Source organism: Luteibacter anthropi (genome assembly GCF_011759365.1).
Lineage (GTDB): Bacteria > Pseudomonadota > Gammaproteobacteria > Xanthomonadales > Rhodanobacteraceae > Luteibacter > Luteibacter anthropi.
On sequence record NZ_JAARLZ010000009.1, the window covers coordinates 1 to 220,820 of the forward strand.

General features: G+C 64.6%; 181 protein-coding genes, 1 tRNA gene and 2 pseudogenes. 102 read left to right on the forward strand and 82 right to left on the reverse strand.

Features of this window, described 5'->3' with window-relative positions; genetic code table 11:
- Positions 1–490: 490 nt before the first annotated feature.
- Together HBF25_RS15850 and gltB are read right to left on the reverse strand one after the other, a co-directional pair.
- On the reverse strand, positions 491–1,927 hold the full coding sequence (locus HBF25_RS15850) for an FAD-dependent oxidoreductase (RefSeq protein ID WP_166950091.1): 1,437 nt from the start codon (positions 1,925–1,927) through the stop codon (positions 491–493).
- A complete protein-coding gene (gltB, locus tag HBF25_RS15855) occupies positions 1,924–6,375 on the reverse strand; it encodes a glutamate synthase large subunit (protein ID WP_166950093.1) in 4,452 nt (1,483 codons plus the stop codon). Before gltB ends, HBF25_RS15850 begins: the two co-directional genes overlap by 4 nt.
- Positions 6,376–6,718: 343 nt before the next feature.
- On the opposite strand from gltB, the gene HBF25_RS15860 reads away from it, so the two are divergent.
- Together HBF25_RS15860 and HBF25_RS15865 are read left to right on the forward strand one after the other, a co-directional pair.
- Positions 6,719–7,888 carry a murein hydrolase activator EnvC family protein gene (locus HBF25_RS15860; RefSeq protein WP_166950095.1) on the forward strand — a complete coding sequence of 390 codons (1,170 nt, stop codon included), beginning with the start codon at positions 6,719–6,721 and terminating at the stop codon, positions 7,886–7,888.
- 14 nt (positions 7,889–7,902) lie between these two features.
- Positions 7,903–9,246: a S41 family peptidase gene (locus HBF25_RS15865; protein WP_166950097.1), complete on the forward strand. Its 1,344-nt coding sequence runs from the start codon at positions 7,903–7,905 to the stop codon at positions 9,244–9,246.
- A gap of 114 nt (positions 9,247–9,360) precedes the next feature.
- Here HBF25_RS15865 and tatC read toward each other — a convergent pair whose 3' ends face one another.
- Genes tatC through HBF25_RS15885 form a run of 4 tightly spaced genes read right to left on the reverse strand, consistent with a single transcriptional unit; the run spans position 9,361 to position 11,520 of the window.
- Entirely contained in the window at positions 9,361–10,119 is a 759-nt protein-coding gene (gene tatC / locus HBF25_RS15870) for a twin-arginine translocase subunit TatC (protein ID WP_166950099.1), read from the reverse strand.
- Positions 10,106–10,504, reverse strand: coding sequence for a Sec-independent protein translocase protein TatB (gene tatB, locus HBF25_RS15875; RefSeq protein WP_166950101.1), 399 nt, complete (start codon positions 10,502–10,504; stop codon positions 10,106–10,108). The genes tatC and tatB overlap by 14 nt, the downstream gene beginning before the upstream one ends.
- Before the next feature lie 13 nt (positions 10,505–10,517).
- Positions 10,518–10,754: a twin-arginine translocase TatA/TatE family subunit gene (gene tatA, locus HBF25_RS15880; protein WP_166950102.1), complete on the reverse strand. Its 237-nt coding sequence runs from the start codon at positions 10,752–10,754 to the stop codon at positions 10,518–10,520.
- A gap of 58 nt (positions 10,755–10,812) precedes the next feature.
- Entirely contained in the window at positions 10,813–11,520 is a 708-nt protein-coding gene (locus tag HBF25_RS15885) for a lipid-binding SYLF domain-containing protein (RefSeq protein ID WP_166950104.1), read from the reverse strand.
- A gap of 113 nt (positions 11,521–11,633) precedes the next feature.
- On the opposite strand from HBF25_RS15885, the gene hemH reads away from it, so the two are divergent.
- Genes hemH through panS form a run of 3 tightly spaced genes read left to right on the forward strand, consistent with a single transcriptional unit; the run spans position 11,634 to position 14,542 of the window.
- Positions 11,634–12,755 (forward strand): ferrochelatase, encoded by a 1,122-nt coding sequence (hemH, locus tag HBF25_RS15890; protein WP_166950106.1) that lies wholly within the window; start codon positions 11,634–11,636, stop codon positions 12,753–12,755.
- On the forward strand, positions 12,748–13,584 hold the full coding sequence (locus HBF25_RS15895) for an alpha/beta fold hydrolase (protein WP_166950108.1): 837 nt from the start codon (positions 12,748–12,750) through the stop codon (positions 13,582–13,584). Before hemH ends, HBF25_RS15895 begins: the two co-directional genes overlap by 8 nt.
- Position 13,585: 1 nt before the next feature.
- The gene (gene panS / locus HBF25_RS15900) at positions 13,586–14,542 is read left to right on the forward strand and encodes a ketopantoate/pantoate/pantothenate transporter PanS (RefSeq protein ID WP_166950110.1); all 957 of its coding nucleotides are present in this window, start codon (positions 13,586–13,588) and stop codon (positions 14,540–14,542) included.
- A gap of 259 nt (positions 14,543–14,801) precedes the next feature.
- Here the strand turns inward: panS and cyoE are convergent, their stop codons facing one another.
- Genes cyoE through HBF25_RS15920 form a run of 4 tightly spaced genes read right to left on the reverse strand, consistent with a single transcriptional unit; the run spans position 14,802 to position 18,154 of the window.
- The gene (gene cyoE, locus HBF25_RS22265; protein WP_166950112.1) at positions 14,802–15,719 is read right to left on the reverse strand and encodes a heme o synthase; all 918 of its coding nucleotides are present in this window, start codon (positions 15,717–15,719) and stop codon (positions 14,802–14,804) included.
- A complete protein-coding gene (locus HBF25_RS22270) occupies positions 15,716–16,867 on the reverse strand; it encodes a COX15/CtaA family protein (protein ID WP_166950114.1) in 1,152 nt (383 codons plus the stop codon). Before HBF25_RS22270 ends, cyoE begins: the two co-directional genes overlap by 4 nt.
- A complete protein-coding gene (locus tag HBF25_RS15915) occupies positions 16,867–17,427 on the reverse strand; it encodes a hypothetical protein (RefSeq protein WP_166950116.1) in 561 nt (186 codons plus the stop codon). The genes HBF25_RS22270 and HBF25_RS15915 overlap by 1 nt, the downstream gene beginning before the upstream one ends.
- A gap of 16 nt (positions 17,428–17,443) precedes the next feature.
- The gene (locus HBF25_RS15920; protein WP_166950118.1) at positions 17,444–18,154 is read right to left on the reverse strand and encodes an SURF1 family protein; all 711 of its coding nucleotides are present in this window, start codon (positions 18,152–18,154) and stop codon (positions 17,444–17,446) included.
- Positions 18,155–18,195: 41 nt separating this feature from the next.
- Between HBF25_RS15920 and HBF25_RS15925 the strand changes: the two genes are divergently transcribed.
- Positions 18,196–18,432 (forward strand): twin transmembrane helix small protein, encoded by a 237-nt coding sequence (locus HBF25_RS15925; RefSeq protein ID WP_072322441.1) that lies wholly within the window; start codon positions 18,196–18,198, stop codon positions 18,430–18,432.
- A gap of 180 nt (positions 18,433–18,612) precedes the next feature.
- Here HBF25_RS15925 and HBF25_RS15930 read toward each other — a convergent pair whose 3' ends face one another.
- The 6 genes from HBF25_RS15930 to HBF25_RS15950 all read right to left on the reverse strand — a co-directional run bounded on the left by HBF25_RS15930 (position 18,613) and on the right by HBF25_RS15950 (position 23,884).
- Positions 18,613–18,981, reverse strand: coding sequence for a hypothetical protein (locus tag HBF25_RS15930; RefSeq protein ID WP_166950120.1), 369 nt, complete (start codon positions 18,979–18,981; stop codon positions 18,613–18,615).
- Positions 18,982–19,772: 791 nt separating this feature from the next.
- Complete coding sequence (locus tag HBF25_RS15935; protein ID WP_166950122.1) at positions 19,773–20,663, reverse strand: cytochrome c oxidase subunit 3; 891 nt, start codon at positions 20,661–20,663, stop codon at positions 19,773–19,775.
- A gap of 35 nt (positions 20,664–20,698) precedes the next feature.
- Positions 20,699–20,824, reverse strand: coding sequence for a hypothetical protein (locus HBF25_RS22465; RefSeq protein ID WP_279588217.1), 126 nt, complete (start codon positions 20,822–20,824; stop codon positions 20,699–20,701).
- Between the two features lie 3 nt (positions 20,825–20,827).
- Positions 20,828–22,441: a cytochrome c oxidase subunit I gene (ctaD, locus tag HBF25_RS15940; RefSeq protein ID WP_166950123.1), complete on the reverse strand. Its 1,614-nt coding sequence runs from the start codon at positions 22,439–22,441 to the stop codon at positions 20,828–20,830.
- Positions 22,442–22,478: 37 nt separating this feature from the next.
- Positions 22,479–23,381 carry a cytochrome c oxidase subunit II gene (coxB, locus tag HBF25_RS15945; RefSeq protein WP_166950125.1) on the reverse strand — a complete coding sequence of 301 codons (903 nt, stop codon included), beginning with the start codon at positions 23,379–23,381 and terminating at the stop codon, positions 22,479–22,481.
- Complete coding sequence (locus HBF25_RS15950; RefSeq protein ID WP_208392629.1) at positions 23,378–23,884, reverse strand: DUF2244 domain-containing protein; 507 nt, start codon at positions 23,882–23,884, stop codon at positions 23,378–23,380. Before HBF25_RS15950 ends, coxB begins: the two co-directional genes overlap by 4 nt.
- A gap of 166 nt (positions 23,885–24,050) precedes the next feature.
- Between HBF25_RS15950 and putA the strand changes: the two genes are divergently transcribed.
- From putA to HBF25_RS15970, 4 genes are all read left to right on the forward strand, one after another.
- The gene (gene putA, locus HBF25_RS15955) at positions 24,051–27,203 is read left to right on the forward strand and encodes a bifunctional proline dehydrogenase/L-glutamate gamma-semialdehyde dehydrogenase PutA (protein WP_166950127.1); all 3,153 of its coding nucleotides are present in this window, start codon (positions 24,051–24,053) and stop codon (positions 27,201–27,203) included.
- 192 nt (positions 27,204–27,395) lie between these two features.
- Positions 27,396–28,160, forward strand: coding sequence for a hypothetical protein (locus tag HBF25_RS15960; RefSeq protein WP_166950129.1), 765 nt, complete (start codon positions 27,396–27,398; stop codon positions 28,158–28,160).
- Positions 28,161–28,174: 14 nt separating this feature from the next.
- A complete protein-coding gene (locus HBF25_RS15965; RefSeq protein WP_166950131.1) occupies positions 28,175–28,657 on the forward strand; it encodes a DUF2599 domain-containing protein in 483 nt (160 codons plus the stop codon).
- Between the two features lie 265 nt (positions 28,658–28,922).
- Positions 28,923–29,390, forward strand: a complete 468-nt coding sequence (locus HBF25_RS15970; protein ID WP_166950132.1) for a hypothetical protein — start codon at positions 28,923–28,925, stop codon at positions 29,388–29,390.
- Positions 29,391–29,453: 63 nt separating this feature from the next.
- Here the strand turns inward: HBF25_RS15970 and dcp are convergent.
- The 3 genes and pseudogenes from dcp to bioD form a co-directional block, all read right to left on the reverse strand.
- Positions 29,454–31,632 (reverse strand): annotated as a pseudogene (dcp, locus tag HBF25_RS15975) (peptidyl-dipeptidase Dcp).
- A 171-nt stretch (positions 31,633–31,803) separates the two neighbouring features.
- On the reverse strand, positions 31,804–32,139 hold the full coding sequence (locus HBF25_RS15980; RefSeq protein WP_166950134.1) for a hypothetical protein: 336 nt from the start codon (positions 32,137–32,139) through the stop codon (positions 31,804–31,806).
- A 36-nt stretch (positions 32,140–32,175) separates the two neighbouring features.
- Positions 32,176–32,847: a dethiobiotin synthase gene (gene bioD, locus HBF25_RS15985; RefSeq protein WP_166950136.1), complete on the reverse strand. Its 672-nt coding sequence runs from the start codon at positions 32,845–32,847 to the stop codon at positions 32,176–32,178.
- 73 nt (positions 32,848–32,920) lie between these two features.
- On the opposite strand from bioD, the gene HBF25_RS15990 reads away from it, so the two are divergent.
- Positions 32,921–33,412, forward strand: a complete 492-nt coding sequence (locus HBF25_RS15990) for a GAF domain-containing protein (RefSeq protein ID WP_243853279.1) — start codon at positions 32,921–32,923, stop codon at positions 33,410–33,412.
- Between the two features lie 206 nt (positions 33,413–33,618).
- Here HBF25_RS15990 and yihA read toward each other — a convergent pair whose 3' ends face one another.
- Positions 33,619–34,266 carry a ribosome biogenesis GTP-binding protein YihA/YsxC gene (yihA, locus tag HBF25_RS15995; RefSeq protein ID WP_166950140.1) on the reverse strand — a complete coding sequence of 216 codons (648 nt, stop codon included), beginning with the start codon at positions 34,264–34,266 and terminating at the stop codon, positions 33,619–33,621.
- A gap of 164 nt (positions 34,267–34,430) precedes the next feature.
- Here yihA and HBF25_RS16000 point away from each other — a divergent pair, with 164 nt between their 5' ends.
- From HBF25_RS16000 to HBF25_RS16020, 5 genes are all read left to right on the forward strand, one after another.
- Positions 34,431–35,252: a c-type cytochrome gene (locus tag HBF25_RS16000; RefSeq protein WP_243853273.1), complete on the forward strand. Its 822-nt coding sequence runs from the start codon at positions 34,431–34,433 to the stop codon at positions 35,250–35,252.
- An 83-nt stretch (positions 35,253–35,335) separates the two neighbouring features.
- Positions 35,336–36,232 carry a thiol:disulfide interchange protein DsbA/DsbL gene (locus tag HBF25_RS16005; RefSeq protein WP_166950142.1) on the forward strand — a complete coding sequence of 299 codons (897 nt, stop codon included), beginning with the start codon at positions 35,336–35,338 and terminating at the stop codon, positions 36,230–36,232.
- A 31-nt stretch (positions 36,233–36,263) separates the two neighbouring features.
- Positions 36,264–36,920, forward strand: coding sequence for a thiol:disulfide interchange protein DsbA/DsbL (locus HBF25_RS16010; RefSeq protein WP_166950144.1), 657 nt, complete (start codon positions 36,264–36,266; stop codon positions 36,918–36,920).
- Between the two features lie 88 nt (positions 36,921–37,008).
- The gene (locus tag HBF25_RS16015; protein ID WP_166950146.1) at positions 37,009–37,821 is read left to right on the forward strand and encodes an endonuclease/exonuclease/phosphatase family protein; all 813 of its coding nucleotides are present in this window, start codon (positions 37,009–37,011) and stop codon (positions 37,819–37,821) included.
- A 4-nt stretch (positions 37,822–37,825) separates the two neighbouring features.
- A complete protein-coding gene (locus HBF25_RS16020) occupies positions 37,826–38,206 on the forward strand; it encodes a hypothetical protein (protein ID WP_166950148.1) in 381 nt (126 codons plus the stop codon).
- 195 nt (positions 38,207–38,401) lie between these two features.
- On the opposite strand, the gene HBF25_RS16025 is transcribed toward HBF25_RS16020, so the two are convergent.
- Complete coding sequence (locus HBF25_RS16025) at positions 38,402–40,033, reverse strand: glycoside hydrolase family 17 protein (protein ID WP_166950150.1); 1,632 nt, start codon at positions 40,031–40,033, stop codon at positions 38,402–38,404.
- Between the two features lie 146 nt (positions 40,034–40,179).
- Here HBF25_RS16025 and HBF25_RS16030 point away from each other — a divergent pair, with 146 nt between their 5' ends.
- The 3 genes from HBF25_RS16030 (at position 40,180) to HBF25_RS16040 (ending at position 44,535) form a co-directional block, all read left to right on the forward strand.
- Positions 40,180–42,285, forward strand: coding sequence for a transglycosylase SLT domain-containing protein (locus HBF25_RS16030; protein WP_166950152.1), 2,106 nt, complete (start codon positions 40,180–40,182; stop codon positions 42,283–42,285).
- Positions 42,286–42,346: 61 nt separating this feature from the next.
- Entirely contained in the window at positions 42,347–43,288 is a 942-nt protein-coding gene (locus HBF25_RS16035; RefSeq protein WP_166950154.1) for a complex I NDUFA9 subunit family protein, read from the forward strand.
- An 8-nt stretch (positions 43,289–43,296) separates the two neighbouring features.
- On the forward strand, positions 43,297–44,535 hold the full coding sequence (locus HBF25_RS16040; protein WP_166950156.1) for a multifunctional CCA addition/repair protein: 1,239 nt from the start codon (positions 43,297–43,299) through the stop codon (positions 44,533–44,535).
- A gap of 252 nt (positions 44,536–44,787) precedes the next feature.
- Here the strand turns inward: HBF25_RS16040 and rsgA are convergent, their stop codons facing one another.
- Positions 44,788–45,843 (reverse strand): ribosome small subunit-dependent GTPase A, encoded by a 1,056-nt coding sequence (rsgA, locus tag HBF25_RS16045; RefSeq protein ID WP_166950158.1) that lies wholly within the window; start codon positions 45,841–45,843, stop codon positions 44,788–44,790.
- A gap of 119 nt (positions 45,844–45,962) precedes the next feature.
- Here rsgA and HBF25_RS16050 point away from each other — a divergent pair, with 119 nt between their 5' ends.
- The 4 genes from HBF25_RS16050 to grxD all read left to right on the forward strand — a co-directional run bounded on the left by HBF25_RS16050 (position 45,963) and on the right by grxD (position 50,008).
- On the forward strand, positions 45,963–47,207 hold the full coding sequence (locus HBF25_RS16050) for an aminotransferase class I/II-fold pyridoxal phosphate-dependent enzyme (RefSeq protein WP_166950160.1): 1,245 nt from the start codon (positions 45,963–45,965) through the stop codon (positions 47,205–47,207).
- Positions 47,208–47,209: 2 nt separating this feature from the next.
- Positions 47,210–47,827, forward strand: a complete 618-nt coding sequence (locus tag HBF25_RS16055; RefSeq protein WP_166950162.1) for an SGNH/GDSL hydrolase family protein — start codon at positions 47,210–47,212, stop codon at positions 47,825–47,827.
- Positions 47,828–48,155: 328 nt separating this feature from the next.
- Complete coding sequence (locus HBF25_RS16060; protein WP_166950164.1) at positions 48,156–49,025, forward strand: UDP-2,3-diacylglucosamine diphosphatase; 870 nt, start codon at positions 48,156–48,158, stop codon at positions 49,023–49,025.
- 59 nt (positions 49,026–49,084) lie between these two features.
- Positions 49,085–50,008 carry a Grx4 family monothiol glutaredoxin gene (grxD, locus tag HBF25_RS16065; RefSeq protein WP_166950166.1) on the forward strand — a complete coding sequence of 308 codons (924 nt, stop codon included), beginning with the start codon at positions 49,085–49,087 and terminating at the stop codon, positions 50,006–50,008.
- 154 nt (positions 50,009–50,162) lie between these two features.
- Here the strand turns inward: grxD and HBF25_RS16070 are convergent, their stop codons facing one another.
- The 6 genes from HBF25_RS16070 to HBF25_RS16095 all read right to left on the reverse strand — a co-directional run bounded on the left by HBF25_RS16070 (position 50,163) and on the right by HBF25_RS16095 (position 56,921).
- Positions 50,163–51,293 (reverse strand): acyltransferase family protein, encoded by a 1,131-nt coding sequence (locus tag HBF25_RS16070; RefSeq protein ID WP_166950168.1) that lies wholly within the window; start codon positions 51,291–51,293, stop codon positions 50,163–50,165.
- An 84-nt stretch (positions 51,294–51,377) separates the two neighbouring features.
- Positions 51,378–51,854, reverse strand: a complete 477-nt coding sequence (locus HBF25_RS16075; protein ID WP_166950170.1) for a nuclear transport factor 2 family protein — start codon at positions 51,852–51,854, stop codon at positions 51,378–51,380.
- Positions 51,855–51,957: 103 nt separating this feature from the next.
- On the reverse strand, positions 51,958–52,320 hold the full coding sequence (locus tag HBF25_RS16080) for a hypothetical protein (RefSeq protein WP_166950172.1): 363 nt from the start codon (positions 52,318–52,320) through the stop codon (positions 51,958–51,960).
- 229 nt (positions 52,321–52,549) lie between these two features.
- The gene (mgtA, locus tag HBF25_RS16085; RefSeq protein ID WP_166950174.1) at positions 52,550–55,177 is read right to left on the reverse strand and encodes a magnesium-translocating P-type ATPase; all 2,628 of its coding nucleotides are present in this window, start codon (positions 55,175–55,177) and stop codon (positions 52,550–52,552) included.
- Positions 55,178–55,330: 153 nt separating this feature from the next.
- A complete protein-coding gene (locus tag HBF25_RS16090) occupies positions 55,331–55,510 on the reverse strand; it encodes a hypothetical protein (RefSeq protein ID WP_166950176.1) in 180 nt (59 codons plus the stop codon).
- Positions 55,511–56,012: 502 nt separating this feature from the next.
- Entirely contained in the window at positions 56,013–56,921 is a 909-nt protein-coding gene (locus HBF25_RS16095) for a LysR substrate-binding domain-containing protein (protein ID WP_166950178.1), read from the reverse strand.
- Between the two features lie 119 nt (positions 56,922–57,040).
- Between HBF25_RS16095 and HBF25_RS16100 the strand changes: the two genes are divergently transcribed.
- The 4 genes from HBF25_RS16100 to HBF25_RS16115 all read left to right on the forward strand — a co-directional run bounded on the left by HBF25_RS16100 (position 57,041) and on the right by HBF25_RS16115 (position 61,009).
- Complete coding sequence (locus HBF25_RS16100; protein ID WP_166950180.1) at positions 57,041–57,229, forward strand: hypothetical protein; 189 nt, start codon at positions 57,041–57,043, stop codon at positions 57,227–57,229.
- Positions 57,230–57,294: 65 nt separating this feature from the next.
- Positions 57,295–58,242, forward strand: a complete 948-nt coding sequence (locus tag HBF25_RS16105; RefSeq protein WP_166950182.1) for an aldo/keto reductase — start codon at positions 57,295–57,297, stop codon at positions 58,240–58,242.
- Between the two features lie 125 nt (positions 58,243–58,367).
- The gene (locus tag HBF25_RS16110; RefSeq protein ID WP_166950184.1) at positions 58,368–59,615 is read left to right on the forward strand and encodes an SGNH/GDSL hydrolase family protein; all 1,248 of its coding nucleotides are present in this window, start codon (positions 58,368–58,370) and stop codon (positions 59,613–59,615) included.
- Positions 59,616–59,764: 149 nt separating this feature from the next.
- Positions 59,765–61,009: an SGNH/GDSL hydrolase family protein gene (locus HBF25_RS16115; RefSeq protein WP_166950186.1), complete on the forward strand. Its 1,245-nt coding sequence runs from the start codon at positions 59,765–59,767 to the stop codon at positions 61,007–61,009.
- A gap of 51 nt (positions 61,010–61,060) precedes the next feature.
- Here HBF25_RS16115 and HBF25_RS16120 read toward each other — a convergent pair whose 3' ends face one another.
- A complete protein-coding gene (locus HBF25_RS16120; protein ID WP_166950188.1) occupies positions 61,061–63,289 on the reverse strand; it encodes an NADP-dependent isocitrate dehydrogenase in 2,229 nt (742 codons plus the stop codon).
- A 1,313-nt stretch (positions 63,290–64,602) separates the two neighbouring features.
- Between HBF25_RS16120 and HBF25_RS16125 the strand changes: the two genes are divergently transcribed.
- Both HBF25_RS16125 and HBF25_RS16130 read left to right on the forward strand, forming a co-directional pair.
- The gene (locus HBF25_RS16125) at positions 64,603–64,935 is read left to right on the forward strand and encodes a hypothetical protein (protein WP_166950190.1); all 333 of its coding nucleotides are present in this window, start codon (positions 64,603–64,605) and stop codon (positions 64,933–64,935) included.
- The gene (locus HBF25_RS16130; protein WP_166950192.1) at positions 64,932–65,222 is read left to right on the forward strand and encodes a hypothetical protein; all 291 of its coding nucleotides are present in this window, start codon (positions 64,932–64,934) and stop codon (positions 65,220–65,222) included. Before HBF25_RS16125 ends, HBF25_RS16130 begins: the two co-directional genes overlap by 4 nt.
- A 592-nt stretch (positions 65,223–65,814) precedes the next feature.
- Here the strand turns inward: HBF25_RS16130 and HBF25_RS16135 are convergent.
- The 3 genes from HBF25_RS16135 to HBF25_RS16145 all read right to left on the reverse strand — a co-directional run bounded on the left by HBF25_RS16135 (position 65,815) and on the right by HBF25_RS16145 (position 73,655).
- Positions 65,815–68,943, reverse strand: coding sequence for an efflux RND transporter permease subunit (locus HBF25_RS16135; RefSeq protein ID WP_166950194.1), 3,129 nt, complete (start codon positions 68,941–68,943; stop codon positions 65,815–65,817).
- A 131-nt stretch (positions 68,944–69,074) separates the two neighbouring features.
- Positions 69,075–72,314: an efflux RND transporter permease subunit gene (locus HBF25_RS16140; protein ID WP_166950196.1), complete on the reverse strand. Its 3,240-nt coding sequence runs from the start codon at positions 72,312–72,314 to the stop codon at positions 69,075–69,077.
- A 72-nt stretch (positions 72,315–72,386) separates the two neighbouring features.
- A complete protein-coding gene (locus tag HBF25_RS16145) occupies positions 72,387–73,655 on the reverse strand; it encodes an efflux RND transporter periplasmic adaptor subunit (protein ID WP_166950198.1) in 1,269 nt (422 codons plus the stop codon).
- A gap of 371 nt (positions 73,656–74,026) precedes the next feature.
- On the opposite strand from HBF25_RS16145, the gene HBF25_RS16150 reads away from it, so the two are divergent.
- Entirely contained in the window at positions 74,027–74,524 is a 498-nt protein-coding gene (locus HBF25_RS16150; RefSeq protein WP_166950387.1) for a c-type cytochrome, read from the forward strand.
- 228 nt (positions 74,525–74,752) lie between these two features.
- Here HBF25_RS16150 and HBF25_RS16155 read toward each other — a convergent pair whose 3' ends face one another.
- Entirely contained in the window at positions 74,753–75,343 is a 591-nt protein-coding gene (locus HBF25_RS16155) for an acyl carrier protein phosphodiesterase (protein ID WP_166950200.1), read from the reverse strand.
- 48 nt (positions 75,344–75,391) lie between these two features.
- Between HBF25_RS16155 and HBF25_RS16160 the strand changes: the two genes are divergently transcribed.
- The 5 genes from HBF25_RS16160 to HBF25_RS16180 all read left to right on the forward strand — a co-directional run bounded on the left by HBF25_RS16160 (position 75,392) and on the right by HBF25_RS16180 (position 79,147).
- Positions 75,392–76,087 (forward strand): alpha/beta hydrolase, encoded by a 696-nt coding sequence (locus HBF25_RS16160; RefSeq protein ID WP_166950202.1) that lies wholly within the window; start codon positions 75,392–75,394, stop codon positions 76,085–76,087.
- Positions 76,084–77,199 (forward strand): cell division protein ZapE, encoded by a 1,116-nt coding sequence (zapE, locus tag HBF25_RS16165; RefSeq protein WP_166950204.1) that lies wholly within the window; start codon positions 76,084–76,086, stop codon positions 77,197–77,199. Before HBF25_RS16160 ends, zapE begins: the two co-directional genes overlap by 4 nt.
- A 90-nt stretch (positions 77,200–77,289) precedes the next feature.
- Positions 77,290–77,730, forward strand: coding sequence for a hypothetical protein (locus HBF25_RS16170; RefSeq protein WP_166950206.1), 441 nt, complete (start codon positions 77,290–77,292; stop codon positions 77,728–77,730).
- An 11-nt stretch (positions 77,731–77,741) separates the two neighbouring features.
- Positions 77,742–78,506: an N-acetylmuramoyl-L-alanine amidase gene (locus tag HBF25_RS16175; RefSeq protein WP_166950208.1), complete on the forward strand. Its 765-nt coding sequence runs from the start codon at positions 77,742–77,744 to the stop codon at positions 78,504–78,506.
- Positions 78,507–78,631: 125 nt separating this feature from the next.
- Entirely contained in the window at positions 78,632–79,147 is a 516-nt protein-coding gene (locus HBF25_RS16180; protein WP_166950210.1) for a gluconokinase, read from the forward strand.
- On the opposite strand, the gene HBF25_RS16185 is transcribed toward HBF25_RS16180, so the two are convergent.
- On the reverse strand, positions 79,120–79,899 hold the full coding sequence (locus HBF25_RS16185; RefSeq protein WP_166950212.1) for an AraC family transcriptional regulator: 780 nt from the start codon (positions 79,897–79,899) through the stop codon (positions 79,120–79,122). The two genes, HBF25_RS16180 and HBF25_RS16185, sit on opposite strands and share 28 nt — an antisense overlap.
- Before the next feature lie 99 nt (positions 79,900–79,998).
- Here HBF25_RS16185 and HBF25_RS16190 point away from each other — a divergent pair, with 99 nt between their 5' ends.
- Positions 79,999–81,216 carry an MFS transporter gene (locus HBF25_RS16190; RefSeq protein WP_166950214.1) on the forward strand — a complete coding sequence of 406 codons (1,218 nt, stop codon included), beginning with the start codon at positions 79,999–80,001 and terminating at the stop codon, positions 81,214–81,216.
- 421 nt (positions 81,217–81,637) lie between these two features.
- Here HBF25_RS16190 and HBF25_RS16195 read toward each other — a convergent pair whose 3' ends face one another.
- The 3 genes from HBF25_RS16195 to HBF25_RS16205 form a co-directional block, all read right to left on the reverse strand.
- Positions 81,638–84,097 (reverse strand): membrane-bound PQQ-dependent dehydrogenase, glucose/quinate/shikimate family, encoded by a 2,460-nt coding sequence (locus HBF25_RS16195; RefSeq protein ID WP_166950216.1) that lies wholly within the window; start codon positions 84,095–84,097, stop codon positions 81,638–81,640.
- 79 nt (positions 84,098–84,176) lie between these two features.
- Positions 84,177–85,817, reverse strand: coding sequence for an AMP-binding protein (locus HBF25_RS16200; protein ID WP_166950218.1), 1,641 nt, complete (start codon positions 85,815–85,817; stop codon positions 84,177–84,179).
- 178 nt (positions 85,818–85,995) lie between these two features.
- The gene (locus HBF25_RS16205) at positions 85,996–86,847 is read right to left on the reverse strand and encodes an NmrA family NAD(P)-binding protein (protein ID WP_166950220.1); all 852 of its coding nucleotides are present in this window, start codon (positions 86,845–86,847) and stop codon (positions 85,996–85,998) included.
- Positions 86,848–87,017: 170 nt separating this feature from the next.
- Here HBF25_RS16205 and HBF25_RS16210 point away from each other — a divergent pair, with 170 nt between their 5' ends.
- Positions 87,018–87,443, forward strand: a complete 426-nt coding sequence (locus HBF25_RS16210) for a DUF2501 domain-containing protein (RefSeq protein ID WP_166950222.1) — start codon at positions 87,018–87,020, stop codon at positions 87,441–87,443.
- Between the two features lie 148 nt (positions 87,444–87,591).
- On the opposite strand, the gene HBF25_RS16215 is transcribed toward HBF25_RS16210, so the two are convergent.
- The gene (locus tag HBF25_RS16215; RefSeq protein WP_166950224.1) at positions 87,592–89,220 is read right to left on the reverse strand and encodes a response regulator; all 1,629 of its coding nucleotides are present in this window, start codon (positions 89,218–89,220) and stop codon (positions 87,592–87,594) included.
- 537 nt (positions 89,221–89,757) lie between these two features.
- Here HBF25_RS16215 and HBF25_RS16220 point away from each other — a divergent pair.
- The 8 genes from HBF25_RS16220 (at position 89,758) to HBF25_RS16255 (ending at position 97,814) form a co-directional block, all read left to right on the forward strand.
- Entirely contained in the window at positions 89,758–92,268 is a 2,511-nt protein-coding gene (locus HBF25_RS16220) for a ribonucleoside-diphosphate reductase subunit alpha (RefSeq protein ID WP_166950389.1), read from the forward strand.
- A gap of 157 nt (positions 92,269–92,425) precedes the next feature.
- On the forward strand, positions 92,426–93,454 hold the full coding sequence (locus tag HBF25_RS16225; RefSeq protein ID WP_166950226.1) for a ribonucleotide-diphosphate reductase subunit beta: 1,029 nt from the start codon (positions 92,426–92,428) through the stop codon (positions 93,452–93,454).
- Between the two features lie 183 nt (positions 93,455–93,637).
- Positions 93,638–94,042 (forward strand): acyl-CoA thioesterase, encoded by a 405-nt coding sequence (locus HBF25_RS16230; protein ID WP_243853274.1) that lies wholly within the window; start codon positions 93,638–93,640, stop codon positions 94,040–94,042.
- A gap of 235 nt (positions 94,043–94,277) precedes the next feature.
- Positions 94,278–94,715: a MerR family transcriptional regulator gene (locus HBF25_RS16235; protein WP_166950227.1), complete on the forward strand. Its 438-nt coding sequence runs from the start codon at positions 94,278–94,280 to the stop codon at positions 94,713–94,715.
- Positions 94,712–95,704 carry an aldo/keto reductase gene (locus HBF25_RS16240; RefSeq protein WP_166950229.1) on the forward strand — a complete coding sequence of 331 codons (993 nt, stop codon included), beginning with the start codon at positions 94,712–94,714 and terminating at the stop codon, positions 95,702–95,704. The genes HBF25_RS16235 and HBF25_RS16240 overlap by 4 nt, the downstream gene beginning before the upstream one ends.
- 46 nt (positions 95,705–95,750) lie before the next feature.
- Entirely contained in the window at positions 95,751–96,578 is an 828-nt protein-coding gene (queF, locus tag HBF25_RS16245; RefSeq protein WP_166950231.1) for an NADPH-dependent 7-cyano-7-deazaguanine reductase QueF, read from the forward strand.
- A gap of 129 nt (positions 96,579–96,707) precedes the next feature.
- Positions 96,708–97,310 (forward strand): hypothetical protein, encoded by a 603-nt coding sequence (locus tag HBF25_RS16250; protein ID WP_166950233.1) that lies wholly within the window; start codon positions 96,708–96,710, stop codon positions 97,308–97,310.
- Positions 97,311–97,640: 330 nt separating this feature from the next.
- Positions 97,641–97,814 carry a DUF1328 domain-containing protein gene (locus HBF25_RS16255; protein WP_166950235.1) on the forward strand — a complete coding sequence of 58 codons (174 nt, stop codon included), beginning with the start codon at positions 97,641–97,643 and terminating at the stop codon, positions 97,812–97,814.
- Between the two features lie 63 nt (positions 97,815–97,877).
- Here the strand turns inward: HBF25_RS16255 and HBF25_RS16260 are convergent, their stop codons facing one another.
- Positions 97,878–98,576, reverse strand: a complete 699-nt coding sequence (locus HBF25_RS16260) for a dienelactone hydrolase family protein (RefSeq protein ID WP_166950237.1) — start codon at positions 98,574–98,576, stop codon at positions 97,878–97,880.
- Between the two features lie 76 nt (positions 98,577–98,652).
- On the opposite strand from HBF25_RS16260, the gene HBF25_RS16265 reads away from it, so the two are divergent.
- Entirely contained in the window at positions 98,653–99,618 is a 966-nt protein-coding gene (locus HBF25_RS16265) for a GlxA family transcriptional regulator (RefSeq protein ID WP_166950239.1), read from the forward strand.
- Between the two features lie 76 nt (positions 99,619–99,694).
- Here the strand turns inward: HBF25_RS16265 and HBF25_RS16270 are convergent, their stop codons facing one another.
- Genes HBF25_RS16270 through HBF25_RS16280 form a run of 3 tightly spaced genes read right to left on the reverse strand, consistent with a single transcriptional unit; the run spans position 99,695 to position 102,307 of the window.
- Positions 99,695–101,002, reverse strand: coding sequence for a sensor histidine kinase (locus HBF25_RS16270; protein WP_341778095.1), 1,308 nt, complete (start codon positions 101,000–101,002; stop codon positions 99,695–99,697).
- A complete protein-coding gene (locus tag HBF25_RS16275; protein ID WP_166950241.1) occupies positions 100,999–101,739 on the reverse strand; it encodes a response regulator in 741 nt (246 codons plus the stop codon). Before HBF25_RS16275 ends, HBF25_RS16270 begins: the two co-directional genes overlap by 4 nt.
- A 31-nt stretch (positions 101,740–101,770) precedes the next feature.
- Positions 101,771–102,307: a redoxin family protein gene (locus HBF25_RS16280; protein WP_166950243.1), complete on the reverse strand. Its 537-nt coding sequence runs from the start codon at positions 102,305–102,307 to the stop codon at positions 101,771–101,773.
- A 290-nt stretch (positions 102,308–102,597) separates the two neighbouring features.
- Between HBF25_RS16280 and HBF25_RS16285 the strand changes: the two genes are divergently transcribed.
- From HBF25_RS16285 to rclC, 9 genes are all read left to right on the forward strand, one after another.
- Positions 102,598–103,014, forward strand: coding sequence for an organic hydroperoxide resistance protein (locus HBF25_RS16285; RefSeq protein WP_166950244.1), 417 nt, complete (start codon positions 102,598–102,600; stop codon positions 103,012–103,014).
- 26 nt (positions 103,015–103,040) lie between these two features.
- Positions 103,041–103,316 (forward strand): BufA1 family periplasmic bufferin-type metallophore, encoded by a 276-nt coding sequence (locus HBF25_RS16290; protein ID WP_166950246.1) that lies wholly within the window; start codon positions 103,041–103,043, stop codon positions 103,314–103,316.
- Entirely contained in the window at positions 103,313–103,759 is a 447-nt protein-coding gene (locus HBF25_RS16295) for a DoxX family protein (protein WP_208392631.1), read from the forward strand. Before HBF25_RS16290 ends, HBF25_RS16295 begins: the two co-directional genes overlap by 4 nt.
- Positions 103,760–103,802: 43 nt before the next feature.
- Positions 103,803–104,570 (forward strand): alpha/beta fold hydrolase, encoded by a 768-nt coding sequence (locus HBF25_RS16300; protein WP_166950248.1) that lies wholly within the window; start codon positions 103,803–103,805, stop codon positions 104,568–104,570.
- A 59-nt stretch (positions 104,571–104,629) separates the two neighbouring features.
- Positions 104,630–104,917, forward strand: coding sequence for a BufA2 family periplasmic bufferin-type metallophore (bufA2, locus tag HBF25_RS16305; RefSeq protein WP_166950250.1), 288 nt, complete (start codon positions 104,630–104,632; stop codon positions 104,915–104,917).
- Between the two features lie 52 nt (positions 104,918–104,969).
- On the forward strand, positions 104,970–105,806 hold the full coding sequence (gene bufB, locus HBF25_RS16310; protein WP_166950252.1) for an MNIO family bufferin maturase: 837 nt from the start codon (positions 104,970–104,972) through the stop codon (positions 105,804–105,806).
- Positions 105,803–106,561, forward strand: coding sequence for an HvfC/BufC N-terminal domain-containing protein (locus HBF25_RS16315; RefSeq protein ID WP_166950254.1), 759 nt, complete (start codon positions 105,803–105,805; stop codon positions 106,559–106,561). Before bufB ends, HBF25_RS16315 begins: the two co-directional genes overlap by 4 nt.
- A 138-nt stretch (positions 106,562–106,699) precedes the next feature.
- Entirely contained in the window at positions 106,700–107,947 is a 1,248-nt protein-coding gene (locus HBF25_RS16320; protein ID WP_166950256.1) for an MFS transporter, read from the forward strand.
- Positions 107,948–108,114: 167 nt separating this feature from the next.
- Complete coding sequence (gene rclC / locus HBF25_RS16325; protein ID WP_166950257.1) at positions 108,115–108,684, forward strand: reactive chlorine resistance membrane protein RclC; 570 nt, start codon at positions 108,115–108,117, stop codon at positions 108,682–108,684.
- 18 nt (positions 108,685–108,702) lie between these two features.
- Here the strand turns inward: rclC and HBF25_RS16330 are convergent, their stop codons facing one another.
- The 7 genes from HBF25_RS16330 to HBF25_RS16360 form a co-directional block, all read right to left on the reverse strand.
- A complete protein-coding gene (locus tag HBF25_RS16330; RefSeq protein ID WP_166950258.1) occupies positions 108,703–109,953 on the reverse strand; it encodes a DUF6895 family protein in 1,251 nt (416 codons plus the stop codon).
- Positions 109,950–110,915 (reverse strand): glycosyltransferase family 9 protein, encoded by a 966-nt coding sequence (locus HBF25_RS16335; protein ID WP_166950259.1) that lies wholly within the window; start codon positions 110,913–110,915, stop codon positions 109,950–109,952. The genes HBF25_RS16330 and HBF25_RS16335 overlap by 4 nt, the downstream gene beginning before the upstream one ends.
- A gap of 44 nt (positions 110,916–110,959) precedes the next feature.
- Positions 110,960–113,101, reverse strand: a complete 2,142-nt coding sequence (locus HBF25_RS16340; protein ID WP_166950261.1) for a peptidase domain-containing ABC transporter — start codon at positions 113,099–113,101, stop codon at positions 110,960–110,962.
- Positions 113,102–113,141: 40 nt separating this feature from the next.
- Entirely contained in the window at positions 113,142–113,543 is a 402-nt protein-coding gene (locus tag HBF25_RS16345; RefSeq protein ID WP_166950262.1) for a hypothetical protein, read from the reverse strand.
- A 2-nt stretch (positions 113,544–113,545) separates the two neighbouring features.
- The gene (locus HBF25_RS16350) at positions 113,546–114,766 is read right to left on the reverse strand and encodes an aKG-HExxH-type peptide beta-hydroxylase (RefSeq protein WP_166950263.1); all 1,221 of its coding nucleotides are present in this window, start codon (positions 114,764–114,766) and stop codon (positions 113,546–113,548) included.
- Positions 114,767–114,789: 23 nt separating this feature from the next.
- Positions 114,790–116,088, reverse strand: a complete 1,299-nt coding sequence (locus HBF25_RS16355; RefSeq protein ID WP_166950264.1) for a radical SAM protein — start codon at positions 116,086–116,088, stop codon at positions 114,790–114,792.
- Between the two features lie 136 nt (positions 116,089–116,224).
- Positions 116,225–116,392, reverse strand: coding sequence for a hypothetical protein (locus HBF25_RS16360; RefSeq protein WP_166950265.1), 168 nt, complete (start codon positions 116,390–116,392; stop codon positions 116,225–116,227).
- A 444-nt stretch (positions 116,393–116,836) separates the two neighbouring features.
- Between HBF25_RS16360 and HBF25_RS16365 the strand changes: the two genes are divergently transcribed.
- Both HBF25_RS16365 and HBF25_RS16370 read left to right on the forward strand, forming a co-directional pair.
- Entirely contained in the window at positions 116,837–118,174 is a 1,338-nt protein-coding gene (locus HBF25_RS16365) for an ABC transporter permease (protein ID WP_425483501.1), read from the forward strand.
- An 11-nt stretch (positions 118,175–118,185) separates the two neighbouring features.
- Entirely contained in the window at positions 118,186–119,403 is a 1,218-nt protein-coding gene (locus HBF25_RS16370) for an FtsX-like permease family protein (protein ID WP_166950266.1), read from the forward strand.
- A 38-nt stretch (positions 119,404–119,441) separates the two neighbouring features.
- Here HBF25_RS16370 and HBF25_RS16375 read toward each other — a convergent pair whose 3' ends face one another.
- The 5 genes from HBF25_RS16375 to HBF25_RS16395 all read right to left on the reverse strand — a co-directional run bounded on the left by HBF25_RS16375 (position 119,442) and on the right by HBF25_RS16395 (position 122,445).
- On the reverse strand, positions 119,442–120,332 hold the full coding sequence (locus tag HBF25_RS16375; RefSeq protein WP_166950267.1) for an alpha/beta fold hydrolase: 891 nt from the start codon (positions 120,330–120,332) through the stop codon (positions 119,442–119,444).
- A gap of 208 nt (positions 120,333–120,540) precedes the next feature.
- Positions 120,541–120,855, reverse strand: a complete 315-nt coding sequence (locus HBF25_RS16380; protein WP_208392632.1) for a winged helix-turn-helix transcriptional regulator — start codon at positions 120,853–120,855, stop codon at positions 120,541–120,543.
- A 284-nt stretch (positions 120,856–121,139) separates the two neighbouring features.
- Positions 121,140–121,216, reverse strand: a tRNA-Arg gene (locus HBF25_RS16385).
- Positions 121,217–121,265: 49 nt separating this feature from the next.
- Positions 121,266–121,808, reverse strand: coding sequence for a G/U mismatch-specific DNA glycosylase (gene mug / locus HBF25_RS16390; protein ID WP_166950269.1), 543 nt, complete (start codon positions 121,806–121,808; stop codon positions 121,266–121,268).
- Positions 121,809–121,812: 4 nt separating this feature from the next.
- Complete coding sequence (locus tag HBF25_RS16395; protein ID WP_166950270.1) at positions 121,813–122,445, reverse strand: TetR/AcrR family transcriptional regulator; 633 nt, start codon at positions 122,443–122,445, stop codon at positions 121,813–121,815.
- A 76-nt stretch (positions 122,446–122,521) separates the two neighbouring features.
- Here HBF25_RS16395 and HBF25_RS16400 point away from each other — a divergent pair, with 76 nt between their 5' ends.
- Entirely contained in the window at positions 122,522–123,466 is a 945-nt protein-coding gene (locus HBF25_RS16400; protein WP_166950271.1) for an aldo/keto reductase, read from the forward strand.
- A 10-nt stretch (positions 123,467–123,476) separates the two neighbouring features.
- Here HBF25_RS16400 and HBF25_RS16405 read toward each other — a convergent pair whose 3' ends face one another.
- Complete coding sequence (locus tag HBF25_RS16405) at positions 123,477–124,382, reverse strand: LytTR family DNA-binding domain-containing protein (protein WP_166950272.1); 906 nt, start codon at positions 124,380–124,382, stop codon at positions 123,477–123,479.
- 150 nt (positions 124,383–124,532) lie between these two features.
- Between HBF25_RS16405 and HBF25_RS16410 the strand changes: the two genes are divergently transcribed.
- Positions 124,533–125,759 (forward strand): acyltransferase family protein, encoded by a 1,227-nt coding sequence (locus tag HBF25_RS16410; RefSeq protein ID WP_166950273.1) that lies wholly within the window; start codon positions 124,533–124,535, stop codon positions 125,757–125,759.
- Between the two features lie 84 nt (positions 125,760–125,843).
- A complete protein-coding gene (locus tag HBF25_RS16415) occupies positions 125,844–126,299 on the forward strand; it encodes a hypothetical protein (RefSeq protein WP_166950274.1) in 456 nt (151 codons plus the stop codon).
- Between the two features lie 31 nt (positions 126,300–126,330).
- Here the strand turns inward: HBF25_RS16415 and HBF25_RS16420 are convergent, their stop codons facing one another.
- Positions 126,331–128,226 (reverse strand): M61 family metallopeptidase, encoded by a 1,896-nt coding sequence (locus tag HBF25_RS16420; RefSeq protein WP_166950275.1) that lies wholly within the window; start codon positions 128,224–128,226, stop codon positions 126,331–126,333.
- Positions 128,227–128,519: 293 nt separating this feature from the next.
- On the opposite strand from HBF25_RS16420, the gene HBF25_RS16425 reads away from it, so the two are divergent.
- Positions 128,520–129,203, forward strand: coding sequence for an outer membrane protein (locus HBF25_RS16425; protein ID WP_166950276.1), 684 nt, complete (start codon positions 128,520–128,522; stop codon positions 129,201–129,203).
- A gap of 838 nt (positions 129,204–130,041) precedes the next feature.
- Here the strand turns inward: HBF25_RS16425 and HBF25_RS16430 are convergent.
- The 4 genes from HBF25_RS16430 to HBF25_RS16445 form a co-directional block, all read right to left on the reverse strand.
- Positions 130,042–130,383: a hypothetical protein gene (locus HBF25_RS16430; protein ID WP_166950277.1), complete on the reverse strand. Its 342-nt coding sequence runs from the start codon at positions 130,381–130,383 to the stop codon at positions 130,042–130,044.
- 314 nt (positions 130,384–130,697) lie between these two features.
- On the reverse strand, positions 130,698–131,987 hold the full coding sequence (locus HBF25_RS16435) for a hypothetical protein (RefSeq protein ID WP_166950278.1): 1,290 nt from the start codon (positions 131,985–131,987) through the stop codon (positions 130,698–130,700).
- Between the two features lie 265 nt (positions 131,988–132,252).
- Positions 132,253–132,411, reverse strand: coding sequence for a hypothetical protein (locus HBF25_RS16440; protein WP_166950279.1), 159 nt, complete (start codon positions 132,409–132,411; stop codon positions 132,253–132,255).
- Between the two features lie 616 nt (positions 132,412–133,027).
- The gene (locus HBF25_RS16445; RefSeq protein ID WP_166950281.1) at positions 133,028–134,263 is read right to left on the reverse strand and encodes a hypothetical protein; all 1,236 of its coding nucleotides are present in this window, start codon (positions 134,261–134,263) and stop codon (positions 133,028–133,030) included.
- A 279-nt stretch (positions 134,264–134,542) separates the two neighbouring features.
- Between HBF25_RS16445 and HBF25_RS16450 the strand changes: the two genes are divergently transcribed.
- Entirely contained in the window at positions 134,543–135,136 is a 594-nt protein-coding gene (locus HBF25_RS16450) for a hypothetical protein (RefSeq protein ID WP_166950283.1), read from the forward strand.
- 46 nt (positions 135,137–135,182) lie between these two features.
- Here the strand turns inward: HBF25_RS16450 and HBF25_RS16455 are convergent, their stop codons facing one another.
- The 4 genes from HBF25_RS16455 to HBF25_RS16470 all read right to left on the reverse strand — a co-directional run bounded on the left by HBF25_RS16455 (position 135,183) and on the right by HBF25_RS16470 (position 141,055).
- Positions 135,183–135,887 (reverse strand): glutathione S-transferase N-terminal domain-containing protein, encoded by a 705-nt coding sequence (locus HBF25_RS16455; RefSeq protein ID WP_166950285.1) that lies wholly within the window; start codon positions 135,885–135,887, stop codon positions 135,183–135,185.
- Positions 135,888–136,000: 113 nt separating this feature from the next.
- Positions 136,001–137,512: an amino acid permease gene (locus HBF25_RS16460; RefSeq protein WP_166950287.1), complete on the reverse strand. Its 1,512-nt coding sequence runs from the start codon at positions 137,510–137,512 to the stop codon at positions 136,001–136,003.
- 145 nt (positions 137,513–137,657) lie between these two features.
- Positions 137,658–138,698, reverse strand: coding sequence for a glycerophosphodiester phosphodiesterase (locus tag HBF25_RS16465; RefSeq protein WP_166950289.1), 1,041 nt, complete (start codon positions 138,696–138,698; stop codon positions 137,658–137,660).
- A gap of 53 nt (positions 138,699–138,751) precedes the next feature.
- A complete protein-coding gene (locus HBF25_RS16470) occupies positions 138,752–141,055 on the reverse strand; it encodes a TonB-dependent receptor (RefSeq protein WP_166950291.1) in 2,304 nt (767 codons plus the stop codon).
- A 192-nt stretch (positions 141,056–141,247) separates the two neighbouring features.
- On the opposite strand from HBF25_RS16470, the gene HBF25_RS16475 reads away from it, so the two are divergent.
- From HBF25_RS16475 to thrC, 5 genes are all read left to right on the forward strand, one after another.
- Positions 141,248–143,167 carry an alkaline phosphatase family protein gene (locus HBF25_RS16475; RefSeq protein WP_166950293.1) on the forward strand — a complete coding sequence of 640 codons (1,920 nt, stop codon included), beginning with the start codon at positions 141,248–141,250 and terminating at the stop codon, positions 143,165–143,167.
- A gap of 186 nt (positions 143,168–143,353) precedes the next feature.
- Complete coding sequence (locus HBF25_RS16480; protein ID WP_166950295.1) at positions 143,354–145,345, forward strand: bifunctional 2',3'-cyclic-nucleotide 2'-phosphodiesterase/3'-nucleotidase; 1,992 nt, start codon at positions 143,354–143,356, stop codon at positions 145,343–145,345.
- 486 nt (positions 145,346–145,831) lie between these two features.
- Positions 145,832–146,983, forward strand: coding sequence for a homoserine dehydrogenase family protein (locus HBF25_RS16485; RefSeq protein ID WP_166950297.1), 1,152 nt, complete (start codon positions 145,832–145,834; stop codon positions 146,981–146,983).
- A complete protein-coding gene (locus tag HBF25_RS16490) occupies positions 146,980–147,930 on the forward strand; it encodes a homoserine kinase (protein ID WP_425483502.1) in 951 nt (316 codons plus the stop codon). The genes HBF25_RS16485 and HBF25_RS16490 overlap by 4 nt, the downstream gene beginning before the upstream one ends.
- Positions 147,931–147,932: 2 nt before the next feature.
- Positions 147,933–149,210: a threonine synthase gene (gene thrC / locus HBF25_RS16495; RefSeq protein WP_166950299.1), complete on the forward strand. Its 1,278-nt coding sequence runs from the start codon at positions 147,933–147,935 to the stop codon at positions 149,208–149,210.
- 9 nt (positions 149,211–149,219) lie between these two features.
- Here the strand turns inward: thrC and HBF25_RS16500 are convergent, their stop codons facing one another.
- The gene (locus HBF25_RS16500) at positions 149,220–150,524 is read right to left on the reverse strand and encodes an OprD family outer membrane porin (protein WP_166950301.1); all 1,305 of its coding nucleotides are present in this window, start codon (positions 150,522–150,524) and stop codon (positions 149,220–149,222) included.
- A 535-nt stretch (positions 150,525–151,059) separates the two neighbouring features.
- On the opposite strand from HBF25_RS16500, the pseudogene HBF25_RS16505 reads away from it, so the two are divergent.
- The 10 genes and pseudogenes from HBF25_RS16505 to HBF25_RS16550 all read left to right on the forward strand — a co-directional run.
- Positions 151,060–152,256: pseudogene (locus HBF25_RS16505) on the forward strand (2-isopropylmalate synthase); the annotation flags it as partial.
- 40 nt (positions 152,257–152,296) lie between these two features.
- The gene (locus tag HBF25_RS16510) at positions 152,297–153,244 is read left to right on the forward strand and encodes a branched-chain amino acid transaminase (RefSeq protein ID WP_166950304.1); all 948 of its coding nucleotides are present in this window, start codon (positions 152,297–152,299) and stop codon (positions 153,242–153,244) included.
- The gene (gene leuC, locus HBF25_RS16515) at positions 153,241–154,656 is read left to right on the forward strand and encodes a 3-isopropylmalate dehydratase large subunit (protein ID WP_166950305.1); all 1,416 of its coding nucleotides are present in this window, start codon (positions 153,241–153,243) and stop codon (positions 154,654–154,656) included. The genes HBF25_RS16510 and leuC overlap by 4 nt, the downstream gene beginning before the upstream one ends.
- The gene (gene leuD / locus HBF25_RS16520; protein WP_166950306.1) at positions 154,653–155,249 is read left to right on the forward strand and encodes a 3-isopropylmalate dehydratase small subunit; all 597 of its coding nucleotides are present in this window, start codon (positions 154,653–154,655) and stop codon (positions 155,247–155,249) included. Before leuC ends, leuD begins: the two co-directional genes overlap by 4 nt.
- Entirely contained in the window at positions 155,246–156,310 is a 1,065-nt protein-coding gene (gene leuB, locus HBF25_RS16525; RefSeq protein WP_166950308.1) for a 3-isopropylmalate dehydrogenase, read from the forward strand. Before leuD ends, leuB begins: the two co-directional genes overlap by 4 nt.
- A 26-nt stretch (positions 156,311–156,336) precedes the next feature.
- Positions 156,337–158,067, forward strand: a complete 1,731-nt coding sequence (ilvD, locus tag HBF25_RS16530) for a dihydroxy-acid dehydratase (protein WP_166950401.1) — start codon at positions 156,337–156,339, stop codon at positions 158,065–158,067.
- A gap of 178 nt (positions 158,068–158,245) precedes the next feature.
- A complete protein-coding gene (gene ilvC, locus HBF25_RS16535) occupies positions 158,246–159,265 on the forward strand; it encodes a ketol-acid reductoisomerase (RefSeq protein ID WP_166950310.1) in 1,020 nt (339 codons plus the stop codon).
- A gap of 97 nt (positions 159,266–159,362) precedes the next feature.
- The gene (ilvB, locus tag HBF25_RS16540) at positions 159,363–161,228 is read left to right on the forward strand and encodes a biosynthetic-type acetolactate synthase large subunit (RefSeq protein WP_341778096.1); all 1,866 of its coding nucleotides are present in this window, start codon (positions 159,363–159,365) and stop codon (positions 161,226–161,228) included.
- 2 nt (positions 161,229–161,230) lie between these two features.
- Positions 161,231–161,710, forward strand: a complete 480-nt coding sequence (gene ilvN / locus HBF25_RS16545; RefSeq protein ID WP_166950320.1) for an acetolactate synthase small subunit — start codon at positions 161,231–161,233, stop codon at positions 161,708–161,710.
- Positions 161,711–161,987: 277 nt separating this feature from the next.
- On the forward strand, positions 161,988–163,613 hold the full coding sequence (locus HBF25_RS16550) for a hypothetical protein (protein ID WP_166950322.1): 1,626 nt from the start codon (positions 161,988–161,990) through the stop codon (positions 163,611–163,613).
- A gap of 103 nt (positions 163,614–163,716) precedes the next feature.
- Here the strand turns inward: HBF25_RS16550 and HBF25_RS16555 are convergent, their stop codons facing one another.
- Entirely contained in the window at positions 163,717–164,316 is a 600-nt protein-coding gene (locus HBF25_RS16555; RefSeq protein WP_166950324.1) for a short chain dehydrogenase, read from the reverse strand.
- A gap of 50 nt (positions 164,317–164,366) precedes the next feature.
- Here HBF25_RS16555 and HBF25_RS16560 point away from each other — a divergent pair, with 50 nt between their 5' ends.
- The 7 genes from HBF25_RS16560 (at position 164,367) to HBF25_RS16590 (ending at position 171,469) form a co-directional block, all read left to right on the forward strand.
- On the forward strand, positions 164,367–165,293 hold the full coding sequence (locus HBF25_RS16560; protein WP_166950325.1) for a helix-turn-helix domain-containing protein: 927 nt from the start codon (positions 164,367–164,369) through the stop codon (positions 165,291–165,293).
- A gap of 256 nt (positions 165,294–165,549) precedes the next feature.
- The gene (locus HBF25_RS16565) at positions 165,550–166,917 is read left to right on the forward strand and encodes an ABC transporter substrate-binding protein (protein WP_166950327.1); all 1,368 of its coding nucleotides are present in this window, start codon (positions 165,550–165,552) and stop codon (positions 166,915–166,917) included.
- Positions 166,914–167,789, forward strand: coding sequence for a carbohydrate ABC transporter permease (locus HBF25_RS16570; RefSeq protein WP_166950328.1), 876 nt, complete (start codon positions 166,914–166,916; stop codon positions 167,787–167,789). The genes HBF25_RS16565 and HBF25_RS16570 overlap by 4 nt, the downstream gene beginning before the upstream one ends.
- 11 nt (positions 167,790–167,800) lie before the next feature.
- Positions 167,801–168,634 (forward strand): carbohydrate ABC transporter permease, encoded by an 834-nt coding sequence (locus HBF25_RS16575; RefSeq protein ID WP_166950329.1) that lies wholly within the window; start codon positions 167,801–167,803, stop codon positions 168,632–168,634.
- Positions 168,635–168,644: 10 nt separating this feature from the next.
- Positions 168,645–169,718 (forward strand): ABC transporter ATP-binding protein, encoded by a 1,074-nt coding sequence (locus HBF25_RS16580; protein WP_166950331.1) that lies wholly within the window; start codon positions 168,645–168,647, stop codon positions 169,716–169,718.
- Positions 169,719–169,727: 9 nt separating this feature from the next.
- Positions 169,728–171,215, forward strand: coding sequence for a mannitol dehydrogenase family protein (locus HBF25_RS16585; protein WP_166950332.1), 1,488 nt, complete (start codon positions 169,728–169,730; stop codon positions 171,213–171,215).
- A 95-nt stretch (positions 171,216–171,310) separates the two neighbouring features.
- Entirely contained in the window at positions 171,311–171,469 is a 159-nt protein-coding gene (locus HBF25_RS16590; protein ID WP_166950334.1) for a hypothetical protein, read from the forward strand.
- An 11-nt stretch (positions 171,470–171,480) separates the two neighbouring features.
- Here HBF25_RS16590 and HBF25_RS16595 read toward each other — a convergent pair whose 3' ends face one another.
- The 3 genes from HBF25_RS16595 to HBF25_RS16605 all read right to left on the reverse strand — a co-directional run bounded on the left by HBF25_RS16595 (position 171,481) and on the right by HBF25_RS16605 (position 176,014).
- Positions 171,481–172,647: a YfhO family protein gene (locus HBF25_RS16595; protein ID WP_166950336.1), complete on the reverse strand. Its 1,167-nt coding sequence runs from the start codon at positions 172,645–172,647 to the stop codon at positions 171,481–171,483.
- Positions 172,648–172,759: 112 nt separating this feature from the next.
- On the reverse strand, positions 172,760–173,713 hold the full coding sequence (locus tag HBF25_RS16600) for a hypothetical protein (protein ID WP_166950337.1): 954 nt from the start codon (positions 173,711–173,713) through the stop codon (positions 172,760–172,762).
- A gap of 84 nt (positions 173,714–173,797) precedes the next feature.
- Positions 173,798–176,014 (reverse strand): glycosyltransferase family protein, encoded by a 2,217-nt coding sequence (locus tag HBF25_RS16605; protein WP_166950339.1) that lies wholly within the window; start codon positions 176,012–176,014, stop codon positions 173,798–173,800.
- Positions 176,015–176,182: 168 nt separating this feature from the next.
- Between HBF25_RS16605 and ubiA the strand changes: the two genes are divergently transcribed.
- From ubiA to HBF25_RS16620, 3 genes are all read left to right on the forward strand, one after another.
- Entirely contained in the window at positions 176,183–177,109 is a 927-nt protein-coding gene (gene ubiA / locus HBF25_RS16610) for a 4-hydroxybenzoate octaprenyltransferase (protein WP_341778098.1), read from the forward strand.
- Positions 177,110–177,292: 183 nt separating this feature from the next.
- Positions 177,293–179,782, forward strand: coding sequence for a TonB-dependent receptor (locus HBF25_RS16615; protein ID WP_166950342.1), 2,490 nt, complete (start codon positions 177,293–177,295; stop codon positions 179,780–179,782).
- Between the two features lie 11 nt (positions 179,783–179,793).
- Positions 179,794–181,275, forward strand: a complete 1,482-nt coding sequence (locus HBF25_RS16620) for a CehA/McbA family metallohydrolase (protein WP_166950343.1) — start codon at positions 179,794–179,796, stop codon at positions 181,273–181,275.
- A gap of 172 nt (positions 181,276–181,447) precedes the next feature.
- On the opposite strand, the gene HBF25_RS16625 is transcribed toward HBF25_RS16620, so the two are convergent.
- Positions 181,448–182,158: a ComF family protein gene (locus HBF25_RS16625; RefSeq protein WP_166950344.1), complete on the reverse strand. Its 711-nt coding sequence runs from the start codon at positions 182,156–182,158 to the stop codon at positions 181,448–181,450.
- Between the two features lie 12 nt (positions 182,159–182,170).
- On the reverse strand, positions 182,171–182,377 hold the full coding sequence (locus tag HBF25_RS16630) for a hypothetical protein (RefSeq protein ID WP_166950345.1): 207 nt from the start codon (positions 182,375–182,377) through the stop codon (positions 182,171–182,173).
- Between the two features lie 253 nt (positions 182,378–182,630).
- Here HBF25_RS16630 and bioB point away from each other — a divergent pair, with 253 nt between their 5' ends.
- From bioB to bioC, 5 genes are read left to right on the forward strand one after another with little or no spacing between them, the layout of a single operon-like run.
- Positions 182,631–183,638: a biotin synthase BioB gene (gene bioB / locus HBF25_RS16635; protein ID WP_166950346.1), complete on the forward strand. Its 1,008-nt coding sequence runs from the start codon at positions 182,631–182,633 to the stop codon at positions 183,636–183,638.
- Positions 183,635–184,849, forward strand: coding sequence for an aminotransferase class I/II-fold pyridoxal phosphate-dependent enzyme (locus HBF25_RS16640; RefSeq protein ID WP_166950347.1), 1,215 nt, complete (start codon positions 183,635–183,637; stop codon positions 184,847–184,849). Before bioB ends, HBF25_RS16640 begins: the two co-directional genes overlap by 4 nt.
- A gap of 22 nt (positions 184,850–184,871) precedes the next feature.
- A complete protein-coding gene (locus HBF25_RS16645) occupies positions 184,872–185,615 on the forward strand; it encodes a sulfurtransferase (protein WP_341778097.1) in 744 nt (247 codons plus the stop codon).
- Positions 185,612–186,385: a pimeloyl-ACP methyl ester esterase BioH gene (gene bioH / locus HBF25_RS16650; RefSeq protein WP_166950348.1), complete on the forward strand. Its 774-nt coding sequence runs from the start codon at positions 185,612–185,614 to the stop codon at positions 186,383–186,385. Before HBF25_RS16645 ends, bioH begins: the two co-directional genes overlap by 4 nt.
- A complete protein-coding gene (gene bioC / locus HBF25_RS16655; RefSeq protein WP_166950349.1) occupies positions 186,382–187,272 on the forward strand; it encodes a malonyl-ACP O-methyltransferase BioC in 891 nt (296 codons plus the stop codon). Before bioH ends, bioC begins: the two co-directional genes overlap by 4 nt.
- 715 nt (positions 187,273–187,987) lie before the next feature.
- On the opposite strand, the gene HBF25_RS16660 is transcribed toward bioC, so the two are convergent.
- A complete protein-coding gene (locus tag HBF25_RS16660; RefSeq protein WP_243853275.1) occupies positions 187,988–188,719 on the reverse strand; it encodes a DNA-3-methyladenine glycosylase I in 732 nt (243 codons plus the stop codon).
- Between HBF25_RS16660 and HBF25_RS16665 the strand changes: the two genes are divergently transcribed.
- Positions 188,718–189,530: a DMT family transporter gene (locus HBF25_RS16665; RefSeq protein WP_243853276.1), complete on the forward strand. Its 813-nt coding sequence runs from the start codon at positions 188,718–188,720 to the stop codon at positions 189,528–189,530. The two genes, HBF25_RS16660 and HBF25_RS16665, sit on opposite strands and share 2 nt — an antisense overlap.
- Positions 189,531–189,534: 4 nt before the next feature.
- On the opposite strand, the gene HBF25_RS16670 is transcribed toward HBF25_RS16665, so the two are convergent.
- Positions 189,535–190,527 (reverse strand): aldose 1-epimerase, encoded by a 993-nt coding sequence (locus HBF25_RS16670; protein WP_166950351.1) that lies wholly within the window; start codon positions 190,525–190,527, stop codon positions 189,535–189,537.
- A gap of 71 nt (positions 190,528–190,598) precedes the next feature.
- On the opposite strand from HBF25_RS16670, the gene pepN reads away from it, so the two are divergent.
- From pepN to HBF25_RS16700, 6 genes are all read left to right on the forward strand, one after another.
- Positions 190,599–193,247 (forward strand): aminopeptidase N, encoded by a 2,649-nt coding sequence (gene pepN / locus HBF25_RS16675; protein WP_166950353.1) that lies wholly within the window; start codon positions 190,599–190,601, stop codon positions 193,245–193,247.
- A 539-nt stretch (positions 193,248–193,786) separates the two neighbouring features.
- Complete coding sequence (gene mnmG, locus HBF25_RS16680; protein ID WP_166950354.1) at positions 193,787–195,661, forward strand: tRNA uridine-5-carboxymethylaminomethyl(34) synthesis enzyme MnmG; 1,875 nt, start codon at positions 193,787–193,789, stop codon at positions 195,659–195,661.
- A 221-nt stretch (positions 195,662–195,882) separates the two neighbouring features.
- Positions 195,883–196,662, forward strand: coding sequence for an RDD family protein (locus tag HBF25_RS16685; protein ID WP_166950356.1), 780 nt, complete (start codon positions 195,883–195,885; stop codon positions 196,660–196,662).
- A 101-nt stretch (positions 196,663–196,763) separates the two neighbouring features.
- Positions 196,764–199,097: a Tex family protein gene (locus HBF25_RS16690; protein WP_166950357.1), complete on the forward strand. Its 2,334-nt coding sequence runs from the start codon at positions 196,764–196,766 to the stop codon at positions 199,095–199,097.
- 202 nt (positions 199,098–199,299) lie between these two features.
- Positions 199,300–201,096, forward strand: coding sequence for an autotransporter domain-containing protein (locus HBF25_RS16695; protein ID WP_166950359.1), 1,797 nt, complete (start codon positions 199,300–199,302; stop codon positions 201,094–201,096).
- Positions 201,097–201,371: 275 nt separating this feature from the next.
- Positions 201,372–201,968, forward strand: a complete 597-nt coding sequence (locus HBF25_RS16700) for a hypothetical protein (RefSeq protein ID WP_166950360.1) — start codon at positions 201,372–201,374, stop codon at positions 201,966–201,968.
- A 91-nt stretch (positions 201,969–202,059) separates the two neighbouring features.
- On the opposite strand, the gene HBF25_RS16705 is transcribed toward HBF25_RS16700, so the two are convergent.
- The 5 genes from HBF25_RS16705 to HBF25_RS16725 form a co-directional block, all read right to left on the reverse strand.
- Complete coding sequence (locus HBF25_RS16705) at positions 202,060–202,383, reverse strand: hypothetical protein (protein WP_166950362.1); 324 nt, start codon at positions 202,381–202,383, stop codon at positions 202,060–202,062.
- Positions 202,384–202,599: 216 nt separating this feature from the next.
- Positions 202,600–203,166 carry a TetR/AcrR family transcriptional regulator gene (locus HBF25_RS16710; protein ID WP_166950364.1) on the reverse strand — a complete coding sequence of 189 codons (567 nt, stop codon included), beginning with the start codon at positions 203,164–203,166 and terminating at the stop codon, positions 202,600–202,602.
- A gap of 148 nt (positions 203,167–203,314) precedes the next feature.
- Entirely contained in the window at positions 203,315–204,163 is an 849-nt protein-coding gene (locus tag HBF25_RS16715; RefSeq protein WP_166950366.1) for a DUF1481 domain-containing protein, read from the reverse strand.
- A 347-nt stretch (positions 204,164–204,510) separates the two neighbouring features.
- Positions 204,511–207,564 (reverse strand): TonB-dependent receptor, encoded by a 3,054-nt coding sequence (locus tag HBF25_RS16720; protein WP_166950368.1) that lies wholly within the window; start codon positions 207,562–207,564, stop codon positions 204,511–204,513.
- Between the two features lie 477 nt (positions 207,565–208,041).
- The gene (locus HBF25_RS16725; RefSeq protein ID WP_166950370.1) at positions 208,042–211,086 is read right to left on the reverse strand and encodes a TonB-dependent receptor; all 3,045 of its coding nucleotides are present in this window, start codon (positions 211,084–211,086) and stop codon (positions 208,042–208,044) included.
- Between the two features lie 575 nt (positions 211,087–211,661).
- Between HBF25_RS16725 and HBF25_RS16730 the strand changes: the two genes are divergently transcribed.
- Complete coding sequence (locus HBF25_RS16730; RefSeq protein ID WP_243853277.1) at positions 211,662–212,270, forward strand: helix-turn-helix domain-containing protein; 609 nt, start codon at positions 211,662–211,664, stop codon at positions 212,268–212,270.
- Between the two features lie 57 nt (positions 212,271–212,327).
- On the opposite strand, the gene glyS is transcribed toward HBF25_RS16730, so the two are convergent.
- Together glyS and glyQ are read right to left on the reverse strand one after the other, a co-directional pair.
- Positions 212,328–214,472, reverse strand: coding sequence for a glycine--tRNA ligase subunit beta (gene glyS / locus HBF25_RS16735; protein ID WP_166950372.1), 2,145 nt, complete (start codon positions 214,470–214,472; stop codon positions 212,328–212,330).
- Positions 214,462–215,376 carry a glycine--tRNA ligase subunit alpha gene (gene glyQ / locus HBF25_RS16740; protein WP_166950373.1) on the reverse strand — a complete coding sequence of 305 codons (915 nt, stop codon included), beginning with the start codon at positions 215,374–215,376 and terminating at the stop codon, positions 214,462–214,464. Before glyQ ends, glyS begins: the two co-directional genes overlap by 11 nt.
- 67 nt (positions 215,377–215,443) lie before the next feature.
- On the opposite strand from glyQ, the gene tfpB reads away from it, so the two are divergent.
- On the forward strand, positions 215,444–217,258 hold the full coding sequence (gene tfpB / locus HBF25_RS16745; protein WP_166950375.1) for a type IV pilus assembly ATPase TfpB: 1,815 nt from the start codon (positions 215,444–215,446) through the stop codon (positions 217,256–217,258).
- Positions 217,255–217,992 carry a glutamine amidotransferase gene (locus HBF25_RS16750; RefSeq protein ID WP_166950377.1) on the forward strand — a complete coding sequence of 246 codons (738 nt, stop codon included), beginning with the start codon at positions 217,255–217,257 and terminating at the stop codon, positions 217,990–217,992. Before tfpB ends, HBF25_RS16750 begins: the two co-directional genes overlap by 4 nt.
- Here HBF25_RS16750 and HBF25_RS16755 read toward each other — a convergent pair.
- The gene (locus HBF25_RS16755; protein WP_166950379.1) at positions 217,981–218,664 is read right to left on the reverse strand and encodes a rhomboid family intramembrane serine protease; all 684 of its coding nucleotides are present in this window, start codon (positions 218,662–218,664) and stop codon (positions 217,981–217,983) included. The genes HBF25_RS16750 and HBF25_RS16755 overlap by 12 nt on opposite strands.
- Before the next feature lie 2 nt (positions 218,665–218,666).
- A complete protein-coding gene (locus HBF25_RS16760; RefSeq protein WP_166950381.1) occupies positions 218,667–220,268 on the reverse strand; it encodes an ExeA family protein in 1,602 nt (533 codons plus the stop codon).
- Positions 220,269–220,820: the final 552 nt, after the last annotated feature.

Genomic DNA, 220,820 nt, shown 5'->3' on the forward strand with positions numbered 1-220,820 from the left:
CGTCGTCCCTGCGAAAGCAGGGATCCAGTGCGGTGCAGCCGGTGTTTGCGAGAGGGTTACCTGCACACAAGCCGATGTAGCGTGGCTATGTTTACTGGTGAACCGGGGCGCTGGGTTCCAGCATTCGCTGGAACGACTGCAAGATGGCGATTCCCTACCTGTCCCTCACGTCGTCCCTGCGAAAGCAGGGATCCAGTGCGGTGCAGCCGGTGTTTGCGAGAGGGTTACCTGCACACAAGCCGATGTAGCGTGGCTATGTTTACTGGTGAACCGGGGCGCTGGGTTCCAGCGTTCGCTGGAACGATTGCAAGATCGCGATTCCCTACCTGTCCCTCACGTCGTCCCTGCGAAAGCAGGGATCCAGTGCGGTGCAGCCGGGGTTTGCGAGAGGGTTACCTGCACACAAGCCGATGTAGCGTGGCTATGTTTACTGGTGAACCGGGGCGCTGGATTCCAGCGTTCGCTGGAACGACGTGAGGGGTAACCGACGTCAGGCGGCTACCGTGGCGTCGTGTTTTTTAGCTGCAAGCATGCGTGCGATCGACGAGGCGGCTTCGCGGCCATCGTAAACTGCGCGCACCACGAGATCGGCGCCGCGTACGTTATCGCCACCAGCAAAAACCTGCGGATGACTCGTCTGGTGCGGAAGGTTTCCCTCGGCGCCGGTCACGATGCGGCCGCTGCGATCGCGGGCGATACCGAAGGCATCGCACCACGACGGCGGGCTTGGCTGGAAACCGAAGGCCTGGATCACAACATCGGCGCGCAGGTCGGTTTCGCTGCCTTCGACATTGCGCGGGCGCGGACGGCCGTCACCCTCATCGACCAGCTGCGTCTCGACGACACGCACCGCTTTGATCCGGCCGTTATCGCCCACCAGTGACATGGGCTGGCGCTGGAAGAGGAAACGCACGCCTTCCTCACGGCTGTAACCGACTTCGCGGCGCGAACCCGGCATGCTCGGTTCATCGCGACGATAAACGCAGGTCACGGAAGCCGCACCGAGGCGGATCGCCGTGCGGTTGCAGTCCATGCCCGTGTCGCCACCACCGAGCACCACGACATGCTTGCCGGCCAGATCGTATTCCGGTGCAGGTGCCTCGTCGCGCAGCAGCCGCTCGGTGTTGGCGATGAGGAACGGCAGCGCATCGTGCACGCCACCCAGTTCGCGGCCTTCAAGCTGCCCATCGACATAGGTATAGGCCCCGGTGCCGACGAACACGGCATCGTAATCGGCCAGCAGCTCGTCGAATTCGATGTCGCGCCCGATCTCCACGCCCAGGTGGAAACGCACACCCATGCCTTCGAGCACCATGCGGCGTGTCTTGACGACGTGCTTGTCGAGCTTGAAGGGCGGAATGCCGAAGGTGAGCAGGCCACCGATTTCATGCTGCCGGTCGAAGACATCGGCGGCGATACCAGCGCGGCGCAGGCGATCGGCACAGGCAAGCCCTGCCGGACCGGCACCCACGATGGCAACGCGCGCGCCGGTTTCCTTCACGCGGGAAAGATCGGGGCGCCAGCCCTGGCGGATGGCTTCGTCGGTCACCCAGCGCTCCACGCTTCCGATGGTGACGGCGCCGAATTCGCCCTGCTCCAGCGTGCACGAGCCTTCGCACAGGCGATCCTGCGGACAGACGCGGCCGCAGATTTCGGGAAGCGGATTGGTCTCGTGCATCAAGGTGGCGGCCTCGAAGAGGCGACCGTCCTGCACCAGCTTCAGCCAGTTCGGGATGTAGTTGTGGACCGGACAGGCATGCTCGCAATACGGGTTGCCGCAATCGATGCAGCGCTCGGACTGCTGGGCTGCCTCCGTGGAGGCGAAATCGCCGGAAATTTCACCGTAGCCGAGCACGCGCACGGCCACCGGAACGGTGCGCGGCGTCTGCCGGGGTACGTCGAGGAATCGGAAGTCCTTCGCGCTCATGCCGCACTCCGCAGTTCTTCGGCCAGGGCATCGAGGCTGGCGGCCTTGGGCTTGACCAGCCAGAAGCGTTGCAGCAAACCACGGAAATCACCCAGCACGCGCTGGCCCCATGCACTTGCGGTGAGTTCAGCGTGGCGTGCGATGAGCTGGCGAAGGTGCTGCATGTAATGTTCCATGCCTTCGTGCGAGATGCGCACGATGTCGACAAGCTCGTGGTTGTAGCAGTCGACGAAATTGCGCTCCAGGTCGAGCACATAGGCGAAGCCGCCGGTCATGCCCGCACCGAAGTTCAGGCCGGTGCGCCCCAGCACGGCGACCACGCCGCCAGTCATGTATTCGCAGCAGTGATCACCGGCGCCTTCCACCACCGCCAGTGCGCCGGAGTTGCGCACGGCGAAGCGCTCACCGGCCTGCCCTGCGGCGAACAGCTCGCCACCCGTGGCGCCGTAGAGGCAGGTGTTGCCGATGATCGACGCATCCTGGCTTTCGAAGGGCGAATCTTCCGGCGGACGCACCACGATGCGGCCACCGGCCATGCCCTTGCCCACGCCGTCGTTGGCCTCGCCGATCAGCTCGATATGCACGCCACCGGCATTCCACGCACCCAGGCTCTGTCCTGCCGATCCGGTGAGATGAAGATTGAGGGGCTTGCCGGACATGCCTGCATCACCCCAGCGTCGCGCCACGTCACCGGACAGGCGGGCACCGATGGCGCGATCCGTGTTGGCGACCGGATAGCGGAAGGTACCGCCCAGTCCGTCGGTGACGGGCTGGCGAGCGTCGGCGGAGATACGGCTGGCAAGCGTGGCCGGGTCGCGCATGGGATTGCGTGCGAAGGTGCACGCGAAGTCCACCTTTTCACCCAGTCCATCAGCGGTGACCAGGGGCGTGAGATCAAGGCGCTCCTGTACCGGCGTGACACCGTCGCGACGTTCCAGCTGGTGTGCCTGACCGATCAGCTCGGCCAGCGAACGCACGCCAAGGCGCGCGAGATGACGACGGACGTCTTCCGCGACGAAGCGGAAATAATTCATCACCATGTCCGGCAGGCCAAGGAAATGCTTCTGGCGCAGCACCGGATGCTGGGTGGCGACACCCGTGGCGCAGTTGTTGAGATGGCAGATACGCAGGTACTTGCAGCCCAGCGCCACCATCGGACCGGTGCCGAAACCGAAGCTCTCTGCACCGAGCATGGCCGCCTTGATCACGTCGAGGCCGGTCTTGAGGCCGCCGTCGGTCTGCAAACGCACGCGGCCGCGCAGGTCGTTGATGCGCAGTGTCTGCTGCGTTTCCGCCAGACCCAGCTCCCATGGCGTGCCGGCGTACTTGATGGAGGTGAGCGGGCTCGCACCGGTACCGCCGTCGTGACCCGACACGGTGATGAGATCCGCTCCCGCCTTGACTACACCAGCGGCAACGGTGCCGACACCGGCATGGGAAACGAGTTTCACCGATACCAGCGCCTGCGGATTCACTTCCTTGAGGTCGTGGATCAGCTGGGCGAGATCTTCGATGGAATAGATGTCGTGGTGCGGCGGCGGCGAGATGAGGCCGATGCCGGGCTTGGCATAGCGCAGCCGGGCAATCGTCGCATCCACCTTGTGGCCGGGAAGCTGACCACCCTCACCGGGCTTGGCGCCCTGGGCGATCTTGATCTGCAATACCTCGGCATTGACGAGATACGCCGGCGTCACACCGAACCGACCGGAGGCCACCTGCTTGATCTTCGAGGCCTTGTCGGTGCCATAGCGCGAAGGGTCTTCACCACCCTCGCCCGAGTTGCTGCGCGCGCCAAGGCGGTTCATGGCGATGGCAAGCGCCTCGTGGGCTTCCGGCGACAGCGCGCCGAGCGACATGCCGGCGGAGTCAAAACGCTTGAGGATGTCTTCGACCGGTTCGACCTCGTCGAGCGGTATGGACGTGCCGCCGCGCGGTACGAGAAGGTCGCGCAATGCCGATGGCGGACGCGCGTCGACGTGGTGCGCGTAGATTTCGTAGTCCTTCCACTCGCCCGTGCGCACCGCCACCTGGAGGCTGGCGATCACATCGGGGTTGTACATGTGGAACTCGCCGCCGTGTACATACTTATACAGGCCACCGGCACGAAGCGACTGGGCTTCGTCCCAGGCCTCGGCAGCGAGCAGGCGTTGTTCGTGTTCGAGGTCGGCGAAGGTGGAACCGCCGATGCGCGACGGTGTGCCGGGGAAACAGATGTCGACGACGTCCTTCGACAGGCCCACGATCTCGAAGAGCTGGGCGCCGCGATAGCCGGCGACCGTGGAGATGCCCATCTTGGAGAGGATCTTCAGCAAGCCCTTGCGGATGCCGCGACGGTAGTTGCGGCCAATTTCACGCGGGGCGCCTTCGCCGTTGCGGATATGTCCGCTGCGGCCCAGGTCGAACAGGCTCTGGTAGGCGAGCCAGGGATAGATCGCGGTGGCGCCGAAGCCGAGCAGGCAGGCGAAGTGATGCGGGTCGCGCGGCGTAGCCGTCTCGACCATGATGTTGCATTGACATCGCAGGCCACGATCCACGAGGCGCGCATGCACGGCACCCGTGGCAAGCAGCGAGTGAATGGGCAGCAGTTCACGGCGAGGATAGCGATCGCTCAGGAAGACGATCCTCACGCCACCGCGCACGGCGGCCTCCACGTCGTCGCAGATACGCGCCAGCGCCTGTGCCAGTGTCTCGTCCGCGCCGTACATGAGGTCGAAACGCGGCGTATCGGCGTAATCGGGATTGGCGAGGATCTGGCGAAGCTTGCGCTGGGAAAGGATCGGCGAATTGAGCAGGATCTGCTTCGCGTTCTCCGGGCCCAGGTCGAAGATGTTGCGCTCCTGGCCGATCTGCGTGACCAGTGACATCACCAGCCGCTCGCGCAACGGATCGATCGGCGGATTGGTGACCTGCGCAAAACCCTGGCGGAAGCGGTCGAACAACGGACGGATCTGCCGTGAAAGCACAGCCATGGGCGTGTCGTCGCCCATGGAGCCGGTGGCTTCGGCTTCGGATTCGGCCAGCACCTTCAGCACGGACTCGCATTCTTCGCGGGAAAGGCCGTAGAGCTTCTGGTAACGACGCAGTTCGTCGGCCGGCAGCGGTTCGGCCGCGAGGCTGGGGTCGATCAGATCGGATTCGAGGTAGGTGACGCCATCGCGCAACCAGTCGCGGTACGGTGCACGCGCCTTGTTGATCGCATCGATGTCGGCATTGCGCAGAAGGCGATGCTCACGGAAGTCGACGGCGATCATCTCGCCCGGAGCGAGACGCCCCTTGGCAACGATGCGCGACGAAGGGACGTCCCACAGACCCGCCTCGGAACCAACGATCAGGTGGTTGTCGTCGGAGAGCGCCCAGCGGGCGGGACGAAGGCCGTTGCGATCGAGCGTGCAGGCGGCGTAGCGCCCGTCACACATGACCAGGCCGGCCGGGCCATCCCAGGGCTCGCTATGCAATGCGTAGTATTCGTAGAAAGCCGCGAGGTCTTCGTCGATATCTTCGCGTGCCGCATAAGCCGGCGGCACGAGCACACGCATGGCCGTGATGAGATCCATGCCGCCCATGAGCAGCACTTCGAGCGCGTTGTCGAGGCTTTCCGAATCCGAGCCTTTCTGCCGCACCAGCGGACCGATATCCGATAGATCGACCTTGTCCGAACGCATGACCGAGCCACGCGCTTGCATCCAGCGCCGGTTGGCGCGGATGGTGTTGATCTCGCCGTTGTGAGCAAGGAAACGGAAGGGCTGCGCCAGCCGCCACTGCGGCGACGTGTTGGTGGAGAAGCGCTGGTGGAACACCACCGCGTCGGCGACGAGCGCCTTATGGTGAAGATCGGGGTAGACGTCGCGCAGGCGACCCGGCGCGGCCATGGCCTTGTAGCCGATCACTTCGCCCGATAGCGAGACCACATAGAAATGCGGATCGTCGGAGAGACGAAGCTCGGCGCGACGGCGTGCGCGGAACAGTGCGGCCTCGAAGGATTCCGGCGACAGGTCGCCCGGTGAATCGACGAACACCTGGCGAACGCGTGGCATGGCAGCCGACGCGAGCGGACCGCAGGCGGCGCCATCCACGGCGACGTCGCGCCAGCCGGCCACACGCAGGTTCACGGCGGCCAGTTCGTCCTCAAGAACGGACGCAGCCGCGTCGTTTCCTTCCGGATCGAGAAAGACGACGCCAGCGGCGAAGTGCGTAGCCAGGGAAATACCGGATTCGGCGGCGAGCGCGCGCAACCATTCCACCGGACGGCGGAACAATACGCCACAACCATCGCCGCTTATGCCGTCGGCGTTGACGCCACCGCGATGCGACAGACGTGCGAGTGCGTCGAACGCGGTGTCGACGAGTTTTGAACTGGCGTGGCCATCTATCTGCGCGACGATACCGAAGCCGCAGCTGTCGTGTTCGAACGCCTCATCATAGAGGCGCGGAGTGCCTTGCTTCACCATCCGCCTCCTCGTGGCATTAGGTTGTGCTGGGTCGTGCGCGCACGTGTTCCCGCGGCCCAGGACGGGCCGACCTCACGTACACGCGGATAGGCATGCGCCCCACTTTAGACATAATTGCGGCGCTGCGTCAAAGGCATTCGGACGTCCATATGAAAATCCAACGGAATGGTTACAAACGGAACGATCGCCCATGCTGGCCGACGGCTGCCGTAACGCACGTGACTCGCGCAGGAGCGCGCCTTGCGCGCGAGCGTTCCAGACCGGGCGGCTCACCGTTCCGGTCCGGTCGCGCGCAAGGCGCGCTCCTACAGGGGGAGTGGGCGGATGGGTCATAATCCGGATCATGCGCCCAATCCGACTTCTGCCCGCCCTGCTCGCCACCGCCCTCGTCCTCGCCCCCCTCCCGGCCGCGTTCGCGGCCCAGGATGGCAAGGCCCGGACCGAGCAGGATCAGGCCCGGCAGAAACTGGACACCGTGCGCAAGGACATCGAGTCGCTCACAAAGGAACAGCGGGAAACGGCAAACACCCGCGACAGCGCCAATGCCGCCCTGGCGAAGCAGGCCGAACAGGTCTCTGCCGCCGCCCGCGCCGTGCGCGACACCGACACCGAGCTGGCCCAGCGCCAGCACGATCTCGACCAGCTCGGCCAGCAGAAGGCCGAGATGCAACGGGGCCTGGACAAGCAAAAGGGCGCCCTCGGCGACCTGCTACGGGCCACCTATAGCCTTGGCCGCGGCTCCGACCTGCAATTGCTGCTGGGTGACGAAGATGTGAACCGCATCTCGCGTGCCCTGGCCTATTCGCGCTACTTCCAGCAAAACCGCGTCGACCGGATCAAGGGATTGCTCGCGGATCTTTCGAAGCTGCAGGAGGTCGAAACCGCCATCACCGCCGAACAGCAGAAGCTGGAGGGGACCCGGGCCGAGCGCAGCAAGCGGGCGGCGGAACTCGAAAAGCAGCGTGGCGAGCAACAGAAGCTGGTGGCCGAAGCGAACTCCAGATACAAGGACCAGGCCCAGCGCATGGCCGCCCTGAAGCAGAACGAGCAGGACATGAATGCCCTGGTCGCCAAGCTGCAGAAGGTGATCGACGAGGCCGCCAAGGCCGCCGAACCGGCGCCGGCCCCGAAGGGTGCACCGCCCTCCGCGCCGATGGGCAACCTTCGTGGCAACCTGCCCTGGCCCGCCTCCGGTGCGGTGCACGCGTACGGCAGCGGCGTGATCATCGTCGCGCCGCGAGGCAGCGAGGTGAAGGCGGTGGCACGCGGTCGCGTCGTCTTCGCCAACTTCCTGCGCGGCTACGGCATGATGATCATCGTGAACCACGGCAACGGCTTCATGAGCATGTACGGCAACAACGAAACGCTGCTGCACGGCGTGGGCGACATGGTGGAAGCCGGCGAAGCCGTCGGCACTGCGAGTGCCCCGGTCGGCGACAGCGGCGCGTATTTCGAGCTGCGCCAGGGTGGCAAGCCCATCGACGCGCGCGGCTGGCTCGGCAAACGGCATTGATCCTGGAGAAAGGCATGCGTCAGCACCCCCTTCGCCTCGCCCTCGCGCTGGTCTTCGGCGCCGTGGCGACCCTTCCCGCCCAGGCTCAGCAGAAGCCGCTCAAACAGCCCGATGCCCCCGCAGCGTCGTCGTCCACGGCGGCAAAGGTCGTCAACGAGGCCGACGATTCGGTCGATCTGGACGATATCCGCAATTTCACGCGGGTGTACCACATCGTGCAGCAGGCCTATGTCGAGAAGCTCGACAACAAGACCATCATGAAGGCCGCCATCAGTGGCATGTTGCAAAACCTCGATCCGCACAGCGAATACCTCGACAAGGACGGCCTGGCCGAACTCGACGAAGACACCACGGGCCAGTACGGCGGCCTGGGCATCGAGGTGTTGCAGGTCGATGGGTCGCTGAAGATCGTCGCGCCCATCGACGACACGCCGGCCTCGCGCGCGGGCATCAAGCCAGGCGACATCATCCTCAAGGTGGATGGCATGGTGATCGACGGCCAGAACATCGATGAAGCATTCAAGAAGCTACGTGGCGATCCGGGGTCGAAGATCACGCTTACCATCCTGCACGAGAAATCCGACAAGCCCATCGACATGCCACTGGTGCGCGAGCGCATCAACGTCACCAGCGTGAAGGTGCGCCAGCTCGATCCGGGCTATGTGTACATCCGCCTCAGCCAGTTCCAGGAAGACACCTCCACGGATCTGGAAAAGAAGCTGAGCGACTACATCAAGAAAAACGGCGCGCCGAAGGGCGCGGTGCTCGACCTGCGCTCGAATCCCGGTGGCCTGCTGACCAGTGCCGTGGGCGTGGCCGATACCTTCCTGGACAGCGGCGGCATCGTGAGCACCAAGGGCCGCCTGCCCGATGCAAACCTCAATTTCGAGGCGCATCCGGGCGACCTGCTCAACGGTGCGCCGATGGTTCTGCTTGTCGACAATGGCACGGCCTCGGCCGCCGAGATCGTCTCCGGTGCACTGAAGGACAACCATCGCGCCCTCATCATGGGCCGGCGAACCTTTGGCAAGGGCGTGGTGCAGACCGTGCTTCCGCTGGACCAGGATCACGCGGTGAAGATCACCACGGCGCGTTATTACACGCCGAATGGCACCTCGATCCAGGCCGAAGGTATCAAGCCGGATATCGCGCTGGCCGATCTTGCCGTGAGCAAGGGAGATACCGCGCCGTCGCTGATCGGGTCGGAAGCCGACCTGCCGAATCATCTGGCCAATGAAAAGGCCGGCAAGGATGACGGCAAGGGTGGCTCGGATGACGATGGCAAGCTGGCCATCGAGGATTACGCGCTGTCGCAGGCGTTGAATGTGCTGAAGGGGTTGTCGCTGGTCAGGAAGTAACCGGCGAAGTTGGTCGCGCGCGAGGCGCGCTCCTACAGGGGCTACGCTTGGGGTGGCCGGTGCCTTGTAGGAGCGCGCCTTGCGCGCGACCGGATCGCAGCCCCGAGCAGGTGATTACCCCTGCTCAGGCGCCTTCAGAAGAAACCGCACCGCCAGCAGGCCCAGCTCGTAGAGCAGGCACATCGGCACGGCCAGCATCACCATCGACAGCAGGTCGGGTGGCGTGATGAACGCCGCAATGGCGAACGCACCCACGATGGCGTAGCCGCGACCCTTGCTCAGCTTCTGGGCATCCACGATGCCGATCGCCGCCAGGATCACCACGGCCACGGGCACCTCGAAACACAGGCCGAAGGCGAAGAACATCAGCATCACGAAATCGAGGTAATGCGTGATGTCCGTCATCATCGCCACGCCATCGGGCGTCACGGCATTGAGGAACTTGAACGCTGCCGGCAGCACGACGAAGTAGGCAAAGGCGCAACCCGAATAGAACAGCACCAGCGAGGCCACCAGCAGCGGCCGGGCCAGGCGCTTCTCGTTCTTGTACAGGCCCGGGCTCACGAAGGCCCACAGCTGGTACAGGATCATCGGCATGCTGATGAACAGCGCCACGAAGAAGGCCAGCTTCAGCGGCGTAACGAAAGGACTCGCCACCTCGGTGGCAATCAGGTGCGCACCGGCCGGCATGCGCTCCACCAGCGGCTTGGCCAGCTCCGCATACAGATGGTTCGCCACCGGCACCAGGGCCAGCAGCACCAGCAACAGCACCACGATGGCCCGCAGCAGGCGCGAACGCAGCTCGATCAGGTGGGAGAACAGGCCCTCTTCGATGCCGCCCTCGGTGGACGGATCGGGGTCAGCTACGGTCATGCGGCTCGTTCCTGGGCGCCGGCGGGGTATCGCTGGCGATGGCCGTGGTCTCGGCCTGCACCGCCGGAGCGGCGGGCTGGGTGTCGGTGAAGGTCTCGCGCACGCGCTCGCCCGTCTGGCGCATGTCGGCCCCGGTGGCGCGCAGGTCGTCGCGGACGCTGTCGTGGGCGGCACGGGCGCTCTCGGCCGTCTCACGAATGGTGCGACGGATTTCCTCGGCCTGGATCTCGCGCTCTACCTCGGAACGGACGCTGTCCCAGCCGTTGCGAACCCGGCGAAGCAGCGCGCCCGCCGTGCGGGCGGCATGCGGCAGGCGCTCGGGACCGAGGACGATGAGCGCCACCAACGCGAGCAGCAGCAGTTTGCCGAAGCTGATCTCGATCATGGCGGCGCCAGGGTCACGGGTTGCGGTCGTGAGACTCGGCGTTTTCGCGCTGGGCGGTGGAGGCGGCGGCCGGCGGCGGGTCGGCGCGCAGCTTCTCCTCGCGGCGGGCGGCTTCTTCGTCGCCGCCGTCCATGCCCTTCTTGAAGTCGCGCATGGCACCGCCCAGGTCCGAGCCGATGTTACGCAGCTTCTTCGTACCGAAGATCAGCACGACGACGAGCAGCAGGAGGACGATATGGGTAATGCTCATGAAAACCTCGAAGGCCCGCTAAAGGCCGGTGGGACGGGGCGGCGCCGGGAGGGCACCGTCACTTCTGAGTGTACTCTTCCAGTTTATCGCGGAAATTCACCACTTCGTTGGGTACATTCTCAACGCCGTTTTCAAAAATCCGCCGCGCCGTGACGCCCTTGCCGTACACGGCCTCGTTGTAATCGTCGTCGATGGCCAGTCGGGCGCCATCCAGCGCGATGCCCGCGAACAGGCCCTTGCTGCGCGAATACGAGTAGATTTCGGCCTTCAGCTGGCCGTCGGTGGCCGCCGTGGCAGTACGCCCGACCGGGCCGGCTGCCGCCGAGGCGTCGGCGCCGAGCGTGAATTTGCCGTTGACGATGTTGTCCACGCCACGGGTGGTGCGGAACACCAGGATCACGTCGGTGGACGAGATGCCGGCCTGGAAGCCCACGCTGCCGCCGGTCATCGAGATGAAATTGGGGTTGGACCAGGTGCCGTCAGCCGACTTCACCGAGATGAGCCCGTTGCCGTGGCGGCCGCCGAAGATCAGGCCCGCCTTGATCATGCTGGGGATGACCGCGATGGCCTTGGCGTTCTTCAGCAGGTCGGAAGGCAGCTGCTTGTCGGGCGCGCCATCCTTGGTGTTGAACATGTCGTCGAGCACACGGACCGCGTCGCCGGACTGGTTCAGGGCTTCCTGGCGGCGGGATTCGGCCTGCACCGCGAAGGCGGGCAGCAGGGCCACGAGGCCAAGGAGAAGCAGGCGGGCAGTACGTTGGGTCATCAGGGGCTCCTATCGGTAGCGAGGGGCATCGAAGGCTGCGGCAATGGATGCGAGCGGGGCCGCGCCACGCTGTGGCAGACTGCGGCGATCCCCCGCGAACAGCCGTCACGCCGATGCCAGGTACTCCCAACTATACCGGCCTTGCCGGGTATTCCCATGACATTCCCGCCCGCACCGGGGTGCTGCTGGTTAACCTCGGTACACCCGAAGCACCCACCGCGTCGGCATTGCGCCCTTATCTTGCCGAGTTCCTCGGCGATCCTCGCGTCATCGAGTATCCCAGGCTGCTGTGGAAAGCCATCCTGCACGGCGTGATCCTGCGGGTGCGCCCCAAGCGTTCGGCGCATGCCTACGCGAAGGTCTGGACCGAGCGCGGTTCACCCCTGCGCGTGGGCAGCGAAGCACTGGCGGCCGCATTGCAGGCCGAGCTCGACCGTCGCCTGCCCGGCCCGGTGAGCGTCGCCCTGGCGATGCGCTACGGCCGGCCCAGCGTGCGCGACACCATCGTGCGCATGCAGCGCGAGGGCGTGCGCCGCCTGCTCGTTCTGCCGCTGTATCCCCAGTATTCGGCGACGTCCACCGGCAGCGTGTTCGATGCCGTGGCCGACACCATCAAGACCCTGCGCTGGCCGCCCGAGCTTCGCCAGGTCAACGATTACCACGCCGAGCCGGCGTACATCGCTGCGCTGGCCGACAGCGTGCGTTCCCACTGGGAACGCCATGGTCGGGGCGAGAAATTGCTCATGAGTTTCCACGGCATCCCCGAACGCTACCTGCATGCGGGCGATCCTTACTTCTGCCACTGCCATGCGACCGGCCGCCTGCTGCGCGAGGCCCTGGGGCTCACGGAAGACGAAGCGTCGCTGAGCTTCCAGTCCCGCGTGGGCCGCGAACGCTGGCTGCACCCCTATACGGACGAAACCGTGCGCGCCCTGGGCGCCAAGGGTGTGCGTCGGATCGACGTGATCAGCCCGGGCTTCGCCGTGGACTGCCTGGAAACCCTCGAAGAAATCGCCATGCAGAATGCCGAATTCTTCCGCGAGGCCGGTGGCGAAACGCTCAGCTACATCCCCTGCCTCAATGCCGATGCAGCCCATGTGCAGGCGCTGGCCGATCTCGTCGCTCGCCATACGCAGGGCTGGCCCGAAGCATCGCCCAGCTACGATCCTGCTGCGGCCGCCACGCGACTGGCTACCTCGCGCGAACGCGCGCGGCAGGTGCGTGCCGATGCGTGAGTTGCGCTTTGAGATTCCCGGCCTCGAACTGGCCGGGTTGACCTGGGGTCAGCCTGACGCACCGCCGCTGCTGCTCGTCCATGGTTGGCTCGACAATGCGGCCAGCTTCTCGCTGCTGGCACCATGGCTCGCCGACCGCTTCCATGTGATCGCGCTCGACCTGCCCGGTCACGGGCATTCGCAGCACCTGCCGCCCGGCAGCGTCTACCAGCATGTCGATTACGTGCGTGCCCTGCTCGCCGCCGTCGACAAGCTCGCCCTGCCCCGCTTCCACCTGCTCGGCCACTCGCTGGGTGCGGGTGTCGCGACGATGCTTGCCATCGCCGCGCCTGAACGCGTGCGCGCACTGGCCCTGATCGAGGGGCTGGGGCCGCTGGGCGACGATGGCTCGCGCACGCTGGAGCGTTTTCGCGAAGGACTTGCCTCCGCCAACGGTAATAACCGCCCGTTGCGGGTGTTCGCCAGCATCGAGGAAGCCGCACGGGCCCGTGCCATCGCCAGCGGGCTCGATGCCACCCTGGCACGTCCTATCGTCGAGCGGGGACTGCGTCAGGTCATCGGCGGACACAGCTGGCGGAGCGATCCGCGCCTGTCGCGTCCCACCGCAATCCGGCTGGCCGAAACCCAGGTCATGTCCCTCCTTTTGGGTCTCGGCGTGCCGACATCGCTGCTGCTCGCTCTTCCCCATGCGCCCTATCTGGAACCGGAAGCCATGCAGGTGCGCATCGACTGCGTGGACGACATCCGCGTCACCCATATGGACGGCGGGCATCACTTGCACCTGGAACACCCGCAGGCCGTCGCCGACTGGGTCCTGGCTGCCTTCTGACATGCTGCGAATCGTCACGCGCCTGTTTCCGCTGTGGGCCGTCCTCGTGTCGCTTCTGGCGTATATACGGCCGGGTGCTTTCCTGCCTGCCGCACCGTGGATCAGCCAGCTGCTCATGCTGGTGATGTTCGGCATGGGCGTGACCCTCAGCGTGGACGATTTCCGGCGCGTGCTGTTGCGTCCGGCGCCGGTGCTTGCCGGAACCTTCCTGCATTACCTGGTGATGCCGCTTGCCGCATGGGTGCTGGCGAAGCTGTTCCGCATGCCACCGGATCTTGCCGCGGGGATGATCCTCGTGGGCAGTGTCGCCAGCGGGACAGCATCGAACGTGATCATCTACCTGGCGAAGGGGGATGTCGCGTTATCGGTCACGCTATCTTCGGTATCAGCGCTGGTGGGCGTGATTGCCACGCCGCTGCTCACCCGATTCTACGTGGATACGCGCATCGCGCCCGACACCCTGGGGATGCTGCTCAGCATCGTGCAGATCGTGGCATTGCCGATCGGCCTCGGTCTGATCGTGCATCACACGTTCGGGCGCATGGTGAAGCGTATCGAACCGGGGCTTCCGGTATTTTCGATGCTTTGCGTGCTGGTGTTGATCGGTATCGTCGTTGCCGGCAGCCAGCCATCCATTGCCTCGGTGGGGCTGGTGACCTTTGTTGCCGTCGTGCTGCATAACGGGATCGGTCTGCTGAGCGGGTACTGGGGCGGGAAGCTGTTTCGTTTCGACGAATCGACCTGTCGTACGCTGGCCATCGAGGTGGGCATGCAGAATTCAGGGCTCGCGGCGACGCTGGGCAAACTCTATTTCTCGCCGCTGGCCGCATTGCCCGGGGCGTTGTTCTCCGTGTGGCATAACCTGTCAGGGTCGATGCTGGCCGGCTATTGGTCTGGCCGGCCCGTGACAGGATCTCTCGATGACCGGTCGCGCGCGAGGCGCGCTCCTACACGATAGCGGGGACACCAACGGCCCATTCGCCCTGTAGGAGCGCGCCTGCGCGCGACCGGATTTCGCGATGAATGACCACGCGAAAGGCGGACGTAGACACCAACGACCCCGTCGCCCCTGTAGGAGCGCGCCTGCGCGCGACCGGGTTTCGCGATGAATGGCCACGCGCAAGGCGGACGGAGACGCCAACGACCCGTTCGCCCTGTAGGAGCGCGCCTGCGCGCGACCGGGTTTCGCGATGAATAGTCGCGCGCAAGGCGCGCTCCTACACGATGGGGTCGAAGCGCACGGGGAGGTGCACCGGCGGCTGCACCAGCCAGTGATCGGCCAGGAGGAAGGCGAACAACACCATCAGGTAGATGATGGAATAGTTGAACATCTTCATCGGGAAATAATCATCCGGCGGATTGAACAGCTTCACCGCGTACCAGAGGAACCCTGCACCGAGCACCACCGCACCAAACAGGTAGATGAGCCCGTTCATGCCCGTGAGATACGGCAGCAGCGTCACCAGGAACAACAGCACCGTATAGAAGAAGATGTGCCAGCGCGTGAACTTCACGCCATGCGTCACCGGCAGCATGGGCACCTGCGCGCGGGAGTAATCATCCACGCGGAAGATCGCCAGCGCCCAGAAATGCGGCGGCGTCCACACGAAGATGATCAGCAGCAGCTGCAAGGCATACGGATGCAGCGAATCGGTGACTGCCGTCCAGCCCAGCACCGGCGGTGCGGCACCTGCAAGGCCGCCGATCACGATGTTCTGCGGCGTGGCACGCTTCAGGTAGGCGGTGTACACCACCGCATAACCGATCAGCGAGAAGAACGTGAGCACCGCCGTGAGCATGTTCACCAGGAACACCAGGATCAGCATCGAGACGATACCCAGCGTCATGGCGAACACGAATACCTGCATCGACGTGAGCTGCCCCGTCGCCAGCGGCCGGTGCGAGGTGCGGGCCATGAGCTTGTCGATACGCTGGTCGATCAGGTGGTTGAACGCCGCCGCCGAGGCGGAAGCCAGCCAGATGCCCAGCGCACCGAAAATGCCCGAATGCCAGGTCGGCAACACCCGCTGCCCGTCGGAGTCCACGGCGAGGAACATGCCGATCACGGCGCAGAAGACCAGCATCGCGACGACGCGCGGCTTGGTCAGTTCGAGGTATTGGCGAAACGTATTCACAGGGACTCCATCGTCCTGGGCAGGCGCTGCGTGCGGGCAAGCGCCATGAGCAGGGTAAACAGCAACAGGGCGGCCACGCCATTGTGCGCCGTGGCCACCGGCAACGGCAGGCCAAGATGCACATTGCCGATGCCCAGCAACACCTGGGCCACCAGCACCACGCCGATGGCGATGGCCGTGCCCCGCAAGCCGGCACGACCCAGGCGATGCGCCAGCCAGGCGAGATAGCAGAAGGTCACCAGCGCACCGATGCGGTGGGCGATCTGGATGGCGCTGCGCGCCGACATATCCAGCACGCCGCCCTCGTAATTCACGCCGATACCGCGCCAGAGCACGAAGGCCTGGTGGAAATCGGTCTCCGGCCACCACTGGCCGAGGCACTTCGGGAAATCCACACCGCAAGCCAGCGCCGCATAGTTGGAGCTGGTCCAGCCACCCAGCGCGATCTGGCAGACCAGCACCACGATGCCGATGGACACCGGCGCACGCAGCGCGCGGTAGCGGTCGTCCGACGAACCGATGCGCCACCAGCGCAATGCGGCCCAGGCCAGCAGGGCAAACGTCGCCAGACCGCCCAGCAGATGCCCCATCACCACGATGGGCTTCAGCAGCAGGGTGACCGTCCACATGCCCAGCATGGCCTGGAAGATGATCACGGCCAGCGCCACTACCCCGACTTTCCACGCCCCGGGGCGATCCAGCGTCGCGGCAGCGATCAGCGGCAAGGCAATGGCAAACGCCGACAGCACGGACGACACCACGTGCTCGCCCCGCATGTACATCACGACACCCACCGCAGCGAAAACGGCCGCCAGCAACACCGCCACCACGGCCATCCGCCGGCGCCATGCCGAAATCAGGGCAATCGCCAGCACCATCACACCCAGGCTGCCGGCGAGGAAACGATGCACCTGCTCACGCCAGGCCTTGTGGGTTTCGTAGGGGCGATCCGGAAAGGCCTCGTTCGCCTGCGCGATGTCCTGCGCATGACCCGGCCAGGTGGCCTTGCCATAGCAGGTCGGCCAGTCGGGGCACGACAGGCCCGCATTCGACAGGCGGACAAAGGCACCGAACATCACCACGCAGAAAGCGAAGAGCGCGGCGAGCAACGCCAGGGTGCGCAGGGCTTTCACTGCACGGGGAGACATCAGCGGATCACCTTCTGGAGGTCCTTGCGCAGGCCGTTCGGATCGAATCCGGCCGGATACCAGGCCAGCGCGGTGGCATTGGACTCGACCAGCACGGCGGCCACGCTGTCGGGCTCGGTCGGACGGAATTCGGCGAAGGCGTTCGCGGCATCGCTGCCAGCGGCATAGTCGCCCATCACACCCGCCGCACCGGGCGGCGGCTCGCCGAGATACAGCAGGCGCAGGCGATCGGCATTGCGATTGAGCACGATGCGCGCATTACGCATCAGGCCCAGCGTTGCCACGCAGCGTGCGGCACAGGAAGGCCCCGGCAGCGCCACGAGTGTGAGACGCGGCTCGCTGTCCCGCCAGGCCCACGGCTGGCCGGCCACATCCACGCGCACATCGGCCACGCTGCGCTGCGGCACGATGGGCTGGCCGTTGCCCTTGCCATCGGGCTGCCAGCCGCTCAGCGTGAGCAACCCCGCCGCGACGATCGGCGCGAGGAAGACGAGCATGATGAGCACCAGCTTGAAGCGGCCGTTGCCGGGCCTGGCGTGCGGGGCTTTCGGTTCGGTCATGGAGCGGGGCCGTCCCTTATCGTCGTTTACGGTGCAGAAGCACGAAAATCACCAGCGCGACCAGCGCGAAGGTGAACCATTGGAATGCGTACGCACGGTGGCGCGCCGGCGGCATCACCGCAGGCGTCCAGTCGCGCGCATAAAGGCTGGCGGGGTCGGCATCGAGCAACAGCACGCGCGGATACAGCCCATGCCCCAGATCGGCACCGATCTCCTTCAGGTCGACATAGACCATCGTTTTCTGCGGGCCTTTCTGCTCCGGCAGGCGATCGCCGCCCAGACGCACGCCCACGCCCGGCGGCGGCACGTAGAGCCCGCGAAGCGTCGTCTCGCCCACCGGCAGCGGAGGCAGCCGCGGCGTGGCACCGCCTTCCTTGGGTAAAAAACCGAGATCGACCAGCAGATCGCGATCATGCCCCTTCGCCGCGAACGGCACATAGACGTGCATGCCCACCTGGCCACCATGCGACTGGTCGTCAAGCAGGTACTCGTGACCTTCGACATAGTGCCCGCGCAATTCAAGGCGCGGGTAGCGATCCGGCGGGGGCACCTCGGGAATCAGGCCGAAATCCTCCACGCCGGCCGACGCGGCCGCGGCATACCGCCGCAGCAGGTCTTCCTTCTCCGACGCGCGATCCAGCTGCCACATGCCCAGGCGCACGAACACCAGCACGCCCGCCACGGTGAGTGCGACAGCGAACCACGTCGGACGGCGCAGAAAGCTCATGCAATGAGCCTCGTGGCCGCCGCTATACTCGGATTGTCGCAATGGGGCGGAACGGTCACGTGGAAACCATCTATAAATACGCGCTGGTGATCCTGCTGCTGGTGGTTTTGTTCAACCTGGGGCAGGCGCTGTTCTTCATGATGACCGACAAGGGCCAGAGCAAACGCACCGTCTGGGCCCTCACCCGCCGTATCGGTCTTTCACTGCTGCTCATCGCCATGGTGGCGCTGGGCATCTTCATGGGCTGGCTGCACCCGCACGGAGTCGGTCAATTCTAGCGCGGCCCGGGGGCAGGCCAAGGAGCGGTGCGGCAATCGGTGCCGATGGGGGCATCCGGCGGCATTGCACCGCCCGATAGCCTGTAGGAGCGCGCCTCGCGCGACCCGGGCCGAAGGCACGGCTATCGCCGCGCCTGTCGCATGCAGGAGTCGCGCGCGAGGCGCGCTCCTACAGCAGCCTTAGCGCTGTTGCTGGACGTAACCCCGGCGGTACATGCAGTCGTCCACGATGGCATCGCGGGCGTCGCCGTTGAGGTCCTTATCCGAATAGACCGGATCGTGGTACGTGCCGCTCTTCTCCTTGCAGACCTGGGTGCCGTCGTCGCGCGTCTTGCACTTGGTCTCGCCCTTCTCGTAGTAGCCGTCGCTCGACATGTAGGACACGACATTCGGCGGAATGCGGTTGTAGCCATAGGCCTTGCAGCTGGCCAGGTCCGCATCGCGGGTCTGCGGGTCGGTGCCCGGGCGCACCCATTCGGTACAGCCGGCAAGGGAGAGCGAAGCCACCGCGACAGCGGCGAACAGAAGGGGTTTGAGCGACGCCATCATGGGACGCATTCCTGAAGACCAGTCCGTAGGAGCAACGGTGGCGACTCGCTGGCTTCGGGCCGGCACCGGGGGATGGTCGCAGTATCGTGCGAATCGCCTCACGCGGGATTGACGTTTCCCGGGGCTGTTCAGGATAGGGAAATGGATTTTTTAGCTGCGGGTCAGGTTGCGGGAGCGAGGTTGATCGCCAATGTGATCGGCTCTCGCACGTCGGAGAGGGCCTGTCGCACACCATGATTCGACACCCAGCTACCGAAGGGTGGGAACCGGCCGTGTCGGCGATGCCTGCGGAGCGATAGGCACACCTTCGTGAGCACCCATCGCGGATGCGATCCGCCCCCACCCCTTCGGTAGCACCGTTGCATTGTAGGAGCGTGCTTGCGCGCGACCGGATGAATCGAAACGATGAACATATTCGCGACAACCGGTCGCGCGCAGGCGCGCTCCTACAAGATCACCGTGAGATCGGTAGAGGCGGCGGGGGCGGCCCTTGGCGCGACTTGATGGAGGTGAGGGGAGTGGGCGGACAATGCCGCGAAGCGGGGCCGGCCAGGAAGGCCGGCCTTTTTCGCCGAGGCAGGAGCCGAGTCGAAAAACCCCGCACGCTCCCCGTGCCCGAAGGGGCGTAAGCCATAAGACACTGAGCCGCGCAGCGGCTCCTCCTTTCCCGAGGGACACCGCAGGCCGGAGCGACAAGGGCCGCCCCCGTCGCCTCTAAGCGACCACGCCACACGCGCCGAGCGCGAGGCCGGAAGGCGAGCCCTTCCTACGGAGCGAAACCCTTCAGCGCCTCAAAGCACGTAAACGAACAGGAACAGCGCCAGCCACACCACGTCCACGAAATGCCAGTACCACGCCACGGCCTCGAAGCCGAAGTGGTCGTCCTTCGTGAAATGCCCCTTGGCGCAGCGCACCCAGATGATCGCCAGCATGATCGTGCCCAGGGTCACGTGCATGCCGTGGAAGCCTGTGAGCATGAAGAAGGTGGCACCGTACACGCCGCTGCCCAGGGTGAGGTTGAAGTGCTCGTACGCCTCGGCGTACTCGTGCGCCTGGCAGAACAGGAACAGGCAGCCCAGCAGCACCGTGGCGCCCAGGCCGATCAGCAGCGCCTTGCGATGGCCCGCCTTGAGCGCATGGTGCGCGATGGTGATGGTGACGCCCGACGACAGCAGGATCAGCGTATTGAGCAGCGGCAGGCCCCAGGCCGCGATGGTCTGGAACGAACCGCCGATCTTGCCCGGACCGCCGCCGCCCGATGCACCCCAGGCTGCGTTGTAGTTTTCCCAGATGAACTGGTGGGTGAGCACGCCGTGGCCTTCGCCGCCCAGCCAGGGCACCGAGAAGATGCGGGCGTAGAACAGCGCGCCGAAGAAGGCACCGAAGAACATCACCTCGGAGAAGATGAACCACATCATGCCCATGCGGAACGAGCGGTCCACCTGGTCGTTGTAGCTGCCGCTCAGCGATTCGCGGATCACTGAGCGGAACCATCCGAAGAACATGCCCAGGATGGCCACCACGCCCACCCAGAATATCGTCTCGCCGAAGCCGGCATCGCCCGGCTGGGCATTGAGCCAGTGCGCCGCACCGAACACGGTGACGAACATCGAGACGGCCGCGACGATCGGCCAATAGCTCTTGCTCGGTACGAAGTAGACGTCGTGTTGCTGCTGACCCATGGTGTCTTCCCGTGGATGTTCTGTTCGTTGGCGGCCTAGATCTTCAGCATCTGCACGATCGACATCACGAAGATGCCCAGCGCGATGCCACCCGCGATCATGGCGGTGCGCTTCGCCTGGCGGCGGCGCGTGGCAAGTTCGTCGGTGGACATCGTCGTCATCGATCAGTGCTCCGTATTGCCGTGGGCCAGTTCGTCGTCATGGATGACCGGCGGCACGTCGAAGGTGTGGAACGGCGCCGGCGACGGCACGGTCCACTCCAGGCCCCGGGCGCCTTCCCAGGAACGGTCGGCGGCCTTCTTCTTCGAGAAGAACACGCAGTGGACCACCACGCCCAGGAAGATCAGCTGCGAGGCGCCGAACCAGAAGCCGCCGATGGAGCTGATCATGTTGAAGTTGGCAAACGCCACGTTGTAGTCCGGGATGCGGCGCGGCATGCCCGCCAGCCCAAGGAAGTGCTGCGGGAAGAACAGCACGTTGACCGAGATGACGCTCGACCAGAAGTGGATCTTGCCCCAGGTCTCGTTGTACATGTGGCCCGACCACTTCGGCAGCCAGTAATACGCGGCAGCCATGATCGAGAAGGCGGCGCCTGTCACCAGCACATAGTGGAAGTGGGCCACCACGAAGTACGTGTCGTGGTACTGGAAGTCGGCCGGGGCCAGCGCCAGCATGAGGCCCGAGAAACCACCGATGGTGAACAGGATCACGAAGGCGATCGAGAACAGCATCGGCGTCTCGAAGGTCATCGAGCCGCCCCACATCGTGGACACCCAGTTGAACACCTTCACGCCCGTCGGCACCGCAATGAGCATGGTGGCGTACATGAAGAAGATCTCGGCGCCCATCGGCAGGCCCACGGCGAACATGTGGTGGGCCCAGACGATGAACGACAGGAAGGCGATGGACGCGATGGCGAACACCATCGCGCGATAGCCGAAGATAGGCTTGCGGGCGAAGGTGGGGATGATCTCCGAGATGATCCCGAACGCCGGCAGGATCATGATGTACACCTCGGGATGCCCGAAGAACCAGAAGATGTGCTGGAACAGCACCGGGTCGCCGCCACCGGCGGCATTGAAGAAATTGGTGTGGAAATACTTGTCGGTGAGCAGCATCGTCACCGCACCGGCCAGCACCGGCATCACCGCGATCAGCAGGAAGGCCGTGATCAGCCAGCTCCACACGAACACCGGCATCTTCAGCAGGTCCATGCCCGGCGCGCGCATGTTGAGGATGGTGGCGATGATGTTGATCGCACCCATGATCGAGCTGATGCCCATCAGGTGGATCGCGAAGATCGTATAGGCGATCGACTCACCCTGCAGGGAAAGCGGCGGGTACATGGTCCAGCCGCCGGCCGGGCCGCCACCGGGCATGAACAGCGTGGACAGCAGCAGGATGAACGCGAACGGCATGATCCAGAACGACAGGTTGTTCATGCGCGGCAGCGCCATGTCCGGCGCGCCGACCATGAGCGGGATCATCCAGTTCGCCAGGCCCACGAACGAGGGCATGATGGCGCCGAAGATCATCACCAGCGCGTGCATCGTCGTCATTTCGTTGAAGAAATACGGCTGCACGAGCTGCATGCCCGGCTTGAACAGTTCCGCGCGGATCACCATCGCGAAGGCGCCGCCGATGAAGAACATCGTCAGCGAGAAGATCAGGTAAAGCGTGCCGATGTCCTTGTGGTTCGTGGACATCACCCATCGCTGGAAGAATCCGGAAGGGGCACCGTGGTGATCGTGGTGGTCGTGGGTGGCTTCATGCGCCATGGACTTACACCTCTACACTAATGCTGCGTGGATTCGGTTAACCCTGGGGAGCCGGGGCGGGAGCGGCCTGCGCGGTCTGCGCGGCCTTCTCGACGTTTGCCGCGTCCTCCTGGGACGCCAGCCACTGCTCGAATTCAGCCTGCGGCACTGCCTTGACCACGATCGGCATGAAGCCGTGGTCCTGGCCGCAGAGTTCGGCGCACTGGCCGCGATAGACGCCCGGTTCCTTGATCTTGGCCCATGCCGCGTTGGCGATGCCGGGGATGGCGTCCATCTTCCAGCCCAGCGCCGGCACCCACCACGAGTGGATGACGTCGCCGCCGACGATCACGAAGCGGATCTTGACCCCCACGGGCACGACGAGCGGTTTGTCGACGTCGAGCAGGTAGGTGGGGTAGCCGTCGACCTTGATCTTTTCAGGGTCGAGGTTGGAACGGAGCTGGCGGGTGCGGTCGGAGGTTTCTTCCAGCTTGGACATGAAGCCCACCCGGTTGACGCCCTTGCCCTTGTAGTCGACGTAGTCGTAGCGCCACTTCCACTGGTAGCCGGTGACCTTGACGGTCATTTCCGAGCCCGTGGTGTCGGCGAAGGTGGTGAGGCCACCGGTGGCCAGGTGCGCGAGAAAGATGAGGATGATGACGGGGATGACCGTCCAGACGATTTCAAGCTTCGTGCTGTGCGTCCACTTCTCGGCGACGGCGCCGCGCGATTTGCGGAAGCGGAACATGGCGATGAACATGGCGCCGAACACCACGATGCCGATGACCACGCAGACCCACAACGCCACCATGTGCATCGCATAGGGCGACCATTCGCTGACGCCCTTGGTCATGTTCAGCTGGTTGGGTTCCGGATTGGCCCATGCCGCCGTCCCTCCCAGCAAAGCCGCGGCTCCCGCAGCCCACGTCGAAACCGATCGTCCGATGCCGCCAGATGTCATGTTTGCACCTTTATTGAACCTACCTGCGCGTCTGGCCGGATGGCTTCGGACAGCAGCACCATGAGTTTCCTTGAGGCCTCGACCCGTTCCTCTTCCCCAAGGAACGCGCCGATTTCGAGCTGATTGCCGTGCGACGCAAGCAAAAGGTGCTGACGCCCGTTTCGTTGGACCAGCCTTACCCTGACCCAGTATGTCTGGAAGCGCGACATCCTGCGACCGGGCCATACCCGGATTTCCAGAACATCCCCGTCGATGGCGATACGTTCACCCCTGTCGCCGGCCCGCCAGGCCGCGCCAAGCGCGAAACCCACCGCGAAGACCTCGATCAGCGCGAACAGGGGAGCAAACACATTCCCCTGCCATGCACCGAACGCCGCCGTCGCCAGGGCGATCGCCGCCAGACCGAGGATGAGCCTCCACAGACCGCGCTTTCCCAGCGCACGGTTGGGCCTGAGCCACAACACGCGCGGCTGGCCCGCGGCGGTCGGTCGAAGCACGATCATGGAGATCCTGGCGTGCCTGGAACGCTCGGATGATAGGGCGCTCAACAGGATGCGGCAAGGTTGTCACGTGACGGATTGTCGCAGTCCATGACCTCCCGCATAGCAACACACAAGAAACCGCGCCCTACCCTACAATGACCGGTCTCCCAGTCCCCAAGCCACCCAAGTGAATCCGTCCATCCTCCGTCCCGAACTCCCGACCGGCGCCGAGCCGGCTCGCGCTCGCATCACAGCCGCCTGGCTGCGCGACGAAACCGAGGCCGTGAACGACCTGCTCGCGCAGGCCAGTCTGCCTCCGACCGAACGCGAGCACGTCATCGACGTGGCCGCCGGCCTGGTGACCCGCGTCCGCGCGCGCGCCAAGGACCAGAGCGCCGTCGAATCCTTCATGCGCCAGTACGACCTCTCCTCCGAGGAAGGCGTGTTGCTGATGTGCGTGGCCGAAGCCCTGCTGCGCATTCCCGACAAGGGCACGGCGGACAAGCTCATCCGCGACAAGCTCGGCGACGCCAACTGGAAGAAACACCTCGGCCAGAGCGAGTCCGTGTTCGTCAACGCCTCCACCTGGGGCCTGATGCTCACCGGCCACCTGGTGAACCTCGCCGAAGAAACCCGCAAGGACTTCACCTCCGGCCTTCGCCGCCTCGTCGGTCGCGCCGGCGAGCCGGTGGTGCGCCTCGCCGTGCGCCAGGCCATGCGGATCATGGGCCACCAGTTCGTGATGGGACGCACGATCAAGGAAGCCCTCGACCGCGCCGAGGAAAAAGAACACGCCGTTTATCGCTATTCGTACGACATGCTCGGCGAATCGGCGCTCACCCAGGCCACGGCCGAGCGCTACCAGCAGGATTACCGCGACGCGATCAACGCGCTGGGTGCCCGCGGTCCGTTCACCAGCAACCTCGAAGCGCCGTCGATCTCGGTGAAGCTCTCGGCGCTGCATCCGCGCTACGAAGTGCCCAACCGCGCCCGTGCCCGTACCGAACTGGGCGCCAAGCTGCTCGAACTCTCGCAGCTGGCTTTCAAGAACAACATCGCGCTCTCGGTGGACGCCGAGGAAGCCGATCGCCTGGAGCTGTCGCTCGACATCATCGGCGATGTCTTCGAGCATCCCTCGCTGGAAGGCTGGAACGGCCTGGGCATCGTCATCCAGGCCTACCAGAAGCGCGCGCCCTTCGTCATCGACTGGGTGACGGAAAAGGCCCGCGCCACCGGCCGACGCTGGTTCGTGCGCCTGGTGAAGGGCGCCTACTGGGATGCCGAGGTCAAGCGCGCGCAGGAAAACGGCCTGTCGGGCTACCCGGTGTACACGCGCAAGCCGAACACCGACGTCAGCTACCTGGCCTGCGCCCATCGCCTGTTCAACGCCGGCAGCGACCTGATCTACCCGCAGTTCGCCACGCACAACGCGCACACCATCGCCGCGATCCACCATATCGCCAAGGGTCGTCCGTACGAGCACCAGCGCCTGCACGGCATGGGTGCCGACCTCTACGCGGAAGTGATCGGCAAGGACAAGCTCAATGTCCCCTGCCGCGTCTACGCGCCGGTCGGCAGCCATGAAGACCTGCTGCCCTACCTCGTCCGCCGCCTGCTCGAGAACGGCGCCAACACCAGCTTTGTCAACCGCGTGGTCGACGAGTCGGTGCCGGTGCGCGAACTCGTGGCCGACCCGTGCGAGACGGTCCGCGCCTTCGCCTCCATTCCCCACCCCCGCATTCCCCTGCCGGTCAATCTCTACGGCGAACTCCGGAAGAACTCCATGGGCATGAACTTCGCAAACGACAACGAGCTCAACGAACTCGCCGACGCCGTCAACCGCCACACCGGTCCGTGGCAGGCCGCCCCGCTGGTCGCGGGCGCCGCGTCTTCGGGCACCAAGGTGGAAGTCACCGATCCGTCCGACCGTCGCCGCATCGTCGGCACGGTGGAAAACGCCGACCAGGCCCTGGTCGAGCGTGCGCTGTCCGCCGCCGTGGCCGCCCAGCACGGCTGGGACCGCCTGCCGGCCGCCAGCCGCGCCGCCATCCTCGAGCACGCCGCCGAGCAGCTTGAGCACCGCCGCGCCGAGTTCATCGCGCTGTGCGTGCGCGAGGCAGGCAAGAGCCTGCCCGACGCCATCGCGGAAATCCGCGAGGCCGCCGACTTCCTGCGTTACTACGCCACCATGGCCCGCCGCCTGTTCGGCCAGCCGGAACAGCTCCCCGGCCCCACCGGCGAGAGCAACCAGCTGTTCCTCAACGGCCGTGGCGTGTTCGTCTGCATCAGCCCGTGGAACTTCCCGCTGGCGATCTTCCTGGGTCAGGTCGCAGCTGCGCTGGCGGCCGGCAATGCCGTCATCGCCAAGCCCGCCGAGCAGACCTCGCTCATCGGCCACCTCGCGGTGAAGCTGCTGCACGACGCCGGCGTGCCGGCCGACGTGCTCCAGTACCTGCCGGGCGACGGCGCTACGGTCGGCGCCGCCCTCACCCGCGATCCGCGCGTATCGGGCGTGGCCTTCACCGGTTCCACCGACACCGCCTGGGCGATCAACCGCGCCCTTGCCGCCCGCAACGCCCCGATCGCCGCGCTCATCGCCGAAACCGGCGGCCAGAACGCCATGATCGCCGACTCCTCGGCCCTGCCCGAGCAGATCGTCAAGGACGTGGTGGCCTCCGCCTTCCAGTCGGCCGGCCAGCGCTGCTCTGCCGCGCGCATCCTGTTCGTGCAGGAAGACATCGCCGACAAGGTCATCTCGATGCTGGCCGGCGCCATGGCCGAGCTGAAGATCGGCGACCCGGGCCTGCTCTCCACCGATGTCGGTCCCGTCATCGACGAGGATGCCCGCAAGATCCTGGTTGACCACGCCGCCCGCATGGATCGCGAAGCGAAGAAGATCGCCGAAGTCGCGCTGCCGGAAGCCACCGCCAACGGCACCTTCTTCGCTCCGCGCGCCTACGAGATCCCGTCGCTCGACGTGCTCACCCGCGAAGTGTTCGGCCCCGTGCTGCACGTGATCCGCTGGAAGGCCGCCGACCTGGAGAAGGTCGTCGACCAGATCAACGCCACCGGCTACGGCCTCACGCTGGGCATCCACAGCCGCATCGACGACACCATCGAGTTCATCTCCAGCCGCGCGCGCGTGGGCAACTGCTACGTCAACCGCAACCAGATCGGTGCGGTGGTCGGCGTGCAGCCCTTCGGCGGCGAAGGCCTGTCCGGCACGGGCCCCAAGGCCGGTGGCCCGCACTACCTGCTGCGTTTCGCCGGCGAGCGTACGCTCACCGTGAACACCACGGCGGCCGGCGGCAACGCTTCGCTGCTGACCATCGGCGAGTAATCACTAAGCTGATTCGGCACTCGCCGCACCAAGGCCGCGTTCCGCAAGGAATGCGGCCTTTTTCATGGGCCTGTTGCAGACAGGCGACCGGCCATACATTGAAGACCCTCATGGTCAAAAGGAGTTCGCCATGTACACGATCGCCATAAGACATGCGATCCGGGACGGGATACGGCCGGATGCGGCAAGCAAGTGAGTTTCTCGGTACCCGCACCGGCCAAGAGTGCGCCCTGCCAAGGCCAGAACATCACGACGGGCACACAGTGGGCCGCGCATTTCAATGCACTGGGTGGAAGTGGCGACGTCAAGCGGCACGGCCAGTGCGGTTTCGACCTCGGCAGTGGTGCAACCGCCGCCTTCAACGCGACCATCGCTGCCATGGCATCGATCAGCTTCTGGCTGAACTCTCTCAGCAATGAGTTGCGCCTCGCCACATGGAGCAACGGTATTGGCGCGAAGCTACCGATCGAAGGTTTTTTCTATACATCGCTCTCGGGGCTGCCGATCGCGCAACGGGATCAGAAGGACCACTGGAACAGCACGGGCATAAAACTGCCCGTCATAAAGCTCACCTTACCGACGGGCAGTGCACCGGCACGCTTCGATTACGTGCAGGGTGATCAGGCCGTACCGCCGCCGGATACGGGCCCTCTCCCCGTACCCCAGCTGAAACCTGCCGTGGTGGAAGCCACCGGCAGCGGCGGAACCCTGCTCAAGCTCGATGATTTCCGCAACCTGGACAAGGTGACCGTCCGCCTGACCGGCATCGCCAAGCGCGATACCGAAGAAAAGCGGGCCAGCGGTGCATCACCCCTGGTGTTCGCCATACCCGCGGCATGGATAGCGGAAAACCAGGGTAGCCCGTTCTTCATCAATTACAGCGTTATTCCGAGAACAGGAGACCGGCGCGAATTTTCCCGGTACCTGCGACTGGGAACGAACCGCGCACATCCATGACAAGGAGCCTGCTCATGTCCGAGCCATCTTCCACAACACGCCGACGCAGACATGTCGCCATGGCCGGTGTACTGATCGCGATGCTTCTGGCAATCGCCCATACGGCGGTCGCCACGCCACCGTCCGCGGTCAAAGGTGGCCACATCCAGGAACTGAACTGCAATCCATACATACTGAGTGGCGAATGGATCCTGCGTACGGACGGCGATAATGCCGGGCAATGGAGCCTCAGCCTTACACCATCGTCCTGCGGGCGGCAGATCACCCGCACAGCTGAATTCGCCCACATGTTCGACGAGGTGGTTACCAAATTCGGAGATTCGCGCTACTTCACGAACCCGCGGGGAATGAAGGACCAGCTTCAGTGCCATCTCGACAACGCCAGCGGCAACAACACCTGGAACCTGGAGCCTCACCGGCCCGATGTCGGGCTGACCGCCACGAAGGCGGCCCAGTGCAACCCCAGCAAGGCGACGCTGTTCACACCTGCGGGCTGACTACCTGCCGGCCTATTGCAATTGCGCCCGGTTGGATGGACAGTGTTCCTCGCAAGACAACCTACGTCGGCCGGTACCCGACGCCCACCCACCCAGGGAGGAATGCGACATGACGTCGCTACCGGCCGTTCGACTTGTCACCAGCAACCCGCCATACCCATCCAATGTGTCCGCGCCGGGAAGAGCTAGGGCGCCGGCAAAACCGCCTAGAACTCCGGCAAAGCCCAGACGTGGTGCAGATGACGAAACTCGCCTGCGGTCCCTGTTGGCCGAAGGCCGTGGCGCGCTCGGCACATCTGCGGTCGACATCCATTTCAACTCACTCGACTGCCGGACGCTGGACAAGCAAGGCATCTATGTCATGGATGAATTCATCATCGACACTCGCGGCTCCGCGTTGCTTATCGAGCAGCTCGACAACGAGCGGGTGCTCACCGGGGTCGGCGGCCTTCACATCGATTGCCGCATCCTGTTCCGCCGGGCCTATGGAACAATGATCTGCCGGCTTGGCGTAGACCGGATCACCGCCGACACGCATATCGGACTCATCGAAAGCCGCAGCCTGAAGGAAGTGCAGTCCTTCAGCTTCTCGCGGCCACGGCACGTGGGACACGATGGCGGTGGATCGCTCTGGACGCACCTTGAATACCGGTCAAGTCCGTTGAACGAAATCCAGGGCATCACCTGGCGTGGCGGGTCGCTACGGCTTGCCAGTATCACCCTGACCCCATGAAAACGAAGGCCCGGCATCTTTTGCAAGATGCCGGGCCTTATTGCGTCACCGGGTTATGGCGGCTTACTTCAGGCCACGATCCTTCAGCATCGGCTCGATGCTAGGCTCCTTGCCGCGGAAGTCGTGGTAGAGCTTGCCCAGTTCTTCCGTATTGCCGCGCGAGAGGATCTTGTCGCGGAAGATCTGGCCGTTTTCACGGGTCAGGCCACCGTGCTCCTTGAACCACTCGAAGGCATCGGAATCGAGCATCTGCGTCCACAGGTAGGCGTAGTAACCGGCGGCGTAGCCGTTGCCCCAGATGTGCTGGAAGTAACTCGAACGGTAGCGCGGCGGTACCTGCGGCAGGGTGAAGCCTGCCTTCTTGAGGGCTTCGGCTTCGAACTTGTCCACGTCCTGCTTCGGCGCGTCGGCCGGCAGCATGTGCCACTGCATGTCGAGCAGCGCGGCCGAGATGAGTTCGCTCATCGCATAGCCCTGGTTGAAGCTCTTCGCCTTCTTGATCTTGGCGACGAGTTCATCCGGCATCGGTGCGCCGGTCTGGTAGTGCTTGGCGTAGTTGGCGAAGACCTTCGGATCCGAGGCCCACTGTTCGTTGAACTGCGACGGGAATTCCACGAAGTCGCGTGCCGTATTGGAACCGGACAGCGACACGTACTTCGTGTTGGCGAACATGCCGTGCAGCGCATGGCCAAACTCGTGGAACATGGTGGTGACGTCGTCGAACGACAGCAGCGCCGGCTGGCCCGGTGCCGGCTTGGTGAAGTTCGCCACGTTGTACACGACCGGCTTGGTACCGAGCAGCGTCGACGAAGTTGCTCATCCAGGCGCCGCCGTTCTTGTTGTCACGCTTGAAGTAATCGCAGTAGAACAGCGCCATGGAGGTGCCGTCCTTGTCGAACACTTCGAACACGCGGACGTCCGGCTGGTATACCGGGATGTCCTTGCGCTCCTTGAAGGTGATGCCGTAGAGCTGGTTGGCGGCGTAGAACACGCCGTTCTGCAGCACGTTGTCCAGCTCGAAGTACGGCTTGACCTGCGATTCGTCGAGGTCGTACTTGGCCTTGCGCACCTTCTCGGCGTAGTGGTCCCAGTCCCAGGCCTGTACCTGGAAACCGCCCTTGTCCTGGTCGATGGCGGCCTGGATGTCCTTGGATTCCGACTTGGCACGGGCGACGGCGGCCGGCACCAGGCGCTCCATGAACTTCTCGGCGGCCTCGGGCTTCTTGGCCATCTGGTCGTCGAGCTTCCATGCGGCGTAGTTCGGGAAGCCGAGCAGCTTGGCCTGTTCGGCACGGACTTGCGCGATGCGCGTGATGATCTCGCGCGTGTCGTTGGCGTCGCCGTGCTCGGCGCGCTCCCACGAAGCCTTGAACAGCTTCTCGCGGGTGTCGCGGTTGTTCATGCCCTGCAGGGCCGGCTGCTGCGTGGTGTTCTGCAGGGTAACGACGTACTTGCCGTCGAGCTTGCGATCCTTGGCGGCCTGCGCGGCGGCCTGGATATCGGCATCGGACAGGCCGTCGAGCGCTTTCACGTCGTCTACCGTCAGGGCGCCGGCCTTGGTGGCGGCGAGCAGCTGGTTGGTGAACCTGGTGCTGAGCGTGGAGGACTCCTTGTTGAGTTCCTTCAGCTTGGTCTTGTCGGCTTCGGAGAGCTTGGCACCGGCGTGCACGAAGTCGTCGTACTTCACTTCGAGCAGGCGGGCGGATTCCGGATCGAGGTTCAGCGAATCGCGCTTGTCGTACAGCGCCTTCACGCGCTGGAACAGCTTGTCGTTGAGGTAGATCGCGTCGCTATGCGCGGCGAGCTTCGGGGATTCCTCTTCCTCGACCTTCTGCAGCGTGTCGTTGGTGTTGGCGCCGGTAAGGCCGCTGAACACGCTCATGGCGCGGCGCAGCAGCGCACCGGACTTCTCCATCGCGACGATGGTGTTGTCGAAGGTGGGCTCTTCCGTCGAATTGGCGATGGCGTCGATTTCGGCCAGTTCCTGCTTCATGCCCTCTTCGATGGCGGGCTGGAAGTCGGTATCGACGATCTTGTCGAAAGGCGGCGCCTCGAACGGCAGCTCGCTCTTGGTCAGCAGCGGGTTCACGTGGGCGGCAGGTGCGGCGGCAGCGGTCGCGGCCGGGGCGGGAGCCGCCGTGCCGCTGGCGACCGGGGCCTGGGCCTTGTCGGCGTCGTTCGACGACGAGCAGGCCGTGGTGAGTGCGATCGAGGTGGCGATCACGAGCGTGCGTACCTTCATGGACGGAGGGTCCCCTGGCGGTTGGTCAAACCAGGGACTCTAGCGGCCGCGTCCGGTCGGGGACAACCACCGGAAGTAACCCTGTAGGAGCGCGCCTTGCGCGCGACCGCTACGAAGCCATGTATCGCGGGATTCGTAGCGGTCGCGCGCAAGGCGCGCTCCTACGGGGCCTTAGCGGGTGTCGCGTAGTTCCCAGCTGTTGCCGATCAAGAGGTTGAGGCGGTGCTTCACGATGCGCATCGGCAGGCTGGTGGTGAGTTTGACGTCGGTGCGGTCGTTCGACAGTTCGCCCGTGGCGCTCGCGCTGGCATCGGTCACGCCGAGGCTGTCGTCCACTTCATCCGGCTCCGGCTGCTTTGCGCGCCAGCGCTGGAACAGGTTGTCGCTGCGCATGGCGTCGGCGATGTCTGCCGCGAGCTTTTCCGGGCCGATGCCTTCGAAGGCCAGGTCCGGGTCCGGGCCCCTGGCCTTGCTCATGTCCTTGACGGAGAGAAAGTAGGTAGTCATGGCGAATTCTTTACGTCGGTGCTCGTGAAGGCGCTGTCAGGTCAGGGGACGGAGGTCGAGCAGGCGTGCGGCTTCGGCAGGCACGAGGCCATGTGGCAGCACGCCCAGCAGGGGCGCATCGAGGTGCTCACGCAAGGTGGCGATGTTCTCTTCGGCCAGCGGCATGTCCGGATCCACGCGATTGGCGATCCAGCCGGCCAGGCGGCAGCCATCGGCCTCGATGGCACGTGCGGTGAGACGTGCATGGCTGATGCAGCCCAGGCGCACGCCCACCACGAGCACCACGGGGAGGTTCCAGCGCCGGGGAATGTCCTCGGCGGACATGTCCTGCGCCAGCGGCACCAGCCAGCCGCCGACGCCTTCCACGATCACCCGCCCGTGGCTCTGTGTCAGCGACTCGAACGCGGCGTCCAGTGGCTCCCAGCGCAAGGCCACGCCTTCCTGCACGGCCGCCAGATGCGGCGCCACGGCAGCCTCCATCGCCAGCGGGTTTACCAGGTCATAGGCGGGACGCGGCTCGCTGGCCGCCTGCAAGGCCAGTGCATCCTCGTTGCGCAGTCCGTCCGGCGTGCGCTCCGAGCCGCTGGCGACCGGCTTCATGCCGGCCACGCGCTCACCCGCCAGGCGGAAGGCATGCACCAGCGCCTGGGCGCCATGGGTCTTGCCGATGCCGGTGTCGGTGCCGGCGACGAAGAGATGACGGGACATGGAACGGCCTTGCATGCGTGGGGACGTGGCACCATACACGGCTTCCCTCCCCGATTCCGCCGTGGAAACCGCCATGTACGAAGCCAAGGCCATCGCTGCCGACGACAAGGCCACTCTTTATGCCGAACTGGTTCAGCAGGCCGAGGGCCTGATGCATGGCGAGTCCAACGCCATCGCCAATGCGGCCAATTTCGCTGCGCTGGTCTATGACGTGCTGCCCGATCTCAATTGGGCCGGTTTCTACCTGTTCGACGGCAACGAGCTCGTGGTGGGCCCCTTCCAGGGCAAGCCGGCCTGCATTCGCATCGCCCTCGGGCGAGGCGTCTGCGGCACGGCAGCGCAGAGCCGGCAGACCCAGCTGGTGCGCGACGTGCACGAGTTCGAAGGGCATATCGCCTGCGACGCGGCATCCAATTCCGAGATTGTCGTGCCGCTGGTGAAGGGCGACGGCAGCCTGTTCGGCGTGTGGGATGTGGACAGCCCGGTGGTGGGGCGTTTCGACGACGAAGACCGCAAGGGCATGGAAGCGCTTTGCGAGGCCTTCATGAAGGCTATCGCTGGCTGATCGGTTTCCGCATATGCCGGTCGCGCGCAGGCGCGCTCCTACCCCCTGCCCTGTAGGAGCGCGCCTGCGCGCGACCGGACCGGAGCGGCGTCTGTAGGAGCGCGCCTCGCGCGCGAATCAGGACACGGCGGCGAAGCCGCAACCTCGGAACGCGCCTTGCGCGCGACCGGACGGGCGAAAAGGCCGGCCCTGGCGCAGCCGATGTCTTACAGCTCGTGCGGGCGCGGCGTATGCAGCAATTCGACGATGCGTGCCCGCGCTTCCTCGACACCGGTCTTCGCCAGCGACGAGAAGACCTGCGCCGTACCCGCCACGCCCTGCGTGCGGAACTCCTTGCGCAGCGCTTCGAGCGCCTTGGACGCCTGCCCGCGCGAGATCTTGTCCGCCTTGGTCATCAGCACATGGCAGGGCAGCTCCGTCGCCGCGCAGAACTCGATCATCGTGCGGTCGAAGTCCTTCAGTTCATGGCGGATATCCACGATGAGCACGATGCCACGCAGGCTGCGGCGCATTTTCAGGTAGGCGTCGATCTCGCCGCGCCAGTGCGCGCGCATGGCCTCAGGTACCTTGGCGTAGCCGTAACCGGGCAGATCGACCAGGCGTGCCTCCAGTGGCGACGTGCCCTCGGGCCCCTTCAGCGGCGGCAGGTCGAATACCACCATGAGCTGCGTGCGGCCCGGTGTCTTCGAGGTGCGCGCCAGCCCGGTGTGGCCCGTGAGCGCGTTGAGCGCACTGGACTTGCCCGCGTTGGAGCGACCGGCGAAGGCGACTTCCGCACCCTGGTCGTAGGGCAGCTGGGTGATTTCATTCGCGGCCAGCACGAAGCGGGCGCCGTTGAGCGTATTGGAGGACATGGCGTCGATACGGGTGACACGTGGCCGGGCAGTGTATGCGATATGGCCCCTGGCCACTTGAGCTGCCGTTTGACCGGGCTCCGAACACACCCCCATAATCATTTGGATGAGGCGTGGCAGGGAGCACGCCCGGTCATGAGAAGTATCCCCTTACGGAGACGCTTATGAAGTTCCGGCACGCCGCCGCTGCCATGTTCGCGACGCTCGTCATGAGCGCCGCTGTTGTTGCCCAGTCCACCGATCCAGCCAAGCCGACCAGCGCGCCCGCGCCAGCCGGTACCGCCGCCAAACCGGGCGCCAACGCAGCCGCCGATCCGGCCACGCCGGGTATGCCGAAGACCGACGCCGCCACCGCTTCCGCCCCATCGGGCGAAGCCACGGTCGCCACCAAACCGGGCGATGCCACCGCTGGCCAGGGCAAGGCCGCCGCCTGCGGCGCATGCCACGGCATGGATGGCAACTCCACCGATCCGCAATACCCGAAGCTGGCCGGCCAGAGCGAGCAGTACATCGCCGCCCAGCTGGCCGACTTCAAGTCGGGCAAGCGCTCCAACCCGATCATGGCCGGCTTCGCCGCCGCGCTGTCCGAGCAGGACATGCACGATGTCGGCGCCTACTTCGCCACCAAGGCCGCCCTTCCGGGCGTGGCCGACCAGAAATACGTCGACGCGGGACAGAAGCTCTACCGCGAGGGCGACGTCGATCACGGCATCCCCGCCTGCATGGCCTGCCATGGCCCCGACGGGCGCGGCAACCCAGGGGCGCACTATCCGCAGCTCACCAGCCAGCACGCCAATTACATCGAGGCGCGCCTGAAGGCATGGAACGATTCGTCGCGCGACGCGTCGAAGGACGGCCCACACGTCAAGATCATGGCTGCCGTAGCGCAAAAGCTCTCGCAAGAGGACATCGGCGCCGTGGCGAGCTACATCGAGGGACTGCACAGCGCCGAGCCCGCGGCGCCTGTCGCACCCGCGTCGCCCTGAAGACGGTAAAGTTGGGAGATCGAACGGGCCCCTCGTCGGGCCCGTTCTCATTTCGATGGCACGAAAAAAAGGATACGAATCCGATGCGTATGCGCCTTCCCCTACTCTGCGCGGCCCTGATCGGCCTTGCGGCCTGCGGTTCCGGCAACAGCGATGGCGGCACCACCCCGCCGCCGGCCGCCTCCACGGCCGCCAGCGCACCCGCGGCTCCGGCCAGCGCACCGGCAGCGACGCCGGCCCCGGCATCCACGGCAAACACCGCGCCGGCCGCATCGGGCAGCAGCGCCTCGGCCGCACCGGCTCCTGCCGCAGCCGCCGACCCGGACGACGCCAAGCGCCCGGACGTGAAGCCGTTCGTCGATGAAGGCAAGTGGGTGGAAGGCAAGCAGTATTTCCGCATCGATCCGGCCCAGCCCACCAGCAGCCCGGGCAAGATCGAAGTCACCGAGGTGTTCTCGTACGGCTGCCCGGCCTGTTTCCAGTTCCACGGCGTGGTCGACGAGCTGGCCAAGAGCCTGCCCAAGGGTGCGGTGATGACCTACACCCCGGCCTCGTTCCGCCCCGATGAAAACTGGCCGCTGTTGCAGCGCGCCTACCTCACCGCGCAGGCCCTGGGCGTGGACAAGCAGACTCACGACGCCATGTTCGATGCCGTGTTCAAGAGCGGCGAACTGGGCATCTTCGACATGAAGACGCAGAAGCCGAAGCCGCAGTCCGCCTGGCCCACCATCGACGACGTGGCCAGGTTTTACGCGCAGCACGGCGTGAAGGCCGAAGACTTCGTCGCCACGGCCAACTCCTTCACCATCAACACCAAGATGAAGCGCGCCGATGAACTGATCCGCGCCTACGAGGTCGATAGCACGCCCACCATCGTCGTGAACGGCAAATATCGTTTCACCCCGGGCTCGGCCGGCGGCTATCCGCAGGCGGTCGAACTCGCCCAGTGGCTCATCAGCAAGGAAGCCGCGGGCAAGTAACCGCGTACCACGAAACCCCACGGAGATTCCCATGTTCAAGCGTCTCTCGCTGCTGCTCGTCACCCTGGCCATGGCCACGGCATGCAGCGCCAAGCCCGCCGAAGGTGCGGCCACGTTCACCGACGGCACCGAATACGTCACCATTCCGCAGGCCAGCCAGCAGCGTCTGTCGAAGGAAGGCAAGGTCGAGGTCGTCGAGGTGTTCTCGTTCGGCTGCATCCACTGCGCCCATTACGAAGACAAGGTCGAGGCCCTCCAGAAGGAACTGCCCAGGGACGTAGTGTTCCATCGCGTCCCGGCTGCCTTCAACGACGCATGGCTGCCGTTCGCCCAGGCCTACTACGCAGCCGAGAAACTCGTTCCGGCCAACAAGCTCGACGAATCTACCGACAAGCTGTTCAAGGCGAAGTGGGATCAGCACATGCCGCTGAACGCCATCGAAGAAATGGCCGACTGGTACAAGCAGAACTACAACGTCGACAGCGCGAAGTTCGTCGCCGTCGCCACCGGCCCGGAAGTGAAGGCGAAGATCCTCGCCGACACCAAGCTGATCCAGGCCTGGGGCGTGGACGGCACGCCGACCATCGTCGTCGATGGGAAGTACCGCAGCGCAAGCATCAAGGATTTCGACCAGCTCAATGCGCTGGCGAAGTACCTGGTAGATCGCGAGCTCAAGGGCGGCAAGTAATCCCCGCACCGGGCCGATGCCCCCCGTTCACGCGACGGGGGGCATCCTCTGCCGCCTCGGCCCGAAGAGACCTGATTCCCCTTTCGTCATGACCCGCTCCTCGCCGCCATCGCCCGCCGCACCCGAGCGCACCCTGCGCCTGCTGAGCTGCAACATCCTCGCCGGCGCGAGCGTCCAGCGGTACAGCGACTATGTCACCCGCAGCGTCAACGCCGTGCTGCCCGGCTCCTCGAAACTGGCCAACCTCGATTCGCTGGCGGCCCTGCTGCACGAATTCGACGTGGTGGGCCTGCAGGAGGCCGATGCCGGCAGCCTGCGCTCGGGTTTCCTCAACCAGACCCGCTACATCGCCGAAGCCGCCGGCATGCCGTTCTGGAGCCACCAGCCGAACCGACCGATGGCCCGTGTCGCGCATTCGGCCAACGGCCTGCTGAGCCGCATTGAACCCAGCGAAGTCATCGACTATCCGCTGCCGGGCCGCATCAAGGGCCGTGGCGCGCTGTTCGTGCGTTTCGGTGAGGGTCCCCACGCCCTTGTGGTGGTGATTGCCCACCTGTCGCTCGGCGCCGCCGCGCGCATGGGGCAGCTGGGTTTCATTGCCGAACTGCTCGCGCCATATCCGCACGCGGTGCTGATGGGCGATCTCAACACCGAGCCCACCAGCCCGGAAATGCGTTTGCTTTTCGAGCGCACCGCCCTGCAGATGCCCACCATCGCCACGCCCACCTTCCCCAGCTGGAAGCCACGGCGTGCGCTCGACCATATCCTCACCTCGGCTGACATCGCGCTCGATCGCACGTGGACATTGCCCCGCGCCTTCTCCGATCATCTGCCGCTTGCCGCCGAAATCCGCCTGCCGCTGTCGCTTGCCGAGGCGATAGGCACGGCTTCACCGAGATAGATCCATGAAACCCAGCCTGCGCGCTGCCCTGCCCTGGGTCGCCATCCTCATCGTCGCCATCGGCGCCGCCGTGCTCCGGTATGGCTTCATCGAGCCGTCCGACGCCGCGCATGCCTGCGAGGGCAAGGGTGGCCCGTGGTGGTGTGGCGTGCGCGAGCTGATCGTGCAGGGGTTTCTTACCTATGCCTATGGGTACGCCGCCATTGTCGTGGCGCTGCTGGCGCTGTTCTGGCGCGGTGTCGGCACGGCTGTGCTGGCGGCATGCCTGGGGGTGATCGCCTTGCAGTTGTATTGCTACGAGGGTGGTGGACTGGCGCTGCTGATCGGAGCGTTGCGGCTGGTGCGGGTGCAGTACGAGCGCTGGGAAGCTGTCGCTGCGGCTTGATCGGAGCGATTTGCCGCGGCGGGGCGGCCGGGTGCGTTTCGCCTTGGTGCGGTCGCGCGCAAGGCGCGCTCCTACAGGTAGCTCGTTGCTTCGTACCGGTCGCGCGCGAGGCGCGCTCCTACAACGCAGCTTGCGCGCGGCCGGGTACCTGTAGGAGCGCGCCTCGCGCGCGACCGGTACGAAGCGAATACAGAATTACCGCCGCGCCCGCTTCCACGCCGTAAGCACCGGGATCGCCAGCGCCAGGTTGAGCAGCAGCCAGCCCCAGGACACCACGTTGGCGCCGATCTCCTGCACCACCACGGCCGCACCGAGCAGCACCAGCCACACGGCGAGCAGGCGCTCCTCGACCAGCGGCATGAGGACATCCTCACGCGTGCGCAACAGACCCAGCAGGAAAAACCCGATGCACGGCAACGCGAACAGCCCGATAGGGAAATCGCGGTAACGGCCGTTGAAGACCAGCAGGATGCCGTAAAGCGTCAGCACGAACATCCAGAAGAAACGCTGCGGCGTAAATGCATCGGACCAGGTGATGCCCAGGCGACGACGCTCCTGCGGTGCCGGCGCGACGGCCGCCGGGTTCACCGGTGATGCCAGGCGCGAAGCAACGGCGCGCGCCAGCGAGAGCGAGGTGAGCAAGCCGACGATGCCCACGCCGATGCCCGTCGCCCATTCGATGTTATTGCGGCAGGCAAACAGCAGCAGGCGCGCATGGGCCGCCAGCGCCGTGCCCACGGCAAATCCCGAAAGCAGCAGGGCGAGCCAGCCCTGAACGCCGTGCCAGCGACGGCCGAAGGCACCTGCCAGCAGGAAGATAACGGCACCGATGCCACCCGCTGCGATGGCCCAGGCCCAGCGCGGCTCTTCCACCACGGGGCCGGTCATGGCGAACTTGGGCTTCGCATCCACGTCGAAGATGCCCCAGTAACCGCCGACGGTGCCTTCCAGATCACGCTTCCACGGCTGGTCGAAGGCTTCGATGACGTTGTAGGGCATGTCCACCGTGGCCGCGTAGTTCAGGAACTCGCGCAGGTAACGTGCCTCGTTCACCAGGCTGGCGCTGGCGTCGCGGCGCGTGCGCCCTTCGCTGGGCCAGCCGGTTTCGCCGATCATGATGCGCTTGCCGGGGAATTCGGCCTTCATGCGCTGGTAGACGTCGGCGACGTGATGCACGGCGCGCTCCGGGGACACCGGCTCGTCTTCCCAGTACGGCAGGATATGGATGGTGAGGTAATCCGTGGCCTCGGCAAGACGCGGATGCTTCTGCCAGAACTCCCACACATCGGCGTAGGTCACCGGCACATCGGTGGCATCGTTCACCCGGCGGATATAAGCCGCAAGCGCCTTCTCGGGCAGCTCGCCGCGCAGCAGCACCTCATTGCCCACCACGATGCCGCGCAGGCTGTCGTGGTCACGACGGGCCGCCTCGATCCCCAGCTTGATCTCGCGCTCGTTGGCCACCGGATCGCGACCGAGCCAGATGCCCATCAGCACCTTCATGCCATAACGACCGGCGATATCCGGTACGGCACCCAGCCCCTGCCCCATCGAATACGTACGCACGCAATCGAAGCGGGTGGAGAGGGCCTTCAGGTCTTCCTCGATCCGCTCGGGCGGAATAAAGGCGTTGACGTCGAACGGGGTCTCGCCCTTCAGCCGGAAAGGCGCATAGGACACGCAGGCGATCTTCGCCGTAGGCGAATCAGGCAAAGGGATCGGGCGACCCAGCTGCCACCAGTAGCCGGCGCCGAACAGCGCGGCGGCGATAAGGATGATCCATGCGAGCGGTCGCGCGAACCGCGCGTAGGGGCTGAGAGGCGGCATGCCGTTCCAGTAACGAAATCGAAGAGGCGAACCGGACTAGCTTAACGGCCCGCAGGCGACAGGGCGATTCCCCCGGAACGGGCCGTTCATCCGGTTTACGCGCGGGTTTCCTACAATGATGGGTACGTCCCCGTGAAGGAATCCCGATGGCCCCCTCCAAGGCATCGCGACGCATCCCCCGTCCGCTCCGCTTTCTCGCCGGCCTCGCCCTGGTCGTCTGTGTCATCGCCCAGTCCCCGGGCGCCGCCGCCGAAGGCACCGACGCGCAGCGCATGCGTTTCCGCCAGGCCTATGCGGCGGCCAGCCAGCAAGGTGGCGATGCCTGGCGCACCCAGGCCACGGGGCTGGAGAACTATGTCCTGTTCCCCTACCTGGAAGCCGCGGCGCTCACGCACGACCTGCGCACGCTGGACCGCGCCCGGGTCGACGCCTACCTCAACCGCTATCCGGGGCTGATCCCTGCCGCCGACCTGCGCCGCGACTTCCTCGGCGAGCTGGCACGCCGCAAGGACTGGACCACGTTCGCCGCGATGTACCAGCCCGGCCTCGGCGATTCGCTGGCCTGCTACGCCCTGCAGGCGAAGCTGTCGCGCAACGAGCCGCTGGTGTTCGAGCGCGACCTTGCCGACCTGTGGAAGAAACCCAGCCTGCCCAACAGCTGCGACCCGGTGCTCTCCGCCGCGCACGATGCCGGCCTGCTCACCGGCGAACGCCTGTGGGCCCGCATCCAGGTAGCGGCCGATGCCGGCAAGGGCGGCACCATCGCCTCGCTGGCACCGTGGCTGCCGGCGTCCGACGCATCGGCCGCGCAGCGCATCGCGCTGGCGCTGAACGACCCGGCCACCGCCCTGCGCCAGGCTGCCGACTGGCCCGATACGCCGCGCCATCGCCAGGCCGTCACGCTGGCCCTGCAACGCATGGCCCGTCGCCAGTCCAGCGTGGCCGACGGTGCATGGACCACGCTCGCACCGAAGTTCACCCTGAGCGAGCAGCAGAAGGGTGCCGTGCTCAACGCACTGGCCCTCTTCCACGCCACCGACTTCGACGAGTCGGCACTCGACCGCCTCGCCGCCCTGCCCCTTTCCGCCCAGACCGACGCCAGCCGCGAATGGCGCGTGCGCGTTGCCCTGGCCCGGCAGGACTGGCCGGCTGCGCTCACTGCGCTGGACGCCCTGTCGCCCACGCAGAAGGATGACGGCGAATGGCGTTACTTCCGCGCCCTGGTCCTCGGCAAGCTGGGGCGCAACGACGAAGCGAAAAGGCTCTACCAGTCGGTATCACAGGAAGCCACGTACTTCGGCTTTCTCTCGGCCGACCGCATCGACACCGCCTACGCTATCTGCCCGGTGACAATGCCTACCGATGAGCGTCGCGAAGCCGCACTGCTCAACGACCCCGGCCTCGACCGTGCTTTCGAGCTGTACGCCGTGGGCCTGCAGAAATACGCCCGTCGCGAATGGTCCTCCGCACTGGCCGGCCGGGACGCGGACACCCAGCGCCTCGCCGCCGACCTCGCCTTCCGCAAGGGCTGGTACGACCGCGCCGTGTTCGGCCTGTCGTCCGGCGAAGCGCTGCGCCTGTACGAACAGCGCTTCCCGCTCGCCCGCCAGGATGGCGTGGTGGAACAGTCGAGCCAGGCTGGCATCGAGGCGCCATGGGCGTACGCGATCATCCGCGCCGAGAGTGCCTGGATGAGCGACGCCCGCTCCGGCGCCGATGCCCGTGGCCTCATGCAACTGCTGCCCGCCACGGCGGCGAACGTCGCCAAGCGCAACGGCCTGTCGTGGGGCGGCGGCGAGAGCCTGTACGACCCCAGCACCAACATCGTGCTGGGTACTCGCTATCTCTCGCAGATGGCGGCCCGCTTCAACGGAGCCCCGTGGCTTGCCAGTGCCGCCTACAACGCCGGCCCGAACAAGGTCGACCAGTGGCTGTCCGCCCGCGGCACCCTTGATCCGGATCTCTTCGTGGCCAGCATTCCCTACAAGGAAACCCGCGAATATGTCGCGCGTGTCATGGCCTTTGCCGTGATCTACGACTGGCGCCTCAACGGCAATGCGCTGTCCATCGGCTCGCGCATGACCCGCATCGGCAGCACCTATTCACTGCCGTCGTCGGGTGCCGTGCGCAAGCCGGTGAGCTGCCCCGCCCCCGTCGTGAGCAAGCCCTCGCCGCCGGCCACCCCGGCTGTCGCGGAACCTGCACCTGCCGAGGCATCCTCGGCACCCACGCCGGAGGAGCCCCAGCGCTGATGCTTGGCGGCGCGGTCCGCAGCGCCTACGCTCGGACCGACGCCGCCAGACAGGGGACCCCATGAAAGCCCAACGTATCGTCATCCTCGGTGGCACCGGCTTCGTCGGCGGCAGCCTCGTGCCCCGTCTCGCCGCGGACGGCCATTCGATCCTGCTGCTGTCGCGCAACCGACAGACCCGTCGTCACGCCACCGTCGGGCGCAACGTCAGCGTCGTCACGGCCGACGTCTATGACCCACCGACCCTGCGCCGGCATATCGCCGGCGCCGATGCCGTCATCAACCTTGTCGGCATCCTCAACGAAAGCCGTCGCGACACGTTCGAACGCGTGCATGCCACGCTCACCCGGCTGGTGGTGGATGCCTGCCGTGACACCGGCGTGCATCGCCTGCACCAGATGAGCGCGATGAAGGCAGGCCAGGGACTGTCGAAATACCTGCGCACGCGCGGCGAAGCCGAAGCCCTGGTGAAATCCTCCACGCTCGACTGGACGATCTACCAGCCCAGCACGATCTTCGGCCCCGGCGACGGCCTGGTCACCCGCTTCGACACACTGCTGCGCTTCGCACCGGTCATGCCGCTACCGCGACCCAAGGCGAAGATGGCACCGGTCTACGTCGGTGATGTGGCCGACGCCATCGCACGGGCCGTGGCAAACCCTTCGATCTCGCTACTGCAAACCTTCGAGTTGTACGGCCGCGAGACCTGGACGCTGCTCGACCTCGTACGCGCCATTCGCGATACGCGCGGCCGACGCCGCCTCGTGCTACCCATGCCCGACTCGCTCGGTCGTCTCCAGGCCGAACTGGCCCAGTTCGCCCCAGGCAAGCCGTTCACACCGGACAACTTCCGCACGCTGCGCACCGACTCCGTCGGCAAGGTCGACGGCCTCGCGCAGCTTGGCATCCAGCCGCAGCTGCTGTCGGCATGGCTGCCCCGCCTGCTCGGCCAGTCCGAACACCAGCGACGCCTCGACGAGGCGCGCGCCAAGCGGCGCCCCTGAAGGACACCATGGATATCTACCTTGTCGGCGGTGCCGTACGCGACAAACTGCTGGGCCGCCCCGTCGTCGATCGCGACTGGGTCGTCGTGGGCGCCACGCCGGAAGACATGGTCGCCGCAGGCTACAAACCCGTAGGCAAGGATTTCCCCGTCTTCCTGCACGGCGACACCAGGGAGGAATACGCCCTCGCCCGCACCGAACGCAAAACCGGTCGCGGTTATCACGGGTTCGCTTTCCACGCCGATCCGGGTGTCACCGTCGAGCAGGATCTCGAACGCCGCGACCTCACGATCAACGCCATTGCGCAAGCGAAAGACGGTCGCCTCGTCGATCCGTTCGACGGTGTGCGCGACATCGAAACACGCACGCTGCGCCATGTATCTCCCGCCTTCGCGGAAGACCCGGTGCGCCTGCTGCGTGTCGCACGTTTCGCCGCACGCTATGCGCCGCTGGGCTTCACCGTCGCCAGCGAAACCATGGCCCTCATGCGCCGCATGGTCGAAGACGGCGAAGTGGATCACCTCGTGCCGGAACGCGTGTGGGCAGAAACCCGCAAGGCACTCGCCGAACCAATGCCGCAGGTCTTCGTGCAGGTGCTGCGGGAAAGCGGCGCACTGCGTGTACTGTTCCCGGAAGTAGACGCCCTCTACGGCGTGCCGCAACGCCCGGAATACCATCCGGAAGTAGACACCGGCATCCACATCGAGCTGGTATTGCAGGCCGCAGCAAGACTCGCGCCCGGCGACGCGCTGGTGGCCTGGTGCGCACTGACGCACGACCTCGGCAAGGCACTTACTCCTGCCGACGTGCTGCCGCGCCACATCATGCACGAACAACGCGGCATCGAACCGGTACGCGAAATCTCAGCGCGCCTGAAAGTCCCCACCGAATACGCCTTCATGGCCGAGATGGTCTGCAGGCACCATCTCAACGCCCACATGGCCTTCGAACTGAAACCGGCAACGATCCTGCGCCTGCTCGAATCCCTGGGCGCACTGCGCCGACCCGAACGCCTCGACACCTTCCTGCTCGCCTGCACCGCCGACAAACGCGGCCGCCTCGGCAGCGACGACGCCGACTACCCGCAGGCCGATTACCTTCGCGCCTGCCGCGAAGCCGCCGCCGCCATCACGTCCAAACCCTTCGTCGACCAGGGCCTCGAAGGCCCCGCCATCGGCGAAGCCATGAAGAAAGCCCAGACCGCCGCCATCGCCCATGTAGGAGCGCGCCTTGCGCGCGACCGATGATGAGACTCGCTAGCCGCCCATGGCAGGCCCCCTGCCGAACGGACAGGAGCCGATCGCAAGGCCATCAACCTCACGACACCGTATCCCTGTAGGAGCGCGCCTGCGCGCGACCGGTTGGATCGAAACGATGAGGGTATTCGCGACAACCGGTCGCGCGCAGGCGCGCTCCTACAAGGGCACGGTGGTGCGGCAGGGTTTTCCACACGATCACCGTGAGATGGAGCGAGGCAACGGGCGCAGCCCTTGTCGCGATCAGTCGTCGGAGTGGGACCAGTTGCCACGGCGGGGTTTGCCGGGGTGTTTGGGCACGGTCTTGCGGCGGAGCTTGGCTTCGAGCGTGGCGGCCTGTTCTTCGCGCTCGTCGTGGAGCTTCAGGTAATTGCGCCAGCGTTGCGTCGAGAGCTCGCCCGTCGCCAGCGCAGCCTGGATCGCGCAGCCGGGTTCGTTGGTGTGTCCACAGTCGGCGAAGCGGCATTGCGCGGCGAGGGTTTCGATGTCCGCGAACAGGTCGAGGTTTTCCTCGCCGGTGAGTTTCAGTTCGCGCATGCCAGGTGTATCGATGAGGCAGCCGCCCGTGGGCAGGCTCAGCAACGCACGATGCGTGGTGGTGTGGCGGCCACGGCTGTCGTGCGAGCGCACGGCGCTGGTCGCCATGCGTTCCTCGCCCAGCAAGGTGTTCGTGAGCGTGGATTTGCCCGCACCCGACGAGCCCACGAGCACGGCGCTGGAACCCGGGCCGAGGTAGGACTCAAGCAACGCCACCGTGGCCGGATCCTTGCCGTTGATCGCATGCACCGCGGCTTCGGAAGGAAGGCGTTCGCGCAGGGCGGTGACCGCCGCATCGACGTCCACGCCGGTGTCCGCCTTGCTGAGCAACACCACGGGGCGTGCGCCCGAACCTTCGACCAGCGTGAGGTAACGCTCGATGCGGGCGGGATTGAAGTCGCCATCGAGGCCGGTGAGCACCAGCACGTAGTCGATGTTGGTGGCGATGATCTGTCGCTCGTAGCGCTCGCCGGCCGCCGCGCGGGTGAGCGTGCTGCGCCGGGGCAGCACGGCTTCGATCACCGGGTGGTTCGCATGATCGAGGAAGACGAAGTCGCCCACGGCGGGCCGCAGCGACGGGTCGAGGCCCCGCTTCAGGAACTGTCCGGCCGGCTGCGCGTTGAATGCCGACGCCCCGTCGTGCACCTCGTAACCGGCACGATGCTGGGCCACCACGCGCGCAAGTCGGCGTGGGTCGTCGGGCAGGCCAGGCTCGCGCCAGCCGATACGGCGCAGGCGCGCCAGGTCCGCAGGGTCGGTCATGGCCGCGATTATGCCCGCTCGGAGACCGATTTCCGCCTCGCGACACCATGACGACGCTGTTAGGATCGGGACAGACCGCCGGGAAAGGGCCTGGCGGCACCTACCGGAAGTCTCGCGAAGTGTCCTCGATCAAGCCCAGCACGCACCTGGCGGAAGTGCGCTACGAAATCCGCGGCGCCCTCACCCGACGGGCCCGCGAACTGGAGGCCGCCGGCCGGCCGATCATCAAGCTCAATATCGGCAACCCCGGTCGCTACGGCTTCACCACGCCGGCCCACCTGCGCGAAGCCATTGCCAACCACCTGACCGACAGCGAAGCCTACGGTCACGAGCAGGGCCTGGAAGAAGCCCGCGAGGCCATCGTCGCCCAGCAGCGCGCCCGTGGGGCCGTCGGTGTCGAGGTGGAACGCGTGTTCGTCGGCAACGGCGTGAGCGAGCTGATCGATCTTTCCCTGCGCGCCCTGATCCAGCCGGGCGAGGAAGTGCTGCTGCCCAGCCCTGACTACCCGCTGTGGAGCGCTGCGACGATCCTCAACAACGGACACCCGCGCTATTACCGCTGCCTCGCCGAGAACGGCCACCTGCCCGACCCGGACGAGATGGAATCCCTGATCGGCCCGCGCACCCGCGCCATCGTGCTGATCAACCCGAACAACCCCACCGGTGCCGTCTATCCGAAGGCGTTGCTGGAACGCATCGTCGGCGTGGCGCGCAAGCACAACCTGCTGCTGCTCTGCGACGAGATCTACGACGAGATCCTTTACGACGGCACGCCGTTCCAGCCGCTGGCGGCCGTGGCCGGCGATCACCCCTGCGTGAGCTTCGGCGGTTTGTCGAAGGTGCATCGCGCCTGCGGTTACCGCGTGGGCTGGATGAGCCTGTCGGGCGATCCGAAGCGCACCGTGGATTACCGCGAAGCGCTCCAGTTGCTGTCGGCGCTTCGACTGTGCGCCAACGTCACCGCGCAGTGGGCCGTAAAGCCTGCCCTGCTCGACAAGCCCACCATCACCGAGCTGACTTCACCGGGCGGCCGCCTGCACGAGGCGCGCCGGCTCATCCTCGACCAGGTGAAGGCAAGCCCCTACTTCGACCTGGTCGCTCCGGGCGGCGCCATCTACGCCTTCCCCTGGGTGCGTGCCGACGCCGTGCCGCATTTCGACGACACGGCCTTCGCCCTGCGCCTGCTGGACGAGGAAAACGTACTGGTCGTGCCCGGCACCAGCTTCAACCTGCCCGCCAGCCGCCACCTGCGCCTCACCCTGCTGCCGGAGCTGGCCCAGCTGGGCGAGGTGTTCGCGCGCATGGATCGTGTGCTCGGCCGCATGGCCGCCGAAGACCGGCCGCTCGCCAGCGCGGTCGCCTGACGATGACGGCACCGACGTTCCTGGCCCTCGGCGATTCGTACACGATCGGCGAGGGCGTGGCCGAGGCGGGCCGTTGGCCCGTGCAGCTGGTCGCGCGCCTGCATGCCGACGGCGTGGCCGTGGGCGAACCGCGGATCATCGCGACCACGGGCTGGACGACCGACGAGCTGTCGGCCGCCATGGATGCCGCGCACCTGACGCCCGGCTATGGCCTGGTCACCCTGCTGATCGGGGTGAACAACCAGTATCGCGGGCGCCCGGCCACGGAGTATCGCGAGCAGTTTCTCGCCCTGCTTCATCGGGCGATCGGGCTCGCTGGCGATGCGCGGCGTGTGGTGGTGGTGTCGATTCCCGACTGGGGCATCACCGCCTTTGCCGAGGGGCGTGATCGCGCGGCCATCGGCAAGGACATCGATACGTTCAACGCCATTGCGAAGGATGAAACCCTGCGTGCCCATGCCCGCTGGGTGGATGTGACGCCAGCCTCGCGGCAGGCTGGCGCGAAGCCGGGCATGCTGGTGGACGACGGACTGCATCCGTCGGCGAAGCAGTATGGGCTGTGGGTCGATGCCATCCTGCCGGAGGCGCGGGCTGCGTTGCGGGAATTGCCGGCGAGGTAGAGGGTCGCCGGTGGGCCGATGCATCGGCCCGTCGCGCGCAGGCGCGCTCCTACAGGGGGTGCTTTGGGACGGGTCGCGCGCAGGCGCGCTCCTGCTGGTGTTGCTCTGGAACGGGTCGCGCGCGAGGCGCGCTCCTACAGGGGGGTGCGGTGCTTGTGTAGGAGCGCGCCTTGCGCGCGACCGGTACAACGTGAAGCCACGCAGCCAGCAGCCACCCCCAGCTGAAACATAGGCTTACCCCCGAAACCTCACTGAAATACCCACGCCACGACGCGGTTACGTCTCAAGCAGACACTGGCGCCCCGGGACAGCCCCGGAAACCGACGCCATGGCCAAGATCACCTGCCGCAGCGCCTTCATCTCCGACGTGCACCTCGGCACGCCCGACTGCAAGGCCGCCTATCTGCTCGACTTCCTCCATCACCTGGATTGCGAGCGCCTGTACCTGGTCGGTGACATCGTCGACCTGGAAGCACTCGCCAAGCGCCACTGGTGGCACCCGGACCACAGCGCGGTGATCGCCGAGATCATCGCCATCGCCGCACGCGGGGTCGAGGTGATCTACATCCCCGGCAACCACGACTTCCAGATGCGCGGACTCGCCGGCTCCACCATCGCGGGCATCCGCGTGGAGCTGGACGCCCTGCACGAAGGCGCCGATGGCCGTCGCTACCGGGTGAGCCACGGCGACGAGTTCGACCCCGAGCACATCGGCAAGCGCTGGCTCACGGTACTGGGCGATGCCATGCACCGCGTCATCTGCTGGGCCAACCGGCGCATGCACGCGGTGCGCCGCCGCCTCGAACTGCCCTACCTGCCGCTGTCGATCATCATCAAGTCGCACATCCGCCTGGCCATGGAATACATCCGTGGTTACGAGCAAAGAGTGGCCAAGGATGCAAAGGAGCGCGGGCTGGACGGTCATATCTGCGGCCATATCCACTTCGGCCACATGCGCCCCATCGACGGCATCCTGTACCTCAACGACGGCGACTGGGTGGAGCACTGCACGGCGCTGGTCGAGGATTTCACCGGCGCCATGGAGCTGATCCACTGGACCGAGCGGTACACGCCGCTAGGTCGCGCCAGCCGTGAGACCGTGTTGCCCTCCCCCGAGGCGGTACTCAGTTTTGCCCCGCTGGCGGACTGCCGGGCCGACCTGTCGACCCTGCGTGCCGAGGTGTCGGTAGCGGGTTGAAACGGACAGGGCCGAGCCCATGTAAAATGGGCTCCTTTCCCCATCCGCGGTGAACCAGAATGGCCCTTGATACCCCCACCCGCGAGCGCATCGAAGCCCTGCTCGCCCAGCACGAGGTCGTGCTGTTCATGAAGGGCACGCGCCAGCAGCCGATGTGCGGCTTTTCCGCCGCCGCCACCAACACGCTCAACGACGTGGTCGACCAGTACCACACCGTGAACGTGCTGGAAGACCCGGAAATCCGCGAGGGCATCAAGGAGTACGGCCAGTGGCCGACCATCCCGCAGCTGTACGTGAAGGGGGAGCTGGTAGGCGGCTCGGACATCATCCGCCAGCTCTACACCAGCGGTGAGCTCTACACCCTGTTCGGCTCCAGCCCCCCGGACCGCACGCCGCCGGAAATCACCATCACCGACAAGGCCGCCGACGCCATCCGTGGCGGCATGGCCAACGCGCAGGACATGGCCCTGCACCTGGAGATCGGTCCGGACCACAGCGCCGGCTTCCAGCTGGCCCCGGCCGGTGATTTCGACATCGTCACCGTGGCCAACGGCATCGAAGTGCATTTCGACCCGGGCAGCGCCCAGCGCGCCAAGGGCATCGTGATCGACTGGGTCACCACCGTGCAGGGCGAAGGCCTCAGCCTGAAGTTCCCGGGGGCCGTGGAGATCGGCACCCTGTCGGTGCACCAGCTGAAGGATCGCCTGTCTGCCGGCGACATCGTGCTCGTGGACGTGCGCCCAGCGCACGGTCGCGCCATGGCCGCGCCGCTGGCTGGTGCGCGCATCCTCGAAGACGAGGGCTACGAGGCCCTGGCCTCGCTGCCGAAGGACACGGCGATCGCCTTCATCTGCCACCACGGCATCTCCAGCCGCGCCGCGGCCGAGCGCTTCGCAGCGCATGGCTTCACGCAGCTGTTCAATGTGGAAGGCGGCATGGATGCATGGGCCCGCGAGGTCGATCCGAGCGTCGCCCGGTACTGAGCCTGCTGCATTTTGATAAGGAAACGGCGCCCCAGGGCGCCGTTTCCTTTTGTAGGAGCGCGCCCTGCGCGCGACCACATCATGGCGTGAGGCACGATATTTCATAGGCTGTCGCGCGCGAGGCGCGCTCCTACAACAGCGCGCTTGTGACATGTCACGTCGCTCGCAGGGACGGGTCGCGCGCGAGGCGCGGTCCTGCATGTCGGTCGCGCCAGCGGAGGAAGGGGCGTTCTATCGCGTAGTGCAGCATCGCGCCGCCTGCCAGCGTGGCGACGGTGAAGATGGCGAAGCGTACGAAGCGGTGGCCATCCAGCGATTCGCCGATGGCATGGTCCACGAGAGTGAAAACGCCCTTGTGGCTGAGATAAAGACTGTAGGAGGCCCGGGCCAGCCAGCCGGCGCCCGGGATGCGCAGCGTGCCGAACCATGTTGCTCCGGATGCCGCCGCGACGAACAACGCCATCGACAACGCTACAAGCGGATAACCCAACACGCACGGCCAGAAATCCACTCGCGCCCTGTCGAACAACACGATCGACGCACCCAGGCACACCAGGCCACCCACGAAGACCTTGCCGGCATGCGCATGTATGCGTGCCATAAGCACCGGCCGGTAGACCGTGATCGCGGCGATGAGCACACCGGCCAGCAGACCGTCGCAGCGCGACCAGGTGGGGTAATAGAGATAGCGCAGGTATTCAACGCCCGGCCTTTCACCCGCCGCGATGATCGGCTGGATGAAATGCGACCAGAGCCATGCGCGCAGCAGGATGCCGCCGACCAGCACCAACGAGCATGTCAGCGCAAAACGACGCACCGAGGGGCGTCGCGACAATGCGAACGCCAGAAAGGGGAACACCAGGTAGAACTGCTCTTCCACGCATAACGACCACACGTGCGAGAACGCGTAGTTGTCGCCATTGTCGTAAAGCAGGTTGAAGGTGAAGGTCGCGAACTGCCATAAGGGTTGCATGCCCGGTGTTTCCCGCCATGCGGGCCAGAAGGCATACAACGCCAGCACCACGAAGAAGGCTGGCAGGATGCGGATCATGCGGCGCTTGTAGAAGCCGGGGAAATCGACGCGTCCCGTGCGCTGCAACGAAGCCAGCACCTGCCGGCCGATCAGGAAACCGCTCAGCACGAAGAACAGGTCCACGCCCATCCAGCCGGATCGTTCCAGCATCCCGAAGCCTTCGCCCAGCCCGCCGACGAGATAGCTGTGAAACAGCATCACCCATGCAATGGCAACGGCGCGCAGGGTATCGAGGCCGGGCTGGCGGTCCATGGAACGTCCTTGGGATGGATCGTGACAATCTGGGCCGCGCCCGTGGCGCGGCCGGGGTGGAAAAATGGCCGGACGCAGGCAGCGTCAGAAATTGCTGGAATAGAGCATCGCCACGATCTTCCAGCCATCGTCGGTGCGCAGCATCTGCCAGGTTTCGGCACCGTGGTTCTGCACCTTGCCGTCCATCAGGAAGTCGAAATCGAAATACACCGTGCCGATCGCACCGTCTGTCTGGATGCGGACGTTGTGGAAGCGCTCCTCGATCGGCCCCTTCGCCTTGCCAACGAAATCGGTGAATTCCTGCCAGCTGCCGGGCTTGTAGCGCGGTACGTCCTTGCCCGGATGCTCCTTGCGGACTTTGACCAGCGAGGCTTCGCCGAGCGCCGTATACCAGCCCTTGCTGTCGGCCACGAAGAGCGAGCCGAGCGTTTTCGCGTCATGGGCCTTCAGCGAGGTCTGGAACGTATCGACGACTTTCTGGATATCGGCCCGTGCATCGTCAGCCAGCACCGGCAACGGCAGCAGGAGGGCAAGGGCGAACAGGCAGGGACGAAGGTTCATCAGGGCGACTCCGTTGACCAGGGAGGCCCAAGGACAGCAAAGCAAAGGCCCGCCGCATAGCAGGATGCGGCGGGCCGTGGACTTGTCGCGACGAACCGGTGGCTTACACGAGGCAACCGACCAGGCTGTCGTAGATGGACAGCCGCGAGCCCGGCAACTTCGTTTCCAGCGGATGCTCGCCTTCCAGCACCTTGTAGAAGTCTTCCACCGGGGTGTCCTTGGCGAGGGTGAGCTTGCACTTGTACAGCTTGGCGTTGACCTGCACCGCGCCCGACTTGCCGTTCACGCCGGCGTAGCTGCCGGCGAAGGTCCAGACACATTGCTTGACGCTGGCCTTGGTCGAGTCGACCGAACAGCGCAGCTGCAGGGGCCGGAGGTTGGCGTAATCGCCTTCGCAGAAGGTATCGCCGCAGACCTTGTCGAAAGCGGTACCGAGGCGAGCCTCGGCGCTGAAGAAGCGATCCATGCCGGCTTTACCGGCCAGTCGGTGGCGTCGACATAACGTGCCGGAGCGGGTGCCGGGTTGGGCGCAGTCTGCGCAAATGCCGTGGCGGAAACGGTGAACAGGACGGCGACGAGGGCGGTTCGGATCATCGGGTGACTCCTTGGTTAGGGAGTCGATATCTCACCGTCAAAGGCGCCACGGGTCTGTCCCGTGGCGCCGGAAGTGACGTGTAGTCCCGTCGCGCCTGGGGTTATAGCCAGCGCCCGTAACGACGGATGTAAATCGTCTTCATCACCTGGGTCAGCACGCAGTAGCAGGCCAGGGTCAGCGCCAGCCAGGCGAAGTAGATGCCCGGCAGAGGCTGCATGCCGATGCGTGCGCCCAGGCCCGAGTAAGGGATGAGCATGCCCACGATCATGATCGCGCTGGTCAGCGCCAGCACCGGCGCGGAGGCCACGCTGCGAAGGAACGGAATGCGGCGTGTGCGGATCATGTGCACGATCAGCGTCTGCGACAACAGGCCCTCGATGAACCAGCCGGACTGGAACAGCGACTGGTGCTCGGGCGAGTTGGCGCCGAAGTAATGCCACATCAGCCAGAAAGTGGTGATGTCGAATACCGAGCTGACCGGACCGATCCACACCATGAAGCGGCCGATGTCGCCGGCATCCCACTTCTGCGGCGAGCGCAGGTATTCCTCGTCCATGCGATCGAACGGAATCGACAACTGGGAGAGGTCGTAGAGCAGGTTCTGCACGAGGATCTGCAAGGGCATCATCGGCAGGAACGGCAGGAAGGCGCTCGCCACCAGCACGCTGAACACGTTGCCGAAGTTGGAGCTGGCCGTCATCTTGATGTACTTCATGATGTTGCCGAAGGTGACGCGCCCTTCGAGCACGCCCTCCTCCAGCACCATCAGGTTCTTTTCGAGCAGGATGATGTCGGCCGACTCCTTGGCGATATCGGTGGCGGTATCCACCGAGATGCCCACGTCGGCGTCGCGCAGCGCAGGCGCATCGTTGATGCCGTCGCCCAGGAAGCCCACGGTATGGCCGCGGCGCTGAAGCGCCTTCACCACGCGGGCCTTCTGCACGGGCGACATCTTCGCGAACACGGTGGTCTTCTCCACCATGGCGTCGAGCGCATCGTCGTCGAGCAGTTCGATATCGCGCCCCTGCGCCGAGGCGGTGACGTCCAGGCCCACTTCCGAGCAGATCTTGCGGGTCACGGCCTCGTTGTCGCCCGTGATCACCTTCACTGCCACGCCGTGGTGGTTCAGCGCGCGGATGGCCGTGGCGGCGGAGTCCTTCGGCGGATCGAGGAAGGCCAGGCAACCCACGGCGGTAAGGCCCGCCTCGTCGGCCACGCCGTAGGCGCGGTCGCCCGTCGGGTCGCGGCGTACGGCCACCACCAGCACGCGCAGGCCGTCTTCATTGAGACGACGGGTCATCGCGCGGATCTCGCGGCGTTTCTCGTCGGTGAGCGGCTCCACGACGTCGCCAGTGCGCGCCTCGGTGCAGATCTGCAGCATTTCCTCCACGGCGCCCTTGCAGATCAGCAACTGCTCGTCGCGGCCGTCGGTGACCACCACGGACATGCGGCGGCGCTGGAAGTCGAAGGGGATCTCGTCGACGATGCGGAAGCGGCTCGCCACGGCTTCGAGGTCGCGGTGGGTGAGCACGGCCTTGTCCATGAGGTTGCGCAGGCCGGTCTGGAAGCGGCTGTTGAGATAGCCCCACTCCAGTGCTTCGTCGGAATCCTCGCCCGCCAGGTCCACATGGCGTTCCAGCACGATCTTGTCGAGCGTGAGGGTGCCGGTCTTGTCCGTGCACAGCACGTCCATGGCGCCGAAGTTCTGGATGGCGTTGAGGCGCTTGACCACCACCTTGCGCTTCGACATGGCGATGGCGCCCTTGCCGAGGTTGGCGGTGACGATCAGCGGCAGCATTTCCGGCGTGAGGCCCACGGCCACCGACAGGCCGAACATGAAGGCGCCCAGCCAGTCGTGCTTGTCGAAGCCGTTGATGAGGAACACCACCGGCACCATCACCGCCATGAAGCGGATCAGCAGCCAGCTCACCGAGGAGATGCCACGGTCGAAGCTGGTCTGCACGCGCTCGCCGGACAGCGTGCGCGCGAGCGAGCCCAGGTAGGTGCGGGCACCGGTGGCCAGAACCACGGCCGTAGCCGTGCCGGAGACCACGTTGGTGCCCATGTAGCAGACGGTGGGCAGGTCGAGCGGGCCGCTGGAATCCACCGCCTGGACGTGGCCGTTGGGCGCCGCCTTTTCCACCGGCAGGGATTCGCCGGTAAGGATGGCCTGGCTGATGAAGAGGTCCTTGGCCGCCAGCAGGCGCAGGTCGGCCGGGATCATGTCGCCGGCGCCCAGGTGGACGATGTCGCCCACCACCAGCTCTTCCACCGGTACTTCGATACGCTCGGCGTGCCCGTCTTCCGCACGGCGGGTGACGGTGGCCGTGTTGCGCACCATCGCCTTGAGCTTCTCCGCCGCCATCGAGGAGCGGTACTCCTGGGTGAAGGAGAGCAGCACGCTGATGCCGACCATCACGCCGATGATCACCGGGCCGGTGAGGTCGTCGGGGTCGGTGAACAGCTGCACCACCGCCAGCACGAGCAGCACGATGATGAACGGGTTGCGGAAGGCGCGCAGCAGCTGGATCGACCAGTGCGCCGGCTTCTCGTGGCCCACCTCGTTGATGCCGTCGCGGTCCAGCCGCTCGGCAATGGCTTCTTCGTCGAGGCCGTCCGTGCGCGAGTCGAGCGAGCGCAGCAGCTCATCCGCCGGACGGTATGCGTCCGCCGTGGCGTTGGTGAAGGTCTTGGCGGCGACGGCCGCCGGCGAGGTGTGGTTCTTCATGGCTCGCTACCTTTCCGGACGCAGACTCCGGCGGCGCGAGCGGCTCTCAGCAGGTGGCTGACAGCAGGCGCGCCGGCAGGGGCCGACGGACGGTATTCCGGGTGGTCGTGACGAAGGACGGCGTGGGCCGCGCCGTACTGTCTATATCGCTGTTCATGGCTGTGACAGTTTGCCTTCCGCCCGTTTCAAAGAGCTTTCAGCGGCTTCCAGGGAACGCGGCACGGTGATCGTGCGCTTGGCGGGCACGGTGCTGGTGTTGCGGCGACGGGCAAGAGCGAATGCGAGACGGCGGCCGAACATGAGCGGACCGGTCTTTTCGAGCAGGAGGTTCATGGCTCAATCCTCGAATAACGGAAGCTCACGGCTTCCGTCGAGGTGAGCCGGACTTTCCCTAGTGAAGGAAAGCGCCGGCCGACCGGGTACGGTCGCCGCGGGCGATTTTATTTTTCAACGCCAGTACCCGATGCTTGCGGATGCTGGCGCGTCGACTAGGGTGTACGTCCATATGCCTGGATAAGCTAAGGAGGGTGCCATCCGGGCACTGAAAGCCGCTCGGGTAGCCGGCGAATTGTCGCGCCGCAACGTAGATGGGTCAAGCCCGGAAATGCGGTTTCGTGGCGGGGATGCGAGGGGTCATGGCGGGCGTGCAGGCGACGCCCTGGACCGGTCGCGCGCAAGGCGCGCTCCTACAAACCCGCCCTGTAGGAGCGCGCCTGCGCGCGACCGGCCCGAAGCGGCGTTTGCAGGAGCGTGCCCTGCGCGCGAACAAGAACACGGCGGCGCAGCCGCAACCTCGAAACGCGCCTCGCGTGCGACCGGCCTGGAGCAACACCACTCAGGCCGGCAGCGGCCCGCCCTCCACCAGCCCCGCCTCATACACCGCCGCCTCGGCCAGCAGCCACTCGCGGAACTTGGTCACTCCGCAATGCAACTCCGAGCGCTTCGGGTAGGCCAGGTAATACGCCTCCGACACCCGCATGCGCTCCTTGCACAGCACCGTGAGCGCCCCGCACTCGATCAGCGAGCGGGCCATCACCAGACGCCCCAGCGCCACGCCCAGCCCCTCCAGCACGGCCCGCTGCAGGCTCTCCGTATTGTCGAAGCGCGCCACATAGCGCGACGGCAGCGGCATGCCGAATTCGGATGCCCAGTCCTTCCAGCGCCCCGAGGGATCGCCCAGCAGCGGCCAGCCCTGCAATGAGGTATCCGGCAGGCCGCCCATGCGGCGGACCAGCGAAGGACTGGCGATGGGCACGATGTATTCGCCGAAAAGACGCTCGGCCTTCGTGCGCGGCCACACGCCCAGGCCATAGCGGATGGCGCAGTCGATGGTGGGCTCGCGGTCGAAATCGACCACCTCGGCCGAGGAATGCAGGCTCAGTTCCAGCTCGGGGTGCGCGGCCACCAGCCGGGGCAGGCGCGGCACCAGCCAGCTGGACGCCACGGACGGCAGCATGCTGAGGGTGACGGCGTCCTGGTGGCGGTTCTGGTAGCGCCCCAGGGCCTGCTCGATGCCCTCGAAATGGTGCCCGATGGCATCCAGCAGTTGTGCGCCATCGGCCGTGAGCGTGACGCCGCGTGGACCGCGGTCGAACAGCGAACGCCCCAGCCGCTCTTCAAGATTGCGAATCTGGTGGCTGAGCGCGCTGACGGTCAGGTTCAGCTGCTCGGCGGCACGCGAGAACTTGCCCGAGCGGGCGACGAGGACAAATCCCTGGAGCAAGCCGAGCGGCAGACGGGACATATGAATTTTCCTCAAGTCCTGCTTGCAAACATATCGCTTTTACGGGGCCTGTGAAAGGCGCAGCCTTTAGCTCACTGAAAGTCGCAAGGCATTGCGGCGATATCTCATGGGAGGGTGTCATGGCTTCGATCTTCACCGGCCTGGCAGTACTGCACGGCCATATCGTGGACCGGGAACTGCTGTTCCGGCTGGCCCGCACGGAAACGCGCCCGGCCGCCACGGAAAAACCCGACAAGGCACTGAAGGAATGCCCGTGCCCGGAGCCGGCCGCGCCGTTGTGCCCGTCCTGTGTACCGGGCACCTGCTGACGCATCACGCCAGGGCAACCCGCCGGAAGCGATCATAGGGATTTGATCCTTCCGGAGGCTCCCGCATGAATCATCGTCAACTCGGCCGCTCGACACTTCAGGTGGCCCCTCTCGCATTCGGCGGCAACGTCTTCGGCTGGAGCGTGGACGAAGCGCGTGCCTTCGAGTTGCTGGACGCCTTCGTCGACCACGGCTTCAACCTGGTCGACACGGCCGACGTCTACGAAGCCTGGGTCCCGGGCAACGAAGGTGGCGAGTCGGAAACCATCATCGGCAAGTGGCTGAAGCGAAGCGGCAAGCGCGACAAGGTGCTGGTTGCCACCAAGGTAGGCAAGTGGGCGCGCTACCCCGGTCTGTCGCCCACGAACATCCATGAAGCGGTGGATGATTCCCTGCGCCGCCTGCAAACCGACTACATCGATCTCTACCAGTCGCATACCGACGATCCGAAGGTGCCACTGGAAGAAACCCTGCGCGCCTTCGACGATCTGGTGAAGTCCGGCAAGGTGCGCGTCATCGGCGCGTCCAACTACGATGCCACGCGACTGGCCGATGCACAGTCCATCAGCGCGGCAAAGGGGCTCGCCCGCTACGAATCGCTGCAGCCGGAATACAACCTCATGGACCGGCGGGGTTTCGAGGAAGCCTTGCAGCCCGTGTGCGAGAAGGAGCAGATCGGCGTCATCAGCTACTACTCGCTGGCCAGCGGATTCCTGAGCGGCAAGTACCGCAGCGAAGGCGATCTCGACAAGAGCAAGGCACGCGGTGCGAAGGTGAAGAACTACCTCAATCCACGCGGTCTACGCGTGCTCGATGCACTGGATACCGTGGCGAAGCATCACGGTGCGACCCCCGCACAGGTATCGCTGGCATGGGTGATGGCACAGCCCTCCATCGCTGCGGCCATTGCCAGCGCCACCACGGTGGAACAACTGCGGGACATCGCAAAATCCGCCACGCTGGCCTTGACCCATGCAGAGCTTGCCCGTTTGCAGGAAGCAAGCGCCCAGTAATCCCCTACGTCGCCTGCGTTGCAGGATGACAGGGTTGCCGGGTTTCCCCTGCTGCCATCGAAGGCGTATCGGACGAAGATGCGCGGGCCGGAACGATCCGGCCCCCATCCCCAAGGAGGTTCATCATGTCCAGGAAAGGACGCAAGCTCGCCGCCGCCTTCGCGTGTGCGGCATCCCTGCTCACGAGCACGGCCGTATTCGCACAGGCGCCCTTCGCCGACACCCATACGGCGACGCTACGTTGCCTGTACCAGGATCTCACTGACCCCACCGGCGCACGTACCGGCGAAATCGAAGCGCCCGGGTCCATCGCCGGTACGTGGCGATATCCGAAAGTGTGGTCGTGGAGCAAGTTCTTCACCACCTACACACCGCAGGCCGAGGTGGACGCACTCTGCGAAAAGGCTGTCGCGGGGCTGCCGGACGCACGCTACGTACAAGCGCGTGTCGCCGGCACCGGGCTGCTCCAGCTTTCGTACCAGATCTGGTACACGGGCGACGTCAAGCCGGATGCGCCCATCGAACGCATCGTCTCCTTCGGCGACAGCCTGACCGACACCGGCAACATGTCCACCGTGTCGCAGACTTTTCTCAGTTTCTTCGGTGGCGCGCTCCCCAGCTCCACGTGGTTTGCCGGGCGCTTCAGCAACGGCCCGAGCTGGGTCGAATACCTGGCCTCGCGCAACGCGCTCACCCATAACAGCTGGGCGGTGGGCGGCGCCCAGACCGAAGATGCGCAGTTCGGCCTGATCAACGGTATCGAGTCGCAGATCAAGAGTTTCTTCGACAGCGTGGACGTCATCCCGGATTACAAGCCGGAACGCACCTTGTTCACCTTCCTCGTCGCCGGCAACGACTTCGTCAACGACAGCAAGTACGCCACGGACATCGTCCGCCTGCAGCGCGAAGCCCTTAACAACCTCGTGGATGGCGGTGCGCGGAAAATCCTCGTGGTGGAGCTGCCGAACGTCAGCGTCGCTCCCGTGTTCGACATGGGACGCAAGGACAGGGAGGCCGTCCATCAGCGGGTGTACACCTATAACAGCGGGCTGGACGGCATCATCGCCAATGTGAAGAAGCGTGCGCAGGAGCAAGGCATCCTCGACCTGGAAATCCGCAAGGTGCCCGCCTATGCGAAGTTCGACCAGGTACTCCGCTCACCGGCCAGCTACGGTTTCGACAACATCAAGAACTCCTGCCTGGAGATCGATTCGGACAGCTTCTTCAACTACATCAAGACGCCGAAGCCACGCGACTACTGCGTCGCGGACCGCTTCATGTTCTGGGACACCCTGCATCCCTCGACGAAGATGCACGAGGTGATGTCACGCTGGGCGACGGAATACGGCGCACCGGCCTGGGAGCTGAAATAACGAGACAGGGCCACCCTCGCGGGTGGCCCTTACAGGACACATGGCGATGGACGACATAACCGCCGGGCATGCCCGACTGTCGTCCAGGTGGCTTCCGACGAAGATGAGCGGGCCGTAACACCCGGCCCCCATCCCCAAGGAGGTTCACCATGTCCAGGAACGGACACACGCTCGCCGCCGCATTCGTCTGTGCGGCAACCCTCTTCACGGCTGGCAACAGCCTGGCGCAGACCTACGAAAATCCCTTCGATCGCCCCATCACGGCCCAGCTCCGCTGCTGGTACAAACAGTCCGCAGGCCAGGCCAACCTCGCTACCGGTTACGTCGACGCCAGCGACTTCGCCCTCAGGGGACGGTGGCAAGGCATCAGCACCATTCACGAAGGCGCCCTGTTCTTCACCTTGCAGGAGCCTGAAGAGGTCAACCAGGCCTGTCGCCGCGCACTGGATGCGGCGGGCAAGGACACACTCGTACAGGCCAGCGCCGCCGGCGGTCCGTGGGGCAAGAACTTCCAGATCTGGTACGACGGCGATGTCGCGGCCTACCGCGGGCGACCCGTGGAACGCATCGTGTCGTTCGGCGACAGCCTGAGCGATACGGGCAACATCTACAATGAATTCAGGCAGACCTTCCCCATCCACACGTCGTGGTTTCTCGGCCGCTTCAGCAACGGCCCGGTGTGGACGGAATACCTCTCCCGCCGTACGGGTCTCCCACTCAACACCTGGGCGACAGGCGGCGCCCAATCGGACAATGCCTACGGCATCATCAACGGCGTGAAGTCCCAGGTGGACTCGTTCATCGCCTACACGCGCCGCAACGTGAACCGCTACGACATCGGGCGCACCTTGTTCACCGTGTGGATCGGTGGCAACGATGCCATGAACGGCCGACAGGCCAGGGACGTCGTGGCTGACCTGGACACCGCGCTCAATGACCTCGTAGATCATGGTGCACGCAAGATCGTCCTCCTGGGCGTGCCCGACCTCACCCGGGCACCGGCCTTCCGTTCCATCGATGGCATGGACGGCACCGGGCGCCATGACAGCGACGAGGTCTATGCCACGGTGGCGCAGCTCAACGAAGTGCTACCGCAGCTCGCACAACGCGTATCCGAAAGAACGGACGCGCAGGTCGTCTGGATCGATGCCGCAAAACACTTCGACAACGTCCTGGCCGATCCAGGCGCCTACGGCTTTGCGGACGTGACCCGTCCCTGCCTGGACCTGCGTTCGCAGGGCTCGCAGGTTTATCTTTCGACGCAATCCGTACGCAAGGACTGCATCCCGGAGCGCAACGTTTTCTGGGACATGGTCCATCCCACCACCCGCATGCATGAACTGATGTCACGCTGGGTACTGGCCGACCTGCCTTCGGCCTGGGATCTGCGCTAAAAAAAAGGGCCGCCCATGGGGCGGCCCTTTTTCATCGATGGCGACAGCGGATCAGCGCAGACCGTCGATCACGGCATTGAACGTAGCACTCGGGCGCATCGCTGCGCTGACAAGGGCCAGATCCGGGTGGTAGTAACCCTTGATCTCCACCGGCTTGCCCTGGGCGCCGTTGAGCTCGCCCACGATCTTCGCCTCGTTTTCCGTCAGTGCCTTCGCCACGGGAGCGAACTTTGCCTTGAGGTCGGCATCGTCGTCCTGCGCGGCAAGCGCATCGGCCCAGTACATGGCCAGATAGAAATGGCTGCCACGGTTGTCGATCTCGCCCACCTTGCGCGCTGGCGACTTGTTGCTGTCGAGGAAGCGGCCGTTGGCCTGGTCGAGGGTCTTCGCCAGCACGCGGGCGTGCTTGTTGTCGTAGCGCTCGCCCAGGTGCTCAAGCGAAGCGGCCAGGGCAAGGAATTCACCCAGCGAATCCCAACGCAGGTAATCCTCCTCCACGAACTGCTGCACGTGCTTCGGGGCCGAACCACCCGCACCGGTCTCGAACAGGCCACCGCCGGCCATAAGCGGCACGATGGAGAGCATCTTGGCCGAGGTACCCAGTTCCATGATCGGGAACAGGTCGGTGAGGTAATCACGCAGCACATTGCCGGTGACGGAGATGGTGTCCTCGCCCTTGCGGATACGCTCCAGCGAGTGCTTCGTGGCATCCACCGGCGAGAGGATGCGGATATCGAGACCCGAGGTGTCGTGATCCTTGAGGTAACGCTCGACCTTGGCGATCACCTGTGCATCGTGTGCACGCTGCTTGTCCAGCCAGAACACGGCCGGGGTCTGCGACAGACGGGCACGCTGCACGGCAAGCTTCACCCAATCCTGGATCGGCGCATCCTTGGTCTGGCACATGCGCCAGATATCGCCCTGCTCCACCGCATGCTCGAACACCACCGAGCCGTCGTCGGCGAGCACGCGCACGGTGCCATTGGCGGGAATCTGGAAGGTCTTGTCGTGCGAGCCGTATTCCTCGGCCTTCTGCGCCATCAGGCCCACGTTGGGCACGCTGCCCATGGTGGCCGGATCGAACGCGCCGTGGGCGATGCAGTCTTCGATCACCGCCTGGTACACGCCGGCGTAGGAGCGATCGGGGATGATGGCCTTGGCATCCTGCAGCTTGCCTTCGGCATTCCACATGCCGCCGGAGTCGCGGATCATCGCCGGCATCGACGCATCGACGATCACGTCGCTGGGCACGTGCAGGTTGGTGATGCCCTTGTCGGAGTTGACCATGGCCAGCGCCGGGCGCTGTGCGTACTCGGCCTTGATGTCGGCTTCGATGGCATCGCGGGTAGCGGCATCGAGCTTGTCGAGACGGGCATAGAGATCGCCGATGCCGTTGTTGGCGTCGAAGCCCACCTTCGCCAGCGCATCGGCATGCCTGGCCAGCACATTCTTGTAGAACTCGCGCACCACGATGCCGAACATGATGGGGTCGGAAACCTTCATCATGGTGGCCTTCAGGTGCAGCGAGAACAGCACGCCTTTGGCCTTCGCATCGACGATCTGCGCATCGATGAACGAGGCCAGCTTGTTCTTGCTCATGACGGCCGCGTCGACGATCTCGCCGGCCTTCACCGCCACCTTGTCCTTCAGCACCTTCACGGCGCCATCGCTGCCGGTGAATTCAATGCGCAGGCTGCCAGCCTTGTCGAGCGTGGCCGACTTTTCGCTACCGTAGAAATCGCCGCCATCCATGTGCGACACATGCGACTTGGATTCCGACGACCACTTGCCCATGCGATGCGGGTGCTTGCGGGCGTAGTTCTTCACCGAAAGCGGCGCACGACGATCGGAGTTGCCTTCGCGCAGCACTGGGTTCACGGCGCTGCCCATGGCCTTGCCGTAGCGGGCGTTGCTTTCCTTCTCCGCGTCGGTGGACGGCGCATCCACGTAGTCGGGCAGATCGTAGCCCTGGGACTTAAGTTCGCGGATGGCCGCCTTCATCTGCGGCACCGAGGCGCTGATGTTGGGCAGCTTGATGATGTTGGCTTCCGGCGTGGTGGCCAGCTCACCCAGTTCGGCAAGGTGGTCGCCGATACGCTGGGTATCGGTCAGGCGCTCGGGGAACTGGGCGAGGATGCGGCCGGCGAGCGAGATGTCGCGCGTCTCCACCGCAACGCCTGCGCTACCCGCGAAGGCCTCGATGATCGGCAGGAACGAAGCCGTGGCGAGGAACGGGGCTTCGTCGGTGAGCGTATAGATGATCTTGGGCGACTTGGACATGATGCGGCGAGCCTTGTGCTTGAGTGGGCCAGGTCATGGGGCCGGCCAGCGCAGGCCACAAGGGCGCACCGGCAGGCGGACAACCCGTCCATTGTGGCCCGGATGGGCCGGCAGGGGAAAGCGAGGGTGCAGCACGACCCCCTTGACACCCTGTAGGAGCGCGCCTCGCGCGCGACCGGCTGAAACGGTGCGCTCCGTAGTAAAGCAGTCCCTGTGGTGTTTCGCTCCGTAGGAAGGGCTCGCCTATCGGCCTCGCACTCGGCGCGTGAGCGTGGCGGCGAACGAGGCGACGGGGGCGGCCCTTGGCGCTCCGGCCTGCGGTGTCCCTCGGGAAAGGAGGAGCCGCTGCGCGGCTCAGTGTCTTATGGCTTCGCCCCTTCGGGCACGGTGAGCGGGCGGGGTTTTTCGACTCGGCTCCTGCCTCGGCGAAAAAGGCCGGCCTTCCTGGCCGGCCCCGCTACGCGGCCTTTTCCGCCCACTCCCCTCACCTCCATCAAGTCGCGCCAAGGGCCGCCCCCGCCGCCTCTCCACACGTCGCGGCAGCTTGTTGTAGGAGCGCGCCTGCGCGCGACCGGTTGTCGCGAACACCATCATCGTTTCGATACCACCGGTCGCGCGCAAGCACGCTCCTACAGAGATGCGGTGTCGCAAGACGGATCGCCGATGCGACCGGTGCCTCCTCACGACTAACCTGGCGTAACTACTGTCATGTAGGAGCGCGCCTCGCGCGCGACAGCACCCTAGCGAAAAGACCGCTACCAAAGGGGTGGGAGCCGATCGCATCGGCGATAGCGTTTCGCGAAATGAGCCGATAAAAAAGCCCATGCAACGTCATCGCGCTTACTGGCAAACCGAGGCGCTGGGTTCCTGCATGCGCAGGAACGACGAGCGTGTGGTGGCGATTTTTCAGAATCCTTCCATATCCAAACGCGTGCGCAATTTGGTACGGTGTGCGCGTTGTCTGCTCGTTCGTTGACGGCTCGGCAGACAACCATCGCTCGACGTATCGAGAAAGACGCGGAACGGAGGTGCGACAACACCTCCGCCCGCTGACCAAACCAACCGCTTAGGAGTTGATTATGGCTGTGCCAAATCTTAAGGCATTCTCACACCCACCGTCTGTCCCGGACGGTCCAGGGACGTCCTAAACGCTCGTCAGGACGCGGCTAACGCCCGCGTTCGTCCTGATTTCTCACCGTTTCTGGCTCTGCCGTCCTACCCGGCGCGTAGCGCCCTGCCTGTGAGAAAACCGGACAAAGTGCGGGAATCGTGAGATCTCGTCGCCCGAGTCGATGAGGGGCACGGCCCTTGGCGTGCCCCGCTCGGAAGGCGGCGCTTTAGGGAAAACCAACGACATGAGTGATCCGAAAGACGAAGGCGTCCTCGGCGAGGGGAGCTTTGGCCTGAATGTCGAGGCCAGCATGGATACGTTGATGAATGACGCGACCGCGTGGCAGGCGTATGCGGAGGCGATGCAGTCGGTGTTGACCGAATACATGGCGGAAACGGAGTTGCCGAATCAGCGGTGCGTCGCCCGGGCGATGTCGGGTGTCAACGTGCTGTATCGCATGGGCCTGCAATGCACCAGGCAGGCGAACGTGCGGCGTATGTGGGATGAGGTGCGCGCGCTGGGAGGGGCGAAATGATCGTGGGGCTGTGGGAAGTGGGTGTGGCGCTGGTGTTGCTGGTGGTGAACCTGCTTGTCTACATGAGCAGTTATGGCCAGAGGTGTTCGCTGGCGACGGGGGCGCGGATGTTTTCGGTGTTGTCGTTTGTGGCGTTTATCGCCGGGTCGTTCGCCGTGGGGGATATGGCGGCGCATGGGTGTCTGCTGCCGCGGGAGGAATGGCCGGGGATGGTGTTTGAAGCGGCCAGTGCGGGATTGGTGGGCGCGTCGCTAGGGGCGGTCTGGCTTTGGGGGATGTCGCGGTAGGAAGCGATGCGCCCGACGACACCGTATCCCTGTAGGAGCGCGCCTTGCGCGCGACCGGATGCATCGAAACGATGATGGTTTTCGCGACAACCGGTCGCGCGCAGGCGCGCTCCTACAGGGGTGCGGTAGCCCAAAGGTTTTCCCACACGACGACCTTGAGATGGGGAGAGGCGGCGGGGGCGGCCCTTGGCGCGACTTGATGGAGGTGAGGGGAGCGGGCGGAAAAGGCCCGAAGGGGGCCGGCCAGGAAGGCCGGCCTTTTTCGCCGAGGCAGGAGCCGAGTCGAAAAACCCGCCCGCTCCCCGGGCCCGAAGGGGCGCAAGCCATAAGACACTGAGCCGCGCAGCGGCTCCTCCTTTCCCGAGGGACACCGCAGGCCGGAGCGCCAAGGGCCGCCCCCGTCGCCTCTGAGCGGCCACGCCACAGGCGCCGAGTGCGAGGCCGTAAGGCGAGCCCTTGCTACGGAGCGATGCACAACAAGGGCTGCTTTACTACGGAGCGCAACATCGCCGATGTGATCGCCCCCCCTTCGGTAGGGAGGCAGCTTTCATCGGTGACGCAGCGTATCAAACGGTCGCGCGCAAGCACGCTCCTACAACAGGGGTCGGGTGCGGAGGGCTTTGCGTTCCTGGCGGCGGGCCTTGCGGGCCTTCCAGCGGTCGGAGAGGCACGCGAAGATCACGTACAGGGCCGGGGTGGAGAGGAGCGTGAGGCTCTGGGAGATGAGCAGGCCACCGATCATCGCGATGCCCAGCGGGCGACGCAGTTCGGAGCCTTCGCCCAGGCCGATGGCGAGGGGCAGCGCGGCAAGGATGGCGACCATGGTCGTCATCATGATCGGGCGGAAACGGACCAGACAGGCTTCGCGGATGGCTTCCTTCGGCGGCAGGTGATGTTCGCGCTGCGCTACCAGGGCGAAGTCGATCATCATGATGGCGTTTTTCTTCACGATGCCGATCAGGAGCACCAGTGCGATCATCGCCACGACCGATAGCTCGGTATCGGTGATGACGAGGGCCGCCAGTGCGCCGACACCCGCTGCCGGCAGTGTCGAGAGAATCGTCACCGGGTGGATCAGGCTCTCGTAGAGCATGCCCATCAGCAGGTATACGGTGACGATGGCGGCGAGGATCAGCAGCGGCATGTCGCTCTGCGACTGCTGGAAGCGGCGGAAATCGCCGCCGGCTTCCAGGCGGATATCACCTGGCATGCGCAGGCCGTCGATGGTTTTCTGGATGACCACCATCGCCTCGCCCATGCTGGCATTCGGTGCGAGGTTGAAGCTCACGTCCATCGTCGTGTACTGGTCTTCGTGCACGATCTGCACGGGTGCGAGACCCGGAATCTGCCGCGCCAGTGCCGACATAGGCACCATCGCGCCGGAGGTGCTCGACTTCACGTAGAGCTGATTCAGCGCTTCGGGCGTCGCCGCCATCTGCGGCAACGAGTTGACGATGACGCGATATTGGTTGATGTCCGAGTAGATGGTGGACACCGCACGCTGGCCGAACGCGTTGTACAGCGCGCCGTCGATATCGCCGATGCCTACCCCGAGACGCGCGGCCGTGTCGCGGTCGATCACGATGTTCTGACGCAGGCCGGCTGCATCGATGTCGCTGCCGACATCCTTCAGCACCTTGCTCTTCTTCAGTGCATCGACGAGCTTCGGCAGCCACACCTGCAGTTCGCCGATATCATTGCCCTTGAGCGACACGGAGTACTGACCACCCTGCGACGAACCACCGCCGCCACCGGTCGGCAGGTCCTGGATGGGGCGCAGACGCAGGTTGAGGTCTGGATACTGGTTGGCCTTGGCCGACAGACGCGCCAGCGCATCGAACGTGGTATCCGTGCGCCCCTCCGCCATCGTCTTCAGTTCGATGTTGAAATTACCGGTGGAACCGGTACGACTGGTGCCCAGGCGCGAGCCGACGGCTTTCACGTCAGGATCGGCCAGCAGCATGTCGGTGAGGCGTGCCTGGCGGCTCATCATCTCGCCGAACGACACCGTGGAGCTGGCCGTGGCGCGCGCGGCGATCAGGCCCGTGTCCTGCGGCGGGAAGAAGCTGCCCTTCACCATGCCGAACAGGAAGAAGGTGATGACGATGAGGCCCAGCGGCGTCAGCGCCATGAGCAGGGCATGGCGCAAGGTCCAGTCGAGCGCCGTGGCATAGGCCTTCACCATGCGCTCGTGCATGCGCTCCAGTGTGCGGCCCAGCTTCGATTCCGGTTCGTCGTTCTTGTGCGAGGTGAGGAAATGGCCGCACAGCGATGGCGTGAGCGTCAGCGAGACGACGGCCGATACGGTGATGGCCGCAATCAGCGTGACGGTGAATTCCTTGAAGAACATGCCGATGATGCCGGGCGCCAGCAGCAACGGAATGAACACGGCCACCAGCGAACCGGTGATGGAGACGATGGTGAAGCCGATTTCGCGCGCACCAAGCAAAGCCGCCTCGAAGCGAGGGATGCCTTCGTCCATGTGACGGATCACGTTCTCGATGACCACGATGGCATCGTCCACCACGAAGCCGATCGCAATCACCAGCGCCAGCAGGGTGAGGTTGTTCAGCGTGTACCCGAACGCGTACATCACCACGAAGGCACCGGCCAGGGACAATGGCACGGCAAGGCCGGCGATCACGGTGGGTGCGAGGCGCCGCAGGAACAGTGCCATGGTCATGATGACCATCGCCAGGCTGATGAAGAGCGTGGCCTGCACTTCGTGCAACGAAGCGCGGATGGTGGGCGTGCCGTCGAAGAAGGAATGCAGGCGCGCGCCTTCGGGCAGCCAGCTCTGCATGGTGGGCATGAGCGCCTTGACGCGGTCCACCGTGTCGATGACGTTCGCGTCCGACTTGCGGTACACATACATCAGGATGCCAGGGCGGCCGTTGAACCAGGCGGCCTGGTAGGCGTCCTGCTGGCCGTCGTAGACCTTGGCCACGTCCGACAGCCGCACCGGCACGCCGTTCTTGTTGGCGATGACCAGTTTCGCGAACTGGTCGGCCGTGTACAGCGAATCATTCGCCGTGACGGCGATATTGGTGTTGCCGTCGGTGAGGAAGCCCTGCGGCGAGGTGACGTTGGCGGCGGTGAGCGCGTTGCGCAGCTGGTCCGGCGACAGGCCCATGGCGTTCAGCGCGCGCAGGTTCACGTCCACGCGAATGGCCGGCGTGGCGCTGCCGGCGATATCCACAGTGGCAATGCCCTCCTGCTGGCGAAGCCGCTGCGCGAGGATGGAATCGGCGACGTTATAAAGATCCGTGCGCGCCATCGTGTCCGAGGTGAGCGCGAGCACGATGATGGGGTCATCGTTCGGGTTGGCCTTGGTGTACGACGGCGCATTGAGCAGGCCCGTCGGCAGGTCCGGCTGTGCGGAGTTGATGGCCGACTGCACGTCGCGTGCCGCCGAATCGATGTTCACGCCGTTCTGGAAGAACAGCAACACGAAGGTGGAACCTTCCGAGCTGTTGGAACGCATCGACTCCACGCCCGGCACCTGGCCCAGGTGTCGTTCCAGCGGCGCAGCCACCGTGGACGCCATCGTGCTGGCATCCGCGCCCGACTGCTGGGCCTGCACGAAGATGGCGGGAAACTGGATGCCCGGCAACGCGGCCACGCCAAGCAGCGAATAACAGATAAGCCCCACGACAAAGATGCCGATGGCAAGCAGGGACGTGCCGATCGGGCGGCGGATGAAGGGGCCGGAAATATTCATCGGGGACGCTGGGTGGGGAACGGGTGGGTACGCATCACGTTCCTACGAACGCACCAGTCGCAAAAAGGTTTCGCCGGGTGCTTGCGCACCCGGCGAGAAGGTCAGGAGTCTGGTCTCGGCGCCTTGCGCCATCAGCTCGCCGTCCGCGGCTCGGCGTGCGCCAGCGCTCGTCGGCGCTTGCGTTCTGCCAGCCAGTCGGAGAACCGCTCCATGTACAGATAGATGACGGGCGTGGTGTACAAGGTGACCAGCTGCGAGAGCAGCAGGCCGCCCACGATGGATACGCCCAGCGGCTTGCGCAGCTCCGAGCCGATGCCGTTGCCGAGTGCCAGCGGCAGTGCGCCGAGCAAGGCGGCCGCCGTGGTCATCATGATGGGGCGGAAACGCAGCAGGCAGGCGCGGCGGATGGCATCGGTGGCGTTCATGCCGGTGCGCTTCGCCTCGATGGCGAAGTCGATCATCATGATCGCGTTCTTCTTCACGATACCGATCAGCAGCACGATACCCACGATGCCGTCCACCGACAGCGTCATGCCGCACATCAGCAGGGCCAGCAGCGCGCCCACACCAGCCGGCGGCAGCGTGGAGATGATCGTCAGCGGATGGATGTAGCTCTCGTAGAGCACGCCCAGCACGATATAGATCACGATGATCGCGGCCAGCAGCAGGAGCACTTCGTCACCCACCGACGTGGAGAACTCGGCGGCCTTGCCGATGAACTGGCCACGCACCTGCGGCGGGAAGTTGAGGTCCTTCTCCACTTCGTGGATGGCGGTCACGGCCTCGGACAGCGAGTAGCCCGGCGCCAGGTTGAACGAGATCGTCACGGCGGGAAGCTGCTGGAGATGGCTCACCACCAGCGGCGCCGTGGTGACCTTGGCGCTGGCCAGCGACGCGATGGGAATGGTGCCGCCACCGCCTACCTGGAAGCCTACGTTGCCCGTGTTGCCGATACCCGACGGCGTGGCCGAGTTGCTCGATGCCAGCTGGCCGAAGCTGGTGGCATTGGAACCGGTGAGCGCGCCGTTGCCGTTGCCGCGCACGGTGAGCTTGTTGAGCAGGTCGGCGCTGGAACGGAACTCCGGCGACACCTCAAGCACCACGCGGTACTGGTTGAGCTGGGTGAAGATCGTGGAGATCTGGCGCTGGCCGAAGGCGTCGTACAGCGTGTCGTCGATGGTCTGCACCGGTACGCCGAGACGGCTGGCCGTATCGCGGTCGATGGTGAGCTTGAGCGCGGTGCCCTGGTCGGCGAGATTGTTGTCAACGTCGGCCAGTTCCTTGCGCTTGCGCATCGCGGAGGTCATCTGCTGCGCAAAGCCCGCCACCTCCGTCGAGTTCACGTCGGAGAGCGAGTACTGGTATTCCGTGGCGGACACCTGGCTGTCGAGGGTCACGTCCTGCACCGGCTTCAGGTACAGGGCCACGCCGGCAATGTTCGACACGGCCTTCTGCAAACGCGGCAGCACCTTGTCGAGGCCGTCGCGGTCGCTGCGATCCTTCAGCACCAGCGAGATCTGGCCCTGGTTGAGCGTGGGGTTCACCGAACCGGCGCCGATGAAGGCAGCCACGCCGGCCACGTCAGGGTCTTTCGCCAGCGCATCGGCCACGGCCTTGGTGCGTTGTTCCATCTGCGGGAAGGCGACGTTCTGGTCGGCCTGGACCACCGCCGTGATGAGACCCGTGTCCTGCTCGGGCAGCAGGCCCTTGGGGATCACGATGTAAAGCACCACGGTGAGCGCCACGGTCAGGGCCGCCACCAGCATGGTGAGCGGGCGATGGTCCAGTACCCAGTCGAGACTGCTGCCGTAGCCTTCGACGATGCGCGACCACGTGGTGTGCTTGCCCGCCGCAATGGCGTGCTCGTGGGCGTCTTCGGCTTCCGGCAGCTGGTCGGCCTTCAGCAGGTAGGCGCACATCATCGGGGTGAGGGTCAGCGAGACCAGCATCGAGATCGCCACCGCGATCGTCAGCACCCAGGCGAATTCGTGGAACAGGCGACCGGTAACGCCCGGCATCAGCAGCAGCGGCAGGAACACCGCGATCAGCGAGACGGTGAGCGAGAGCACCGTGAAGCCGATTTCCTTCGCGCCGATCTCGGCGGCCGTCTTGCCGTCGTAACCCTGCTCGATGTAGCGGACGATGTTCTCGATCATCACGATCGCGTCGTCCACCACGAAGCCGGTGGCCACCGCCAGCGCCATCAGCGAGAGGTTATCGAGCGACATGCCCGCGAAGGCCATGACACCGAAGGTGCCCATCAGCGACAGCGGCACCGCCACCGACGGAATCACGGTGGCCCACAGGCGACGCAGGAAGACGAAGATCACCGCCACGACGAGGCAGACCGTAAGGATCAGCGTGAACTGCACGTCCTCCACCGACGCGCGGATGGTGATGGTGCGGTCGGCGAACACCTTCAGGTGCACGTCGGCCGGCAGCACCTTCTGCAGGTCGGGAATGGTGGCGCGGATCTGCTTCACCGTCTGCACGATGTTCGCGCCGGGCTGGCGGCGGATATCGAGCAGCACGGCGGGCTTGCCGTTGGCCCAGGCGGCGAGCTGGTCGTTCTCCACGCCGTCGACCACGTTGGCCACGTCGGACAGACGCACCGGCGCGCCGTTCTTGTAGCTGATGATGGTGCCCTTGTAGTCGGCGGCATCGGCCAGCTGGTCGTTGGTGCCGATCGAATACGACTGGGTCTTGCCGTTCAGCGTGCCCTTGGGCGCGTTGACGTTGGCCTGGGTGAGCGCGCTGCGCACGTCCTCCATGGTGAGGCCGAGGTTTGCCAGCTGCGCGGGGTTGATCTGGATACGCACGGCTGGACGCACGTTGCCGGCGATGGACACCAGGCCCACGCCCTGCACCTGCGACAGCTTCTGCGCGAGGATCGAGTCGGCGTAGTTGTTGACGTCACGCAGCGGCAGGCTGTCCGAGGTGAGCATCAGCGTCATGATGGGCGCGTCGGCCGGGTTCACGCGGTTGTACACCGGCGGATACGGCAGGTTGTTCGGCAGGGTGCCGCGCGCCTGGTTGATCGCCGCCTGCACGTCCTGCGCCGCGATGTCGATGTCGCGGTCCATGTTGAACTGCAGCACGATCGTCGACAGGCCCGCCGACGAGTCGGAGCTCATCATGCTGAGGCCGGAGATCTGGCCGAAGTTGCGTTCCAGCGGCGTGGTGACCAGCGCGGCCATCGTGGTGGCGCTGGCACCGGGATACTGGGTGGTGACAACGAGGCTTGGCGCGTCGATTTCCGGCAGCGCCGAGACCGGCAGCTGGCGGTAACCGAGGATGCCCAGCAGCAGCACCGCCACCATGAGCAGCGAAGTTGCGATAGGTCGGCGAATGAAGAGTGTCGAAAAGCCCACGTTCTGGTCCTGGTGTGGCGGGTCCCGTGAGACCCGTGGGCGGCGCACCCGTGCCGGGCGCGCCGCGCGCTATCAGCCGCCGCGGCGTCCGCCCTGGCGCTTCTGGCCGTCCTTCGCCTTCTGCAGTTCCTCCGCCGTGGGCGCGGCCGGCACCTGGCCCGGCGCCAGCGGCTGCACCTTGGAACCCGGCTTCAGGCGGAACTGGCCTTCCGTGACCACCTTGTCGCCCAGTTTCAGGCCCTTGCTGATCATGACGTGGCTGTCGCCGACCTCGGTGGCGGTTTCCACGGTCTGCATCTTGACCGTGTTGTCGCCCTGCACGAGGTATACGTAGTCGCCATCGGGACCACGCTGCACGGCCTGTGCCGGCACCACGAGACCGCCCTTCACCGTGCGTACGCGCAGCTGCACGTTGACGAACTGGCCCGGCCACAGCTGGGTCTTCTCGTTGTCGAACAGCGAGCGAAGGCGGAAGGTGCCCGTGGTGGTGTCGATGGTGTTGTCGAGCACATCGAGGTGACCGGTGGCCATCACATGCGCATCCACACGATCGAGCGCCTGCACTTCGAGCGACGACACCGACTCGTTACCGTCCGAGGAAGCGGACCGCACCATGTCGAGATTTTTCTCAGGCAGGAAGAACATCACGTAGATCGGATGCAGCTCGGTCAGCGTGACGATGGAATCGGTGGTGGCGACGATGTTGCCCACGTCCACGGCGCGGATGCCGGCGAGGCCGTCGATGGGTGCGATCACCTTGGTGAAACCCAGCTGCACCTGCGAGGCGCGGATCGCGGCCTGATCCGCCACGACGGTGGCGTTGGCCTGGTCGAGCGTGTTCTTCAGGTTGTCGAGGTCCTGCTTCGACACGTACTGCTGGCCGCCCTTGCTGACCAGGTTCTGCGAACGGTCGAGGTTGTTCTTCGCCGTGGCCGCGGAGGCCTGGTCCTGCTTGAGCTTGGCCACCGACTGGTCGTACTGCGACTGGATGGTGCGCGGATCGATCTCGGCGATGACATCGCCCTTCTTCACTTCCTGGCCTTCCTTGAAGTTCAGCTTCATCAGCTGACCGCCCACCTGCGGCTTCACGGTGACCGTATTACGTGCCTGCACCGTGCCCAGCGCGGTGAGATAAACCGGTACGTCCTGGCTCACCGCCGGAACGACGGTGACCGGTACGGGTGGCTGATCCTTGCCCTGCCCTTCGCCATTGGCCTTGCCTTGTGCATCGGCCGCAGCCTCGCCATGCCCCTTGCCGCCGTGCAGGCGGGGAACGACGACGATGCCTGCGATCACCACTACCACGATGACGGCCAGCGCGATTTTCCAGAAACGCGACATGAAACACTCCCAGATGAATAACCGGTCGAACGCGGCGGTGAGGACCGGGGCGCGCCGTGCGCCATGGGTTTATACCCGTAATACGTCAGGATTCCACGGCGCCAATATAGGTGTAGGGGAACGGGATTGAACAATGCCGGTTGACAGGGGTACACCATGACTGACGACATGTTTCCCCGGGCTTCTCCCCGTCTGATTCAGCGCCCGTTCCCAGACCGCTGACGTACGCCGAGGTTCCGCTATACTCGGGAAGGTTCGATCGCCGCATCGCGGCTTGCAGGCACGCCGGTCCCCGGGGAGGGGGACGGCACACCCAAACCCAGTGGAGTGAATGCGTGAGCGGTTCTCCAAGCAAGTCCGACCAGAACTTCATGCGCCAGTTTTCCTGGCTGACCGCCGGCCTCAGCGTGCTGGCCATTGCCTTGATGGTGCTCGCATACACCATCTACAGCCACATCCCCAAGGAGCAGGACCCGGCCGTTGCCAAGCGCACCGAGGCCCGTATCGCTCCCGTGGGCGGTGTCTACGCGGGCGATACCGGCCGTGCCGCCATGCAGGCCGCCCAGGAAGCCGCGGCCAAGGCCGCTGCCTCGCAGGTGGCCTACGGTGGCAGCACCGACGGCAAGACCATCTACGACAACCTCTGCCACAGCTGCCATACGGCGGGCGTGGCCGGTGCGCCGAAGCTCGGTGACAAGGGCGCCTGGGGCTCACGTATCGCCGAAGGTGCCGCTGTCCTCGTCAAGCACGCCATCGAGGGCTATACGGGCCCCGACGGCAACCACATGCCCGCGAAGGGTGGCAATCCGGCCCTCACCGACGAACAGGTCGGCAACACGGTCAAGTGGATGATCGACCAGGCGAAGTAACGCACGGCAACATTGCAGGAAGGTTGCCTTGCCGAAAAACGCCGGAAGGCCGCGAGCGATCGCGGCCTTTTTCGTGCCCGGTCGCCCCCTGTAGGAGCGCGCCTTGCGCGCGACCGGCACAGGGCGAGGCGTGTCAGGGTGGATATCGCGATCCCGGTCGCGCGCAAGGCGCGCTCCTGCAAGGGTCTGGATGCCTCGCTCCGTGCCGGTCGCGCGCAAGGCGCGCTCCTACAAGGGGTGGGTGGCGATCCAGTGGGCGGCGAAGGCGCGCAGGTCGGGGAAGAAGCGCTCGAAGGTGCCGCGCAGGGCCTCTTCGTCGGCCAGTAGTACCGGCATGGCGTCGGCCACCGGGTTGGCGCGGGACAGGCGCGACGACAGCCCGGCCAGCGCATGCTCCACCCGCTCCAGCCGTGCATAGCCCGCCGGCAGGTCATGGGTATCCATATATATAAGGAACCGCTTCAGCCGCTCCGGCAGCAGGGGCATGGCCGCATGCAGCTCGGCACGGTAGCGGTCGGAGAATGCCGCCAGCGGCTCGTCGCTCCAGCGTGCGAAATCCCTCGCCAGGCAGTGATCGAACCACATGTCGAGCAGGATGCCGCCGTAGCGACGAAACCCCGCAGGCAGGCGCTCGCGCGCCGCACGTACCTCATCATGAGAGTCGGTAAAGCCATCGATGGCCCGATGCAGGTAAATCCCATCGCGCACGCGCGCCGGCAATGCCTCATCGGGCGTGCCATGGGTGAAGTCGCCGAGGATGCCGCCCAGGCGCAGGGCCGCGTCATCACCCGCCAGCAGGGCGTGGGCGAGCACGTTCATGGTGCGCGCCCGGCGCGGGGTCCCGGGGCAGCGGTTATCATGGTGGGCATGAGCGATCTACTACCTGATGCGCCGGAACACTTTCCGGCCGAAACCCTGAGCTTCGCGCTCGCCGGCCCCGCGGGCAAGCTCGAATGCGAAGCCAGAGCCGCCACCGAAGGCCGACGCAACGCCGTCGCCGTCATCTGCCATCCGTTGTCCACCGACGGCGGCAGCATGCACAACAAGGTGGTGACCATGATCGAGCGCTCGCTGCGCGAGTCCGGCCTCGATACCGTCATCTTCAATTTCCGCTGCGTCGGCCGCTCCGAAGGGGCCTTCGACCATGGCAATGGCGAAAGCGACGACCTTGCCGCCGTCGTGGCCTGGGCGCGCAAGGCGCGGCCCGGTGCGAAGCTCTGGCTCGCCGGCTTCTCCTTCGGCAGCTATGTGAGCCTGCGCAATGCCGTGGCGCTGAAGGCCGATGCCCTCATCAGCATCGCGCCGCCCGCCGCCGGTCGCGGCTGGGACTTCTCGCCCATCGCGCTGCCCTCCTGCCCCTGGCTGGTGGTGATGGGCGATGCGGACGAAATCGTCGAACCGCAGGCGGTGTACGACTGGGTTGCCGCCCTGCCCGAGGGCCACAAGCCCAACCTGGTGAAAATGGAAGAAACCAGCCACTTCTTCCATCGCCGCCTCATGGACCTGCGCGGCGTCATCAAGCACGCCGTGCTGCACTGGCCGCCTGCTCCGGAACACGCATGACCTGTAGCGAATCCACGCCGGGCGAGCGTTACCGCGACGGCATCGCGGGCCACCGCTGGGAGTCCGACCCCGCCCAGCTCGGCGTCATCGCCGAGTTCGATCGCATGCATGCCGCGCTGTGCACCGCAGAGCCCACGAGTGGCAGCGGCCTGTTCGGCCGCCTGCGCAGCATGCTCGGCAACGAACAGCGCAAGGCCGTGCAAGGCCTCTACCTGTGGGGCAGCGTCGGTCGCGGCAAGACCTTCCTGATGGATCTCTTCGTATCCAGCCTGTCGCCGGGCCTCGCACTGCGCCGGCATTACCACCGCTTCATGCAGGAGATCCACGCCACGCTGCGCGAGCTGGGCGAACGCCAGAACCCGCTCGATGAAGTGGCTGCGCGGCTCGCCGCGAAATGCCGCGTGCTCTGCCTCGACGAGTTCCTGGTCACCGATATCGGCGACGCCATGATCCTCTCGGCCCTGCTCGACGGACTGTTCCAGCGTGGCGTCACGCTGGTCACCACCTCGAACACGCCGCCGCAGAACCTCTACAAGGATGGCCTCCAGCGTGCCCGCTTCCTGCCGGCCATCGCCGCCATCGAGCAGCATTGCGTGGTGCACGAGATGGTGTCGCCGCGCGACTGGCGCCTGCGTGCGCTCAGCCAGGCGTCGGTCTACCTCGTGCCGCCGGGCCAGGAGTCCGAGCGCTCGCTGGCGAAGATCTTCAGCGGACAGGCGCAGGGCGATGTGACCGAAGGTGGCAGCCTGCACGTCAATGCGCGCGATATCCCCGTGCGCAAGCGCGCGGAGAACATCGTGTGGTTCGACTTCGCCGCGTTGTGCGAGGGCCCGCGCGCGGTCACCGACTACATCGAACTGGCCAGGGCCTTCCCGGCAGTCATCATCTCCAACGTGCCGCAGTTCACCGTGTACAGCGAGAACGAGGCCAAGCGCTTCGTGTTGCTGGTGGACGAGTTCTACGACCGTCACGTCAAGCTCGTGCTGTCGGCCGCCGCGCCCATCACGGAGCTGTACGACGGCAGCAAGGTACGCGCCGAGTTTGGCCGTACCGAGTCACGCCTGATCGAAATGCAGAGCGAGGACTACCTCGGTCGTGACCACAAACCCTGAAGGACATGGCAAGGGGATGGCTGGTCGTCCACCCCCGGTTTCCATCATGCTTGCCGGGCGGGTATCCCGCGCCATCCCACGAGGTACGCCATGGAACATTGCGAACTGATTCCCGGCCGCGGCATCCGCCGGGGCGACACCGATATCTTCTTCGGCATGCGGCGCAAGGCACTGCGCGATGCGCTGGGCTACAAGAGCGCCGGCGACAGCATGTGGGACGACGAAGACGAATACGCCGACAGCCATGGCGATGACTGGCTTCTGCTGCGCTTCCTCGACGACAAGCTCTGCGACATCGAAGTGCGCGGCGGCCATCTCGTGCATGAAGGCATCGAGCTGAAGAACACCGACGTCAATCTGCTGAATGCCGCGCTGAAAAAGACCGGCATGGAACTGGAGAAAACCCAGTGGCTGTCCGAGGGACGCGACTGCGTCGACCTCCAGGTGGTGGTCGCATCGAGGGAAGACGCCGGCGACATCGGCGACGAGATCGAATGGGTCATCGCCAGCAGCGACTTCAAGGTCGAGTGAGTCGACAGGTCATGACACTCCTGCGCGCATTTCGCTTCGGCATCGTCGCCACGCTGCTGCTCGTCCTGGCGGGCTGCGCCAGCGCGCCCCTCAAGCCACCCCAGCGCAGTGCCCTGGCCCAGTGGTCACCGTCGCCGAACTTCAATGCACGCAAGGCGCAGTTCATCGTGCTGCACCACACCTCCACGGTGAATGCCGCGGAGGCACTCAAGGTGCTGAAGAGCCGCAACAGCGGCGGCCCGGTGAGTGCGCACTACCTGGTCGAAGCCAATGGCCATATCGACCAGCTGGTGGACGACGCCGATCGCGCCTGGCATGCCGGCGCGGCACGATGGGGCGACCAGACCGACCTCAATTCGTCGTCCATCGGCATCGAGCTGGACAACGACGGCGTGGCGCCCTTCACCCAGCCGCAGATCCAGGCACTCATCAGCCTGCTCAACGATCTCACCACGCGGCTGGGCATTCCGAAGCAGGCGGTCATCGGGCATGGCGACATCGCACCCGGACGCAAGACCGATCCGAGCGTGCGCTTTCCGTGGGCGACGCTGGCGCGCTATGGCTTCGGGCTCTGGCCCGACCAGCCGCTGATCCCTGCCCCGCCGGGCTTCGACAGCCTCGCGGCGATGCGGCTGGTGGGTTACGACGTGTCCAACCCGCGCGCCGCCATCGTCGCTTTCCATCGCCACTACCGGGCGATGGAAAGCGACACGCTGGACGAACAGGACGCCTCCATCCTCTACGCCCTCCAACGAAAACTGATGGCTCCCCTGTAGGAGCGCGCCTGCGCGCGACCGGTTTTCGCGAAAACCATCAACCATTTCGCAAAACCCGGTCGCGCGCAGGCGCGCTCCTACAGGAAAGATCGATTCTTCACCTGGGATCGCGCATCATCGTCGGCATGATCACCATCGTCATGGGCGTCTCCGGCAGCGGCAAGAGCACGATCGGCGAAGGGCTGGCCACGCGGCTGGGCATTCCCTTCATCGACGGCGACAGCCTTCATCCCCAGGCCAATCGCGACAAGATGGCCCGCGGCATTCCCCTCGACGATAACGATCGCCAGCCCTGGCTCGAAGCCATCGTGGCGGAGATGGACCGCCACCGCGCCAGCGGCCAGTCGCTCGTGCTGGCCTGCTCGGCGCTGAAGAAACGCTATCGCGATTTCCTGCGTAAAGGCCATGACGACGTGCGCTTCGTCTATCTGCACGGCACGCGTGACTTGCTGGCCGACCGCCTGGGCCATCGCAGCGGTCACTTCTTCAACCCCGCCCTGCTCGACAGCCAGCTCGCGACGCTCGAAGAACCCTCGCGCGACGAAGCGCTATGGGTGGACATCGGCGACTCACCCACCGACACCATCGAAAGCGTGATCCGCCGTGGCTGCGCTCAGGCGCGCGGCACCGCATCGCGATAAGTGCTGGGCGCACGGCCGAAGGCACGACGAAACATCGTCGAAAAACCCGTGGGGTTCTCATACCCCAGATCCATGGCGATATCCGTCACCGGCTCGCCTGCCGACAAGCGTGGCAAGGCATGCAGCAGGCAGGCCTGCTGACGCCACTGCGCAAAGCTCATACCCGTTTCGCGGCGGAACAACCGGGTGAAACTGCGACGGTGCATGGCGAGATCGTCAGCCCACGTATCGATATCTTCGGTCACCGTCGGGCGTTCAAGGAAACGCGCGCAGCGCCTGGCCAGTGCCGCATGCTTCGGCAACGGCAAGGCCAGCGGCACCGTAGCGGCCCGGCCGATCTCGGCGATAAGCAAACCCATCAGCAGGCCATCGCGTCCCGCCGGGTCGTATTCGCGCGGCACGTGCTGCGCCTCGACCAGCAAGGCGCGCAGCAGGGGCGACACGGCCAGCACCCGGCAGGCATCGCCCAGCATCGTCGTCACCGCCGGCTCCAGATAGGCACTGCTCGTGGTCACCACGCCGATCATGCGCACCGAATGCGGCATCGTCGGTGGAATCCAAACGGCACGCTCCGGCGGTGCGATCCATGCTCCCAGCGGCGTGGTCACCGCCACGGTGCCCTGCGAGGCATATAGCAGCTGCCCCCGCCGGTGCTGGTGGGTGGCCAGCTCATACGAGGCGGCATAGACGCTGGCCCGCGTGACCACGGGCCGGGCCACCGAATCGAAGGCATCTGGGCCGTTGGAAGCCATGATTGTCCCGTTTGCGAAGGGTTTTGACCCATATCCTAGCGCGGGACAGCTTTGCGCATGTTCTCATATTGCATCCCAAGCCTTTCCCCAGGACCGTCCATGCAAGTTCCCACCACCAGCGCCGCGGTGGAGACCCCTCGCGCCGCCACGCCCACCGTCTACGGCGTGATCTTCGCCATCAGCTTCTGCCACCTGCTCAACGACATGATGCAGTCGCTGCTGCCCGCCATCTATCCGGGCCTGAAGGCCGGATTCCACCTCGACTTCGGGCAGATCGGCCTGATCACGCTGACCTACCAGATCACCGCGTCGATCCTGCAGCCGCTGGTCGGCCTGTACGCCGACCGTCGGCCCACGCCGCTGGCGCTGCCCGGCGGCACGCTCTTTTCCCTGGCCGGCCTGATGGTGCTGTCGGTAGCGCACACCTACGGCATGTTGCTGGTTGGCGCCGCGCTGCTGGGCATGGGCTCGTCGGTGTTCCATCCCGAATCCTCTCGCGTGGCGCGCATGGCCGCCGGTGGCCGGCATGGCCTGGCGCAATCGCTGTTCCAGGTGGGCGGCAACGCCGGCCAGGCGCTCGGCCCGCTGGCCGCCGCCGTGGTGGTGGTGCGCTGGGGCCAGTCGAGCCTGGCCTTCTTCGCACTGCTGGCCCTGCTTTCCGGCGCCATCCTGTGGAACGTGGGCCAGTGGTATCGCCACCACGGCCTCACCCGCCTCAAAACAGGTGGCGGCAGCCATGACATCACCCCGCCCAGCAGTGCGGAAGCGCGTCGCGGCATTACGGTGCTGCTGGCGCTGATCTTCTCGAAGTATGTGTACCTGGCCAGCCTCACCAGCTATTTCACCTTCTACCTGATCCATCGCTTCGGCGTGTCGGTGGAAAACGCGCAGCTGCACCTGTTCGTGTTCCTGGGTGCGGTGGCCGTCGGCACGATCCTCGGCGGCCCCATGGGTGATCGCTTCGGCCGCAAGCACGTCATCTGGTTCTCCATCCTCGGTGCCCTGCCCTTCACCCTGCTGCTGCCGCACGCCAGCCTGTTCTGGACGGCGCCGATCACCGTCGCCATCGGCCTGATCCTCGCCTCGGCATTTCCCGCCATCGTGGTCTTCGCCCAGGAGCTGGTACCGGGCAAGGTGGGCATGATCTCCGGCCTGTTCTTCGGCTTTTCCTTCGGCATGGGCGGCCTCGGCGCCGCGGGCCTTGGCGAACTGGCCGACCATATCGGCATCGAGGCGGTGTACCAGATCTGCGCGTTCCTGCCGCTGATCGGATTGCTCGCGGCCTTCCTGCCGAACCCACGACGCAAGAAAGCCTGACGACGAAAGTACCGGCGTGATACCCGCACGCCCCTCACCCCCGCTTGTTGTAGGAGCGTGCTTGCGCGCGACCATTCAAGGCGATGAGTTCAAGGCTTTCGCGATAACCGGTCGCGCGCGAAGCACGCTCCTACAGGGAAAGCATCGTCGCCAGGTTGACCCGTGCGTTGTAGGAGCGTGCTTGCGCGCGACCGGTGGAACAGGAACGGTGATGTACATCGCCATGAACGGTCGCGCGCAGGCGCGCTCCTACAACAAGCGGCGATTACGTTGGGAGAGGCGGCGGGGGCAGCGTTCCTACGGAGCGCAACATCCCCGATGCGATCAGCTCCCACCCCTTCGGTAGGGAGCATCCTTCAATCGGAGACGCCACGTTTCAGACGGTCGCGCGCGAGGCGCGCTCCTACAGGGGGACGTGGGGTTATTTGGGGAGGGCGTAGGCGATGACCCAGTCGCCTTGTTTCGTGCCCAGCGAACCATGGCCGCCTGCGGTGACCAGGATGTACTGGCGACCGCTGGCATCCGCGTAGCTCATCGGCGTGGCCTGTCCGCCTGCTGGCAGGCGGGCCTCCCATACCTTGCGGCCGGTGCGGACGTCGTAGCCACGGATGTAGTAATCCAGCGTGCCACTCAGGAACGTGACACCGCCGCCCGTGGTGAGCATGCCGCCGAGGCTCGGCACACCAAGCGGCATCGGGATCGGCAGCGGTGCGCTGTCGATGATGGTGCCGTTGCGGTGACGCCACATCATGCGACCCGTGCCCAGATCCACGCCCGCCACGTAACCCCACGGCGGTGCCTGGCAGGGGATGCCCAGCGGGGAGAGGAACGGCGACAGCTCGATGGCATAGGGAATGCCCTTGGCCTGCTTGATGCCTTCCGTTTCGCTCTTGGATTCTTTTACTTCCATCTTCGCCAGCTCATCCTTCGGGATCAGCTTCGACTGGAAGGCCATGTAGCTCGGATTGAGCAGCAGCAGCTGGCGCGTGGGATCGACCGAGATACCGCCCCAGTCGAATACGCCGAAGTTGCCCGGAAACACGAGCGAGCCCTGCAACGACGGCGGGGTGAACATGCCGTCGTAACGCAACGAGCGATAACGGATGCGGCACCACAGCTGATCCAGCGGTGTCGTGCCCCACATATCTTTCTCGCGCACATCCGGCGGTGCGAAGTTCAGGTCCGACAGGGGCTGCGTGGGCGAGGTATGGTCGCCATCCACCGCACCCTGCGGCCGCTCCACCTCACGGATCGGCACGATGGGCGTACCGTCGCGGCGGTCGAGTACATAGATGCTGCCCTGCTTCGTCGACGCCAGCAGCGCAGGCTTCATGCCGTCGGCCGTCTTCATGTCCATCAGCGTCGGTTGGCCACCCACGTCCATGTCCCACAGGTCGTGATGGGTGAACTGGTAATTCCACTTCACCTTGCCGGTAGCGATATCCAGTGCAACGACACCTGCGCCGTATTTCTCCGAGGTGGGGGTACGGCCGCCGGCAAACTGATCCGGTGTCTGGTTGCCCATGGGCAGGTAGACCATGCCCAGGTTTTCGTCGACGCTGAAAATCGACCACACGTTCGGCGAGTTGCGCGTATAGAGCTCGTTCGGGCCGATGGGCGCGGTGTCATCCGGCTTGCCGGGGTCCCAGTTCCACACCAGGTGGCCATCGTGCACGTCGTAGGCACGGATCACACCCGACGGTTCGTCGGTGGATTCATTGTCGGTGACATGGCCGCCGATGATGACCAGGTCGCGGGTCACGGCCGGCGGCGAGGTGGAGTAATAACCGCCCGGCGTGAACGGACCGATGTTGGTGCGCAGGTCCACCGTGCCGTCCTTGCCGAAGTCCGTGCACGGCTTGCCGCTGTCCGCGTCCAGCGCGATCAGGCGAGCGTCGGCGGTGGGCAGGAAGATCCGGCGCGGGCAGGTGGCAGAAGCCGTGGCCGGCGGCGGCAGCGGTGCGGTGGAAGCCACGGCCGGTGCACCGGCCGCCGTGGTGGCGGGCGCGGGAATCACGGCCGACGCGTACTTCGTATCGTCGTGATAGGACACGCCACGGCAGGTCATGTGCTCCCAGTGCTTGAAGCCCACGGGGCTCTGCAGCTTCGGATCGAACTCCCAGCGCTTCTGGCCGGTAGCGGCATCCACCGCGATGACGCGGCTATGGGGTGTGCACAGGTACACCGTATCGCCGATCTTCAGCGGCGTGTTTTCCGCCGTGGTCTCGGTCGGATCGTCCGGGCCGGGCACGTCACCGGTCTGGATCTTCCAGGCCACCTGGAGCTGGCCCGCGTTGTCGGGGGTGATCTGGGTGAGCGGCGAATAGCGCTGGCCATAGGGCGAGCCGCCGTAGTCGGTCCAGTCGCCATCCGGACGCATGGCGCGGTCGCCCTGAGGACCGGTCTCGTCGGCCATCGGTAGTTCACCGGGGATATCGCGCTCGGGACGCAGTGCACCCGCCACGCCCACCGCCGCCATGACCAGCAAGGCTAGAAACAGGACACCCCCACCGGTGCCGCGTGCGCTGGCGTAGTAGCGCTCGCGATTCAGGCCGCGGCGCGGCCAGGGCAGCAACAGCCACAGGCCCAGGGCAAACCACAGATCGAGCCGGGTCAGCAGCTGCCACCAGTCCAGGCCCACTTCCCAGAAGGCCCAGCCCGTGGTGCCGACCAGCAGCAAGGCGTAGATCGTTACCGCCGAGCGTTGCCGCAGCAGGAGCAGCAAGGCCACCAGCAAGGTGATCACGCCGGCCACGATGTAGTAGACGGAGCCGCTTTGCCGGAGCAGCACGATGCCACCCCAGGTCAGCGCGGCACCGTACAGTGCGAAGACAAACGCGGAAAACAGCGTCGCCGGATGGAAACTCCTGGTTCGATTCATGGCCTCACCTTGGAACGGCCCACCCCTGGACGAAAGGTTGGCGGTCAGGGCGTGAACCCCAGGTGGAGAGCCGGGCCCGTCAGCCTGTCGCGTTTCCGGCCAGTTCCGCGGCCATGGCTTCACGCATCAGGTATTTCTGCACCTTGCCGGTGACGGTCATCGGGAAGTCGTGCACGAAGCGCACGTAGTGCGGCACCTTGAAGTAGGCCAGGTGATGGCGGCAGTAGTCCTGGATCCCACCCTCGGTGACGCTGGCGCCATCGCGCAGGCGGATCCAGGCGCAGACCTGCTCGCCCAGGCGGCGATCCGGCACACCGAAGACCTGCACGTCCAGGATGTCGGGATGCCCGTAGAGGAATTCCTCGATCTCGCGTGGATAGATGTTCTCGCCACCGCGGATGATCATGTCCTTAAGGCGACCCACGACGCGGCAGTAGCCGTCGTCATCGAGCGTGGCGAGGTCGCCCGTGTGCATCCAGCGTGCCGCGTCGAGGGCGGCATGCGTGGCGGCTTCATCGCCCCAGTAACCGCGCATCACCGAATACCCACGCGTGAGCAGTTCGCCGGTTTCGCCGCGCGGCACGATGAGGCCGTTCTCGTCCACGATCTTCACCTCGACATGCGGATGCACGCGACCCACCGTGGATACGCGCATGTCCAGCGGATCGTCCGTGACGGTCTGGAAGCTCACGGGGCTGGTCTCGGTCATGCCGTAGGCGATGGTCACCTCGGCCATGTGCATCTCGTCCACCACGCGGCGCATGATCTCGATGGGGCACGGCGAGCCGGCCATGATGCCGGTGCGCAGGCTCGACAGGTCGAACTCGCGGAAACGTGGGTGTTCCAGCTCGGCGATGAACATCGTCGGCACGCCATGCAGGCCCGTGCAGCGTTCCTCGGCCACCGTTTCCAGCGTGGCAAGCGGATCGAAGCCCTCGCCCGGGATCACCATGCAGGCGCCGTGCGTCACGCAGGCGAGGTTGCCCAGCACCATGCCGAAGCAGTGGTAGAACGGCACGGGGATGCACAGGCGATCTTCTTCCGTGAGGCGCATGGCTTCGCCGATGAAGAAACCGTTGTTGACGATGTTGTGGTGGGTGAGCGTGGCGCCTTTCGGCGAGCCGGTGGTGCCGGAGGTGAACTGGATGTTCACCGGGTCATCGAAGGTGAGGCCGCGTGTCGCCGCCGCGAGCCTGGCACGTGCCGCATCGTCGGCGGTGATATCGGACCAGCGCAGCGTGCCGGGTTCGGCGGTGTCGTCGAGCAGGATCACATGACGCAGGTCGGGCAGGCCCGGCTTCACCGAGGCGAGTACGTCGAGGTAATGCGAGCTCTTGAAGGCGCGCGGCAGGATCAGTGCGCGGCAGCCGACCTTGTCCAGTGCGTAGGCCAGCTCGTGCAAGCGGTAGGCCGGGTTGATGTTGACCAGTACGAGGCCGGCCTTCGGTGCGGCAAATTGCGTGACGACCCATTCGGCACGGTTGGGGGCCCAGATGCCCACGCGATCGCCCGGCTCCAGTCCCAGCGCCAGCAGCCCGGCGGCGATGCGTTCCACTTCGGCATGGAATTCGCGGTAGGTCCAGCGGATGCCCTGTTGACGGACGACGAGCGCAGGGCGCTCCGGCCAGCGGGTGGCGACGCGGTCGAGCAGTTCGCCAACGGTTTCGCCGAGCAGCGGGGTGGCGCTGGCGCCGTGGACGTAGCTGGGGGCGTGGGGCATGCGGGGCATCCTGGGGGCGATGCCTTGAAGATACTGATTCGGGGGTGGAGGTACAGGGGGTGCGGATGGGGGTCGGTTTCGCCGGTCGCGCGCAGGCGCGCTCCTACAACAGCCTCGCTCGCGCAGGGCGGCTTGTGTAGGAGCGCGCCTGCGCGCGACCGGCAATGCCCCATAACCCTCAGCGAGCCACCAGCTCCGCCACCACCGTATCCACACCCGTCTCGCCCTTGATCGACGTCGTGCCGAAATCGATCCAGCCTTCGTTGAACCCGTCGATCATCCGCATGCGCGGACCGGGATGACGCATGCCCTGTGCCTGGAAACGCGCTTCCCACGTTTCGCGCGGCACCACGCGGGCCACCACGTCGCGACCGAGCGCACGCGAGAACGCTGCCGCCAGGTCGTTCGGGCTGGTGCGCACCGGCCCTTCCAGTTCGACGATGCGCACGCCGTCCCACGACTCGCCCAGCAGCTTCGCGGCAAGGCGGCCGACATCCCGCGTGGCAACCATCGCAATGGGACGATCGAGCGGATCAAGATAGCTGTCGATCACACCGCTCTCGCGGGCCGATGTGACGTCCCACTGAGAGTTTTCGAAGAACCAGCCTGCGCGCAGGAAGGCGACGGGCATCGGCAGCGTGCCCAACTTCTTCTCCATGCGGCCGAGCTGGGAAAGCAGGTTCTCCTCGGTGGCTTCGGCGCCGATCGTGGAGAGCACCACCACCCGCTGCGGCCGTGCGGCAAGCAAGGCTTCATGAATCGAGGTAATGGTGCGGTTCGATTCCGGGAAACCCGGGGATGGATCGAACACGGGCGGCAGCAGCACGAAAACGGCCTCGCAGTCGCGGAACGCCTCCGTGAGGGCGGCCGTATCGTCGAGTTCGGCCACGGCGAGCGTGGCACCGCGCTCCAGGAAAGCACGTGCTTTCTCAGGGTTGCGCACGACGGCTCGGAAAGGGCGACCGGCGGTGAACAGCGCCTCGGCGAGCGAGGCACCGACCTGGCCGGTGATTCCTGTGATGGCGTACATGGCGTGTCTCCATTGGGGGATGGAGAAAGGCTACGCAGTCGTCATTCGTGACTGAAGCGACGGGTGGTAACGTGATTTATGATCTTTTGTCACCACTACCTCGCCGACATACATCTCCATAACAAGCGTGGCGGTATTTGTTGGCCCACCTCACCACCGGAGCCACCGTCATGAAGACCCGCTTTGCCGCCGGCCTCGCCTTTGCCCTCACCCTCGCCGCAGGCAGCGCCTCCGCCGGGCAGCTGGACAAGCTCGGCGGAATGCTGGGCGGAGGGGGTGGCTCATCGCTCACGTCCGGCAGCATGGGCAACGCGGCCGGCATCATCCAGTACTGCCTCAACAACAACTATCTTGGCGGCGAAAGCGGCGCCAGCGGCGTGAAGGACCAGCTGATCTCCAAGCTCGGCGGCGATTCGAAGCAGAAGCAGGACATGGGCTTCGTGGAAGGCCAGCGCGGCCTGCTCAACGACGACAAGGGCAAGACGATCCTGGACCTGGGCAAGGAGAACAAGGGCGGCGGCGACCTGAAGGCGCAGCTCACCACCAAGGTGTGCGATGCCGTGTTGAAGCAGGGGAAGAAGTGGGTGGGGATGTAGTTCTCCCTCACATTCCGGCTTCGCCGGTCGCGCGCAGGCGCTTCCCGTGTAGGAGCGCGCCTTGCGCGCGACCGGTGATCGCGAAAACGTTTCTGCGTTGACGTTCCAACCGGTCGCGCGCGAGGCGCGCTCCTACAGGGGGTTCTGGTTACGGGCGGGTGATCCTTGCCAGGGCTTCCGTCAGTTCCGCCACGCCGTACGGCTTCACGATGATCGCCGTGCGTGCGTCGCGGCGGATGTCGTTCGCCGTGTGGTCGCCGGTGGCGTAGATGACCGGCAGGTCGGGTCGGGTCTCGCGTGCACGCTCCACCACTTCCACACCACTCATGCCGGGCAGTGCCACGTCGGCCAGCATCACGTCGATGATCTCGGCGGCGAACACGCGTAGCGCCTCGTTGCCGTCGGCCGCCTCGAACACGGCATGCCCACGGCTCTCCAGCATTTCGACGATGGACAGCCGGATCAGCGCATCGTCTTCCAGCACCAGTACGCGCAACGGACCATGCCGCGTCGGCAGCGGCACGGCCGGGGCGGAGGCATCGGTGGAAGGCACGCGCGGCACGCGGCCGGACAACACATGGCGAACCCGCCGCGCCAGCGCCTCACGAGTGTAGGGCTTGCTCAGCAGTTCCACGCCTTCGTCCAGGCGGCCTCCGTGGACGATGGCGTTTTCGGTATAGCCGGAGGTGAACAGCACCGCGATGCCCGGCTGGCGCTCCACGGCCTTGCGCGCCAGCTCGGGGCTGCGCAGGGGGCCGGGCATCACCACGTCGGTGAACAGCATGTCGATCGCGATACCGCTTTCGATGATGGACAGCGCGCTTTCGGCATCGCGCGCCCGCAATACGCGGTAACCCAGGTCGGCCAGCATGCCGACCACGGTCTCGCGCACGGCGTCGTCGTCCTCGGCCACCAGGATGGTCTCGTCGCCACCGCGCACCTCGCCCACGTCGAGGGCCACGATGCGGTCCTCGGTCTGCGTCGAGCGCGGCAGGTAGATGCGCACGGTGGTGCCGTGACCGGCCTCGCTGTAGATCTTCACGTGGCCGCCGGACTGCTTCACGAAGCCGTAGACCATCGACAGGCCCAGGCCCGTGCCCTGCCCCTCGGGCTTGGTCGTAAAGAACGGCTCGAACACATGCGGCAGGACCGCCGCCGGGATGCCGCTGCCGGTGTCGGTCACCGCCAGCATCACGTACTGGCCGGCGCGCAGGTCGCCGTGGGCCGCCGCATAGGCGTCGTCCAGCAAGGCGTTGCCGGCCTCGATGGTGAGCTTGCCCTGTCCGTCCATGGCATCGCGCGCGTTGATGGCAAGGTTGAGCAGGGCGTTCTCGACATTGGTCGCGTCGATCAGCGTGTTCCACAGGCCGCCCGCGATGACGGTCTCGACCTCGATCGCCTCGCCCAGGGCACGACGCAGCAGCTCGTCCATGTCGCGGACGAAGCGGCCGATGTTGACTACCTTGGGTACCAGCGGCTGGCGCCGGCCGAAGGCCAGCAGCTGCGCCGCCAGGCGGGCCCCGCGGGTGACGCCCGCCATGGCGTTGGCCACGCGCCGCTCGGCGCGGGGATTGCCGCTGACGTCGGCGGCGAGCAGTTGCAGGTTGCCCCCGATCACCTGGAGCAGGTTGTTGAAATCGTGCGCGACCCCGCCCGTGAGCTTGCCGATGGCATCCATCTTCTGCGCCTGGCGCAACTGGTCCTGGGTCATGTCGATGGCTGGGTCCAGCGACTGGGCAGGTGGCGAGTGGTCCTGCGGCTCGAGGGGATGGCGCATCTAGCCTGGTGTCCTGTGGGTGGCCGCAGAGTCTAGCCTCGCTCGAAGACCAACTTTGTGTAGACGATCTTCACAAAATCTTGACCGCCGAAGGTGTTTGCGGGTGTCCGAGGGGGCCTTCCACCCGGCCGTCACGGTGTCAGCCCCTGCGATCAAGGACATACGAACGTACCCTACATATTGTGTTGACCTACCCCCTCCCCGCCTATATCGTGTGTCTCGCTGGTCACCGACGGAACGCTATTTTCCGCCGGACGAGAGGGAATCCGGTGCAAATCCGGACTGCTCCGCAGCGGCGAGTGGAATCGACCCTTCGTGCACCGCACCTTCCCGGGGGGGAAGGCGTCGCGTCCGACGGACACGCTCCATGAAGGCCGATCCCCATACCAGTGTGCGGTGGCGACTTCCGTGGGAAGGCGCGTCGCGGACCCGGGAGCCCCCTGTCGCCCCCGTGCCCCGACCCATCCGCGGCGCCACCGCGTCGAGCCCCGTTTTCAGTAACGGGGGGTTTGGAACAGGCCCTGGGGCATGCCACATATGACCACGATGGATTCCGCAGCGCGCGAGCGCACCGAGACGGCCGCCGAGACGACCGCCACCCCCAACCCCACCGCCGAGAAGGCGCCCGCTGCCGGCTACCGCAATGACGCCCCGCCGGCGTTCACCCTGACTCCTCCCCACAACCCCGGCCAGATGCGCGTGAAGAAGCGCAACGGCGGCCAGGAAACCGTTGACGTCAACAAGATCGTGCGCGCGGTGACGCGCAGCGCCGATGGCCTGTTCTCGGTCGATCCGATGCGCGTGGCGCTGAAGACGATCGGCGGCCTGTACGACGGTGCCACCACCCAGGAACTCGACCAGCTGTCGATCCGCACCTCCGCGGCGCTCACCGCCGAAGAGCCGGAATACGGCCAGCTCGCCGCGCGCCTGCTCTCGGCCTTCATCGACAAGGAAGTGGCCGGCCAGGAGATCCAGTCGTTCTCCCAGTCGATCGCCACCGGCTCCGAGCTGGGCATCCTGAACGAGCGCCTGCGCGACTTCGTGCAGACCAACTCGCGCAAGCTCAACGACGCCATCGACACCAACGCCTCGCGCCGCTTCGAGTACTTCGGCCTGCGCACGGTGTACGACCGTTACCTGCTGCGCCACCCGACCAAGCGCTTCGTCATCGAGACGCCGCAGTACTTCTTCATGCGCATCGCCTGCGCGCTCGGCGGCAACGATGTCACCGAGACGCTCGAGCTGTACCGCATGCTCTCGTCGCTGGAATACCTCGCCAGCTCGCCGACCCTGTTCAACGCCGGTACCGCGCATGAGCAGCTGTCGTCGTGCTTCCTGCTCGACTCGCCGCAGGACGCGCTGGAATCCATCTACGCCAAGTACGGCGACGTGGCCCAGCTGTCGAAGTTTGCCGGCGGTATCGGCCTGGCCTACTCGCGCATCCGTTCGCGCGGTTCGCTGATCAAGGGCACCAACGGCCACTCCAACGGTCTCGTGCCGTGGCTGAAGACGCTCGACGCCTCGGTCGCCGCCGTGAACCAGGGCGGCAAGCGCAAGGGCGCGGCCTGCGTGTACCTGGAAAGCTGGCACGCCGACATCGAGGAATTCCTCGAACTGCGCGAGAACACCGGCGACGACGCACGACGCACGCACAACCTGAACCTTGCCAACTGGGTACCCGACCTCTTCATGCGCCGCGTGGAGACCGACGGTGACTGGTCGCTGTTCGATCCGAAGATCGTGCCGCACTTCGTCGACACCTGGGGCGCTACCTTCGACGCCGCCTATGAAAAGGCCGAAGCCGAAGGCCTGGCCGTGAAGTCGATCAAGGCACGCGAGCTCTACGCCCGCATGCTGCGTTCGCTGGCCCAGACCGGCAACGGCTGGATGACCTTCAAGGATCGCTCCAACGCCACCAGCAACCAGACCGCGCGTCCGGAAAACGTCATCCACCTGTCGAACCTGTGCACCGAGATTCTCGAAGTCACCAACGAGAACGAGACCGCGGTGTGCAACCTCGGCTCGGTGAACCTCGCCCGCCACGTGGTGGACGGCGTGTTCGATTTCGACAAGCTCGCCACCACGGTCCGCACGGCCGTGCGCCAGCTCAACCGCGTCATCGACCTCAACTTCTACCCGATCGCCACGGCGAAGACGGCCAATGTGAAGTGGCGCCCGGTGGGCCTGGGCGTGATGGGCCTGCAGGACGTCTTCTTCAAGCTGCGCCTGCCGTTCGATTCCGACGAAGCCCGCACGCTGTCCACGCGCATCCAGGAAGAGATCTACTTCCACGCGCTGTCGCAGTCGAACGAGATCGCCGAGCGTGACGGCGCCCACCCGGGCTTCGACGAGAGCCGTGCCGCCAACGGCGAGCTCCAGTTCGACTACTGGCCGGCCGCCACCCCGAACGGCAAGGACGAGCGCTGGGCCGAACTGCGCGCGAAGATCAAGCAGCACGGCCTGCGCAACTCGCTGCTCATCGCGATCGCCCCCACCGCCACCATCGCCTCGATCGCCGGCTGCTACGAGTGCATCGAGCCGCAGGTGTCCAACCTGTTCAAGCGCGAAACGCTCTCGGGCGACTTCCTCGTGGTGAACCGCTACCTCGTCGACGAACTGAAGACGCTGGGCCTGTGGACCGCCGAAGTGCGCGACCAGATCAAGCTGGCCGAAGGTTCGGTGCAGGGCGTGACCGCCATCCCGGCCCAGCTGCGCCTGGTGTACCGCACCGTGTGGGAGCTGCCGCAGAAGGCGCTGATCGACCTCGCCGCCGCCCGCGGTGCATACATCGACCAGAGCCAGTCGCTGAACCTGTTCATGGAAAACCCGAACATCGGTCAGCTGTCGTCGATGTACATGTACGCCTGGAAGTCGGGTGTGAAAACCACCTACTACCTGCGTTCGCGTCCGGCCACCCGCATCGCCAAGACCACGGTCAGCGCCTCGGTGTCCGCACCGGTCGCCCCGGTGGTCGATGCCCAGGAAGAAGCCACCGCGGCGGTCTTCTGCTCGCTCGAAAACCCCGAGTACTGCGAAGCCTGCCAGTAACACGCTGTTGTAGGAGCGCGCCTCGCGCGCGACCCGCCCCGGAGCGGAGCCACCGCTCCGGGGCCACTTCAAGATCCACCCTTCGATAGCGCTGTCGCTACACCCCATTCCGATGCAGGCGCGCCTTTCGCGCCGCTCATTCCAAGAGGTACCCTCCATGTCCGCCGCCCCCATCACCCGCGATGCCCATCTCCTCGACCCCGGCTTCGAACTGACGCTGCGCCCGATGCGTTACCCGAAGTTCTACGAGATGTACCGCGCTGCCATCCGCAACACCTGGACGGTGGAAGAAGTGGACTTCTCGCTCGACGTCACCGACCTGAAGTCGAAGATGTCCGATGCCGACCGCCACCTCATCCATCGCCTCGTGGCCTTCTTCGCCACGGGCGACACGATCGTGTCGAACAACCTGGTGCTCAACCTGTACCAGCACGTGAACTCGCCTGAAGCGCGCATGTTCCTCTCGCGCCAGCTGTACGAAGAAGCACTGCACGTGCAGTTCTACCTCACCCTGCTCGACACCTACATTCCGGAACCGTCGGAGCGCAACAAGGCCTTCGCCGCCATCGAGAGCATCCCCTCGATCCGCCAGAAGGGCGAGTTCTGCTTCAAGTGGATCGACTCCATCCAGGGTCTCAACCGCCTGGAAACCCGCGAGCACCGTCGTCAGTTCCTGCTGAACCTCATCTGCTTCGCCGCGTGCATCGAAGGCCTGTTCTTCTTCGCCGCCTTCGCCTACGTGTACTACCTGCGTTCGCGCGGCCTGCTGCACGGCCTGGCCTCGGGCACCAACTGGGTGTTCCGCGACGAGTCCGGCCACATGGCCTTCGCTTTCGACGTGGTGCGCACCGTGCGCGAGGAAGAGCCGGATCTCTTCGACGAAGAAATGCGCATGCAGGTCGAGGAAATGCTGGAAGACGCCATCGCCTGCGAAACGCAGTTCGCGCAGGACGTGCTCTCCGGTGGCGTGGCCGGCCTGTCGGTGAACGACATGCGCCAGTATCTCGAATACTGCGCCGACCAGCGTCTCGTGCAGCTCGACATGCCGAAGAAGTACGGCGCCAAGAACCCGTTCGACTTCATGGACCTGCAGGACGTCCAGGAACTCACCAACTTCTTCGAGCGCCGCGTCTCGTCGTACCAGGTGGGCGTGCAGGGCGAAGTGGCATTCGACCAGTCGTTCTGATCCACGACAAAACCCTGTAGGAGCGCGCCTTGCGCGCGACCGGATTGGCAACGCCCTGCGACTTGTGCGCGGGGCGTTGTTTTATTTGGGACGGCCTCGTTCTTCCGGTCGCGCGCGAGGCGCGCTCCTACAGGGGATCGGGTCATGCGGCGGTGCAGCATCCGGGATAGAATGGGCGTTACCATGTCCGACCAATCCCCCATGCTCCCCATCGCACGTCCCACCGAGGCCCGTCTCCTCGAAATCGTCTTCCCCGACCACACCAACCACCTGGGCACGCTGTTCGGCGGCCAGGCGCTGGCGTGGATGGACAAGGCCGCCTTCCTCGCCGCCTCGCGCTACTCGCGCAAGGTGGTGGTCACCGCCCGCTCCGAGCAGGTGGATTTCCACGTACCGGTGCGTACCGGCCAGATGGTGGAACTGATCGCCACGGTGCTTTCCGTGGGCCGCACGTCGATGAAGGTCGACGTTGCCATGTACACCGAAGATCTCATCACGGGTGAGCGCGAGCTGTGCACGCGCGGCACGTTCGTGATGATTGCGCTGGGCGCAGACCACAAGCCGACGCCGATCGACCAGCCGGCCTGATATTCCCCGGTCGCGCGCAAGGCGGCCTCCTGCAAACGCCGCTTCGATCCGGTCGCGCGCAAGGCGCGCTCCTGCAAATGCTGCTTGGGGCCGGTCGCGCGCAGGCGCGCTCCTACGGGGCGGTTTGTGTAGGAGCGCGCCTGCGCGCGACCGGTGCAGGGCCTCCCTCGCCCTTCGATCATCTCGATCCCCCCCTGTTGACTTAGAGCGCACTCGAAGGCGTACGCTTTCGTGCATGCCCATCGCACTCACCATCGCCGAGGCCGCGCAAAGCAGCGGCCTTACCGCGTATACGTTGCGCTACTACGAGCAGATCGGCCTGATCGATCCCGTGCCGCGACGTAGCGGACAACGTGTCTACGGCGATGCCGAGATGCGGCTCATCACCTTCGTGCAGTGCCTGCGTGCCACCGGCATGCCCATGCGCGACATCCAGGAATACATGCGCCTGCGCCGCCTCGGCGACACGCAGGAAAGCATCCGCCTGCGCGGTGAACTGCTCGGCCACCACGCCGCCCACCTGCGCAATGAACTGGTCCTGCTTACGGAAACCATCGAGCGCCTCGACGCCAAGATCGCGCGCTACCGCGCACGCTACGAGAGCGACGTACCCCCAGCTTCCTCCTGCCAGACCACCGGCACATCCCCCTCGAAACGAAGGAGAAACGCATGAAGACCCGCAAACTCGGCAAACACGGTCCGGAGGTCTCAACCCTCGGTCTCGGCTGCATGGGCATGAGCGAGTTCTACGGCCCGGGCGACGAGAAGGAGAGCATCGCCACGCTTGAGCGTGCGCTGGAGCTGGGCATCACCTTCTGGGACACCTCCGACGTCTACGGCCCGCACACCAACGAGGAACTGCTCGGTCGTGTCCTGCAAGGGCGTCGCGACAAGGTCTTTCTCGCCACCAAGTTCGGCATCGTGCGCGATGTGAACGATCCCTCCGTGCGCGGCGCCAACGGCCATCCGGATTACGTGCGCAAGTCCATCGAGGGCAGCCTGCGCCGCCTGAAGACCGATCACGTGGACCTTTATTACCAGCATCGCGTGGACCGCACGGTACCCATCGAGGACACCGTGGGTGCGATGGCCGAGCTGGCGAAGGAAGGCAAGGTTCGTTACCTGGGCCTTTCCGAGGCCAGCGCCGACACCATCCGCCGCGCGGCGAAGGTGCATCCGATCACCGCCCTGCAAAGCGAATACTCGCTGTGGACACGCGATCCGGAAACCACCGGTTCCCTCGCCGCCTGTCGAGACAACGGCATCGCCCTGGTGGCCTACAGTCCGCTGGGCCGTGGCTTCCTCACCGGCGCCATCACGAAGCCCGACGACTTCGCCGAAGACGACTATCGCCGCAATAACCCGCGTTTCATGGGTGAAAACTTCACGAAGAACCTCGCCATCGTGGAGAAGGTGAAGCAGTTCGCCGCCGACAAGGGCTGCACGGCAAGCCAGCTGGCGCTGGCGTGGGTGCTGGCCAAGGGCGACGACATCGTTCCGATTCCCGGCACCAAGCGCGTGAAGTACCTGGAAGAAAACGCCGGGGCGGTCGATGTCGTGCTCAGCGCGGCCGAGGTGGCCGAGATCGACGCGGTATTCCCCGCTGGCTCCACAGCCGGCGAGCGTTACCAGCCGCACATGATGGGCTCGATCAACGCTTGAGCCCGGGCGACCTATAATGGCGGTTTGTTGCCAGCAGCAAACCGCCATGTCGTCTCCCGAACACTCGCCCCTGGGCAAGACCACCGTCTACGCCGACCGTTACGACCCCAGCCTGCTCTTCCCGATTCCCCGCCAGGGCAAGCGCGACGAGATCGGCGTCACCACCGGCACCATGCCCTTCCACGGCGTGGACCTGTGGAACGGCTACGAGCTGTCCTGGCTCGATCCGCGCGGCAAGCCCATGGTGGCCGTGGCCGAGTTCCGCTTTCCGGCGACCACGCCGAACATCATCGAATCCAAGTCGTTCAAGCTGTACCTGAACAGCTTCGCCCAGGAGACCGTCGCCTCCATCGACGCCCTGCGTGACACGCTGGCCCGCGACCTGTCCGCGGGCGCCGGTGGCCCGGTGGAAGTCACCCTGCACACGCCCGAGGCCCTGCGCGGCACGCCTATCGCCGAGCCGGAAGGCATCCTGCTCGACGCCATGGAGCTGGACTTCGACAGCTATGGCCCGCCGCGTGCCGATTTCCTCGGTGCCCACGAGGGCGAAGTGCGTGAAGTGCTGGTCTCGCACCTGCTGCGCTCCAACTGCCCGGTGACCGGCCAGCCCGACTGGGGCAGCGTGCAGATCGCCTACACCGGCCGGCCGATCGACCGCGCCGGGCTGCTGCGCTACCTGGTGTCCTTCCGCAGCCACACCGAATTCCACGAGCAGTGCGTCGAGCGAATCTTCATGGACCTGACTGCGCGCTGTGCGCCGGAAAGCCTCACGGTCTACGCGCGTTACACCCGTCGCGGCGGCCTGGATATCAACCCGTTCCGCAGCACCGACGCCTCCCTGCGCCCGGAAAATCCACGCGGTGCCCGCCAATGATGAACGGCGCATTCATGCGCTCTTCATTGGTCTTGCCTTTAGTTGTGTAGCCTGTAACCTGCCGCGGCGAAGGGGAATCGGCCCCGCGCCACCCTCCTGATACTGACAAGCACTTTCCGGAATCCAGACATGAAGCTTTCCATGCGTTCGTCCGTCCTCGCCTCGGCCACCGTCGCCGGTCTGCTGGTCCTCACCGCCTGCGGCAAGAAGGACGAACAGCAGAACGCCGCTCCGGCCCCGGCCTCCACCGCCCCGGCCGCTGCTCCGGCTCCGGCATCGACCGCTCCGGCCGCCCAGGCCCCGGCAGCTGCCGGCACCGCCGCCGCCGCTCCCGCCGCCCAGCCGGCCGCTCCGGCTCCGGCTGCCGCGCCCGCGGCTGCCGCCGAATCGCTGAAGGTCGGTTCGGTCACCCTCGGCAACGCCGTCGGCGCCGACAAGAAGGTCGCCAAGGCCAAGACCGCCTTCGCCCCGAACGACAAGACCATTTACGCCTCGGTCGCCACCGAAGGCAGCACGGCCGGTGCCACGCTCGCCGCCAAGTGGACCTACCAGGACGGCGACACCGCCACCACGGTCAGCGATATCAGCCAGTCGATCAGCACCGACGGCCCGGCCGTCACCACCTTCAAGGTGCAGAACCCGAACGAGTGGCCGGAAGGCAAGTACAAGGTCGTGATCTCGCTCAACGGCCAGGCCGTGGGCAACGAGGCGTTCGAAGTCAAGAAGAAGTAATGGTAGGAGCGCGCCTGCGCGCGACAGCCTATAAAACGGTGAAGCGGGATACCTAACCCGCGACACCAGGAAAAAGGCGCGGCCCAGGCCGCGCCTTTTTCTTTACGTCTCCTTGTAGGAGCGCGCCTCGCGCGCGACCGGGTGCTCGCGAAAACCGGTCGCGCGCAAGGCGCGCTCCTACAGGGTGCTATCGAATGTTTGTGAGGAAGTCGCATAGGGCCGGTGAGATAGCGTCTCACCGCTCACAGACACCGCCTTCAACCGCCCGATGCTCGAATGGCACCGCACCCGGACGACCGGGCTGCCCCATCATCCACCGGAGACCTCGCCATGCTGCATTGGGCCGTCATCTTCTTCGTGATCGCCATCATCGCCGCGATCTTCGGCTTCACCGGCATCGCTGCCGGCGCCGCCAGCATCGCGAAGATCCTGTTCGTCGTGTTCCTGATCCTGTTTATCCTTTCGCTGCTGTTCGGCGGTTTCCGTCGCGGCCCACGCGTATAGCGCGAAAGACACCGAGTGACAGGAGAAACGCCCCGGCCCCAGACCGGGGCGTTTCTTCATGTGTCAGCCGCGCAGCTTTTCGCGGAAGAACGCACGCGTGCGCGCATTTGCACGAGCAGCGTCATCTGCATGGAAATGCGCACCGTTGGGGCGGGCGAACGCGTGATCGCGACCTTCGTACACATGGATCTCGACATGCGGGTTGGTATCGAGACCATCGACGATCCGTGCGATGGCTGCCTTGTCCATGAACTTGTCTTCGCCTGCCAGATGAATGAGCAGCGGTGTTTTCGAGTCCTTCGCACGGTCGACGAATTCATCCGTACGGCTGCCGTAATACTCGGCGGCAGCGTCTACCTTGCCACGGGCCGCCGTGATAAAGGTCAGCAGACCGCCGAGGCAGTAACCCGTGACACCGACGCGTTCGCCGGCTCCAGGCAGGTTGCGCACGGCGTCGATGGTGGCTTCGATGTCATCGGCTGCCTTGTCGAGATCGAGGCGCAGGTAATAGTCGAGCGCCTGCTTCCAGTCTTCCTCGCTGTGTTCCGACAGCAGGATGCCCGGCTTGAAGCGCCAGAACAGGTCGGGCGCCACGGCAAGATAGCCTTCGCGTGCCCAGCCATCCGCGATGCTGCGGATGCCTTCGGTCAGGCCGAAGATCTCCTGGATCACGATGACGACCGGGGCGGGCGTGATCGCCGGGCGGGCCACGTAGGCGTGGAAGGCACCGTCGGGGGTGGAAATGGTGAGTGAATCGCTCATGGCAGGCTCCGGGTAATGTGACTGGCCCCCAAAGTAGACCTGCATGGCCCTTCCCGCAGTTGGCTAAACTGACGCCATGCATGGCAAAACTGACAACGCTGCGGCCGAGGTGGGGCTGGTGCTCTATCCGGGTGCCCAGGAAGCGGCCATCCGTGGGCTGACCGACCTGTTTCTCATCGCCGACCGCCAGATGCGACGAGGTGATACCGATGCGCCACCGGCGCTTCGCGTGAGTCATTACGACAGCGATGCTAGGCGGGCCTTCGATTCGGCCCCGCGCTCGCGCGGAACACCCCGGGCGCTCGTGCTTCCGCCAAGCGTCGAAGATCCCCTGGCCGCGCGATTCCATCCGCCCATGGCGACATGGCTGCATGCAAGACATGGCGATGGCGCCCTGCTGGCAGGCGTCTGCTCGGGCGTATTTGCGCTGGCGTCGTCGGGGGCGCTGGGTGGCCGGCTTGTCACCGCGCATGGCATGTATGCACAGGAACTGGCGCGACGACATCCCGATATCCGGGTGGAGGCAGATCGCGGACTGCTGGATGACGGCCCCGTTGTAACCGGGGCCGGCTTGATGTCATGGACCGCCGTGGGCCTGCGTCTTGTAGAGCGCCTGCTCGGCTCTCAGGTGATGCTGGATACCGCGCGATATATGCAGGTGGACCCGCCGGGCGTCAGCGACACCGAACAGCATGTGTTCGCTCCCGGTTTCGATCATGGCGATGCCGCCGTACTCCGCGTGCAGCACCGGCTGCATCGCGCCGGTACGCAGTGGGCCTCCATCGCCACCATGTCGGGCGAAGCCGGTCTGGGAGAGCGTACGTTTCTGCGTCGCTTCCAGAAGGCCACCGGCATGAGCCCCACGGCGTACTGCCAACACCTGCGCGTGGCGGAAGCATGCTCCATGCTGGGCAGCACCCGCTGGCCCATCGACCGCATCGCATACCTGGTGGGCTATGAAGACACCGGATCGTTCCGCCGCATCTTCCTGCGCATCACCGGCAAGTCCCCCGGCGACTACCGCCGCCAACCCTCCATGTAGGAGCGCGCCTGCGCGCGACCGGTTATCGCGAAAGATTTCAGCATTTTCGCCATACCGGTCGCGCGCAGGCGCGCTCCTACAGGAGGGTGAGGGTGGCTGTCAGGCCGCCGCCTTCGCGGTTGGCGAGTTTGAGGTCGCCGCCCGTGGAGCGGATGAGCTGGGTGGCGATGGCGAGGCCCAGGCCGGCGCCGCCCGTATCGCGATTGCGGGAGCTTTCCAGGCGGTAGAAGGGTTGCAGCACGTCTTCCAGTTTGTCTTCGGGGATGCCGGGACCACGGTCGGATACCGTGATGCGCAGGCCGTCCTTGCCGTTGCGTTCCAGTCCCACTTCCGCCGCGCCTGCGTACTTCAACGCATTGTCGATGAGGTTGCCCAGCACGCGGCGTAGGGCCTGCTGGCGAACCGTAGCCGTGCCTTCGATGCGACCGGTGAGCATCACATCCTGCCCCACGTCCTGATAATCGAAGACGAGACTTTCCAGGAAGTCCGACGGATCGATACGCACCGGCACTTCCGAGCCGCCATGCGCACTGCGCGCATAGGCCACGCCTTCGCGCACCAGATGCTGCATTTCCAAGAGGTCGTTGAGCAGGCGATCGCGTTCGGGCGTGCACTCCAGCGACTCCGCACGCAGGCGCATGCGCGTGATCGGCGTTTGCAGGTCGTGCGAGATGGACGCCAGGATATGCAGGCGCTCCTTCAGATAAAGGCTGATGCGGTCCTGCATCTCGTTGAACGCCGTGGCCGCCTGCGCCACTTCCGTGGGCCCTTCCTGGCTCATGCGTGGACCGTCCGTGCCGGGACGGATCGATTCCGCCGCCTGCGCGAGATACGCCAGCGGACGCGTGGCCAGACGCACGGCCAGCCAGGTGAATACGAGCAGCAGGATCATCTGCAAGATGAAAACGAAAGGCAGCCAGTCGGCGACCGGCACACCACGCGGCATCACCAACAAGGTAAGCGCCGAACCATCGTGCAGGGTGAAATGCACCTGATAACGCTCGGGCTTCGTCGAGATGGTGTCGCCGTAAACCTTGTAATCCGGCCCAACCTCCTTCTCAATCATCCGCGTGATGTCGCGCGATCGCTGCGATACCAGCGGCACGCCATGTTCGCCGTGGCCGATGAGAAACCGGTAATTGTCGCGCGCCAGCCGCCCCACCCACACCGGACGCTCGCTGGCCGGAAGGCGGTCGAACATCGCCACCGACGTGCTCACCTCATGTTCGAGCGTGTCGAGCATCACCGTGGTGGCGCTCGTATATCGCTCGTAGAACATCAGCCCGAACGACAGCACATGTGCCAGCAACAGGCCGGAGAAGATGATCAGGTAAAGCCGCGAGGCCATGCTGCGCGGCCACCATGGGCGACGGGCCTGTGTCACGCCACGTCTCCGTGCACCGTCACCGGCATGCAGAAGACATAGCCTTCGCTGCGCACCGTCTTGATATAGCCCTGGTCCTTCGCGTCATCGCGCAGACGCTGGCGAAGGCGGCTCACCAGCAGATCGATGGAGCGGTCGAACAGCTCCGCATCGCGGCCCTGCGTGAGGTTGAGCAGCTGGTCGCGCGAGAGCACGCGCTGCGGATGATCCAGAAACACACGCAACAGGCGGAACTCCGCACCGCTCAGCGCGACCACCGTGCCGTCTTCATCCAGCAGGTGACGCGCCGTGGTATCCAGGCGCCAGCGCCCGAACGACAGCGAGTGCGTGGTTTCCGTAATGCGCAGGTTCGGCGGCAGCATGCGCGTGCGGCGGATCACGGCCTTGATGCGCGCCAGCAGCTCGCGCGGCGAGAACGGCTTGGTGACGTAGTCATCGGCGCCCATCTCCAGGCCAATGATGCGATCGGTCTCGTCATCGCGCGCGGTGAGCAGCAGCACCGGCACCGCGCGATGGCGTCCGCCGCGCAGGTTGCGGCACAGCACGAGGCCATCGTCGCCGGGCATCATGATGTCGAGCACCACGAGGTCGAAGGCCGAGGTGTCCAGCTGCGCCATCATCTCGCGGCCGTCGGCGGCGGGCGTGGCGCGAAGGCCGTTCTTGCGCAGGTATTCCACCACGCCGGTACGGATGCCATGGTCGTCGTCGACGACGAGGATGTGGTCGATGTGTTCCAAGTGCTGATTCCCCATCTATGGCGCGGACCGGTCAGGCCTTGCGCAGCAGTTCGCGGACCCGGGCTTCGGTGTCCTCGTAGTTTCCTTCACCCACGTGCCGGTAAACAATGTTGCCGTCGCGGTCGATCAGGTACTGGGCCGGCCAGAAGCGATTGCCGAAGGCGTCCCAGGTGCGATAACCGTTGTCGGTGGCCACGGGCCAGGTGATGCCGAAGCGACGGATGGCCGCCTGCACACCCGCCGGATCGCGCTCTTCGTCGAACTCGGGCGTATGCACGCCCACCACCACCAGGCCGTCCATCGCATAGCGCTCGTACAGCGCCTTGACGTGCGGCGTGACGTGCGCGCAGTTGATGCAGTCCCACGTCCAGAACTCCACCAGCACCACCTTGCCGCGCAGACCGGCCATGGTGAGCGGTTCGGAGTTGAACCAGCGATCGATGCCGACGAACTCCGGCGCCTTCGTGACGGGCACCGGGTCGCTTGCACTGGCGAAGCCCACGGGCCACGCGGCCGAAACGGCGATGAGCAAGGCCACCAGGGCCACGGCGATGCGATAGGGAGTCATGGCGGTTCCTCGAAGAAAGGGCCGGCACGGGCCGGGATGCTGCCATTGAAGCCCCGGGGCTTGTCCCGGGCGTGTCCTCGCGCATGGGGTTTTGTATCGGTTTGTACACGTCGTCGGCGGCCCATCCGGGTCCTTTGTGTATCCGAATGTGTACGAAGCGCCCCGCTACACAGTCCGTTGCCGTTTCGGCCCGATCGCGACACAGCCGGGATACGCCGTGGCGTTGTCATGTCCACACCGGCCGATCCGAGGCCGACCACCCCATTCCTTACGCAACGGAGACCCCGACCATGGCCCAGATCGACAACGTCCTTTACACCGCCAGGACCCGCACCACCGGCGGCCGCGAAGGCGAAGCGCGCAGCTCCGACCTGCGCCTCAACGTGAAGCTGTCCACGCCCGGCTCGAACGGCCTGGGCACCAATCCGGAGCAGCTGTTCGCGGCCGGCTGGTCGGCCTGCTTCATCGGCGCCATGGGCTTTGCCGCCCGCGAACGCCACGTGGCGCTGCCGGCCGACACCGCCGTGGACGCCGAAGTGGATCTCGGTACCGGCGACAACGGCTACTCGCTGCGCGCCCGCCTCACCGTGAGCCTGCCGGGCCTGGATCGCGAGCTGGCCGAAGCCATCGTGCAGGCCGCGCACGGCACCTGCCCGTACTCGAAGGCCACCCGCGGAAACATCGACGTCGAACTGTTCGTCGCCTGACCCACACCTACGCCACGGAGATACCCATGAACCGCAAGTACAGCGCCATCGCCGCCACCCTCGCCCTCGGTCTCGCCGCCCTCGCCACGAACGCCCAGGCCGACGAAGCAAAGAAGCCCATGGAGAAGTGCTACGGCGTCGCCCAGGCCGGCAAGAACGACTGCGCCGCCGGCCCCGGCACCACCTGCGCCGGCACGGCGAAGAAGGATTACCAGGGCAATGCCTGGGTACTCGTCGACAAAGGCACCTGCACCAGCATCAAGACCCCCAAGGGCCACGGCACGCTCGAGGCCCAGCCGTGAACGCGGCGGCGCGGGATGCGACGAAAGCCTCGCCGCTCGCGCGCCTGGCGGAACGCATGCCGGATGCGTTCGTGCTGCTGGTGGCGCGCCTTGGCATCGCCGCCGTGTTCTTCCAGTCCGGCCGGACGAAGGTGGATGGGTTTCTGACCATCAAGCCCTCGACCTACGACCTGTTCTCCGCCGAGTACGCCCTGCCGTTGATTCCCCCCTCGGTGGCCGCCCATCTGGCGACGTATGCCGAGCACCTGTTCCCCCTCCTGCTGGTGCTCGGGCTCATGACGCGCGTCTCGGCGCTGGCCCTGCTCGGCATGACGACGGTGATCGAGGTGTTCGTCTATCCGGACGCGTGGCCTACGCACCTCTCGTGGGCCGGCCTGCTGCTGCCGCTGCTGGCGCGCGGTGGTGGGAACTGGTCGCTCGACCGCGTCCTGCGCCGCCGCTGATCCATCACCCCTTTCTCTTTCCGACCTCTACAGGACGTCCGCCATGCGCAAGCTGCTTCTCTCCCTGACCATCGCCGCCCTCGCCCTGGGCGGCGCCACCGCCAGCGTCGCCGCCGACGCTTCCACGCCGCCGGGCGTCCACAACATCGTGATCGTGCCGGGCGCCTTCGTGGACGGTTCGGGCTGGCGTGTGGTGCACGACATCCTCATCCACAAGGGCTACACCGTGACCGTCGTGCAGCCGCGCATCGAATCGCTGCCCGACGACGTGGACCTCGTGCTGGACCGCCTGCGCAAACAGGATGGCCCCACGCTGCTGGTAGGCCACAGCTACGGCGGCATGGTGATCACCGAAGCCGGCGCACGCGACAAGGTAAAGGGTCTGGTCTACGTCTCGGCGCTGGTGCCCGAAGTGGGCGAGACGCTGAGCCAGCTGCTGGGCTCGATGCCGTCGCCGAGCAACGACGTGCAGCCAACCCGCGAAGGCCGCCTCTACATCGCTCAGGCGAAGTTCGCCGAGGACGTGGCCGGCGACCTCACCAAGAACCGCACCGACTTCATGGCGATCTCGCAGGTGCCGGGCACCACGAAGGCCTTCGGTGCCACGACGCTCGCCGCCGCATGGCACAACAAACCGGTGTGGGCGATCGTCTCCACCGAAGATCACGCCCTCAGCCCCGACCTGCAGCGCTGGATGTACAAGCGCGCCAACGCCAGGGTCACCGAGATCGCCGGCAGCCACGTCACCTACATCTCCCAGCCGGAGAAGGTCGCGGCCGTGATCGAAGAAGCCGCGCGCGAAGCGAAGTAAGACAACGCCACCACCGACCCAACGGTCCGTGAGGACCACCCCACTCCAGGAGAAACATCATGTCTGTCGCCACCAAGTCCCGCACCGGCCTCGCCGCTGCCGCCGCCCTCGTCGCCCTCGCCGTCGCCTCCATCGGTTCGCCCGTGCAGGCCGCCGACAAGGGCGCCAGCACCGAGCAGCCGGGCCGCTGCTACGGCGTCAACAGCTGCAAGGGCCAGAGCCTGTGCGCCACCGCCAAGCACGACTGCAAGGGCCTCAACGACTGCAAGGGCCAGGGCGTGGTCGTGAAGACGCCCAGCGAGTGCAAGTCCCTGGGTGGCACCACCACCGAGCCGGCCGGCGCCTGATCGTCACGAGGGGCCGCATGACGCGGCCCCTTTCCCTTGCCGAGGAATCCCCATGCACACGCCTCCCGCCACGTTCTCCGGTTACGGTCTCGGCCTGCGCCGCGAGCATTATCGCGACTTTCTCGACACCGACGTGCCGGTGGATTTCGTGGAAGTGATTTCCGAGAACTTCATGGTGGACGGCGGCCAGCCGCTGCACATCCTGCGTCAGGTGCGCGAGCGGCATCCGGTGATCCTGCATGGCGTGTCGATGTCCATCGGCTCCGCCGATGGGCTGGATCGCGATTACCTCGTTCGCCTGCGCAAGCTCGCCGATGCGATCGATCCGCTGTATGTGTCGGATCACCTGAGCTGGTCACGCATGGCCGGCTTCAGCTCGCACGACCTGCTACCCGTGCCCTACACCGACGAAGCACTGGCCATGGTCTGCCGCAACATCGACATGGCCCAGGATATCCTTGGTCGCGCGATGCTCTTCGAAAACCCGTCGAGCTATGTCGCCTTCGACGGTGCAACGATGGACGAATGGGCATTCCTCGCCGAGATGTCGAAGCGCACCGACTGCGGTCTGCTGCTGGACGTCAACAACGTCCATGTCAGTGCCATGAACCATGGATTCGACGCCCACGCCTTCCTGCGCGGGATACCCGCCGAGCGCGTGCGGCAGATCCACCTGGCCGGGCACACGCAAAGCCCCGGCATTCTCATCGACACGCATGACCAACCGGTATGCGACGACGTATGGGCACTGTACGCCAAGGCCGTCGCCCTGCTCGGCCCGGTCGCCACCATGATCGAACGCGATGACGATATCCCGCCGCTTGCCGAGCTGCTGGACGAACTCGCCATCGCACGCGGCATCGGCCAGCGTATCAAGGAAGCCGCATGAGCCTCGCATCGTGGCAGAACGACTTCCGCCGATGGCTTCTGCGTGGCGATGTGGAAGACGCGCTCGCATTTGGTGAAAAGGCTGCTATCGGCCTTAACGTCTATCAGAACAACTACCGAACGCAACTCGTCCGCTGTCTCGAAGTGAGCTATCCGGCCACGGCACGCTGGCTCGGCGAGGGCGCGTTCCGTGAAGCCGCAATCGCACACATCGATGCGCATCCACCCCATGGCTGGACACTCGACACCTACGGAAAGGATTTCGAAAACACATTGTTCCAGCTCTATCCCCATAACCCCGACATGCACGAACTGGCCTGGATCGAATGGTCGCTATCGGAAGCCTTCGTCGCCAGCGATGCCAACCCCATGACGCGTGATGCCTTATGGAGAGTGGATTGGGAGGGGGCGTGCCTCCAAATCACACCCAGCTTGCGCTTGCGCTCTGCCACCACGAATGCCGACGTTCTCTGGCATGCATTGCAAGGTGAAGGCATGCCCTCACCCGAAGGCGAACTGCTGGACGCCCCCGGCGGCTTTCTTGTCTGGCGTCGCGAATATACCTCTCGCGTTCTTCGGATAGATGCCATCGAATATGCTTCACTGCGTGCACTCCAGGCCGACCCGCACTTCGAAACGATGTGCGAAGCCCTGGTCACCCGCCTGGGCGAAGAAGCCGGCATTGCACGTGCCGGCACCCTTCTGGCCGAGTGGCTGGACGGCGGCATCGTGATAAACACCTTCCATGCCCTGTAGGAGCGCGCCTTGCGCGCGACCGGGCCATTTGGAGAATCGGTCGCGCGCAAGGCGCGCGCCTACCAGGACTTGCCTGCCTCCTGAGATACCTTACGATGCGGCATAATTGCCTTTCACTTCAGCAGGAAGGGACACCCTTTGAAGTTGATCGGCCATCCGTCTGCCGGCTACCTCGCGCTTCTTCGCCGGAATGGCAACTTCCGTAATCTCTGGTTCGGCGAAGTCGTAAGCAACTTCGGCGACTGGTTCAATCTCATTGCTTCGGCCACCCTCATCGGTAGCCTGGGCCGCTCCGGCCTCGAACTTGGCGGTCTGTTCGTGGTGAGAATGGTGGCGCCATTCCTTGTCAGCCCCGTCGCGGGCGTCGCAGCCGACCGGTACAATCGCAGGCACCTCATGATTGCCGCCGACATGCTACGTGCGCTCGTGGTGTGCGGATTCCTTCTTGTACGCAGCCCGGCGGATATCTGGCTTCTCTATACGCTCTCGGCCCTTCAGGCCGCGCTCAGCGGTTTCTTCACCCCTGCACGCAATGCGCTGTTCCCCGACATCGTAGATGAGCGCGAGCTGGGCCCCGCCAATGCGCTCAGCGCCAGCACCTTCGCCGTGATGCTCGCCGTGGGGGCAGCGGCCGGCGGGTTCGCCGCCGGCCTACTCGGAGTCTATGAAACCTTTCTCGTTGACGCCGCGAGTTACGGCGTATCGGCGCTGCTCATCGCCTCGGTAAAGACGACGCACCAGCGAAGCGCGGCACGCGTGAGCCTCGGCTACTTCTACCAGCAATATGCGGATGGCCTGGCCTACCTCAGGCGGCATACCGAAATCGCTTTCCTCGTGATGCACAAAGGATTGAATGCCTTCTTCATCACTGGGGGCCTCAACGTACTTACTGCCACCATTGCCGCCCGGGCCTTTCCTTTGGGTGAAGGCGGCGGTCTCAGCATGGGCGTGCTCTATGCCGTGACCGGGTTGGGGACGGGCTTTGGCCCATTGCTGGCACGACGCGTCACCGGCGACGACGAAAGGCGGATGCGCCAGGGCCTCGTCGCGAGCTACCTGATTAGTGCGTTGGGCCTGGCGATCGCCGCGCCACTGCATAGTTTCACCATGGTAGCCATCGGCCTGTGCATTCGCGCCATGGGCGGGGGACTGAACTTCGTCTATTCCACGCAGCTGCTCATGACGCGTGTGCCCGGAGCTTACCGCGGTAGGGTCTTCGGCACGGAGTACGCTATCCGTACCCTGCTCAACGCACTGGGTACGCTGGGCATCAGCCTTTGCCTCGACCGATGGTTCGAGGCGGGTGGGATGCTCGTCGTCACCGCCATACTGGCGCTGGTGCCTGGCCTGGCCTGGTGGTGGTGGCTACGCAAATATCCCCTGTAGGAGCGCGCCTTGCGCGCGACCGGGCCACCGCGAAAACCGGTCGCGCGCAAGGCGCGCTCCTACAGGGGGATCGGGTGAGACGCGGGCGCCATGAATTGAGTGGGATGCGCGTTCATGCGCTCGCCGCGCCGATTCAAACTGGGCTCCCTTCAACCGGAGCATCTGTCATGACCCGTACGTTCCACGATGCGTTAGCCTTGTTCGTCCGCACCGAGCGTGCCGGCCCTGTCCTCATGCGCCTTGCCATCGCCATTGTCTTCATGTGGATCGGTGCGCTGAAATTCGTTCCATATGAAGCCGACAGCATCACGCCCTTCGTGGCCAACAGTCCCGTCATGTCGTTCTTCTATAACCACCCCGAGGAATACAAGGCGCATCTCACGCATGAGGGTCAGCTCGTGCCCGAGCAGCGGGCCTGGCAGACGGCAAACAACACTTATGGTTTTTCGACGGGACTCGGTATCGTCGAGTGGACGATTGCCCTTCTGGTGCTTTCCTACCCGCTATCGAAGCGACTCGGGCTGCTGGGGGCGTTTCTTTCCTTCGGCACGACGCTGGTGACGTTATCGTTCCTGATCACCACCCCGGATGCATGGGTGCCGGCGCTGGGAGATGCGCAGCATGGGTTTCCTTATCTCTCGGGCGCGGGAAGGCTGGTGATCAAGGACACGATGATGCTAGCCGGATCGTGGGTGATCGGCATCGACGCGGCCAAGGCTCTCCTGAGCAAGACGTGAAAATCGGTGCCCGTCAGGTCAGCCAGCGGCCAGTTTCCCGGCGCACGGCGTGGCCAGCAGGTCGGCGACAACCCGGTAATGACGCTGCAAGGGCTCGAGGATACTTTGCTCGAAGCCCCCGCCGGGACTTAGCCTGCGGAAGGCCATGCGCTCTTCCACCAGGCCGTGAGGTACACCTTCACCATCCATGGCGCATGTAAGGAATACGCCAAGACCCTCGCGGAATACGTTACCCGACCATCCGGGTACTCCGTCGCGGAGCATACGCTCTGCAGCGTGTAGTCCGGCTTTCCAGCGCCGGCCGTGGAAGGAGGAAAACATCGCTCCCACCACATCGACCGTTGCCGCGTCGTTGTGCGCTTCTTCCATGTCGTGAGCTTGTCCACGATATAGGGCGCACGCCAAGCCCAGTGCGGCAACCAGCGTCACGTGGAACCGCTCCGCCCATGCCCGCTCGCCGGCCCGGGAGGCCACGAATGCCGCCATGGCCTCGTCCTTCGTATTGGCGGGAGCATGCACCGCCCCTTCTTCCATAAGAGAAGGCAGCGTCCGGCGCAGCAGGTTTCGTTGCCCGGGCCCCGGGCCGAGGCCATGCAAGGCGGCGGCGGCAAATAATTCATACGCGAGGTCGATATCGCCTTCATGCAGGGCCCGGCACAGCCCTCCCTCGATCGCCAGGGCGGAATGCCCACCGCATTCAGCGGGAAGCTGCCCCAGGAGCCAGCTGTAGTAAACACTGTGCGTAAAGGCGTAATACGCCTCGCGATCGGCAAGGAAGGGAGAAGGCGGCCATGCGACGCTCGAAGCGGCGACCACCGATGCCACGTCCATGAGCTCTCCCAGGCCACCAAGGCGCCGTGACTGGAGCAGGTCCAGCTGGCGGTTCGGTACCCATTCTGTGTTCCAGGCAAAACCGGGAGAAAGAATCCACCGTGCCAGCCGCGCGTCGCCGTTGCTCAGCGCACCGTGTCCGAGCGCGTAGCCGACGGCACTACAGAAAATCAGGACCCGCCGGGGATCACGGGCCGCCAGCTCCAGATAGTCCCCGCGGGCATGCGCCAGGATATGCCTGCGTATCGCATGCACCGGAGATTTTTCCGGACATGCCAGGCGACTGCGCCACTGAACATAGAACGCCAGTTCGTTGAATACCTTGCATCGGAAGAGGTATTCACCGGGGCTATCGCCACGCAGCGGTTCGGCGTGTACCAGGTGATCGCACAACCAGTCATCGGCGGCATCGAGCGCTGCCTGCACCTGATCGATCATGAGGCCTGCCTTTCCTCCGTGGCCATGACCGGAGCGTCCAGCATGCCAAGCAACGCATGGATGGCTTCTCCGACGATGGTGCCGTCATGCGCATCGCGGAATCGCAAGTGATGTCCTTGCGACCAGAAGTAGCCGAACTCCGCAGGCTCGGTGCGTGGCCCGAACAGGAGTACGCCGGGAACGCCCGCCAGGTCTGCGGCGTGCAACATGCAGGAATCCACTCCCAGGAAAGCATCGCAGCGGGAAACCATATCCATGGCACTCTCCAGACGGAGACCTGGCGCATGGATCATCCTGCGCCCGTGGCAGGCACACGTCACTCCCGAAGCGTGATAGTCGACGACAATGACAGCAACATCATCCAATCTGGCCAGAATGTCGCAGATGACGTGCGTAAAAAAACCGGTATTCCACTGCTTATCCGGGAGCGTCTCTGTATGCACCGCTAGCAGCTTACGGATACCTGCTGTTCGTAGCTGCTTGAACAGGTGATCCACTCTTCCCGCTTGCGCTTCGCCGAAGCACAAGGGCCGACGATGGTCGGACAGCCGGGCATCGATACCCAGGGCCGGCAGTACACGGAAGCCCAGCTCCACGGAATTGACCGTGTAATCCAGCGGCAAGGAGATATCGAATCCCCTTCCGAACCCGATCGACCGTCGAGGCGAAAGCGTTGCCACCAGCTCATCCAGGGAACGGGAAAACCATGGAACCAGCGAGACGAAGGTCTCACAGGCGATAAAGGCTTCAGGTATCGACGCCATATCGAACTGGCGGCCTCCATCGGCCTCGCGCTGCATGTCCAGCACAAGGATCTCGTCAAAGCCAACGCCATCCCATAGAAAGGTGCCACGATCGTGGTTGCAGATCAGCCGCACGGGCCTGGGCAGATGGGCGCATAGCGCGTCGAACGTGGGCCGGTTGATGATGGCATCGCCCAGGCCGTTGGCGTAGAACACCACGGAGCCTTTCCCGGTAACGGTATCCGGATCAACCATGGCTTGCATCAGGGCATCCCAGCAGCAGTAACGCCCTGCTCCATCGGCACACGGGTGTCCCGCGACAGGTGCAGGCACCCTCCGCGCATCTCGTAGACCCGGTCTGCCTCTTCCAGCGTCTTGCTCCGGTGGGCGATGCAGACCACGGTAATCCCAAGACGCTTCAGCATGTCGATGATTCTTCCCTCCCTGAGGGGATCAAGGTTTGCCGTGCCTTCGTCGAGAAAGAGGATCCTGGGTTTGTGGTAGAGCGCGCGGGCAAGCAGCACGCGTTGATACTGCCCACCCGACAATGTGGATCCCATGTCGCCGATGAAGCTGAAATAACCCATCGGCATGCTTTCGATATCGTCGGCGACCTCGGCCAGCCTGGCGGCATGAGCGATGTCATCGGCATCCGCATTCGGATCAAAACCGGAAATATTGTCGAAGATGGTACCGGTAAACAGCTGATCGTCCTGCATCACCACGGCGATGTCGTTGCGATACGCCTCCAGGTTCGCCACCGACAAGGTGTGACCATCCACCGCTACACGACCTTCGCCCGGTCGCAACAGGCCGATCAGTATCCTGATAAGCGTGGACTTGCCACCGCCCGATCTTCCATTGATCGCCACGAACTCACCCGGCTCGATCCGCAGGGTCACGCCATCCAGCACCCAGGGCAGATCCGGCGCATAACGGTAACGGACATCCTGTAATTCCAGGGCGCCCCCGGAAACGGCTGAAACGCCCGTCTTTTCAATATCGTCGGGAATTTCCGGCGCTTCCTCGGTGATGTCGCGCAGGCGTTGGAGTCGCATACCCAGCAGACGAAACTCAAAAAGGCGGTCAAGCAACGGATAGATGCGATCCTGAAGCTGCTGGCGTATCGCCACGATGGCAAAGAGCACACCTAGCGTCATGTCGTGACGTATGACGAAGATGGCGCAGACTACGGCCACGGCCGCGAAGTCCAGGCCGACCACGGTAGAGCGCGCCGCATTCACCAGCGACAGGGCTTCCTGGAGCCTGCGGGCGCTGGTGAGCGCCTTGACGCTTGCACCATGCCACGCTGAAAGCCGGATACGCTCCGCATTCATCGTCTTGATGACCTGCACGCCACGCAGGGTTTCCATCAGGGCAGCCTGCTGGTCGGCCTCCCGGTCGATCAGATCGCCTGCACGCGCCCGCACTTCAGGATAACTCAGCACCTTGATCAACAGAAAAACCAGGAAGGCACCCACCGTGATCGCGGCAATGACGGGGTTGAGCCTCACCAGGAGGATCAGCGTCACCACGGAGAACAGGCCATCGACGAATACGGGCACGGCGCCCTCGGTCAGGGCATCGCGGAGGTTTCTCGTAGAGTCCACCCGGCTCAGCAGATCGCTGAGGCGACGGTTCTGGAAATACTGGTAGGGAAGGCGCAGCAGATGGTCGACCAGGTTGAGGTTGACCTGTGCCGTGAACTGGCTACCCAGATTCAGCAAGGCGAAGCGCCTGACGAGATCGGCCACGACCGCGAACAGGCTTGCCACCACGATCGCACCGAAAATGGACCAGGCAAGGTATTCCGATGCCAGGCCCACCGCCTGGTCGATCATCACGGCGAAGAGGAACGGGGCGATGAGCAGGGCCGCCTGCACGCCCAGCGACAGGAACACCAGCAACGTGACGGCACGACCCGCGCCCTTCATGGAGGTCCAGAAGTCGGCGATCGACGTGCGCACGAGTTGGCGTATCCGTGTGTAGTCCGGCATGAGCCGGAATTCCACGGCGATGCCCGTGAAGTGCTCCGCCAGCGCCTTCAGCGCGATGCGTCGGCGTCCAGAGGCGGGGTCGATGATGATGGCGCCCTGCTTTCCGATGGATTCCAGCACCACGTAGTGGTTGAAGTTCCAGTGCAGCATGGCAGGCAGGCGAAGGCCCTTGAGCCCTTCCGGCTCGGCCCGGACCGCGCGGCTGGACAAGCGGTACTGGGACGCCACCTGGATGATTTTCTTCAGCGAGATGCCATTGATCGAGGCATCGAACGCACCGCGCAGGCGATGGATGTCGATGGCCGATCCATGGGCCTGAAGAATCATGGCCAGGCAAGCCACGCCACAGTCGCCAGCGGCGATCTGAGGCAGGGGCGTAATTCGTCGCGTGCGCTGACCTGACGTCATGGCCTGCCCGCTCCCATCGCAATCCGGTGATCGGCGCAGGTCATCGGCGAAAAGCCCTCACAATGGCCTCTCGAACCGGATGAACCGCCAGGTACACGGTTGCAAGGCAGCCAGGATCGACCTTCGCATTTCGCTCCACGATGACATCATCGGCGTCGATACGACGGGATACCGGTCGTTGCTGGTCCACACCGGATAACCGCGCACCCCGGGTCAGCGACACCTCATCCAGGATGAGCCCAGAGCCGGAGGCCGGCAGCCCGCATGCGACATCACGGTCCACATCGATGGACCAACCCCATGCCGCGATGCCGGCGCCCGTCATCGCCACCATCACCATCGCCGCCACGACGACGATGCCGCGACGCGGCAACACACTCACATCGCCCGCCAGGCGACGGCGCTGGAAATCGATGGCCTGCTTGCGATAGACGACTTGCATATTCAGGCGGCGATAACCGCCTCTCCCTTTTCGCGCAATGCCTGGACCTGCGTATCGAAAAGCAGTCGCCCTGTGTCGGTCAGCCCCGCCGAAGCCCGCAGGACGGACGCCAACTCATGCGTATGGGCCAGCATGCTGGCCAGCTCGTCGTCGCGGTCCTTCCGATGGCCCATCTTGTCGATCAGGTCAAGCCAGTACAGCGACATGTTGGCGCATGCGTGGAATGCCAGGAGTACACGATCAAGGCTGCGCTTGCGCCGCTTCAACGATGAGTAATACACCTCGCCGTGATTGTCGTTGACCAGGGGGCTGACGGCGCTGAGCAGCATCAGGTACTGGTGGCTCATCTCATGCACGATGCCCTCGCCCAGCCCTTCGGGCGCGCTCGGGAAGCCAAAGTTAAAGACACCGGGATGATCGATGTAGCTGCCGCTCTGCCGCATGCCATCGGCCAGCAAGGGCGTTGTGGCGATGCCCCGGAAGAGCGGGCGGATCCAGCGCGTGTAGCACGGGTCGGCCGAGCGCATGATCGCCAGGGCTTCGTCGACCTGGGCGGCAATCGCGGATGGCGATACCCGCCCATCGAACAGGGCCGCTTCATCGGGTTTCGGCGGCCAGTCGATCACGATGTCGATGATGTTGAGCGCATCGTCGGGCTCCTTCCAGGGTTGCAGGTATACGCCCCGGAACTCGGAATCGCCGAGACGGCGGGGCGCCGAGTAGGCGAACACGTCATCAACGGCGCCCTGGATGCACCAGCCATCGGCACCACGCTCGAAGGACAATGCATACCGATCCATCCCCTGGCACTCGATCCTGAGGCTGGCAGGGGTAGCGACCACCTCGATGTCTCCTGCGAGGTCGAAGAAATGCCCGTCGAAGCTGAATCTCCCCGGCTCGTCGATGGTAAGCGCCCAGGTGGCGCCGTAGCCAAGGACATGAAGCGCCAGCAACGCGCTCACCACCGCGTGCGCGGGTTTGCCGCGGCGCAGCTTGACCAGCGCGGCTCCCGTTTCAGGCTGCCAGCACAAGGCTGACGGAACCACATCCTCACCCAGCGGGTGGAGTACGTCCGTGCAGACCCGTGCGAGCAAGGGATGCATTCCGGCCTCGCGGGTAATCTTCCTCAGCACCGCACGCTGGAACAGGAACGCCAGAAAGTCCGGCGATTCGCCGTGCAGTGAGGATTGGGGAGATGCACAACCCAGGACATAGCCATTCATTGCATGCATTCCATGGAAAGGTTTCAGACCCGCTGCCTGTCGGCTTCGGTGTACTGCAACATCACCGGACTATGTACCCACCGTGTGTCGAGGCGACGTTCGATTTCCGTGCCGTCGTAGCCGGAGGACACCAGGCTCGACGCGACATAACGGTGGTAGCGCTTGAGTTCTTCGCAATAGACCGATGGATTGTCGAACCCACGCTCCTTCGAATAGCGGTGCTGGGGAGACCCGCCACGACAGGCGTTGAACCAGAGGCATTCCGTGCAGGAGGCATGCGGCCTGGCCTGGGCCTGGGCCAGCTCTTGCCATAAGGGATGAGACAGCGTGTCGATGACACCGTGCTGGAACAGGCTGACACCCGTATCACGGAATCGCGCATCGATGCCTCGCAGAACATCATCGGGGGAGATCTCGCCATCGGACGACACGACGATCAGACCCATCGGATCGTATTTCCCCGTGGCAATGCTCCGGCACGAGTCGTCGTTGGTCATGGGGCCCACGGCCTCGTAGATGAAGCGCACCGTGGCTTTTCCATCGCTGGCGGCCCACGCGTTGTACACCTCGATCATGAAACGGCCGCAGCCCGCAATGAACGCCTCCGTAGCCTCCGGGGAATCGTGCGTGATGTCCGGCAGAAGAAAATTGACCGCGCTGGAGCGAAGCTCGCCGATGATGTGGTCGAAGGCTTCCTGGCCCGAATAGGCCGGATTCACTACGCAGAGCATACCCGGATCGGTGATTCTTCCCTGGTCCACCGCAGCCCGGAGCAACTCCCACCCGCGGCGGGTTTCGTCATAGGTTCCGCGGCCCTTCTTCGTGATGCGGGTCAGGTTGTGGATATGCTTCGGACCATCCACGCTCACACCTATGCGGATACGCAGCTCGGCGAAGATGTCGATCCATTCCTCATCGATGAGCACGCCATTGGTCTGCATCGTGATCATGAGCCGGCACTTCGGGCCCAGTTCGTCGCGGAAGCGCGCGCACATGGCCCGGAAAGCCGGCTTCTTCATCATCAGCGGCTCACCACCGTGCAGCCCGATCTTCACCATCTGGATACCGTGGTTATCGATGGCATCGTGGAGGTAGGCGAGCAGCGCGTCGATGGTTCTGGAAGGAATGGTCGGCGGATGACGCTTGAACGAGTCATCATCGGCAAAGAAGAAGTAACAGTAGGGGCACGCCAGATTGCAGCGTTCCACCACTTTCAGCACGACATCGATGCTTCCGTAGCGATTCGCCGCAGATACCGGCGGCAAGGCATCGCGCTGGACGGAGCTGTCCGCTTCCGCCCGGGCATGTTCAACCAGGTCCATGTCTCCTCTCCCCTGCACCACTCCATCGGACGAACGGCCGCATGACCGTCGCATACGCCAACCAGGGTGTCGCGCAAGGCGACACCCTGTCGCAACGCCCTGGCGGGCGATGCCATTCAGTAAGCCGGAATCCGGATTACTGCTGCGTCGGCTGAGTGGTGGCCGGATCCTTGTTGTGCGAAGCCGACCACTGGGAATAACCGCCTCCCACGACGTTACCCAGCTGCGACTCAACAAGCTCCGTCAGCGCGTCGAGATTGATCTCGGCGGCGCCAGCTTGCAACTCCTTTTCAAGCTTAGACATCACTTACTCCCCTACATAGGATGAAGCGGACAGCTCATGCTGACCGGAGGGTGGTTGCCACCCCCATTTCGACTCTAGCCATCAAAAAGACGCCATGGCAATGCGAAAAAATCAGACGTCCGCCACCAGTTATCCGAATGATCCGTCGCCCCTGAATGCACCGAAGACATGACACAGCTCTTCGAAAAACCACTTAAATAAAGCCACGCACATCAAACCGATGGAGTGGCCACCATCCATGTTTTCGGCCCTGGATTTCACATGAAAAACAAATACCGGAGAAAATATTTGCCGCAAATGCTTACAATCTTATCGCGCAAGATCGTGCGATACGTCCTTCACACGAACACCTTGGGAATGCCCGGAAAATTCGCGTAGTATCCCGTGACGCTCATGGAGCGATGCCTTCCCGATGCCTTTCCGCATGGCGGATGGATCACCGGCATGTCGTCGCAGATGCACAGGGGACAATGCATGCTCGGCTACTTCGATATCGCCTTGCGAAGCCTGAGGCGAAACCTGGTCCTGACCGGATTGATGGTGATTGCCATTGCGCTGGGTATCGGCGCTGCAATGACGACGCTTACGACATTCTATGTCCTATCGGGCGATCCCATCCCCGCAAAGAGCCATCGCCTCTTCTACCCGCAGCTTGATCCGGCAACGATGCAGGGATTCAAGCAGGATGGCGAGCCGGCGGCGCAGATGACCCGGTATGATGCGCAGGCCTTGCTGCGCGACAAGCGGGCAGACCGACAGGCCGCGATGAGCGGCGGTACCATAAATATCCTTCCCGATGGTCACGCGACGAAATCCCTGCGTGTCCAGGCACGTTATACCTCGGCGGATTTCTTCGCCATGTTCGATGCCCCGATGCTTGCAGGCAGGAGCTGGAATGCCGATGACGACCAGGCTCATGCCAGGGTCGCCGTGATAGGACGTGATCTCAGCGAGAAACTCTTCGGCGGCAGCGAGAGCATCGGACGCACCTTCCGTACCCCGCAAGGCATGTTCCGGGTGGTCGGCGTGCTGGACGAATGGTCCCTCAATCCGCGCTTCTATGACCTGGGCGACCGTCGCTTCAGCGGCACCGAGCAGGTATTCCTGCCCTTGTCCACGTCCATCGACCTGCGCCTGGATACCGAAGGCACCATGGACTGCTGGGGAACCGCCACGAAAGACGCCGAAGGCAAGCGGGCCATGAGCGCGCCCTGCGCGTGGCTTCAGTACTGGGTGGAGTTGGACGCCCCGGAGAAGGTAGCGGGCTATCGGCAGTACCTGGACGACTACGCCGTGCAACAGCACCAGGCAGGGCGCTACGAGCGCCCGGCAAATACGCGACTGCGCAACGTCATGCAGTGGCTCGATTACAACCACGTCGTACCTTCGGACGTACGCATACAGACTTGGCTGGCGTTCGGGTTCCTCCTCGTTTGCCTGGTGAATACCGCCGCACTTTTGATGGCAAAGTTCACCCGCCGGGCCACCGAGATCGGTATCCATCGCGCCCTGGGAGCCACACGCATCGAGATCTTCAAGCAATGCCTGGCCGAAGCGAGCTTCATCGGCATCGCCGGCGGCGTGCTGGGCATAGCCTTCGCTACCGTCGGTCTGTGGCTTGTCCGCCAGCAGCCCGATGACTATGCGCGGCTCGCGCAATTCAGCCTGCCGATGCTGGTGCTGACCTTCGTACTTTCGCAGATTGCCAGTCTGTTGGCTGGCCTGCTGCCAGCGTGGCGCATGACGCAGGTCGAACCCGCCCTGCAGATGAAAGTCCAGTAACGGAGACCGTCGTGGAATTCCGCCCCATTCTTTCCGCCCTGCTCCGGCACAAGACCGTCCCCTTGCTGATGATCCTGGAAGTGGCACTCAGTTGTGCTGTGCTGTGCAATGCCATCTTCATTATTGCCGGCCATGCGCAGCACATGTCCCGGGCCAGCGGCGTGGACGAGGATCAGCTGGTCAACATCGCCGTTACCGACCTATCCACGGGCCGCTCGCCCGGCGCCATGCGGCGGGAGGATCTCGCGGCCCTGGCTTCCATCGCCCACGTGACGTCGGTGACGAGCATCAATCAGGTACCTTTCGGTAGCGGCGTGTGGGCATCCGGCGTGTCCCTCAGCCGCGACCAGCCGCAACCCGACCTGCACGCCTCCAACTACATGGACGACGGCTCCATGCTGAAGACCCTGGGCCTGCAGCTGGTGGAAGGGCGTACGTTCGGGCCCGACGAATACATCGAGTACAGCGTACTGAACGCACCTGACTCCGGCGTATCCATTCCTTCCGTGATCCTCAGCAAGGCACTGGCCTTGCGCCTGTTCCACGGAGATGAAGCCGTCGGCAAGCAGATCTATGCGTGGGGAGACAGCCCCATTCGCGTTGTCGGCGTGATCGATCGACTGCTGGCACCGGGCAATGGCAACAACTTCATGCGCAGCGATGAAACCATGATCTTTCCGGTGCGCGTGGCGGAGGGCAACTATCTGCTTCGCACCCACCCTTCGTACAGAGAAGAAGTACTCAAGGCAGCGGAGACGGCACTGCTGAAGGCAAACCCCAATCGCGTCATCGATGCACGGCAGACGGTCAGCCACATGCGTGACGATTTCTACAGCAGGGATCGCTCGGTCATCTGGCTTCTGGTCGCCGTGTGCGCCGCGCTGCTGGCCGTGACCGCGCTGGGTATCGTGGGCCTTGCCAGCTTCTGGGTCCAGCAACGCACCCGCCAGATCGGGGTGCGGCGAGCCCTGGGGGCCACCCGCCGGCAGATACTGAATTACTTCCAGCTTGAGAACTTCATGCTGGCAAGCGCCGGCGTCATCGCAGGCACTGTCATGGCCTTCGGCATCAATCACGTACTGACGGGACGATACGAGGTACCCGTGCTTCCGTGGTATTACCCCGCCATAAGCGCCGTTGGCCTGTGGGTACTCGGTCAATGCTCGGTGTTCTGGCCCGCGCGACGGGCCGCATCCGTGGCGCCGGCCGTGGCGACACGTAACCGCTGAACCGCCGGACCGGGGCAGCGCGCCCTCACGCCTGCGCACTACAGGGTATCGATCCACTGAGTAATCGCATGATTAACGTCATCGACGCGGTCCTGCATGATCCAGTGACCTGCATCGGTCCATACATCCACCTTCGATCCGTCTGCCGTGAACCATGGACGCATGCGATCCGCCTGCACGGGGTCGCGGCATAAGTGGTATACCGGTACCTTCAGGGTCTTGCAGAATTCCCCGCTGGCCTCACCCACGCCCACCTGCGCCGGGCCAACGAAAAGCGGACCGAAGGATTCGCGCACCACGTGCATCGGCATGCCCTGCACACGCCGCGCATGCCAGCGCTTCCATGCCGGGTTGGTATGCTTGTCGTAGACCGGCCGGAGGAACGCAGGCACGACGACGGCGGGATCACCGCTCACAAGGGCGCGAGCAGCCTTTGCAAACAACATCCCCACCTCGTCGGAAAAGCCTAGGGCGCCGTCAATGGACACCAGTGCACGCACCAGGTCGGGTCGCTTTGCCGCCAGGCGGGCGCCGATCTGCCCTCCCATCGAGTGACCGATCACGACGAATTTTTCGCCAGGATAACGACTGGAGATAAGCCGTTCGACATCACCCACGTAGTCCGATGGGTTATATGCTCCTGAAGGCGGAACATCGGAACGACCGTGGCCCCTGAGATCCACGGCAACCACGCGATATTTTGATTCGAGCAACGGAAGCTGCCAGCTCCAGTCGTGTGAGTCGCATGTCCATCCGTGCAGAAGCAGGACGTTGGTGCCCTTGCCAACGTCCGTAAAGAACAGCCTTGGATGCGAGCTCGGCGTCCCGATTGCTTGCGTGGGGTTTATGCCTATCGTTGCAGCCGCTGCCGCGATGCCGGCGAGCTTTATCAGGTGGCGGCGATCCTTATCGAATTCACGGGTGCTCATGAGGGTGTCCTGGTGTGTGACGGCGTCTCTTCGAGATCGCTGCGAGACATCATGGCTTGATGAAATGGGCCAGGACAAAATGATATGGGCACGATATCCAGCGTCAATTACGCAACTTAAGGTGCCTAGATATACTCATGTATATCGCCACCCGGATTCAGCGGCGGATAACCAGCATTGCGCTGGCATATCCTGGTGGAAGATCGCTTTAATCAACGTCTGGGGATAAATGTACTTGATCGATAGATCGCCCATCATAGGTGGCGCGCGCCTGTTCGATTTCATGCAGATGATGGATCGACCACTCGTAGACGGCGCCGAAGGGCACCTGCAACGTACGACCCAGCTCGGTGATGGCGTACTCGACGGCTACCGGTGAAGTCGCCAGCACTGCGCGTGTAATGAGCCCGTTGCGCTCCATGCGCCGCAACGCTTCGGTAAGAGCCTTGTGCGTGATGCCTTCCATGCGCCTGCGCATTTCGTTGAATCGTGTCGGCCTGTCCGTGAGGATGGTGAGGATCATCACCGACCATTTGTTGGCCACCTGATCGAAGAACGAACGGGCTGCGCAGTCTGCGAAAAAAAGCGGATCTACCTGGCATGACATGGCGACATCCTCGTGTGCATCGGCGCAACCTGGCTTGCGCTATTGATGCGGCAAGTCTAGCGGCATCGTGGATACCGGGCGTGGCACGTTGCGTGGGTCGGCGTCGGGTCAGGTGGTCGCCATGACCGTCGCGCGCGAGGCGCGCTCCTACAGAGGATGTCGGGCAATAAAAAACCCCGCGTGGCGGGGTTTTGGGAAGCTGGCGCGCCCGGAGGGATTCGAACCCCCGACCAATGGCTTCGGAAGCCACTACTCTATCCGGCTGAGCTACGGGCGCTGATGAAGCGAACGGGGATTGTAGCGGGAATGGGGGCGGCGGCCTAGCCTCATGCTTGCGGGTGTCCGTCAGGCGGGGCATCCGCCGCGTGTAGCTCATCGCGCAGCTGGCGGTAAGCCTCGACCAGGGCATTGAGTGAGAAGGCGCGGTTGCGCCCGCTGGGATTGGGCAGTACCCAGACACGGGCGCCTTCCAGCAGCCCGGGCTGTGCGCCCCATGCCAGGTCGCGCGTCCCCGACAGCGCCGCGTAGGCCATCTTGCCCAGAAAGGCGACGTATCCCGGCGCGTATGACGCGATCCGTTGGCGGAATGCTTCGGCGTCAGCTGCGATTTCCATTGCTGACAGATCGGCGACACCCGCCGTGGGGCGGCCCGCGACGGTCGTCAGGCCATATCCATAGCTGAGGATCGAGCGATCTTCTTCGGCGCGCAGCTGATGAGGGGTAAAGCCCGCCAGATGCAGCACCCGCCAGAAGCGGTTGCTGTGCCCGACGAAGTGATGTCCCGACGCCGCGGCCGACAGGCCCGGGTTGATGCCGCAGAAGATGACATCCAGTCCCCGCGTGGCGATATCGGGCAGGCTTTCCGTCATGCGCTCACCCGCCGCAGATCGTGTCCACGGCGCGGCGGGCCATGGCTCGCAGTTCCGCGCGCGGGGTGCCGGTGCGCGCGCGCACGGCGATGCTGTGCATGGTCGCGGTGGCCAGCAGCGCCAGCGTGACCGCGTCGCTGCCCTCAGGCAGTTCGCCTTCGGCCACGGCACGTGTGAGGCGCTTCTCGAAACAGGCATCCAGCGTGCGGAAGCCATCGGCCACCATGCGTTGCACATCCGGATCGCTGTTGGCTTCGGTGATCGCCGTGCCGACCACGAAGCAGCCGCGCGCCGGTCCATCGCCCATGAAATAGACGGCAAGCGACGCCTCGTAGACCTTCATCAGGCTGTCCGTCAGGCATTCGTCGCCGTCCAGCGCTTTGTGCATCAGCTCGAACTTGCGGGCCCAGTAATCGGCCAGCGTCCGCAGGTAGAGGTCGCGCTTGTCGCCGAAGGCCGCGCGCAGGCTGGGGCGGTTCATGCCGGTAGCGCTGGCGATGTCATCCAGCGAGGTGCCGGCGTAGCCCGCCTTCCAGAACGCTTCGGTGGCCTGCGCGAGGGCGGCCTGGGGGTCGTAGGCCTTTGGCCGGCCCCGGGGGCGTTTCTCCGTCGCATCAATTTTTGTTCTGTTCGGCATAAAAATACTGGACCTCCGCTTCTCGGCAGGAATATTATCCGAGTCCGAACAAAATTATCTGCCGGAGTACTTCACCATGCACGCCTCCCCGTCCCTGCGGGACACCCGGATTACGCTCAACCACGGCGACGGCCAGATGCCGGCCGTGGGTTTTGGCACCCTCATCGCCGACGGCGGCCGGGCACGGCAGGCGTTCAAGCTGGCGCTGGAGGCGGGCTACCGGCATTTCGACTGTGCCGAGCGCTACCGAAACGAGGCCATCGTGGGCTGCGCCTTCGCCGAGGCGATGGCCTCCGGCGTGGTGCGCCGGAAGGATCTCTTCGTCACCACTAAGCTATGGAACACGAACCACCGCCCGGAGCGGGTGGAGCCCGCGCTGGACGCCAGCCTGGAGCGGCTGGGCATCGCCTATGTGGACGCGTACCTCATCCATACGCCGTTCGCCTTCCAGCCAGGTGACGAGCAGGACCCACGCGACGAACACGGCCAGCCGGTCTACGACACCGGGGTGACCCTGCTCGACACCTGGCACGCGATGGAGCAGCTGGTGGACAAGGGCAAGTGTCGCGCCATCGGTCTGTCGGACATCACGCTCGACAAACTAAAGGAGATCGTCGCAGGCGCGCGGATCAAGCCATCCGTGGTGCAGATCGAATGCCATCCCTACCTGCCGGAATGGGAGATGCTTGAGTTCTGCCAGTTGCACGGCATCGTGCTGCTGGCCTTTGCGCCGCTGGGTCACGGCATGGAACCGCGCATCACCGAGGACGCCACGATCTGCCGTATCGCGGAACATACGGGCATGACGCCGGCGCAGGTCGCCTTGTCGTGGGCCGCGCAGCGCGGAACGGCCTTCCTGACCACCTCGACGAGTTCCGCGCATATCGCGGAAAACATCGGCATCGCCCCCCTGCCCGACGATGCCATGCACGACATGCGCGACGGCATCACCATGCGGGTGCGCATGAACAACGTGGTGAATACCGGCGTGCCGGGTTTCATTCCACGCAAGACGGCCTGAGCCTCCCGGCTCAGGCCCGGGCCGCCAGAGGCTCGGCACCGGTCGCGGCGGCGCGCAGGCTTTCCCGGTAACGGCGGCTGCATGGCAACTGCGAGCCGTCGGCCATGTGCAGGCGTGCATCGCCTGCATCCAGCGGCTCGATCGAGGTGACCTGCGCCAGCCGCACCACGTAGCTGCGATGCACGCGGACGAACAGCGCCGGATCAAGCCGTGCTTCCAGCGCGGCGAGGGTGCTGCGTAGCGGATAGTCGCGTCCGCGCACACGCAGGTTGACGTAGTTGCCCGAGGCCTGCGCCCATTCGATGTCGGCCGTGGCCACGAGGAAATCCTGGCCTAGCTTGCGAACGAGAAAACGCTCGGGGCGGTCCACCGGCTCCACCGGCGGACCTTCCTCCGGCGCGGCGAGCAGGCTCGCCTCACCTTTCAGCCGACGGCCGAACCACTCCACCAGATGTTCCACGGCCACGATCATGAAGAAGGTGCGCACGTCCTTCAGGTATTCGTAGATCGCCAGCAGGCCGATGCTGCCCGGGTCGTACTGCATGCCCTTGAGGTGAAACACACCCATGCGGATGAGGTTCATGCCGGTCACATGGAATGCGCACCAGGCCACGCTACCGAGAAAATAAAGCGGCAGGCGGCGACGCCACGTATCCGCATGCAGGGGCCAGCGGTCGCAGGCGATCAGAAGAAAGGGCAGTGCCAGCAGCGACACCACCGCGCTGCTGAACTCGAACGTGGCGAGCTGCCAGGCGGCGAAGGCCACGTGGTAGCGCTCGGCATCGATGCCATTGGTGATGGTGCCGCTGACCGCTGAGCTGCCAAAGAGCACCAGCCAGAAGGCCACCACGAACCAGCGGCGGCGGCGATGGTCGCGTGCCAGGTCGTGGCCGGGCGGGAGGGGCGTCGAAGTCATGTCCCTATGCTACCGGCACGGCAGCGGGGGCCGTTGGCCTTCGTCACTCCGTGCCCACCGTTCGTCCCAGGGAGGGCGGATTCCGCCCCCTGCCGCTGGCGATGCGGCCGGCCCGGCGCGCATCGTGGCCCCGCTACTCAGGGGACACACATGGACCGGACACGCCGTTACGACATCGACGCCCTGCGCGTCTTCGCCTTTGCCTTCCTGATCCTGTACCACACGGGCATGGTCTACGTGGGGGACTGGGGCTTCCATATCAAAAGCAACTACACGGCCGAGTGGCTGCAATGGCCGATGATCTTCCTCAATCGCTGGCGGATGAGCCTGCTGTTCCTGATCTCCGGCATCGCCATCGCGCTGGCCGCCCCGGAAGGACGGCTGCTCCGCTTCACCCGCGAGCGGGCGTGGCGACTCCTGCTGCCGCTGTTCTTCGGCATGTTCGTGGTGGTGCCCATCCAGCCCTATTGCGAGGGCGTGGCCAGCGGGCACCTGCAGCCGGGGTTCTGGCGATTTCTGGTGGCCTACTGGCAGGTGCATCCCTGGCCGAGGGGCAGCTTCTCCGGCTGGGAATACGGAATCACCTGGAACCACCTGTGGTACCTGCAATACCTGTGGACCTACACCGTGGGCCTGGTGCTCCTGATGCCCCTGCTGAACCGGCCTGCCGTGCACTGGGCCGTGGGTCGCTTCGCCCGCTCGCCGGCCTGGGTGCTGCTGGGCGTTCCGGCCGCCTTGCAGGTGCTTTACCTGTGGGTGCTGGCGCCGCGGTTCCCGCCCACCAACGCCTTCTTCGGCGACTGGTTCCAGCATGCGAAGTACGCCACCGTGTTCCTGTCCGGCTACCTGCTGGCCCGGGAAGCGTCGTTCTGGGACCGCGTGGTGGCGGCCCGTCGCAGCACGCTGGTGATCGCGCTGGCCTCGGTCACGGTCTACCTGGGCCTGCGCTACCTGAGCATGAAGGTGGGCGATCATCCGCCGGCCTGGGCGCAGCAGGTGCCCGGCGCGGTATGGACGGCGATCTCCCATGGCTCCCAGTGTCTCTACCTGTGGGTGGCCCTGCTGACGATCCTGGGCTGGGGCAAGGTCTGGCTCGACCGGCCTTTCCGCTGGCTGCCCTACTGCACCGAGGCGGTGTACCCCTGGTACATGCTCCACCAGAGCCTGATCATCCTGTTGATCTTCCTGCTCAAGCCGCTGTCCCTGGGCCCCTGGCTGGAGCCGGCCATGGTGCTGGGCGGCACCGTTGCCGGCTGCCACATCCTCCATGAATACGGCATCCGCCGGGTGGGCTTCCTGCGTCCCCTGTTCGGGCTGAAACGTCCGAAAGCCTCCCCTGCCACCCTGCCCGTCGGAGGTGTCGCAAGTTCGCCATGATTCCCATGACACCGGGCATTCATCCCCTTAACGTTCGGCGAGCGATGATCAGCTCCCAGGTGTTGAAGGAGCTCCCGGGCGGGGGTGCAGATGGACCAGTGCTGGCTTAACCACTACGACGAGAACTTCACGACCGCCGAGAACATCGGCCACGGCATGGTCGCGACCCGCTATACCCGCTGGACCGGTACCCAGGACGACTGCCTCGCCCTGACCCACGATGCCGGAGAAGCCACCCAGCTGGTGGCAAAGCTCGATGACCAGGGCTCGCTGGACATGCTGATGGAGCTGGGCGAAGGCGAATGCCAGTTCGTGCTCCAGTACTCCAGCGAAGGGCTGGAACAGGACGCCGAGCTGGTGGCCTTCTACCGCAACCACCAGCGCGGACCGGTGGTGACCATCCGCCGGGGCGTGCGCGATGGCGTGCTGGTGTGCCCCTTCCCCGACGAACCGCCGCACGATCCGCTGGCCAATGAGATCCGGTTTGAGAAGCTGCGCGGCAAGCTGGTGATCCGGCGCGTGTCGATCGTCAGCCGCTGAAAAAAAGGGCGCCCTCAGGCGCCCTTTTTTCTTACCTGGTCTTGTACAACTCGCCCAGCCAGTCGGGCTTGCTCTTGTCGCGCTCGAGGTGCGGGTACTTCAGGCCTTCGTGGTAGTCCACCTTGATCGTCTTGTACTGGTCGAAGTTCTTCACCAGCAGTTCGATCGGGGCCTTGCCGGTCTTCGCATCGGTGACGGCATCCTTCAGCACGTCGCCGCTGAATTCCTTGTTGTTCACCGCCACGATGTGCATGCCCGGCGAGAGGCCGGCATTGAAGGCCGGACCATCCCAGCGCACGTCGGAGATGTCACCCTTGGCCGACACTGCAAAGCCTGCCGAGTAGGTGAGATCGGTGTAGCCCCGCTTGGACTCGAACATCTTCACCACGTCGGAGGGCTTGTCGTTGTAGACCAGCTTCCAGCCGCCGCGCTCGATGCCTTCGATGTCGCCCTTGTGGCCGTAGACGCGATCCTTCAGGTAGGTAGCCCAGTCGTACGGCGCGATGCCGTTGAGCGTGCTGGCCACGTCGTCGAAGGTGTACGGATTGACCTTCCAGTCGCCGTCCTTCATGCCGAAGAATGCCTTGGCGAAATCGTCGAGCGAGCGCTTGTTCTTCGTGAGCTCACGCAGCTTGGTGTCCACGTCGAGCCAGATCATCTGGCCGCCCGAATAGTAGTCTTCGCTCATCTGGTAGTTGCGGTACGAGAGCGGACGACGCTGGGCGATGGTCGGATCGTTCGTGGTGTCGCCGATGGTGCGCCAGGACAGGCCCGGGCGACCCTGGTCATACGTGGCGGCGACAAAGGCGAGCAGTTCGCGCGCCTGGTCCTGCGAGACAAGGCCCGCACGCGCGGCCACCACATTGCCCCAGAACTGCGTCTGGCCTTCGTACACCCACAACAGGCTGTCGCCCATCGGCACGTTGAAGCTCGGCGTGGCGAGATCGGCACCGCGACGATACTTGCCGTCCCAGGAGTGGTTGTACTCGTGGGCGAGCAGGTCGCGACCGAGCCAGTTCTTGTCCCATTCGGTGAAGTAGCCCGGTGCAGCGCTGTTCTCGGACGAGCGATGGTGCTCGAGACCGATGCCGCCGAGCTGGGTGGTGAGCGCCAGCAGAAAGTCGTAGTGGTTGTAGTGGCGCGCGCCGTAGAGCTTGTCCATCTGCTGGACGAGCTTGCGGTGGATCTCCAGCGCCTCGGGCTTGATCTCCAGCGACTTGGCATTGTCGGCCACGATATTCAGGTGCACCGGCGAGCGACCATTGGGATCGAGGTCCACGCGCTTGAAGTAGCGACCGGCGAAGATCGGCGAATCGACGAGGTTGTCGAAGTCGATGGCCTTGAAGGTGACGGTGTCCCCGTCCTTGCTGGACTGCTCGAGCGCGGTGCCGAACTGGAAACCGGCCGGCAGCTTCACCGACGGCTCCACCTGCACCTTGTCGGCGCGGTAACCCGCCGGGTACAGCGCCACCTGGTTCCACTGCACGTTGACGATGTCGTTCGTCATCACGATGCGGCCCTGGCGCGGGTCCTGCGGCGTGAGGGTTTGGAATTCCACGTCGACCTGGGTGGCACCGGCCGGCACGTCGATGTGGAAGGCATAGACGTTGTACTCGTCGCGCTTCCATTCGATGCGCTTGCCACCGGCATGCACGATGAGGCCGGCGAACTGGTCGATCGGGCCCGTGGGCGAATGGTGGCCCGGGATCCACTCCGGGAACAGCAGGGTCAGCGGACCGGCCTGCGCGGGAATGGATTCCTTGACGCGGATGATGCGGCGGTCGAGATCAGTGGCGTCGACGTTGAGCTTCAGGGTGCCGTTGAACGGCGCGTCCTGGATGGGCGGAACGTCGTCCGCGCGGACGGCGGTAGCGCCGACACCGGCCAGGGCGGCCAGCAGCGCGGAGGCAAGAAGGGTGGATTTCACTACAGTCTCCCGGAAAACAAATGGGCGCCCGGCCGTCCTTGCGAGCAAATCGGCGCGCTCCCCTGTGGATTGCGCAAGACACCGATGCTAGCTCTCGTTCAGGGAGAGGCCCTATGCCAGAGGTCACGGGTGGGCGGAATGGCCCTTGTCAGGAAAGGAGAACGTGTTCGCAGGTTTCCACGACGGCATGCGGATATGCCCTGCGGCTATATCGCAGGATTCATATAATACTGCGCCCGGCCAGCATGCAGACCGGCGACGGGATCAGGACTTCTAGGGATCAAGGAACCAACATGCACAACACCATGCTCCGCACGGCCATCGCTGCCGTGCTGCTCGCCGCACCGCTCGCCGCCACGGCTGAATCGTCGTCCGCCTCTGTTTCGCAGACAGGTCCCTTCATCTCGGTGACGACCGGCGCATCGCGCTTCGATATCGACCATCGCCCGACGAGCGACGCGAACTACAAAAAAGAAGATCGCAGCAGCACCGGCTTCGGCATACTCGGCGGCTATCGCTGGGTGGTGTCGCGCCCCTTCTCGCTTGGCGTGGAAGCTGGGTATGTGAATCTTGGCAAGGCCACGTGGCGTAACGATCGCGGTGGACTTTCCACGCATTACGCCCTGCGCGAAGAAACCAGGAGCGATGCCATCGTCATCGGCGTCAATGGCAAGTGGGATCTCCCGTATGACCTTCGCCTCACCGCACACCTGGGCGTGGCGCACCTTCGCACCCGCTCCGAAGGCAGCGAGGAATACAGCTATATCCAGGTCTACGACAACACGGTGCGCTATCGTCATACCTCGTTCGATAACCGTATCTACGGTGGCATCGGCGTGGGTTACGACTTCAGCGAGAACATCGGTCTGGCATTAACGTTCGATCGTTATACGTTCAAGCCCAATGGCAAGGGCGACAACGGCAAGACGGCCCACGTGAACCTGGTTGGCCTGACCGCCGAATATCGGTTCTGGTAAGACGAACATAGGAAGCGGCATCGCGTCGATCAACGGGATGCCGCTTTACCATCCAAAAAGCTGCTTATATCGCCAGCCCGGATACAAACTGTCATAAAGCGCATTCAAAGCGTCCGCCTTCTGATACATGGGATCACATTCTGGACGCACATTGATTTGCGTACTGTACGTAACAATTCCCCTGGTTTCCCAGACACGGCTTGGTCCGTCATGGGCACGATAATCCCATGACCATCCGGGCTCAGGATGCTCTGGTACCAAATGGTCGATAACGCCCCCAGGGCAGGGGGCGATGCCTCTTGCCTTAACGCTGAATGGCGGAAATAACATCGTCAACGCAAGCAAGAGAACTGCGATCGAATATGCCGATCGGGCCTTTCCCAAACCCATACCCATCACACCCTCCGTCTCTTCGAAGACGCCGCAGCATCCCTGGCAGTCAGCGAAGATGCGCGCGATGTGGATGGCCTCTGGATTCCACACCTCCGCCTAAGCCGCGTAACGCGACTAATGCGCATACTGGCTGACCCGATTATGACCTACCCAGCTATCCGCACCAACATCTCTTAACTCGAAAGGACGCATGGCACTATCGCAATAATTTCAGCTGACAGCAAAGAAAGTCACATTGACATTTCTTGCTTTTTAAATAATCCAAAAGCTCATGGATCCAGATCGACGAACCATCATCAATCGTGCCCTCGAAGGAATTTTCAATCGCGCACAGCGAGATCAATGTCGCCGGCCTCGCGAAAGTCGGCGACGGACACATGCTCACCAAAAGAGCGACACCAGCGCAATAATTACGGTAAACATCCAATCAACTTCTTATCTCGCATTACCAAAGTACATAGTAATTTACATTTCCAACAGCGCGATCAAAACGACGAATCTTCAGATCAGGTGCAATTGCATCTCGAAATAAACCGACAGTATCTTGATCATGCCATGCAAGGTCAGAAACACCACCCGAAAACTTGTCTGCCGCGACGTAGTCTCCTGAATAGGGCCTCGTTCCTTGTCTCCATCCATAGAGGTTGACGTACTTCTCCCCTGGCCCTGCGATTGCTTTCGAAACATCTCGTCCAAAAACTACGGAAGTCATCGATGAAAGCAGGATAATCGCCAACAAAGCTGCGAACATCCTTCTACTTGAAACATATTCCGGCAACGTACTCATGGTGTCACCTCGTCAAAGTATCGAACGCTATTTCATGATTTCTCATTCATGACGAGCAAGACCCTCGTCGTGAGGTAACTGCAATAAGATTCCCTACCACGATACAAGTGTCACGAAAGCAGCGTAATCACCGCGTTGCTCGTATGCCTTGAATCATCCGCAGCGCCAACGGCATAAGTGCCCAAGCCATCGACACCGCACCAAGACCCTTGGAGGCGCACCGATGAAAGAAAGGGACCCTCACCGAAACGATGCTGCATCCATGTACTAACCAAGCGCACTGACGGCAACTTCTCACGCCCCTCATGAGGAGACTATGGAAGGGAATACACGACAGCGTTGCTTTCGTGCGTACCATCATCTGCACTGCCCGCAGCCACTGCACCACTCTTCGACACGGCGGTAGCTATCTCATTGGATCCGCCACTGAGAAGCGGCTCGACAATCAGGGAGGGTGATGCAGACGTTGGATCAATGGAGGCCGCGGCGATGTGACCGTCCCCCGTTTCCCCATTGATCACAATGCGGTCATTGCTGCCAAATCCAGCGAGCACGATGCTATTCGCCTGGACGCCAGGGCCACCGGGCGAAATCCGGGGAACGAGCAATTGCTTTCCTGTGCCAGGTTCCCAGTACCCAACGCCCGATTTACCGTTGACATCCTGATAGGCATAGACGACGTGCCCAGCGTCATTCATGGCGGCCCCGACCGTCAAAACCGGATTCCCCCCGGCGGCTAGGGTAAGCGCCTGGCCGACCAGCGGCGAACCACTCCACCGCACGGCCCGGCTACGAGGCGGCGCATCATAACGACACGTGCCGAGTACCTGTCCAGAGGCATTGATGCTCGATGCCATGCATTGCTCTACATTGGCCGGTGGCGCACCTGCGGGCAAGGGAGGGTTCGGCAGGACGGTCATGGTGTACCCCACTCCCGTCCACGTGGCTACCTTCGGCTGATTGGTGATGGTGGTACCCAACAACGGCGTTGTCGGACAATTGACAACCACCGTGGGATTACCGCTCCCTCCTGACTGCACATCAGAGAGAACGCAGTTGTCGCCCGCACTTGATACCTGTGTGGCTGTGGCACTGTTGGGCGCCCACACAACAGCGGTCGAGTTCACCGCGGGTGCCGCTCCTACACTCTGTCCGCCGACGAATCCCTGATCGTTATAAGCCGTCGCCCTGGAAGAAACATCGGACGCCAGACCAAGCAGTCCCGACAGCGGAGCCAGTTTCAGTGGTGAGGCACCTGAACCGGCCCATGTCACGGCATAGAACTGGTTGTTTCCGTAATCACATTGGCCTATCACGGATCCTGAATTGGAAATGCCAGAAACGCCGCAGGCTTTTCCCGCCACCGGTACCGTCAGCGATACCTCCGCACCTGCCATAGCGATCCATGGAACCGTAGGCAGATTGACACTGCCAGGTGTGCAAACGCCCGCCGCCGTACCGGTATCGTTGATGTCCACCGCCACACATTGCGCCCCTGATATATGGCCTAGATTGGTAGTGACTCCTGCTCTGGCGTGCGGCGCTACGGCACTGATGATCACTGCGAGCACACAACCTGCGTATCTACTGTTGATCGATTTCATGACCAGCCCCGTGCAACGACGACATTGTCGATCGCACGTTATTCCCCGAACATTCCCGGCGGATGTATCTCATTAGTTATAGGTAAAAACTAAATCGTTTTTCTTATCAGCCATATGCGCCAGGCATTCCGCTTTCGCATGGCATTTGCCGTTTATGCAGGGGAAGCATCAAATGTGCCAGCGGAAAATCACCCAGAACGCCACGGCGGCGGATGTCGCAAAACCCATGCCAAACATAGCAGCGCGAAACACCAGAAACGCCGTCTCACGCTGCGGATGAATCCATACCTGGATCATCAGGTGTTGAAGTGCCAGCAATGCGACAACGGCGCACGCAAAGGCGGCGACGGTCGATGAAGACCAGTACGATGATCAGCATCAACAGTAGCGCCAGGGTGATCTGGATCACTTCGATGCCCATCATGGTGTCACCTCGCTGGCCACGCGCGACAAAGGGCCATCGAACAGCACCTGCGTGTGAGCGCGACGGATGCAGAGGTCACCGATGGCGACGAGCGCGGCGATGCCGCCCAGGGCCAGCGACAGTTCGTTGCCGTTGCCTTCGTCGCCGCCTTCGCTAGCCCATTCCGCCAGCAGGCTGGCGGTGCCGCGTGCGTAGGCGAGCCATTCGTGGTTTTCGTTGAGGAGCGCGTCGGTGGAGGCGTCGTCGTCTTCCAGAATCCGGTGGGGGGGGGGTGGTGTCTTTCATGGCGTGCTCGTTGTGTCGGGCTTTCGCTTCGTGACGGTCGCGCGCGAGGCGCGCTCCTACAGTGGGTTTCGGCACGGTGCGGGGTTCGGCGCGGGGTGCGTGGGTACAACGAGCATACCTGCCGCGACAAACCCACCTACCGTCGTTCCAGCGAACGCTGGAACCCAGCGCGATGCAGAGGGTTCTCGCGAACACGTTTCCTACGTAAAGCACGATGCAATGTGGTCGCGTTGCTGGTGAACCGGGGCGCTGGGTTCCTGCGTTCGCAGGAACGACGTGAGGGGTAGTTGCGTTGGTTGGGACCGACTGCGTGACTATCTGTGTGGCTTTATCAGGGCAACGTGGTGAGCACCGCGTTGTCGTTGTGCCCGGCATCCTGCGCTACGCCTGCGGCGTAGCCGCCCAGCCGCGAGATCGCCTTGAGTTCGCTGTTCGTGCCGCCCGGCAACTGTGCAATGGGAGCGACCATGCCCGATGATGGATCGAACACGGCGGACTGTTTGTTGCCCGTCGCGTTGTCGCCCACGACGATGATGCGGTCGTTATCCGCGAAACCTGTCGCCGTGAGGCTTGCACCCGTGACAATGGGTGGCAGAAGCACAGGCATGTTGCTCAGTGAATCCAGATAGCCGACGCCGTCCTTGCCGTCATCGGTCTGATAGGAAAACACGATATGGCCGGCGCTGTTGATAAACACACCACCATTGCGCTTGCCGATCACGTCGCCCGCGAAATTGGGAAGCACCATCAGTGATGGCGTGGCCGTTGCACTGGCCCAGATCGCCGTCTGGCTGAAGGGTGAGGACGGATAGATGCACGAGCCAACAACCTGCCCGGCACTGTTGAGGCCCGCAGCCACGCAATAGGCACTCCCTGGCGCTATCGCCAGCGGCCGCAGATCGTAGGTTCGCAATGCCCCAGTCGGCGTGGCCACCTTGGCGATGGACTGGCCGTTGGGCGCAGGGCAGTTGAGCAAGATGCTCGGCAACGCACCGCCTACGGTATCGTTGATGGCGGCGACCTGGCAGTTGTCGCTAGAGGCGGATACCAGCAGCGCGGTGCCGCTGCCCGGGCTCCAGAGCGAGGCCGTGGAGCTGCCGTCGAATGCCACGCTCTGGCCCGCCACATAACCCGACTGATTGAAAGCCTTCGGTATCGTGCGGACATGCGCATCGATACCGAGCAGCCCGACAAGGGGTGCAAGCTTGAGAGGAACGATCGACGGGCCGCTCCACACCACACCGAAAGGAACGCTGGTCTGATCCAGGCAGCTGCCAACCACCGTACCGTTGTTGGCAATGCCAAGCACGCTGCATGAAATACCAGAAGACAGGCCCGCCAGCCCTGTCTGTATGTTACGTACCATCATCCACGGAATCGGCGCACCGTTGTTAGTGCCAGGGATACAGGTACCTACCGCCGTCCCCTGGTCGTTGACACCTGTGGCGCGACACTGCGCACCGATGTTGTGCCCGAGATTGACCAAGGTGGCGGACATCGCTGGTGCGGCGTGAAACGCCGCGGCGATGAGAACGAGCGAAAGAGGAGCGAACGACGCATGTTTCATGGCGAACTCCTTTATCAGCGAACAACGGGACAGAACGCCCCGTTACCGCGGAAAGGAGTTACACGAAATGTCCGTGCCGATTCTCATATTTTTGGAAAACCGGCCGTTTCTGCGTCATCTTTGGGTTTGCATGAACTTCCAATAAGCCTGTCCTACATGCATGTCGCCACAACCTGCCGAATAAGCGCAAAGAATCCTACAACCAAAGATGGGTTTCATTAAATTAAAAAAAAATATCCAATCAACGGACGATAAAAATGCCACTCAAAGGAAATGAAGATGACAACACCATTGGAAAAGAAGCAGATTGCCGAGCATGATGTAGAGCTCTTTAGTCAATATGATGCAATGTACTATCTTGCACCGTTGTCCGGAGATATCACGACCTGGTCCATGCCAGACGATGAACATGGCAATAATGACTGCATGTTCACTATTTATGACTACCATTACCGCACTGAAACTGCGCCGCTCGACCTGCCGGTAGTGGAATGGGCTTCGTACTCAGACCGAAATCCATACACGCTTGATGTGAAGCTCAATGGTGGTCGTATCGGCCAGATTCTCACCGTCATCATCTTCAATAATTATTCGGAACGTTCAACCATTCAATTTCGTCTGAATGGAGAGAACGTCGGCGACCCCATTGAACTGCACAACAGGAACAACAAGCCTGATCAGATGCAGATTGTCACTAATCCGCCGGGTTTCGATGTCAATGGATTCCAGGTCGTGACACACGGCATTTACTCTCCGGTCATCGGCCCCGTTTCGACCAGCAGGGTGTCGCAACCCAAGCCGCTCGGGCACCATCACCCAGAACGCCCTGACTGGCGGAAGGCCGCGCGCCTGCAGGCGCGCAGAACACGATAAGACCTCGCAACAGGGGCGGCTCATTGCGCCGCCCCTGTCGAGGTCATCAGCTTCTGGCGGGAATCTTCAAACCGCGCTGCACGGCCGGGCGCATCAACCCCGTCTCCAGCCACCGCTTCACGTGTACGTACCCATCGAAACCAACGAGTTCCCGCGCCTCGTAGAAAGTAATCAGATTATTCACCCAGCCGATCGTGGCGATATCGGCAATGGTGTACTGGCCGGCAGCAATCCACTCACGACCTTGCAGGTGTGTGTCCAGCACGCCAAGCAATCGCTTTGCCTCCGCCACGTAGCGATCACGCGGGCGCTTGTCCTCGTATTCACGGCCAGCGAACTTATGGAAGAAGCCCAGCTGGCCGAACATCGGACCAATGCCTGCCATCTGAAAGTACAGCCACTGGAGGGTTTCCCAGCGGCCTGCGGCATCGGCAGGAAGGAAGCGACCGGTCTTCTCGGCCAGGTATTGCAGTATTGCGCCGGATTCGAACAGCCCCAGCGGTTTGCCGTCCGGGCCGTCGGGATCGATCATCGCGGGGATCTTGCCGTTGGGATTGAGCGATTCGAACTCGGGCAGCTTGCTCTCGTTCTTGCCGATGTCCACGAGGTGCACCTCGTAGGGCAGACCAAGCTCTTCGAGCATGATCGATGCCTTGACCCCGTTGGGCGTGGGCAGCGAATACAACTGGATGCGGTCCGGATGCACCGCCGGCCAGCGGCGGGTGATGGGGAAAGCGGACAGATCGGCCACGCGACGGCTCCTTTGAACATTCAAGGAGCAAATACTGGAGACGCAATCCTTTCGATTCAATACACCCCGGCGAGGATCGGGGCGGCCAGGAGGTTCGCCCCGTCCTGGGGCCATCATTCGCCCGGCGGGTTCAGCTTGCTGTGGCGCGCGCCGTAGGCGAAGTAGACCACCAGGCCGATCACCATCCAGATGGCGAAACGCTCGAAGGTGATCCACGGCAGGCCGGCAATGAGGGCCAGCGAGAACAGGATGCCGAGCGGCGCCGTGAACCACACGAACGGCGTGCGGAACTTGCGTTCAAGATCGGGCTTGCGCTTGCGAAGCACCAGCACCGAGGCGCAGATGAGGATGAAAGCACTCAGGGTACCGATGTTGACCAGCTCTGCGACCTCACCAATGGGGAGCAGGCCGGCCACCAGAGCAGTGAATACGCCGAGAATCATCGTCGGGCGTGCCGGCGTGCCGAAGCGCGGATGCACGCGTGAAAACCAGGCAGGCAGCAGGCCGTCGCGTGACAGGGCAAACCAGATGCGTGCCGCGCCGAGCATGAAGGCGAACAGCACGCTGATCACGCCGATGACGGCGGCCGCGGCGATGACGTTACCGATCCACGGCAGGCCGATAGCGTTAAAGGCGTCGGAGACCGAGGCATCACCGCTCAGGTGCGAGTACGGCACGATGCCGGTGAGCACGAGCGACACGGCGATGTAGAGCACCATCGCCACGAGAAGCGAAAGCATCACGGCACGCGGAAGATCGCGCTGCGGATTCTTGGCTTCTTCCGCCGCCGTGGTGAGGGTGTCGTAACCGAACACCGCGAAGAACACGACGCTGGCGCCCGTGAGCACACCCTGCCAGCCGAAGCGGCCCACGCCCTTGTCGTCGAACACGCGCTCGGGAATGAACGGGTGCCAGTTGGAAACGTCGATGTAGAAGGCGCCCACGCCGATCACCAGCGCCACGCCGATGACCTTGATGGCGACGATGAAGGTGTTCAGGCGTGCGCCCCACTCCGTGCGCACCGAGAGCATCACGGCCACGAGCAGGCAGATGGCGGCGGCGATGACGTTGAAGCGATGGTGTTCGGTGGGCGCGGCAACCGGGTGCGCGGGCTGGATGCCCACGGTGCCCAGGAACTGCTGCCAGTACCAGGTCATGGTGTCGGCGCTCATGCTCTTCTGCGCCCATTCGGGCAGGTGCACACCGGCGCTGGCGAGCAACACCTGCACGTAGCCGGACCAGCCGATGGCTACCACCGCCACTACCAGGGCGTATTCGAGCAGGAGATCCCAGCCGATGATCCAGGCCGTGCCCTCGCCGAGCACCGCGTAACCGTAGGTGTAGGCGCTGCCGGTGACCGGGATGAGGCCGGCGAACTCGGCGTAGCAGAGCGCCGCGCAGGCACTGCCCAGGCCGGCGATGATGAAGCTGAGCGCCACGGCCGGGCCGGCGTTCATGGCGGCCTGCTGGCCGGCGAGCACGAAGATGCCCACGCCGATGATGCCGCCGATACCGATGGCGGTGAGCTGCCACAGGCCGAGCACGCGCCGGAAATCCCGGCGCTGGCCGACCTCCGCCTGCAGTTGTTCGACGGATTTGTGGCGTAGGAACCTGGCGAGCGACATCGATGGAATCCCTGGGGGCACAGCAGTGGCCCGGGATCATAACGCGTGTCGTGTAGGAGCGCGCCTGCGCGCGACCAGGGGTGGCGAAAACCCGGAGATGGCGATTTCGTTCGGCCGGTCGCGCGCGAGGCGCGCTCCTACAGGGTCAGCGGGCGTCTACGGCCTTGCGGCCCAGGGCCGGGTCGTCGGTGAAGAAGGCATCGATGCCCGTGGCGAGGTAGGCGCGGATTTCCTTCACCGAACCCTCATCGTTGCGCGCCGCATCACCCGCATCGTTGCGGAAATCCGCAGCGAGGAAGTGGTTTTCCGGGCGGAAGGTGTACGGATGCACCTCGAGGCCAGCTTCGTGGGCGTCGTGGACCAGCGGGGCCACGGGAGCCAGTTTGCCGTCCTTGCCGAGCGGGATGATGCTGCGCGTGGCCGGGCCGATGGCGTCCGCATAGGTAGCCACGGCCTTCAGGCCCTTCGGCGACATCATCTGGCCGTAGGTCATGTCCGGCTGGTCGGGCACGTGGTCCGTCTCGCCGCCCATCAGCTGGAGCAGGCGCACGTTCGGGTGCGACTTGCCCAGCTTCTCGTGGATGTACTTGAGGTTGCCGATCTCGAAGGACTGGATCTCCACCGGTGCCGTGCGCGTGTAAGCATGGGCGGCGAGAACCGCCAGCAGCTTGTCTTCCATGGGCAGGCCGATGCCGCGGAAATACGTGGAGTGCTTGATCTCGGGAATCATGCCGATCACGCGACCGTGTGCCGACGATTCGGCCGCCACGAACTCGATCATTTCCTCCAGCGTCGGCACGGTGAACTGGCCGTCGTAGGCCGTGTTGGCCTTGCGGATGTCCGCAAGGCGTTCACGTGCACGCAGGGTCTTCAGCTCGGCGAGCGTGAAATCCTCGGTGAACCAGCCGGTGATCTTTACCCCGTCTACCGTCTTGGTGGTGCGGCGGCTGGCGAACTCCGGATGCTGGGCCACGTCGGTGGTGCCGCTGATCTCGTTCTCGTGACGCACCACCAGCACGCCGTCCTTCGTGGAGACCAGGTCGGGCTCCACGAAATCCGCGCCGTCCTTGATGGCGACGGCATACGAGGCCAGCGTGTGCTCGGGCCGCAGCGCGCTGGCGCCACGGTGACCGATCACCAGGACCCGGGCCGCGAGCGGCCGGGCTTGCTCAGCATGGATGGACATCGACAGCGCTCCGAGCGAAAGGGCCAGGGCGCAGGATAGAGCAAGCGTCTTCATCAGAAGTCGGCCGACAGGGTGACGAAGCTCTGGCGCGGGGCGCTGGCGTGGAAGGCCAGGGCGCGGCCCTGCGGGTCGGTGGCACCGAACGCCGTGAGGTTCGAGGCGTAGCGGTGGTCGGTAAGGTTGGTCACGTTCAGCGCAAGGGTCAGGGCCTTCAGCTGACCGAGCTGGCCGAAGTTATAGCTGGCGCCGAAGTCGAACGAGGTGGCACCGGCCACGCTCTGGTCATTGGTGTAGGTGTAGTAACGCTTGCCGGTGTACTTGCCGCGCAGGCTGGCCGACCACGGGCCGTAGGTGTAGCTGATTTCGCTGGAGAACAAGCGCTTGGGCGTGTCCACCGTGGTCTTGTTCTTCACCGGAACCACCTGGCCGTTGGCGATGTAGTTGTCATCGTAGGTCGAATCGTTGAACGAGGCCGAGTTGTACCACTGGAAGCCGTGGAACGGCTTCCAGATGAAGGTGAACTCCGCACCCTGGCTGCTCACCGAGCCCACGTTCACGAACGCGGTATTGCATCCCGGGCGCGTGTTCTGCTCGATGCTGGGGCAGGGGTTAAGCGATAGCAGGCGGTTGTTGAACTTGACGTCATACAGCGCGACTGACGCTTCGTACCAGTCGCCAACGCTGCGGAAACCGCCGTCGATGCTGCGCGACTCTTCGGGACGCAGGCTCGACTTGGTCTGGTCGAACGCCGCCTGGGTCACCAGCAGCGGACCGCTCGCGCCGCCGCCCTGGAAGGCCGCGATGTTCTTGGCGTACGACAGGAAGAACTCCTGGCCCGGAGCGACCTGATAGGCCAGGCCGACCTGCGGCAGGAACGACTTGCTGGCCTTCAGCGTGCCATTGGCCAGCGGGCCCTCCACGCTCACACCCGGGGTTTCACGTGCCATCATCGTCGTGTGCGGGCTCTTCACGCCCACGTCCACGGTGAGGCGGTCATCCAGTGCCTTGAAGGTGTCCTGGATGTAGGCCTGCTTGGTGGTGATGGTGTAATCCTGTGAGAACAGGCGACGGTCCGGGTTGGACAGGAAGCGATCGTCGCTGATCGGGCCGGTGATGTAGTAGAAGTTGCGCTCGACGTGGTGATCGTTCTTCTCGTACCACACACCGCCTTCGATGTGATGGTTGCCCAGATCCCAGGCCAGCGATGCGATGGCACCGTTGCGGTTGATCGTGTAGTTGGTGCTGCGGATCGAGATCGGCAGCTCCTGGGCCGTACCCGGGTACGACTTCTGTCCCGGCGCCCACCAGTGGCCCTGGCCTTCGTCTTCGTGGTGATAGACCTGGGTATGCAGCGTGGCGCCCTCGGCCACGGTGAAGTCGCCAGCGAGGTAGTACAGGTCGTCGTTGCGCAACGCGCGGCTCTGGTAGTAGGCGTCGTCGATGTTGTCCACGCCGCCGGAGAAGCCGCAGCGCGGGTCCTTCACGTTGCCCTTGGTGTATGCCGGTGCACAGTAAGCGGCGGCAAGGGCGCGGTTCCAGTCCGGGGCGTAGAGGTTCCAGTCCCAGCCCAGGCCGCGCTGCATGCCGCTCTTGGAGAGGTAGGCGTAGTCGGCCTGGCTCGTGCGCGAGGTATCGGCAAAGCCAGTAATGCGGTTGCCGTCACCGAACTCGAACACGGCCTTGCCGTTGAACTGCTTGGTACCGGTGTCCGAATGCGGCTGGGCCCACATGTCGGCGTTGGCCTTGGCGCCCGACAGGTACATCGAGAAGCCCTTGTAGTCGCCGGTATCGATGCGGGCATAGGTGCGGCGGTTGTGGTCGCTGCCGAAGGTCTGCGCCACCTTGCCGCCGAAGGTCTTCGACGGGTCGGACGAGAAATACTGGATGGCGCCGCCGAGGTTGCTGGTGGAAGCGGTGCCCAGGGCACCGATGCCTTCGGACAGTTCCACGGTGGACATGTTCTCGGCGATGAGGGCGCGCGAGATGTTCAGGCCGTTGTAGTTGCCGTAGGCGTTGTCGCCCAGCGGCAGGCCGTCGAGGGTGTAGCCCAGGCGGGTGGTGTTGAAGCCGCGCAGGGTGATGGTCTGCGATTCCTCGTTGGCGCCAAAGGCGTCGTTGGACTGCACCGATACGCCGGGCAGGCGGTTGAGAATCTTCTGCGGGCTGGTACCCGGCGGCAGCACCTTTTCGTCGTCCGGGACGATGCGCTGCACCTGGCGGGTCTCGCCCTGGCCGATGACGGAGACGGCTTCCAGGTCCTGCGTCTTCGGCGGCGGGGCGTCGTTGTCGGCAGCGTGGGCCTGGAAGGCAAGCGCGGAGGCAAGCGCGAGGAAGATGGCGCGGCGGGAATAAGTCATCGACAGACGAGCTCGTCGGGGAGGGGAAGCCGCCAAGCGTGAAGATTTTGTATGTAGGTTTTCTTACGATTCGATGATTTAAGACGAATTATCCGTTTCTATCGCAAATTGTCGGAATGTAGTCGTCCTTTAACTGCAACATCGCGGCAGCACCATGGCAGGCTTTTTTTGACACCGGGGAATCCTTCGATCATGCGCCGTCTTGCCCGCCTTGCCGCCCTGCTGCTCACGACGCTTACCGCCGAAGCCCACGCCCATCGGGTGATCGTGTTCGTCTGGGACGGCATGCGCCCCGACGCCATCAGCGAAGAGGACACCCCCAACCTGGCAGCGCTGGCGAAGCGCGGCAGCTTCTTCGCCGACAACCACGCCACCTACCCCACCTTCACCATGATCAACGCGTCGAGCTTCGCCACGGGCTCGTTTCCGGGGACGATCGGCTTCTTCGGTAACCGCTTCTGGGCGCCGGGGGCGAAGGGTTTCGATGCCAAGGGGGCAGCCAGTGACTTCGCCGCGCCGATGTTCACCGAAGATTACGCGGTGCTGCGAGCGCTGGACGATCACTACCACCACGACCTGCTCGAAGCCCCTACCCTGCTCGAACGCGCCCGCAAAGCGGGGCTGAAGACGGCGGTGATCGGCAAGTCGGGGCCGGCCTTTCTCCAGGATATCCACGAGGGCGGCCTGATTCTCGACGAGAACGTGGCGTTGCCACTGGCATTTGCGAAGAAACTCGCGAAGGCGGGGCTGCCGTTACCTGCGAATACCGTACAGGCTTACGACCCGGATCACTTCCATCTTGAGCCCGACAACGGCGTGCCGACGGCACAGCTGCCGCTGGTGATGTTGAAGGATGGCGCCAGCTCGGATGCGTCGGACGGTGCGGGCGCACCGCCCACGGCATCGAACGAATACCTGATGAATGCATTCCTGTCGTACGTGCTGCCGGTGGAAAAGCCCGACGTCAGCTTCGTATGGCTGCGCAATCCGGATTCCACCGAACATGCCTATGGTGTCGGCTCGCCCAATTTCCACCTCGCCATCCAGGCGCAGGATGTGCTGCTGGGCAAGCTCCAGGCAAAGCTGAAGGAACTGGGCATGGACGCCGATACCGATCTGGTCATCGTGTCGGATCATGCGCATAGCAATGTATCCGGGCCGCTGGACATGTTCCCCTTGCGCACGATCGGTGACGGACGCGTTGGTCGTCCCGATGCAGACTGGGGTTACTCCGTGTCGGGTGGCATTCGCCTTGCGGATGAGATGACTCGCGCAGGCTTCACGGTGTTTGACGGCTTCGGTTGTGTGTATGCACCGGTAATGTCGGGCATTCGTGCCGATGGTACGCAGCTGCATCCCACCCGCTTCGACGATGACGGTCGCGTATGCGGCAAGCCGGGGCCGTATACGACACCTTCCTACAAGGTGCCTGTCGATCTGCCATCGCAGGCCTTCGTGATCGCTCCCAATGGCGGCAGTGAATATCTCTACCTTCCGTCGCATGATCGCGAGAAGATCGTCGATGCCGTGCGTTTCCTGCAATCGCACGAAATGTTCGGGGCGATCTTCGTCGATGCGCGCTACGGAAAGATTCCGGGCACGTTGCCGCTGTCGTCGGTGCACCTGAAAAACAGCCGCTCGCCGGACATCATTGCCAGCTATGATTACAATGCCGATGCCGTGGTGCAGGGATTCAAGGGCACGGTCTACAACAGCATGTCGAACGAACGCGGCATGCATGGCAGCTTCAGCCCGGTGGATGTGCACAACCTGCTGATCGCGAGCGGACCGGATTTCCGACAAGGCTTCCGTAACGAACTGCCCAGCGGCAATGTGGATCTCGCGCCCACGCTGGCTTCGGTGCTGAAGCTCGATCTCGGCAAGACGGACGGTCGCGTGCTGCGTGAAGCGGTGGCCACCCGTAATGCAGATGGCCTGTCGGCGAAGCCGGCCGATATCGTCACCGATACGGCCACCGGGCTCGATGTCCGTCGCGTGGATGGCTCGTCGATGGGGCGCAGCAGCTACCGCTTCGTGCTGAAGACCAGACAGCTTGAAGACAACGGCAAGACCTACACCTACTTCGACCAGGCCAAGGCCGAACACCTGTAGGAGCGCGCCTGCGCGCGACCGATGGTGCCAAGCAACACTGTAGGAGCGCGCCTTGCGCGCGACCGATATGGGCGAATGCCATCATGATGCGCCATCGTTTACCCCGGTCGCGCGCAGGGCGCGCTCCTACAAAGGCGGTTTTCTGGTAGTTTTCCGCGCGCATTCAACGAAACCGGACACCCTACGATGTTCAAGCCCCTCGCACTGGCCACGCTCTCGGCCGCCCTGCTCGCCGCCTGTGCCGGCACGCCCGCCGCGAAGACCGGCAAGCCCGCCACGCTGGCCGATGGCGCGACGCTGGACCTCGCCATCCTCGAAACCACCGACGTTCACTCGAACATCCTTTCCTACGACTACTACAAGCAGAAGGAAGACCCGAGCTTCGGCTACGAGCGCGTCGCGACGCTGATCCGCCAGGCTCGCAAGGAATTCCCGAACACGGTGCTGTTCGATAGCGGCGATACGATCCAGGGCAGCGTGCTGGCCGACTACCAGGCACTGGTGAAGCCGGTGGGCTGCGATACGGAACTGGGCATCTACAAGGCGATGGATGCCCTGGGCTACGACGGAGGTACCGCCGGCAACCATGAATTCAACTACGGCCTGCCCTTCCTCGCGCAGGTGACCAACACCGCGATGAACGTCGATGGCGTGACCCCGCGCCAGTGCGCCGGACCGAAGTTCCCGCTGGTGCTTTCCAACGTCTACAGCGCACGCGACGGCAAGCCCATCTTCAAGCCCTGGACCATCGTCACCAAGACGGTGAACGTGAAGACGGCATCGGGCCAGACCGTACCCACCGAACTTAAGATCGGCATCATCGGCTTCACGCCGCCGCCGATCATGGACTGGGACAAGCGCAACCTCGCCGGCAAGGTCACGGTGGATGGCGTGGTCGAAGCGGCACAGAAGTACGTGCCCGAAGTGCAGGCGCAGCACCCGGACCTTATCGTGGCGATCCTGCATGGTGGCCTGAACACAGCGCCGTATACGCCGCAGATGGAGAACGGCGGCTGGTATCTTGCCGGTGTGCCGGGCATCGATGCCATGTTGCTGGGTCATTCGCATACCGAATTCCCGGGGCCCGGTTTCGCTACCATGAAAGAGGTGGACGACAAGCGCGGACTCGTACGTGGCGTGCCTGCCGTGATGGGTGGTTTCTTCGGCAAGGATCTGGGCGTCATCAACATGACGCTAAAGCGCTCCGATGGCCGCTGGGTGGTGCAGAAGGACCTGAGCCATAGCCAGGTGCGTCCGATCTGCGTGAAGAAGGGGCAGTGTGTCGAGGCGGATCCGGCCATCGCACCGCTGGTGCAGGAAGCGCACGAAGCCGCCGTGGCTTACGTCAATACGCCGATCGGTGCTACCGATCATGACCTGTCGAGCTACTTTGCCGATGCCGGAAACATGACGGCAATCGCCGTGGTGAATGCCGCGCAGATCGAGTATGCGCGTGACGAGCTTTCGCGTTCGCGCCCGGACCTGAAGGATGTGCCGGTTCTTTCGGCGGCGTCGGCGTTCCGCAACGGTTTCGGTGGTCCGGATGATTTCACCGATGTACCGAAGGGTCCGCTGACGATCCGTAGTGCTTCGGATCTGTATTTCTATCCGAATACGCTGGCTGCCGTGAAGGTGGATACGGCTGGCCTGAAGGCGTGGCTGGAGAAGTCGGCTACGCGTTTCAACCAGATCGATCCGTCGAAAGAGGGCGAGCAGAATCTGCTCGGGAAGATGCCTGGGTACAACTTTGATCAGATCCAGGGCGGCATCACCTACACCATCGACATCTCGAAGCCGGAAGGCCAGCGCATCGCGAACCTGCGTTACAAGGGCAAGCCGGTGAAGGACGGCCAGCCGTTCATCGTGGTGACGAACAACTACCGTGCCAATGGGGGCGGTGACTTCCCGGGCATGGGTGGCGATTCGGTGGTGTTGAACGCACCGGATGGCAATCGTGAAGTGGTGATCAAGTGGGTGCAGGAGCACAAGACGATCACGTCGAAGGATGTCGATGGTCGCTCCTGGCATTTCGCGCCGTTGAAGACGAAGGGTGCGGTGACGTTTACTTCGGCCTCCGGCAAGGATGACGTGGCGAAGTCGCTCGGCCTGCCGATTCATCAGCTGCGTGATAACGGCGATGGCACGGCGGTGTATGCCGTGGATCTTTCGAAGAAGTAAGCATGCCCGATCCCGCTGGAACGACCTCACCGTCGTTCCAGCGGAAGCTGGGACCTGGCGCGGGGCAATCGGTTGTCGCGAGGGTGTCTCCAGCGCCAAAGCCGATGGGACGCCTCCGCCGTGCTGGTGAACCGGGGCGCCGGGTTCCTGTTTTCACAGGAACGACGGGTAGGTGGGGTGTCGCATCGTGACGCCGACACCCCTCTTGACACACCGCACAAAACGGGCATACCGTCGGCAACATGTATTCCACCTCGCCAGCGCTGATGTCCCGAACGGCCGTCCATACGGCCCGCGCGCTTGCGTCCATGACCACCACCGCGACTACGACCACTACGACCATTACCATGGTCGGAGGATCGGAGACCGCGCGCGCTTAAGTTCTTGTCGCTGCCGGCCCGACCTCCCGCAGGACGGGACGGGCGCCGGAGAACCTAAGGCAAACATCCCAACCTGACGCGAACGAAGGGCCTCAAACTGGAGGCTTTGCTCGTGTCCATTGCTGACGTCTTACCCCATTCGCCCCTGCGTGCAGCGCCCTTGCGCCTGCCCGCAGGCCCCCTCGTCGTCGACCTGGGCGTGATCGGCCCTGGCAAGGTAGGCAGTGCGCTGCTTACCCAGCTACGCCTGGCGGCACCCCGCCTGCTGCGCGAGTGCAACCTGCAACTGCGCTTGCGTGCCGTCAGCGATAGTCGCCACATGTGGCTGGACTGCGACGACGACGCCCTCAACAGCCGTATCCACGGCGCCCAGACCTGGCGCCCCACCGCCCTCAACGAGTTCGCCGCCTACGTGGCCGGCCGCGGCGACAACGTGGCGGTCCTCGCCGATTGCAGCGCCAGCGATGCGGTAGCCGAGCACTACGCCGGCTGGCTCGGTGCCGGCATCCATGTGGTGACCCCGAACAAACGGGCCGCCAGCGGCCCCCTCGACCGCTGGCATCGCATCGCCCAGGCCTCCAACGCCAGCGGCGCGCGCCTGCACTATGAAGGCACGGTCGGCGCCGGCCTGCCAGTGGTGCAGACGCTGCGCGACCTGATCGACACGGGCGACGAACTGCTCTCCGTGGAAGGCATGCTCTCCGGCACGCTGGCCTGGCTGTTCAACCGTTTCGACGGCTCGCAGCCGTTCTCCGCCCTGGTCCGCCAGGCCCACGAGATGGGCTATACCGAACCGGACCCGCGCGACGACCTTTCCGGCGTGGACGTAGCCCGCAAGCTGGTGATCCTGTCCCGCGAGGCCGGCCTGCCGCTGTCGCTGGAAGACGTCGACGTGCGCAGCCTGATCCCGGCCTTCCTGACGGACTGCGACCGCGCGGAATTCATGGACCGGCTGGACGAGCTTGACGCCCCCATGGCCGCTCTGCTGACCGAAGCCCGCGCCAGCGGCGGCGTGCTGCGCCATGTGGCCCGCCTGCACGAAGGCCGCGCCAGCGTGGGCGTGCAGGTGCTGGGGGCGGATCATGCCTTCGCCCATGCACGGCTCACGGACAACGTCGTGCGTTTCGCTACCCGTCGTTACTGCGACAATGCGCTGGTCGTACAGGGGCCGGGTGCCGGCCCCGAGGTCACGGCGGCGGCGGTCTTCACCGACCTGCTGCGCGTGGCCGGTGCCATGGGAGTAAAACGATGCGCATGATGAACGAAGTTTCCCCGCCCCAGGCCCGCACGGATATTGCGCAGGCCGAGGCTTATGCCAGTGTCGGCAACGTCGGCATCGGCTTCGATATCCTGGGTCACTGCGTGGCCGGTGCGGGCGATCGCGCGGAAGTGCGCCGCATCGCCGAACGCGAGGTGCGCATTGCCGGCATCCACGGCGTGATCACCGACCTGCCCCTGAACGCCCCGGACAACACCGCCGGCGCGGCACTGCTGTCGCTGCGCAACGCGCTCGACCTGCCCTTCGGTTTCGAAATCACCCTGCACAAAGGCATCGCGCTCGGCTCGGGCATGGGCGGTTCGGCCGCATCGTGTGTCGCCGCGCTGGTAGCCGCCAATGCACTGCTCGACGAACCGCTGTCCCGCGAGGCGCTGTATCCCTTTGCCCTCGACGGCGAAGTGGTGGCCAGCGGCAGCCGGCACGGCGACAACTTAGGTCCCATGCTGCTGGGCGGCCTGGTGCTCTCCACTGACAAGCGCCTGGTTCGCGTGCCGGTACCGGCCGAATGGCATTGCGCGCTGGTCCATCCGCATGTGGTGCTGGAAACCCGCAAGGCCCGCGCTGCGCTCGCCGGGCACTACGCACTGGGCGAGTTCGTGGCGCAGAGCGCCAACCTCGCGATGGTGCTGGCCGGTTGCTATCGCGGTGAGGCCGCGCTGGTTCGCGAAGGGTTGTCCGATGTACTCGTGGAACCGCGCCGCGCACCGCTGATTCCGGGCTTCGGCCGCGTGAAACAGGCCGCGCTCGATCATGGCGCCATGGGCGCCAGCATCTCCGGCGCCGGTCCCAGTGTGTTCGGCTGGTTCGAGGATCGCGCTTCGGCCGAAGCCGCATCGCGCGCCATGCGCGGGGCCTTCGCCGACGAAGGCCATGCCGCCGACGTGATCGTGGCGCCCATCGATGGCCCTGCGGCGAAGGTGGTCTGAGCATGCGTTACGTCAGTACGCGCGGCCAGGCCGCACCGGCCTCCCTGTCGCAGGCCATCGCCGCGGGCCTCGCGCCCGATGGCGGGCTCTATGTCCCCGAGGCCATGCCGAAGGTGGGCGCCCTGCCCCGTGACGGCTACCTCGCTACCACCGCTTCGCGCATGCTCGCGCCGTTCTTCGCGGATGATCCACTGGCCGCCGAACTGGATGCGATCTGCGCCGAGGCCTTTGCCGCCCCCGCGCCGCGCCGCGAGCTGCGCATCGACGGAGGCCATCTGCTTGAGCTGTTCCACGGCCCGACCGCCGCGTTCAAGGACTTCGGCGCGCGCTTCCTCGCCGCTTGCCTGACCCGCCTGCGCCGCGATGAAAACCATCCGCTGACGATCCTCGTCGCCACCTCGGGCGATACCGGCGCAGCCGTGGGTGCCGCGTTCCACGAGGTACCGGGAGTTCGCGTGGCGATCCTCTATCCCGATAACCGTGTCTCTCCGCGCCAGGCCCATCAGCTGGGCAGTTTCGGCGGCAATGTGCGCGCATTGCGCGTGGAAGGCAGCTTCGACGACTGCCAGCGGCTGGTGAAAGGTGCCCTCGGCGATGCGACCCTCCAGGCCGATGTGCCGATGTCCTCGGCGAACAGCATCAGCCTGGGACGCCTGCTGCCGCAGATGGCCTATTTCGGTCATGCGGCGCTGCAGGCGGCCTCGCCCATGAACACCATCGTGCCCACCGGCAACCTCGGCAACGCCGTGGCCTGCCTGTGGGCGAAGCAGACCGGCCTGCCCATCGGCGAGGTGGTGTTCGCCTGCAACGCCAACGAGACGCTGCCGGAGTTCTACGCCGGACAGCCCTATCGCGCGCGTGATGCGGTGCCGACCATCGCCAACGCGATGGACGTGGGCGCTCCCAGCAATTTCGAACGCCTGCGCCACCTGTTCGGCAACGAGGACGAGGCCCGTCGCCACGGACACGCCGAGCGCGTGGACGATGCGGAGATCCGCGACACCATCCGCCGCCATGCGGCCAACGATGGCGAGGTGTTCTGCCCGCATACCGCCACGGCGATCCGGGTGTTCGAGCGCCTGCGCCTGCGTGGTGATACCCGCGCCTGGACCATGGCTTCCACCGCGCACCCGGCCAAGTTCGACACCATCGTCGAGCCGCTGGTGGGCAAGCGCGTTGAGGTGCCCGACCCCCTGGCGATCATGCTGGCCCGCAGTGCCAGCGCCGAACCCATGGCCGCCGACGGTCGGATCTTCGCCGACTGGCTGCGGCACTGGTGAGCCGGACGATCAGAAGCGGTAGCTGATCATCAGGCGGTTGTAGGTCCAGGGCAGGTTGGCGGGGTTCAGGCCGTTGCTGCCGCCGACGGTGCGCTCCCAGCGATTGCGGATCTGGAGGCCCTTCACCCAGCGGTCGAGCTTCCAGATCACGTCGAAGTAGAGATCGTGGCTGCGGCCCCGCCAGCGGGTGTCGTACTGGGCATAGGCGGCGGCCAGCTGAAGCTCGCCGTCGAAGAAACCGTAGCCGGCGCGGGCCTTCCACGCCCGGCCCGGGCCCTGCTCCACAAGGCCGCGAAGCATCGAGGTGGTGAACAGCGGGTCGGTGGCGTAGCCGTTGCTGTAGGGCGAGATGATTGCACCGCCGCCCACCGCGCCCTGCCGGCCGCCCAGCCGGTTGTAGGCCAGCCCGAAACTCGCCGCGCCCAGCTTCGCCCCGGCCTCGACACCCCAGGCCCGGGCATCCACCCTGTCACCCGCGACGCCGTTCACGCGGGTTTTCGTCTCCACCAGCACGTTGTCGCCGCTGCTGCCGGTCTGGCGCAGCACCTGGGCGCCGACATAGGGCACGAGGCCGCCGATGGCGGGAAAGGTATAGGAGGCATCCGCGTAACCCATCCGGCCGAAGCCGCGGAAGTCGTAGTACCAGGTGCGGGATTTCCACGGGCCGGCCGCATAGGTGCTGCCGATGGCCGTGGTGCCGCTGGTGGCCCGGGCCGTGACCGGCAGCGTGCCGTTCTGCCCGTACATGGTGTCGCCACGCCAGCGCGAGGGGTAATAGACGTTGTCGGCCAGGAAGCCGTCGGAGGTGCGGCTCTTCCAGCGGATGGTGCGGATCGCCTGGAGCGTCCAGCCGGGTGAGACCTCCACCGAGAGGTTGAGCGCCCGGTACGAGGCCGGGATCACCCGGGAATCGGAGGGGCCCATCCAGGGGGTGTCCAGGTACTGGTCGCCCGCGCGCACGGTGACCCCGTGCCCCGCGTATTCGGCATAAGCCTGGGAGAAACCGCTCAGCGAAGGTCCCAGGGCCATCAGCGAGGCATCGATCCGGGAGGGTAGATCGGAGCGGGTGCCCAGCGATTGCGCCGAGAACCCGGTGGCCGCGAGGCGGAATCCGCCGACGCTACCGCTCTTCACCGTGAACAGGCCGGCCAGCGACCAGGCCCGCTCGTCGTGGGCGTTGCCCGAATCGAAGACCCGGTCGAAGCGATACAGGCGCAATTCGCCGTCGAAGCGGCCGTCACCGATGAAATCCTCGGCCTGGACACCGCCCGTGGCGCAGGCCAGCGCCATGGCAAGAGAGGCACGCCGACGCATCAGCGGCCCCCTTGCGTTGCATTCACCGTCGCCATCACGCCCCGACTCCATGACAGAAAAAAGACGCCGAAGGTAGCACGGGAAGAACTTGCGGAGGCGTTGGGCCCGTTCATCTTCAGCGTGTCCGCTGCCGATTCGGAGTGGATGATGACCGCACGTCTTTCATGACGAACATGAGACATGGATCACACGCCGTGACGAGACCGGGCGTCTAGCCGTCCAAACGAAATAAAAAAGTTTCTGAGGAAAGTGTTGACACGCTCGCACGTCATCGCATACGTTCGACAACATGACGCAGCGCAACAGCCATCGCCGCAACGCCCTCCACCTCCTTACGGCGGTAACGGGCAAGCTGCGTCTCGGCGGCGGACTCCTTCTTATTAGCCTTGTACTTATTACCTGCGGAGGTGCGGGCTAAGGGCAAGTGTCCAGGTAAACAGAAAACGACCTGAAGACTCCCAAAGAACCCCGCACCCGACAACGGATGCGGGGTTTTTTATTGCCCGGCCCGCCTCACACACGAGCGGAGCCAGACATGAATCCAGCAAACCAGGGCAGCACCGACGCCGTCGACAGCGACGTAGGCGGACGCGTGCGCATCTTCGACACCACCTTGCGCGACGGCGAGCAGGCCCCCGGCTTCTCGATGGATCGTCGTGCAAAACTGCGCATGGCACAGGCCCTGGAAGAACTGGGCGTCGACATCCTGGAGGCCGGGTTTCCGCAGGCCTCACCCGACGATTTCGCCGCCGTGGCGGAGATCGCGAGGACGTTGAAGACGCCTACGATCGCCGCACTGGCAAGATGTCAGGCGGCGGACATAGATAGTGCGGGCAGGGCCCTGGAAGGCGCCCGACATTCACGGATACATGTTTTCCTCTCCACCTCTCCCCTGCATCGCGAACACAAGCTGGGGAAAAGCAAGCAAGAAGTCATCGACATCGCCGCAACGGCGATCCAGCGTGCGAAAGCCCTGGCACATGAGGTCGAATTCTCCGCCGAAGACGCCATGCGCACCGAGCCGGAGTATCTCGCCGAGATCTTCTCGGTTGCCGTCGAAGCCGGCGCTACCACCCTCAACGCACCCGACACCGTCGGCTACGTCACCCCCAACGAAATCTTCGACATGTTCACCTATCTGCGCGCCCACGTGCGCGGCGCGGACAAGGTGACGTTCTCCTCGCACTGCCACGACGACCTCGGCATGGCCGTGGCGAACAGCCTCGCCGCCGTGGCGGCCGGTGCACGCCAGGTCGAATGCACCATCAACGGCATCGGCGAACGCGCCGGCAATGCTTCGCTGGAAGAAATCGTGATGGCGCTGCATACGCGCAGGCCGCTGTTCCGCGTGGACACCGGCATCGTCACCCGACACCTGTTCCCCACCTCGCGCCTGCTGGCCGAAGTGACGGGACAGAAAGTGCCGCGCAACAAGGCCATCGTGGGCGACAACGCCTTCGCGCACGAATCGGGCATCCACCAGCACGGCATGCTGAAGCATCGCGGCACCTACGAAATCATGACGCCGCAGGACGTGGGCGCGAAGACTTCGCTGGTGCTGGGCAAGCACTCCGGCAAGCACGCGCTGCGCCAGCGCCTGTCCGAACTCGATTACCAGCTCGACGACGACACGCTCGCCGTCGTGTTCGATCGCTTCAAGGTGCTGGCCGATCGCCAGCGCTCGGTCACCAACGACGATCTCGTGGCGCTCATGGCGGCTTACGACGACGAAACCCAGACCGCCACCGCGGTCCAGTCCTGAAGGAGGATCCATGGAAGCCCCGTCCCATCTCTGGCACAACGGCCGCATCAAGGCCTGGGCGGAAGCCACCGTCCACATGGGCGCACACGCGCTGCATTACGGATCCTCGGTGTTCGAAGGCGTGCGCGTGTATGCCACGCCCGATGGCCCGCGCTACTTCCGCCTTGATGACCACACCGAGCGCCTGTTCCATTCCGCGCGGGTGTATGACCTGCCGATGCCGTACGACGCGGCCACGATCAACCGCGCCTGCCGTGAGGTGATCCGTGCCAACGGACTGAAGTCCGCCTATGTGCGCCCCATCGTGCTGCGCAGCGGCTTCACCTTCAGCATCGCGCCGCCCGCCGAAACCGCCGTGGATGTGGCCGTGATCGCCCTGCCCTGGGGCGCCTACCATGGCGCCGACGCGCTGGAGAAAGGCGTGGATGTCTGCGTGTCGTCGTGGAACCGGGCCGCGCCCAACACCTATCCCAGCGGCGCAAAGGCCGGCGGCAACTACCTCAACAGCCAGCTGATCGCGCGTGAAGCGGCGAACGGCGGTTATGCCGAAGGCATCGCCCTGGGCACCGACGGGCTGCTCAGCGAAGGCGCGGGCGAAAACCTGTTCGTGGTGCGCAAGGGCACCATCTACACGCCACCGGCCGCCTCGGCGATCCTGTGTGGCATCACCCGCGATTCGGTGTTGACCCTGGCGCGCCTGCGTGGCTACGAAGTGGTGGAACAGCCGCTGCCGCGCGAGATGCTGTATTTCGCCGACGAAGTGTTCATGACCGGCACGGCCGCCGAAATCACCGCCGTGCGTTCGGTGGACCGCAAGCCGGTGGGCAGCGGTCGCCCGGGCCCCATCACGCGACAGTTGCAGGCCGACTTCTTCGGCCTGTTCGACGGCCGCACCGAAGACGTCTGGGGCTGGCTCACGCCCGTCGAAGAACAGGTCGACGGGAGGGTGGCCGCATGACGCCGCGCACGCTGTTCGACAAACTGTGGGACGCGCACCAGGTAAAGGCCGAAACGGCCTCGACGCCGGGCGTGCTCTACATCGACCTGCACATGGTGCACGAGGTGACCTCGCCGCAGGCTTTCGACGAGCTGCGCTCGCGCGGCCTGAAGGTGCGTCGTGCCGATCGTACGCTGGCCACGCTGGATCACTCCACGCCGACGCTGCCGCCTGATGCGGATGGCAAGCGTCCCTACTACACGAAGGAAGCCGAAGCCCAGGTCGCGAAGCTCGAAGCCAACGTGCGCGAGTTCGGCATCGACCTCATGGGCTGGGACAGCCCGCAACGCGGCATCGTGCACGTCGCAGGCCCCGAAGTGGGCGCAACGCAGCCGGGCATGACCATCGTCTGCGGTGACAGCCACACCGCCACGCATGGTGCGTTCGGCGCACTGGCCTTCGGCATCGGCACCACCGAGGTGGGCCACGTGCTCGCCACGCAGTGCCTGCTCCAGCGCAAGGCCAAGTCGCTGGCGATACACGTCGATGGCGCCTTGCAGCCGGGCGTGACCGCGAAGGACCTGATCCTGCACATCATCGGCACGATCGGCATCGGCGGCGGCACCGGCTACGTCATCGAGTACACCGGCGAGGCCGTGCGCGCCCTGTCGATGGAAGAGCGCATGACGGTATGCAACATGTCGATCGAAGCCGGCGCACGCGCCGGACTCATCGCACCGGACGAAACCACGTTCGCGTGGTTGAAGGGCCGTGAGCGCGTGCCGAAGGGCGAAGCCTGGGAGCGCGCCGTCGCCGCGTGGCGCAAGCTGCCCACCGACGAAGGCGCTCGTTACGACCGCGAAGTGCGCATCGACGCATCGTCGATCCAGCCGTCGGTCACCTATGGCACGCACCCGGGCATGGTCGTGTCGATCCACGCACCGGTGCCTGCTGCGGCCGATGCGGTGGAACAGCGTGCGCTGGACTACATGCAGGTCACTGCCGGCAAGCCGATGGCCGGTGAAGCCGTGGACGTGGTCTTCGTCGGCAGCTGTACGAACGGTCGCCTGTCCGACCTGCAGGCTGCCGCCAGCATCCTGCGCGGACGTCGCGTGGCCGATGGCGTGCGCATGCTGGTCGTGCCTGGCTCCGAACAGGTGCGCCGCGATGCCGAACGCGAAGGCCTGCACGAGGTGTTCCGCGCCGCCGGTGCCGAATGGCGCGAGCCGGGCTGCTCCATGTGCATCGCCATGAACGGCGACCTCGCCCAGCCGGGCCAGCTCGTCGTCGCCACCAGCAACCGCAACTTCGAGGGACGCCAGGGCAAGGGTGCGCGCACCGTGCTCGCCAGCCCGCTCGTGGCCGCCGCCTCCGCCGTGGCCGGCCGCGTCGCCGATCCGCGCGAGTACATGACCCAGGAAGCCGCCGCATGAGCCAGACCAGCCAGCCGCTCACCTACGTGCATTCGCGCACGGCCGTGCTGCGCAATGAAAACATCGACACCGACCGGATCATCCCGGCGCGCTTCCTCACCACCACCGAGCGCACGGGCCTGGGCAAGCATTGCTTCGAGGACTGGCGCTATGCCGCCGACGGCAGCGACGACCCGGCCTTCCCGCTCAACCAGCCCGCTGCGCGTGGCTGCGCGATCCTGGTGGCCGGCCACAACTTCGGTTGCGGCTCGTCGCGCGAGCACGCGCCCTGGGCCCTGCTCGACTACGGCATCAAGGCCGTGATCTCCAGCGAGATCGCCGACATCTTCCGCGGCAACGCGCTGAAGAACGGCCTGCTCGCCATCGTGCTGAGCGAGGCCGAACACCGCTGGCTGCTGGACAACCCCGGTGTGGAACTGCGCATCGACGTGGCCGAAAGCACGATCCGCCTGCCCGATGGCGGAACCATCCGCTTCGAACTGGACGCGTTCTCGCGTCACTGCCTGCTCAACGGCGTCGACCAGCTGGGCTTCCTGCTCCAACAGCAGGATGCGATCGCCGCCTATGAAACCCTTGTGGAGAAAGCTGCATGAAGGCCCAGATCGTCGTACTGCCGGGTGACGGCATCGGTCCCGAAGTCGCCGCTGCCGGCGTTGCCGTGCTGCGCCAGGTGGCCGAGCGCTTCGGCCACGACTTCACCTTTACCGAGCACGCCATCGGCGGTGATGCCATCGACCGTTTCGGCGATCCGCTGCCGCCGGCCACGCGCGAGGCCCTGCTGGCCTGCGACGCGATCCTGCTGGGCGCCGTCGGCGGCCCGAAGTGGTCCGACCCGGCGGCCAAGGTGCGGCCGGAACAGGGGCTGCTGGCGATGCGCAAGCTGCTGGGCGTGTTCGCGAACATCCGCCCTCTGAAGCTGCACCCGCGCACCGCCGAGCTGTCGCCGCTGAAACCGGAACGCACGAAGGGTGTGGATCTTGTCTTCGTGCGCGAGCTGACCGGAGGCATCTATTTCGGTGCAAAGACCCGCAGCGAAGACGACGCCACCGACGAATGCCGATACAGCGTGGCGGAAGTGGAGCGCGTGGTGCGCCACGCCTTCGACCTGGCCCGTTCGCGCAAGAAGAAGGTCACCTCGGTGGACAAGGCCAACGTGCTGGAGACCTCGCGCCTGTGGCGTTCGGTAGCCACGCGCATCGCCGCCGATTACCCGGACGTGGAACTGGAACACCAGCTGGTGGATTCCATGGCAATGCACCTGCTGACGCGCCCGGCCGATTACGACGTGATCGTCACCGAGAACATGTTCGGCGACATCCTCACCGATGAAGCCTCGGTGCTGGCCGGTTCGCTGGGCCTGTCGCCGTCAGCCTCCGTGGGCGGACCGGGCGCGGGCGTCTACGAACCGATCCATGGTTCCGCACCGGACATCGCCGGCCAGGCGCTCGCCAATCCGCTGGGCACGATCCTCTCCGCCGCCATGCTGCTGCGTCACTCGCTCGGCCTCGCCGAGGAAGCCGACGTAGTGGAAGCCGCCGTCGAAGAAGTGCTCTCGCACGCCAACCTCACCCGCGACCTGGGCGGCACGGCCGATACGCATGCCGTGACCGCTGCCGTCCTGGACGCCGTCCAAGCCAAAGCGGAGGCCGCATGAACAGCCGAAAGATCCCGCTGCGTACGTTGCGCAGCGATGCCATCAAGACCGGTCCCGACCGCGCGCCTGCGCGTGCCATGCTGCGTGCCACCGGCCTCGACGACGACGCGATCGCCCGGCCGATGGTCGCCATCGTGCACAGCTGGTCGAACGTGTCGCCGTGCAACCTCAACCTGCGCGAACTGGCCGAAGCCGCCGCCGAAGGCGTGCGTGCGGCAGGCGGTACGCCCGTGGAGTTCAACACCATCGCTGTCACTGACGGTATCGCCATGGGTACGTCGGGCATGCGTTCGTCGCTGGTCAGCCGCGAGCTGATCACCGATTCGATCGAGCTGGCCGTCGATGGCCACTGCCTCGATGCGATGGTGGTGCTGTGCGGTTGCGACAAGACCATTCCCGCCGCCGCGATGGCGCTGGCCCGCCTGAATATCCCGGGCGTGGCCCTGTACGGCGGCAGCATCGACCATGGCAGCCACAACGGTTGCCCGATCACGGTGCAGGAAGTATTCGAAGCCGTGGGTGCCCATGGCGCCGGCAAGATCAGCGATGCGGAACTGGACGACGTGGAACGCCACGCCTGCCCGGGTGCCGGCGCCTGCGGCGGCCAGTTCACCGCCAACACCATGGCGATGGTGCTGACGACGCTGGGCCTGTCGCCCGTGGGCCTGAATGACATCCCGGCCACGGCGAAGGACAAGCGTGCCGCCGCCTACCGTTGCGGCGAGCTGGTCATGGAATGCCTGGAGGCCAACCGCCTGCCGCGCGACGTCATGACCCGCACGGCCTTCGACAATGCCGCGCGCATGGTCGCTGCCACCGCAGGCTCAACCAATGCCGTGCTGCATCTGCTGGCCATGGCCAACGAGGCACGCGTGCCGCTGTCCATCGAAGACTTCGAGCCTGCATCCGCGCACACGCCCGTGATCGCCGATCTCAAGCCTGGTGGTCGCTACAGCGCCGTGGAACTGACCGCTGCCGGTGGTACCGCCGTCGTCGCACGCGAACTGCGCAAGGCCGGCATGTTGAAGGACACGCCCACCGTCACCGGCCGCTCGCTGTTCGCCGAACTCGATGCAGCGCCAGAAGCCACCGAGGGCCAGCAGGTAGTGCGTCCGGTCAGCGCACCGCTGAAGCCGCGCGGCGGCTACAGCATCCTCTACGGCAACCTGGCGCCCGAGGGTTGCATCCTGAAGCTCGCCGGTCACGGCCGCACCAGCCACGCCGGACCGGCACGCGTGTTCGAAAGCGAGGAAGACGCCTTCAACGCCGTGCAGGCCGGACGTATCCGTGCCGGCGACGTCGTGGTGATCCGCAACGAAGGACCGGCCGGTGGCCCGGGCATGCGCGAAATGCTGGCGGTCACTGCCGCGCTTGTCGGTCGTGGCCTGGGCAACGACGTGGCGCTGATCACCGATGGCCGTTTCAGCGGCGCCACGCACGGCTTCATGGTGGGACACATCGCACCGGAAGCGGCGCGCGGTGGTCCCATCGGGCTGATCCGCGAAGGCGACGCGATCTTCATCGATGCCAGCTCGCGCGAACTGCGCACCGATGCCGACCTCGCCACGCGTCGTGCCGGCTGGCGTGCGCCCACACCGAAGGTCACCCGTGGCGTGCTGGCGAAGTATGCACGCCTGGTGGGCTCCGCCGCTGAAGGTGCGGTGACGCAGGCTTTCGACGATGCGCCCGTCACCGCCGCGCGGGTGCGCCGTGAAATCGAAGACGAGGACCTGAGCCAGGAACTCATCGGCAACTGAATCCTGTAGGAGCGCGCCTCGCGCGCGACCGGCCCGAACAGGCCGTATCGCGGACGTCAGCACCTCCTTCAGGCCCTGATTTATCTCGCACCATCTCTTGTTCCTGCTTCACCGTTTCATTGGCTGTCGCGCGCGAGGCGCGCTCCTACATTTTTTCTATTACCCGAGGATGAGACCCATGACCGACAAGCAAGCCACTACCGCCCCGCTTCAGAACGCCCGCATCGCCGTGCTCGGTTACGGCAGCCAGGGGCGCGCGCATGCGCTCAACCTCAAGGACTCCGGACTGGATGTCGTGGTCGGCCTGCGTCCGGGTGGTCCGTCGTGGCACAAGGCCTACGTCGATGGCTTCGCCGTCGCCGAGCCGGCCGAAGCCGTGCGCAATGCCGACCTGGTTGCCGTGCTCACGCCGGACATGACCCAGCCGGGCATCTACAAGGACGCCATCGAGGCCAACATCAAGCCGGGCGCCACGCTGCTGTTCGCGCATGGCTTCAACGTGCATTTCGGCCAGATCCAGCCGCGCAAGGACATCGACGTGGTGCTGGTCGCGCCGAAGGGCCCGGGTGCCCTGGTTCGTCGCGAGTATGAAATCGGCCGTGGCGTGCCCTGCCTGTACGCCGTGCACCAGGATGCCACCGGCCACGCCTCCGAGCGTGCCCAGGCCTATGCGGCCGGCATCGGCGGTGCGCGCGCCATGCTGATCGAAACCGACTTCAAGGAAGAGACCGAAACGGATCTCTTCGGCGAGCAGGCCGTGCTGTGCGGCGGCGCTTCCGAGCTGGTGATCAAGGGCTTCGAGACCCTGGTGGAAGCCGGCTACCGTCCGGAGATCGCCTACTACGAAGTCATGCACGAGCTGAAGCTCATCGTCGATTTGTTCTATGAAGGCGGCCTGGCCCGCATGCTGGAATTCATCTCCGAGACGGCGCAGTACGGCGATTACACCCGCGGTCCGCGCGTGGTCGACGACAGCACCAAGGAGCGCATGAAGGCGGTGCTCAAGGACATCCAGGACGGCACCTTCGCCCGTGAATGGACGGCCGAGTACCAGGCCGGTCTGCCCAACTACAAGGCCTTCAAGCAGCGCGACCTGGAGCACCCGATCGAGAAGGTCGGCGCCCAGCTGCGTGCGCGCATGCCGTGGCTTTCGGCCAACCAGCCCAAGCCTGCCGAGGAGGCCGCCAAGAGCGCCTGAGGCCCCCGTTGCCGGAACGTGTCCTCCTTCCGCCTGCGCCTCCCCCTCATGCGGGGGAGGACGCGTTCCGCATCCTACGCATAAGGAACCTATCCCCGTGAACGCGCAACTGGATACCGTCGGCGACACTCGCCGCGCCACCTCGAACCACCCCCTGACCGGCTGCTCGCTGAGCGGCGCGGACATCGTCGTGCAGGTACTCGCCGACGAGGGACTCGACGTACTCTTCGGCTATTCCGGCGGCGCCATCCTTCCCGTATACGACGCCATCTTCCGCTACAACGCGGAACACCCGCGCGATGACGGTGCCGAAGCGCTGCCCCTGATCGTTCCCGCCAACGAACAGGGTGCCTGCTTCATGGCCGCCGGCTATGCGCGTGCCTCCGGTCGCGTGGGCGTGGCCCTGGTCACTTCCGGTCCCGGCGCCACCAATGCGGTGACGCCCGTGCGCGATTCCATGGCGGATTCGATCCCCATGGTGGTGATCTGCGGCCAGGTACCCACCGGCGCCATCGGTACGGATGCGTTCCAGGAAGCGCCGATCAGCACGATCATGGGCGCCTGTGCGAAACATGTGTTCCTGGTGACCGACGCATCCACGCTGGAAGCCACCTTGCGTACCGCATTCCAGATCGCCCGCAGCGGCCGCCCCGGTCCGGTGGTGATCGACATCCCCAAGGACGTGCAGAACGCACCGCTGACCTTCCATGGTTCGCGTGAGCTGGCCGTGCGTGGTTATCGCTCGCGCCTGCATGCCGTGCAGTCGGCCACCATCGACGACGATGCCTGCGCCGCCCTGTTCGCGGCCCTGGCCCGCGCCGAGCGTCCGCTCATCTATGCCGGTGGCGGGGTCATCGCCGCCGAAGCCGCCGATGCGCTGCGCGACTTCTCCCACACCTACGGCATTCCCGTGGTCACCACCTTGATGGGTATCGGCGGTTTCGACACCACCGATCCGCTCGCGCTGCACATGCTTGGCATGCATGGCGCGGCATATGCCAACTACGCGATGGACGACTGCGATTTCGTCTTTGCCCTGGGTGCCCGCTTCGACGACCGCGTGGTCGGCGTACCGGCACAGTTTGCGCCGAAGGCACGCACCATCGCCCAGATCGACATCGACCCCGCCGAGATCGGCAAGGTGAAGTCGGTGCACTGGCATCACGTCGGCGAACTGGGATCGTCCCTGCGTCGCCTGGCCGACTATGGTCGTGAAACGGACTTCCGACCCGACTACAGTGCATGGCATGCGCATGTGGCGAACCTCAAGGCCACGCACCCGATGAACTTCTGCCGCGAAAGCGATCTTATCCAGCCCTGCGCCGTGATCGAGGCGATCAACCGCATCACCGATGGCCGGGCGATCATCAGCACGGGCGTCGGCCAGCACCAGATGTGGGCCGCGCAGTACTTCGATTTCCGCGAGCCCCGCCGCTGGCTCACCTCCGGCTCCATGGGCACGATGGGCTTCGGCCTGCCCGCCGCCATCGGCGCTCAGTTCGCCCGCCGCGACCTGACCGTGATCGATATCGACGGCGACGCCAGCATCCGCATGAACATCGGCGAGCTGGAGACCGTGACCACCTATGGCCTGCCGGTGAAGGTCGTCGTGCTGAACAACAGCGGCGACGGCATGGTGCGCCAGTGGCAGAAGCTTTTCTTCAAGGGACGTTTCTCGGCCACCGACAAGAGTCTGCACAAGAAGGACTTCGTACGTGCCGCGCAGGCCGATGGCTTCGAGTGGGCGCGCAAGCTGGATGACGTTTCGCAGCTGGAATCGACCATCGCCGAATTCCTCGCCTTCGCCGGACCGGCCTTCCTGGAAGTGGTGATCGACCCCGATGCCGGCGTCTATCCGATGGTAGGCCCCGGTGCTTCCTATGCCGAGATGATCACAGGCGACTGGATTCCCAGCCGCGACGCACCCGTGGCCCGCGAGGCCGCGCCCACAGGGATGTTCTGACGATGCGCCATCTGATTTCCATGCTGCTCCAGAACGAGGCCGGCGCGCTGGCGCGCGTCGCCGGCCTGTTCGCCTCTCGCGGCTACAACATCGAATCGCTCACCGTCGCCGCCACGCACGATGAAGAAGTCTCGCGCCTGACCCTCACCGTGTATGGCGACGATGCCACGGTGGAGCAGGTCGTGAAGCAGTCGGCCAAGCTCGTGGACGTGATCGAGATTGCCGAACTGACCCGCCGCGAGCATCTGGAACGCGAGCTTTCGGTGGTGCGCGTGGAAGCCGAAGGTCATGTGCTGGATGCCTTCCTGTCGCGCGTGGGTGCACGCCTGCTCGAACGCATCGGCACGCAGTCCGTGGTGGAGTTCACCGGGCGCACGGATGAGGTGGACGGATTCATCGATGGCCTGCGCGGCGTGGCGGGCATCACCGACCAGGCACGCAGCGGCGTAGCCGCGGTAGAACGCACCGCCCTACCCGTCTGAAACGTGTAGGAGCGCGCCTTGCGCGCGACCGGGTGGAACGGTGCGCTCCGTTTGTGGTTGCCGCTCCCCTGTAGGAGCGCGCCTGCGCGCGACCGGTTGAATCGAAACGATGATGGTTTTCGCGACAACCGGTCGCGCGCAGGCGCGCTCCTACAGAATGCGATGGTTGCGTTTGGAAATGAAACCAACGGGCGTTCTTGCGAAAGCGTGGCGTGCTGCGCACTCCCTTGCGTTACATAGTCACATGATGCATGTCCTTCCAACAGGATGTACCGACATGCACAGACGCAAGCTGATCGCCCTGCTCACCGCCGGCCTGCTCGCCTTCGGGGCTCATGCCCAGAACGTCGACACCAGCACCATGAACGACCATGTGTTCGCGGCCTACCAGGGCTGGTTCCATTGCCCCGGTGACCCTGGCGACAACAGCAACTGGTTCCACTGGTCGTACATCTCGCAGCTGGTGCCCGACGCGAAGATGGTGAGCATCCCTAACTATCCCATCACCGACGAGTATCCGGCTGAATCGCGCTGCCCGGTGCCGGGCCTCACGGTGAACGGTCAGCAGGCCTACTTCTTCACCTCGCTGGCGCTGGGCACCGCCGAGCTGCATTTCCGCTGGATGAAGGAATACGGCATCGACGGGGCCATGCTCCAGCGCTTCCTGGGCTCGACGGACTCCTACTACCAGGAGAACGATATCGTGCTGCGCCATGCTTTCCAGGCCGCGCAGGACAACGGCCGCACGATCATGATCGAGTACGACATGAGCGGCAATTTCAACAATACGCAGACCCAGGCCGACGAAGACGCCATCTTCAACCACATCACCTCGGACTGGACGCACCTGGTCAACGACCTGCACGTACTCGACAACCCGATGTACCAGCAGCACAACGGCAAGCCGGTGATCAGCCTGTGGGGCATGGGCCGGCCAGCCGATGAGCTGTGGGGTGTGAAGCCAGCGCTCGCCAGCCGCGTCATCGACTGGTTCAAGAACACCCAGCACATGACCGTGATCGGTGGCGTCAGCCCCTTCTGGATGGAGCTGCCGGAATGGAAGGACGTGCTGGCGAAGCTTGATGTGATCCAGCCCTGGAACGTCGGTGCATTCGGCGGCGATTCCGACCTGCCGTGGCAGCTGCAGAACCGCATCGAGCCGCAGCTTGCCGCGACGCAGGCGGCCGGCCAGCTCTATATGCCGACGGTATTCCCGGCATCATCCGGTCGTGACCAGAACAACGGCAACCAGCCGACGGAGGGTGCTGCATCGCTCGGCGGCGCGTTCTTCTGGCACCAGGCATTCGATGATCGAAGCGCAGGTGTGCGGACGATCAAGATCGCGATGTTCGACGAACTGGGCGAAGGTACGTCCCTGTTGAAAACAGCACGCAATGCGTCAGAGACGCCGTCGCAGATGGCGTGGCTGAATCTCGATGTAGATGGTTACAGCCTGCCGCATGACTGGAACCTGCGTATCGCTCATGAAGTGGTGAGCCTGTTCCACGGCGGCACGGGCTATACGCGCAATACGCCCACCGATCCGGGCCCGTTCGATACGTCGATTCCGGAATGCGGTGTGCTGGGCCCCAACCAGGTAGTGACCGTGGCGCAACCGGTCGTGTCATGCGACGGGCATACCAGCCTGCGCCAGCAGGCCGACGGCAGCGCCGGACTCTATCGCGATGGCGTGCAGACCGCGACGATCGGCAAGACCGGCGGCACGCAGGGCACGCTGATCATGCAGGGCGACGGCAATTTCGTGAGCTATGGCGCCGACGGCAAGCCGGAATGGGCCACCAGCACGGAGAACCATGGCGGGGCGTATCTGTATGTGCGCAACGATGGCGGCGTGCAGGTGATCTACCAGGGCGCCCCGATCTGGAGTTTCCCGACCCCGTAACCCTGTAGGAGCGCGCCTCGCGCGCGACCGGTAACGCGAATGTGTGTGGATTGTCGCGTTACCGGTCGCGCGCGAGGCGCGCTCCTACATTGGAGGGTGTCGGTTACCAGACCTTGTAGACCTGCCCCGTCTGGCGGCCTTCCACGCTTCGCGAGAACGCCAGGGCGGCGCGTGCCGCCGGCACCGGATCGAAACCCCGGAAGAACGGCCCGTAGCTGTCCATCGCTTCGGTCAGCACGTTCGGGCTCACCACGTTGATGCGCAGGCCGCGCGGCAGTTCGATGGCCGCCGCACGCACATAGGCCTCCACCGCGCCGTTGACCATGCTCGCGCAGGCGCCGGCCACGATGGGCTGCTCGGTAAGGATGCCGGTGATGAGGGTGAACGAGCCGCCGTCGCGCAGGCGCGGCGTGCCGGCGACCACCAGGCGTACCTGGCCCAGCAGCTTGTCCTGCAGGCCTTCGAGGTACTGCGCCTCGCCCAGTTCGGCCAGCGGCTTGAAGGGCACCTTGCCCGCGGCGCAGACCACGGCATCCAGTTCACCGACCTGCTGGTACATCGCCTCGACGCTGGCGGCATCGCGCAGGTCGACGCGCACGTCGCCACCTGAGCGGCCGGCGCGGATGATCTCGTGACGCTGGCCCAGCTCGGCCGCGACGGCCTCGCCCAGGGTGCCACTGGCTCCGACGATAAGGATCTTCATGTTGCGGGGTTCCTTGGTGGTTGCATACGGGAAAGAGTACGCTCGATCGCATGAATCGTCGCGCCGCCCTCTCGCTGCCGCCGCCCATGGCCGATACCTCGGCGCTCGGCCGTGAGCAGGATCTGCTGGGCCTGTCCGACGAGCCGACGATCCACTATCTCGACCACGGCTCGCGCAGCCGGCTGATCCGCTGGCATTACCACCCGGCCTACGAACTCCACCTGATCGTCGCCACCGAAGGCACGGCCTATGTCGGCGACTACACGGGCCGCTTCGCGCCCTACACGCTGATGCTCACGGGCCCCAACGTGCCGCACAACTGGGTCACCGACGACACCTGCGAACCCGTAGCGCTGCGTGACCGGGTGATCCTGTTCTCCGAGGCGTTCGTACGCCGCTGCATCGAATTCTTCCCCTCGGCACGGCACGTGCGGTCGCTGCTGCTGGAAGAAGCCCGCCATGGCATCGCATTCTCCAGCGAACTGGGGCGCCAGCTGGAGCCGCATTTTCGCCGTGTATCCGATCACGGCGGCCTGCGCCGCGTCGCCAGTTTCTTCGAGATGGTGGAAGCCCTGGCGGAAGACGACACACGCAAGCCACTGAGTAGCCGGCCGTTCCAGGCCGCATCCGATCCGGCACAGTCCGTGAGGCTGCATCGGGCCGTCACCTACATCGAACGCCACTATGCCGGCGATATCTCGCTGAAAGCGGTCGCCGACCGCCTGGACATGTCCGAGAGCGCGTTCTCGCGATTCTTCCACCAGCACACGGGCTACCGGTTCATCGACTACGTGAACCAGACCCGCGTGCAACATGCCTGCGAACGATTGTCCGGTTCGGACGCGCCCATTACCGACATCTGCTATGACGTCGGCTTCAGCAACCTGTCGAACTTCAATCGGCGCTTCCTGATCCTTACTGGCATGACGCCCCGCGAGTATCGGATGCGACATCGCGGGCCTGCGCCCCAGACGTGATGCGGCGCCGCCGCAGCGGCCCGGGCGAACGCGTTCATTTACATACTTTATTGCTCTGGCCGAACCATGCTGCTTCGCAGCAAAAACACGTGCTCCCGGGGATTCACGTTGCCCCTGCCTGCAAAAAAGTATCTGTTTTCACCACAAAACGACGCCCGCCGTATTGGTGACGACCGTGCGCAAACACCTATAACGCTGAACCACGACGCGACGACATCCAGCCGGCGCGCAACGGCCCGCCGCAATGGGAGGCACGATGAATCATCGACGGAAATGGCAGGGGAAACTCGCCCGGCGGGCGTGCTGTCTTGCACTACTTGTGGCTTCGGGCGCCGCCTTCGCCGATACGACGCTGACCATCGGCACGGTGAACAACACCGACATGGTGCGCATGCAGGCCTTGTCGCCGGAGTACGAACGCACGCATCCCGGCGTGCATCTCAACTGGGTGGTGCTCGAAGAAAACACGCTTCGCCAGCGCCTCACCACCGACATCGCCACGCATGGCGGGCAGTTCGACGTGGTGACCATCGGTGCCTACGAGGCGCCATTGTGGGGTGCCCAGAAGTGGCTGGCGCCTTTGGACAACCTACCCGCCGATTACGACGTCAACGACCTGTTCAAGAACGTGCGCGAGCAGCTCACCGTAGATAATCATCTTTACGCCGTGCCGTTCTACGCCGAAGCCAGCATCACCTATTACCGCACCGATCTTTTCGCGCACGCCAACCTGACGATGCCCCCGGAACCCACCTGGGACCAGATCCGCGGTTTTGCGCAGAAACTGCACGACCCGGCGCATGGCGTCTATGGCATCTGCCTGCGCGGCAAGGCCGGCTGGGGCGAGAACATGGCCTTGCTCGGCACCATCGTGAACAGCTGGGGCGGTCGCTGGTTCGACGAGCAATGGCATCCGCAGATCGACACGCCCGAATGGCACGGGGCGGTGAATTTCTACGTGGATCTGCTGAAAAACTATGGACCACCCGGTCCGTCGGACAACGGCTTCAACGAAAACCTCGCGCTGTTCGCCGGTGGTCGCTGTGCCATGTGGGTGGATGCCAGCGTCGGTGGCGGCACGGTGTCCAATCCGAAGGAAAGCCAGGTCGCCGGCAAGGTAGGCTTCGTGCGCTCGCCACACGAAGTCACGGACAAGGGCTCGTCGTGGCTGTGGGTCTGGTCGCTGGCCATTCCCGCCAGTTCGAGACAGGCCGATGCCGCGCGTAACTTCATCCTCTGGGCCACATCGAAGCCCTATCTGCAACTGGTGGCAAAAAAGTACGGCGAGGAATCCACGCCGCCGGGCACGCGCGAGTCAACGTATGCGAATGCGGCCTATATCAAGGCCGCCCCCTTCGCAAAGGTCACCTACGACTCGCTGAAGGCCGTGGACCCGGCCCATCCCACGCTGAAACCCGTGCCTTACAAGGGCATCCAGATCGTCTCGATTCCGGAGTTCCAGGCCGTGGCGACCCTGGTCGGCCGGCAGATTGCCGGTGCGCTGGCCGGGCGCGGCAACGTGGACGAACTGCTGCGTACCGCCCAGGGCGCCGTGGACCGCACGATGAAGCGCGCCGGCTACTACGAGCACAAGCCCGTCATCCAGCAGGAGCCGACCCAATGAGCGCGCGTATCCGCAAACGCCCCGAGCGCCTGCTCGCGCAGCCGGCGATCATCATGCTGCTGGTATGGATGATCGTGCCACTGGCGATGACGCTTTACTTCTCCACGCAGTATTACAACCTGCTCTATCCGGGCAAGTCGTCGTTCGTGGGTCTGGAAAACTTCGCGTATTTCTTCACCTACCCGAGCTTCTGGACGTCGGTGCTCAACACCATCGTGCTGGTCGGCAGCGTGCTGGCGATCACCGTGGTCGGTGGCGTGCTCATCTCGATCCTCGTCGACGAGAGCTTCCCCGGCCAGGGCATCGTGCGCATGCTGCTGATCTCGCCGTTCTTCATCATGCCCACGGTGGCGGCACTGGTATGGAAGAACCTGCTGATGAATCCCGTCTCGGGCCTGCTTGCCTGGGTGTGGAAGCTGTTCGGCGCCACGCCGGTGAACTGGTTCGCCGACTGGCCGTTATTGTCGATCATCATCGTGGTGTCGTGGGAATGGCTGCCATTCGCGATCCTGATCTTCGTCACCGCACTGCAATCGCTTGATCGCGAACAACTGGAAGCCGCTCGCATGGACGGTGCACGCGGACTGGCCATCTTCCGCTACCTGACCCTGCCGCATCTGGCGCGCCCTATCGCAGTGGTGGTGATGGTCGAGGCCATCTTCCTGCTCAACATCTTTGCCGAGATCTTCGTGACCACGAATGGTGGGCCGGGTGACGCAACCACCAATGTGCCTTACCTGGTCTATACCCAGGCATTGCTGGAATTCGACGTGGGTGCGGCATCGGCCGGTGGCCTGGTGGCCGTGGTGCTGGCGAACATCATGGCGGTGTTCCTGATCCGCCTGATCGGCAAGTCGCTGACGGCGCGCTGAGGAGAAACGACATGGCCCATAACCGACCCAAGCGCCGCCTCGCCCGCACGCTGCGTGCCATTGCCTCGTGGCTCGTGGCCCTGGTGGTGTTCTTTCCGATCCTCTGGATGCTGGTCACCAGTTTCAAGAGCGAGCTGGAAGCTTTCAGCATGCCGCCGCACTTCGTGTTCTCCCCGACACTGGAGAACTACCGCGAGATCCTGTCGCGGGCGAACTACCTGCATTACGCATGGAACTCCATCGTGACGGCCGGTGGCGCCACCCTGCTCGGCATGGCGGTGGCCGTGCCGGCGGCGTATGCCTTCGCCTATCACCCCACGAAACGCACGAAAGACGTATTGCTGTGGATGCTGTCGACCAAGATGCTCCCCGGAGTGGGTGTGCTGGTGCCGATCTACCTGATCTGCCGCGACCTCGACATGCTCGACTCCCGGCTGGCCCTGGTGATCATCTTTGCGCTGATCAACCTGCCGATCATGGTCTGGATGATCTACACCTATTTCCGCGACATCCCCTACGACATCCTCGAAGCGGCACGGATGGACGGTGCAGGCACCTGGCAGACGATGTTCCGCGTGCTGATTCCCGTCAGTCGTGGCGGCCTTGCCTCCACCGCCCTGCTTTGCCTCATTCTCTCGTGGAACGAGGCCTTCTGGTCGCTCAACCTCACCACCTCCAGCGCCGCCCCCCTTACCGCGCTCGTGGCTTCGTTCTCCAGCCCCGAGGGGCTGTTCTGGGCCAAGCTTTCGGCCGTGTCGACACTCGCCTGCGCACCCATCCTGGTGCTGGGCTGGCTGTCGCAGCGCCAGCTGGTCCGTGGTCTCACCTTCGGCGCAGTCAAATAGGAGCCGCCTCATGTCCCGCCTGGAAATCCGTTCGCTGCGCAAATCGTTCGAGGGTACCGATGTCATCAAGGGCATCGACCTGGTGGTGGAGGATCGCGAGTTCTGTGTTTTCCTCGGCCCATCGGGCTGTGGCAAGTCCACTACGCTGCGCCTGATCGCCGGCCTGGAGGACGTGGACGACGGCCAGATCCTTCTCGACAAGGACGACATCACCGATCGCCCCGTGGACAAGCGTGACCTGGCCATGGTGTTTCAGAGTTACGCACTGTATCCGCACATGAGCGTGCGCGAGAACATGTCCTTTGCACTGAAACTGGCGCACAAGGATCAGAGCAGCATCAATGAGAAGGTGAACCGCGCGGCGAAGATCCTCGCGCTGGAGCCTTACCTGGATCGCAAGCCTTCGGCGCTGTCGGGCGGGCAGCGCCAGCGCGTGGCGATCGGACGCGCGATCACCCGCGAGCCACGCGTGTTCCTGTTCGATGAGCCCTTGTCCAATCTCGATGCCGCACTGCGCGCGCAGACGCGACTGGAAATCGCTCGCCTTCACCAGGAGCTCAACGCCACGATGATCTACGTCACCCATGACCAGATCGAGGCCATGACGCTCGCGGACAAGATCGCCATCTTCAGCGAGGGCCGCATCGAGCAGATCGGCTCGCCGATGGAACTGTACCGTCGGCCTGCCAACCGTTTCGTTGCCGGCTTTCTCGGCATGCCGCAGATGAACTTCTTCGCTGCCACCCCGGTGAATGGTGAGCTGCGACTGGGCAACGGCAACCTGCTGCACCTGCCGGTACGGATCGATGCGATGGGCGACCTTACCGTCGGCGTGCGGCCCGAGCACCTGCGTGTCTGCGAGGAAGGCGACGGCACGGGCGAAACACTCAACGGCAAGCTCGCCGTCGTGGAACGCCTCGGCAGCGAGACGTACGCCTATGTCGAAGTACCCCACGTAGGCCCGGTCACGGTGCGCGCCGACGGCGATTTCGATCGCCGCGCCGGGCGCGAGATATGTATCCGGCTCGATCTCACCCATGCCCATGTGTTCGACGCCAGCGGCGTCGCCATCCATCACCCCTGAAGAGCTGCCATGTCCGTCGCCCTCACGCCCCAGCACCTCGACCGCCTTCCCCGTGGCGTCGATGCCCCGCCCTTCGACCGTGGCGGTGTCACGGCCGGTATCGCCCATATCGGCGTCGGTGCCTTTCATCGCGCGCACCTGGCCATCTACACGAACCTGACGCTGGCCGATACCGATATGGCCGGCTGGGGCATCCTCGGTATCAACCTGCTCGACCAGGACAAACCCCTGGCTGATGCCTTGAAAGCACAGGATGGGCTGTACTCGGTCAGCGAGTTCGATCCACGCGGTGAACGACGCACGCATGTCGTCGGTGCGATGGTGGATTACCTGCATGCACCTTCCGACGGAGCGGCCAGGGTGCTGGAACGGCTATGCGATCCGGCGATCCGCATCGTCTCGCTGACCATTACCGAAGGTGGCTACCTGATCGACGAGCACGGTACCTTCCGGCTGGACGATGCTTCTGTAGCGCACGACCTGAAGCACCCGGAGTCGCCACTGGGAGTATTCGGTTTCATCGTTGGGGCATTGGAACGTCGTCGCAGCGAAGGTACGCCTGCGTTCACCGTGATGTCCTGCGACAACCTCCGTCACAACGGAGCCCAGGCGAAGAAAGCCGTGCTGGCCTTTGCGAAGGCCCGTTCACCCGAGCTGGCCGCCTGGATCGATGCCGAGGTCGATTTTCCCAATGCCATGGTGGATAGAATCACGCCCGCCACTACGCCGGCCGTGCGCGACGAACTCAATGCCGCCACCGGCCTCGACGACCAGACTCCCGTGATCTGCGAAGACTTCATCCAGTGGGTGCTGGAAGACCGCTTCCGCCATGGTCGTCCCGCCTGGGAACGCCATGGCCTGCAGATCGTGGATGACGTGTCCCCGTATGAGGACGCCAAGATTCGCCTGCTGAACGGCTCGCACCAGATGCTGTCGTACCCCGCCTTCCTGTCCGGGCACCGGCGCGTGGACCTCGCCGTGAGGGATCCGCTGTTCAATGCCTATCTCACCGGCTTCCTCAACGACGACGCGGGCGTCTGGCTGGCGTCGCTGCCCGGCATGGAGCTGGGGGCCTACAAGAAGAAGCTGCTCGACCGGTTCAGTAACGCCTCGATCGCCGATCAGCTCGACCGCCTTTGCCTGGATGGTGGTTCGAAGATTCCAGGCTTCATCGGACCGACGATCAAGGCCTGCCTGGAAAACGACAAGGATGCCCGCCGCGTTGCCTTCCTGCTGGCCGCCTACGATCGCTATGTCCGCGTCGGAAAGGATGACAACGGTGCGTCGTATCCGCTGCGCGAACCCAATGCCATGCGCCTGGTGCAACCACTGATCGACAGCAACTCGAAAGACACCCTTATCGAAAGCATCGAACTGGTTGGCCCGCTGGCGGCAAAAGACACACGATTCCGCCGGCAGTACGATATTTACGTCGATGCCATGCATCGCCAGGGCGTGCGCCGCACCCTGGAACAGCTCGATAGCCTCGTCGATTGAAAAGAGGCCTCACCCACGCTACACGGGGCGTTTCCGGAAGCTTCACCGGGACGCTCCCAGCATGGGGCCGTCATCGCATCGAACGGGAGCACCTCATGCCTTACACGCCGACCAACCCACAACCGCCCTTTGCCGAACCCGGAAAGAATCGTCCCGAGGACGAGATCAGCAAGCCTGGCAGCTACAAGCCGGAGCGCGATGCCGACCCGGAGCCACCGGAAAACGACGATCCGATTGAACCAGCCCGTCCTTGAGGAATGCGCCATCAGGCCGGGCTGGCTTGATGGCGGTCGTTGCGATGTCGCCAGGCATGCATCAGCAGATGCCAGGGACTGAAGCGGAAAACCACGCGATGTTCCCCTGCGGTCAGGCATACAGCCCGGAACATGCCGTTGGCCCGGTGGATGGACAACGGGGTGTCGTCCAGCTCGGCCAGCCATCCCGGGTGGTCGAGTTCGCCCAGGGCAAGCCAGCCGGGCGATGTTGCCGAGCTGGTCAACTGCATTCGCGTATGCGTCGAGGAAATATCTCGCACGGTGACGACACCACGGCAGGTCTGGGCAATACCGCTTACCTGCGTCGCATCTTCTTCGTCGCGTGGGGTGATCCACATCGTCTGGGCGAAGTCGGTACGTGCGAACTCGTCGGGGGCGGGTTTTTCCCCGACATTCAGCAAGCGCAGGGCGCGAGGATTGAGTATCCGTGGATAGGCGCGTTCGTTGCGCCAGATATCGACGTCACGAAAACGGCCGGCCGGAACGTAGTCCGGCGGAGGACTTACCGGAGCCAGATCAGCGCGGTGTCCGATGACGAGATAACGCACTCCCAGCAGGTCGTCGAGACGGTTTTCCGGCAACGCATTGTATGGCGAGGTCACCGTGGGCACGGCGCTGCTTTCCCGTGGCGAGTACCAGGCCTCGTATAACGCGTAACGCAGTGGGTTGTATCCCTGCGTGGATGAAATGCCAAGCAGCATGCCCGTGTTATCCCAGGGCACGTGTGTGTTCTGAGTGGCCATCCTCTCTGCAGGGCCGCCATGACTACCGGCCAAGGCATGCTTCAGAAACTGCGATGCGGGGTTCGCAACGAAACGTGCAGCGCCGTTTCCGGCCGAGTTGAACGTGCCATTGAAACCAAAACTACGGTAATCGGCAAAAAGAACCACTGCCAGCCAGAGAACGGCCTGCCATTGGCTTGCCTGCCTGCGAAGGAACCATAGCGCGAGCATGGCGACGATGACGGCCAGGAACGGCCTGCCGTATTTGTCGTGCATCGATATCGCGACAAGACACAACCACGTGGCCGCGATCGCGAGCAAGACGATGACCTCGCGTCGCGAGCGTAAGTCGATCCGGCTTACCCCGATGCCTGCGAGAAAGGCCAGCGCGAAATTCATCACATAGGCCGCATCCGACGGACGTCGGAAATGCACCAACCCAGGCATCCACGTATATAACCATCCATAGAGCGGCATATTCGTCCCCACCATGTACAGGGTCGACAGACGCGCAAGAAGCCCGAAACAGGTGATGGATCGGCGGTATTCACCGGATCGCCATGCACGCGAAAGTCCCCATAGGGACAGGAGCGGTATCACGCCAATATAGAGGAATGAGCCCATCGCATCGAACGACGCGCTGTCGAAATCGCTCAGCCCTGCGAAAGCATTCGGATGAAAAAGCATGAGCGCCGCGTGCAGATCGAGCGACCCCGCATCGGCCGCGGACAGAGCCAGTTCGGTCCGGTTGGAAAGGCTGAGGGTAGCCCAGCTGAGAAGCAGTTGGGGCAGCCCCAGCACCAGTGCGACCCATGCGGCACAGCAGGCCGGCGACGAACATGCGACGCCAGGCGATATTCCGCTGCGGCCAGTAGCGAGCCACGGCCACGCAACCATAGGCGGCAATCACCAGCACGAAGAGATAGGTTACCTGCACAAGCTGCGTCACCATGGCACCCGCCGCGAGGCCGAGCAGCAACCCCCTGCCAGGGGTCGGCCGGGCCAGGAGGTGACGCAGTGCCAGCAGCACCACGGGAACATACGCATAAGCGATGACGATCGGCGTGTGCTGGAGCCGTGACCCCGCCACGCCACCGGCCATGAAGACCACCGCACCAACCAATGCGCCGAAGCCGTTAGCACCATGGCGGCGCATCAGTTGCAGCATCGCGGCCCCGCCCATCAGCGTATGCAGCAACACACCCCAGGCGAACCAGTTGGCTCCCGGATCCGCGGGCAAAAGCATCCATGCCATGAGCAACGGAGAAAAGAGCATGCCCTGGGGATCGCCTATCTGCGCATAGCCTCCGTAGATATATGGGTTCCACCACGGTGCCACGCCAGAACGCAGGCTATGGGCGTTGAAATAGACCGTGGGATAGAACTGGTCCAGTGCGTCCCACGGCAGCACACGGCCGCCCAGAAGTACGCTGGCATTAAGCATCAGCCAGATGACTGCAAGGAGGAAAAGAAGGCGGCGGGTGGAAAGGGTGTCCGGCATGAAAGGCGTGCGTCCGTTGCACGAGATAGATGCAGATGTTGCGATCGATCGGGTCGAGTGCCCGACCCGGTGTCGTTACATGAATTAGCGATTCGCTATGGCGTGGCTGACCATGCGCCACGGGCTGAAGGCGAACGTCAGGCGGTGCTGTCCCTTGGGAACACATACGGCACGGAACATGCCATTGGCGCGATGGATCGGCACCTGTTCGCCGTCGAGCCGGGCCTCCCAGCCGGGATGATCGAGTTCGCCCGCCACGACCCAGCCGGGCGAGTTCGCCTCGGTCCGTAGCTCGGTGCGCGTCGGCGTGCTACTCATCGCCTTGATCTGCACGGCGCCCGTGCAACGGGAAACCGACGTGCGGGCCGTTGCCTGGTCGGTTTCATCGCGCGGTGTCAGCCAGAACACTGTGTTGAAATCCGTACGCGTGAATTCCGCCGGATCCACGGGTTCGTTCAGGCCGACCAGGCGAACCTGGGTCGGATTCATGAAACGTGGATAAGCCGAATCGTTGCGCCACAGCACGATATCGTCGAATTCGCCTACTTTCCGATAGTCGGGTGGCGCCTCGACCGGAGCGCCGGGCATGCCACCGATCGCGAGATAGCGCACGCCCAGAAGATCGTCCATGCGTCGTTCGGGCATGCCATTGTAGAGCGACGGTGACCCGGCGGCCATCGCGTTCTCCCGTGCCGGATACCACGTTTCATACAGTGCATGCCGGAGGGGGTTGTAACCCTGCGTGGATGCGATGCCCGTGAGCATGCCGCCGTTGTCCCAGATGGGCGCGATCTTCTCCGTGGCGATTCTTTCCCCTTGCAGCGGGCCGGATGTATCCAGGGCCTGCTTCAGATAGTGCACGGCGGGATCAGAGAGGTAACGAGCGGTCTCGTTGCTGGATACATTGAAACGGCCGTTGAAATTGAAACTGCGGTAGTCGGCCACGACCAGGAGCATCAGCCACAGGGTGGCGCGCCACGGCATGTCCGCATGGCGCATGTTCCAGACCACCAGCATGGCGACGAGGATCGCCACGATCTGGCCCGTGCGCACGTGCCCCATCGCAACGAGACTTGCCACGAGCCAGGCACTGGCCAGCGATGCAACGATCAGTCGCTCTTTCCACGAGGCCAGGTCGATGTGGCTTGCGCCTACGGCAGCGAGAAACGCCAGGGCGATGTTGAATACATAGGCGCCATCCGAGGGCCTGCGGAAATGCACAAGGCCAGGCAGCCAGGTGTAGAGCCAGCCATACAAAGGCGTATGGGTGCCGAGCATGTACAGGGCGCCCGCAAGGGCCAGCACGCTGAAACACGCGATCGACCGTTGGTTCCGTCCACGATGCCATGCACGCACCACGAAACCGAGGGCAAGCAGCGGCAGCGTTCCGATGTAGAGGAACGATTGCACTGGATCGATCGGTGCATCGAGCAGATTGCGCAGGCCGTCGAATGCGTTGGGATAGAACAGGAACAGGAACGACCTGAGGTCGAGCGACCCCGGTGCCGCCACGGACAAGGGCATCATGCTGCGATTGGAAAGGCCCATGGCTGCCCAGCTGAAAAGCAGCTGGGGAAGCCCGCATGCCACCGCAACGAGCAGGGCAACCACCCCGCCACCGAGGAAACGCATGCGCTGCTGCGAATCGTAACTACGCCAGTAGCGTATGGCCGCGACACAGGCATACGCCACAAGCATGAGCACGAACAGGTAGGTGGCCTGCACGAGGTGGACCACCAGCGCACCGGCAGCCAGTCCGAGCAGCGCGCCCCGGAGCGCACCGGGCCGCGATAGAAAATATCGCAAGGCCAGCAACACCACGGGAACATAGGCGTACGCAATGACGATCGATATATGTTCCAGCCTTGATGCCGCCACACCGCCACCCATGAAAACGGTGGCACCCACCAGCGCGCCCAGGGCATTCGCTCCATGACGGCGAAGCACCTCGAGCATGGCCGCACCTGCCATGAGCATGTGCAGCAGGACACCCCAGCAGAACCATACGACGCCAGGCTGGGCAGGCAGCAGCATCCATGTCATCAGCAAGGGAGAGAACAGCATCCCCTGCGGATCGCCGATCTGCGCGTAACCACTGTAGATATAAGGATTCCACCACGGAGCCAGCCCCGAACGCAGGCTATGTGCATTGAAATACACCGTGGGATAGAACTCGTTGATGGCATCCCAGGGGAGCACACGCCCCCCTTTGAGCACAACGAAGTTCAGCACGAGCCAAACAGCGCACAGCACCAGGAACTGGCGGCGATAGGGGATAGGATCCTGATGCACGGCGTCCATGGTCGTTCGCGGCGGAGCGCAGGATTGTACTCAATAACTTGCGAGGCAGACCTTTGGCGCCAACGGCCAACCGGATAGACTTCGCCCATGAGTCCCGCCCCCAAGAAACCCGCGCCGCGTCGCAAGGCGGCGCCTTCCGCCCGCAAGACCGCCACTGCGGCGCCTGCCGTGCGGCCGGCCGATGCCTCGACCCGTGCCGAGCGCGTGCTGGCATTCCTGTTGCGTGGCATGGCCCCGGGGCGGCGTGACAAGCTGTACGCCTACCTGCAGCTGACCCGCATGGATCGCCCCATCGGCGCATTGCTGCTGTTATGGCCAACCTGGTGGGCGTTGTGGCTGGCCGCGAGGGATTTTCCGCCGGTCGGCCCCCTCGTCATCTTCACCCTGGGTGTTTTTGCGATGCGCGCCGCCGGCTGCGCGATCAACGACTACGCCGACCGCAAGCTCGACCCCCTCGTCGCCCGCACCGCCGGCCGCCCTATCGCCAGCGGCCGGGTCACGCCGCGCGAGGCGCTTTACGTATTCGCCGGCCTGCTGGTGTTCGCCTTCGTGCTGGTGCTGTTCACCAACCGGCTGACCATCCTGCTGTCGTTCGCCGGTGCTGCGCTGGCGGCAGCCTACCCGTTTACCAAGCGCTATACCCATCTGCCCCAGGTAGTGCTGGGAGCTGCTTTCGGCTGGTCCATTCCCATGGCCTTTGCCGCCGTCAGCAACAACGTGCCGCCCGTGGCGTGGCTGCTGTTCATCGCCAACATCATCTGGTCGGTGGTGTACGACACCGAATACGCCATGGTGGACCGCGACGACGACATCAAGGCGGGTGCCAAGTCCACCGCGATCCTCTTCGCCGACGCCGATCTCGTCATCATCGGCATCCTCATGGCGACCTTCCTGCTTGCCATGCTGCTGGTCGGTACCCGCTCGGGCCTGGGCTGGCCGTACTGGATCGGGCTTTGCGCCACCGCCGGCCTGTTCGGCTACCAGCAATGGATCATGCGCGAGCGTGCGCGGGATGCCTGCCTGACGGCCTTCCGCCACAACAACTGGGTGGGGCTCGCGCTATGGGTGGGCATCGTGCTCGCCCTGGCGCTGTGACTGTCATCGTCCAGACAGACAACGGCGCCCACTGAAACCGCACGGAAACGCGGACTGAAACATCCGGTCATGGCAGGGGCGTAAGTTTCTGCGGATCGCGTGCCCAGGGAGAGGCCGCGGGCACGGTCAGGAGCCGGGCCCCGGGGTGGGTACGCATCGCCCCATCCCGGAGTTTCCCACCCCATGCGCAAGACCCAGCTCAGTCGCGCCCTCGGCGCGGCGCTATGCGGCGTGTTCGCCATTTCCGCCCTGCATGCCCAGGACACTTCGCCGGAGCGCAAGACCACCGCGCTTGACAACGTGGTGGTGACCGCCCGGTCGGGCGTCGAGAACCGCACGAAGGCGGAAACCAGCTATTCCATCACCACCATCGACGAGGATCGTCTGCGCATGCAGGCGCCCACCAGCGTGACCGAGGCGGTGAAGTCCGTGCCGGGTTTCTGGGTGGAATCCTCCGGTGGCGAGGCCTCGGGCAACATCCGTGCACGCGGCATCCCGGTGGACGGCTATGGATCGGTCACATTGCTGGAAGACGGCATCCCCGTGCAGCACGATCCCGCGCTGGGTTATCTCAATGCCGACCAGGCCTTTCGTCTGGATGAGACGATCGAGCGTGTCGAAGTGGTCCGTGGCGGCCCTTCCGCCATCTTTTATTCCAATGCCCCGGCCGGCGCCATCAACTTCATTCCACGCAAGGTAGGCGATACCGCCGAAGGCCTGGTGAAGTACACGGTGGGCAATTACTCGTTGAACCGCCTCGACTTCTGGTATGGCACGCCCGTCGGCAACGGCTGGAAGCTCGCCGCAGGGGGCTTCTGGCGCGTGGACGACGGCATCCGGCGCCCGCAGTTCCACGCCGACGATGGTGGTCAGTTGCGCGCCACCCTGTCGAAAGACCTGGAACACGGCAGCCTGAGCTTCGACGTGAAGCACATGGACGACAAGGTAGCGCTGTATCTCGGCATACCGATGCATACCACGGCGAACGGCGACATCCGTGCCGTGTCCGGCTTCAACGGCAATTACGGAACGCTGGCAGGCCCCGAGACGCAGCATGTGAGCATGCGGCAAGGCAACGGTGGCCTGTACGACTTCGACAACACCGAAGGAACCCACGTCAAGCGCACCCAGGTCACCTTCAAATTCGACCACGACCTGGGTGACGACTGGAAGCTTGCCGAATCGATGCGCTACAGCACCACCGATACGCAGCGTAACGGTGTGTTTCCCAATGCCCTGCAAAGTGCGTCGTCATTGCTGGCACAGGACACCGCCAAGCGCCTGTCCAGCGTTCCTGGCGCCACGAAACTCCAGCTGCGCTATGTGGACAACCCTTCGCAGGTCTACGACGTCGCCAACCAGAACGGGAACGGGCTGGTGGTCACTGCCGGCCTGCGTGGCGTGACCATGCCGCTGGACGAATTCATCAACGATACGCGCGTGCTGCGCAAGTTCGAGTTCGGCGAGCAGAGCCATGACGTCACGCTGGGCTATTACCACGCCAGCTTCCAGCAACGCTTCGACCGATACTCCTCCACCGTGCTCACCGATGTACGCGACAACGGCCGCCTGCTCGACCTGGTGGGCGTGGATGCACGCGGCAACGTGGTCGGCTCGTTGACCGACCATGGCGTGTACCGCTACGGTTACGAGTGGGAACACGCCAGCGGCAAGTCGGCGACCAACGCCTTCTATCTCTCGGACGAATGGCAGGTGACGCCCGACCTGCGCATCGATGGAGGGGTGCGCTGGGAGAAGGTGAACGTGCAGGGCTATACGGAAGGCAAGAACACCGTGAATCTGGGTGGCTCGCCCGCCGCGGCGACGGTGCTTACCGGCAATGGCAAGTACACCCATTACGACCAGTCCTTCGACAAAACCGGCTGGACCCTGGGTGCGAACTGGCAGTTCTCTCCCCGGCAGGGCCTGTTCGCCCGCTGGACGTCCGCTTTCCGCCTGCCGAACCTGAGTACCTATATCACCAATCCCACGGCCGTTCCCGTACTCCAGACGATGGACCTGGCCGAGGCCGGCTGGAAGTACAGCGACCGCCTGATGGACCTGTATGCCACGGCGTTCTACACCAAGTACAACAACGTGGGTTTTACCAACAACGTCTTCGACCGTAACGGCAACACGTCCACGCCGCAGACCGGCTACGCGGATACCAAGACGTACGGCCTGGAGCTGGAAGGCACCCTCTACCCGACGAAATGGTTCGACGTGCAGTTCAACGCCACGTTGCAGGAACCGAAATACAAGGGCCTTCGTTATATCGACGTCGTGAGCAATGCGCCCGTGCTGCGCGACTACGACGACAACCAGCTGATCCGCGTGCCGAAGGTGAGCTATCGGATCGTGCCGGGCGTGAACCTGCTCGATGGCCGTCTTCGCTTGCAGGTTTCCTATGAATACGAAGGCAAGCGCTACGTGGACACGGCCAACTCGGTGATCCTGCCGTCGTATCACGTGTGGGGCGCCAGCGCGCGGTTCGAGGCCACGCAAAACTTGTCGCTGTTTCTCTACGCGGACAACCTGACCAATTCGCTGGGCCTGACCGAGGGCAACCCGCGCGCGGGTGAGCTGGCCAGCGCGGATGCCGGTGCCAATACCTTCATCGCGCGTCCCCTGCTGGGTCGTTCCTTCCGCGCTGCCGCGATGTACCGTTTCTGATGCGCGCGCTCATGGCTCTCATCCTTGCCCTCGCCTGCCTGACCGCCACGGCCGGGCGTGCGCCCGATGTCGTTCTTCGCGGCGAGCTGACCGGCAAGGACCAGCACACGTATCGCGAACTGCCCTTTGACGTGCCACCCGGCACGACGCGGATCACGGTCGATTTCGACTACACGGGGCACGAGCAGCACACCGCCGTGGACGTGGGCCTGCTGGGACCGGATGGCTTCGCCGCACCACAGGGTTTTCGTGGCTGGAGCGGCGGCAGCAAGCGCCGCTTCACGGTATCGGCCACGGATGCCACGGCATCGTTCCTGCCGGGAGAGATCAAGCCCGGCCGCTGGCGCGTATTGCTGGGTATTCCCAATATCCGCCCCGCGTCGACCGTTACGTTTACCGCGCAGGTATGGCTTTCGAAAGAGGACGAGGGTTTCGGTCCCGAGCATGGATTGAGTGAATCACTGGATCAGCGCGAACGCTGGTATCGCGGCGATCTCCACATGCATTCGGCGCACAGCGACGGTGGTTGCCTCAACCTCGCCGGCACCCGCAAGGTGCCTTGCCCACTGTTTCTGACCATGGCCAATGCCGCGAAGCGCGGGCTCGATTTCATCGCGGTTTCCGAACACAACACCATGTCCCAGGTGTCGGAAATGCGGGAGCTTCAGGACTATGTTGCGCCCATGCTGCTGATTCCCGCGCGGGAGATCACCACGTTCGAAGGTCACGCCAATCTCTACGGCGTGGCGCGTCCGCTGGACTTCCGCCTGGATGGAACCACCGTGCCTGACTGGAATGCCTTGCTGGCCGATGTCGCAAGGGCGCAAGGCCTTATCTCCCTCAACCACCCTATGCGGCCGAACGACGAGACCTGCATGGGATGTGGTTTCAAGCCCGCCAGGCCGGTGGACATGCGCGGGTTCCAGGCCATCGAAGCGGTGAACGGCCGTGACGTGGGGCGCAAGGACAGCGGCATCCCGTTCTGGGAACGGCAGCTCAATACGGGGCTGCGTATCACTGCCATCGGTGGCAGCGACAGCCACGATGGTTCCGATGCGCCACGGGATGCCATGGCGGGAACGATCGGCACGCCAACGACGGTGGTGCATGCACGTGAGCTTTCGATGGATGGCATCCTCGAAGGCATTCGCGCAGGGCATGTGTTCATCGACATCGAGGGAAGCAGGGACCGTGCGATGGATGTCGTGGCATCGGCGGGAAAAAAGCACGCGGGCATGGGGGATGCGTTGATGCTGGCCCGTGGTGAACAGGTGAGCGTCGAGGTGCGGACGGTGGCGCTTGAAGGACAGCATATCGTCGTCACCATCGACGGCAAGCGGCTGGATCTTCATGGGCGTGACGTCCTGCCCGCGACGGGGGTGCAGGCATTTACGTGGGTGGGTGATGGCAAGATGCACTGGATGCGCGTGGATGTAGCGGGTCGCGATGGACGGTTGCTTGTGCTGGGTAACCCCGTCTACCTGAATCACTAACGCAAGCCCCTTGTAGGAGCGCGCCTTGCGCACGGCCGGTACGGAGCCATTGGCGTCATGCTTCAACGCAAGCCCCCTGTAGGAGCGCGCCTTGCGCGCGACCGATACGGAGCCATTGGCGTCATGCTTCGTACCGGTCGCGCGCGAGGCGCGCTCCTACAGAAGAATATGGCTAGCCCAGGCCTGTGCGTGCGAGTGCCCAGACGTCCACGCGTTTCGCTCCCGATGCACGCAATGCTTCCACGCACGCGGACAGCGTCGCGCCCGTGGTCATGACGTCGTCGACCACGGCGACATGTTCCACCGTCAGGCGATTGCCCGGCACGAAGGCGCCGTGTACGTTGCGTGCCCTTGCCGTGGCATCGAGATCGCTTTGCGCATCGGTGGCGCGCTGCCTGCGCAGGACATCGGTCAGCATGGGAATACCGTGACGCCGTGCGAGCGGACGAACCAGCTCCAGCGCCTGGTTGAATCCGCGTGACCGCAGCCGGGACACGTGCAGCGGCACGGGTACGATGGCTTGCGGCATGGCGGGAGGGTCACCGCAACGCAGCCAACATTGGGACAGCGTGCGGCCGGCCGCGAGGCTGCCGCCGAACTTGAAGCGGCTTTCGAGCCGGTCCACGGGGATGGCGTAGCGCAACGGCACCCAGATATCGTCCCAGGGGCGCGAATGCTGCTGGCAGCCGCCGCACAAGGCGACGGCCCTCACCATCGGCAGGGCGCAGCGCCCGCAGTGCACATCGTTATGCGGAAGCGATGCCAGGCAACCTTTGCACAACTCGATGCCCTGATGCCCCTCGTCACCGCAGACCATGCAGCGCGGCGGCAGGACGAAACGCCCCGCCGCCGCCATGATGCGTTTCAGGATGGACGCGTCCATGCGTCACGGCACTCAGTCGCCGCGCCGGTACATGGCTGCATCGACGATCGACCACAGGTGGATGATCCACCCCAGCCAGACCACCCACAGCACCGCCGCCAGGACGAACATGATGAGAGCCTTGAACACCCGTCCCTGCACGAGCTGGCCCAGACCGGGGATGAAAAAGCTGCAGATGGCGGCAAGCACGTTGCCGGAACTGCCCTGACCTTCGCTCATGACGCTCTCCTCGTGGATGGGGATGGCTCCATCCTAAGTCTGTGCGACAGCAGGCCGGCATCGGCCATTGGTCATCGATTAAGCCTTGCATGACGAGCGTGATGGCCGGCAGTCAGGTTCGCGGATGACGTCCTCGCGAACCGGACCGACGGATGCAGCCGACGCCACGCAATGTAAACCTCAATACCTGCGCGTAGGTTGACAACAAAAATCACCCGGTCGAGACTCCGCGCCACCACAAAGGGAGTCCCCCATGACCGCAGCCTTACGCCACGACTGGACCCTCGCCGAGGTCGAGCATCTTTTTTCCTTGCCATTCAACGACCTGCTGTTCCAGGCGCAGACGGTGCACCGGCAATACCATGACCCGAATGCCGTGCAGGTATCGACCCTGCTGTCGATCAAGACCGGCGGCTGTCCGGAGGACTGCGCCTACTGTCCGCAGGCGGCGCGCTACGCCACCGGCGTGAAGGCCGAGAAGCTGATGAGCGTGGAGGCGGTGGTCGCCCGCGCGCAGGCCGCCAAGGATGCCGGCGCCAGCCGCTTCTGCATGGGTGCCGCCTGGCGCTCGCCGAAGGATCGCGACGTGGTGAAGGTGGCCGAGATCGTGAGTGCCGTAAAGGCGCTGGGCATGCAGACCTGCGCGACGCTGGGCATGCTTACCCGCCCCCAGGCCGATACGCTGAAGTCCGCCGGACTGGATTTCTACAACCACAACATCGATACCGCGCCGGAGTTCTACGGCGAGATCATCCACACCCGCGAGATCCAGGACCGCTTCGACACGCTCGACCACGTACGCAGCGCGGGCCTGAAGACCTGCTGCGGCGGCATCGTGGGCATGGGCGAATCGCGCTCGCAGCGCAGCGCGCTGCTGATGACGCTGGCCAACCTGCCGGAGCATCCCGAGTCGGTGCCCATCAACCGTCTTGTGCGTATTCCGGGTACGCCGCTCGAAAACGCCGAAGAACTCGATCCCTTCGATTTCGTGCGCAGCATCGCGGTCGCGCGCATCCTGATGCCGACGTCCGTCGTGCGCCTGTCCGCCGGTCGCGAGACGATGGATGACGCCTTGCAGGCGCTGTGCTTTGCCGCCGGTGCCGGTTCGATCTTCTACGGCGAGAAGCTGCTGGTCACGGGTAACCCGGAAGCCGAGCGTGACCGTCGCCTGTTCGCCCGCCTGGGCCTGAAGCCCATGGAAGTGGAAGCCGAGCCGGAAACCGTGCACGCCGACATCCTCGAACACGTGCACGCCGCGTGAGTCGTCCAGGCCTTCGCGCCCGCATCGAGTCGGCACGGGCCCGTCGCGAGCACGAGGGCCTGCTGCGCCGGCTGCGCACGGCCGACGCATTGCCGGGTGGTCGTCGCCTCGTCGAAGGTGGCCGTGTACTCACGGATTTCTGCGGCAACGACTACCTGGGCCTCGCCAGTCATCGCGACCTGCTGGCCGCGCTGACCCGGGCGGCCAGCGCGGAAGGCGTGGGTACGGGTGCAGCCCATCTCGTATCGGGTCACCGCCGTGAACACGCGGCTCTGGAAGAAGAACTGGCCGACTGGACGGGGCGCGAACGTGCCCTGGTCTTTTCGACGGGCGTCATGGCCAATCTGGGCTGCCTGCAAGCCTTGCTGGGCGCAGGCTCGCCGGGGCGTTCCGAAGCCGTGTGCGTACAGGACAAGCTCAACCACGCCAGCCTCATCGATGGCGCGCAACTGGCCGGTGCCGAGCTGCTGCGCTATGCGCACGCCGACACGGACGCAGCCGCGCTCCGCCTCGACAGCCGCCCCGGCAAGCCGGCGCTGCTCGCCACCGACGGTGTTTTCAGCATGGATGGCGATGTAGCCCCGCTGGCCGCGCTGGCACGGCTGTGCGCCGAGCGGGAGGCGCTGCTTTACGTCGACGATGCGCATGGGCTCGGCGTACTGGGGCCCGAAGGCGCAGGCAGCGTGGCGGCAGCCGGCCTGACGGCTCGCGAGGTGCCGTTGCTGATGGGCACGCTGGGCAAGGCGCTGGGCTGCGCAGGCGCCTTTGTCGCAGGCGATGCCTCGCTGATCGACGCGATCATGCAGTTCGCCCGCACCTATATCTATACGACGGCGCAGCCGGCCGCGCTCGCCGCCGCCACACGGGCCGCCGTGCACCTGGCACGAACGGACCGCGACGGCCGGCGCGAACGTCTCAACGCCCATATCGCCCGCTTCCGGGCAGGCGCCTTGCAGCTCGGCCTGCCGCTCATGCCCTCGACGACGGCCATCCAGCCGCTGCCCATGGGCAGCGCCGCCACGGCGACCGAAGCGGCGCGATCACTGGAGGCGAATGGCTTCCTCGTCGTGGCGATCCGGCCGCCCACGGTGCCCCAGGGCGCCTCACGACTCAGGATCACGCTGTCGGCGGCGCACGCCCCGGACCGGATCGACGCCCTGCTGGATGCCCTGGGCCGCCTGCCGCGCCCCGTCGAGGCCGCCGCCGTATAATGGCCGGCCGCAGGCCCCACGCATGTCCATGTCGATCCTCAACATTTCCGCCTACAAGTTCGTCGCCCTGGACGATCTCGCGGAGTTGCGCGCGCGCATTGTCGAGCGCTGCGACGCCCTGGCCCTCAAGGGCACGATCCTGCTCGCTCCGGAAGGCATCAACCTCTTTCTCGCAGCCGATGCACCGGCGGTGCATGCCTTCATCGCATGGCTGCATGCCGACCCGCGCTTTGCCGACATCGCGCCGAAGGAGAGCTGGTCGGACGAGGTACCGTTCGGTCGCATGCGCGTGCGCCTGAAGAAGGAAATCATCACGATGCACGCACCGGCCATCCGTCCCGGGGACGGTCGTGCACCCCACGTGCTGCCCCGCGACCTGCATCGCTGGCTCGACCAGGGCCACGATGACGACGGGCGCGAGGTGGTGCTCCTGGACACGCGCAACGATTACGAAGTGGCCGCAGGCACGTTCGAGAACACCGTGGAGTACGGGCTCTCCAGTTTCACCGGTTTTCCCGGTGCCGTGGCCGCCGATCGTGAGCGCTTCGAGGGCAAGACCGTGGTGTCGTTCTGCACGGGCGGCATCCGTTGCGAGAAGGCGGCCATCCACATGCGGGAGATCGGCATCGAGAACGTGTTCCAGCTCGAAGGCGGCATCCTGAAGTATTTCGAGGAAGTCGGTGGTGCGCACTGGCGGGGCGACTGCTTCGTCTTCGACGGCCGGGGCGCCGTCGATCCGGCCCTCGCACCGAGTGGCGACGCATGAGCGACCTGTACATCGACCGCCGTGGCAACGGCCGCATCCCGCTGGTCATGATCCATGGCTGGGCCATGCATGGAGGCATCCTCGGTCCGCTCTGCGACGAGCTGGACGAGCGCTTCGACATGTACGTGGTGGACCTGCCTGGCCATGGTTATTCGCGCGACTCGTCCATTGCGCTGGAGCCATCGGCCTGTGCGAAGGCCATCGCGGCGGCGACGCCATCGGCCATCTGGCTGGGCTGGTCACTGGGCGGACTGGTGGCGCTGACCGCCGCACTCGACGATCCCGACCATGTAAAGGCCGTGGTGCCTGTGTGTTCCACGCCCTGTTTCGTGCGCACGAACGACTGGCCGCAGGGCAACGACGCGGCGATGGTGCGCAAACTCGCCGCCGACCTGGAAGCCGATTACAAGACCACCGTGGACCGCTTCATCGCCCTGGAAGCCATGGGCAGCGAAGATCCCCGCGCCGAAACGCGGCGGCTGATGGCCGAAGCGTACTCACGCGGCGAGCCCGATCCGCGCGTGCTCATGGAAGGCATCCGCCTGCTCGAAAACGCCGACCTGCGCCCGCGCCTGCCTGAGCTCACGCGCCCCAGCCTGTGGATTGCCGGACGTCGCGATCGCATCGTGCATCCGGATGCCATGCGCTGGTCGGCCGAGGCATCAGGCGGCGACTTCGAAGAAATCGCCCACGCCGGGCACGCCCCTTTCATCGGACACGCCGCCGCGCTGGCGGAGGTCCTGACACGATTTGCCGAAGGCACGACATGAGCGACTTCCATTTCGACCGCAGCCAGGTCCGCCGCAACTTCGGTCGCGCGGCCGGCACCTATGAAAAGCATGACGCGCTCCAGCGCGAAGTGCAGTCCACGCTGGTCGAGCGTCTTGAGATCCACAAGGAAGAACCGGCCGTGGTACTGGACGTCGGTGCCGGCACGGGCCGTGGCAGCGCCGCGCTGAAGAAGCGTTATCCGAAGGCGCAGGTGATCGCCATCGACCTTGCACTGCCGATGCTTCGCCAGGCGAAGCAGAACGCAAGCTGGCTGAAGCCGTTCAACCGCGTGGTGGGCGATGCGTATACGTTGCCGGTGCACGACCATAGCGTCGACATCCTGTTCTCGAACTTGTGTTTCCAGTGGTGCGAAGACCTGTCGCGCTTGTTCGCCGAGTGCGTGCGCGTGCTGAAGCCCGGCGGCCTGCTGACGTTCTCCACGTTTGGTCCGGATACGCTGAAGGAACTTCGTGCCGCATGGGCTGAAGCAGACCAGCACGCTCATGTGGCCCGCTTCCTCGACATGCACGATGTCGGCGACGCCATGCTTACCCAGGGACTGCGCGATCCGGTGCTGTTCGCCGAGCGCTATACGCTGACGTACCCGACGCCTCGCGCCCTATTGGATGAGCTGAAGGGTCTCGGCGCCAACAACGCCGACTCGGACCGCAATCGCGGCCTTACCGGCAAGTCGCACTACCGCCGCATGCTGGATGCCTACGAGGCCATGCGCACCGACGGCACCATTCCTTCGACCTGGGAAGTGGTGACGGCCCATGCATGGGGCCCGCCAGCGGGCCAGTCACGTCGTGAAGGCGAAGGTGAAATCGCCAGTTTCCCCATCGAAAACCTGCGTGGTTCGCGACGGAAAAACCCGTTCGATTAACCTGCCACAACGTCGTTCCAGCGAACGCTGGAACCCAGCGCCCCGGTTCACCAGCAAACACCGCCACGCTGCATCGGCTTGTGTGTAGGCAACCCTCTCGCGAAAACCCACCGCACCGCACTGGGTCCCTGTTTTCACAGGGACGACGTGAGGGGTAGGTGGGGAGCTGCAAGCTCATAGCCCGTCGTTCCTGCGAACGCAGGAACCCAGCGCCCCGGTTCACCAGCAAACACCGCCACGCTGCATCGGCTTGTGTGCAGGCAACCCTCTCGCGAAAACCCACCGCACCGCACTGGGTCCCTGCTTCCGCAGGGACGACGTGAGGGGTAGGAAGGGAAATGCCATCGTGTAGCCCGTCGTTCCTGCGAACGCAGGAACCCAGCGCCCTGATTCACCAGTAAACACCGCCACGCCGCATCGGCTTGTGTGCAGGTAACCCTCTCGCGAAAACCCACCGCACCGCACTGGGTCCCTGCTTCCGCAGGGACGACGTGAGGGGCAGGAAGGAAAATGCAATCGTGTAGCCCGTCGTTCCTGCGAAAGCAGGAACCCAGCGCCCTGATTCACCAGTAAACACCGCCACGCTGCATCGGCTTGTGTGCAGGCAACCCTCTCGCGAAAACCCACCGCACCGCACTGGGTCCCTGTTTTCACAGGGACGACGTGAGGGCAAGGATCGAGTTCGTTTCTTCGTGGGCGATTAAAGCAGGCGAAGTTACGAACACCCGTAGCGAAAACATCCCGTCTCATGATCGTGGACCATCCCCGCCGATTGCATGATCGCGTAGCAGATGGCGGTGCCTGCATACTGAAAGCCGTGCTTGCGCAAGGCGTCGCTCATCCTGTCGGAGCATGCCGTTCGCAAGGGAACGTCATCATGTCGCTTCCAGGCGTTCCTGACCGGCTCACCATTGACGAACGACCAGAGAAATTCGCCCAGCGGACCTTCGCTCTGCGCCAGACGCAAGACCGCGCGAGCGTTGTGCCGCACCGAAGCCACCTTGAGCCGATGCCGGATGATGCGGCGATCGCGGCCGATGCGTGACATGTCGTCGTCACCAAGTGCCGCGATGGCCGCGATGTCGTAATCCAGGAACACCTCCCGGTATCCATCGCGCTTGGCAAGCACGGTTCGCCATGCCAGCCCGGCCTGCGCCCCCCTCAATACAAGAAGCTCGAACAAACGGCGCTCTTCGCGTGTAACAACACCCCACTCGGTATCGTGATAGACGCGCTCGGCGTCGCTAAGATCGGCCCAGATACAACGCATCGCATGACTCCCCACCAGTTTCCCCACTGCAAAGCCGAGAATATCGATGCGATTTGCTTCAATATGTCCGTTTTGAACGGCGCCGGACGTGCGTATGAATGAATCAAAGGCATCGCAGGGCGCCGTCGTCGCATTGGGCGCGACCGTCATCATCTGGGCCAGCAGCTGGATCGTCATGAAGCAGGTGCTCGCCTATGCGGGGCCTTTCGACTTCTCGGCACTGCGCTACAGCCTGGGCTGCGCACTGCTTTTCATCGTATTGATGGCCTTGCGCCGGCCACTCGCCCCACCGCCGCTGTTGACGACCGCACTGGTCGGCGTCTCGCAGACGGCGGCGTTCCAGGGTCTGGCCCAGTTCGCGCTGACCAGCGGAGGCACGGGACACGTCGTATTACTCGCATACGCCATGCCCTTCTGGGCCGTCCTGCTGGCCTGGGGCCTGCTGCATGAACGACCGTCGCGCCGGCACTGGCTGGGGATAGCGATTGCCGCCGTCGGCCTGATGTTCGTGATCGCACCCTGGCAAGGACTGGGCAGCATGGCGAGCAGCGGTTATGCCCTGTTGGGTGGCATGTTCTGGGCGCTGGGTACCGTGCTCAGCAAGCGCATGTTCCAGCGCCATCATCCCGACCCGCTCACCTTCACGGCATGGCAGATGCTTTTCGGTGCCCTTGCGCTGATCGTGGCGGCACTGTGCATTCCACAGCGTGCCATTGCCTGGACGCCCGTATTCATCGGTGGTCTGGCATATTCGGTACTGCTCGCGACCTGTCTTGCATGGACGCTCTGGCTACTGGTAGTCCGCCGCCTGCCGACGGCCGTGGCGGCGCTGTCGTCGCTGGCGGTGCCGGTGATCAGCCTGTTGATGGCCTGGATATTCCTTGGAGAACGCCCGCTACCCAACGAATGGCTGGGCGCCGCCTTTATCGTGACCGGCCTGATCGCGGTGAGCGGCGTCGGCGGCGCGCGTCAGCCGCGCGCCGCCTGACGACTCAGGCCACGAATTCCACCCCGCAGGCGAAGCGGCGTTCCGCACCGGGTTCAAGGTGGATGGCCGTTGCGCAGTCCTCGCGATTGAACGCATCCGGTATGCATTCCATCGGTTCCAGCGCGACGGACTTGCGTGCATCGCGTTCGGCGGTGTCCGAGGTAAAGGCGAGCATGACGCCCGCCTTCTGCCATAGCGCGATGGTCGTACCCGTGGAAGGATCGCGCAGGCGTGTACGCGCCTTGCCATCGGCATCCACGTGCAGCGAGGCGTAGGTGTGATTCAGCTCGGTCGTGCCGATGAGGCGTGGCTTGCGGAAATCGAGCGACGTATCTGCCTGGTCGAGGGACGTCCACGCTGCCTTGCCGGGCAACGGAATGAAGTCTGCGTCGGTGGCGACGACCTGGGCAGCCGGCACGTGCAGTTCCCAGCCTTCGATGGGGTTGTCCGACAAACGGAAGTACGGATGCCAGCCGAAGAACGTCGGTGCGGCATGGTCACCCACGTTATGTGTCACCGTTTCGAGAGTGAGGCCGTTTTTGTCCAGCGTGAACGTGACACGAAAATCGAGCGCAAACGGATACCCCGGATGTGCGTCGGGGCGAATCGCCTGCGTGGTGAAGGTGACGGAGGCGGCGCCCTCACCTTCCTGCTCGCCATCGATATCGAACAGCTCGCCACGCAGGAAGCCATGGCGGCTTGCGCGATCCTTGCCCACGACACCGGGTTGCAGGTCGTAGGATTTTCCGTCGAACGTATAGCGGGAGTCGTTCACGCGGTTGGCGAACGGCGTCATGATGGCGAATCGGGAACCCTTGTGCGGCACCAGCTCGGCTTCGTCGCGAAAGCCATCGGCGATATTCCGGCCACCGGAACGGATGGACAGCACGGTGGCACCACGGCGGGCGATACGGACCTCGCGGCCTTCGTGGGTGTCGGCCAGTATCACCAGTTCCTGGGCACCCAGGGTCGAGCGCGTGACGCTGAAACGGGACATCGGGTGTTTCCTTTTGGCTGATCTGCCCGCATGTTAGCCTCCTGACATCCCCCAAGTGTTGCCCTTACGTCATGAGCGACCGCTCCGAAGCCCCCACCACTCCGATCCGCCTTGCCGATTACCGCCCTCCCGCATGGTCGGTGGAACATGTCGAGCTGTCCTTCGACCTCGGCATCGACCGCAGCGAGGTGGAGGCGACACTCACCCTCGAACGCCATGCTGCCGAGCCGCTGCGCCTCAATGGCGAGGGCCTGGAACTGCTGGAACTTTCCGTCGACGGTCGCAGGCTGGTCGAGGGCGAATACCGCCTGGCGGAAGGCGTGCTCGACATCGACATCGACGCACCCCGCTGCACGCTACGCACCCGCGTTGCGCTGCGGCCTGCGGAGAACACGGCGTTCGAAGGCCTCTATCTTTCGGGCAGCCGTGACAAGGGCTTTCTGCTGACCCAGTGCGAAGCCGAGGGCTTCCGCCACATCACTTTCTTCCCCGACCGCCCCGACGTGCTGTCGAAATACACGGTGACGCTGCGCGCCGACAAGTCGCGCTTTCCCGTGTTGCTGGCCGGCGGCAATCCCGATGGCGCGGGCGACCTGCCCGATGGCCGTCACTGGGCGCGCTTCGTCGATCCGCACCCGAAACCCAGCTACCTGTTTGCACTGGTGGCCGGCCGGCTGGAACGCATCAGCCACGACTACACCACCGCCGACGGTCGCAAGGTAGCGCTGCATATCTGGGCCGAAGCCGATGCGATCGATCGCTGCGACTATGCGATGGATTCGCTGGTGCGCTCGATGCAATGGGACGAAAGCGCGTATGGCCGCAGCTACGATCTCGACGTCTTCCACGTGGTGGCCACCCATGATTTCAACATGGGCGCCATGGAGAACAAGGGCCTCAACATCTTCAATGCGAAGTACCTGCTGGCCGACCCGGACTCCAGCACGGACGACGAATACCGCCACGTCGAGGCCGTGGTGGCGCACGAATATTTCCACAACTGGAGCGGCAATCGCGTCACCTGCCGCGACTGGTTCCAGTTGAGCCTGAAGGAAGGCCTCACCGTCTTCCGCGAGCAGAGCTTTTCCGCCGACATGAATTCGGCGCCGCTCAAGCGCATCGAGGATGTCGCGCTGCTGCGTCGTGCGCAGTTCCCGGAAGATGCCGGCCCCCTGTCGCATCCGGTGCGGCCTTCGCAGTACAGCGAGATCAATAATTTCTATACCGCCACGGTGTACGAGAAGGGCTCGGAACTCGTGCGCATGCTTGCCGGGCGCCTCGGGCCTGCGGGCTTCCGCAAGGGCATGGATCTGTACTTCGACCGCCACGACGGGCAGGCCGTGACCATCGAGGATTTCCTGCGGGCGCTGGGCGATGCCAACCGCATCGACCTCATGCCGTATCTCGACTGGTATGCACAGGCGGGCACGCCGCGGCTCAGTGCCGAGGGGCGACACGACGCGGGGAACCGGCGCTATCGCCTGGTGTTGCGCCAGCGTACGCCGGCCGGCACCGGTCAGACCGACAAGCACCCGGTGCCCATCCCCGTCCGGCTTTCGCTGTTCGACGGCAACGGGCGGGCGCTGCCGCTGCGTCTTGAAGGCGAGGCATCGGCCGATGGCGCCGAGCGCACGGTGGTATTGGACGGCGCGGAAAAGATTTTCATCTTCGAAGATATCGACGCGGTGCCCGTACCGTCGCTGCTGCGCGGATTCTCCGCGCCGGTGATCCTGGAATACGACTACGCACCTGACGAGCTGGCGGTGCTGCTGCGCCACGACCGCGACGGCTTCAATCGCTGGGAAGCCGGACAGCAACTGGCCGGCCTGGCCTTCGACGACTGCCGCGACGGACGCGACAAGGGCGCGGCCATTTCCGCGTGGACACAGGCGCTGGCCGACCTGTTCGCCGACGCATCGATCGACGACGCCCTGCTGGCCGAACTGCTCACCCCTCCGGGCGAGATCGAACTGGTGGAACGCCAGCTGGAACGCGATCCGCAGCACATTCGCGTCAGCCGCCAGCGCATGCTCGCCGCCCTGGCGCAGCGCATCGGCGCGGCCACGTTGCGTAAGCGATACGACGCACTTGCCGCCCGGACCACGGGTGCACTCGATGCATCGAGCCAGGCCCGCCGCCAGCTCAAGCGGCGCGTGCTCGACCTGCTGGCCCTCATCGCCCCGCAAGACACGCGCCAGCTCGCGCTGACCCAGTACGAACAGGCACCGGGCATGACCGACCGCCTCAATGCGCTGGTCACCCTGGCGACCCTGGACGGGAAAGCGGCGGAAGCCTCCATCGCGCACTTCCGCCAGCGCTACGAAGGCAATGCCCTCGCCCTGGACAAATGGTTTGCCATGCAGGCACAGCTGCCAGGCGATGACGCGTTTGCCCGCGTGCAGGCCCTGGAAGCCGATCCGGCCTTTACCCTCAAGAACCCCAATCGCGTGCAGTCGCTGATCGGCACCTTCGCCCGAGCCAATCCCACCGGCTTTCACCGTGCCGATGGCGCGGCGTATCGCTGGCTGGCGGATCGGCTGCTGGCCCTGGATGCATTGAATCCCCAGGTAGCCGCCCGGGTTGCCACGGCGTTCAACGGCTGGAAGCGGCTGGAGCCCGTACGCCGGGAGGCGGCGCATGCCGTGATCGCCGAGCTGTCGGCACGCAAGGACATGTCGCGGGACCTCACCGACATTCTGGGCCGCGTGGCCCTGGGCTGAGGGCTTACCGAATCCGCATGATGACGCCATGGATGGCGTTCGGACATTCCGTGACGGACTTCACAACACGAAAGTGAAGGCGGTCATGGAAGTGACGCTCAGCGTCAGGAGTTGCCGAAATCGAGCACCTTGTTGACGGAAAAGTCACACACGGTTCATTCGTTCAGTGTAGTGTTAACGCCAACGAAAGAACCGCGCCCTGGGGCGCGGTTCCTCGTGCCAGTCACTCGGTTTCTGGCGCCCGGCAGCACGGTCATCCTGGATTCCCCCTGTTCCTGAGACCGCCGGGCGCCAGATCTCATTCTTCGAACCGAATGAGGCGTCCCTGCCCTCATTCCGCTTCCTTCGCCCGGCACGCGACCAAACCCCTGTCGTTCGGCCTCGGCGCGCGGATATCGCGCAGCGTCTGCCCGTGCGAAGTGCGTGATTTCTCAAGCATGAGTCATGCCAGTATCCGGCAAGCGCCTTCACAAGCATGGTCTGCGCCCGATCCGCGGCCCGCGTAAACTAGCCTCCCGGCCCACGCCCGAATCCTTTCCATGCTGCATCAAGAAACCTACGACGTGATCGTGGTCGGTGGCGGTCACGCCGGTACCGAGGCTGCACTTGCCTCCGCCCGTGCCGGCGCCCGCACCCTGCTGCTGAGCCACAACATCGAAACCATCGGCCAGATGAGTTGCAACCCCGCCATCGGTGGGATCGGCAAGGGCCACCTGGTCAAGGAAATCGATGCCCTGGGCGGCGCCATGGGCCGCGCCGCCGATCGCGCCGGCATCCAGTGGCGCACCCTCAATGCCTCCAAGGGCCCGGCCGTGCGTGCCACCCGCTGCCAGGCCGACCGCGCCCTGTACAAGGCGGCGATCCGCTCCATGGTGGAAACCCAGCCCAACCTGTGGCTGTTCCAGCAGGCCGTGGACGACCTGATCCTCTCCGGCGAGCGCGTCACGGGCGTGCGCACGCAGATGGGCCTCGACTTTCATGCGCGGGCCGTGGTGCTCACGGCGGGCACCTTCCTCGCGGGCAAGATCCATATCGGTCCGGCGCAGTACGCGGGCGGCCGCGCGGGCGACCCGCCTGCCTCCACGCTCGCCGCGCGCCTGCGCGAACTGCCCGTGGCGGCCGATCGTCTCAAGACCGGCACGCCGCCGCGCATCGACAGCCGCAGCATCGATTTCTCGAAACTGGAAGAGCAGCCCGGCGACGATCCGATGCCGCACTTCTCTTTCATGGGTTCGGCAGCCGATCATCCGCGCCAGGTCAGCTGCTGGATCACGCACACGAGCGAGATCACCCATGAGCTGATCCGGGGCTCGCTGGATCGCTCGCCGCTCTACAGCGGCCAGATCGAAGGCGTGGGTCCGCGCTACTGCCCGTCCATTGAGGACAAGGTGGTGCGCTTCGCCGAGAAGACCTCGCACCAGATCTTCGTGGAGCCCGAAGGCCTCGATACGTTCGAGATCTATCCCAACGGCATCTCCACCTCGCTGCCGTTCGATGTGCAGTACGCCCTGGTGCGCTCGATCCCGGGCTTCGAGAATGCGCATATCACGCGCCCCGGCTACGCCATCGAATACGACTACTTCGATCCGCGCGGGCTGCATCCTTGGCTGGAAACGAAGAACATCCCGGGCCTGTACTTCGCCGGACAGATCAACGGCACCACGGGCTATGAAGAAGCCGGCGCCCAGGGCCTCATCGCGGGCATGAACGCCGCGCTGGCCGTGCGTGGCGAAGCGCCGTGGTATCCGCGTCGCGACGAAGCCTATATCGGCGTGCTCATCGACGATCTCACCACCAACGGCACGATTGAGCCCTATCGCATGTTCACTTCGCGCGCGGAATATCGCCTGCATCTGCGCGAGGACAATGCCGACCTGCGACTTACCGCCGAGGGTCATGCCCGTGGCGTGGTGTCGGAAGATCGCTTCCGCCGGCTCGAGACCAAGCGCGAAGCGACGGAACGGGAAACGGCTCGGCTGCGTGGTATCTGGGCAGCGCCGACAAACACGCTGGGTGCGGCCGTGGAGCGTTCGCTGGGCATCGCCGTGAGCCGCGAGACCCATGCCCTCGACCTGCTGCGTCGCCCCGAGCTGGATTACGCACGACTCACCGCCGTGCCCGAACTGGGGCCGCCCGTGGACGACGCCGAAGTCGCCCTGCAGGTGGAAGTGCAGGCGAAGTATTCCGGTTACCTGGAGCGCCAGCGCGACGAGATCGAGCGCCAGCGTCGGCATGAGTCCACGAATATCCCCGAGAGCTTCGACTACGACCGGGTGCGGGGGCTCTCCGCCGAGGTGCTGCTGAAGCTGAAGCATGCCCGTCCGGCGACCATCGGCCAGGCTTCGCGCATCAGTGGCGTGACGCCGGCCGCGATTTCGCTGCTGCTGGTGCACCTGAAGCGCCGCGCCGCCTGACAACACCTGTAGGAGCGCGCCTTGCGCGCGACCGGGGGCATCGGTGCATCCGGTCGCGCGCAAGGCACGCTCCTACAGGTGACTGGGGGCATCGGTACATCCGGTCGCGCGCGAGGCGCGCTCCTGCAGGCATTGGTGCGTCCGGTCGCGGGCGAGGCGCGCTCCTGCATGAGCCTTCTGGCATCATCCACGGCTGTCAGCAAGCTAACGGAAGAACAACCATGCAAGTCTGGATCGGACGCAACGGCGAGCGCTTCGGCCCCTACTCGGAGGACGACATCCGCCAGTGGCTGCGCGACGGCACCTGCCGCCCGGACGAACTGGGCTGGTACGAGGGCATGACCGACTGGCGTCCGCTGGGGGAGCTGTTTCCCGATGTCCGCCCGGAGCCCGCGGCAGCGACAACGCCCCCGCCGCCTGAGCCGCCGCCCTTCTTCGCCGCCGTCAGCGACGAGGTGGTGCCGGAGTACGCCAGCTTCTGGACCCGCGTAGGCGCATGGGTCATCGATTACCTGATCCTCATGCTGCCTTTCACCGTGGTCAGCATGATGATGGGACTGGGCGCGATGATGACCCAGCTCCTGGCCAATTTCGAAAACGACCAGGCCGCCGCCCTCGCCGCCTATGCCGAGGCCGTGCGCCCGGTGAGCTTCGTGCTCGTGGCCGTCGGTTTCATCTATTACACCTTCTTCGAAAGCTCGAAGTGGCAGGCCACGCCGGGCAAGATGGCGCTGGGCATCCGCGTTACCGACACCTCCGGTGCACGCCTTTCGCTCGGCCGGGCTGCCGGCCGCAACGCGATCCGCCTGGTCAACGTGCTGAGCTCGATCGTGCCCTTCGCGTTCTACATCGTCACCGCCTTCACCCAGCGCAGGCAGGGCGTGCATGACCTGCTCGCCGGCACCTACGTGCTGGTCGGCCGCGTGGGTGCGCAGCCCGTTGCGGCACCTGCGGCAGCCCCTACGCCGCGTAACGGCGACAGCGGCAGCTTCGACGCCTGACACCCCGCCCGGCTCCTTCGGGAGCCGGGGTCTTCCCCGCGCTTGCTATCATCGGCGACCCGACCCGACCAACGGCCGGCCGAGCAACGCACAGGAAAGACATGCAGAGCATCGAACAACGTATTGCCCAGGACATCGCCGCCAAGCCCGAACAGGTGCGCGCGGCGGTGGAACTGCTCGACGGCGGCGCCACCGTGCCGTTCATCGCCCGCTACCGCAAGGAAGTGACCGGCGGCCTCGACGACACGCAGCTGCGCCTGCTCGAGGAACGCCTGCGCTACCTGCGCGAACTCGAAGACCGCCGCGCCGCGATTCTCGACAGCATCGTCGAACAGGGCAAGATGACCGACGCCCTCAAGGCCGACATCCTCGCCGCCGACACGAAGGCGCGCCTGGAAGATCTCTACCTGCCCTATAAGCCCAAGCGCCGCACCAAGGCGCAGATAGCGCGTGAAGCGGGCCTTGAGCCGCTGGCCCTGAGCCTGCGCGAGGACCCCACGCAGCAGCCCGACACCGTCGCGGCCAGCTACATTGACGCCGAGAAGGGCGTGGCCGACGTCAAGGCGGCGCTCGATGGCGCCCGCGCCATCCTCATGGAGAGCATCGCCGAAGATGCCGCCCTCGTCGGCGAGCTGCGCGACTGGCTGTGGGACAAGGGCCAGATCCGTGCAGCTGTCGTGGCCGGCAAGGAAAACGAAGGCGCCAAGTTCCGCGATTACTTCGACCACGTCGAACCGGTCTCGAAGATCCCGTCCCACCGCCTGCTCGCGCTCATGCGCGCCCGCAACGAAGGCGTGCTCGAGATCGACCTCAACCCTGCCCTTGATGCCGACCAGGGCCACGCCGAAGGCGAAGGCCGCGTCGCGGCTCGCGCGGGCATCATTGATCGCGGCCGCCCGGCCGACGCCTGGCTGCGCGAGACCGTGCGCCTTACCTGGCGCGTGAAGCTGCACCTGCACCTTACCCTCGACCTGTTCGGGCGCGTGCGCGAGAACGCCGAGGACGAGGCGATCCGCGTGTTTGGCGACAACCTCAAGGACCTCATGCTCGCCGCGCCCGCCGGTGCGAAGACGGTGATGGGCCTCGACCCGGGCATCCGCACGGGCTGCAAGCTGGCCATCGTGGATGCCACCGGCAAGCTGCTGGCCTACGACACCATCTATCCGCACGAACCGCGTAACCAGTGGGACCAGTCCATCGCCCGCATCGCCCAGCTGTGCAAGCAGCACGGCGTGAACCTGCTCGCCATCGGCAACGGCACCGCCTCGCGCGAAACCGACAAGCTGGCCGCCGAAGTGATGCGCAAGCATGCCGACCTCGGCCTGTCCAAGATCGTGGTGAGCGAGGCCGGCGCATCGGTGTACTCGGCGTCCGAACTCGCCGCCCGTGAGTTCCCGGAACTCGACGTCTCCATCCGTGGTGCCGTGTCCATCGCCCGCCGCCTGCAGGATCCGCTGGCCGAGCTGGTGAAGATCGAACCCAAGGCCATCGGCGTGGGCCAGTACCAGCACGACGTGAACCAGGTAAAGCTCGCCCGTGCGCTCGATGCGCGCGTGGAAGACTGCGTGAACGCCGTGGGCGTGGACGTCAACACGGCCTCCGCCCCGCTGCTGGCCCGCGTGGCCGGGCTGTCGGCCAGCGTGGCCGAGAACGTCGTGAAGCATCGCGACGCCAACGGCCCCTTCCCGAGCCGGAAAGACCTGCTCAAGGTGCCGCGTCTGGGCGACAAGGCCTTCGAGCAGTGCGCCGGCTTCCTGCGCATCACCGGCGGCAGCAATCCGCTGGATGCCAGCTCGGTACACCCGGAGGCCTATCCGGTCATCGAGCGCATCCTGAAGCAGTGCGGTCGCGAGGTGAAGCAGATCATCGGCGATACGTCGTTCCTGCGCGGCCTGAAGGCCGAGGACTTCACCGACACCACCTTCGGTGTACCGACCGTGCGCGACATCCTCAAGGAACTGGAAAAGCCCGGCCGCGATCCGCGTCCTGAATTCGTGGCACCGAGCTTTGCCGAGGGCGTGGAAGACCTGAAGGACCTGCGTGTCGGCATGGTGCTGGAAGGCCGCGTCACCAACGTGGCCGCCTTCGGCGCGTTCGTCGATATCGGCGTGCACCAGGACGGCCTCGTCCACGTGTCCGCGCTGTCGCACACCTTCGTCAAGGACCCGCGTGATGCGGTGAAGGCCGGCGACATCGTGAAGGTAAAGGTCATGGAAGTGGACCTGCCCCGCAAGCGCATCGCCCTCAGCATGCGCCTGGACGACGTGCCGGGCGAAGCCCGCAGCGGTCGCCCGGCCCAGCGCGACGAAGCCCCTGCCGGAGGCCGCCGTGGCGGTCCGGGTGGTGGCGGCCGCGGCCCGGCACCGGCCAAGGCCAGCGCCCCGCCGGCCAACAGCGCTTTTGCCGACGCCTTCTCGCGCGCCCTCAAGAAATAAGCGCTTCCGGCAACACCTCGAAATAACTCAAGCCTCTCCCTCCCCGGCCTTGCGCCGGGGAGGACGATGTCAAACGGCCTCATGGTGCCGTCAGGGCCCGTTCTGCCGCCATTTCCAGCTCATATCGCAGCGCAGCATGCGCCCGCGTATGGGTTCCATTACCGTAACGTTTCTCTAACGCCCCCCACACGGAGTGCTTCACATGCGAATTCGCCATCTTGCCGGTGCCATCGGCGCCGCCCTTCTGTTCAGTGCCGGGGCGCACGCCGACGGATACAAGCAGGTCGTCTCGTTCGGCGACAGCCTCAGCGACAACGGCAACCTGTCGATCATCTCCGGCTCGCCGGTGGTCACCCGCTTCACCACGAACCCGGGCACCGTCGCGGTCGAGAACATCGCGAAGTACTTCAACCTGCAGCTGACCCCGTCGCTCCAGGGCGGCACGGACTACGCCTTCGGTGGCGCACGCGCCGCGCTCGCCAACCCGGTGCCGTCCACCGCCACGCAGATCCAGCAATACCTCGCGTCCACCGGCGGCAAGGCCAACCCGAACGCGCTGTACACCATGTGGATCGGCGCCAACGACCTGCTCGCTGCCGTGTCCAATCCGGCCACCGCGCAGGTGACCGTCGCCACCGCCGCCTCGAACGAAGTGGCCCAGATCCAGGCCCTGCAGGCCGCCGGCGCGAAGACCATCGTCGTCTTCAACCTGCCGGACGTCGGCAAGACCCCGGCCGCCATGTCGCAGGGCGCCGCCGCGTCCGCCGGCCTCACCCAGCTCGCCCAGGTCTACAACGGCATCCTCTCGGGTGGCCTGGCCCAGGCCCAGCGCGGCATCGTGCCGATCGACACCTACACGCTGCTCAACGAAGTCATCGCCAATCCGAAGGCCTATGGCTTCACCAACGTGACCACGCCGGCCTGCACCACCACCAGCTCGATCAGCTGCTCGCCGAACACCCTGCGCGACCCCAATGCCGCCAGCACCTACCTGTTCGCCGACGGCATCCATCCGACCACGGCAGCCCACGCCCTGCTCGGCCAGTACGCCGTGTCCATCATCGAGGCGCCCAAGAAGATCTCGGTGCTCGGCGAAGCCGGCCTGGCCACCAGCGCCGCGCACACTCGCGCGCTGCGCAACCAGATGATGGCCGACAACTTCGGTGCAGATTCGCGTGTGTTCGCTTCGGTGGAATACGGCCAGCAGAAGTTCAAGAGCACCGACAACTCGCCGAAGACCGACAGCGACAACGTCAACCTCACGGTGGGTACGGACGCCAAGGTCGGCGAGAACTACAACATCGGTGCGGCCCTCGGCATCGCCCAGACCAACGCCGATTTCCAGGGCGGTGGCGGCTACAAGATGCAGGACATCGCCGGCTCGCTGTACGCCTTCTACCATAACGGTGGCGGCTATGTGGGCGCGTACACCAGCTTCGGCCAGCTCAGCTTCACCAACATCGATCGTCGCATCGATCTCGGCGCGGCCCGCCGCACCGAGACCGGCAAGACCGACGGCTCGCACGTCGGCGCCGGCCTCACCGGTGGCTGGTGGTTCGGCAACGAAACGCTGAAGACCGGTCCGTTCGTCACCGTCGAGTTCGAGCAGCTGCGCGTGTTCGGCTACACCGAATACGGTGGCACCAGCACCTCGATGCAGTTCGGCAAGCAGACCCGCAACGCCCGCATCGAAACGGCCGGCTGGCGCGTGCAGGGTTCGTGGCAGACGGGCAGCACCACGCTGCACCCGTTCGCCGAAGTCGCCTACAACCACGATGGCCGCGCCGACAAGCGCTTCGTCACCGCAGGCCTCACCGACATGGCCGGTCGCTTCAGCGTCCAGGGCTTCAGCCCGGACAAGACCTGGACCACGGCCGACCTGGGCCTCTCGGCCGACTTCAACCCGCGCTGGAGCGGCTGGGCGAGCTACAGCGGTCGTTTCGGCGACGACACCCAGCGCTACAACAGCCTGAACCTCGGCGTGAAGATGGCGTTCTGACGCCAGCGCATCGCTGATAGCACCCCAGGGAACGCCGGCCTCGCGCCGGCGTTCTTTTTTTTCTGTAGGAGCGCGCCTTGCGCGCGACCGGTTGTCGCGAAAACCATCAACGCATGCACACCTCCGGTCGCGCGCAAGGCGCGCTCCTACAAAAGGTGACCTACCAAAATGGTTGAAAACTCTCCGCCTGGCTGGATACCCTAGGCCCCGGTCGCGGGCGGGCGACCCCAGGGCTCCCGACTTCCCCAAGGGCGCCGCCTATCCAAGGAACCCTCATGCCGACATGGCTCCACGGCGCGCTGACCACCATCCGCGAACACAGCAAGGCCTTCTTCGTTTTCAATGTCGTCTTCTACGGCGTCTTTGCACTGGGCATGGTCGCCAGCCTCTGCCTGCCCGATTTGCAAAGCGCGGCGATGCCCGGCGTGGATGTACTGCTGCCACGCGCGGATCGGCTGAGGATGATGGGCCAGGTCCATGTCTATGGCGCCCCGTGGCTGTCGAGCGCAATCGACAGCGTCATCGACCTGCTGGTGACAGCCGCGTCGTCGCTGCTACCGGAAACGTTCCAGCAGACCTCGTCGTGGACCGCTCTCGTTCCACGCTTCGCTCCCGACATCGACACCTTCATACCCCATTCGCTGACCTTCACCTTCAAGGGCGAGGCGTACGTGCTCGTCGCCTTCGCCATCTACGTCGGTGTGCGGATGTCGCTATGGCCACATCGGTACGGACTGGCCTCCCGAAAAGAAGGACTGACGGCCGGGGCGCATGCCGTGGCGAGGCTTTCGGTCTTCATCGCCGTCGCCGTGCTTTTTGCGTCCGTCTATGAAAGCGTCGGTTCCATTTCGTACCTTTCATTGCCCAGGTAACGCGAGGCAATCCGGATGTGTCGAGATACGCACATCGCACAAAAAACGCCGGCCACAACGCCGGCGTTTTCGATTCAACCGATGACGGAACTCAGGGAATATCCGAGTAGGACCCGTTCAGCAGGGTTCCCGCGCCAGGAATCGGCCATGGCCCGACTTCGCAGGCGGCGCTGGTGCTGCAGAAGTTCTGCTTTACCCAGGGATCGATGCCCGTGGGGTAACCCACCCGCATGGCATCGCCGGTAACGCAGGAGTAGGTCACCGATACCGCGTTGTCGAGATTGGTACTGACTGCCTCCCCCCAGTGCTGTCGTACACCATTGCAGTACAGGATCGACTGACCGATGGCCTGCGTGCCGCTGTAAAATACATAGGTGGTGACAAATTTCGGGAGCGCCTGAGCACTACCTGCCATGAGCATTCCCGTCACGAATATCCCTGCCAGACCTGCAGACAACTTGCGCATGAGTGCCTCCTCTGAGCCGTGGGTGATGGATCAGAAAAAAGGCTAGCGGCATGCTGCTCGCTATGGCGTAGGTGATTGCCAGCAAAGGGTGTAGGCTCTTACCCCAAAAAACCTCAGGAACCACCTACACAAAACCGGCCATACCGTCTCGATGGTAGAGCGGACTCAACGATCCCCTCGCTGATGACCAAGCGCATCCATGGCGGTCTCACTGATGAGGTCGCGCCATTCGCGCTGGAGATCGACCTTTGCGGCAATGAGGGCCGTGATGCCCAGGCCCGAGAACGCACTCGTCACGCGTACCAGTCGTTCCATGCCGCAGGTCGCAGGATCGAGTCCCAGCGCCTCGTAGAAGGTCATGCCCATGGCTTCGAGTTCGGGAGCTGCATCCTTCGGATCAGTGCTCGTCAGCGCTTGCGCAAAGGCAGATACGCCGGGCCATTCATACGTGTAGTCGATCGTGGCCTCTACGACGGCCTTGTCGCGCATGATGCCAACGGGAATATGCTTCACACGGCCGAGCATGGACTTCATGTGCGCGTGTCCACTTGTAAGCGCGGCGTCGTAAATAGCACGCTTGCTGGGAAAGTGGTGCAGCAGCCCTGCTTTGGAGTAACCCACTGCGTCGGCAATCTGCTGGAGCGACGTATTGTCGAAGCCGTGACGCGCAAACAGGGCGGATGCGCAATCAATGATCTCGGCGTCAATGTCGGATCTGGCCGGTCTGGGCATGGCGCGAACTGGTGGATCCCGTACGTGTGAAAGGGCACGATGAAAACATGTCACGCCTAGTATTGCCTATCCGCTTCGCCCCTGGCGAACGCACCATGAAAAACGCCGGCACAAGGCCGGCGTTTTTTGACGATATGGCAGAAGCGGATTACTTCTTGCCACCGGCCTTCGCAAGCATCGCTTCAGCCTGCTTGCGCAGATCGTTCGCCGCGTCGTCGGAGAGCACGTCGGTCTTGCCGTTGGACTCGTTGTCCTTCAGCACGAGCTCGCCGGCATCGTTCCAGCCCGCACGCTCGGTGGAGGTGGGCTTGCCGTCCTTGCTCGGCTTCTTCTCCTGCACGATGACCCACGGCTTGCCATTCTTGTAGGCGTAGTTGGTCGAAGTGAAACCCTTGTCGCCGTAGTCGACCAGCTCGATGACGAACTGGACATCGTTGCCCTTCTTGAAGATCTGCCAGCCGCGCGACTCGCCTTCCTTCAGCGCGGTGCCCTGGGTCACCTTCATGCCGCCAATGTTCTTCTTGACGCTGTTGAAGCCGGCAAGCTCCTTCTCGCCCGGGGTGGCTTCACCCACGAGCTGCACGTTGACGACGTTTTTCGCACCCTTGGTGAGGACCGGGGTCTTCAGCGGAGCGGAGTAATGGCGCTCACCATCCTGCAGCGACACCTCGACAATGTACATGTCGTTCGGGTTCACGTCGGACGGGGTGAAGTCGAGCTGGAACTGCTGCGGAATGGTGACCGGTGCGATGGTCTTCGCAGCGAGCGGCTGCGAACCTTCGGCGGACACGTCGATCAGCTTGATGTCGAGCTTGGCATCGGCGGAGAGGGACTTGCCCGTATCGCGCAGGGTCACGGTACCGGTGACGTTGTTGGCCGGGCCGGAAGCCTCGGGGGAGCTACCACCGGCGGCCTGCTGGCCGTTGCCGGAAGAACCGCCGCAACCGGCAAGGGCCAGCGTGGCCACGGATGCGAGCGACAAGATGAGCCTGCGCATGGGTCGGAACCTCTGTAACGGAAACAAGATGGACTGCGGAGTCACGAAAGGATACGCACGCGCACGGTGTGCCTGTCCTTCCGAGGGGGAATCCCGGAGGATACCGGCAAAATTGGCAAGGGAAAAGTCAAGTGTGAAAAACCCTGCGAAACGCAAAACGCGACAGGGTTGGCAAGCTGGCGGTCAGGTTTGCCGATTTCACTTGAAACCATTTATTTTTTTATAAAAATCAACGATATAAAAGAATAGCCGTCTAAACTATTGCTTATAGCCCAAAAAAAACGCCGCTTCGAAAAGCGGCGTTTCCAGGAGACCATCAGCAACGCAGGACGCTGCTGACCCTACGATCAGAAATCGTACGTGGCGCTCAGGCGAACATAACGCGGGGTCTGGTAGTACGTACCGATGTTGTAGGTGTTCTGCACGGTACCCGGGCTGCCATCGGCTTCGTACGTCGGATCGGTCTGAATCGGCTTGCGCTCGTTCGTGACGTTGAACACGTTGATCGCGAACGCCAGCTTGTGATCCGCGAATTCCGGACGATAGGTGACGGCCAGATCGAGGTTCTTCGTCCACGGCAGGCTCTTGTCGCCCGGATGGGACGGCAAGCCGTTGCAGTAGTGATACGACGAGTTGTAGCCCGCCGGATCCTGATCAAGGTCGCTACCCGGGCCACCGTAGTAACCCAGGCACGACTTCGGTCCGCCGGACAGAATGCGCACCGTACCGGAAACCATCCACTCCGGCGTAATGGCATACGAGCCGTAGGCCTTCAGCTGGTGCTTGCGGTTGTTGGCAAGCAGGCCATTGGCGTTTTCCATCAGCGTCGCCGTATCCCAGTCCTGGGTCTTCGACACGTCGTCCTGGCCGATATCCGACTTCACCTGGCCTTCCGTGTTGCCGTAGCTGCGCGAGAACGTGTAGTCCACGCGAGCCTGCCACTTACCATCGAACGGATGCTCCAGGTACATGTCAAGCGCGTAGTACTTGCGCTTGGCGCCCTGTGCAAAGCCCCAGTCATCCTTGGTCATGTTGACGTCGGTACGGCCGCTGCCATTCACGTTAGCGAAACTGAAGCGGTTGCTCTTGCCAGGATTGAAGATCAGGCAACTGGGGATGACCACGCTCTTGGGATCGAGACCCAGCGATTGCATCTTCTCCTGGACCTTGTCAGCGGAACAGACGTCGTCGATCGCCGCCTGGAGCTTGCGCACCGTGAACTTCGCACCCGTCACCCACTTGTCGCCCAGGGTCTTATCGAAACCGATGATGGCCTCATCCTGGTACTGCGATTTCAGGTTACGTGCTGTAAGGGAAACCGGATCGTTCGCCTGGCCGTACTCGCCGTTGGACGACACCGGGCCAGGACCCAGTGCCTTGAGATCGCGGGGCGAGCCATCGGGGTTGATACCACCGTAGGTGAAGTACTCGTTGGTGAACGTGGACGACGACGCACCGCGGATAGCCACGCTGTTGGGGAGCGCCAGATAGTAGCGACCGAGGTTGCCGTAGACCTTGAGCGACGAATCCCCAAACACATCCCACGCCGCACCGAATCGCGGTGCCCACTGGTTACCGCTGTTCACATAGGAGCGGCCGTGGTTGTTGAAGTTGGTGAAGCGGTCGTTACGGATACCGGCGGTGAACAACACCTTGTCGTTGATCTGCCATTTGTCTTCGAGGTAGTAGGCCTTCTGCTTGACCGACATGCTGGTCGTGGTGACCAGAATGTACTTGCTCACGTAGTAGCCATCACCACCGGGGGCGCCAACACCCAGGCGACGGGAAATCGGCGTATTCGGGGCCGTGGACAGGCCGTAGTACCACGCATAACCCGGCCCACTCATCGACTGACCTTCGTCGTAAGCGTTGTAGGTCATGTTGTCGACGCCGCCGGTCAGGCGATGATCGCCGACCTGCCATTCAAGGTCGGCGCGGAGGCCGTGCGTCTTGCTCTTGGCCCGCGGATCCTTCGAGACATACGTCGGGTTGAAGTTGGTGATCGTCTGGCCGCCGTTGAGGTTCGGATCCTGGTTGTACGAGGTACCCAGGTAAGGAGCACCGTTACCACTGGGATTATTGAAGTAATCCGTCGTGGTGCTCTTGCCGTACGTCGCGCTGAACGTCAGGTCGTCGGTGATGTAGCTGGTGTACTTACCGATCCAGTAGGTGGAGGCGAGCTTGGTGTGGTTGGCCACCGCACCGTAATAGCCGCCCTGGTTACCGGTGGCATAATTGTAGTTGTAATACGTGCCCTGCTCTTCGTCGGTAGACTTGATACCCGTCAACTCGACGATGTTGCTGTCGTTGATGTTCCAGTCGAGCTTGCCGTAGTACTTCGGCAGCTTGTAGGTGTAGTGGTTGTTCGCCTGGATCGCGGACTGCGCGCTATTCGTGGAGAGACCTTCGGTCTTTTCGGCTTCGGCCGCCACGAACATGTACAGCTTGTCCTTGATCAGCGGGCCGCCGGCGTAGCCGCTGACCGTCGTGGTCCACGAGCGGTTGTCCCGGCGATTGCGATAGAGCGTTCCTTCGACCTCAGGATGCTGGTACTCGTAGCCAGGCGGCAGGGAAGCACTGGGGTAATAGATACCCTTCGGATCCTGGCGCAGGAATTTCGGCTCCCACAGGACCTGTGCGCCGAAATGCCAGTCGTTCGTACCGCGCTTGCCCACCTGGCTGATAACGCCGCCGTCAGAACGACCGTACATGGCGCTGTAACCGCCGGTGTAGATTTCCTGCTGGTCGATCGCGCCGTAAGGCAGGCTGACACCACCGAGATTCTTGAGCGGATCGGAGGTGTTGTAACCGTTGATGTAGTAGGCGTTTTCCGTCACGCCCGCACCGCCGAAGGAAACTACACGGCCGAACGCGCCGGAACCCGTCACCACGCCCGGCGCCAGCAATGCAATCGACTCGGCATTGCGGCCAAGCGGCAGCCTCGACAGGGTTTCAGCAGTAACCACCGTACGCGAATCGACCGACGAGACGTCTACCGGAGGCAGGCTGTTGGCCGTCACCGTGACCGAATCCAGCGACTGCGCGCTGGAGGCCGTGGCCGTCGGTGCAAAAGACACTTCCGAACCGGCATTGACGGTGAGGCTGATGTTCTTGCGGGAGTCGACAACCTGGCCATCCTTCATGAGGTTGACCGTGTAGGTTCCCAGAGGCAGGTTACCGGCGCGATAGCGACCCTGCGCATCCACCGGAACCTCGCGGGAGACGCCCGTGCTACCCGTGATCTGGACGGTTCCGCCTGCTGCGCTGGGCACCGTGCCGAAGATCGAACCCGTGGTGGACTGGGCAAGGGCGGCACCCGTGCCGCCGAGACCCACCGCGAGGGCGAACGCCAACGCGGAATGACGCAGGACAGAAGCCTGCCTGTTGATGCGAGAACTCATTGTGCAAATCTCCCCAGATCGGCCCAACGGACCGTAAAAAAACGAGCAAAAACCGACCAAAGGCCGGAAAAAAAGGCCTTGTCGTACACGTTCCCGGGGTTACCTGCGTCGGCGCACACTCCTCCCAGAGTGACGTCGCCCCCATGAGACCTGCTCCCGACAAGCCCATCGACGAGGGTTATCGGAACCGATTTCACATTTCGTGAAATCCTCCGGACACCTTCGCCGAAGCCGAACATAGGCGCATGGGGAATCCGCTGTCAACAAATTATTTACACCGATTACCGCTATTGCAGTGCAGCTAAGCCTCGGTTCTGCAAGGAGGAATGCCCGGCTAGGCGCATGGCTTGTGATTGGAAAAATTTCGAAAATTCATGCAGTTCGAAAAAAATAGCCGCCGGAATCCGGCGGCAATCTGGGGAGTGTGCGACGACCGTCCACGGTCGTCGCACGGATTTCTTCTTCTAATGCGAAAGGTCAGAAGTCGTAGCGTGCCGTCAGGCGAACCGAGCGCGGATCCTGGAAGCTGATCGGACGTCCGTAGGCGTTGTTGAGCTTGGTGTTGTACGTGGACTGCTCGTGGATTTCGGTGATGTTCTGGATCTGCCGGCTGTTGAACACGTTGAACACGTCGACCTGGAAGAGGAACTTGTTGTCGAAATAGGCCGGGCGATAGCCCACGTTGAGATCCAGGCGGAACGACCAGGGCAGCGTACCCTGCGAACCGCGCGGCGTAGCCACCGAATTGGCACCCGTGACGTTGGTGCCCGAGAAGTCGCAGTAGAAGAACGCCGAGCCATAACCCGCCACATAGGAATTCGGATCCGGGTTCAGGCCGATGCAGTTCTTCGGACGACCGGAAGCCGCGATACCCGTGGCACCGAAGGTCCACTCCGGCGTGAGCTGGTAGTAGCCGTAGGCTTTCAGGTAATGGCGGCGATCGTTGGGCAGGTTGCCGTTGGCATGCTCCATGATTTCAGGGTAGTCCCACGACTGGGTCGCCGAGACATCGGACTGGCCGATATCCGAAAGCACGGGTCCTTCGGTGTTGCCGAAGCTATGCGACAGCGTGTAGTCGACACGGCCATACCAGGTGCCGTCGAACGGGTGCTCGAGGAACGTGTCCATGGCGAGGTAGCGACGCTTCGGTTTCGGGAAGCCAAGGTCCCGGGCCGTGAGATGCACCTGCTCCAGCTTGCCGTCACCATCGACGTCCCAGCTCCACGTGCCGCCACGTCCCGGGTTGAACAGGGCGCAGGTGAACAGGAAGTCGTACTGCTTGCCGTTGCGCTTGGCCCAGTCTTCGATGGGACGGTCATCGCAGAAGTCGTCGATGATGTTGCGCAGGTTGCGGTAGGTGAACTTCACGCCCCAGTTGAACGCCGGATTGATCTGCTGCTGCATGCCCAGGATGTACTCGTCCTGGTACTGCGGCTTCAGCGTGGACGACGCCACGCCCTTGGGATCCTTCGGCTGGCCCAGTTCGTTGTTGGTCGAGTAAGGCTTGCCCAACGCTTTCAGGCCCAGTGGTGCACCGCTGGCCGGATCGATGCCCGTATAGGTGAAATACTGGTTCGTGTAGAGCGATGCCGATGCACCACGGATGGCGACGTTGTTGGGCAGCGGCTGATGATAACGACCCGCGTTGGCATAGATCTTCAGCGTGGAATCACCATAGACGTCCCACGACACGCCAAGGCGCGGTGCAAGCTGATGGCGCTGGCTCACATACTGCTGGCCTTCGCCGTTGTAGTTGGTGAACTGTTCGTTGCGCAGGCCGAGCGACAGCAGCCAGCGGTCGGATACCTGCCACGCATCTTCGATGTACTGCGCCGACTGCTTCACCTCCACCGAGGCAAAGGTGTTGAAGACGCGCTTGCGCACATAGTAGCCCTGAGGGCCGTAGCCACCACCGGTCGCGGGAGCCGCCTGGCCGTAGAACGTGCTGATCGGATTGGTCGGGCGGGACGAGCGGCTGTAGAGGTAATACACGCCGCCGGCGTAGCCATTGCTGCCCGAGGTCGACTCGAGATCCTGTCGATCAATACCACCGCGCAGGCTGTGGTCGCCCAGGCGATATTCGAGGTCGAGGCGCCAGCCACGCGTCTTGTCCTTCGCACCCGGCACGCTCGGTACGTAGTTGCTGTACTGCGGGTTGTAAACCAGCGCCGCCGGTGTCGAGGTGTTGTTGGAGCGGGCCACGTACGGGTAATCGGCGCTTGCGCCGCCCGGTGTCACGGTGTGTACGGAGTTGCTGCGCCCATAGAGCGCCGTGACAGTGAAGTTGTCGGTGATGTAACCGGTGTACTTGCCGATGTACACCTCACCGCCGTCCTTCTGCTGGCCGGTATCGGTACGGTCCGTGCCATGCGTGGCACTGGGGTAATCGTAGCTGTAATCGTCGAAGTAGCGCTTGGTCTTGTCGGACAGGCCCGTCAGTTCGACGATGTGGTTGTCCGTGATGTTCCAGTCGGCCTTTGCCAGCCAGCGTGGCGTGTCGTAACGGTAACGATCGTAGTTGTTGCGCGACGCATGCTCGATGTTGCCGGCCGCACTGCCTTCCTGGCGAGTGGCTTCGCCCGTTGCGTAGATGAACAGCTTGTCCTTGATCAGCGGGCCACCGACGTACGCAGCATAGGTGGTACGCCAGGACTTGTTGCTTTCGCGACGCTGGTAGATGGTGCCGTCTTCGTCGTTACCCGTGCGCGGATAGTAGATGTTGCGCGGGTCGCTCTTCAGTCCGATGGGTTCCCAACGCACCTCGGCACCGGCCTTCCACTCGTTGGTGCCGCGCTTGGTAACGATGTTGATCACGCCACCGGTGGAACGGCCGAACTCGGCACCGTAGCCGCCGGTGAGCACCTGCTCCTGGTCGATGGCATCGAAGGGAAGCGAGGAGAAGCCGATCTGGGTCAGCGGATTGGTTACCGCGTAACCATTGATGTAGTAGGCGTTGTCTGAGACCGCCGAGCCACCGAAGCTCGGCACGCCGCCGTAACGCGAATCGCCGGCCACCGCGCCAGGGGTCAGCAGGGCCACCGCCGTCACGTCGCGGGGCACGGGAATGCGCTGCATCTGTGCCGCGGTGAAGACGGTACGCGAGTCCGTGGAGCTCACGTCGATGGTCGGCAGGGCCGAGGCGTTGACGGACACTCCTTCGAGATTGCTGGCATTGGACGCCGCGGCGGCGCCCCCCAGGGACACCTCGGTACCCGCGCCGAGGGTCAGCTGAATGTTGTCCCTCGTTTCGACGGCGGTGCCATTCTGGATAAGGCTTACCTTGTAACGCCCCACGGGCAGCGACGAGGCGCGATAACGCCCATCGGCGCCAGCTTTCACTTCACGCTTGAGACCGGTGTCCGGGCTCTCGATCACGATGGTCGAGCCGGCGGCGGCCTGACCGAAGAGGGTACCGGTGGCATTGGACTGTGCATGTGCGGCCCCCCCGGCCAGCGTCATGCCCAGCGCGACAGCCAGTGCGCTGTGTCGGTAGGTCCAGTGACGATTCTTGCTGACGATCATCAAAGCTCCCCTAAGGGGCGCGTTGCCACGCCCCGGAAATTTGGCAACGGTTTACCCGCCGGGTCGGTGACGATCCCGGGTGGATAAGTGCTTTTTTGTTGAATACCTGACGCCCGCACGCCCGCGTCGGATCACTCCGGCGGTAGCGGGGTCTCCCCTTTCCCCTGTGGGCGATCACCGCAAGAAGCGGTGGCCCGGAGCAAGATATAGCGAACTTCACGCCCAGGTAACAACACTAAAAATCCTAGGAATATTCCTGCGACGGCAGTTACTTACGACGTAATAAATCTGTGCTCGCGCATAATATGATGACAATCAGTAATTTACTTCGCCAAGCGTGACGGCCGTCACGCTGCCGGTGACGAAGTCTTACGAAAGATTCCTAGCAGCTTTTGGCTAAAAACAGCTCCTTTGACTTGTTTTGCTTGAACTTTCAGCTCACCCCAGCGTCCTTTTAGGAAATTTCTCAAAAGAAAGGCTTCCGAAGGCAAATCGCTGTACACCGATGTTGCGGTTCGCGCGTTTGTGCGGTGAATCGCCGGGGGCGGCCTGTAGACAACTGAGGTTCCAAGCGCATGAACGACAATTCGAGGGGATCCATCCTGGCCGACGGCGTCGGTGGCAATCTGGAGATCCGACGTGGAGACTCAGCAGCCCCCACGTCCTCCTTTGCCAGCCGGGTGCGGCAGGTCATCAAGATGTCCGGCAGCGTGAGCGAGATTGCCCGTCGCTGTGGCTTTTCCGAAGGCGTGGTACGCAGCTGGCGTGACGGCAACACCGATCCGTCCCGCGGTCGCTGCGTGACCATGGCCAAGACCTTGGGCCTGTCCCTGGTCTGGCTGGCCGCTGGCGAAGGCCCGATGATGCTGGACGGCAACACCGACGATCTAACCACCCGCACCGAGACGTCGGAGTCGGTCCGTGACGGCCGTGAAGGCCGCGAGCTGCATGGTCTTGGCTCGACCGCGGTCGATGGCTCGCGCCTGGCGGCGGCCATGAAGCTGCTGCAATCGGATATCGAGATGACGGGCAGCCGTTTCTCACCGGTGCGTCATGCCGACCTGGTGGCCGAGATGTACTCCATCATCGGTCGCTCGGGCGAGCCCGATTACGCCGATCGCATGGTTGCATTCCGACACACTCTGATCTCGCGTATCCACGAAGATCACGACGTCGCGGCCTGAGTGGGCGCGACGAAAAGCCCCGCCAGCGGCGGGGCTTTTCGGATCTACCGGATCAGGTCAGAGCCGGGAGATATCGGCGATGGCGCCGAAAGTTGCCTTGAGCTGCCCGAGCAGTGCCAGGCGATTGAAGCGTACGGCCGGATTTTCGGCGTTCACCAGCACGTCGTCGAAGAAACGATCCACCGGAGCCTGTAGCGCCGAGAGGCGTGCCAGCGTGCCGGTGTAGTCCTTGCGTGCCAGAAGGCCCTGGGTCTCCGCCCGTGCCGTGCCGAGCGCCGCATGCAGCTCGCGCTCGGCGTCAAGCTCGAAATGAGCCGGGTCAACCGTGGCCGGAATGGGCGCGGCACCCGCTTCCTCGGCCTGTTTACGCAGGATGTTGGCCACGCGCTTGTTGGCGGCGGCCAGACTGGCAGCCTCGCTGCGACGGGCAAACTCGCCCACGGCACGCAGGCGACGATCGAAGTCCGGCAGGGTGGCCGGCGACACGGCCAGCACCGATTCGAACTGGTCGACCGAGAAGCCCTGATCGGTGTAGTAACCGCGCAGGCGCTCCAGCACGAAGCCGTGCACCTCGTCGCCGAGCTCGCGGCGACGGGCACCGATGTCCACCACTGGCGGCTTGCCGTCCTTGCCAGGCTTCACACCGGCCACGAAGGCCGCTTCCGGCACCATTTCCAGTGCCTCGGTGAGGGTGGCACGCAGGTCGATGTCCAGGCCGCCCTCGATGAGGGTACGGGCCAGGCCAAGCGCCGCACGGCGCAGAGCGAAGGGATCCTTGTTGCCGCTGGGCTTCATGCCCACGGCGAAGATGCCCGCGAGGGTATCCAGGCGCTCGGCCACGGCCAGCACCTGGCCGACCTTGCCGGCAGCGATGGCGTCGCCGCCGAAGCGCGGCTGGTAGAAGCTGTCCAGCGCTTCGGCCACATCGGCATCGATGCCCTGGCGCGTGGCGTAGTAACGGCCCATCACGCCCTGCAGCTCCGGGAACTCGCCCACCATGCGGGTCAGCAGGTCGCACTTGGACAGGGCGGCGGCATGGGTAGCCTTGCCGGCATCGACGTCCACGCGATTGGCGATGACGCGCGCCAGCTCGGCCACGCGCACCGTCTTGTCCCACAGGCTGCCAAGCGACTGCTGGTAGGTGACGTTCTTCAGGCCTTCCTGGTAGTCGGCCAGCGGAGCCTTCAGGTCTTCGTCCCAGAAGAACTTGGCATCGGCGAAGCGCGGACGGATCACGCGTTCGTAGCCCTTGCGGATCTCGGCCGGATCGCGGCTTTCGATATTGGCCACGCCGATGAAGTGTTCCGTGAGTTCGCCCTCGGCGGTGAACACCGGCACGAACTTCTGGTTGGTCTCCATGGTGGTGACCAGGGCTTCCGGCGGCACGTCGAGGAAGTCGCGCTCGAAGGTGCAGGCGATGCCCACGGGCCATTCGGTGAGGTTGGCGATTTCGTTGAGCAGGCCATCGGACAGGCGTGGCACGCCGCCCGTGGCAACGCGGGCCACTTCGTCGCGTACGCGCTGGCGGCGCTCGGCGGGATCGGCCATGACCCTCGCCTGGCGCAGGGCATCGAGCCAGCTGTCGGCATCGGCCACGTGCACGGGCTGCGAATGGTGGAAGCGATGCCCCTGGCTGAGACGGCCGCTCTTCAGGCCCAGGACCTCGCCATCGACGATCTCGGAGCCATGGAGCATGAGCAGGGTGTGCACCGGGCGGACAAAGCTGTCGTCGCGATTGCCCCAGCGCATGGCCTTGGGAATGGGCAGGCCCTTGAGTGCCTCGGTGACGATTTCCGGCAAGAGTGCCGCCGTGGGCTGGCCCGGCTTCACGGCACGGAACACGAACCAGGAGCCCTTGTCGGTCTCCAGCTTCTCGAGCGCGGACACCTCGACGCCACACGACTGCGCGAAACCGACCAGTGCCTTGGCGGGTTCGCCATCCGGACCGATGCTGGCCGACACGGCGGGACCGCGGCGTTCGACGTTCTGCTCCGGCTGGGCAACGGCGACATCCGGGATATGCACGGCCAGGCGACGCGGCGAGGCATAGGCCTTCACGGCGGCGTAATCGGCGGCGACACCGCGCTTTTCCAGACCTTCGACGACGCCGCGCGCAAAGGCGCCGGCGAGGTCGTCGAGTGCCTTCGGCGGCAGTTCTTCGGTGCCGAGCTCGATGACGAGCGGCAGGCGCTTATCGGCCATGGACGGCCTCCTTGCTGTTCTTCAGGCCGGGAAAACCGAGTTTTTCGCGCTGCGCCACGTAGGCTTCTGCCACGCTTCGGGCGAGGGTGCGCACGCGCAGGATGTAGCGCTGACGCTCGGTGACGCTGATGGCGCGACGGGCATCGAGCAGGTTGAATGCATGGCTGGCCTTGCAGACCTGTTCATACGCCGGCAGCGGCAGGCCGGCAGCGATGAGCTTGCCCGCTTCGCCCTCGCATACGTCGAACCAGTGGAACAGTTCCGGCACGTTCGCGTGTTCGAAGTTGTAGGTGCTCTGCTCGACTTCGTTCTGGTGGAAGACGTCGCCATAGGTGACCACGCCGTGCGGAGCATGCGTCCAGACGATGTCGTAGATGCTGTCCACGTTCTGCAGGTACATCACCAGGCGTTCGAGACCGTAGGTGATCTCGCCCGTGACCGGGCGGCATTCCAGGCCACCGGCCTGCTGGAAATAGGTGAACTGGGTCACTTCCATGCCGTTGAGCCAGACCTCCCAGCCCAGGCCCCATGCGCCCAGGGTGGGGGATTCCCAGTTGTCCTCGACGAAGCGCAGATCGTGCACCAGAGGGTCGATGCCCAGCGCCTTCAGCGAACCGATGTAGCGCTCGAGGATGTCATCCGGGTTCGGCTTCAGCACCACCTGGTACTGGTAGTAGTGCTGCAGGCGGTTGGGGTTGTCGCCGTAGCGGCCATCCGTCGGGCGACGGCAGGGCTGCACGTAGGCGGCCGCCCAGGGCTCGGGCCCGAGGGCGCGGAGGAAAGTGGACGGGTGGAACGTACCGGCGCCGACCTCGGTATCGAGCGGCTGGATCAGCACGCAGCCCTGGTCCGCCCAGTAGCGGTTCAGGGTCTGGATCACGTCTTGGAAAGTGGGCGCGGACATGGGTTCCCGAGTCCTTGAGAAAGCGGGCTAGTATACCGGCGTAGTCTTCCATACGGGATCGCGCACCATGGCTGTCAATCCGCAATCCGGCGCATTGCTGGGGCGTCGCGGGCGACTGGAACTGGAGGAGGTGCTGGCCTCGCTCGTGGTCGACGGTTACCTGAGCGGTGAAGATGCCAAGCGCGCCCGCACGAGTGCCCGCGGCGGCAAGACGGCCATCGAGCTGAATCCCCTGGTCGTCATCGCCAACGCAAAGGCCGAGAACCGTCGCGATCCCGGTCGGCCACTCAGCCTTGAGGGCCTCGTCGAGTGGCTCGCAGGCAAGGCCGAGCTGCCTTACCTCAAGATCGACCCGATGAAGATCAACGTGGCCCAGGTCACGCAGGTGGTCAGCAGCGCCTATGCGCAGCGTCATCGCATCCTGCCCGTGGCCTCATCGCCCGGCGAGGTCGTATTCGCCACCGCCGAGCCCTTCGAAACCGCCTGGGCCACCGACCTGGCCCACATGCTCCGTCGCGATATCCGCCGTGTCGTGGCCAGCCCCATCGACATCAATCGCTACCTGCTGGAGTTCTACGGCGTGCAGCGGTCGATCCAGCTGGCGCAGGATGCCAAGAACGGCGAGCCGACAAAGATCTTCAACTTCGAACAGCTCGTGGAGCTGGGCAAGACGGGCGAAGTGGGCGCCGATGATCGCCATGTGGTGCATATCGTCGACTGGCTGCTGCAGTACGCCTTTGAGCAACGCGCATCGGATATTCATCTGGAGCCACGTCGCGACGCCGGGCAGATCCGCTTCCGCATCGACGGCATGATGCAGAAAGTGTTCGAACTGCCACCACCGGTCACCACCGCCGTGACGGCGCGCGTGAAGATCCTTGCCCGCATGGACGTCGCCGAAAAGCGCCGGCCCCAGGACGGCCGCATCAAGACACGCTCGGCCGGGGGGCGTGAGGTGGAACTGCGTATCTCCACGATGCCGACGGCCTTCGGCGAAAAGGTGGTGATGCGCATCTTCGATCCCGACTTGGTGATGAAGGATTTTTCGCAGCTCGGTTTTTCGGCCGAAGAAGCAAAACTGTGGCGGTCGATGGTCGAGCGTCCCCACGGCATCGTGCTGGTCACGGGCCCCACGGGTTCGGGAAAGACGACCACGCTGTATTCGACGCTGAAACACCTGGCGCGACCGGAACTGAATGTCTGCACCGTCGAAGACCCCATCGAAATGGTGTCCGCCGACCTCAACCAGATGCAGGTGCAGCCCTCCATCGACCTGGATTTCGCCGCCGGCGTACGCACGCTGCTGCGTCAGGATCCGGACATCATCATGATCGGCGAGATCCGCGACCTGGAAACAGCGCAGATGGCCGTGCAGGCTTCGCTGACAGGCCATCTGGTGCTCTCCACGCTGCACACCAACGATTCACCCAGCGCCGTCACCCGCCTGCTCGATCTTGGCGTGCCGCATTACCTGATCCAGTCCACCCTGGCCGGTGTGGTGGCCCAGCGCCTGGTCCGCACCCTGTGCCCGCACTGCAAGCAGCCGGCCGCGCAGGACCCGGACCAGTGGCATGCGCTGACGCACGGCTGGGAACTGCCCGTGCCGGAACGGGTCTATGAACCCGTCGGCTGCCTGGAATGTCGCAAGACGGGCTATCTGGGCCGCACGGGCGTGTACGAGATGATGCCGCTTTCGCCGCGCGTGCGGGGCGCCATCACCGCCTCGCTCGATCTTTCCCGGCTCAATGACATCGCCTTGCGCGACGGCATGAAGCCACTGCGTATTTCCGCCGCGGCGCAGGTCGCCGCCGGCCTCACGACGGTGCGTGAAGTGCTCAACGTGCTTCCGCCCACGGATATCGAAGACCCCTTCCCTGCATGAAGCCCATACTCATCGTTCGCACCGGTCGCGCACCGGAGGTCATCAGCCATCGTCATGGCGATTTTCCGCGCTGGTTCCAGCTGGGACTGCGTTTGCGCAGTCCCCTCGTCCGTATTGTCGATGTCGAGCATGGCGAGGCGCTTCCTGATCCTGCCCAGTGTGCGGGCGTCATTCTCACCGGCTCGGCCTCGATGGTCACCGAACGCCTTCCGTGGAGTGAGCGCACCGCGGGCTGGATCCGCGATGCCATGGATATCGAACTGCCGATGCTTGGCGTCTGTTACGGACACCAGCTGATGTCCCACGCCCTGGGTGGTCGTGTCGATTACCTGCCGGGCGGGCGCGAGATGGGTACGGTGTCGCTCACCACCCATGCGGATGCCTCGGACGATGCGTTGGGCGCAAGCCTGCCCGGTAGCTTCCATGCCCATGCAACGCACGAGCAGAGCGTTCTCGAACTGCCGCCCGGCGCCGTGTCGCTTGCCCGTTCTGATCGCGACCCGAATCACCTGGTGCGCTATGGCAAACATGCCATAAGCACACAGTTCCATCCGGAATTCTCAGCCGAAGTGATGCGCGCTTATATTCGTCGCAAGGCCGAGGTACTGCGGCAGGAAGGCCAGGATCCGGACGCCCTGCTGGCGTCGGTGGCACCTACGCCGAAGGCCACGCAGCTGCTGCGCGGGTTCTTGAATGAGCACGTCGGGATGGCGCGAGAACTGTCAGCTGCGTAGGCGACGCTCGATCGCCCCACGCGAAAACAGCGCGAACAGGATGCCAAACAGGAAGCCGCCGATGTGGGTCCACCACACGACGGCGCCATAGCTGGCACCGGCATAGCTGAAAAGCAGCTGCACGAGCGCCCAGATGCCGATGAGCACGAAGGCCGGCACGCGCACGAATTCCAGATACAGGCCCAGCGGCACCACCAGGCCAAGTTTCGCCCTCGGAAACAGGGTGACATAGGCGCCGACCACCGCAGACACCGCGCCGCTGCAACCGATGATCGCCACGCGCGCTCCGGTCAGCGAGATGGCGCCGATCAGGTTCGCCACGATGCCGCCCAGCAGGAACAACAGCAGGAAACGCGGCGACCCCAGGCTACGTTCGGCGGGCAGGCTGAAAATCACCAGGAACAGCAGGTTACTGAGCAGGTGAAGCCATCCGCCGTGGATGAAGATCGCCGTAAACAGGCGCAGCAGGGCGGGATCGCTTACCTGCTCCCATAGCGGAAGCCCGGTGCCGAACAGATGGGCAGGCACCGTTCCCCAGTGCAGCATGATCTGAATGCGTTCACTGCGTCCGCTGAGGGCCAGCACCACGAAAGAAACCACGCAGACGACGACGACAAGCATGGTCGCCCAGCACAGCCGTGAACGACGGCGTGTATCGACATGGACGAACATGCTCAGGGAACGCCGCGGGCGAGATGCGGCCCTTCGGTGTCGAGCGAGGACAACGCGAACATGGTTTCCGGCCCGACCACGCCGTCGGCCGAAATGCCGAAGCGCTGCTGGATGCTGCGCACCCTGGACTCCACGTTCTTGTCGAATGCCGTGGGCGCCGCCGAGCCAGCATTTCCATTGAATGGCAGGTGGGCAATCAGCCAGTGGACACCGTTTCCGCTGTCACCCCGGGAGAGCTTGCCGGGCATGGCGGGATCGATGCGGAAGACTGCATAGAACCGCCCGTTCCAGACATGTTCGAAGGCGTCGCGGGTGAGTTCGACGTATTTGCCGCCAAGATAAAGACGGACCGCTTCGTCGCCGACACCCACCATCAACACCTGCTGCTTGCCGTGCTCATCGTCCAGTTCCAGCACCATGGGGCGGTCGAAACGGCGGAGCTGGTCGATTGATCCACGACCGCTCACACAGGCCAGGCCAGGGAAGATCACCGCATCGCAATGCATGGCATTGGCGACATTCGTCTCACGGGACGTCACCTGCCAGCGGGCGAGCAATTCCCCCCAGACGCGTACCTTGCCGGTTTCCGGATCGGGGAGTGCGTCCTTGAATTTCTCCAGCGCCTGGTCAGGTGCTGCCGTCACCAGGTTCTTCGGGCGGGACGGGCTGCGGCCGGAAAGAAACCAGGTGGCCGAGCCGATAAGGAACAGTGCGAGCAGCACACCACCGCCGATGAGGATCTGCCGACGGAACCGACGGAACCAATACCGAGCGTGTTGGGGCAGCACTTCCCGGGCGACGAAGCCCAGGGCGCGTTCGCCAATGGATTGCTCGCCACGCTCGGCCGCCCGCTCCAGGGCGCGGTGGGCCAATGCATTGAGCCGACGTGGATTTCCCTTGCCGTCGTCGCGAAGGCTGCGCAGTCCGAGGCGACTGAAGGGCATCTGGGCGGTGCCGGCCACGTGCAGGCGATGGCGGACATAGCGCTCGCTTTCTTCGGCGCTGAGCGGGGCCAACGGCAACCGGCTACGGATACGCTTGGCGAGTTCAGGCGCCTTGGGGCCTGAAAGACGATCGCGGAATGCCAGGGTACCCGCAAGCACGAGATAGAAGGGCGCAGCGTTTTTCGTACAGGCGGCGAGCAGGCGTTCGATGTCGGCGAGATTGCCGTCGGACATCTCGTCGCCGTCGTCCAGGACCAGCAGGAATCGCTTGTCGACATGATGGGCAAGGCGCCCCAGTCCTGCCGCCAGACCATCGACCAGATGGTCTTCGGTGTTGGCCTCGGCGCTGAGTGGCAGGGGAAGACCGAAGCCGGCGTACATCGAACGCAGCCATGCTGTGGTGCCCAGGGCGTAATCGTCCGAGCCATGACGAATTACGGTCACGCCGTGATTGGGTGCGTCGGCCTCGATCAGCATGCACAGCAGGGTCTTGCCGGCACCTTCCTCACCGCTGATGAGGGTCACACCGGAATCCGCGGCGCCCAGTTCGTACTCCACGTGCGCAAGGATGTCCCGCTCACGCGTGAACAGGCACGCGAAACGGGTATCTGGTGTGTCGCCAAACGGCGGCTCGCGCAGCCCGAAGGTCTCTAGGTACATGAGCCTAGAGTAACCGATTGATCGGGCAGAAGGATTGCGCGTTTTAGGGCCTTGCGGGGCGTGTTTGCAGGAGCGCGCCTGCGCGCGGCCGGCGTTGGCCGACCGGGTCGGTGCCGACGCCGACGCCGACGCCGGCCCATTGTAGGAGCGCGCCTTGCGCGCGACCGGTTAGTCAGGAAGGCATTGGTGATGCGAAGCGCTGGGGGAACAGGGGTCGCGCGCAGGCGCGCTCCTACAGGGATTTCGGGCCAAGAAAAAACCCGGTCTCGTGTGAGACCGGGTTTTTAGGATAAAGCCCCTGGCGGTGACCTGTTGCTGTGCGTGCCCGTTGGGCACGACAGCAAAAAGCACACAAAGACGAAGGCCTCCCCGATTGGGGAGGCCTTCTTGGATAAAGCCCCTGGCGGTGACCTGTTGCGGGTCGCGCACGCGCAAAGAAAAAACCCGGTCTCAGAAAAGACCGGGTTTTTAGGATAAAGCCCCTGGCGGTGACCTACTCTTGCATGGCTTGAGCCACACTACCATCGGCGCATGCGCGTTTCACTTCTGAGT

Excerpts from the sequence above, each read along its gene's own strand:
- HBF25_RS16730 (WP_243853277.1), top strand. The coding sequence starts at position 211,662 with ATGAACGACAATTCGAGGGGATCCATCCTGGCCGACGGCGTCGGTGGC.
- HBF25_RS16120 (WP_166950188.1), bottom strand. The coding sequence starts at position 63,289 with ATGTCCAAGTCGCCCAAGATCATCTATACGCTCACCGACGAAGCCCCG.
- HBF25_RS16430 (WP_166950277.1), bottom strand. The coding sequence starts at position 130,383 with ATGAGTACGTTGCCGGAATATGTTTCAAGTAGAAGGATGTTCGCAGCT.
- rclC (WP_166950257.1), top strand. The coding sequence starts at position 108,115 with ATGACCCGTACGTTCCACGATGCGTTAGCCTTGTTCGTCCGCACCGAG.
- glyQ (WP_166950373.1), bottom strand. The coding sequence starts at position 215,376 with ATGTCCGCGCCCACTTTCCAAGACGTGATCCAGACCCTGAACCGCTAC.
- HBF25_RS16225 (WP_166950226.1), top strand. The coding sequence starts at position 92,426 with ATGTCCGCCGCCCCCATCACCCGCGATGCCCATCTCCTCGACCCCGGC.
- HBF25_RS16030 (WP_166950152.1), top strand. The coding sequence starts at position 40,180 with ATGGCCCCCTCCAAGGCATCGCGACGCATCCCCCGTCCGCTCCGCTTT.
- HBF25_RS15895 (WP_166950108.1), top strand. The coding sequence starts at position 12,748 with ATGCGTGAGTTGCGCTTTGAGATTCCCGGCCTCGAACTGGCCGGGTTG.
- HBF25_RS15925 (WP_072322441.1), top strand. The coding sequence starts at position 18,196 with ATGGGGCGGAACGGTCACGTGGAAACCATCTATAAATACGCGCTGGTG.
- HBF25_RS16350 (WP_166950263.1), bottom strand. The coding sequence starts at position 114,766 with ATGAATGGCTATGTCCTGGGTTGTGCATCTCCCCAATCCTCACTGCAC.
- bioD (WP_166950136.1), bottom strand. The coding sequence starts at position 32,847 with ATGTCCCGTCATCTCTTCGTCGCCGGCACCGACACCGGCATCGGCAAG.
- HBF25_RS16080 (WP_166950172.1), bottom strand. The coding sequence starts at position 52,320 with ATGGATCGCTTCTTCAGCGCCGAGGCTCGCCTCGGTACCGCTTTCGAC.
- HBF25_RS16260 (WP_166950237.1), bottom strand. The coding sequence starts at position 98,576 with ATGAGCGATTCACTCACCATTTCCACCCCCGACGGTGCCTTCCACGCC.
- HBF25_RS16450 (WP_166950283.1), top strand. The coding sequence starts at position 134,543 with ATGACAACACCATTGGAAAAGAAGCAGATTGCCGAGCATGATGTAGAG.
- HBF25_RS16345 (WP_166950262.1), bottom strand. The coding sequence starts at position 113,543 with ATGCAAGTCGTCTATCGCAAGCAGGCCATCGATTTCCAGCGCCGTCGC.
- HBF25_RS16565 (WP_166950327.1), top strand. The coding sequence starts at position 165,550 with ATGAATCATCGACGGAAATGGCAGGGGAAACTCGCCCGGCGGGCGTGC.
- HBF25_RS15980 (WP_166950134.1), bottom strand. The coding sequence starts at position 32,139 with ATGACTACCTACTTTCTCTCCGTCAAGGACATGAGCAAGGCCAGGGGC.
- HBF25_RS16055 (WP_166950162.1), top strand. The coding sequence starts at position 47,210 with ATGACGGCACCGACGTTCCTGGCCCTCGGCGATTCGTACACGATCGGC.
- HBF25_RS16195 (WP_166950216.1), bottom strand. The coding sequence starts at position 84,097 with ATGAATCGAACCAGGAGTTTCCATCCGGCGACGCTGTTTTCCGCGTTT.
- HBF25_RS22465 (WP_279588217.1), bottom strand. The coding sequence starts at position 20,824 with ATGACGACGATGTCCACCGACGAACTTGCCACGCGCCGCCGCCAGGCG.
- ilvC (WP_166950310.1), top strand. The coding sequence starts at position 158,246 with ATGACCGACAAGCAAGCCACTACCGCCCCGCTTCAGAACGCCCGCATC.
- HBF25_RS16645 (WP_341778097.1), top strand. The coding sequence starts at position 184,872 with ATGTCCATGTCGATCCTCAACATTTCCGCCTACAAGTTCGTCGCCCTG.
- HBF25_RS16230 (WP_243853274.1), top strand. The coding sequence starts at position 93,638 with ATGTCCGACCAATCCCCCATGCTCCCCATCGCACGTCCCACCGAGGCC.
- HBF25_RS16755 (WP_166950379.1), bottom strand. The coding sequence starts at position 218,664 with ATGTTCGTCCATGTCGATACACGCCGTCGTTCACGGCTGTGCTGGGCG.
- HBF25_RS16575 (WP_166950329.1), top strand. The coding sequence starts at position 167,801 with ATGGCCCATAACCGACCCAAGCGCCGCCTCGCCCGCACGCTGCGTGCC.
- HBF25_RS16110 (WP_166950184.1), top strand. The coding sequence starts at position 58,368 with ATGTCCAGGAAAGGACGCAAGCTCGCCGCCGCCTTCGCGTGTGCGGCA.
- HBF25_RS15965 (WP_166950131.1), top strand. The coding sequence starts at position 28,175 with ATGTCCGAGCCATCTTCCACAACACGCCGACGCAGACATGTCGCCATG.
- HBF25_RS16255 (WP_166950235.1), top strand. The coding sequence starts at position 97,641 with ATGCTGCATTGGGCCGTCATCTTCTTCGTGATCGCCATCATCGCCGCG.
- HBF25_RS16690 (WP_166950357.1), top strand. The coding sequence starts at position 196,764 with ATGCAGAGCATCGAACAACGTATTGCCCAGGACATCGCCGCCAAGCCC.
- bioB (WP_166950346.1), top strand. The coding sequence starts at position 182,631 with ATGACCGCAGCCTTACGCCACGACTGGACCCTCGCCGAGGTCGAGCAT.
- HBF25_RS16500 (WP_166950301.1), bottom strand. The coding sequence starts at position 150,524 with ATGCGTCGGCGTGCCTCTCTTGCCATGGCGCTGGCCTGCGCCACGGGC.
- HBF25_RS16025 (WP_166950150.1), bottom strand. The coding sequence starts at position 40,033 with ATGCCGCCTCTCAGCCCCTACGCGCGGTTCGCGCGACCGCTCGCATGG.
- tfpB (WP_166950375.1), top strand. The coding sequence starts at position 215,444 with ATGGCTGTCAATCCGCAATCCGGCGCATTGCTGGGGCGTCGCGGGCGA.
- HBF25_RS16175 (WP_166950208.1), top strand. The coding sequence starts at position 77,742 with ATGACACTCCTGCGCGCATTTCGCTTCGGCATCGTCGCCACGCTGCTG.
- bioH (WP_166950348.1), top strand. The coding sequence starts at position 185,612 with ATGAGCGACCTGTACATCGACCGCCGTGGCAACGGCCGCATCCCGCTG.
- HBF25_RS16190 (WP_166950214.1), top strand. The coding sequence starts at position 79,999 with ATGCAAGTTCCCACCACCAGCGCCGCGGTGGAGACCCCTCGCGCCGCC.
- HBF25_RS16155 (WP_166950200.1), bottom strand. The coding sequence starts at position 75,343 with ATGAACGTGCTCGCCCACGCCCTGCTGGCGGGTGATGACGCGGCCCTG.
- ilvN (WP_166950320.1), top strand. The coding sequence starts at position 161,231 with ATGCGCCATCTGATTTCCATGCTGCTCCAGAACGAGGCCGGCGCGCTG.
- panS (WP_166950110.1), top strand. The coding sequence starts at position 13,586 with ATGCTGCGAATCGTCACGCGCCTGTTTCCGCTGTGGGCCGTCCTCGTG.
- HBF25_RS16620 (WP_166950343.1), top strand. The coding sequence starts at position 179,794 with ATGGCTCTCATCCTTGCCCTCGCCTGCCTGACCGCCACGGCCGGGCGT.
- HBF25_RS16700 (WP_166950360.1), top strand. The coding sequence starts at position 201,372 with ATGCCGACATGGCTCCACGGCGCGCTGACCACCATCCGCGAACACAGC.
- HBF25_RS16265 (WP_166950239.1), top strand. The coding sequence starts at position 98,653 with ATGCATGGCAAAACTGACAACGCTGCGGCCGAGGTGGGGCTGGTGCTC.
- bufB (WP_166950252.1), top strand. The coding sequence starts at position 104,970 with ATGCACACGCCTCCCGCCACGTTCTCCGGTTACGGTCTCGGCCTGCGC.
- HBF25_RS16560 (WP_166950325.1), top strand. The coding sequence starts at position 164,367 with ATGAATCGTCGCGCCGCCCTCTCGCTGCCGCCGCCCATGGCCGATACC.
- HBF25_RS16160 (WP_166950202.1), top strand. The coding sequence starts at position 75,392 with ATGAGCGATCTACTACCTGATGCGCCGGAACACTTTCCGGCCGAAACC.
- HBF25_RS16750 (WP_166950377.1), top strand. The coding sequence starts at position 217,255 with ATGAAGCCCATACTCATCGTTCGCACCGGTCGCGCACCGGAGGTCATC.
- HBF25_RS16670 (WP_166950351.1), bottom strand. The coding sequence starts at position 190,527 with ATGTCCCGTTTCAGCGTCACGCGCTCGACCCTGGGTGCCCAGGAACTG.
- HBF25_RS16090 (WP_166950176.1), bottom strand. The coding sequence starts at position 55,510 with ATGAACCTCCTGCTCGAAAAGACCGGTCCGCTCATGTTCGGCCGCCGT.
- tatB (WP_166950101.1), bottom strand. The coding sequence starts at position 10,504 with ATGATCGAGATCAGCTTCGGCAAACTGCTGCTGCTCGCGTTGGTGGCG.
- hemH (WP_166950106.1), top strand. The coding sequence starts at position 11,634 with ATGCCAGGTACTCCCAACTATACCGGCCTTGCCGGGTATTCCCATGAC.
- HBF25_RS16010 (WP_166950144.1), top strand. The coding sequence starts at position 36,264 with ATGTTCAAGCGTCTCTCGCTGCTGCTCGTCACCCTGGCCATGGCCACG.
- HBF25_RS16695 (WP_166950359.1), top strand. The coding sequence starts at position 199,300 with ATGCGAATTCGCCATCTTGCCGGTGCCATCGGCGCCGCCCTTCTGTTC.
- HBF25_RS16100 (WP_166950180.1), top strand. The coding sequence starts at position 57,041 with ATGGCTTCGATCTTCACCGGCCTGGCAGTACTGCACGGCCATATCGTG.
- HBF25_RS16150 (WP_166950387.1), top strand. The coding sequence starts at position 74,027 with ATGCGCCAGTTTTCCTGGCTGACCGCCGGCCTCAGCGTGCTGGCCATT.
- HBF25_RS16705 (WP_166950362.1), bottom strand. The coding sequence starts at position 202,383 with ATGGCAGGTAGTGCTCAGGCGCTCCCGAAATTTGTCACCACCTATGTA.
- gltB (WP_166950093.1), bottom strand. The coding sequence starts at position 6,375 with ATGGTGAAGCAAGGCACTCCGCGCCTCTATGATGAGGCGTTCGAACAC.
- HBF25_RS16250 (WP_166950233.1), top strand. The coding sequence starts at position 96,708 with ATGAAGCTTTCCATGCGTTCGTCCGTCCTCGCCTCGGCCACCGTCGCC.
- HBF25_RS16185 (WP_166950212.1), bottom strand. The coding sequence starts at position 79,899 with ATGGCTTCCAACGGCCCAGATGCCTTCGATTCGGTGGCCCGGCCCGTG.
- HBF25_RS15850 (WP_166950091.1), bottom strand. The coding sequence starts at position 1,927 with ATGAGCGCGAAGGACTTCCGATTCCTCGACGTACCCCGGCAGACGCCG.
- tatA (WP_166950102.1), bottom strand. The coding sequence starts at position 10,754 with ATGAGCATTACCCATATCGTCCTCCTGCTGCTCGTCGTCGTGCTGATC.
- HBF25_RS16070 (WP_166950168.1), bottom strand. The coding sequence starts at position 51,293 with ATGGACCGCCAGCCCGGCCTCGATACCCTGCGCGCCGTTGCCATTGCA.
- HBF25_RS16355 (WP_166950264.1), bottom strand. The coding sequence starts at position 116,088 with ATGGACCTGGTTGAACATGCCCGGGCGGAAGCGGACAGCTCCGTCCAG.
- coxB (WP_166950125.1), bottom strand. The coding sequence starts at position 23,381 with ATGACATCTGGCGGCATCGGACGATCGGTTTCGACGTGGGCTGCGGGA.
- HBF25_RS16475 (WP_166950293.1), top strand. The coding sequence starts at position 141,248 with ATGCGCCGTCTTGCCCGCCTTGCCGCCCTGCTGCTCACGACGCTTACC.
- HBF25_RS15990 (WP_243853279.1), top strand. The coding sequence starts at position 32,921 with ATGTACGAAGCCAAGGCCATCGCTGCCGACGACAAGGCCACTCTTTAT.
- HBF25_RS22270 (WP_166950114.1), bottom strand. The coding sequence starts at position 16,867 with ATGTCTCCCCGTGCAGTGAAAGCCCTGCGCACCCTGGCGTTGCTCGCC.
- queF (WP_166950231.1), top strand. The coding sequence starts at position 95,751 with ATGTCGTCTCCCGAACACTCGCCCCTGGGCAAGACCACCGTCTACGCC.
- HBF25_RS16015 (WP_166950146.1), top strand. The coding sequence starts at position 37,009 with ATGACCCGCTCCTCGCCGCCATCGCCCGCCGCACCCGAGCGCACCCTG.
- HBF25_RS16710 (WP_166950364.1), bottom strand. The coding sequence starts at position 203,166 with ATGCCCAGACCGGCCAGATCCGACATTGACGCCGAGATCATTGATTGC.
- glyS (WP_166950372.1), bottom strand. The coding sequence starts at position 214,472 with ATGGCCGATAAGCGCCTGCCGCTCGTCATCGAGCTCGGCACCGAAGAA.
- HBF25_RS16095 (WP_166950178.1), bottom strand. The coding sequence starts at position 56,921 with ATGTCCCGTCTGCCGCTCGGCTTGCTCCAGGGATTTGTCCTCGTCGCC.
- HBF25_RS16460 (WP_166950287.1), bottom strand. The coding sequence starts at position 137,512 with ATGTCGCTCGCCAGGTTCCTACGCCACAAATCCGTCGAACAACTGCAG.
- HBF25_RS16240 (WP_166950229.1), top strand. The coding sequence starts at position 94,712 with ATGAAGACCCGCAAACTCGGCAAACACGGTCCGGAGGTCTCAACCCTC.
- leuC (WP_166950305.1), top strand. The coding sequence starts at position 153,241 with ATGACGCCGCGCACGCTGTTCGACAAACTGTGGGACGCGCACCAGGTA.
- HBF25_RS16410 (WP_166950273.1), top strand. The coding sequence starts at position 124,533 with ATGGACCGGACACGCCGTTACGACATCGACGCCCTGCGCGTCTTCGCC.
- HBF25_RS16605 (WP_166950339.1), bottom strand. The coding sequence starts at position 176,014 with ATGGACGCCGTGCATCAGGATCCTATCCCCTATCGCCGCCAGTTCCTG.
- HBF25_RS16075 (WP_166950170.1), bottom strand. The coding sequence starts at position 51,854 with ATGAACCTTCGTCCCTGCCTGTTCGCCCTTGCCCTCCTGCTGCCGTTG.
- HBF25_RS16300 (WP_166950248.1), top strand. The coding sequence starts at position 103,803 with ATGCGCAAGCTGCTTCTCTCCCTGACCATCGCCGCCCTCGCCCTGGGC.
- HBF25_RS16005 (WP_166950142.1), top strand. The coding sequence starts at position 35,336 with ATGCGTATGCGCCTTCCCCTACTCTGCGCGGCCCTGATCGGCCTTGCG.
- HBF25_RS15935 (WP_166950122.1), bottom strand. The coding sequence starts at position 20,663 with ATGGGTCAGCAGCAACACGACGTCTACTTCGTACCGAGCAAGAGCTAT.
- HBF25_RS16725 (WP_166950370.1), bottom strand. The coding sequence starts at position 211,086 with ATGATCGTCAGCAAGAATCGTCACTGGACCTACCGACACAGCGCACTG.
- HBF25_RS16600 (WP_166950337.1), bottom strand. The coding sequence starts at position 173,713 with ATGCCGGACACCCTTTCCACCCGCCGCCTTCTTTTCCTCCTTGCAGTC.
- HBF25_RS16220 (WP_166950389.1), top strand. The coding sequence starts at position 89,758 with ATGACCACGATGGATTCCGCAGCGCGCGAGCGCACCGAGACGGCCGCC.
- HBF25_RS16060 (WP_166950164.1), top strand. The coding sequence starts at position 48,156 with ATGGCCAAGATCACCTGCCGCAGCGCCTTCATCTCCGACGTGCACCTC.
- HBF25_RS16035 (WP_166950154.1), top strand. The coding sequence starts at position 42,347 with ATGAAAGCCCAACGTATCGTCATCCTCGGTGGCACCGGCTTCGTCGGC.
- HBF25_RS16440 (WP_166950279.1), bottom strand. The coding sequence starts at position 132,411 with ATGATGGGCATCGAAGTGATCCAGATCACCCTGGCGCTACTGTTGATG.
- HBF25_RS16115 (WP_166950186.1), top strand. The coding sequence starts at position 59,765 with ATGTCCAGGAACGGACACACGCTCGCCGCCGCATTCGTCTGTGCGGCA.
- HBF25_RS16330 (WP_166950258.1), bottom strand. The coding sequence starts at position 109,953 with ATGATCGATCAGGTGCAGGCAGCGCTCGATGCCGCCGATGACTGGTTG.
- HBF25_RS16445 (WP_166950281.1), bottom strand. The coding sequence starts at position 134,263 with ATGAAACATGCGTCGTTCGCTCCTCTTTCGCTCGTTCTCATCGCCGCG.
- HBF25_RS15885 (WP_166950104.1), bottom strand. The coding sequence starts at position 11,520 with ATGACCCAACGTACTGCCCGCCTGCTTCTCCTTGGCCTCGTGGCCCTG.
- HBF25_RS16480 (WP_166950295.1), top strand. The coding sequence starts at position 143,354 with ATGTTCAAGCCCCTCGCACTGGCCACGCTCTCGGCCGCCCTGCTCGCC.
- HBF25_RS15860 (WP_166950095.1), top strand. The coding sequence starts at position 6,719 with ATGCGCCCAATCCGACTTCTGCCCGCCCTGCTCGCCACCGCCCTCGTC.
- ctaD (WP_166950123.1), bottom strand. The coding sequence starts at position 22,441 with ATGGCGCATGAAGCCACCCACGACCACCACGATCACCACGGTGCCCCT.
- HBF25_RS16290 (WP_166950246.1), top strand. The coding sequence starts at position 103,041 with ATGAACCGCAAGTACAGCGCCATCGCCGCCACCCTCGCCCTCGGTCTC.
- HBF25_RS16000 (WP_243853273.1), top strand. The coding sequence starts at position 34,431 with ATGAAGTTCCGGCACGCCGCCGCTGCCATGTTCGCGACGCTCGTCATG.
- HBF25_RS16040 (WP_166950156.1), top strand. The coding sequence starts at position 43,297 with ATGGATATCTACCTTGTCGGCGGTGCCGTACGCGACAAACTGCTGGGC.
- HBF25_RS16130 (WP_166950192.1), top strand. The coding sequence starts at position 64,932 with ATGATCGTGGGGCTGTGGGAAGTGGGTGTGGCGCTGGTGTTGCTGGTG.
- HBF25_RS16360 (WP_166950265.1), bottom strand. The coding sequence starts at position 116,392 with ATGTCTAAGCTTGAAAAGGAGTTGCAAGCTGGCGCCGCCGAGATCAAT.
- HBF25_RS15915 (WP_166950116.1), bottom strand. The coding sequence starts at position 17,427 with ATGACCGAACCGAAAGCCCCGCACGCCAGGCCCGGCAACGGCCGCTTC.
- HBF25_RS16405 (WP_166950272.1), bottom strand. The coding sequence starts at position 124,382 with ATGACTTCGACGCCCCTCCCGCCCGGCCACGACCTGGCACGCGACCAT.
- HBF25_RS16200 (WP_166950218.1), bottom strand. The coding sequence starts at position 85,817 with ATGCCCCACGCCCCCAGCTACGTCCACGGCGCCAGCGCCACCCCGCTG.
- HBF25_RS16490 (WP_425483502.1), top strand. The coding sequence starts at position 146,980 with ATGATGAACGAAGTTTCCCCGCCCCAGGCCCGCACGGATATTGCGCAG.
- HBF25_RS16215 (WP_166950224.1), bottom strand. The coding sequence starts at position 89,220 with ATGCGCCATCCCCTCGAGCCGCAGGACCACTCGCCACCTGCCCAGTCG.
- grxD (WP_166950166.1), top strand. The coding sequence starts at position 49,085 with ATGGCCCTTGATACCCCCACCCGCGAGCGCATCGAAGCCCTGCTCGCC.
- HBF25_RS16205 (WP_166950220.1), bottom strand. The coding sequence starts at position 86,847 with ATGTACGCCATCACAGGAATCACCGGCCAGGTCGGTGCCTCGCTCGCC.
- HBF25_RS16210 (WP_166950222.1), top strand. The coding sequence starts at position 87,018 with ATGAAGACCCGCTTTGCCGCCGGCCTCGCCTTTGCCCTCACCCTCGCC.
- HBF25_RS16180 (WP_166950210.1), top strand. The coding sequence starts at position 78,632 with ATGATCACCATCGTCATGGGCGTCTCCGGCAGCGGCAAGAGCACGATC.
- HBF25_RS16465 (WP_166950289.1), bottom strand. The coding sequence starts at position 138,698 with ATGTCCATCCATGCTGAGCAAGCCCGGCCGCTCGCGGCCCGGGTCCTG.
- HBF25_RS16280 (WP_166950243.1), bottom strand. The coding sequence starts at position 102,307 with ATGACTCCCTATCGCATCGCCGTGGCCCTGGTGGCCTTGCTCATCGCC.
- mug (WP_166950269.1), bottom strand. The coding sequence starts at position 121,808 with ATGACGGAAAGCCTGCCCGATATCGCCACGCGGGGACTGGATGTCATC.
- bioC (WP_166950349.1), top strand. The coding sequence starts at position 186,382 with ATGAGCGACTTCCATTTCGACCGCAGCCAGGTCCGCCGCAACTTCGGT.
- HBF25_RS16375 (WP_166950267.1), bottom strand. The coding sequence starts at position 120,332 with ATGAGCACCCGTGAATTCGATAAGGATCGCCGCCACCTGATAAAGCTC.
- HBF25_RS16760 (WP_166950381.1), bottom strand. The coding sequence starts at position 220,268 with ATGTACCTAGAGACCTTCGGGCTGCGCGAGCCGCCGTTTGGCGACACA.
- HBF25_RS16470 (WP_166950291.1), bottom strand. The coding sequence starts at position 141,055 with ATGACTTATTCCCGCCGCGCCATCTTCCTCGCGCTTGCCTCCGCGCTT.
- HBF25_RS16590 (WP_166950334.1), top strand. The coding sequence starts at position 171,311 with ATGCCTTACACGCCGACCAACCCACAACCGCCCTTTGCCGAACCCGGA.
- pepN (WP_166950353.1), top strand. The coding sequence starts at position 190,599 with ATGAGCGACCGCTCCGAAGCCCCCACCACTCCGATCCGCCTTGCCGAT.
- yihA (WP_166950140.1), bottom strand. The coding sequence starts at position 34,266 with ATGTCCTCCAATACGCTCAACGGCGCCCGCTTCGTGCTGGCCGCGAAT.
- HBF25_RS16570 (WP_166950328.1), top strand. The coding sequence starts at position 166,914 with ATGAGCGCGCGTATCCGCAAACGCCCCGAGCGCCTGCTCGCGCAGCCG.
- mnmG (WP_166950354.1), top strand. The coding sequence starts at position 193,787 with ATGCTGCATCAAGAAACCTACGACGTGATCGTGGTCGGTGGCGGTCAC.
- rsgA (WP_166950158.1), bottom strand. The coding sequence starts at position 45,843 with ATGACCGACCCTGCGGACCTGGCGCGCCTGCGCCGTATCGGCTGGCGC.
- HBF25_RS16105 (WP_166950182.1), top strand. The coding sequence starts at position 57,295 with ATGAATCATCGTCAACTCGGCCGCTCGACACTTCAGGTGGCCCCTCTC.
- HBF25_RS16425 (WP_166950276.1), top strand. The coding sequence starts at position 128,520 with ATGCACAACACCATGCTCCGCACGGCCATCGCTGCCGTGCTGCTCGCC.
- HBF25_RS16660 (WP_243853275.1), bottom strand. The coding sequence starts at position 188,719 with ATGACGATCCAGCTGCTGGCCCAGATGATGACGGTCGCGCCCAATGCG.
- HBF25_RS16435 (WP_166950278.1), bottom strand. The coding sequence starts at position 131,987 with ATGAAATCGATCAACAGTAGATACGCAGGTTGTGTGCTCGCAGTGATC.
- HBF25_RS16685 (WP_166950356.1), top strand. The coding sequence starts at position 195,883 with ATGCAAGTCTGGATCGGACGCAACGGCGAGCGCTTCGGCCCCTACTCG.
- bufA2 (WP_166950250.1), top strand. The coding sequence starts at position 104,630 with ATGTCTGTCGCCACCAAGTCCCGCACCGGCCTCGCCGCTGCCGCCGCC.
- HBF25_RS16720 (WP_166950368.1), bottom strand. The coding sequence starts at position 207,564 with ATGAGTTCTCGCATCAACAGGCAGGCTTCTGTCCTGCGTCATTCCGCG.
- HBF25_RS16625 (WP_166950344.1), bottom strand. The coding sequence starts at position 182,158 with ATGGACGCGTCCATCCTGAAACGCATCATGGCGGCGGCGGGGCGTTTC.
- HBF25_RS16365 (WP_425483501.1), top strand. The coding sequence starts at position 116,837 with ATGTCGTCGCAGATGCACAGGGGACAATGCATGCTCGGCTACTTCGAT.
- HBF25_RS16395 (WP_166950270.1), bottom strand. The coding sequence starts at position 122,445 with ATGCCGAACAGAACAAAAATTGATGCGACGGAGAAACGCCCCCGGGGC.
- HBF25_RS16665 (WP_243853276.1), top strand. The coding sequence starts at position 188,718 with ATGAAGCAGGTGCTCGCCTATGCGGGGCCTTTCGACTTCTCGGCACTG.
- zapE (WP_166950204.1), top strand. The coding sequence starts at position 76,084 with ATGACCTGTAGCGAATCCACGCCGGGCGAGCGTTACCGCGACGGCATC.
- HBF25_RS15950 (WP_208392629.1), bottom strand. The coding sequence starts at position 23,884 with ATGATCGTGCTTCGACCGACCGCCGCGGGCCAGCCGCGCGTGTTGTGG.
- HBF25_RS16315 (WP_166950254.1), top strand. The coding sequence starts at position 105,803 with ATGAGCCTCGCATCGTGGCAGAACGACTTCCGCCGATGGCTTCTGCGT.
- mgtA (WP_166950174.1), bottom strand. The coding sequence starts at position 55,177 with ATGAAGAACCACACCTCGCCGGCGGCCGTCGCCGCCAAGACCTTCACC.
- HBF25_RS15920 (WP_166950118.1), bottom strand. The coding sequence starts at position 18,154 with ATGAGCTTTCTGCGCCGTCCGACGTGGTTCGCTGTCGCACTCACCGTG.
- HBF25_RS16555 (WP_166950324.1), bottom strand. The coding sequence starts at position 164,316 with ATGAAGATCCTTATCGTCGGAGCCAGTGGCACCCTGGGCGAGGCCGTC.
- tatC (WP_166950099.1), bottom strand. The coding sequence starts at position 10,119 with ATGACCGTAGCTGACCCCGATCCGTCCACCGAGGGCGGCATCGAAGAG.
- HBF25_RS16510 (WP_166950304.1), top strand. The coding sequence starts at position 152,297 with ATGGAAGCCCCGTCCCATCTCTGGCACAACGGCCGCATCAAGGCCTGG.
- HBF25_RS16285 (WP_166950244.1), top strand. The coding sequence starts at position 102,598 with ATGGCCCAGATCGACAACGTCCTTTACACCGCCAGGACCCGCACCACC.
- HBF25_RS16715 (WP_166950366.1), bottom strand. The coding sequence starts at position 204,163 with ATGCGCAGGCTCATCTTGTCGCTCGCATCCGTGGCCACGCTGGCCCTT.
- HBF25_RS16340 (WP_166950261.1), bottom strand. The coding sequence starts at position 113,101 with ATGACGTCAGGTCAGCGCACGCGACGAATTACGCCCCTGCCTCAGATC.
- HBF25_RS16235 (WP_166950227.1), top strand. The coding sequence starts at position 94,278 with ATGCCCATCGCACTCACCATCGCCGAGGCCGCGCAAAGCAGCGGCCTT.
- HBF25_RS16170 (WP_166950206.1), top strand. The coding sequence starts at position 77,290 with ATGGAACATTGCGAACTGATTCCCGGCCGCGGCATCCGCCGGGGCGAC.
- leuB (WP_166950308.1), top strand. The coding sequence starts at position 155,246 with ATGAAGGCCCAGATCGTCGTACTGCCGGGTGACGGCATCGGTCCCGAA.
- HBF25_RS15865 (WP_166950097.1), top strand. The coding sequence starts at position 7,903 with ATGCGTCAGCACCCCCTTCGCCTCGCCCTCGCGCTGGTCTTCGGCGCC.
- HBF25_RS15930 (WP_166950120.1), bottom strand. The coding sequence starts at position 18,981 with ATGATGGCGTCGCTCAAACCCCTTCTGTTCGCCGCTGTCGCGGTGGCT.
- thrC (WP_166950299.1), top strand. The coding sequence starts at position 147,933 with ATGCGTTACGTCAGTACGCGCGGCCAGGCCGCACCGGCCTCCCTGTCG.
- HBF25_RS16135 (WP_166950194.1), bottom strand. The coding sequence starts at position 68,943 with ATGAATATTTCCGGCCCCTTCATCCGCCGCCCGATCGGCACGTCCCTG.
- HBF25_RS16580 (WP_166950331.1), top strand. The coding sequence starts at position 168,645 with ATGTCCCGCCTGGAAATCCGTTCGCTGCGCAAATCGTTCGAGGGTACC.
- HBF25_RS16400 (WP_166950271.1), top strand. The coding sequence starts at position 122,522 with ATGCACGCCTCCCCGTCCCTGCGGGACACCCGGATTACGCTCAACCAC.
- HBF25_RS16380 (WP_208392632.1), bottom strand. The coding sequence starts at position 120,855 with ATGATCCTCACCATCCTCACGGACAGGCCGACACGATTCAACGAAATG.
- HBF25_RS16145 (WP_166950198.1), bottom strand. The coding sequence starts at position 73,655 with ATGTCGCGTTTCTGGAAAATCGCGCTGGCCGTCATCGTGGTAGTGGTG.
- HBF25_RS16630 (WP_166950345.1), bottom strand. The coding sequence starts at position 182,377 with ATGAGCGAAGGTCAGGGCAGTTCCGGCAACGTGCTTGCCGCCATCTGC.
- leuD (WP_166950306.1), top strand. The coding sequence starts at position 154,653 with ATGAGCCAGACCAGCCAGCCGCTCACCTACGTGCATTCGCGCACGGCC.
- HBF25_RS16585 (WP_166950332.1), top strand. The coding sequence starts at position 169,728 with ATGTCCGTCGCCCTCACGCCCCAGCACCTCGACCGCCTTCCCCGTGGC.
- HBF25_RS16615 (WP_166950342.1), top strand. The coding sequence starts at position 177,293 with ATGCGCAAGACCCAGCTCAGTCGCGCCCTCGGCGCGGCGCTATGCGGC.
- HBF25_RS16550 (WP_166950322.1), top strand. The coding sequence starts at position 161,988 with ATGCACAGACGCAAGCTGATCGCCCTGCTCACCGCCGGCCTGCTCGCC.
- HBF25_RS16020 (WP_166950148.1), top strand. The coding sequence starts at position 37,826 with ATGAAACCCAGCCTGCGCGCTGCCCTGCCCTGGGTCGCCATCCTCATC.